The organism is Pectobacterium aroidearum, from assembly GCF_015689195.1.
Lineage (GTDB): Bacteria > Pseudomonadota > Gammaproteobacteria > Enterobacterales > Enterobacteriaceae > Pectobacterium > Pectobacterium aroidearum.
The window spans coordinates 3398973-3629658 of record NZ_CP065044.1; the positions used below are offsets into that span (position 1 = coordinate 3398973).

Below are 230686 nucleotides of genomic sequence, written 5' to 3' on the forward strand. Positions count from 1 at the left end.
TGACCGTCGCGCCTGCTTGTGAAGCAAGTTGAACGGCCGCGAGCCCCACGCCACCAGCGGCTGCCTGAATAAGAACCGTTTCTCCGCGCCGGAGCATGCCTCGAGTGAAGAGGCAATGATATGCGGTTCCAAAAGAAATCGGTAACACCGCCGCTTCTGCCGTATCCACCCCATCTGGTATAAGCCAGGTTCGTTCTGCGGGCACAGCCCAACGTTCCGCATGCGATCCCTGCATGTTAAAAGCAGCGACTCTGTCCCCAATCGTACGGCTACGAACGTTCGATCCAACTGCAACAACAGTGCCCGCGGCCGCGTAGCCGAGGACCCATGAAGGAAGAGGTGGCGGAGTTGAACGGCGGTTGATCAGATCTCCACCTTCAATCGAGATAGCCTCGACAGAAATCAGGATGTCGTCAGGCCCTGTGACCGGCTCTGGGATATCGACATATTTCAGGACGCTGGGAGCGCCTTCCACGTCATAAACCGCTGCTTTCATAAATTTCCTCTGTCTCATCAGTAAATCCAGACCAGTCTGGCAAACTCCCCCGCTCCGGCATATCGCACGTCAGAAATCTCTCTGTTGCCTCTACAGGCAGCGCGGGCTGCCCTATTGAATTTTCGACTGGCGGAAAGGCCTGTAATGCTTAGGGCAGCCTGGCAATCACCTTAATCTCAAATTTGAATCCGTAAAGCCACGTCACGCCGATCCCTGTCAACGTAGGGTAAGGCGCTTCCCCCCAATATTCTGGCAGGATACTCCAGATAGCGTCGAGGTTTGACTCGGGATCGACGACAAAGAGGGTAACGTCAACTACGTCACCGAACGTGCAGCCCGCAGCCGTGAGAACAGCATTAAGGTTATCGAATGCCAGCCTGACCTGCGCTTTTAGATCCTGTTCAGGCGAACCATCCTCTCTGCTACCAACCTGCCCCGAAACGAACAAGAAACCGTTGGATTTGATGGCTGGTGAATAACGATTGCGCTCATAGAGCGCCTGCCGACCGAAGGGAAAAACTGCTTCGCGTGCTGTCATGTTTGTACCTTTGCAATGGGGCGAAATCTGCCCGGTGAACATAAAGACACTTTACAGGTGCTAGATCGGGCGGATAAACAAGCGACTTTGTCCATCATTGTTTGTAAAATCCAAACAATTGGTGAAAAGAGAGGAGAAGGAATGGATCGTTTCGATGCGATGCGCGCCTTTGCTCGCGTGGTGGAGGCAGGTAGCTTCACAAAGGCTGCCCAAACGCTGCATATGAGCAAAACCACGGTGACGCAACTCATTCAGCAGTTGGAAGCGCGCCTGCGCGTCAAGTTGCTCCATCGCACCACCCGCAAGCTCGGTGTGACTCCCGATGGCGCGGTCTACTACGAACGCGTCATCCGCCTGCTGGCAGACATGGAGGATGCTGAAAACAGCCTGTCCAGTGCGGCGATTACGCCCAAGGGGCGGCTACGGGTGGATGTGCCCAGTCCGCTGGCCCGCCTTGTGCTCGTGCCAGCACTACCGGCTTTCCACGCACGCTACCCTGATATCCAGTTCGACATGGGCGTGAGTGACCGGGTGGTGGATCTGATCGGCGACAACGTGGATTGCGTCCTGCGCGGTGGCGAAATCAACGACCAGTCCCTGATCGCGCGCCATGTCGGCGATTTGCAAATCGGCGTCTACGTCGCCCCCAGTTATGTGGAACGCCTTGGCGTTCCTGCGCATCCGCGAGAGCTGGAAAACACTGACCATCGCATCGTGGGATTCTTGTCCTCACGCACCGGCAAGATTGATTCTCTGGTACTGCACGGTGAGAGTGAACATATTGAAATCAAGAGCAGCTATGTGCTTGCCGTGGATGATGGCAATGCTTACCTCGAAGCTGGGCTAGCTGGATTAGGTGTGATTGCGCTGCCAGTCTATATGGCGGCAGCACATCAAGCTTGTGGCGCCTTGATTCCGCTATTTGAACAGTGGCGTATTAATCCAATGCCCCTGCACCTGGCATTTCCGCCGAACCGCCATGTCAACGCCAAGCTGCGAGTTTTTATTGATTGGATCGTTGAATTGATGCAGCAGCATGAGACAACGCTGCCTCCTGAAAATAATGCCGCTGCGTTGTCTCCGTAATATTAATGGCCGTATTTAAAGTTAAAGCCTAATGCATCACCCGTGGTATCATATTCGCGGAAGTTGTAGATCAAAGGCTTCCATTTTGACGAATCGACAACATCATTCGCTCCTAATAGCTCGCTATCCATCCAGACATTGACAATATCCAGTTCAACGAGAATAAAACGCCCTTTGTCCGTCGTGCTGACGGTTTTACATTCCGCCTGAATAGGACATTCAATCACCCGAGGCGGCGTAATATCGCGAGAAGATTCAGTGTGAAGGCCGACTTTGGAGAATTTATCGTGGCATACCTGAACGCCCCATTTAATCTGCCCCTCAGATAGCGTATCGCTCCCGGTCAACTTACCGAGATCTTCAACTTTCTCCCAAAGTTTATAATCAGGAATATTAATCACAACATCAGACCCGGATAATAAATTACTACAGGTCTTACTTCCTTTGGTGACACCGATAATAATTTTATCGCCGAGAGAAATTGACGACGATACAGAAGCAACATTGATATTTCCGTTGCTATTATCCGTCGTTGTAACAAGGAAAACCGGGAAACCATAATAAAATGAACTGATTTTTACGTTCTTTTTCATTTTAGTTCAGACCTCATCATCGAGTGGCGTTATATTTTTTCATTTTTACTCTTTTGATTTATTTTTAACAATAACCCTAATTGAGTACCAGCTAGGGTGATTTTTACATTTAATATCCCTAATAAGGGGAATATCAAAAAAATAACTTAATGTAACTATTCCTTGATGTTAGTTTTTACCTCCTCTAATCAGGTGAGGTAAATAATCAAAGGGAGAAACGTTTCTCCCTGATAATACGGCCTTTCCGCAAACTTTTTCGGCATTATAAAAAATTAATGAGCAGAAAGTAATTCACAAACATCAAAAGAGGTATATGATATGCACTATATGATTTTTCCTTCCCACCACGTCATGTGGCTGGGTAAAACATGAGGTTTAAACATGGAACGAATCGTTATACCCGCGAATTATGTTCATACTCGTACCACGCCTTTTTGGACAAAGGAAACGGCACCGGCGTCTATCTGGCAGCGTCATTTGGATGCAGGGACACGACAAGGCGTTTACCCACGCTTGTGCGTGATGCAAGGGACAATTCGTTATTATGGTTACGCCGATGAGACCAGCCCTGACCCCGTCGAAACGCTGACTATTGAAGCCGGACAATTTGGCGTATTTCCGCCAGAAAAATGGCACAGAATCGAAGCGTTATCCGATGATACGCTATTCAACGTAGATTTTTATGTCGATCCAAAAATTCTGATAGAAGGTTGAGGTAAACATAATGACAAGTGAAAATAAAGGATATTCATTAACACTATTGAACCGTGACAATAAGGAAAAGGCAGAGAAAGTTTATCTCAAACCGATGGCTTTTTATGTGCCTGATTTCGCCGCAGGCGCAGTTATAGAATTATTCAACGAACTGTCGTCAACCAGCGAAAATAAAAAAGGTTTTCTGCTGACGGTTACGAATAATAATAACGGTGTGTCCGTTGATAAAGCTCTCTCTACGGTCGAAAAATTAAAAGATAAGACAATTTCGGCTGAAGCGGTAAAAGAACTGGTTAATATCGTACGTGGTTACGATGCAGATGAAGAGACTAACGTTTGCGGCTGGTAAAACAATAGATCTCCACACTATTCAAGCTGCTGATTATTTCACAGTTCGAATAATTTAAGCGTTACCTTTAGTACCCGTACTCATTAAAAAACAGGCGCTGGATGTCTTTTGACTTAACAAGCGCCCCTGCCCCTACTCTCCAATTACTAAAAACAGTCATTCACGCCGCAGCGCAGGCTTATCGACTGCAACCATCAACATGATTACTCTTTTTATCTGTGTCGCTCACTACCCTGAAAAGTACAGTCACGTTAGTATTAATTGATTATCTCATTCAGTAAGCGAAACTGGTAGCCAGACGCATACCCCCACCCCGCAAATAGAGATATTCACAATAATAATTACCACGATAATTATTATTGTGAACAAAATAAGCGAAAAAAGAAAATATAATTCAAAAACCTATAAGGTGTTATTAACATAACCATAAATACTTAAACATTTTTTATATAATGCCGATTTATTATCAAATCACGCGGTCTGCCTGCGTTTATGGCTACAGCACACAGCGTTGTATTCCGCGTAGTCGGTTAGAAAGAATAAAAAGACTGTGGTCGCAGATGAAAATACATGGAGTTTTTTCAAATGAAATCAAGCAATATCCTGTTGTCCTCACTGTTAATGACAGCCCTTTTTGCATCAGCAGCTGCTAATGCGGGTCCGAAATTCAATGTCACCTTTAAGAATCTTGGCGCATCCTCCGCCCCTGCCGCTGTTTTTTCTCCGACTACAACAGCGGAAATTTTCTCACAGACGAATGCTTCACCGAAGCCAAAAGAAAGCGTTAAGTCTGGGGATTCAGATCAATATACGATCTCCAATCCAATCAGTGACGTTGGTTCAATGCATGTTCGTTACAAAGTTGGGGCCAAAGTTTGCCAGTTTGATATGACGTATACTGTGAAGTATGTGTTGGGAAATAAAATCCCCCAATGGACTAAAAGCACCACGCCTAGCAACGGCGCACGCTGCAACCTAAGAGTGACGTATGCCAACGTCAATACTCACGACTCAGATGTAGAAATTACCATGCGATAACACCCGTACTAAAAATAGCTGAGCAACCACTCAAGCATTTTTTATGAATAGGGATAAGCAGCATGAGTCGTTACTTATCCCTGAATCACAACGAGTGAGAAGAACGAATGATTAACTTCAATGGCCTTTCAAAAAGTACTGTGGCAGATGCGCAGTCCACCAATGACAGTCGCTCGATAAAAAAGCAGGAAAACGTATCTGAAGGCACGCAGTCCGCGTCTACGGCGTCTGATGGTTATTCAAATAAAAAGAATAGCGGCATTACAACGCTGGCAAAACAGCTCAGCGACGCCGCCGTCAGGGCCGAAGCCAGAGATGCTAAAAGCGACCGCAGTACATTGGCGACCAGAGCCAGAAACGTGGATGATGAACTGGTCGGCATGGGCTATGTCAGCGGTAAGAAAGCGCACGATGCGGAAGTCCCCAATAGCGATGACCCCGAGCGATTAGCCAGAGCGAAACAAGCTACAGCGTATACCAATGGTCAAGGAAGTAACCCCTTCAAAGGTCTGTCTCGTGAACAGCTGGCGCTGATTACCTATGACGACAGCGGAACCTTTACGGTGAATGAGCGGCGTGCGGCCTGGAGCGAGGCTTATGACCAAGAGCAAGTGTGGCGCACGATGGCCATGGCACAAAGTAAACTGGAGTGGAATCGCGGCGAGTTTAAGCAAACCGAATTTTTCAAGATGGTGTTAGATCACCATGAGAGCCTGCCATTAATCGAACAAGCACAGGCACCGGAAGGCTATGTAGCACGTCTGAAGTACCTGATAGAAATGGACTTCAACTTTATGACTGGGGAATCAGGCAAAGACGCCGATCCGTTCAACCGCCTGTTTGAACTCCTTTCCCCCACCAAACTTCACTTAGAAGATGGCAAACTCACTCTGGATACCACCAAAGATGCCTGATAAGCAGATGATGACCTCTGCACAGGCATTTACGATTGTGCTGTGATGACGTCAAAAGCGCGGGCTTCATCTTTTTTGCGCGTGACTTTATTGGCGTACATTGCAGCATCAGCCCGGCGGATCACGCCATCAGGCTCCTCGACGGAAGGGTCTGCCGTGGCGATCCCGATGCTGGCACCCAAATAGTCAATACTGACCGTACCGAGAGAATAATTCCCCTGTAACAAGGGCGTAATGTCATCTCTGAAGGAAGCCATCACACGCTCGTTCTCTCCCGGCGCAACGTTTATCATACGGGCAAAAACAAACTCATCACCACCGAGACGTCCGACAACATCGCCTGGGTTTCCCCACATGAGCAAACGCTGCCCCACTTCTTGTAAGAAGATATCACCCGCTTCATGACTGAACTGGTCGTTAATTTTCTTAAAGCCGTCGAGATCAATGAACACAATAAGCGCCTGCTGGTGGTCATTCTTTGCCTGAGAAAACAGTGCTTCCAGCGAATAAAATACGCCTCGGCGGTTAAGCAATCCGGTTAGTGAATCGGTATAAGAATATTCATGTAACGCGACATTTGCGGCTGTTAACTGCTGCACCAGCCACTCTTTCTGCACTTGCTGAGCAATAAGCTGCGCGAATAAACTCAGGATTTGTTCACCCTTAGTCGTCAGCGGCTTATGATCGGAGCTTGCGGCACAGAGTGTGCCATACAACTGCCCATCTTCCATGCGTACCGGTGTACTGGCATAGGTGATGATGCCCAACGCTTTCGCCGTCTCCGAATCTCCCCAGCATTCAGCCACATTAGGCGTGTAACTTTGCCCTTCATCCAACGCCCGTTTGCACAGCGTGTCATGCCACGGCACCGAAGCACCTTCAGGAATATTGAGCGTTTTCGTGTTGTGAGCAAACAGGATATTTTGGAAACCCGCTTCGGTGTCAACCTGCGTTAGGTAAGTCGATTCCAGATCGGTGACCAGTTCCAGCATGACTAATAACTGGCGAACGAGCCCCTCGAAGGTATCCTCTGAACGTAATGCGTTCGAGAGGTGAGAAAGCAAATTATCAGTCATAAAAATCGATTCCATCGAGTTTATTTATACATAAAAACAAAAAGATACATAACACAGGGCGTACATCAATCTATCATCCATGCAAACTGATGATTTCGCCATACTATAGAAATCATACTTGCTTTTCGCCTCTCGTCCGCCCACTTGCGCTTTGCGAGTTTACCTCGTCCCGTGGTTTATCATCGGTTAAAAAACGCCATATTTTATTCAACATGCCCGAAATACATCACCCCCGTCATGCTCCCCCTTCGGTTCTGCTATTGTCATCACACTTACCCATCAAGGCTGCACGATCTGTTTGACTTTCCTGCATACAAGGACTTACAACAGCAGCACAGGCGTGTAACTAGTTTTCTAGGCAAGACCTGAAGCTATCCCACTCAACACCGTGGGAGGAGCTTCAGGTCTTTTTTCGTTTCTGGATCAGGGGAAGCGTCGTATGAGCCAAACAGCAGCAGATAATAACGCGACAGCCTATGCCACCACCGCGGAAAAAATCATCACATTCGTCGGCGGGATTGATAACATTGAGCACATTGAACACTGCTCTACGCGGCTACGGCTGAGCCTTTATGACAATAGTCAGGTGAACCTGCGCGAACTGGAAAAGGTGCCGGGCGTGCTGGGCGTTCGGGTCAACGTCCAGTGTCAGGTGATCATCGGCAGCGAAGTAATGCAGGTGTATGACGCGGTGCAGAACCTCGCCGCAGGCCGTAAGAAAACGGATCGCACCGTGCCGGCAAAAGCCAACCGCACGGCTTTTGTTATCGACTTTATCATCAGCGTTTTTCAGCCTCTGGTTCCTGCGATTGCTGGCGGCGGCGTGCTCAAATCGCTGTTACTGCTGCTGGATCTGCTCGGCTGGCTCACCAAAGACAGCTCAACCTACAAAGTGCTGGATAACATCGGCTCCGCACCGCTCTATTTTCTGCCGATTCTGGTGGGAATCACCACCGCGATGAAGCTGAAAGTCAATGTGCTGGTCGCCGTTTCCGCCGTCTCTGTCATGGTGTTGCCTGCCATGTCTAAACAGCTGGCGGAAGGCGCGGTATTTCTCTCTCTCGATCTGAAAAATGTCGCCTACGCCTCGCAGGTTTTCCCGGCGATTCTGTGCGTTATTTTCTATGCGCAAACCGAAAAGATCTTCAACCGCTACTCGCCGAGCGCTCTACGTATTTTCCTGTCGCCCATGCTCTCGCTGCTGGTCACCGTTCCCGTCACATTGCTGGTTCTTGGCCCGCTCGGTTATGAACTCGGCGCAGGTCTGGCGACGGCGATCCTCTGGCTGTACAGCAAATTGGGCTTTGTGGCGACGGCGTTGCTCGCTGCCGCGCTACCATTCATGGTGGCATCGGGGATGCATAAACCAATGCTGCCCTATGCTGTTTCCTCCATGAGTCAATTTGGTAAGGAAATGCTTTACCTACCCGCATCACTCGCACACAACATTGCCGAATCCGGTGCCTGTATGGCGATAGCCCTCAAAAGCAAAGACAAAACGTTAAAATCGACGGCGCTTTCAGCGGGTATTTCCGCCCTGTTCGGCATTACTGAACCCGCGCTATACGGGATCACGCTGCTGAATAAAAAAGCACTCTACAGCGTGCTGGCAGGTAGCCTGGTCGGCGGCGCGTTTATCGGCTGGATGGCGATTGAAGCCTTTGCGCTGGTTGGTCCCGGTCTGGCTAGCATCTCCATGTTTGTCTCGCCGGAAAATAGCTGGAATATCGTCTATGCCATCGCCGGGGCGGCGCTCTCTTTTGCCATCGCCTTTCTCTCCGCGCTGTTCCTCTGGCGGGAAGAAAAACCCGTCGCTGCGGTAGAGGAAGAAGAAGCCCATCGCACTATCGCTGAGTGCCAGTTCGCCAGCCCGATTGAAGGAAAAGTGATCCCGCTGGAAAGCGTAAACGATGAAATTTTCTCCAAACGTATCATGGGGGATGGCGTTGCCATCATCCCCGAAAAAGGCGTGCTCTACGCCCCGGCGAGCGGCACGATTGAGAACGTATTTGAAACGGGCCATGCCGTCAGTATGCTCACCGACAGCGGTGCCGAACTGATTTTTCATATCGGCATCGATACCATCAAACTCAACGGTCAGGGCTTTCAGCCAAAAGTCACAGCTGGTCAACAGGTTAATACCGGCGATGTCCTCGTTGAATTTGACCTCGATAGCCTCATCGCCGCGGGTTACGATCCCGTTGTCATGATGGTTATCACCAACAGCGAGCGCTTCCGCGTGATACCGGAAGCTACTGATGCCGTCCTCTCTCCCCACACCATCATCATGACCTTAAAGGAGTCTGTGTAATGGATAAAAATATCGCATTCCCGGAACACTTTTTATGGGGCGGCGCGATTGCCGCCAATCAGGCCGAAGGCGCATGGAATGAAGACGGCAAGGGCCCGTCGGTCGCGGACGCCATTACCTGGAAACCGAATCTCGATCTGAAAAATTACCATGCCCACATGGCGCTAACGGACGACAACGTTGCCGATGCGTTCAACGGCAAAAATGATGCTTTCTATCCCAAACGGCGCGGAATCGATTTCTACCACCGCTACCAAGGCGATCTGGCGCTGTTTGCCGAAATGGGCTTTAAGGTGCTGCGCGTTTCTATTGCCTGGTCGCGCATCTTTCCAACCGGAGAAGACAGCGAACCGAATGAAGCCGGTTTGCAGTTTTACGACGCTCTGTTCCGCGAGATGCGCAAACACGGCATCGAGCCGCTGGTGACGCTTTCACATTATGAAATGCCGCTGGCGCTGAGTGAGAAATACAATGGTTGGGTGCACCGTAACGTGCTGGATGCCTTCGTGCGCTTCAGCAATGTCTGCTTCGATCGTTATAAAGATCTCGTTCGCTACTGGCTGACCTTTAACGAGATCGACAGTATCCATCGCCACCCGTTTACCACAGCGGGTATTCGTGAAGAGAAAAGCGCTTCGGGACAGGCCAAACAGGATATTTATCAGGGGCTGCACCACCAGTTTGTGGCCTCGGCCATCGTCACCCGCGACTGCCATAAAAAAATCCCCGGCAGCCAGGTGGGTTGTATGTTGACCAAACTGACGACCTATCCTCACTCCTGCCGTCCAGAAGACGTCGAAGCTGCGCTGAAAAAGAACCTCGAAAACTATTTCTATGCCGATGTGCAGGTGTTCGGTGAATATCCGCCGCTCATCAAGCGCGACCTTGAACGACGCGGTATCCATATCACCATGCAGCCCGACGATCTGGCTATTCTCAAGCAGCACACCGTGGATTTTGTGTCGTTCAGCTATTACATGTCGCTCACCGAATCTACGCAGCCGGACGCCGAAAGAATCCCAGGAAATACCGTTCTGGGCGTGAAAAATCCGTATCTGCCAGCCTCAGACTGGGGATGGCAGATCGACCCTATCGGGCTAAAAATCTCCCTGCTGGAACTTTACGATCGCTACCAGAAGCCGCTGTTTATTGTTGAAAATGGCCTGGGCGCGAAAGACGTTGTCGAGAACGGTAAAATCCACGATTCTTACCGCGTTGACTACTTCCGTTCACATTTCGAGCAAATGCGTGAAGCGATTGGTGAAGGCGTTGAACTGATGGGGTTCACCAGTTGGGGAGCGATTGACATCATCAGCGCGGGCACCTCACAGATGTCGAAACGCTATGGGTTTATCTATGTCGATCAGGATGACGAAGGCAACGGCTCACTGGCGCGTCTGAGAAAGGATTCGTTCTACTGGTATCAGAAGGTGATTGCGACAAATGGCGCCGACCTCACCTAACAGGCAGACCGTATGTGTCGTTGCAGAGAGCTGTCGCGATCGGGAAGTCACCGTGATTAGGAAGCCAGCGTGATTAAAGTGAAAAAAGCGTTAAACAACAGCATGCTGTTAGTCGATCATGAACAGCAGGAGATGATCCTGTTGGGCAAAGGCATCGGATTTGGTGCCAGACCCGGTTCGTTGATTGATGTGACGCATGTTGAGCAGGTTTTCATTCCACTGGAAAATCTGAAATCACGGCATTTCCTTTCATTGACCGACACGATTCCTGCGGCTTTTTTTGACATCACGCATGAGATTGTCACGCTGGCGCAAAGCCAGTACGCCGAAAAGCTTAATTCGGTGCTGTTCTTTACGCTGGCGGAACATCTCTATTTCGCGGTTGAACGCAGCAAAACGGGCAACCACTTCGTCAATAAGCTCAGTTGGGAAGTCAAACGCTATTACCAAAAAGAGTACGCCATCGGCGTGCAGGCAAAAGACCGCGTGTCGGCGCGCTTTAACGTCACGCTGCCTGATGACGAAGCCGTCAACATCGCGTTTCATCTCATTAATGCCGCTGGCAGCGCCGAAATTGCCGATGCCCATCAGCAGGTTCAGTTAGTGAATCGTCTGGCGGAAATTGTTCGCTACAAACTCAATAAGAATATCGACGTCAACGCCGTCGATTACCTTCGCTTTATCACCCATCTGCGCTATTTTTCCGAACGGGTGATTGCCCGCAAAATCGCACCGGGACGCACGGACGATTTCTATCAGGAGCTGCTAAAACACTACCCTGAAGCGATGGCGATTTCTTGGGCCATCAGGGATTACGTTCAGGAAAAATATCAAATGGCCTTACCGAAAGAAGAGCTCACCTGGCTCACCATTCATATCAGCAGGCTGGCCGAAAGCCAGACGTCGTAGCACCCATCCCATCATGGTCATCCCCCCTAGCTGCTTTTGCCAACATACAGATCAATAAGGCCACAGGCCGCCTCGATAGGTGCTTATGTTGACCCCCATCACGATAACAACGCGCAAGCACTAATGAGATTGCAAACAAGAGTGATTATCATATATAGTTTTTGTCACCTGCCGAAAATATCTCCTTATTTTATTAATTTACGCATCACATTCACTCTGGAGAAGATAATAACATGTCAAAAACGCTGTCCGTTCTGCGCAAAAAAGCGCGCCTGCTGACGCTAGCTTCATCGCTGATGGTTGCCTACGCCCTGCCTGCTGCCGCAGCAGATGACTCTCTGACCCTCTATACCACACGTGAGCCCGGCCTGATTCAGCCGCTGCTGGATGCGTTCACTAAAGAGACGTCGGTTAAAGTCAATACCGTGTTCATCAAAGACGGTATGCTGGAGCGTGTGAAAGCCGAAGGCCAAAACTCACCGGCTGACCTGCTGATGACCGTTGATGCCGGTAACCTGATCGATCTGGTCGAAGCCGGTGTCACACAGCCGATTCAGTCCAGCACATTAACCGAGGTCATTCCGGCTGCGCTGCGAGACAAAGACAACCAGTGGTTTGGTCTGTCGATGCGTTCCCGCGTGCTCTATGCGGAAAAATCACTGCCGCTGACCGGCATTACGTACGAAAATCTGGCCGATCCAAAATGGAAAGGCAAAGTGTGTATCCGTGCGGGTCAACACCCTTACAATACCGCGCTGGTTGCCGCAATGATTGCGCACCACGGCGAAGCCAAGACTGAAACCTGGCTGCGCGGCGTGAAAGACAACCTGGCGCGTAAAGCCACTGGCGGTGACCGCGACGTCGCGCGCGATATCCTCGGCGGCATCTGTGATGTGGGTCTGGCGAACTCTTACTATGTTGGCCACATGAAGAATGCCAAAGAAGGCACCGACGCCCGTAAATGGGGCGATGCCATCAAAGTGGTTCAGCCTAAATTTGAAAATGGCGGCACGCACGTCAATATCACTGGCGCAGCCGTTGCACGCCATGCACCGCATAAAGATCAGGCAGTGAAATTGATGGAATATCTGGTTTCTGCACCGGCTCAGCAACTCTACGCACAGGCAAACTATGAGTATCCGGTTCGCAAAGGCGTCACGCTGGATTCCACCATTGGCAGCACGATCGGCGAAGTGGATGTCGATAGCATCCCGCTGACCGACATCGTTAAATTCCGTAAACAGGCCAGTCAGTTGGTAGATAAAGTTGGATTCGATCAATAAGACCGGTTCGTCAACCCTGCGCGGCGCCTTCGGGCGGCCGCGCCTCTTTTTTTCTCCGCTTCGCATCGCTGCCGTTATCATTGCACTCGGCGTACTGGCTCCGCTGGTTTCCCTGCTTTGGTTAGCCGCAGGCGCGGGAGTCGGCCATTGGGATCACCTAATGCGCTACGTACTGCCCGATGCCGCGCTCAATACGGTGATCCTCCTTCTCGGCGTCGGCGTGCTGGTCATGGTGATTGGCGCAGGCTGCGCCTGGCTGGTGACCGCGTTTGATTTTCCCGGCAGACAGCTATTTAGCTGGGCACTGCTGTTACCGCTGGCGATGCCAACTTACATTGTCGCTTTTGCCTGGCTCGATCTGTTGCATCCGATTGGGCCGATTCAGGAAGCGATCCGCAGCCTGCTGGGCTACGACAGTCCGCGTCAGTTCCGTTTGCCGGATCTGCGATCCATGACGGGCGCGATTCTGCTGCTCGGTCTGGTGCTCTATCCGTACGTTTATCTGACCATGCGGGCGATGTTTATCAGCCAGCCCGCACACCTGCTGGAAGCCGCACGCACGCTGGGGTTGAGTGCAACGGGCACTTTTCTGCACGTTGCCCTACCGATGGCGCGCCCTGCGCTTGCCGTTGGCACCAGTCTGGCCTTGCTGGAAACGCTGAATGACATTGGCGCTTCCGAGTTTCTGGGCGTAAATACGCTGACCGTCACGGTTTACACCACCTGGGTTACCCGTTCGGATTTACCTGCGGCAGCACAAATCGCCTGCACCATGCTGACGGTAGTCATCCTGCTGCTGACGTTGGAATATTACGGCCGGAAAAACCAGCGTTATGGCACCAGCCGACAGATGCGCGGCATCATGCCCGCGCCGTTGAAAGGAGTTCGCGCCTGGTTGGCAACCTGCGCGACGGCGTTACCGATTCTGCTCGGCTTCATCGCTCCTGCCCTCTTTCTGGCCTGGGAAAGTGCGAAACGACTGGGCGATAGCGTAACGATCTCCGCTGGTCTGATACGGTCATTACAGAACTCGCTGCTGCTGGCCGTTGGCGTCACGGTGGTCGTCACCGTCGTGAGCCTGATTATTGCGTGGTACGCCCGCCATTCGGCTATCACCGACCGCTCACCTGAACGCCGCCGCACGATACTGAGAATCGCCTCGCTGGGCTATGCCGTGCCCGGTACCGTGTTGGCGATTGGCCTGCTGACGCCCGGTATGGCGACGGATAATTTCCTCGCCGACCTGCTAGGCTACAAGGGATTACCCCTGCTTTCTGCCGGAATTCTGCTGGTGATCTGCTGCGCTATTCGCTTTATGGCGATTGGAATTGGCGCGCTTGATGCCGGACTGACGCGTATTCCTCCCGTCATGGAACAGGCATCGCGTTTGCTGGGCGAAAGTGAATTCGTCACGTTTTTCCGCGTACACCTTCCCCTGCTGCGTCCGGCGCTGGTGACCAGTGCGCTATTGGTGTTTGCCGATGCGATGAAAGAACTTCCCGCCACGCTGCTGCTGCGCCCGGTCAATTTCGAGACGCTGGCAACCGTCCTCTATGCCGAAGCAGCCAGAGGCACCTATGAAGAAGGCGCCATTGCCGCATTGCTGATTGTGATGGCAGGCACGCTCCCCGTCGTGCTGTTGGCCCGCAGTCAGCTAAAAACATCGGTTGAGAAAGAATGAAAATCATGAGGAAGAGTCAAGGTGTCTGAGGCTACACTCGTTCTGAACAATGTCCACGTCGCCTACGGGCACAAGCATAATTTTCATCATGTGCTAAACGGTTTTTCCATGCAGGTTGCCGCCGGTGAACTGGCCTGCCTGCTGGGAGCATCAGGATGCGGTAAAACTACCGCTTTACGCGCGATCGCAGGTTTTGAGCATCTGACTCAGGGAACGATTCACGTCGGCGGACGCTGTGTGGCCGGCCCAGACGTGCATCTGCCGCCGGAACAGCGCAACGTCGGAATGGTGTTTCAGGACTATGCGCTGTTTCCCCATCTGACCGCCGCGCAGAATATTGCCTTTGGCCTGAGAAAACAGCCGAAAGATCTACAACACTCACGCGTCCGCGCCATGCTTGAACTGGTCGATCTTGCCTCCCTGGCGCAGCGTTACCCGCATGAGATGTCCGGCGGACAACAGCAGCGAATCGCGCTCGCACGAGCATTGGCCCCGCAGCCTGCTGTGCTGCTGCTCGACGAGCCGCTATCCAGCCTCGACCCCGACAGCCGCAAACGGCTGGGGCAGGAAGTGCGTGACATCCTACGCGATGCCGGACAAACCGCGCTTCTCGTCACACACAGTGAACAGGAAGCCGAGCTGATGGCCAGCCATATTGGCTATTTGAAAGAAGGTAAACTCGATAATATTTCGGAGAACCGAGAGGCTTGATTCAGTGGTTCGCCCCTGACAACATGGGAAATAATGAGTATGATTAAATCCTATCGGTAATTTCAAGGGGTAGGCAATGAGAACAACACAACAGATGAGTATAACGCTACCGAATGAAATGGCTGCTCAGGTGAAAGCCCGAGTTGCCAGCGGTGAATATGCGTCAGAAAGTGAGGTTATTCGAGAAGGACTTCGAGCGTTGATTGCACGCGATAATGCAGTAGAGAATTGGCTGCAGGAACAAGTCGTTCCCGCCTGGAACGCACTGCAACGCGGTGAAACAGAAAGCCTCAGCAGTAGTGAAATTAGGAACAGATTAAAAGCCGAGTTCAGGAAGATGACCGGAGAAGAGTAATGGATTACAGGGTAGTATTCGCACCGGAAGCGGGAGAACAACTGGCAGCACTGTACCGCTATATAGCGAAAGTCGCCTCCCCTAAAACCGCACTCAGCTATACCGAAAGTATTATCAGTTACTGTGAATCGCTTGAGTTATTCCCCGAAAGAGGAAACCAACGCAGCGATATTTTACCTGGGCTGCGTGTTACCAATCATCGTAAAAAAACACTTATTGCTTTTATGGTGGATGAAGAAAAAAGCACAGTAACGGTTCTGGGTATTTGGCATGGCGGTCAGGATTATGAAAGCGACTTGCGGGCAGATGAAGCGGATTAAAAATGTCTAGTTAGCCAACTATTCTCCCAAGCATTCATCTCCCCCAGATGATAGGGCAGCAGCCTACTGGTTATCCATAAGCCACTCCCCATTCTTAAGCTCGTTTATCAGTATCGCTACGCTTTGCCCTGCCCGTGCTTAGCCGCATACTCGGGGCTGTTGATCCACTGGTGATCCGCTTCCCAGGTAAAGCGCCACTGACGCGTAGGACCTGCCATCACATTTAGGTAATAGCTATCATAGCCTGCGATGGTGGCGACCGGATGGTAGCCACGTGGCACCTGCACCACGTCTTTATCGTATACCGCCATGCATTCATCTAATGAACGGTCATCGGTATAGACGCGTTGCAGACAGAATCCCTGCCCTGGGTTCAAACGATGATAGTAAGTTTCTTCCAGATAGGTTTCCTGCGGCGGATTATCGACATCGTGCTTGTGGCTAGGGTAAGAACTGGTGCAACCTTCATCGGTGTACACTTCGACCACCAACAGGCTGTCTGCTGCTTTGTCTTCGGGCAAAATGTTATGTACATAGCGCTGATTATTGCCGGCACCGCGCTGTTCGGCGTCGATATCCTGCGGCGCAATCAGTCGGGTTGGGTGCGTGCCAAGCCCCGGGGCGGCACAAACCGCCAGCTCCAGCGCCGTGTGCGCCGTTACCGTCACCGTCTCTCCCGCCGTGACATAAACTGCATAGGGTTTTCTACGCTCAAACGGGCTCATTCTGTCGCCAATCTGCTCGAAGCACTCACTCGGGGTGACAACCGTCGCTTTGCCGCTCACCAGCACCAGACAGCACTCGTTGTCGCTGGCAGGCAGCGATAGCACCTGTTCCGGTACCAGTTGATACACATCGAATCCCACATAGCGCCAGCCTGCCGTTTCCGGCGTGATGTGCTGCGTACGGCCATGTTCGTCAGGGGCACGATGGCGTGATAAGAGTCGGGACATCTTTTTGCCTCCATATCTACCCCAACTTCACGCTGCCTGCATGTTGGTTGGCCGGCAGCGTGAATACGCGGGGTATATCTCCACAAGTCAGATCAATTCCGCCTGTTGGGCGAAACGCTGCAAGTTATTGTAGCCCAGCGTCGCATACGTCAGCGGATGCGCAACGGCCGGATCTTGTTCCGCTTCGACCACCAGCCACCCGCTGTAATGATTGGCTTTCAGAATGCTGAATACCGTCGGATAATCCACGCAACCGTCGCCCGGTACGGTAAAGACACCGCTCAGCACTGCGTCTAAGAAGCTGGTCTTGCGGTTTTTCACATCTTTCAACACATCAGGGCGAATATCTTTGCAGTGGACATGATTGATGCGGCTAATCCAGCGCTTCGCCACCGCCACCGGATCGGCCCCGGCAAACGTCAGATGGCCGGTATCCAGCAACAGCCCCACCTCTGGCCCGGTATGTTCCATCAGATTATCCACGTCCTGCGCACTTTCAATCACCGTTCCCATATGGTGATGATAGGCAATCTGTACGCCCTGACTTTGCGTGTAGCGCGCAAATTCGGTCAGCTTTTTGCCGTATTCCGGCCAGCGCTCCTCCGGGAAACGCGGACGCAGATGGACCGGTTTTTGTTGGTCGCCATGAATCGCGCCCGTGACTTCGGCAAACACCAGCACCGTCGCACCGAGATCGCGCAATAACGCCAGATGTCCCTGCACCGCTTCAATCTCTTCTTCTACTGAGCGGGTGAGTAGTTCACCGGAATACCAGCCGGAGACTAAACGCAGATCGTGCGCTTGCAAAATTGGCCCCAGCACGCTGGCCTGACGTGGGAATTTGTTACCTAATTCAAAACCAGCGAAGCCTGCCTGACGCCCTTCACTCAGGCAGGTTTCCAGCGGCGTGTCCGCGCCCAGAGAAGGCAGGTCGTCATTTGTCCAGGTGAGTGGATTAATACCAAGTTGAACGGTCATGTTATGTCCCTTTATTCGATCATATAAAAATGGGTTAACCGCGCTGCCGCCAGACGGCGATCAGTTGCAGGTAGTTATGCTTAACTTGCTCAATCAATTCGGCGTCGTCGATCTCGTTACGCAGCCACTTCTGTGCAGGCTGGGCAAACAGGGTGCGACCAACGGCAAAACCTTTCACAATCGGGAAACCGACGGCGGCGCTGAAACCCTGTTGCAGCGTTTCCAGCGGCGCATCCAGCCCCAGAATGACCACGCCCCGACAGTAGGGATCGCGCTGCGCCAGCAGCGGCGTAAGCTGTTCCCAGCCTTCAGAGGACAGCGGTGGCAGTTTCCACCAGTCGGGACGCACGCCAAGGTTGTAGAAGCGTTGAATGGCACGCAGATAAAGCGCATCGCTGTGCGGCATCCCCGCAGGCAGAATGACTTCGAGCAGCAGTTCATGGCCGGATTGACGACAGGCCTGATAGACCTCCATCACCTTCATTTCCTGCTCGCGCCGCAGTGCGTGAGCATCTTCCGGGTGGAAGAACACCAGACATTTCACTACGTGTTCCAGCGGCCAGCTCACCAGCTGTGAACCGATATTGCCGCGCTCCATCATTAACGGACGCGATCCCGGCAGCTCAATCGGCCTGCCGATCCACCAGCCTTTTCCAGTGATGTCATTCAGCGCATCCTGTCCGAACGTACCGTCGCACAGCAGCCCCGCCTTGCCGTCCAGCCCTGCCTGCTGCGCCGCCTCATAGCTGGCACGTAAAATCAGCTTCTTCAATGCCGGAATACGGTTAATTTCCGTGCCGCAGTTCAGCGCCATGTCTTCCAACTGGCTGCGGTGATCGAACGCAATCACGCACAGCTCATGCCACTGTTTACGACGCGTGGTAACGCGGTGCAGATGGTTAAGCTCTTCGTCCAGATCGGGGCGTGGGACGCTCGCCGCGCGCGCCAGATAGTTATCCAGTTCGATCTTGCTTGGCATGGCTGGCGCACAGCCGTGACGTGATACCACCAGTGCGCCGCAGGCATTGGCGTACGCACAGGATTTCTCCCAGCCTTCGCCGTTAAGATAGCCACGCAGCAGGCCAGACATAAACGCATCGCCCGCGCCCAGCACATTCAGTACATCCACGCGCACGCCTTTGATCGTGATGCCTTTATCCAAATGGTCTGGGATAGCGTCACTAAATACTGAGCAGCCCAATGCCCCACGCTTACACACCAGTTCCGCCTGCGTGTGCTGGCGTACCGTACGCAGCGCCTGCAAGGTATCCGTACTGCCGCCCGCAATGTGGAACTCCTCCTCGGTGCCGACAATCACGTCGAACAGCGACAGCACCTGCTGCAACTGCTCCGTAACCGCCTGCGCTTCAACAAAGCGGGTTTCACCGTCGCCCAGCGATGTCAGTCCCCACAGCACCGGACGATAGTCAATGTCCAGCACCGTCTTCACCCCGTTACGCCGCGCGTATTGCAGCGCCGTCAACACGGCTTCGCGCGTGTTAGGATGAGAGAGATGCGTACCGGTAATCGCCAGACAGCGTGACGATGCGATGTAATCCTCGGTGAAATCCCCCGGAGAAATCGCCATATCGGCACAGTTATCGCGGTAGAAAATCAGCGGAAAGGTATCGCGATCTTTGATGCCCAACAGCACCAGCGCCGTCAGACGTTCCTTATCGGTAATTAAATGGCTGGTGTCACAGCCAACCTGATTCAGCTCTTCACGCAGGAAGCGCCCCATATGCTCATCGCCCACCCGCGCCAGCATAGAAGAACGCAGCCCCTGTCGCGCCGTGCCGTAAGCCACGTTGCCGGACGATCCGCCCAGATACTTGGCAAAGCTGCCCATATCTTCCAGACGCGCGCCGATTTGCTGCCCGTACAGATCGACAGCAACGCGCCCCATGCAAATCACATCAAACGTCTTTTCCTTACTCATAGCAGCCAATCCTGTAAAAAAAGAAGAAATCACATCAGCTGGCGTATTAGCCCACGTCGTCCACGTTCACCCAACGCGCCGTTTCGTGTGACAGCACGATCGCATCCAGAACTCGCGAGACTTTCCAGCCCTCTTCGAAATCCGGCCACATCGGGACGTCAGCCGCAATGCCATCGATCAGATCGCGCACCTCCACCGTTTTCTGATCGTTAAATCCAATACCGTGTCCGGCGCTGGCGCAGAAGGCCGCATAGTCAGGATGCTGCGGTCCGGTCAGCAGCGTTTTGAATCCCTGCCGGTTCTCTGGTTCGTCATGCCGATAGAGCTTCAGCTCCGCCATGCGTTCCTGTGTGAAACTCAGCGTGCCTTTCGTACCGGTCACCACGTAGGTCAGCCCCATTTTGCGGCCGCAGGCGATACGCGAGGTTTCAATCACGCCGCGCGCGCCGCTGGCGAAACGCACCATCGCATGCGCCTGATCTTCATTTTCGACCTGTACTAATTCGCTGCTACCCGGTGCTGTCGGACGCTGCGCAATCACCGTTTGCAGATCGCCGCAGACGCTGGCGATATCTCCCACCAGATACTGCGCCATGTTGACGATATGCGCAGCCAGATCCCCCAGCGCCCCCAGCCCGGCGGTTTCTTTGAAACAGTGCCAATCCGCCGGCTTGTTCGGATCGGCCAGATAATCCTCGTTATGCGTGCCGTAAAAATGCACCACCTCGCCAATCTCGCCGCTGGCGATAATCTCTTTGGCCAACTGTGAGGTCGGATTTTTCATGTAATTGAAACCCACCAGCGTTTTCACGCCCGCCCGCTGCGCGGCATCAACCATTTCTCTGGCATCACGTGCGTTCAGCGCCAGCGGCTTTTCCGAGTAAACGTGCTTGCCGTGCTGGATAGCCGCCATCGCCATCGTCTTATGCAGAAAGTTCGGCGCGCAGATATCCACCACGTCAATGTCTGGATCCGCCACCAGCGCACGCCAGTCCCCCGTTGAGCGCTGAAAACCGAACTCCTGCGCCCGTTTGGCCGCCAGCTCCGGCGACACTTCTGCCAACATCGCCTTCACCAGGTTGCCTTTCAGCGGGAAGACCGTCGGTGCCTGCGCGTAAGCGATGGCATGTGCACGGCCGATATAGCCGGTGCCGATTAACCCAATGCGTACATCCTTCATATCCACCTCGGTGCAAAAAAAGAATCGGTACGGGTGCGGCTCAGATAGCGCCGCGACGGCTCTTGGCATAGGTGTCGAACGCCACGGCCAGCACGATAATTAACCCGGTGATGATCTGTTGGTAGTAGGCCGATACGTTCATCAATACCAGTCCGTTAATCAGGATCCCCATGATGATCGAGCCGATAATGGTGCCGCTGATCCGGCCGTAACCGCCCATCAGCGAGGTGCCGCCGATGACCACCGAGGCGATGACGCGCAGCTCGAAGGTGATCCCCGCGACCGCTTCTGCGCTGCCGAGACGGGCGCTGAGAATAAAGCCCGCCAGACCAGCCAGACAGCCAATCACGACGTAAACGCTGACCAGCACTCGCTGCACATTCACCCCAGCCAGACGCGCAGCTTCGGTGTTGCCGCCAATGGCGTAGACGAAGCGGCCCCAGCGGGTTTTGTGCAGCGCCAGATAGCCCAGCAAGGCGACCAGCGCGAAGATCCAGATTGGCACTGAAATACCGAGAATCTCGCCCCGCCCCCACCAGCGATAGCCAGGGTCAAAACCAGCAATCGGCGCTCCATCGTTCATCACCAGCGTTAACCCGCGCCAGATCGTCATCCCGCCCAGCGTGACGATAAACGGTGGCAGACGCAGTTTGGTTACCCCTAAACCATGCAGGAAACCAATGAAGGTACCCATTGCCAGACAGATGCCCAACGCAACCAGCCAGCTCAAGCCGAACCAGGCATCAGGATCAACGGTGGTGAAGTTGTCGCCTTTAATTACCGAAGCGGCAGTGATGGCACACACTGCCAGAATTGAGCCGACGGACAGGTCGATCCCGGCGGTCAGAATGACGAACGTCATCCCTACCGCCATGATGCCGTAGATGGAAACTTCGGTCAGGATGTTGGTGATGTTGCGTTCGGACAAAAAGTTACTGTTCTGCGACTGAAAGAAGATCAGCAGCAAAATCATGAAAATAAACACGCCGAAGCGTTCGAAAAAAGCAATCGGATCAAAACGTCCGCGCGGATTGGACGGCGTAATGCTCTTAGAAAGCGGCTGCTGGGACATGCGTCACCTCCGTTATGCTGCGTGTAATGCGTCGTGGCAAATGGCCATCATCGTCATCAGTTTTTCTTCTGTGGCGTCATCGCCATGAATTTCCCCGCTAATTCGCCCTTCGCTGAGCGTGATGATGCGGTCGGAAATCGCCATGATTTCCGGCAGGTCGGAGGAAATCACAATCACGGCGACGCCCCGTTTCGCCATATCGAACAGCACCTGATGCACTTCGGACTTGGTGCCGACATCGATGCCGCGCGTGGGCTCATCCACAATCAATACCTTGGGATTCAGCGCCATACAGCGAGCAAGAATCACCTTTTGCTGGTTACCGCCCGACAGCTTGCGCACCTCCTGCTCGCTGTTCACCATCTTGATGTGCAGCGCCTGACGGTAAGCTTCAATCAGATCGTCTTCCTTACGGGTGTTCACAAACCAGCGCCAGCGCATGAGCGATGAGAGGTTGGAGAGTGAAATGTTTTCCCTGATCGATAACCCCAATACCGCGCCTTCTTTCTTACGGTCTTCCGGCACCAGTGCGATGCCTTGGGACAGCGCATGCAGCGGCGTAGACGGATGGTAAGGGGTGCCATCCAGCACAAACTCACCGGTTGAGAACGCGTCGGCACCAAACAGACAGCGTGCAATTTCCGTACGGCCTGCGCCCACCAGTCCGGCGATCCCGAGCACTTCGCCCGCATGTACCTGGAAATTGATGTCTTTTAGCGCGATGCCGTGCGCATCCAGCGGTGGTTTTTCCCGGCTTAAGCCCTTTACCGCCAGACGTACCGGCTTATCCTGATGGTGCGTTTCTGAAGGCGGACGGCGATTAAACACCACGTCGCGACCGACCATCAGGCGAATAATCTCCTGCACATTCGTGCTGGCGACGTCGCCGGAACCGGTGTAGCGGCCATCCTGAAACACGGTAAACCGATCGCACAGTTGGAAGACTTCGTGCAGCCGGTGCGTGACATACACCACGCTCACGCCGCGTCCTTTAAGCTCGCGCACCACGCGGTGCAGGCTGTCGACTTCACTGTCGCTCAACGCCGCCGACGGCTCATCCATCACAATCAGCTTGGCGTTCAATGTCAGCGCTCTGGCGATTTCCACCATCTGCTGCTGCGCCACGCTCAAACGTGCCACCTGCGTCGTCGGCGCAATGTTCAATTTCAGATAATCCAGTACCGCTTTCGCCTCACGATTGACTGCCAGAGCATCCACAAATACGCCGCTACGCTGCGGCTCACGCCCCAGGAACATGTTCTCCGCCACACTCATATTGGGCAGCAGGTTAAATTCCTGATAAATGGTGATAATCCCCCGCTTTTGGCGCTCAACCGGCGATTCAAGCGGTAACAGCTTTTCGCCGCCAAACCAGATGTCGCCGCTGGTTTGCGGTTGTGCCCCAGCCAGCGCCTTCAATAGCGTCGATTTACCCGCGCCGTTTTCGCCCAATAACGCATGAATCTCTCCCGGCTGAACGGTCAGCTGTGCGTTGCTCAGCGCCCACACGCCGGAGAAGCTCTTTGCCAGATTGGTAATCTTCAGTAGGGGTTCCGTCATGTTTACCTTCCTCCCGCAAGGCCGCGCGAACGCGGCCTGCTGAATACCTTTTATGTAGAGAACGATTTATTTACCCGCTTCACCAATGCGTTCGGCATCGTTCAGGTTATCTTTGGTAATCATGGTCGGTTGGTAGTCTGCCCCGGTGATAGGCGCTTTGCTGCGGATGTTATTGGTCAATTGCGTCAATGCGGTGGTCACAGCGTAGCCCGGACGCTGATCGGCGGTAACCGCCAGCCAGCCGTCACGTACACGAGCCAATGCTTCTGGCACAGCATCAAAACCGGTTACCATTACCTCGCCAGGTTTCAGACCTTGCCCCTGTAACGCTTCAATCGCGCCCAGCGCCATGTCGTCATTCGCAGAGAGGATCACCTGTGGGCGTTTAGGCAGCGACGGCAGAACACTTTCTACGATGCGCATCCCTTCGGAACGCATCCAGTTCCCCGTCTGATCGGCCACAATGCGGTACTTGCTGCCGCCCGCTTTCAGGCTGTCACGAATCCCCTGCGTCCGCTCGATATTAGAAGAAGAGCCCGGCTGGCCGGTTAGCAGAATGATCTCTGCACCATTCGGGAATTTGGTTTTGACATAGTCGGCAATCGCCTGACCACCTTTGTAGTTATTCGCCCCAAAATGCGGCACGGCTTTTTCCGTTTTCACCGAACGATCCAGCGTCACGACTGGCAACTTGGCATCCTGAATTTCGGTCACTGCGCTGGAAACCGCGTTAACATCATTCGGTGACACCACGAAGCCGAGTGCGCCACGCGTGATGGCATTTTCCAAATCGGCGGCCTGCTTCGGCGAGCTACCCTGCCCATCCAGCACCTGCAAATTCACGCCCAGTTCTTTGGCGGCTTTAACTGCGGTGCGCTGCATGTGAACTTCAAACGGCATAGCGAGATTCGGCGTACTGAAAACGATTTGTTCATTTTGGGCCTGAGCAAGACCAGACAGACCCAGTGCGATGGCGATTGCGGAAACGCTGATGATCTTTTTCATATGTCTTTTCTCTTCATCTGCTTCTGTTATAGGTAGGGGTGTAGGGTTGAAAGCAGGTAAAACGCGGAGTGCCGTACGGTTACACGGCGACCTCCTTGCCTTGAGCCAGGGATTCGAAGGCTTTATCCGCCAGATTCAACGCACGCTCACCGTCCAGACCGGAGCACTCCGGCTGGGTGCGGCCATTCAGTACATCGACAAAGTGCTGCCACTCTGCCGCGTACGCCGCGTGATAGCGTTGTAGGAAGAAATATTCGGGTTTCGCTGCCAGACAGCCGTCGTCGGTCCACTGCTCGACCACGTTTTCGCGGATATTGCCCGCGCTGAGCACACCTTTCGCGCCATGCAGTTCGAGACGTTGATCGTAGCCGTAGCCGGAGCGGCGGCTGTTGACGATGGTCGCCATCGCGCCAGAAGCAAATTTCAGCACGATAAATGCGGTATCAATGTCACCCGCCTCACCAATGGCCGGATCGACCAGATTGCTGCCTTGTGCAAAGACTGACACCGGCTCCTCGCCCATAATGAAGCGCGCCATATCGAAATCATGGATCGTCATGTCGCGGAACATACCGCCGGAAACGCGAACATATTCAGCAGGCGGCGGCGACGGATCGCGGGAGATAATCAGCAGGGATTCTGGTTTTCCGATGCGCCCCTCACCAGCCAGCGTTTTGACGCGGCGGAATTGCGGGTCATAGCGGCGGTTAAACCCGACAAACAGCGGCACGTTCTGCTGCTTGACGACGGTCAGGCAATCGCGAACGCGGGCAATATCCAGATGCACGGGTTTTTCGCAGAAAATGGCTTTGCCATGTTTGGCAGCCAGCTCAATCAAGTCGGCGTGCGTGTCGGTCGCAGAGGCAATCAGGACGGCGTGCACCGCCGGATCGTTCATGACTTCATCCACGGTTTGCACTTTGGTATGGTAGCGTTCGGCCAGCGTCGCGGCATTGGTTGGGTTAGGATCGACGACCGCGTAAAGATTGGTTTCTTTGTGTGCCGCGATGTTCACTGCATGGACCTGGCCGATACGGCCTGCGCCCAGTAAAGCGATGTTAAACATAGATGCTCCCTTGCTGCCTGAGTGGCGTTTAATGCCAGACTGAAAAAGTGACGGGATAACGGCTAGTCGCATTCTTCCCCCAGCCCCATCACCCGCTTTTTACCGCAAATCCTGATAGCTAAAATAAAACATTTATTTCAGTTTTGTATAAATTGAAAATTATATTTTTGCGTGTCAGTTAACATTTTCATGACATCTTCGCTGTTTTCTGCAACCCCAATCACACATCATCTGAGAACGTTTGTGGGGGTATACATGCCTATCAGGGGATCGGTTAGGCGCTGGCGTAAAAGGGAGGGAAAAATGAAACCGTGGTTTGAAAATGAAATGAATATTTCAATTCATTATCTCCCATTGCATTTAACCCTCTCGGAGATATAACTACAGGGGTCATCAAGGGTTTTGCCCTTATACGGCATAAAAAATTATGCTGAGGAGATAGCAGGCTTAGGATGAGCCGCAGGACGCGGCGAAAGCTTGCGCCACGTCGGGAACGTGTCGCAAGCGGTCCGTTAAGCCTGATACCGACGAAGGCACCGCGTCAGCGGCATAATTTAGCCGTAAAGCCAGGGGTCAAGGGGCGAGCGGCGTTTGAGCCGTCCCTTGTCGGGCGCGTGCTACGGGGTAGCATGGAAATGACGGCATTATCGCGCACGAAACCGTCTCTTAGTCTTCATAAAAAATGTGACTAAGAGACAGTGACGCAGGGAAATTTACCTAATATTGCCGTGCGCGGGAGAGCGCAGCTTTCACGTTACTGGCAGCCGTCTCAATCTCCGGATTATCCGCAACCTGCGCCGTGCCAGTGCGCCACCAGGATTCATAGCCGTGCGTCATGGTCTTCGGCAGCACTTTGATATCCAGCAGCACCGGTCCTGTATGCTGGCGTGATTCCACCAGCGCCTGTCTGAGCGAGGTTTCATCATGCACTCGCCACGCTTTACAGCCGTAGCTTTCAGCGTTCTTGGCGAAATCGACCGGAATAAGTGCACCGCGCAGTTGCCCCGATTCCGCATCGCGGTAGCGGTTTTCCGTACAGAAGCTCCCCATTCCCTGACTCATTTGCAGGTTGTTGATACAGCCAAAGCCCGCGTTGTCGAACAGCAGCACGGTGATTTTGATGCCCTCTTGCACCGCCGTTTGCAGTTCGGTGTGGAGCATCAGATAAGAACCGTCACCAACCATCGCGTAGACGGGCTGTTGCGGCACCGCAAGCCGCGCGCCAATTGCCGCCGCAATCTCGTACCCCATGCAGGAGTAACCATATTCCAGATGATAGCTGTCCGGCGTTTTTACCTGCCACACGCGCTGTAGATCGCCCGGTAACGACCCTGCCGCGCCAACGACAACCGCGTTATCCTCCAGTTCATCATTCAGGATCCCCAGTACGCGCGTTTGCGTCAGGTGGGTATTCAACGTCTGGCGATATTCATCCAGCTTGTCTTCCAGACCATCCACCACTTCAGGCACCAGTTCACCTTTATCCTGCACGGTAAACAGCCGCTGTAGCTCGCGTTCCCATTCCGCACGCGCCTGTTCAATAGCCTGCTGCCAGCCGCTACGATAGGACGCCGTCGCCAGCCGTTCGGCCAGTGCTTGTAGCCCGACGCGCGCGTCGGCGATCAGGGGCAGCGCATCCAGTTTTAGCGCATCAAATTCGGCAACGTTGAGCAGTAAAAATTCGACGTTCGGGTTCTGAAACAGCGACTTGGAACCGGTGGTAAAATCGGTTAAACGCGTCCCGACGCCAATCACCAGATCCGCTTCTTGCGCCAGCCGATTCGCCGCCAGCCCGCCTGTCACGCCAATACCACCGCAGTTCAGCGGATGTGAGGAAACAATCGCACCTTTGCCCGCCTGCGTTTCGCCAAACGGAATCGCAAACTGCTCGGCAAACTGCGCCAGCGCATCATGTGCGCCGGAATAACGAACGCCACCGCCGCAAATCAGCATCGGGCGGCGCTTTCTGGCAATCAGCGCTGCCGCTTCCTCCAGCCGTGCCGCATCTGGCGGGCGACGTTCGAGGTGATGGACGCGCTTGCGGAAGAACGATGCCGGATAATCCCAGACTTCCGCCTGCACATCCTGCGGTAAACACAGCGTTACCGCGCCGGTATCGGCCGGATCGGTCAGCACGCGCATGGCGTTAATCAGCGCGCTCATCAGTTGCTCAGGGCGATTAATGCGATCCCAGTAGCGAGAAACCGGTTTAAAGCAGTCATTGGTGCTGATCGACAGATCGTGATATTGCTCGACCTGCTGCAACACCGGATCCGGCTGGCGGCAGGCGAAGAGATCGCCGGGCAACAGCAGCACCGGAATACGGTTGGCGGTCGCGGTCGCCGCGGCGGTCACCATATTTGCCGCCCCCGGCCCCACCGACGAGGTCACGGCATAAATTTTCCGCCGCTTGTGCTGTTTGGCGAACCCAACGGCGATGTGCGCCATTCCTTGTTCGTTGCACCCCTGATGCACAGTGAGGCGGTTCGCCTCCTGCTCCAGCGCCTGACCGATGCCCAGCACATTACCGTGACCAAAAATGGTCATGACGCCCTGCACAAAAGGGGATTCTTCACCGTCTACGCTGATGTATTGCTGGTTGAGAAAACGGACCAGCGCTTGCGCCATGGTGATGCGACACGTATCCATTGATCTACTCCTTAAATAAGGATCTGATTTCTATAATGAACTATGTATATTCAGCGAGCATTTCGTGCGCAAAAATTTAGCCATTCTTATGCTACGTTGCAGCACGCGCCCGACTCAGGGCGCTCAATCGCCGCCGCCCTGAGAACCCAGGCTTATGGCGATAAATTATGCCGCTACGCGGGCCCTTCGGTATGTGTCACCGTCATCCGAACCGCCAGTGACGCGGTCCTCCGCGGCACTGGCTTTCGCGACATCCCTGTCGCTCTTTCGGCGGTGCACCTACCTCAGCATAATTTTTGACGCCAGCAGAGCAAAACCGGTGCACTATTTTCACCACACGTTATAGGTCAAATCCTCACTCTAGCGTGGGCATGATGAAGCTGCTGGCGTGGTGTTCCAGACGGACGCTGGCGGGCCAGCGGCTGGTGACGGTTTTCATTCGGGTGTAGAAGCGTACGCCGTCGTTGCCGTGGACATTCAGCGGCCCAAAAATGGAGCGTTTCCAGCCGCCGAAGCTGTGGAACGCCATCGGTACCGGAATCGGGACGTTCACGCCAACCATGCCGGCCTGCACTTCTTCGCAGAACTGACGCGCCGTTTCACCATCGCGGGTAAAAATAGCCGTACCGTTACCGTATTCATGGTTGTTAATCAGCGTTACCGCCGTCTGGTAATCCGGCACGCGCACCACGGACAGTACCGGACCAAAAATTTCTTCCTGATAGATCTTCATCTCTGGCGTGACGTTATCGAACAACGTCGGCCCAATAAAGTAGCCTTGCTGATGCCCTTGAACAGATAGCGTGCGGCCATCGATACGCAGCGTCGCACCCTGATCGACGCCACTTTGAATATAGTCGGCAATCTTCGCCCGGTGCGGCGCGCTGATCACCGGTCCCATCTCATTTTCCTGCCCGTCCACCAGCCCCGGTCCGACACGCATCGCATTGATCTGTGCGTTCAGGCGCTGATTCAGCGCATCCGCCGTGTCATCACCAACAGCGACCACCACCGACAGCGCCATGCAGCGTTCGCCCGCGGCACCAAACGCCGCGCCCATAATTGCGCTGGCCGCCATGTCCATATCGGCATCCGGCATCAGGATGCAGTGGTTTTTTGCCCCGCCCAGCGCCTGACAGCGTTTGCCGTGCGCCGATGCCGTCTGATAAATGTATTCCGCCACCGGCGTCGATCCCACAAAGCTCACCGCCTGCACACGCGGGTCGGTCAGCAGGACGTCCACCGCTTCTTTATCCCCCTGAACGACGTTAAACACGCCGTCCGGCAGGCCAGCTTCTTTCAGCAGTTGTGCCAGCAGCAGCGAGAGCGACGGATCTTTTTCAGAGGGTTTCAACACAAAGGTATTGCCGGTCGCCAGCGCAATCGGGAACATCCACATGGGCACCATCGCCGGGAAGTTGAACGGCGTAATCCCGACGCACACGCCAAGTGGCTGCATGAGTGAATGGCTATCCACACCGGTGCCGACATTCGCCGAGTGTTCGCCTTTTTGCAGATGCGGAATACCACAGGCAAATTCAACGACTTCAAGACCGCGCGTCACCTCTCCCACGGCATCGGAATACACCTTGCCGTGCTCCTGTGAAATCAGCCGAGCCAGCGTATCCATTCGTTCTTCCAGCAGCGCTTTGAAGCGAAACAGCACGCGCGCGCGACGCAGCGGAGAGTGTTTTGACCACGCAGGGAATGCCGCCGCCGCACTGGCAATTGCCTGCTCGACTTCCGCCTTATCAGACATCACAACCTGGCGAATCTGCTCGCCCGTCGCGGGGTTATACACCGCGGCGTAGCGTTGGCTGTTGCTGGAGGCAATCGCCCCCTGAATGAAGTTAGATACGGTTTCCATGTTTACACCTTTGTGGGTTTTGAGGAGACAAACGGCTGATATCGGATTACAGTATATGAAATGAATATTCCATTTAACGCAAAAATAAAATAAATGTTGATTATTGTGATCCGCTGCGAATTTTTAGGTAAACTTGAAAGCAGCTGTCCATAAAGACAGGTGAGCAGCTTCTGAAAATAGCCGTACCGATAAAAGGTGTGCCGCCTGAAATGTCGTACAGATAAAACAGCCGCATCCAGAAATGAATTTTCTGTTCCGTTTCAGGCGCCAGTCATGAAATCGCGCTAATGGGATAGGTTCTTATACGTCTTTGGGAGATAACCCGATATGCCCATGGCAACCAGCCTGAGAGAATTGCAGGAACAGATCCGTGAGCGTTATGATTCGCTCAGCAAGCGGTTACAGCAGGTGGCGCATTATGTGCTGGATAATACCAATAGCATCGCTTTCGATACCGTCGCGGTGATCGCCGAACGCGCTGACGTCCCCCCTTCAACCCTGATTCGCTTCGCCAACGCCTTTGATTTCAGCGGTTTCAACGAAATGAAACAGCTGTTCCGTATGAACCTGGTGGAAGAAACGGCCAGCTATACCGACCGGGCGCGGCTGTTTCGGGCGATGGAAGCTGATGCCGTGCCAGAAACGCCGCTGGATATTCTGCATGAGTTTGCCCGCTCAAACGCGCAGGCGATGCAGCAGCTCGCGGCACGCACTCCGCAAGAGGATCTGCAAAAAGCCGTCGATCTGCTGGCACAGGCGGATACCATCTATATCGTCGGGCTGCGGCGCTCGTTCAGCGTCGCCACTTACCTCACCTATGCGCTTAGCCATCTGGAAAGCAGTCCTATTCTGGTCAACGGTCTGGGCGGCATGTTTCGTGAACAGCTCAGCCGTGTCAGTGCTCGCGATGTGGTGGTTTCCATCAGCTTCTCGCCTTATTCACAGGAAACCGTGATGGTCAGTGAGATGGCCGCGAAGGCCGGAGCGCGGCAAATCGTCATTACCGACAGCCAGATCAGCCCGCTGGCGACGCTCAGCGATGTCTGCTTTGTGGTGAAGGAAGCGCAGGTTGATGCGTTCCGTTCACAGTCCGCCACGCTGTGTCTGGTGCAATCGCTGATGGTATCGCTGGCATACCGACAGGGAAACGGCGCAGAACAGAGTGAAAAACAGCAGCGCGGCTAGCCAGTAGCCAGAACCGTTTAATCAACAGGACAACCATGTAGGGAGAGCCGTTTTATGCTTAAAGTCATCGCACAGGACTTTATTAAGCCTGAGTGCATCGAAATCGTTATGCCGCTGTACCGCGAATTAGTAGAGAAAAACCGACAGGAAACGCTGTGCATCTCCTATGAGCTTTTTATCAATCAGAAAGATCCGGGGCACTTCACCTTTATCGAAACCTGGCCGGATAGAGCCGCACTGGATATTCACTGCCAGACCGAGCACTTCCAGCGGCTGGTGCCGATGATCAATAGCCACCAGCGCGCCGAGTGCACTTTCCTGCTGATGGATCCCTTTGACAGCACGATCTCCTCGCTTTAACCCATCCGATTTTAGGTCGCCTGGCGGCCTAAATATCGTCGTAATTCCTCGTTATTCTGCTTTCGTTGACGCCAGCTTTTAATTCATTTTTTTTGAATTAAAATCTCAATTTTTTCTGATTTCACATTATTCACAACCGGATAACATACAAAAACCTTCTGGCAACTGGCGATTTAACGGTTCAGTCAGCAGGAAAATGAATATCAAACAAATGAAATAATTTGATATTCATTCTAATGATTCTGCTTATGCCTTCTTATTCTGGCAACAGCCGCAAAGGATAAAGAGTGCATCGGTAGATATCGGCTCTCATTCAGGAGGAATCGATGTTTAAACTAAAACAGGTGGTCGCATTTACGGCGCTGATGGCGACTGCAGCGACCAGCTATGCGGCAGTAGAAGCCGATAAGCGCCCGATTAACGAGCTTTATCAAAACGCGTTACGGGAAGGCGGTATTGTGACCGTCTACGCGGGCGGTGACACACCGGGTCAGCAGGATGGCATCAAACAGGCGTTTGAGAAACGCTTTCCGGGCATGAAACTCAACGTCATTGTGGATTACAGTAAATTCCACGATGCCCGTATTGATAACCAGCTGGCAACGAATACGCTGGTGCCGGATGTCGTACAGCTTCAGACCTTGCAGGATTACCCACGCTGGAAAAAAGAAGGCGTGCTGCTGAACTACAAACCTATCGGCTGGGACAAAGTGTACCCCGCGTTTAAAGACAAAGACGGCAGTTGGACCGGCGTATTTGTCGATGCGTTCAGCAACGTGGTCAATACCAAACTGATTGCCGAAAATGCCTGGCCAACAGAAGCGAATGACTATTTACGTCCCGATCTGAAAGGCAGCATTGTCTTAACCTATCCGAACGATGACGACGCCGTGCTGTTCTGGTTTAAGCAGGTCGTGGATAAATACGGCTGGGAGTATGTCGCTAAATTCAAAGAACAGAACCCGGTTTACGTTCGTGGCACACAGGCTCCCGCAGACGATGTTGAAAGCGGTAAGTCAGCAGCAACATTCTCAACCGACGGTGCGCTGGCTCCCGATCAAAACGCGAATTCGCGCTTCGTTCTGCCTAAAAGCGATCCGTTTGTTTCCTGGGCCCAACGTGCAGCCATTTTCAAACAGGCTAAACACCCGGAAAGCGCCAAGCTGTATCTGAGCTGGCTGCTGGATAAAGAAACGCAGAGCAATGTCTGGTATATGTGGTCGGTGCGTACTGACGTGGCACCACCCGCTGGCTATAAACCTATCTGGGAATATAAGAACACCAACCCGCAGGCTTTTGCTGACTTCATGAGCGATCGTGCGGCGGTAGAATCGTTCCGTGCTCAGATCGGTCTGTATCTTGGTGAAGTGAAAGGTGAACCGTCTCCGGGTAACCTGGGGCTACACCCAAAAGAAGCATTACCGCACTAAAGACCTTCCCCTCTGGATGTGCACCTAACACATCTGGCTAGGTTTTAGAAAAGCCCTTATCGCCAACAAAGCGATAAGGGCTTATTTGTCACTTTCGGTGTTCAGCATTCAACACTCATTGGCTGGTGGAAGACTGCTGTAAATAATCCGTCAAAAAGTGTTCTGGGTTACCCTGTTCGGACAGCGATTTACTGTAACCAATGCGAACAGGCTGCGCCTCACCGGGTAAGTAGAGTTCGCCATATCCCTGGTTCATGATCAGCACCACGAACTTTTTATGATCAACCTCTAGCCAATAGCGTGTGCCACTGGCTTGCTTTTCAACGTTCATTTTTTGGATTTTGGTATTCCAGTCATGGTCGATACCGGTAATTTGTACCAGCGCCGTAGAGTCAGCCGGCTCACCAATGCGTAGCGTCCAGACCTGTGCCCCTTCAGTGCCTTCATACGCTTTGATCAGCGTCGCAATAGGTGGACGTGGCGTTTCTGCCGCAGCCACACGGGCAAATGAGAAGAGGCAAATCAGCAGAATAAACAATCCACTCAATGTAGTTCGTAGCATGGTCATGATGCAGTCCCTGTTTGTGGCACCCGGTGCCCTGTAAAAATACGCCTTCTATCGATACTGACGATCCTGAATCCCCATTAGTGAACAGGGAACAGAGCCCCGATAGTATCACAGCCCTCGAGTATCAGGCTGTAGACTGGGGTATTCAGGCAACTTCGGTTCGGCGACGACCTTTATTTTTTGCCCGATAGAGCGCCATATCCGCTGACTTTAACCAGTCCATATATTGGCCCATTTCCGGCGAAATCTCTGCGATACCGACGCTGACAAACACCGCCAACTGCGGCGTTTGGTTCAGGAACTTCAGCGACAAACTCTCCCGAATGCGACTCACGGCATCCAACGCCTCTCCCGCACTGGTTTGCGGCAAAATAACGGCGAATTCATCTCCGCCAAACCGCCCAATCACATCCGTTTCACGAAAACCAGATGTCAACTCGCGCGCCAGTAGCAATATCGCCTGATCGCCGACGTTGTGCCCAAAGTTATCGTTAAAGGCTTTAAAATGGTCGATATCAAACAGGACTAACGTCGCCGTGCGCTTATAGCGCTGACAAAGGTCGAACTCGTGTTTCAGCAAACGTTCCCAGTGGTGGCGGTTATAGAGGTTGGTCATCCCGTCATGGATACTGACTTCCATCAGCATACGTTTGTGCTCCGCCAACTTCAGCGCGGTGTTATAAGTGACATAACCCAGAAAAATGGGGTAGATCAGCAACATTGGCACACAGGCATAAATCTGTATCGGTGTCGTATCGAGTGAAACCGGCACCGCAAACAGCACAAGAACCGATATGCAGGCAACGCACTGTAATAGGATGCCCTGAACAAATAGCTTGATTCCACCGCCGGCCGTGCCGTTCATCCCGACCATCGCAGCAATCACCGCGCTGGGCAGGAGATTCACGCCCATAAACCCTATCCAGATGCCACCAAACACCACATCAAACAATAAATTACGTTTCTCGCACCGCATAGGATCGCGCGACCGTAGGGATAACAGGTAGGCAATGTGAGGCCAGGCAAAGGCGTTAAGAAGGAGCAGTCCCCACAATAACACCGGTATAGGCTTGGTAATCAGCACCGAGGCAATAAAGAGAGAACACAGTATCGTCCCGACAATGCGTGGAATATAGACCCGCTGGGAAAAGCGTAGCCCTGAGCGACGTACATCTACCGTCAAAAATGTCGGCGGTGAGGCTGACATAACGACCCCCATGCGGTTCACTAACGAATAGCGAGAAAAAACATTATGACTGAAAGCATGTCAGCAATAGTGCGCTGTTTTTTAATTTATTTTGTTACATAACGAATCGATACCGTAAAGGCCAACAGAGTAACACAAATGTTAACTCGCGGTGGTCTTACCCGTGACTGTCATTCCATCGATTATTGCCTCAGGTGCTACCGTTATTAATGATCGGTGTAATTAATGATTAAGAGGGAGAGGGTTGCAAACGGTTGATATGAATGGTCAGAAACATGATCTCATCGGTGGTGAGTTGGCAGCCGTAGTTTTTTTCCACATAGTCATACACTTTCATCGCGCAGGCGTAGGCTCGCGGCATCATTTCAGTGATCCCCTGATAAATGGAATCATCGCTGTGGCTCACGGTTTCCCGATTTAACAGGCGTAGGGCAAAAAACTTCAGATGCGTCACCAAACGCTGATAATTGAGAGAATGCTCATCAAACGTGATATGGAGATCGTATTTCAGAATGGTCAAAATATCTTTAATGATGCCCGCACTTTGCATCGTGCTCTGCATATCGCTGTTATTCGTCGCATTTGCCAGATGCAAGGCAATAAACCCCGCTTCATCCTCCGGTAAATCGATATCCAGCCTGGTGCGAATCAGCGCCAATGCCTCCAGCCCAACGGCAAATTCACTGTGATAGAACTGGCGAATATCCCATAGCATCAGATTCTTGATCGTCTGCCCTTTTTTATGGCGTTGAATGGCGAAGTTGATGTGGTCGCTGAGCGCCAGAAACAGCGTGTCCTGTACGTCAAGCCGCAGCGTTTTTTGCGCCAACGTAATAATTTGCTGCGTTACGGCCAGACAGTCCGGTGGAATGTCCGCCAGCAATTGTGACAACACATCTGCCATACCGTCGCTTTTCTTCACGAACTGGCTTTCAATACGCTGTTGATCGATAGGGTCGCCCACTTTTTTGCCAAAGCCGACGCCTTTACCTATCGCCACAATTTCCCGTCGGTCATCTGCCAGCACCAGCACGGCGTTATTGCTCAATATTTTTTTAATTATCATCGCATCAGCCGTCCTGTCTGATGGGAAGGCACGCTGGCCTTCCCTACCGTTTAACGCCTCAACGTGATATCGACGAGGCATTTTCTTTTATCATTTACGCTTCTGAGCTATCCAGCCCATTGTTTTTAATGACATTAGCATACCAGTATGCGCTTTTTTTACGGATACGCCGCAAATCTTTCAGATCGAACTCTTCACGGTTCACGTAAATAAAGCCATAGCGTTTCGAGCATCCCTGATGGGTGGAAATGAGATCCAACGCCGACCATGGCGTATAGCCGAAGACATCCACACCGTCAGTGATCGCAAGCTGGATTTGCTCAATGTGGCGTTGCAGGTAGTCGATGCGATAATCATCGTTAACCTCACCGTTTTCATCCAGCGTATCAAACGCGCCCAGCCCATTCTCCGTAATGATCAGCGGTAAATGGTAGCGATCGTGCAGCTCACGTAGCGTATTGCGGAAACCGATGGGATCGATTTCCCAGCCAAAGGCATTTTTCTGCAAAAATGGATTGGTTGAGCCACGATGTACGCCTTCTTCACCTGATTTCAGGTGCTGATCGCCGCCGCGTGCAATTTCATCCGATCCGTCGCCTTTGCAGGCTTCAACCGTTTGCGAGGTGTAATAGTTAAACGCGATGAAATCGGGTTTGGCCGATGCCAGAATGTCCATATCGCCGGGCAGAATCTCCGGCGTATAGCCTTTCTCTTCCATATAGCGCCAGGCCGTGGTGTTGTAACGCCCATATACCGCCATATCCAGATACAGCCAGTTGCGGATCGCGTTATAGTTGAACGCGGCCATCACATCTTCAGGCTTCGCTGATGCCGGGTAAATCAGCGCAATGTTGGGTGCCGGACCAATTTTTGCACCGGGCACTTTGTCATGCAGCGCATTCATCGCTTTTGCCTGCGCCACCAGCATGTTGTGGTTCTGCTGATAGAGATTCTGTTTCGGGTTTTCCAGCGTAGGATCCAGCGTACCCAGTGCGGAACCGTGCAAAATCATCATGTTCTGTTCGTTGATGGTCAGCCAGTACTTCACTTTTGCGCCGTATTCATCAAACAGCACGTTGGCAAAACGTTCAAACGCGTCCACCGTTTCCCGGCTGTACCAACCGCCTTTGGCCTGCAACGCCTGCGGCAGATCGAAATGGTACATTGTAACGATCGGCACAATACCGTAATGCAGCAGTTCATCGATAAGATTATGATAAAACGCAATGCCCGCCGGGTTTACCTCACCGCTGCCATCGGGAATGATGCGGCTCCAGGCGATGGAAAAACGGTAGGTTTTAAAACCGATATCGGCAAACAGCGCTACATCTTCCTTGTAGCGGTGGTAATGATCGCTGGCGACTTTAAAGTCCGTGGTGCCCTCAGGATAGGACGTTCTGGCATCAATCACCGACGGCCCCTTGCCATCCTCATTCCATGCCCCTTCAACCTGATAAGCCGATGTCGCCGCGCCCCACAAAAACCCCTCAGGGAAACGTTTAAGATGACGGTATTTCACTGTTTTTCTCCTTTCCTTAACGAGATCATGTCAGTAAGACATCACTGATGTTATGGGTGGCGCGCGATCGGGCTGGATTCAGGCAAAAAAAAACCTGATACGAACATGTCTGGATCACATGCGTCGTATCAGGTTTCGCTCGGGCCTTGACCCGATCACGTCCTTCTTATCGGGTTATATCCGCTAACCGCCGTAGACTCAAACCGAGGTCGGGTAATCTGTGATGAATATCACCGATAATTTCCTCACCTGAGTAGGATTTGCTCCCTGCGCCAGCTATCCCGGAAATGCGGACTCACTGTTCATGCCCATCGTCGTGTTCTCGTGCACCGTTGAGCCTCACAAGCCGCTTCAACAGACTCAGCAGTTTCATGCCATCCGGTGACCCCAGCCCCGTACAGGCATCCCAGCCTTCAGAAGCCACAAATGCCCCATTATTTCCCCGTACGATATCCTTGCAGCTATTACGATTACGGTACAGCAAGGGAGGGATAAACAACGATGCCGAATGGGTCAACGCCAGCATACGCGCCAGCAGTCCTGCCCACAGCGGTGCGACGGCGCTGGTTCCGCCAACCACGCCTTCTCGCCCGTTAACTTCAACCAGATAGCCCGTTTCAGGATCGGCATTGCCGCTGACATCAGGTACGCCACGGTGTTGCAAGGGATGATGACCGCCGTATTTATCTACCAGAGACAGCCCTAATTGCCAGCCGGGCAGCGCAAAATACTGGCTAACACCACCGCCTGTTGCGCTACCGTCCCGGCTATGCCAGGTGGTTTCTTCCATCGCTTTTTGCAAGCGAGTGCCGCCACAGGCTAAAACATAGGGACTGGATGCAGGAAAATCGACGTGCAAGCCGTGGGGTTCACCATCTTTTGAACCGCGATCGCCAGACGCAACACACACCGTAATCCCTAGCGCAGCCGCTGTCTGAAAGGCCTGGTTATATACTTGTAATGATTGCGCCGTCCATTGTGACTCGCTGGAGCCCCAGCTAATCGAAATCACCGACGGCGCATTTTTCTCATCATAAATCGCAGCGTTGATCGCTTCCAAAAACCCGGCATCGGTATTCGGCGCAAAATACACCACAATTTTGGCGGCCGGTGCCAGCGAACCCGCAATTTCGATATCCATCTGCACTTCGATATCAATCGGGCTCACTTCTTTGTCGCCCTCTGACGATGCAAGAGCATTCCTGCCGCCCCCCACACAGACATCGACGACCTGAGGAGGATTGACGCCCATGCGTTTAAAATAGTGCTCCAACTGCGGCAGGCGGTATCCGCCCCCCAGTTCAATAATACCAATGCACTGCCCCGCGCCGTCATGCTCTGGGAAGTGATAGAGTTCCGCGAGTTCGAGCGGCGTATAACCCGACGGGCGCTTTGCCGCATTGGAGAACGTATCATTGATACGCAGGCAACAGTTCGTCGCCAGACGTTCATCAAGGCCTAATACGGCAATCACCACGCCCTGTAGATATTCCGGCAGGTAAATCCCCCCAGCTCTCCCACGAAATGCCCCGTGTTTGTGGTCATACCGGGCTAAGCTCACGCGAAACGCCTGCTCCATTTGCCCTACCGTCCCCGTTAAGAAGACAGTTCGACTGGCAGCATGTTCGCGTTCGATAGAGAGCCGATGATGCCGCGCAAACGCGCGAACATGCTCAATATCTGCCTCATCAGCGCTGAATTTTCTGGCATAGTCGGCGCGCGACAGCGGTCTGTTGGCATTGATACCGCCAAATTGCGGATCGATGCTATCGTGCAGTTCGGCGTAATACTCTTCATCTGGCGTAGTAAAACGTAACACCAGCATGATTCTGACGCTTTCATTCACATCACAGCGCTCGCGATATGCCGCGTCAGCGATATTGCCGCGCTCACTCCCTTTCAATAATTGGTAAGTCATCGTCTTCTCTCCCACTCAGCTATTTGCCGTCTGGTTCAATGTGACTCAATGCCGCGTAAATCTGGCGTTTATCGTTCTGTGACAGATGCTCAACATTAATAGAAGAAAGAAATGCAGCCTCTTGCTGAGGCGTGAAATGCCCGCCATTCGCGAGGTAACGCTTAATGCTAACCAGGAGCTGATCATCAATCGTGAGTAACGTAGGCCTGACCGTGTCATTCAGCGAAAGCGGCGTCCAGTCGTTCTCCGGTGTCGCAAGCCAGTCCGCCATGTAGCGATACTGAATGGCTTTGCTGGCATTCATTAATGAAGTAAAAAACAGCTGCGTACTTTGGGGGGATAAGCCCACGGCAGCAGATTGCTCCCGCGCCTTACTCAAAATACGTTCCTCTTGCTTCAGATCCTCAACCGGCAGGTGTTGACGGGCCTTATACCCCGCGACATCCTTCATCAGCACCATCCTCTCCTGAATCAGTTGATAGATTCCAAGAGAACTATCCTGCACAGCCGCATGCAGAGGGAGACACCAGGCAGAACTCATCACTAACGAGATAACAGCGGAAATAGGCACATTCATCGGATTACACTCTCCTGTTAGCACTAGCATGAAGATCTATGGCTATGTTTTATTTCGCCATTGCGGCAGGAGATAATAGATTTCGCTATATGAATCTTCCATGACGAAACTATTTCAATCATTACCCTCGGGACACACTTCTTCTCAAAGATGTCTCACCTCATCGAGAAAACTGCGATTAATTTGTTAAATTACAAGCAGATCGGGAATAACAACCCAGCGTCTTCCCTCTGGGTTCAACATGATTAAGATACAAACGATAACCAAATGAAATAGTTCAAACTGGTTACTAAATGGAATTATTTCGTCAAGCAAAGGCGCACAAAAAAGCCCGTCGTGGCACCTGGCCATGACGGGCTTGATTAATACCCTAAACGTGCGGGGATCGATTAGTGATCGGTGAGGCCATACAGCGAGCTACGGCGCTGTAGCATTTGACCACCGTCACGCGTTAGCGGTACCCAACCGACTGCCCCACGTTTCACGGTAGGTTCAGTGAACAGCAGATCAAACGGTATAGAGACGTAGAAACCTTTAGTGAAGCTCCCTTCACCATATTCAGCGGCGCTGACGTTGGTTTTGGTCGCAAAGGCACCCGCAACAATCCCGCTGTCAAAGCGGCGAGACAGATCGAGGGTGACCCCTTTGTCCCCTGCCAGATAACGGCCCACACTCACTTTCGCCACCGCACCTTCCACAAACGGCAGTTCCCAGTAGGCTGTCAGATGGCCTGTCACCACATCGTAATCGGCCATTCTCATGATGTCGTTCCAGTCACGCTGTTTGACATAGTTAACATCCAGCCCCAGCGCCCAACTTTTGCCGAACGGCCGATACAGTACTTCAGAACCGACGCCGGCATACATCATTTCCAGATAGCCGCCATAGACCTGTGTATACCAGTCCTGCGCCGGATTATCCCTACGAGTCAATTGCAGATTGGTCAATAACAGATCGGAAGAAGTAGAATATTCACGTACCCAGGTTCTGACTCGCGGTAGCGCCGCACCGTCCGCCGGTGGTGCTTTATAGTTGAACTTGTCATAGTTATTCACCAAGTTCAGCGTCGCCGTTCCCCCCACGCTCCAGTGATCGCTGAGTCGGTAGTCAACGTTACCCTTCAGGGCAACCTGATACATGTAGAAGGACTCAGGGCCACCGAAAGACTGCACCAGCACCGGATCTAATGAATACGTCAGACGATCGGGTTCAGCGAGCAACACCTGCTGACCACGCACATCGGATACCGGTTCTTTACGATGTGTTTCCGGTTCAGGTTGACCAAGCGGAACGGCAGCCTGCTGAACCTGATGGAAGGCTTTGGCATCCACTTCCGTGCTGGCAATCGGTAAGCGCTGGCTACGCTGAACAATGTGGTATTCATCAATACTACCCGGTACATGATTCGCCAATACCGTCGCCGCACGCTGTGTCGCCTGATCGCTATCACGATACTTGGTTTGATCGGCAACAATGGTGACCTGTTTTTGGTCAGCGTAGATATCGGCATCCTTAAAGCCAGCCTTATCATTCAGCTCTTTCGAAACGAGCTGCCAGTTTGTTCCTTTGCCATCCTGAACCGGCGCATAAACAGGGGGCGCATCATCTAAGTAGTTCGGCTTCAGGCTGTTAAAGTTGGTACGCAGGGTAAAGCCCCACATCAGGGTATTGCCGCGCTGCCACGACAGCGTAGTATCCAACACATCGCCTACGCGGTAGACAGCGCCGATGTTGAAAGGAGAATCATGCTTAAGCTGCTGCGGCACACCAGTGGATGACGTTCTTTCGGCACTGTAATCGTTGCCGTCATATTCCAGCTTTAAGCGCAGGGGATCCCAGGGGGTCTGGTACTCAACGCCACCAAATAGAGCAGCCGGACCGTGGAAAAAGTTCCCCACTTCAAACTGACCCGTATCTGTATTTTCAGTTCGATTACAGAAGCTGGCTTTCAGCGAACAGGCAGGATTTTTAATATTCCCACTCTCAGCCATATTGCCCCACCCCATACCCAGGGTGAAATCAAACGGCCCCATGCGCTTACTCGCCACCAGATATTCGCTATCAAACAGCCCGGTGCCTGCAATATCACGCAATCCCAAAGAAACACCCGGCATCCAGTAGCTTTCCTGCCACAAACGGGCTTTGATATCGAATGCCTTATCTTTATAGGTTTGGCTACCGCTGAAAGAGGGATCATTACTATAAGGGCGAGTACGGATGTCGGTATAACGGACCGTGGTTTCCAGCCAGTCAAAGAGCTGGAGCGACACGGAATAGCGCCGATATTCCTCATTATCGCGGTAGTTAAGGCTGAATTCGCCTGTTTCCGCCATACGTGCGGTCGGCATCTGTAACAGACCCGTGCCGCCAAAATCAGACTGTGATACCCCCGCAGGCTGAAAGCGCATATTCGGGTTTGTCGCAGTACGGCTGCTTTCTGTTTCAGCCGCTATCGCCTGCGCACTCAAGATGCTGCCAATCGCCAACGACAGACAGCCTAGTTTAACGTTTCTGTTCTTTGTCATTCGAGTGGGATCCGGTTAGCAAGGTAGTCAGCAATCTGATCGTTAAGTGATGACATATCCTGAGGTAAAACAGAAGGATTGAAACCGATAAAGATCGTTTCACCCGCAGCAGGCTCGCTATGCTGGCGATTCCACAACGCTAAGGGCGCTTTGCGCCATTTGCCATTTCCCCCAATCAGGTAGCCATAGCTATTATCCGCTCCCGCGAGAAGCCGTCGTCCAGAGAGATAATCTTCAACTGACCATCCAGCACGCAGTGCCACTTTGCCCGAAGTTTCCAGTTCACCCACATCGGCGGAGGTATTCACCAGACCTATCAGAGACAATCGGTCATCATGCGGCGCCACATACAGGGCATATTCTCCGACCAGAGGGCGATTATTTTCTATATAGACACGCACACGATCGGGATCCAACTCCGTGGAGATACGGCCAGCCACATTAATCGGACTAATGGTCTTTCTCAGGAGCCAGGCGGAGATAGCCAAATCGCCATCACCTGAGTTACGCCAACGCGTTTCCAGCTCAGCCAACTTCTGCAGTAAGACATCGCCCTGTGCTCGTACCTTCTGCGTTGTCGCAAAATCAGAAATAAACGCCGTTTGCCAGTTGATATTCTGTGGCCAGGAAACCTGTTCGTAAAATTTTTCAAGACGCGTACCGTCATCCAGCTTAACGACAGCGACTGTCTCTTGAGGCGATTTCACCGTCAGTTGCGCAGACGTCGCGACGCCGGAAACCAGCAGCAACAAGGTAGCGATACGATTGAGTGCCAACATTGCAGCCCCTTATTGTGCGTAGGGTTTTAATACGGTGAATGTTACCAATGCCATATCCGGCCCCATATACTGCTGACTTTGGACCACACTTCCGTTAGCCGGATCAAGCCAGTAGCTGTTAGTGTAAGATTCGTTCAACGTGGGGACGGTAACCTGTTCATCGAAGCGCAGTAGCTCACGCGAGGTATCCAGAATTTTTACGGTTTCTTTGCCGCGGGCCTGAAAAACGGACGTGGTAGCGTAACCACTGCGGAAGACCTGAGCCCATTCAACCCGGCTTTGCCATGTCATTGGCGTCGATGTCTTCAACAGGCCTAATGTCAGGGGATCTTGTTGCAGGTTGTCCACATAGGTAATGTCTTCGCCGAAGCCCTGCGTTTTCACCAGGCGGCCATGTTGGGTCGATACCATATTTTTATCGGCCCCAATCCATTTCAACTGATTTTGTTCGGCAAAAGCGAGCACGACAAACGCCTGAGGCGCTTTCCCCACCTTCAGATAGGCCGACGCATAGGGCGTATTGGCAACCTGTTTAGCTGTTACATGGGTGTCATCCTGCCCAACAAAAGCCAGCTTGAATGTTTTCCCTACCGCATTCATATTCTGGGAACAACCAGTCAACAGAATTGAGAAAAGAGGGATAGCAATCAGCGCTTTCATTTCTGCTATTCGTTTTATTCTTGTCATGCGATGAAGTTCTCGTTGAACAGCGTAGCCCGGAAAAAGAAAGGCCACCGAAGTGGCCTTGGAACTTAAACGGAATTAACTACGAGTACCAGTGACTGTCGTTGTTCCCGTCGCGTTGTTGTCGTCATTGCTGGCAACAGCAACAGCCACACCAACAGCGACAGCAGCAGCAACACCAACTGCAATCAGAGCAGTGGTACCAGCAGCAGCACCAGCACCAGCGGCACCAGCAGCAACACCAACGCTTGCGCTGGAGGTCGTGGTGGTCGTGGTACCCGCAGCCGTTGCGCTGGAGACGCCATCAACAGCAAACGCGTTTGACGACATGGCCAGAACAGCGGCCAGCGTGATTAACGTTTTCTTCATTACGATTTCCTTTTTAACATGAAATACTTCAGGGTGGGGTACCGTCAAAAAGACCATACCCCGTCCTTCATTCCAGCCAGCACAAGGACAAAATTCTTATACCTCGTTTACTGACCGTTACCGGGATCCTCCCAGTAATGAGTTACAGTTCAATGGCGAGCAAACCACCTCTGATACGTAACACCAGAAAGCAAAACTACAACTCAATTTTTGCAACACTGTTAAAAATAGCAAGATCCCGATGTAATAAACAGTAATGATCTCGGTAAAAAAGCAGATTTCTTTAATGAAATTTACAGTATTCCAGAAAAAAAGTCATAGATATCTTAACGATATCAATACACTCATTCAGCAATATAAAAAAACGCCAGATATTTCCTAATCTGGCGTTTTATTAACAAGTAACACTATCTAAGCATAAGAAACGATTATTCCAACCATTCGGTATGGAATACGCCTTCTTTATCCGTACGCTTGTAGGTATGCGCGCCGAAATAGTCGCGCTGAGCCTGGATCAGGTTAGCAGGCAGTACGGCGGAGCGGTAGCTGTCGTAATAGGCGATCGCAGCAGAGAACGTTGGCGTCGGGATGCCTTGCTGGACAGCGTAAGACACCACGTCACGCAGCGCTTGCTGATATTCGTCCGCGACTTTCTTGAAGTAAGGTGCCAGCAGCAGGTTAGCGATATCCGCTTTCTGCTCATACGCATCGGTGATTTTCTGCAGGAACTGTGCGCGAATAATGCAGCCAGCGCGGAAAATCTTGGCGATTTCGCCGTAGTTCAGATCCCAGTTATTTTCGTCTGATGCCGCTTTCAGCTGTGAGAAGCCCTGAGCATAAGAAACGATTTTACCCAGATACAGCGCACGGCGCACTTTCTCAACAAACTCAGCTTTATCACCACCGAATGGCTGAGCCGTCGGGCCTGTCAGCACTTTAGACGCAGCAACACGCTGATCTTTCAGTGAAGAAAGGTAGCGGGCAAAAACGGATTCCGTGATCAGAGACAGCGGTTCGCCCAGATCCAGAGAGCTTTGGCTGGTCCATTTACCCGTGCCTTTGTTAGCGGCTTCATCCAGGATCACGTCAACCAGATATTTGCCTTCTTCATCTTTTTTCTTGAAGATATCGGCAGTGATTTCAATCAGGTAACTACTTAACTCACCTTTGTTCCACTCAGAGAACGTCGTAGCAAGCTCGTCGTTGTTCAGATTCAGTGCCTGCTTAAGCAGCGCATAAGCTTCAGCGATAAGCTGCATATCGCCGTATTCAATGCCGTTGTGCACCATCTTGACGTAGTGACCAGCACCATCAGCGCCAATATAGGTCACACAGGCTTCACCGTCAGCACGCGCGGCAATCTGTTCCAGAATCGGAGCAACCAGTTCATAGGCTTCTTTCTGGCCACCCGGCATGATGGAAGGCCCTTTCAGCGCGCCCTCTTCTCCACCGGATACACCTGTACCGATGAAGTTAAACCCTTCAGCGGACAGTTCGCGGTTACGACGAATGGTATCTTTATAGAAGGTGTTACCGCCATCGATCAGAATATCGCCTTTTTCCAGGTAAGGCTTCAGCGACTCAATCGTTTTATCGGTTGCTTCACCGGCCTTCACCATCAGCAGAATACGGCGGGGTTTTTCCAGGGATTCGACAAATTCTTCAACGGTGTAAGAAGGCACCAGTTTTTTACCCGGATTTTCCGCGATAACTTCATCGGTTTTATCAGAAGAACGGTTAAAGATGGAAACGCTATAGCCACGGCTCTCAATGTTCAGCGCCAGATTGCGCCCCATCACCGCCATACCGACAACGCCAATTTGCTGTTTGGACATTAAAGCAACTCCTGTCTGAAGGATAACCTGCCTGCAACGACGACAACGATTCGCGTTGCGACCCCGCAGGCAATTTAAAAACAGGCCAACATGGTAACTCAGCTTTGCGTGAGTGGATAGTGATTGGTTTGATAGCGAAAGCTCGCTCGACAAGCGCGTAAGGCGAGAAAAAGAAAAAACCGCAGAACGATTCAGCAATCTGCGGTTTTACAGCGTGTTATCACTCAATATTACTTTTTCAGCAGCGCCTTAATACTTTCTTTAAATTCGGCACCAAACTCTGGATTGCGCAATCCATAAGACACAAACGCCTGTGCGTAGCCCAATTTACGGCCGCAGTTAAAGTTTTTTCCCGACATCTGCACAGCATCAACCTGCTGGGTCGCAATCATATCGGCAATCACATCCGTTAACTGAATGCGTCCCCATGCACCAGGAACCGCTCTTTCCAGTAATGGCCAGGCATCAGCAGTTAATACATAACGCCCTACCGCAGAAAGGTCAGACCCGGTTTCAGAGGGCGCCTCGGGTTTTTCGATCATCGACGTAATTGCTGCCGCATCGCCCGGATTCACCAGCGGTTTCTCACAATCGACAACAGAGTACTCTGGCAGTACCTCATAAGGGCGATGTTTCACCAACACCTGGCTGCGCCCTGTTTCTTCAAAACGGGAGATTAACAGCGCCAGGTTTTCCTTCGTCTGATCGGCCGTGCTTTCATCCAGCACCACATCGGGCAACACCACCACGAACGGGCTGTCCCCGACGATTGGACGAGCACAGGATACCGCATGCCCTAGCCCCAGCGTTTCCCCCTGGCGAACGTTCATGATCGTCACGCCTTTCGGACAGATAGACTGAACTTCGGCCAGCAGTTGACGCTTGGCACGTTCTTCCAGCAAAGACTCAAGCTCAAAAGAGGTATCAAAGTGGTTTTCGATAGCGTTTTTCGACGCATGCGTCACCAGAACAATTTCTTTAATCCCCGCGTTAACGCATTCGTTAACGATCTTCTCTATCACCGGACGATCAACTAGCGGCAACATTTCCTTAGGAATTGCCTTGGTCACCGGTAACAAATTCATCCCTAAACCTGCAACAGGGATAATAGCTTTCAATGATGTCATGGATTGACTCTCTTCAATCTGATGGTTTCTATCTGGATAACAGCTTGCTGTGGCTGATCGTTTTCACTTGGTAGCGCAATGCCACAACACCACGCATAACACTAAGATTACACCCAATCGGCCACAAAGAGATCTCAACCCTCGATTTTTTCTGATACATCAGACAATTCTGGCGGAACAGAGTGATATAATGGATCGACTATTCAAAAGTATTCTTCATGAAATAAGACAAAGGGTGGACTAGTTGATGAAAGGGATCGTGCTCGCAGGGGGAAGTGGCACTCGCTTATACCCAATTACTCGCGGAGTTTCTAAGCAGCTACTGCCGATCTATGATAAACCAATGGTTTATTACCCCATTTCGGTGCTTATGCTCGCTGGTATCCGTGAAATATTAATTATCACTACGCCTGAGGATATGCCAGCTTTTCAACGTCTTTTAGGCAACGGAAGCCGTTTTGGCATTGAGCTTAGTTACGCGATTCAACCTAGTCCTGACGGGCTTGCCCAAGCTTTTATCATCGGTGAAGAATTCATCGATGGAGAGCGCTGTGCGCTAGTGCTCGGTGATAATATTTATTTCGGGCAAAGTTTTGGTAAGAAACTTGAATCCGTGGCAGCCAAAGAAGAAGGTGCAACGATCTTCGGCTATCAGGTCACCGATGCCGAGCGGTTTGGAGTTGTCGAATTTGATCAGGATTTCAGAGCGTTATCGATAGAAGAAAAGCCTGTAAAACCAAAATCTAACTGGGCCGTCACCGGACTCTACTTCTATGACAGAAATGTCGTAGAGATGGCAAAAAAGATAACACCATCACACCGTGGTGAATTAGAAATTACAACATTGAATCAAATGTATCTTGAGCAAGGCACATTGAATGTTGAGTTGCTAGGAAGAGGCTTCGCATGGCTGGATACGGGTACACACGATAGTCTGATTGAAGCGTCACAATTTATTCATACCATCGAGAAACGCCAAGGGTTTAAAGTCGCTTGTCTGGAAGAGATCGCATTTCGCAAAGGGTGGCTATCTAAACAGCAAGTTGCTGACGAAGCAAAAGTAATGAGCAAAACGTCCTATGGACAGTATTTAACCCAACTCATCGCAGAGAAATAACATGCAAATCATTGATACTACTATTCACGGCGCAAAAATCGTTCAGCCGAAAGTATTCGGTGATGCAAGAGGTTTTTTTCTGGAAACGTTTGAAAAGAGACGTTATCAGGATATGTTGGATATCGATGTAGACTTTGTCCAAGATAATCACTCTCGCTCAAGTAAAGGCGTCTTACGAGGCCTGCATTTCCAGAAAACCAAACCACAAGGGAAACTGGTCCGCGTTGTACGTGGCGAGGTATTTGATGTTGCAGTAGATATTCGTCAGGACTCCCCAACATATGGTAAATGGTATGGCGTACTCCTCTCTGAAGAGAACAAAACCCAATTCTGGCTACCACCTGGCTTGGCACACGGTTTTGCTGTCCTCTCCGAGTTCGCTGATTTCGAGTACAAATGTACGGATTATTATGATCCCAGCGACGAAGGCTGCCTGTTATGGAGCGATCCTGAAGTTGGCATTGAATGGCCAATATCCAATCCATTGCTATCAGAGAAAGATAAACTAGGTCGATTATTCAAGGATCTAGCAAAATGAAAATATTATTGACGGGTGCAAATGGGCAATTAGGTCGCTGTTTCCAGGATCGTCTTCCCGACCATTGGCAAATATGGTCAACGGATGCCAGCGAACTTGATATCACTGATTTAAAGCAGGTTGAAGCGGCTGTAGCGCGTTATCAACCGGATGCCATTGTTAATGCTGCAGCTTATACTGCCGTTGATAAGGCGGAATCAGAATCCGTCTTAGCAGAAAAGATCAATGTTACTGGTCCCCATAATTTGGCCGCCGTGGCACATGAGAAGGGAATCCGCTTAGTACACGTGTCAACGGATTATGTCTTTGATGGACATGCCACGACACCTTATATTGAATCCAATACCACCAATCCTTTAAGTGTGTACGGCAAAACAAAGTTAGCTGGCGAGCAAGCTGTAACCAAAGCAGCGCCAGACTCCATCATCGTTCGCACTGCCTGGGTGTTTAGCGAATATGGTAATAATTTTGTTAAAACGATGCTGAGGCTGGCAAAAGAGCGTGATGCATTAAGTATCGTTGCCGATCAGAAAGGATGCCCAACTTATGCTGGGGATTTAGCGCAGGCGATTATTTCTCTTCTTGAGAAAAATGCGGAAAGCGGAATTTATCACTATTGCGGTGATAAAGAAGTGAGCTGGTATGAATTTGCAAAAATCATTTTTGAAATGGCAAAACAGCAAGGCGTTATCGATAAACTCCCACAGTTAACAGCTATAACAACTGAGAAATACCCTACCCCAGCACATCGGCCTCAATACTCTTCACTGTCGTGTGAAAAAATCGCGAGATTGACAATAAAACCATCAGACTGGGTTGGCGCGTTGTCACGAACCCTGCCACGCTGAATGAAAGATCTGCTTTATTATAAAAATAAAGCAGATCTTAATTTACTAATAATTTATACCACTAAAATAACCTATCACTGCCGTAGCAGACTTAAAATCGCGTCAGTTTTCTCAACCATTAAAGCGCTATTTGCTTTGGATTCTACATTCAGGCGAACAACCGGTTCCGTATTAGAAGAACGAAGATTGAAGCGCCAGTCCTCGAATTCCAAACTAATACCATCCGTCTCATCAATAAACAGAGCTTCAGGCAAGTACGCCGCTTTAACACGCTCTATCGCGTTAGCAGGTTCGCTTAATGTGGAGTTGATTTCTCCAGATGCTGGATAAGCCTGCATCCTTTCACTCACCAAATCGTGAAGGCTTTTATTTTTTACACAAAGCAATTCAGCGACCAATAGCCAGGGAATCATTCCAGAATCACAGTACGCGAATGAGCGGAAATAATGATGAGCGCTCATTTCTCCGCCGTAGATTGCATCTTCTTGCCGCATCCGCTCCTTAATAAAGGCATGCCCTGTTTTGGACATAACAGGCTTACCCTGCTGGGAGCTAACAATATCAATCGTATTCCAGCTCAGCCGGGGATCATGAATGATTTTGGCTCCAGGCTCTTTTTGGAGAAAAGCCTCTGCCAATAAACCAACAATGTAGTATCCCTCAATAAATTCGCCGAGATGATTGAACAAGAAACAGCGATCAAAATCACCATCAAAAGCAATCCCCATATCCGCAGAATGGGCGATAACCGCATCAGAGGTATCTTTTCTGCATTCCGGTAAAAGCGGATTAGGGATGCCATTAGGGAAAGAACCATCGGGCTGATGGTGCACTTTGATAAAGGTTACGGGAATATTTAATTGGTTGAATCGTGCTTCCAGCGCATCAATAACATGTCCTGCCGCGCCATTACCACTGTTGATAACTAACTTTAATGGTTTAAAATTTGCAGGCTCTACATAGGTCATTAAATGCTGAACATAATCGTCAAGCACAGAGATTTGGGTGTACTCGCCCTTTTCTTCAGCGCAAACCGCAGGAAAAACATTTCTCTCAGCTAATGCCTGAATATCGCGCAGCCCCGAATCACCACTAATCGGCCTGGCACCTTTGCAAACCAATTTCATTCCGTTGTAATCAATTGGGTTATGGCTTGCTGTAACCTCAATTCCCCCGTCAATCCCCAGATGATGTGTCGCGAAATAGATTTCTTCTGTACCCACTAATCCGATATCTAATACATTCGTCCCTGCATCGCGTAAACCTTCGGACAACGCTAATTTCAAACTTTCACTGGTCAGCCTGATATCGCCTCCAACAACAACATTTTTGGCTTTGGTAAACTGACCATAGGCTCGGCCAATCCGGTAAGCAATATCTTCATTAAGCTCGTCACCCAGACGACCCCGAATATCATAGGCTTTAAAACAGGTTAGCGTAGACATCAATAATACCTTTTATACTCTGCCATATCGATCTTGCAGTCTAACGATATCATCGTCAGCCAAATAGTGCCCTGAACGTACCTCAATCATCACAAGATCAATAACGCCAGGATTTTCTAAAGTATGAACAGCACCAGGCGGAATAAACGTAGATTGATTCTCTGAAAGGAAAAACTCTTTTTCATCAATATTTACTTTGGCCGTCCCCACTAGCACAACCCAATGTTCTGCCCGATGGAAATGCTGTTGCAGAGAAAGACCATGCCCTGGGTGGACAACGATTTTTTTTACCTGATAGTGATCGCCGGAATCAATATTGCTAATTTTACCCCACGGACGAAATGACTCAGGATGCTCGCGGTAGTGATGGAGATTACTTTCTTTCAGGCAATCAACCACTTTTTTTACATCTTGCGATCTATCTTTAGCGGCTACCAGAAGTGCATCTCCGGTATTAACAATAACAACGTCATCAATGCCGATAGTTGCAACCAATGCTGAGTCAGAAGAGATATAGTTATTATGGCTATCAAGTGCGATCACTTCGCCAATATTAACATTACCCGATTCGTCCTTTTCTAAAATATCCCATAGTGATGCCCATGAACCAACATCACTCCACCCCGCGGCCAATGGAATCACTACAGCATCGTTGGTATTTTCCATAACGGCATAATCTACAGAATCATCTGGGCAATGGGTAAAAGCCACTTCATCAAGGCGAGTAAAATCCAGATCTTCTCGCGAGTTAGCGCAGGCTTGTTCGCAGGCAGTAAAAATATCAGGGCGATATTCTTTAAGCGCATTCAAGTAAACACTCGCCTTAAACATGAACATACCGCTATTCCAATAATAATCACCTGATGAGACGTAAGCTTCTGCTGTGCTCACGTTCGGTTTTTCAACAAAGCGATCGACGGAAAATGCTGCATCGTTAACACTGGCGCCCCGACGAATATAGCCATACCCCGTATGTGCCTCAGTCGGGACAATACCGAAGGTAATTAATTTCCCCAAGGCGGTAAGCGGCTGAGCCTGATTTACGGCTTGCGTAAAGGCTGCCTCATTCTCAATGACGTGGTCTGCGGCTAACACCAGCAAGATGGGATCAACATCCGGAGCTGAGCGCATGGCTTGCAAAGCAGCCACAGCGATAGCCGGTGCCGTATTACGGCCACACGGCTCAAGGATAATTTTTCCTTCACAGTGCAATTCGCGGAGCTGTTCAGCAACAATAAAACGGTGTGCCTCATTACAAATAACGAGTGGAGCTGCTGACTTAAACCCAGCTAGCCGACTAATTGTAGCTTGCAACATGGTGACATCGCTGTGCAATGCCAATAACTGTTTGGGATACAAGGCACGGGATAGAGGCCAGAGGCGAGTACCGGAGCCACCTGCCATAATAACGGGAACAATCATGTTACATCCTTATATATCTCAAACAGAAGAATTCCAATAACTCTTGTACATAGACAATTTTTTGCACAGCGAGCGATTCAGGCGATGATAATTCTTACCCAACTTATATCCCAAATACTTTGCCCCCGAACTCGCAACAGAAAAAGGGATATACTGATAATGATTATTTTTTAACAGGTAACCAATTTGACCACAGGCAAATTTTACCCCCTCGCCTTCGACCTTACCAAGGCTTGCCAACATCCACTCTTGCGTTTTATGGAAGACGCCAATGTCAAAATAGCGCTTAAATTCTTCACCGACGCTGTAATTGTGGGAATGACGAGCAAGAGCTTGCGGCGTATAAGCCACTCTTATTCCTGCAGATAGCATCCGTGCAGCCACGTAAGCGTCTTCACCCAGGATAAGTTTTGCCGGGAACCCGCCGACCTGACGCAGCGCACTGACTCGATACCCGGAAAAAGAGTTGGACATAAATGCCTTGCGGAAGCCCTGAGGAAACTCATCGTCCATCGATGTCACATATCCAACTTCGCCGTAGCTATGTAACCGAGCGTGTGTGGCAAGTGGGTTCGCATCATGGTGAGGGAGTTGACGTCCATAGACGGCCCCCACACTTTCATTATTGAATGCGCTGAGAAGATGGAAAAACGCCTCATCATTCTGCAATATCGCATCCTGGGTCATATAAATCACAAACTCGGTGTTAACTTTTTCTAATGCCATGGAGCGAGTGCCTCCATGATCAAAGGTCGATTTATCTATGTGATGGACTTCAAAGCCAGTCTCAAGGGCATACTTTACGGTATTATCTGTAGAGCTTGAATCAATAATAATAACGCTTTCAGGCTGCGTGGTTTGAGATTTAATTGAACTAATGACCTCTGCCCACATCGTCCCTGCATTATAAACCGGTATAACAAGAGAAAAACCCATAATAACCCCAAGCCCACTGTAAACTTTAATATCATCTACATTCTTTCACAGAAAAGCATTCCACATAAAATTTAAAGCACAACATTCTCAATAAATCAGCACCTACGACCTAAATAAACGCAATAAAAAAAACAAATTATCCTCAATAAAGAAGACATAAGATAATTTAAAAATAGAATATGGAAGAGAAGTAACATCATATCTGAAATTGATAATAACTTCATTTTTAGCCGATTGTAACCTTGACATCCTGGACATTTTTTTTCGACTACTCCATCCTCGACAGTGGAAAGCCAGCGTATTATGGTCTACAGCTATGCGTCCAATTTCACGCAGCCTAATAGATAATTCAATATCTTCTTTATACATAAAAAATCTTGGGTTAAAAAAATAACCATCTTTTATTATAAGGTTATTTACGATTGATTTCCTAACCAGAATTAAAGCACCACACAATGCATCAGGGTATGATAACCCATCAAAAATCCGAATATCATTAGGATTCACAATATCTTTCCATGAAAACCCTGACTTATATATCCCTAATGAATCATAGTGTACTAATTCTTTTTTATTTTCAAAATCAAATGACTTTAACACCGCAGATATAGCAACCAAGTCTGGATTACCATCTAACCGTTCAGTGAGTAGTCCTAGATTAAATTCATCTATTATGGCGTCTGGATTAAGAAATAAAATATATTCACTAAGAGAAGATGACAACTCAACACCTAGGTTATTCGCCTGACTAAAACCAACATTTTCACCGCAATTAACCTTTACTTTTTTATATCTATTAGAAAGATTTTTTATTTTTTCAATATCAATTGAAGACCCATTATCAACAATAATAATTTCATTTATAAAACTCATTCCATCCAATACAGGAACATTCCACTCTAGATAGTTAAAACTATTATAGCTAACTATAATCACTGAAATTAACACGTCTCTCTCCTCACTAGAAAAAATCTAAAAAAAACAAAAAAAACCAGTTGAAAAATAACAGGAAGATAAAGCCAAAAATTGACAAAGAAAGAGAATATAGAACAAAAATAAAGAACTGAAAAACATGAAACAGTTAAGAATGATGGTTTTTTTAGCATGCTACTCTGTATTAAAACAGCAACAGCAAAAACAAAAAAAGTAAACAAAATGCTAAAACCGACACCCCAATCTTGCACAATAGGCATGAGGTATGATGATACATTTAAATTATCTAAATCTAAAACCAATTCAACCTCATTCCCTCCCACCCCTCTAAAAACACTAGGTATAAGAGTAGAGAATGCATAACCATTGTTTAATCCGACATATCCAGATGTAATTAAATTATCAAGATTTAACACATTAAAATAGCTATATGAATAAACCCAATAAAACATTGATGGCAGAAAATTATACTCAGGCCTTACATGAATCAGTTCTTTAATATCACCACTGCGCAACTCACCTAGAAATGCAAATATGACAAGGGCAAAAAATAGTACTACAGATATCTTAGTTAGATTTTTAGATTGTGTACCTAGAGATTTAATCACTAATAATTCAAGGAATATAGTAATTATGTTCTGCCGAGTGAACGTAGCAATGAAAACAAAAACAATGATGTATATGTGGATTTTAAATCTTTCGTTTTGCTTTCGAAAATAGAAAAGAATGACACACAATGACAGTGCAAAAGAATTTATAAAGCCATTTAAACTAGAAACGCCAAAATCCTTGTAATTACTATACCCTGAAACAAACTGAGAAACTAAAGGAATGAAACCACTCCATATAAAATTCAAAGAGAACAAAGCATATAGTAAAAAAAGAAAGAAATTAAGTCGACTTGTTTTCACTTTTTCAGGCAAGGGTTCATATAGCGCTCCCTTTCTCCTGCTAAAAGAAGAAAGAATAATTCCAGATAATATCGGAACGGATATTAAATAAGCAGTTTCAGGCGATATATTTCTATAATAATAAGTCAAATTCAGTTCTGAAAAAAGCAATAGAACACACCACGGCGCAATAAATGAAAACTCAATACGCCTATAATCAACTCGGTTATACAATATAAAAAAAAACCCTAAAAGAGACACCAAAAAAAGAGGGAGCGATGAAAACTGAAAATAAATCATGAATATAACTGCAACAAATGAAATAACAAAGCCGCCTAATCTATCTATAGATATCTTGCCCACTTACGAATCCTTTATTATATCAGTTATTAAATTTCTTTTGTTTTCAGCATAAAAATCAACAATAGAAGAACTCATTTTTTTTAGTTCAGTACTATTATTTATCAGTGCTTCGAGCTCATCAGCTATCTCAGCTATAGGCCTGTTTCTATCGAATGGCTTACATCCATCTCGGATTTCTATTCCTTTCATTGACTCAATAGTACAAAAACACGGCAAGCCATATGAAAGTGCTTCAACAACCTTAATCTTAATGCCAGAGCCAAATATTACAGGTGATATCATAAGCCGGGCATTCCTAACCGTTTCAGTCAATAACTCTTCACTAAGAAACCCCAAGAAATGCACATTACTAACATGTTTGTATTTATTACTTAAATTATTATTTCCACCTATAATTTGATAGCTAATATCATGTGTAAGTGGAGCTAATTCATTACAAACCCATTCAATCGCTTCTTTATTAGGGAAATACCCCTCACCACCGATAAAAACAATATTTTTCTTATTTTGAGAAATATCAATACCTATATCGTGAAAAGGAATAACAAAAGAACCAAGCTTAGTATTATTTAAACCAAATATATCTTCAGCTTTCATTTTATCGAAATCGGAAAGGAAATATATATCTTTAAATTGACCATATATTTTCCTTTCTAATCGTTTGGTTTTAAATAACTCCATAAGAGAGAAGTATCGCTCAATTCCTTTTGCATACTTAAACCTATCTACAAATATATCACTTTCTATATTATGGCTAATGTGAGTGACAGAGTCAGCATAATTTTTAACTAAAGCATATGACGCAAGATGATCAGATATAATTACATCATAGTTATTTTTTTCAATTAATTCCTTTATCTCGTCTTTAGCCTTAGGATTGTTTCTGACATGAACAAACCTAGGGTTAGAGTTAAAAACATATCGAACAAAAGAAAATAACTTCTCCACTAGTGTGAGTTGTTCAGCCTTTTTTCCATGCCTTTCAAATAAAAAAAAACGTCCATTACATTTTATATGGAGAGGAAAGTCATCAATAGTAGACTTAAGGTCAACATCAATAAAAACACAATCCAAGTGACTAATATAATCAGAATTAACTAACGATGCTAAATTTTTAAAAAAGACCTTTTTCCCGCCGCTATCTGGGTTAACCGGAAACTCAGGACATACATATAAAACTCTTTTCATACTAGATACCAAAATTAATCAATGGAGGAAAATTAATACGATAAATGAAAATTCAATAAAAATACTAGCGATTATTAAAAAATTTCAATTGAGCAAAAAAGCTTATCAACTTGATAAAAGACCGACTAAAGATGCCAACAGATTTTGTTGATTCTTCCAGCCCCCAAATACAATTAACAGAGTGTTTTTGCATTTGCATTAATGTATATATCGTATGCCTCATGATTTTTGGTACTTTTTTCGAATCTATTAAATAATTCCTTAGTAAATTAGATTTGTAAATGAACGCATCCTGCACTTCTTTTTTCATACTTTCATTTTCATTAATTCTATATACGGCAACCTTATCATTTAACTTGAGAATACCGCTTATAGAGGTCGTCCATCGACACCAAAACTCATAGTCAGCTACAGGGGCCCAATCAGCAATAAACCCGCCAAGAGCAATACTTTTTTTCCGATCCATGACAACAGAAAGGGTACCATTAAAGCGATTTGATATAAAAAAATCAATTTTCGAATAATACTTTTTTTGGCGTATATTATTCGATACATTATTTATTTTTTCGCTTTTTTTCAATCTCTCATCTGATATGTAACTATCGAAACCAAAAATAGGAATACTCCCTTCTGTCATATCAGGAAACATTCTATTTATAGCGACCGAAAAATTATCGTTAAACACATCATCGTCATGTAATATAGTAATATACTTTCCTTTTGCTAAAGAAAGGCATTGATTCCAATTGCCAAACATCCCTAAGTTTTCATGGTTTATTACATACTTAAACCTACCTAATTTTTTATTTTTAGCGATGAACTCATGACGTTCTTTTAACTCAATAGAATTATTATCAACAATAATAACTTCAACTGGAAAAATAAAGTTTTGAATAAAACAACTTTTTAATGTTTCATTCAATAGAGCAAATCGATTATATGTCGGTATTGCTATTGTCAGAAGAAACTCATCCTCATCATTATAAGAATTAAAAAAAACCGAATAATTATCATTCATCATAACGCTCTTTCTTTAAATTCATTTAACATGAAAATCTTTATATATCATATATGGCCATTTCCAGTTGTTATATAAAAGTTGAATAACACCTGGTATAACAATCAAGAAATACATTGACGGTGAAAAAAAACGCATCGAGACATATATCAATAATACAATAACAATACCTGATATCAATGCTGGATATAAAAAAGGCACTGTGTTTTTAGTTGTTATATAAGTGGCTGCTATAGTATGGTTTAGTTCCAGTGCCCCAAAACAGAAAATTAACAGAAGAGCACTTTTGGATGGCAGGTGACTTCCTTCTTTCAGAAAAGAAAGAAAATAACTACCTAGTGTCACCGAAAAAAAAGCCACAATAAAAAAAATCAGTAATGAACGTAACAGTACTTTTTTGTACAAGAACCAATTTTCACTAGAATCATTCACGTGTGTCATAGCAAACTTGGGTATATTTAAATTAAAATACACTTGTGATATCGCCATATTGACACTTAAAACTTGCATAGCAATAGCGAATGATGTTAAATCTTGACTATTTAAATAAACTCCCCCGATGAAAATAGATGCTTTATTTATAAGATATGCGCCAAATGTAACAGCACCTAATCTAAAGGAATTTGGTATCATCGCTGATAAAACTGATTTAGTTTTATCATTTCCATCATGTAATAAAAACGGTTCATTCCTTAGAGCATATATACAATAAACCCGACCAAGGAGAACCCCCAAAAGATATGAGATAGCTAATGACAAAACACTTTTTGTTATTATCAATCCCAAAATACTAAATATTATCCACGCAGTCTTTATAATTATATTTGATACATTGCTCTCATAAATTTTATTTACACCCATCAGTATGGGGTTTAAATATAAATAATATATATTTAAAACAAAACCAATAACAAAGATTGCCCATAAACACCATACATTTGGAATATCTGATTTAATAGTAAAACCATGAATATAATATGTACCAAGTAAAAGCAAAAGGCTAAAAGCCACTGCAGATATTGTCCTATATATCTTTTTCGATGATATATATATATCACCCAGCAACATATCATTCCTTTTGTTTAACTTACTATTATCACCTAATGAAAACCCTTCTGAAACTATTTTATCCGCACCATTATAAGCGTAAGAAACCGCTCTTAATATTGTTGGCGAAAAACCAAAATCGAGAACTCCAGTAAAACTAATTACAGCTAAAATAATCATCCAAAAAGCAACTTGCTCCTGAGGCAAATAAGCCAACATAAAAGGTAGCAAAAGAACCCCATAACCTATACTAAGTATTTGAGACAAATACCCAGTAATGATCTGCTTTTTTCCTACACTATGCATAATAAAAATATTACCATGATTTTAATAATGGAAAATTTAAATCTCTTTGTGAGATTATGTATTTCACATCCTTACCATTCCAATCAAAACCAAAGCTATCCCAGCGAATACCTGAGTCATGATCAGGAGCATGAACCGTGGACGTCATATAAACCATTGTTGCACTTTCCGATAAAGCCAGAAATCCATGAGCATAACCTCGGCCAATGTACAGTGCATTTGCTTTTTCCGACGACAGTGTCGTTGAAAAATACTCTCCAAATGTCTTTGAACCGATACGAATATCTACAACGACATCCAAAATTTCGCCACTAACACAATAAACCAATTTTGTATGATCATAAGGTGGAAGTTGAAAGTGCATTCCTCGCAGTACCCCCTTATGTGAAGTTGAATAAAAACTCTCTGTAAAATCCCCCTCTAATCCATTTTCAATAAAAGTCGGAGCATGAAAAGTTTTAACAAAAAAACCACGTTCATCTTTAAATAATTTATTATCTATCTCGTAGATGCCATCTAGATTTGTAGCATTTATTTTCACTTCATCCCTCCAAATCTTTGTAGTAATCAATTGTCCTACTAATGCCCTGATGTATTGTATACTTAGGAGACCAATTCAACTCAGATTGCAGCGTAGAAATATCAGCATACGCTATAGGAATATCATTTTTCGATGGTTCGCCCCACTCCTTATCAACCGTTTTGCAGAGATGTTGTTCTATTATAGAAATAAGTTCCCTGATGCTGATAGCGCGGCCAGAACCTAGATTGTATACTCGATACCCCCTCTCCCCCTCAAAACTTTTAACACCAGAAATATAAGCACTAACAACGTCACTTATATAAATAGGGTCAATTTTTTGCAATCCATCAGAAAGAGAAACCTTATCTCCTCTCAATGATTTCTGAATAACCGTAGGTATCAATTTGGCATTATCTTTTTCACCATAAGGTGAAAAAATTCTAAAGGTTATCGATGGAACACTATCCTGATAAGTTTTTAGGATATGCTGAAAAGCAAGCTTAGTTTTCGCATAAAAATTAAATGCTTTTTCGCTGGCATTTACTGAAACTGGTTGCTGGCTACAATCAAGCTCAAAAAACGTTCCAGTATTAATAAACCCTTTAACTCTATATTTTTCACACAATCCCAATAAAGCTGTGGGAAACGTAACATTAGAATTCATTTGGTCGATAAAATCATTCTCGTTATCAAATTTTCGATATAAGGTCGCTAGATGTATCATATAATCAATCTTATGTTGCGAAAATGCAGAGTCGAGAGGAACTCTATCGATATCGTAAAATATTATTTCTGATTTTATTTCTTGCAAACGCCATAAATCAGACGTAGAACGCTTATAGCCAATTACACAGAAGCCCTCTTTTATAAGGGCCTCTGCTACATGACTACCGATGAAACCTGTAATTCCGGTAATCAATACTTTCTTCATGTTAAAAATTCAACCCAAAGAATTCTTCAAATTTTCCGATCACAAAATCCAAATGTTCAGTATCTAATCCCGGATAAATGCCGATCCAGAAAGTCTGGTTCATGATACGGTCAGTATTGGTTAATTCACCGACAACACGGTATTTCACTCCTTCAAAGTAAGGCTGGCGAGTCAGGTTACCTGCAAATAATAAACGAGTACCAATTTTGGCATCGTCCAGGAATTTGATCAGATCAACACGACTAATCCCGCTTTCTTCTTTAAGGGTAATCGGGAAACCGAACCATGATGGCTCAGCATTCGGTGTAGCTTCAGGCAGCTCGATGAACTCTTCACATGATGCGAGCCCCGCTTTCAGATAGTCGAAGTTAGCATTACGTTTCGCTACAAAATCAGGCAGACGATCCATTTGCGCCAGGCCACATGCCGCTTGCATGTCCGAAATTTTGAGATTGTACCCAACATGTGAATAGGTATATTTATGGTCATAGCCAAAAGGCAGGGAACCTAATTTCTGGCCGAATCGATTATTACAGGTGTTATCACAGCCCGGCTCACAGTAGCAATCACGTCCCCAATCGCGGAAAGATTCAGTGATCGTTTTCAATTCGGATGAATTAGTAAAGACGGCACCGCCTTCGCCCATAGTAATATGGTGCGCAGGGTAGAAACTTACGGTAGCAATGTCACCAAATGTGCCAACGATCTGACCGTTGTATTTGGCACCCAACGCATCACAGCAGTCTTCAATCAGCCAGAGATTGTATTTATCGGCAATTCTCTTAACTTCAGATAAATCAAACACATTCCCCAGAGTATGGGCGATCATAATCGCACGTGTTTTATCACTGATTGCCGCTTCAATTTTGCTGGGGTCGATATTGTAAGTAGGAATATGAACATCAACAAAAACAGGAATCAGGCCATACTGAATCGATGGGTTAACCGTGGTTGGAAACCCTGCAGCAACAGTAATCACTTCGTCACCCGCCTTTAACGCACGATCACCCAGTTTCGGGGACGTCAGCGTAGCCAGAGCCAGAAGGTTAGCGGCAGAACCTGATACTGTCGTCAGAACATGTTTTACACCAAGGAATTCACCCAAACGGCGTTCAAATTCACGGTTAAAACGCCCTGTTGTCAGCCAGCCATCCAGACAAGCATCAACCATCATTTTGATTTCTGGAGCACCGATCACTTTGCCCGCAGGAGGGATGATACTTTCACCAGCCAAAAATACTTTGGAGGCAAAAGCCTGGTTAGCATATTGTTCGACCAGTTTAGCGATGTCTTCTCTTAGGTTTTGGGTGCTCATCAATAGTGACCTTTATCGTTTTGAGTTTTCATATAATCATGTATTTCATTTAACGTAATCTGGCGCATATCTGCACCAGCTAACCAAGCTTTGTGCCACGTGACAATGCGGTTCAGCGTCTCTTCAAGCCGCCATACTGGTGCCCAATTCAAACGCATTTTAGCCTTGGAACAATCTAGCTTCAGATAGTGTGCTTCGTGGGGGTGTTCACCATCATCCAGAATCCATGATGCATCCTTGCCCCACGCACCAACCATCTTTTCAACAATCCATTGAACCGGTTGGGCATCTTCATCTAGCGGTCCAAAGTTCCAGCCCTCTGCATACGCCGTACCGTTTAGATAAAGCGCCTGCGCAATGCAGAGATAACCAGACAGCGGCTCAAGCACATGCTGCCAAGGGCGGATAGCGTGCGGACTGCGAATCAAGACGGGACGTTGCTCTTCAAATGCCTTAAGAATATCGGGAATAAGACGATCGAGTGCCCAATCACCACCGCCGATCACATTACCCGCTCTGACCGAAGCCAGCGCACAGCCATGTTCCTGATATTTATCAGCGTTAAAGTATGACTGTCGATATGCTGCAGCGACCAATTCAGCACAGCCTTTGCTGTTACTGTAAGGGTCATAGCCACCCATGGGTTCGTTCTCACGATATCCCCAAACCCATTCTTTGTTTTCGTAGCACTTATCGCTGGTAATATTGACTACGGCTTTAACGCCACCGATTTTACGCACCGCTTCCAGCAAATGCACGGTACCCATGACATTCGTCGCGTAAGTATCAACAGGAATATCGTACGAAAGCCTGACAAGCGGCTGCGCCGCCATGTGGAAAACAATTTCAGGGCCAAATGCTCTGATACTGTCTTCCATTTTCTGGTAATCACGGATATCCTCAATTTCGCTGGACATCCCTTCTTCAACACAGGCAGATTGATAAATAGACGGGGTCGTCGGTGCCTCCAACGCGTACCCTTTTACCTCTGCCCCCATACTCTGCAGCCACAGGCATAACCAACTACCTTTGAAGCCAGTGTGCCCCGTCACGAAGACTTTTTTGCCTTGCCAAAATGCTGAATTCACCACGCTGTCTACTCCCATTTTTTCCAAGGAGCCTCACCATTTTGCCAAAGTTCATCAAGAAGCATTTTGTCTCTCAACGTATCCATTGGCTGCCAGAAACCCGTGTACTCATAAGCCATCAACTCACCCTGTGCGGCCAGAGTCATCAGAGGTGATTGTTCCCAAACGCTGCTGTCACCGTCAATGAGGTCCAGCACCTTAGGAGATAAAACAAAGAAACCACCATTAATCAAGGCGCCATCGCCTTTTGGTTTCTCTTTAAAACTTTGCACCTGTCCATTGGATAATTCGAGTGCTCCGAAACGACCCGGCGGTAATGTCGCCGTCAATGTAGCAAGCTTACCATGGCGCTTATGGAAGGCGATCGTATCTTGAATATCAACGCCGCATACCCCGTCACCGTAGGTAAAACAAAAGCACTCATCATCTTTAATATATTCAGAAACGCGGCGCAGGCGGCCTCCAGTCATGGAGTGATCGCCAGTATCGACGAGCGTAACCTTCCAGGGCTCTGCACGTTTTTGAAGCACCGTCATTTCATTATCCTTCATATTGAAGGTGATATCAGACATGTGCAGGAAATAATTCGCAAAATACTCCTTAATAACATATCCCTTATATCCACAGCATATGATGAATTCATTTATGCCATGATAAGAGTACATCTTCATGATATGCCATAAGATAGGTTTCCCACCAATTTCAACCATGGGCTTAGGCTTAGTCACCGTTTCTTCGCTCAGCCTGGTACCTAACCCACCTGCAAGTATCACCGCTTTCATGGAACGCTCCTAGTTGGTTCCTACTCTTTAATTTTTTGTCATCAGCTGATGACAAATAATACATTCAATATATATTTCTTAATCGCTTTATCATTCAACCCGATACAACAAAGGCATCTGAGTAAAAATTAGCTGCAGGAAGTCCATTCTCAATTAATAACGCTTTTGCTGACTCAATCATTGATTGGCTTCCACAAGCATAGACGCTGGCTGTGTTCAAGTCGCTAATATCGGCAACGACAAACTCTTGAACATAACCATATCTTCCATTCCAATCATCTTCAGGCCGAGACAGAACCAGACTGCACTTAACATTAGCATGCTGGCTTTCCCACAACGCAACGGAAGGGTCATAGAACAATTTACTTTTTCTATTTCCCCAATAAATATAAATATCCCGTTGAATACCTTTATTAAGTAAATCAGTAACAATCGATTTTATTGGCGCAAATCCTGTTCCCGTTGCCAGGAATATGATTGGTCCTGAGTGTTCATTGTTACGATAGAAAAAAGTGCCCTTTGGTCCTTCAAGCTGCATTAATTGGTTAGCAGATAGATGGCCAAATATTTTACTACTCATGGCACCATTTTCCACTCGCTTTAAATGAAGCTCAATTTTGCTATTGTTTTGTGGAATAGAAGCTATCGAGTAGCTTCTGGCTATACCTTGATACTTCAGATCAAGATATTGCCCAGGCAAGAATGTAAGATTTGCTGTAGGTGGTAAACGAAGCGTAATAATCGCAATATCCTCATGAGGATATTCTATAGAGTTAACCTTGCACGGTGCTGTTTTACTTTTAATATTCGCTAGTTCTGGATAATACTCAGCTTCCAGCGTCATATCGCAGTCAGGTTTCACCTGACAAGTCAAAATGGTAGTAAGGACTTCACCCTGCGGACCAAGAATGTGGGCTTCACATGCATTACACGAACCATTTTTACAGCTATGTTCCAGAACAATCCCTTGTTCTATTGCTGAATCTAAAATTGTTTTTTCTGAGCCACATTCGAAAACAACACCAGAAGGCATTAATGTGATTTTATTCGTCATAATGGAAGCCAACTATTATTTACACTTTCGACTAATTTCAATTAGCTGATTTAGTACTGATTACAAAACATGAAACATGCACATTGATATGTTCTGTTCAATGTCGATTTCATTTGATAAATCACTAATACGCGCCATCTCTTTTTAAAACAACATTAATTGTCTTAAATAAAATAGCGATATCATTCCATAGTGACCAATTTTTTACATACCACGCATCAAAGTACACACGGGTATCATAATCAACATCATTTCTACCGCTGACCTGCCATAATCCGGTCATTCCTGGCTTTGCCATGAGATAATAGTCGACATCACCGGCATAGCGCTCCAACTCTTGCTCAACAATAGGGCGAGGGCCAACCAGGCTCATCTCCCCTTTCAGCACATTGAACAATTGCGGTAACTCATCCAGACTGGTCTTCCGGATGAAATTACCTATTTTGGTGATTCTGGGATCGTTTTTTAACTTAAAATCTTTTTCCCACTCAGCCCTTGCCTCAGGATCGTTGTCGAGTAACTCCTGCAGTACCTCCTGAGAGTTGACAATCATTGAACGAAACTTCAGGCATTTAAATTTCTTTGCATTACGCCCTACGCGTTCATGCCCATATATAGCTGGGCCACCATCTTTGGAAATCAAGAAAGCCAAAAATAGCAGCAAAGGGGAAGCGACAAAAATAATAGAGATGGACCCTACAATATCAAACGTTCTTTTTACTATTCGTGATGTTCTTTTAGCCAGATTATTGCTGACGCGCAGAATCATGACTTCATGGCTAAAAATGAAAGACATTTCAGTTCCATATAAAGGAACGCCGCGCAGCGTTGGAATGACGGAGACGGAGCGGCACTTCTTCTTGGCTAGTGATTTTAACCAATAATCCCTCAGCTCATAATCTTCTGCGTCAACCGCAACAATGAACTGTGTTTCTTCAGAACAGCACTGTTCCCAAAGTTCCTCTTCCGAAGAGAGAACAGGAATATTAAAGATCTGGCTATCATCGCTTTTCTTAGTTGAAAAAAACGCCACTATGCTAAAGCCCAAAATTTCTTCGCTTTGTAAAGCAGCATAGGCATCTCTGGCATTTTTACCGTTTCCAATGATGACCGTTTGTTTTTTCCAAAGGTTCAACTTGTCTAAAATTCGTTTGGTTAACGAACGTCCCAAAGGAACTAAAATAAGCGCAAAAAACCACGTTAGAACCCAAACATACCGGGAGAAATCCCACTTTGAAAACGCAACAAACGCCAAATCCAATACGGAGAAAATAACCAGGGTTCTTAGAACTTCCTTTAACTCGAACCAGAATGGTTTACGATAGGAGTAATGTCTTAATCTGACCCAGAACCAACTTACACAAATAACAGAGAAAACAACATGCGAAGCAAATCTGGCAAAGAACTCATTGTTTGGGATAAAAGAATATATATTAAAACCGAATAGCTCAATAAAAATAAAAGTGAGCATTAGGGAAATATTAAAAAAGAAAAAATCTGAAAATGCCAATGAGAATTTTATTATATTTATTTTTCTAATATTTAAAAATGAATGCATAATTGTTACACACCTTAGCAATTGCTAATGATTCATTAATTAACACGTTTAAAAATCAATAAACACTTTGGCATTTAGACTGCTAATGCTTTAGTCACATTATTTTAGTAGATTTATTATATTTTAAATGAAGAGTGAGGAATGTAATTCAGGCAAGTAATTCTATAAGAGAATTACTTGCCATAGGATAAGAATAGAACGTTTACCTAGCGAAACTACTTATCTGATTTATATTCGTATGAATAATAATCATAATTTCCGTAGCTATAGTAGCTAGCCGCACGTTTTACAATCGCATTCAGAATAACACCTTTGATTTCCGTACCATTCTGTTCAAAACGACGGATACTCACTTCAATTTCTTTCAGTGTATTCACCTCAAAGCGAGCAACCAGAAGTGAAGTTCCAGCATGTCTGCTAATAACAGCAGCATCAGTTACAGCAAGAATTGGAGGTGTATCCAGCAACACAATGTCGTAGTTCTTCGTAGCCCAATCGATGAATTGTGAGAAACGGCTATGCATTAACAATTCAGAAGGATTAGGTGGGATTTGTCCACGAGGGATAAAATCCATATTTTCTACAGCCGTTTTACGAATACTTTTCTCTGTCGTAATTTGTCCTGACAGTATATCGGAAAGCCCGTCTGTACCCTGACATCCCATCAGCTCATGGGCGTAGCCTTTGCGCATATCACAGTCGACGATGAGTACTCGTTGCCCTGACTGAGCGATAACGGCTCCGAGGTTCGCACTGACAAATGTTTTACCAATCGCAGGGCTTGCACCAGAGATCATCAGCACATTGTTTGTGGCTTCCATCATAGCGAAATGCAGACTGGTGCGTAAACTTCTGATGGCTTCAATCGCGAGATCTGCGGGATTCCCAACGGCAAGCAATTCTGTTGACCGGACATTACCCTTTTTCCCTTTGCCTAATAGGGCCCTATCCTTCTTCTGCTGCCACTCAGATAAAGGTACGCTGGCATAAACATTAATACCCAATTCTTCAAGTTGCTCAGGGCTTTCAAGTCCTTTATGTAGCAAAGTCTTAAGTATCACAAAGACCGCTGATATAACAATCCCAGCAATCATCGCCAGTAGAACTATCACTGTTTTTCTAGGTTTTACAGGCTTAATTTTAAGAGCAGCAGCGTCGATAACACGGACATTACCGACCGTACTCGCTTTATTAATACTTAGCTCCTGCTGTTTATTTAGCAGTTGCATATAAACCTCTTGCCCTACATTTACATCACGCGTTAAGCGTAGGATTTCTTGCTGAGTTTTTGGCATAGATCCTACGCGTTTATTAATTTTTCCGCGTTCTTCTTCTAATGTCTTCCGCTTTTCCATCAAAGCACGATAAGCTGGATGTTCTTTAGTATAAAGCTTCGATATTTCAGCTTCTTTAAACGTCAACTCATTGAGCTGAGACTCAACTGCGACCATTGTTTCTAATACTGCTTTCGCTTCTAAAGTAAGATCGACAGATTCATTCTTCTGCCGATAACTATTTAATTTATTATCAGCCTCATCAAGTGTTAGTCGAACATTAGGGAGTTGTTCTTTAAGAAACTCCAAGCTTTTCCCTGCTTCTTCAGATTTACGCTCAACATTTTGTTGAAGATAGTTTTGGCTAATACTATTTAATATTTTATTGGTTAAATCAGGATCTTCACCTTGGTAACTTAATGCCAGCACACCAGTATCTTTTCCTTTATCAGCCACGGCTAAATCTTCTAAAATATTATTAACTGCGGTAATTTTATTTAATTTCTTAACACGAAAAACAGTACCATTCTCGGCCTGAATATCGCTAACTAATATAGATAAATTATTTTGGTTCGTTAGCTGCCCTACCTTTCCTTCAACTTTTATAGCCCCACTAACATCGACCTCATAAGTGTTAGCATCAATAATACGCAACTCAAACCATTCATCTTTCCATGATGCAGGCACATCAAGCCGAGACACTGCAATTTTCTCAGGTTTATGTTCCATTAAACGAGCAAATCCTTTGCCAAAAACCGGAAAATATTTTTGTTGGACAACAACATCTAAAGATAAATCACTGACCGTCTTACCAACGACCATACGAGATTTAATTAATTCTATTTCAGCCGCAGACTCAGGTTTTGTATCAGGTAGAACACTGGATATATCTTTTAACAATGCATTACCTGTATTTTGTTCAACCTGAATTAAAGCATCAGACCTATAAATTGGAGTCGCAAACGTAGCATAAAGGATACCAATAATAGTAAAAATTGCAGTAACACCAATAATCAACCAACGATGATCCAGCAATGTTCCTAATAAACGACCTAAATCAATCTCATCCGAATTCGTTTCAGATGTTTTTACTGAAATTTTCTCTGCCATGGGTTTCCCTGACTTGTTAACGGCTTAATACCTGCACCCATTTCTGGGCGGACTGCTCGAGTTGCAAGTAGACGAATTCAAATGCTTCACGACTTTTGCGGTATGGATCAGCAATCTCTTGCTGATTAAGCCAACGGCCAAACAGCATTGTTTTGCCTCGGACTTCTGGCGCAATGCGGCATACTCCATCAATGTGTCCTTTCTCCATAACCAAAATAAGATCATATTGCCGACATAGCGCTGAAGTCAGTTGCTGCGCTTCATGACCATCAAGAGAAAGATTATGCTGGTTCGCCACATCTGCTGCGGTCGAGTCTGCGGGTTTTCCGACCAACGCGCCTAATCCGGCGGATGAAATTTTTTTAGTAGGAAATGCCTGCTTTAATAGTCGTTCTCCCGTAGGAGAACGGCAGATATTACCTACACAAACAACCAATATTGAATCAAACATAGTTATCTCTATGGCCAGGTGCGAACTCGCAGGCTCCCCTCACTTAAATCGTTAAACGCAGAGATCGTTGGTGCAAGTTGTGAGATCAAACGGTTCCAACGAACGATTGGTGCAGAAGTTACATAAACCACGTCATAAGGTTGCAGTTGGAATTCAGCTCCCATCACAAGAGATGTCGCATCGGCGGCATTAAGCTGATAAATATCAGCCAATTTCGGCCCCTGAGTTCCTCTAAGCGGACGGATGACAAAGACGCCTGTCGCATCAGCCAATGTTTGATCCATACCTTCTGCGTTGCCTAACGCCTCTGTCAACGTCATGCCGCTGCGGTCCATCTTAAGCGTACTTTGCTTTTTGACTTCCCCCATTACAAACACTTTCAGATCGTCATTACGCGGTATATAGAGAATGTCGCCAGGATAAAGAAGATGGTTTTGAGACAGGTCGCCATTTTGCATTAACGCCTGAAGAGAAATTCGTTTCTCTTGACCGTTATGAGTAAGAACTATGTTGCGCCAGTCAGCATTTTCCGTCAGCCCGCCAGCACTATTGATGGCATCCAAAACAGTGAGAGGCACATTCGTGATCGGTTGCTGCCCTGATTTATCAACTTCGCCGGTTACATATGCTTTCTGAGAGCGGAACGCGGCAATGCTAACATCAACCTGTGGAGATTCAATATACGTTGCTAAACGGCCCATGACCTCATCACGAACTTCCGTCACCGTTTTGCCAGCGACTTTCACTTTACCAATATACGGGTAGAAAATTGTACCGTCGGAGTGCACCCAGTTCCCCGTATCAGCTGCGGTGCGGTATGTACCAGCGGGCGTCGTCAGTTCTGGATGATCCCATACCGTGACCATGATGACATCGCCAATGCCGATACGGTATTCATATTGCTGTAGTTCGCGTTCCAACGCAGGGTTAGTTTGTGCGATTAATGGCTTAACGCGCATTTTATCGATTAAATAAGGCGTAAGAGGATAAACATTCACTAACTTATCAATATTGAAATCAGCGTCTTGCTGCTCGATAACCTCTTTACCACTAGTCGAAAGATGACTTCCGGGAATTATGGTACAGCCACTAAGAAAGGCTATAGACACGACTAATGGTGCCAATTTTAACTTGTGCTTTATCATCCTGTTATTCCATCACTCTTAATTCAAAATTGCACAAATCCCTACAAAATATCAAATGATTATAGAGAATATTTATTCAACTGAACCCGCAGTCTAGCGTATAAAAAGTCGGTAATTTGTCGCTTAGCGACGCTGAACAGTACGGTTTGACAACTTAGCTACCAGCCCGTCGGAATTGGCTCGGCGTCCCCACTGCACCGCCTTTCCTATACGCGGTATAAAATAGAAATAACCGGTAAACATTACAAAAAACAGGCCTAACATCATAGTCTGACTCACATGATGACGATCGCTGATGATCCCGATAACGGCAAACAGTAATGCCGCCAGCGTAATAATCATCAACGACTGCCGCGAAGTCAGCCCATAAGACATCAAGATATGGTGAAGATGTCCCCTGTCGGCCTTAAACGGACTATCGCCTCTCAAAAACCGCCGTAGCGTGATAGCAACCATGTCCATCAAAGGGATCGCGATTAACCAAAGCGCCGTCACTGGATTCATTACCGCGCTTTCTCCCTGAGAAGCAAGAATCAGCAACCAAAGTACGGTAAATCCTATAACGGTGCTACCTGCATCCCCCATAAAAACCTTAAATCTTTTTCCCAGAGGGATGCCGAGATTCAGGAAAAGATAAGGTAGCGTAGCCGCCATCATGCATAGGCTCCAGAGCCCAAGTTGGCGTTCTCCCCCTGAATAGAATAAAAAAAACAGTGAGCAAAATGCGATACAGGCCAGTGAGCCCAGTAAACCATCAATACCATCGATCATATTAAAGGCATTGATAGCCCCGCATACGGCAAACAATGTAATGACGTACCCGAATCCCCCTAAAAGCAGTTCATGACCAAACACCACGTCCCCTAATGATGAAAGGTATAACCCCGAGTACATCATTAAACCACCCATTAACAGTTGAACAACGAACCGGGGAAAAACGGGGAGGTCAAAACGGTCATCAATCACACCGACAACCAATAGCAAGGTAGTGCAAATCATGTATAGGGAGAAATCAGGAAGCCAGTCAGAATGCAGCATAAATAAAACGCAGAGCGCGAGATAAATCGACACGCCCCCGACAAGAGGAACATTTCCACGGTGCTTTTTACGTGCACATGGTTTATCCACCAATCCGACGTTGATTGCGACCTTTCTAACCAAGAACAGCGCGACGAATGCGCTTAAAAATACAACGATGAAATCTTGCATTTTTGCACCATCATCAACCGTTAAATATTCTGCATCAGACACGCTACCGCCCTTGGCTTATAGCAACCAATGCGCTGTCAACAACGTACGGAACACCATCCTGTGGCAACATATCTGGCTCCGTAAGCCATCTGCTTTTATGTAAATACTTCATAAATTTGCTAGCTAACTGACATGGCTAACAAAATATTTCTCATCAATAGATTTATTTATAAAAATATAGCTAAGTCTACAACGCCAATTTTCACCCCAATAGTATTGATGACGAAGTAAAGAGTACAAGGGTAAGATGTTCCAGGACGAGCTTTTCAGAATAAGACTACGCACTCGCCTCCCCTCATGCACCGCCAACCTAAGAGGCGTTTTTGCAGGAAGCTGTAAGATGCGAATAAAAAATCATAGCAAAAACCCGCGCCTTCCTGTCGTAAAAATCCTGTTAAATAGGCTGGCATATTCTATGCGTTGTCTACCAACACTATCAAACACTAACGCGACCTATCCCGCTCATAATTCTGAAAATCTTGCTTATTGCTGCTTTTTCACGCTGTTTTAAATAACTTGTCACACAACATTCATATAGGTTAACTGCCGTATAAAAGTGGGAGAAAGCGCGGGTAGACAGGCCGCCGACGCTCGTATCGGACTCGCCCAAAAAAGAATATCCCTGCAAATTCTGGTTCATCTGTGTCTGCCCTGATACGCTATCGAGGTTATCTTCATTTAAAGGTGAAAAAATAGATATGGAGTGGATCGCTGATCCAACAATATGGGCCGGGTTGGCCACGCTGGTTGTCCTGGAGCTGGTTCTGGGCATTGATAACCTTATCTTCATCGCCATTCTGGCTGAGAAACTACCAAAAGAACAACGCGATAAAGCCAGAGTCGTCGGTCTATTGCTTGCCCTGATTATGCGCCTGTGTTTGCTGGCGTCTATTTCCTGGCTGGTATCGTTGACTACCCCCCTCTTCACGCTCCTTGGGCACACATTCAGCGCTCGTGATGTCATCATGCTGGTTGGCGGGCTATTCCTGCTCTTTAAAGCCACCATGGAGCTCAACGAACGCCTCGAAGGGAAAGATGAGGAGCAGCAAGCCCAGCGTAAAGGAGCACGTTTCTGGCCGGTAGTGGCGCAGATCGTGGTACTGGATGCGATATTCTCACTGGATTCCGTGATTACAGCCGTCGGCATGACCGATCATCTGCTGGTAATGATGTCCGCTGTGACCATTGCCATCTTCCTGATGCTGCTGGCCAGCAAACCGCTGACCCGCTTTGTCGCTGAACACCCAACCATCGTCATCCTGTGTCTCAGCTTCCTGTTGATGATTGGTTTCAGTCTGGTCGCGGATGCCTTTGGCTATCACATTCCTAAAGGTTATCTCTATGCTGCAATAGGCTTCTCAGTGCTGATTGAGATGTTTAATCAGGTTTCCATGTTTAACCGCCGACGCTTTCTTTCCTCTTCGGTTCCGCTACGTCAGCGTACCGCGGAAGTGGTTTTGCGTATTTTGCGCGGCAACCACGAAGAGGCTGAGCTGGACAATCAAACCTCGTCGATGATTGCAGACAACACCCGGGCGGGTCAGGAGGTGTTCAACCTTCAGGAACGCCGGATGATAAAACGGGTATTGGGACTGGCGCAGCGAACCATCAGCAGCATTATGACGTCTCGACATGATATCGAGCCGGTTGAGCTGGATATAACACAGGAAGCACTCGCTAAACTGCTAACGACCAATCAGCACTCGCGGCTCGTGGTAACCGACAGCAAAACCTCTGACGAGCCGTTGGGGATCGTATATGTTGCTGATTTACTACAACAGCAGTTGAACCGTGAGCCGTTTAATCTGCGAATTCTTATTCATCAGCCGCTGGTTTTCCCTGAGCAACTTTCGCTTTTGCAGGCTTTAGAACAGTTTAGAGAAGGAAGAACGCATTTTGCGTTCGTCGTTGATGAATTTGGTTCGATGGAAGGGATCGTCACATTAAGTGACGTGATGGAAACCATTGCGGGTAACCTACCGCGCGAAGGAGAAGATCGCGATGCGCGCCACGGTATTCAGCAAAATGACGACGGCAGTTGGACCGCAAATGGCTATATTCCGCTGGAAGACCTGACGATGTATGTTCCGCTGATGCTGGATGAAAAGCGCGAATACTATACGTTGGCGGGGCTGTTGATGGAGCACGCTCAGCGGGTTCCACAGGTGGGCGATACATTATCAATCGATCGCTATCAGTTCACTATCCTGGCGGTGGAAAGCCATCGAATCATGGAGGTTCGTATCACCCCAAACGACGAACCACAGACTGATTTTGAAGTGTAATAGCGGCGAAAAATAAAATACCGCGTTTATCAACAGCCCCTTTCTATTCGATTAGGGGCTGTTTTCTATTTATCTATCAGGCAGGAACCATAATTTCTGTGGCAACAACCACCACAATCAGTCCAACCAGAACAGGAACCGATGTGCGCTTCACCACCTCAAACGGTGATATTTTTGCCATCCCGGCAACAGCCACCACCACGCCGGATACCGGAGAAATGGTACGGCCCAAATTGGAAGCCTGAAGCATCGGAATAGCCAGATAGGCAGGATTGATACCCATTTGCGACGCTAGCTTTGGAATCAGCTCAACAAACGCATAGAACGGGGCATTGCCCGAACCAGTCGTCATCGCTGCCAGCATCGTGATCGCAACCAGCACCAGCATAATCACCAACCCACCGCTGCCAAACGACTGCGCAAGGCCAATCAGGCCGCTGATAAAGCCAATAGTGCCCAGACCTTGAGCAAAAACACCGGCCGCGACCAGCAGAATGACCACGCTAGAGAAGGCATCGGCCATCCCGCGATAAGCGACGTCCAGTCCATCAAATACTTTTTGCGCATTGAACGAGCGCACAAATTCCAGCACCGCGGCCAGCGCCATACAAATCACCAGCACGGTGATGATGTGGAGTTCCGGTCCCCATTTACCATCAAAGACCAGTACTCCAATGATCGGCGTAAACGGCAGAATGGCGTAAAAACGCGGAGCATCTGTCTTGATTTCGCTGACGTCCAGAATCTCATGGCTGACATTCGCTTTATTGTCCAGATGGCGCTGCCAGAAGAAATGTGCGACGGCCATGCACACGATCGCAATGATCGAAATAGGTAGCGTGGCCTTAAAGGCGAAATCCACTAATTTCATCTGCGATGCCTGGGCTGCCAACACCACATCACCTGAGGTCGGCGACAGGATCAGCGCCACAGGGGACGCACAGATTGCGGCAGCGGCTCCACGGCTAATGCCGACGTTCACCATGACGGGGAACAGCGTTGCCATTAACAGCACCCCCAGCCCGGTTGCCGATGACACCGCCAGCGACATCAGACAGGCGACAAAATAGGCCGCAATCATCAGTAAATAAGGCGAATTAATCATTTTCAGCGGGCGGGAAACCAGCTTAACGACCACATCATTGGCACCAATGTGCGTCATATAAGCGGCAAAACCACACAGCACCATAATCATCATGCCGAGATCGCCACCGCGGCTCATCAGCAAAATTTTTACGTATTCAACAATATCCGTTGCACTCCAACCTGTCGCTTTCGCGCTGGCTGGCAATACATTTTTCCCCAGCATGGCACTGATTGCCAATAGTAATAGGCCTCCCACCAGCAACACGCCAGTCGCGGAGTACCCTTTTATAATGTAACGACCAACCAGAATCGTTACAGCAACACCAATCAAAAGTTCGAGCATAGTGGGTTTCGATACCTGAGTAATAAGTTATCTGACAGACATTCCCCGGCAGCGGAGTCATGCCGCACCAAAAATAGGGAGCGAAGTTTACTGCTTTAGAAAATAAAAAAAGAGAAAAATATTAATATGCAGCATTAAAAAAGAGACACCGAGCACAAAGCCCGTTTTGAGGAGGATGACAAACCAGAGGAAAAGATTGGTGAGAAGCTGCCGGTTTGCTGACAGGAATCAGCAAACCGACTAAAGCACGGTGTGTTAGAAAATTAAAGGCGATCGAGAAGTTGCTTCAGATCTTTGCCCTTTTGGCTTTGCTGATTTTGGCTGGCCCAGTCATTCAGACGTTTCTTCAGCTCGTCCTGTAGGCGTTTACGCAGCAGTTGGTCTACCTGTAGCTGATAATTTAATTTATCCCACTCGCCATAGACGCGTAATGGGATCGCCGTATTTTTCAGCACGCTAACCAGTTGCTCATCGCCCTGCCATCCTTGCGTGATAGAGACATTCACATTGACATCACATGTCTGAGCGGGCAAATCGAATTGTCCAACACCGCTGAGTGACAGCAGCTCTGAACGGCCATTGAGATCGGTAAGGCGTAACTTACCCGCATTGAGTTGGGCTTTTCCCGTCAACTGTTGCAGCTCAGTGTAACGTTCGTAGCGCTCTTGCCCTCGCACATTGCCATTACTACGCGCGACAGCCATCTGCACCATTTGCTGAATATTCAAACCCTGTAGGCGGACACTATTAGCCTGCAGCGTCGCCGTTCCCTGCCACTGCTGGAGCAACGCAGGTAGGGCAAAGCTGTTTCCGCTGAACTGCCCTGCCATCGACAATTTTCCGCTGACCGTCTCAGTGGGCAGCGCAAATGCGGACATCAGCTGGGACAGCTCAACGTCCTTGAGTTCTGGCCGTAACGTAATGTTGGTTGATGGCTTCGTCACAACTTTACCGGGTAATGAGAAATGCCCACTGCCCAGTTCACCGCTCAATGTCGTAATATCCAGCAACCCCGGCTGATTCTCTGCCCGTAGCGTAAACTGGCGGACATCAAGCCCACGGTAGATCATCGTCGCGGCCTGCAACGACAGACGCGCCGTGAATGCTTGTAAGGCGCTTTCTGGCTTGGTTAATCCACTTTCATTCGAAATGACGGGAGTGGATGATTTAACCGGTGCCTTGGACGTGCTGTTTCCCTTTACTACCTCGATTCCCAGCAGGGAATCCAAATCCAGCTTCTCAGACAACAGATCCAAATCGTAATGTGGGATATCACCCAGCGTCACGCTCCCCGCTCCCGATAACTGGCTATTATTGATATTAAGTGAAAGCTGGCTAAACGTGATTTTTTCAGGCTGCTGTTGATAACTGGCCTGAACGCTCCCCGTTCCACTGATACCGCCAGGCGGTATTTCTGCCCCCTGAAGCTGGAAGTCCAGCTTGGTGATATTGGCATTGACCTGTTGAGGGAAATGCAGCAAATCGACATCTGCGGCAAGGGAGAAAGCAATATCGCGCTGATCGCGATTGATACGGCTTGATAATTCGATGTTGACCTGACGGTCGCTGTTCTGCTCCATAGCAAGATTAATATCGCGAACATTAATCTGCTCATTATTGCTGCGTTGCAGAATCAACAGGCTATCGGCGACTTTTATCTTATCGATATCCAGCCGCCAGCGACGCTCTTCAGATGGCGCTTGCGATCCCGCAGGGGCAATGGGGGCATTATTGGCCTGTTTGGCTTCACTTTCCGGCGTCAGGCGAATAATCGCCCCTTTCAACATCACCTGCTTGACCGCGAGCTTGTGCGACAGCAATGGCCACAGTTGCACGTCAAGGCGCATGTTCTCCGCGCTGACAATCGGCGCACTGGAACCCGGCGCGCTTAACGACATTCCGCCGGATAATATGCTCAGCTGCGGCCAAACGTGCCAGCGCAGATCGCCGTCCAACTGGAGACGATAGCCGCTACGTTCCTCAACCTGCTTCACCATGTAGGCGCGGAAGTCATTCGGGTTAACCAGTACGACCAGAGCCGTCATTCCTGCTACCAGCACGACAAGCAGTATTGCCAGCGTCGTCAGAAATCTTCTCATGCCATCCTCATTGTGAAACGCACGGCCACCTGCTTTTTACCTTACAAGCCTGTCGCCAGACGCTCAGTCTTTATCGATCCGGCTCGCTACCGCACCCTGTTGATCTTTATACTTGGCATCCTGACGGCGGTTGTATGGACGAGCCGCCGGCCCAGAAAGTGGTTCAAAACTCAGAGCGCCAATCATCATGCCGGGACGTAACGCCAGCGGCAACTTACCTGAATTATAGAACTCCAACACAATTCTTCCTTGCCAACCTGGATCAATACGGTGCGCGGTGACGTGAACCATCAATCCCAGACGAGCCAGTGAAGAACGACCATCCAGCCAGCCGACCAAATCATCCGGCAGCGTCACTGATTCCAACGTCACCGCCAGCGCTAGCTCTCCCGGGTGCAGGAAGAACGCTTCGCCTTCCGGTAAATTGATTTCATCACTCATGACGCGATCGAGCGCCGCACTGACCTCATCCTTCGGGCCGCTTAAATCAATGAAAGGCGCAGTGTGTCCGCGGAAGACGCGAAACTGATTTCCCAGGCGAACATCAACCGTCGCGCCAGAGATTCTCTCAGTCGGCGGACGGGGCGTAATCACCAGTCGGCCATCATCCAGCCAGGCTTCAATGTCACGGTCACACAGTCTCATCTTATTCTCCATTCGACACTGGTATCTATCAGATAAACCTCATCTATCTCCGTCATACTTCAAGCTGCTTGTGCGTTGGCAGCCCTTACTCACCACAGTCACTTACCTGAGTAAGCTCCTGGGGATTCGCTCGGTTGCCATCTTCACGCAACTCGAATTATTTAGGACATATCTCCGTCATACTTCACGCTGCTGGCGTTGTTTAAAACATTAACGTTCGGTCATGCAGCCTGAATGATTCGGACAATTTATTCAAAGAACTGGCTTATCTTGGCTTTCAAAATATCAATCGCAATACGGTTTTTCCCGCCGCGCGGCACAATAATGTCGGCGTATTGCTTGGATGGTTCAATGAATTGCAGGAACATCGGGCGCACGGTCTTCTGATACTGTTCCATCACAGAATCCATTGAACGACCGCGCTCATTCACGTCGCGGCGCATGCGACGCAGCAGGCAAATATCCAGCGGCGTATCGACAAAAATAGAGAAATTCATCTCATCGCGCAGACGTGCATCCGTCAACAGCAGGATACCTTCCAGGATAATGACCTTTTTCAGCTCAATATGCACCGTTTCCTGCTTGCGGGTGTGTTCGACATAGCTGTACTGTGGAACTTCAATCGCCTGACCTGCTTTCAGCATCTGCAAATGTTTCAGCAACAGGCTGTGATCCATTGAGCTCGGGTGGTCATAGTTGGTTTTAACCCGCTCTTCCATCGTCAGGTGGCTTTGATCTTTATAATAACTGTCTTCAGATATCACCCCGATATGCTGATCGCCGACCTGATCGCGTAATTCCCGATACAAGGTGCTGGAAATAAGACTTTTACCCGAAGCGGACGCTCCCGAGATCCCGATGATGACACACTGGTGAGACTGATCAGTCATGGTATTAACGACCTGATTAACATAAATAAAGAGAGGGGAATGCGCCAATAGGCGCTTTGACGCCGCAATTATAGGGAGTTAGCCCCCGTCACGCCACCCTTTCCGCGTATTGCGCCCCAGAGAAGCGAGGACTGGCACAGGGTCAAGCCGGGACAGATCCCGGCCTTATAGCGGGCTACAGCGCGCGGAAAGAAATTTCGCTCGGAATAACAGAGCCCTGCCAGTAGAGCTGAGCGGCAACCTGCCCCGCCAGTTCACGGTACAGAGACGTGAATTCACTGTCCGGCTGGCTGACGACCGTCGGTTCACCGCGGTCAAGATCTTCACGCAGGGAGATGTGCAGCGGAAGCTGGCCTAACAGGGAACAGTGGTATTTCTCCGCCAGCTTCTGCGCGCCGCCCGTACCGAAGATCGGCTCCAGATGACCGCAGTTGCTACAGATGTGTACGCTCATATTCTCAACGATGCCCAGTACTGGCACGCTGACTTTTTCAAACATCGCGATGCCCTTCATGGCATCCATCAGCGCGATATCCTGCGGCGTCGTCACGACGACGGCACCGGTGACAGGAATATTCTGCGCCAGCGTCAGTTGGATATCGCCCGTACCCGGCGGCATATCTAATACCAGATAATCCAGATCCGGCCAGAGCGTATCCTGCAGCAATTGCAATAACGCTTTGCTCGCCATCGGCCCACGCCACACCATGGCGTTATCGTCCGTGACCAGATAACCAATAGAGTTAGTTGCCAGGCCGTGCGCAATAATCGGCGCCATATGTTGGCCGTCCGGCGAGGTTGGGCGTTCACTGGCCGAACCCAGCATAGTCGGAATAGAAGGGCCATAGATATCGGCATCCAGAATGCCCACATTTGCGCCTTCAGCCGCCAGCGCTAGCGCCATGTTGACCGCCGTACTCGATTTGCCGACCCCGCCTTTCCCGGAACTGACGGCAATGATGTTTTTAACGCCCTTCACACCAGCCTGATCGTTAACCCGACGCAGCGTAGCGATATCATGTGTTAAGCGCCATTCGACCGCTTTTGCACCTGATAAACGTAATAACTCATCGCTAACCGTTTCTTTTAATACTGCCAACCCGCTCAGCCAGACAAACGGCATTGTCAGTTCGATATGCAACACGTTATCCAGCAGCGCACAATGACGCAGCGCATTCAGTGTCGTCAGATTATTTTTCAGTGTCGGGTGCTGAAAAGTAGATAAAACCCCGGTGACCATCGCACGCAGTGCTTCAGGACGTTGTTCGGGGACTGTCGCGTTCATTCCGGCTCCTTGAAATTCTCATATTTGACCGTTGAGACCGTATATAGCATACCAGAGCGAGGGAAGCCTGACGCCCTTCGGCGTTAAAAACGTGGAAACACTACGCAAATTAAAATCTGCCATATGGTTTCCTGCCGTTTTACTCACGCCAGCGGTTTACGCAGCAAGGCGCTATCGGTTAACATCGATCTCCCTCTATTGACAAAAGAAAGCAAGTTCCTCATGACTCAAGTCGCAAAGAAAATCCTGGTAACGTGCGCGCTGCCTTACGCTAATGGTTCGATTCACCTCGGTCATATGCTTGAACATGTTCAGGCTGATATTTGGGTTCGTTACCAGCGAATGCGCGGCAACCAGGTTCACTTTATCTGTGCGGACGACGCCCACGGCACGCCAATCATGCTGAAAGCACAGCAGATGGGTATTGCGCCGGAAGAGATGATTGCGGCGATGAGTCAGGAGCATCAGCAGGACTTTGCTGGCTTCAATATCAGCTATGACAACTACCACTCCACGCATAGTGAAGAGAACCGCGAGCTGTCTGGTCTGATTTATGGTCGCCTGAAAGAGAACGGTTTTATTAAAAACCGCACGATTTCTCAGCTGTATGACCCAGAAAAAGGCATGTTCCTGCCGGATCGTTTCGTTAAAGGTACCTGCCCGAAATGTAAGGCTGCCGACCAATACGGCGATAACTGCGAAGTCTGCGGTGCGACCTACAGCCCAACTGAGCTGATCGAACCGAAGTCAGTGGTATCTGGTGCCACGCCAGAGATGCGTGACACCGAGCACTTTTTCTTCGATTTGCCCGCATTCAGCGAGATGCTGCAAGCCTGGACACGCTCTGGCGCATTGCAGGAGCAAGTTGCCAACAAGATGCAGGAGTGGTTCGATTCTGGTCTGCAACAGTGGGACATTACCCGCGACGCGCCATATTTCGGTTTTGAAATTCCTGATGCACCGGGCAAATATTTTTATGTTTGGCTTGATGCGCCAATCGGTTACATGGGGTCGTTCAAAAATCTGTGCGACAAACGTGGCGACCTGAATTTTGATGATTTCTGGAAGAAAGACTCAGACGCCGATTTGTATCACTTCATCGGTAAAGACATCGTTTATTTCCACAGCCTGTTCTGGCCGGCGATGTTGGAAGGCAGCGGTTTCCGTAAACCGACGAACCTGTTCGTGCACGGTTACGTCACGGTCAACGGCGCCAAGATGTCTAAATCGCGCGGCACCTTCATTAAAGCAGGCACGTACCTGCAGCATCTGGATGCCGATTGCTTGCGTTATTACTACGCGGCAAAACTGTCTTCTCGCATTGATGACATCGATCTTAATCTGGAAGATTTCGTGCAGCGCGTGAATGCCGACATCGTGAACAAGGTCGTCAATCTGGCATCGCGCAATGCCGGTTTCATTAACAAGCGTTTTGACGGCAAACTGGCGGACACACTGGCCGATGCCGAACTGTACAAAACCTTCACCGATGCTGCCGCCAGCATTGCGGAAGCCTATAGCAGCCGTGAATCCGGCCGTGCCATTCGAGAGATCATGGCGCTGGCGGATATCGCCAACCGCTATGTTGATGAACAAGCGCCGTGGGTTGTGGCGAAAGCAGAAGGTCGGGATGCCGATCTACAGGCTATTTGCTCAATGGGTATCAACCTGTTCCGCGTATTAATGACATACCTGAAGCCGGTACTGCCATCGCTGGCACAGCGGACAGAAGCATTTTTGAACACGGAACTGAGCTGGGACGCCATCACCACCCCGCTGTTGAACCATCAGGTAAGCCCATTCAAAGCGCTGTTCAACCGCATCGATCTGGATAAAGTCAACGCCATGGTTGACGCGTCTAAAGAAGACATGGTCACGACGCAAAAAGTCGTGTCTGGTCCGCTGGCGGACAACCCAGTGCAGGACACCATTAACTTTGACGATTTTGCCAAGGTCGATATGCGTATCGCCTTGATTAAGCAAGCTGAATTGGTTGACGGTTCTGACAAGCTATTACGTTTGACGTTGGATCTGGGCGGCGAAACCCGTCAGGTTTTCTCCGGCATTCGTGAAGCCTATCCCGATCCGGCTAAGCTGGAAGGCCGTTTAACCGTCATGGTCGCCAATCTGGCACCGCGTAAAATGCGCTTCGGCATATCAGAAGGGATGGTGATGGCTGCGGGTCCGGGCGGGAAAGATATCTTCCTGCTAAGCCCAGACAGCGGCGCCCAACCGGGCATGCAGGTCAAATAATCATCACATCAAGCCGGATTCTTATCCGGCTTTTTTTTGCAACAATTTCGCCACAAATCCCCGCGTATTTCCTGCCGACCGACTCGCCGCTCCGCATAGTTTGTAACCATGAAATAACAAAATCGTTATGTATTACATAATATAACGAATAAAAAATATACCTCTTTATAGGTGTAATGGGGGTTTAAATACTTAAATTTTGATTTTGCGCAAAGCCCACATCTTATGTGTTGTTAAATTGCTCGCAACAAAAATGACACATAATTACACAGGGAAACTAATGCAACTGAATAGACGAGGTTTCTTTAAAGTTTGCGCGGGGGGGATGGCTGGAACCACTCTCGCGGTATTGGGCTTTACACCCACGGAAGCAATGGCATCAGTACGTCAATATAAGCTGCTACGCGCAAAAGAGACGCGTAACAACTGCACATACTGTTCGGTCGGCTGCGGTGTGCTCATGTATAGCCTGGGCGATGGCGCCAAGAACGCAAAACCTTCCGTTTTTCATATCGAAGGTGATGCGGACCATCCAGTCAGCCGTGGCTCCCTTTGCCCGAAAGGTGCGGGTCTGGTCGACTACATTCACAGTGAAAACCGCCTGCTCTATCCTGAATACCGTGCGCCAGGCTCAGACAAATGGCAACGAATCAGCTGGGAAGACGCGATCGAACGCATCGCGCGCCTGATGAAAGCTGACCGCGACGCCAACTTCCAACGTACCAATGCCAAAGGCGAAACGGTCAACCGCTGGCTGACCACTGGCATGTTGTGCTCTTCTGCCGCCAGCAACGAAACCGGCATTCTCGACCAGAAATTTGCCCGCTCTCTCGGCATGGTCGCCATCGACTGTCAGGCTCGCCTGTGTCACGGCCCAACCGTCGCCGCGCTGGCACCGACATTCGGTCGTGGTGCCATGACCAACAACTGGGTTGATATCAAAAACGCCAACGTCATCATCGTCATGGGCGGTAACCCGGCAGAAGCACATCCGGTCGGTTTCAAATGGGCCGTTGAAGCGAAAACGCACAATAATGCGAAACTGATCGTTGTCGATCCGCGTTTCAACCGCTCCGCGGCCGTTGCCGATCTCTACGCGCCTATTCGCGCTGGGTCAGACGCCGCCTTTCTGCTAGGTATTGTTAACTACCTTATTACACACGATAAAATTCACCATGAATACGTGGTGTCTTACACCAGCGCCAGCCTGATCGTACGAGAAGATTTCAATTTTGACGAAGGTTTGTTCAGCGGCTACGACGAACAAAAACGTCAATATGATAAATCCAGCTGGCAGTATGAGCTCGATGAATCCGGCTTCGCCAAACGGGATACCACACTGTCCCACCCGCGCTGCGTCTGGAATCTGCTGAAAAAACACGTTTCCCGCTATACGCCGGAAATGGTGACATCGCTATGCGGTACTTCAGCCAAAGATTATGAAACGATCTGCCGCACGCTCGCCGAAACCTGTGTACCGAATAAAACCGCAACCTTCATGTACGCACTGGGCTGGACGCACCACACCAACGGTGCACAGATCATTCGCTCAGCGGCCATGATCCAACTGTTACTTGGCAACATCGGTATGGCAGGTGGCGGTATCAACGCCCTGCGCGGTCACTCTAACATTCAGGGCTATACCGACCTTGGCCTGCTGTCGTTAAATCTGCCGGGCTATATGCCGTTGCCGTCAGAAAAACAGCCGGATCTTAAAACTTATCTGGGTCAAATCACGCCAACGGCGCTGCTGTCCGATCAAGTTAACTATTGGAAAAATACGCCAAAATTCTTTATCAGCATGATGAAGAGCTTCTACGGTGACAACGCGCAGGCAGCGAATAACTGGGGTTATGACTGGTTGCCGAAGTGGGATCGTAGCTACGATGTCATGGTGCAAACCGAGCTGATGGTGGAAGGCAAAATGAACGGCTACATCGTTCAGGGCTTTAACCCCGTTGCCGCGTTCTCCAACAAGAATAAAGCGACCGAAGCACTCTCCAAGCTCAAGTACATGGTCATCATCGATCCACTGGTCACGGAAACGTCTACATTCTGGCAGAATTATGGCGAATTCAACGACGTGGATACGAAATCCATCCAGACTGAGGTCTTCCGTCTGCCCTCTTCCTGCTTTGCTGAAGAGAATGGGTCGATCGCCAACTCCGGCCGCTGGCTGCAATGGCACTGGGCGGCGGCTGAGCCACCAGGTGAAGCCCATCACGACGGTAAAATCCTCGGTAAACTGCTGATGCGTCTGCGTGAACTGTATAAAGAAGAAGGCGGCGCCTACCCCGACCCGTTGATGAACATCAACTGGAACTATAAAGACCCAGAAGACCCAACGCCGGAAGAGATCGCCCGCGAAGCCAACGGCATGGCGCTGGCGGACATCTACGACGACAGCGGCAAGCTGATCCTGAAAAAAGGCCAACAGGTTGCTGATTTCTCGCAACTGCGCGATGACGGCTCCACATCCAGCTTCTGCTGGATCTATGCCGGTAGCTGGACAGAAGCGGGCAACCAGATGGATAAACGCGACAACGCCGATGCGGGTCTCGGCTGCACGCCGAACTGGTCATGGTGTTGGCCGCAAAACCGCCGCATTCTCTACAACCGCGCGTCTGCCGACCTGCAAGGGAAACCGTGGGACAGCAAGCGTAAATTGCTGGAATGGACCGGTCAGAAATGGCAAGGCATTGATGTACCTGACTTCGCCGCGACCGTCCCGCCGGGCAAAGACACCGGGCCGTTCATCATGCTGCCGGAAGGTCTGGCACGTCTGTTCTCCGTAGACAAACTGGTAGATGGGCCGTTCCCTGAGCACTACGAACCGATCGAATCGCCTATTGGTACTAACCCACTGCATCCATCGGTGGTGTCCAGCCCGGCGGCGCGTTTGTTTGAACGCGATGCGAAAACCATGGGCACCGCGAAGGACTTCCCTTACGTGGCGACGACATACTCGATTACCGAATTGTTCCGTCACTGGACAAAACACGCACGTCTGAACGCAATTGTGCAGCCGGAACAGTTTGTCGAAATCGGTGAAAATCTGGCGAAAAGCAAAGGCATTAAAGCAGGCGATGAAATCAAAGTTTCCTGCCAGCGTGGCTACATCAAAGCCAAAGCAGTGGTCACCAAGCGAATCAAAACGCTGGAAATTGCCGGACACAGCGTGGAAACCGTTGGTATCCCTTGCCACTGGGGCTTTGAGGGAACCACCCGTAAAGGGTTCCTGGCTAACACACTCACCCCGAGCGTCGGTGACGCTAATTCACAAACGCCTGAGTACAAAGCGTTTTTGGTTAATGTAGAGAAGGTGTAAGGGTAGCCAACTATGTCAATGCAATCACAAGATATTATTAAACGTTCGGCCACCAACGGCTTTACACCGCCTCCGCATGTGCGTAATGACAAAAGCGAAGTGGCAAAACTGATCGATGTCACCACCTGTATCGGCTGTAAAGCTTGTCAGGTGGCCTGTTCAGAGTGGAACGACATTCGTGATGAAGTCGGCCATAACCTCGGGGTTTATGATAACCCGGCGGATCTGAGCGCCAAATCCTGGACGCTGATGCGATTTTCCGAAGTGGAAGAGAACGACCGTCTGGAATGGCTGATCCGTAAAGATGGCTGTATGCACTGTAGCGATCCGGGCTGTCTGAAAGCCTGTCCTTCCGCTGGTGCCGTCATTCAGTATGCCAACGGTATCGTTGATTTTCAGTCCGAGAATTGTATCGGCTGCGGCTATTGTATCGCCGGTTGCCCGTTCAATATTCCACGTCTGAACAAAGAAGATAATCGCGTCTATAAATGTACGTTGTGCGTCGACAGAGTCAGCGTTGGGCAAGAACCGGCCTGTGTGAAAACTTGTCCGACCGGCGCCATTCGTTTCGGTACGAAAGACGAAATGAAGCATCTGGCGGAAGAACGCATCACCGATCTGAAAAGCCGTGGTTATGAAAACGCAGGCCTCTACGATCCGCAGGGCGTGGGCGGTACACATGTGATGTATGTTCTGCACCACGCGGACAGACCATCGCTCTATCACAATCTGCCAGATAACCCGCAGATTTCCACGCCGGTCAATCTGTGGAAAGGCATTCTGAAACCGCTGTCCGCGTTAGGGTTTGTCGCCACGTTCGCCGGGTTAATGTTCCACTATGTCGGTGTCGGTCCGAACACTGAGGAAATGGATCATGAGCACGAGGGAGAAGACAAAGAAGGGGGAGACAAACATGAGTAAGCCACAAATGATTTTGCGCACCAAGTTTATCGATCGCATCTGTCACTGGATTGTGGTGATTAGCTTTTTCCTGGTCGCGCTCTCTGGTATTGCTTTGTTCTTCCCAACCCTGCAATGGCTGACGCAGACGTTTGGTACGCCACAAATGGGGCGTATTTTGCACCCGTTTTTTGGCGTGCTGATCGTCATCTGTCTGATCCCGATGTTTTTCCGGTTTGTTAGTCATAACATCCCGAAGAAGCGCGATCTGCCGTGGTTCCTCAATATTGTTGAGGTATTAAAAGGCAATGAGCATGAAGTGGCTGAGGTGGGTAAATATAACCCAGGTCAGAAGATGATGTTCTGGAGCATCATGGGGCTGACGCTGGTACTGCTGATCACCGGGGTTATCATGTGGCGCCCCTATTTCGCCCACCTGTTCCCGATTGATATCGTGCGCTACGCTATTCTGATTCACGCTGCTGCGGCTATCGTCCTCATCCACGCCATCCTGATCCATATGTACATGGCGTTCTGGGTCAAAGGATCGATCAAAGGGATGATTGAAGGCAAAGTTTCCAAACGCTGGGCGCGTAAACACCACCCACGCTGGGCACGTGAAATGGAAGAGAAAGAAGCGAAGAAATAATTCACGTTCTTTTCATTTTATCACCTCCTCAAATGCCCGCCTCGCGGGCATTTTTCTTTTATCCGTAGTCAGCACAAATCGTTATAACTTACATCCAAACGTCATAACGCTCCCCGCTTTCCCGACTATCGCTCAATGGCTATGATGCAGTATTATTTTTAAATAGACATCCAGACATAAAGACAGCTATAAAGTAGTAACGCAGAAAACATAACAATACTGCCATCGACACAACACACTATCGTCAACACAAGATCCATTTATAAAACGCCACGGAGCTGATAATGAAGAAATTTACGCCTGCCCTGCTTGCACTGAGCTTACTGACCGCATTACCGGCACTGGCCAATCAGAGCGCCACTATTGCTCCCGTTCCGGCTGCTATTGCCAATCATAACGGCCCGGTTCGCATCGCCGTTATCCGCAATCTGGGATCGGACGACAACACTACGCAGTTTGTTTCCGGCGTGCTCGAAGAAGGTAAAAAACTGGGCTTCAAGGTCAGTACCTTCCTGAGCAACGGCGATGACGCCCGCTTTCAGGATTTCGTAAATCAGGCTATCAGTCAGAAATATGACGGTATCATCCTGTCACAGGGTCGCGATCCCTACTCTACCGATTTGATTAAACGCATCGTCGACAGCGGTATTGCCGTCTCCGTGTTTGATACCGCCGTGAACGGCGAAATTCCGGGCGTGACCGTCACCCAGCAGGATGATGCCTCGCTGACTAACGAATCACTCGGCCAGCTGGTGAAGGATTTCAACGGCAAAGCCAATATCATCAAACTGTGGGTTGCTGGCTTCCCGCCGATGGAACGCCGCCAACTCGCCTATCAACAGATCCTGAAAGCTAACCCCGGCATCAAGGAACTGGAATCGATTGGCGCCGTGTCCTCTGACGTACAGGGCGATACCGCGAACAAAGTCGGCGCAGTACTGGCGAAATACCCGAAAGGCAAAATCGATGCGATCTGGGGATCGTGGGATGCCTTCAGCCAGGGCGCTTATAAGGCATTGAAAGAAAATGGCCGGACAGAAATCAAACTGTACAGCATCGACATCTCCAATCAGGATTTACAGCTGATGCGCGAAGCGAGCAGCCCGTGGAAAGTCAGCGTGGCCGTCGATCCAAAACTGATCGGTAAAGTTAACCTGCGTCTGGTTGCCAACAAGATAGCCGGTGAGCCTACGCCTGCCACCTACGAGTTCCGCGCTGCGGCGATTCCGCAGGCGCTGTTAGCCAGCCAGACGAGTGCCGTCAACGTCGCGGGATTGGCAAAAATCATCCCAGGCTGGGGCCACACGGATGATTTTATCGCACCGTGGTTTGCTACACTGGAAGCCAAACAGGCGAAATAATACGGAGATAACGTTATGGCATCGACTCCTCTGCCCACCCCCGATTACAGCCGCAATATGCGGCTGATTGGACACAGCGATCAGGGCGGCAGACCCGATGGTGTGCAGGTGATGGTTCATCGCGGCTACGCTTACATCGGGCATATGGTTTCACAAGGCGTGTCGATTGTGGATGTGCGCGATGCCAAAAACCCAAGGCCAGCGGGGTTTATCGCCGCCCCGCCCGGTACCTGGAATATCCATCTGCAAACGCACGATGACCTGCTGCTTGTCGTCAACGCGCGCGATTTGTTTGCGGATGCCAGCTTCGCCGAGGAAAAGGTCTATTACACTCGCTCCGTCGCCGATACGGTCAGTACCAAACAGCAGGGCAAAAGCTGGAGTGCCGGCTTACGGATTTTTGATATTTCAACGCCGGATAAGCCGCGTGAAATCAGCTTCCTGCCGCTGGACGGTATCGGAATTCACCGCATCTGGTATGTGGGTGGACGCTGGGCCTATGTCTCCGCGCTGCTCGATGGCTACAGTGACTACATCTTTTTGACTATCGATCTGGCCAACCCACAGCGCCCGGAAGTTGCTGGTCGTTACTGGCTACCCGGCATGCATACAGCTGGTGGAGAACGCGCAAGCTGGCCGGAAGGTAAGCGTTACGCCCTTCACCACGCCATCATCAGTGGCGACACCGCCTATGGAAGCTGGCGCGATGGCGGGCTGACGCTACTGGACGTGAGCGATCGCACTAATCCACAGCTCATCAGCCACCGTAACTGGAGCCCACCGTTTGGCGGCGGCACCCATACCGCGCTACCGCTGCCGGATCGCGATCTGCTGATCGTGTTGGATGAAGCGGTATTGGATAATCAGGAAGATGGCGAGAAATTGATTTGGGTGTTCGATATTCGCGAACCGAGTAATCCGGTGAGCATCGCCACCTTCCCGCAGCCGAAAGAGGCAGACTATGTGAAGAAAGGCGCACACTTTGGCCCACATAACCTGCATGAAAACCGGCCCGGCAGCTTCATCAGTTCGTCATTGATCTTCGCCACGTATCAAAATGCGGGCGTGCGCGCTTACGACATCAGTAATCCATATCAGCCGAAAGAAACCGGTGCACTGGTGCCTGCCGCGCCAGCCAGCATGGTCGATAAACGTCCCGGCAGGCCGCAGATTATTCAGTCTTGTGATGTGTTTGTGGATGCCGACGGCATCATCTATAGCACGGACTACAACGCGGGTTTGTCGATTATCGAATACCGAGGCTAAGCGCCCTCTCATTATCTTCTTCCCCTGCGCGCGGCATCAGGATGTCGCGCCTGTTTTCATACTGCTGTCATTGTCGATTTCTATAGTGACTAACCTTACGGCTTATTCACCATGACTCCAAAAGGAATCGTAATGAGAACGTATCACCGTTTCCCCCTCCGTTGGCCAACGCTGGCACTTTTCACACTTCTGGGATTGAATCATTCATTCGCCACGCAAACATCGGCAACTACCGCCTCGACGGCTGAACTGGCGGGCCACATAGTTATGCTCGCAAAATCTTTTATCCCCGCGCCCAATGATGCACCAGCAGACATGAAAGTCAGCGGTAAATACACGACAGGTTCACGCGTCACGGCGCTAAACAGCGTGCCAGCAAAATCTGCGGATCGACTAACGGGGCTTGCGCTTCCCGTTGAAGGGCAACCGCTGCAAGGCCATTCTGGCATCAAACATATGCCTGATGGCACCTATTGGGTGCTGACAGACAACGGTTATGGCACCAAAGCGAATTCTCCCGATTCACTTTTGTACCTGAATCACTACCAAATGGATTTTAAGAACAATACCGCGAGTCGGCTGGAAACGGTATTCCTGCACGATCCCGATAAACGAGTGCCGTTCCATATCGTCAACGAAAGCACAGACAAACGCTATCTTACCGGTGCCGACTTCGACCCGGAAAGTTTTCAGTTTGCAGATGGCAGCTTATGGGTTGGTGAGGAGTTCGGTCCTTATCTCATCAAAGCGGATCTGACAGGAAAAATAGAAGCGGTTTTCGATACCTACGTTGATGGCAAGATAGTGAAATCGCCGGATAATGCAACACAGCCCTCTCCCGGCACGCCAGACGGCAAACCGAGCTTTCAGGTGTCTCGCTCGAAAGGCTTTGAAGGTATGGCGGTCTCAAAAGATGGTTCAAAACTGTACCCACTGCTGGAAGGTGCATTATGGGACAGCGCACGCCAAGAGTATGAAAATATCGCGGGTAAACGTTATCTGCGCGTTCTGGAGTTTGATGTTAAAAAACAAATCTGGACAGGTCGTAGCTGGCAATACGTGCTGGAAGATAACCAGAACGCGATCGGCGATTTCAACATGATTGACGATCGACAGGGGTTAATCATCGAACGTGACAGCAACGAAGGTACAATGGACAAAGCCTGTCAGACAGGTGCCACGACGACGGACTGTTTCAGTGCACCAGCTCGCTTTAAGCGAATCTACAAAGTGGGATTTTCTGATGACAATGTAGGTAAACCTGTCGATAAATCAGCTTACCTCGACCTCATGAACATTCAAGATCCCAAACACCTGGCACGTAAGCCGCTGACAGAAGGTGTATTCACCTTCCCGTTTATGACGATCGAAAATGTCGATGTTGTTGATGATCACCATATCATTGTTGGCAATGACAATAACTTCCCATTCTCATCCAGCCGTCAGCCCAACGAGGCAGACGATAATGAGTTTATCTTGCTAGACGTGAAGGATTTTCTTACCCAGTAAGCCATTATGCTCCCCTTCATAGGGGAGCATACCAACTTAATCCAGCGCCAGCACCGACACCCACATTGGGCCCTGACCGACGGCGTAACGCGCCAGCGGTTGCAGATCGCCCGTGTTCTGATCGATGTGATACACCTCAATGTGCTGAGATTTCTGCCCTGCTGAAATCAGGAACTCACCGGTGTTGTCGATATTGAAACCGCGCGGCTGCGTCTCAGTCGGCTGATGACCGGTCAGCGTTAACGCGCTGCCGTCTTCAGACACCTGGAAAACGCTCAACAGGCTGGCAGTACGATCGCTGATGTACAGGAAGCGGCCATTTGGCGTAATGTGAATATCTGCCGCCCAGCGTGTGTCGTTGAAGCCCGCTGGCATGGCATCCAGCGTTTGTACTTTCTCCAACTCACCACTGGCTGCATCCAACTGGTACACGTCTACCGAGCTGTCCAGTTCATTCACACAATAGGCAAAACGCTGATTGGGGTGGAAAGCCATATGGCGTGGACCAGCCCCCGCTACCGTCGTCATTTCGGCCTGACGGTGTACGCTCAATTCGCCCGTCGCACCCAGATCGTACAGACGGATACGGTCTTCTTTCAGACACGGTGCCCACACAACCCGGTTGGTTGGATCAATATTGGTAGAGTGGCACCCTTCCAGTCCGTCCAGTTGCTGAATCGGCTCGCCGACGATGCCATCCGCACCAATCGGGCTAACGCTAACACAAGCGCCGCTGTAAGACGCGCTGAACAGGAAACGTCCGTCGTTATCGGTAGACAGGTGTGTCGGGCTGCCCGGTAAAGACGCCACACCCGCCTCCGTCAATTTACCCTGTTCATCAATACGATAGCTCAGAACCCTGAAATCAGGACGAACACCGACATACAGGTGGCGCTTGTTCGGTGCGATCACCATCGGCTGAACCTGTCCTGGAACATCAACGGTTTGCAATAATGTCAGATTACCCTGAGCACCGAGTTGCCAAACGTGGATCTGCTGGCTTTCCGGGCTGGCGACATAAACAACTTGCTGCATCGTATTCTCCTTATTTCACGCGAATGTGGCGGCTCAGGAAGGCATAAAAGCGGTTCATTGAAAGGATAACAAACTTGCTCAACCTGACGCACGGTATACCATAAATGACCAATCACTCTATTCTACAGAGACAGCGCAAGGCTACTATTGATTTAAGTAATGGCTGATTTAAGTAATGATTGATTTATACGGCAGTGTCCGCACGTCCCTATTTTTGCATCGTTCATACTTTACGGACTTTTAGGTTATGACCACGTTTGATTCGCTGTTTTCCCGGCTGTCGCGTTCCCCTTTCCGCCAGCGTTTTACGTTGGGTGCCAAAGAGAGAGACTATTGCTACAGCAAAGGTAAGGAAACGATCGCCACCCACGCCGCCGATTTTATCGCACACAGGCTGGCACCGGCGGATCCGGTCAATGATGGCAAACAGACACCGATGCGCGGTCATCCCGTGTTTATTGCACAACATGCCACTGCAACCTGCTGCCGGGAATGTCTGGAAAAATGGCATCACATCGCCCAACACCAGCCGCTGAGTGACGAAGAGCAGCGCTATATTGTTGAGGTGATTCTGTACTGGCTGGAAAACGATTTGATTAGCAGGCGCTAAAGGTGCAGCTATAACGAGTAAAGTAGAAAATATGACTGCAAATTGTCAGAGATAATCAAGAAGAGAGAGAAAGAATAAGAAAAGAAAGGTCGAGATTGAAAGTGGCGGAGGAGTAGAGATTCGAACTCTAGAACACTTTCGCGTCGCCGGTTTTCAAGACCGGTGCCTTCAACCACTCGGCCACTCCTCCGCAATGACGCGCACTATAAACAGTACGTCGCACATTGTAAAGCCGCGTTTTGGTCAATTGCTTAAAAAATAGATGATAAGCCGTTGAAAGTATACAAAATCGACAATGGCGTTACCACACTTCGCGTTTGGCATGACTTCCCACCGCACGACATCTTTCGTCATCAAATGGATCTCAGGCACTTTTATCTCGCTGTTGTCTGTCTATTTCTCGCCGCGTCCTTTATCGTAAGGCTCATTCGATATCCACATTTTTATTTGCGAGACAACGATGACCTACCGAGTAATTGCACTTGATCTTGATGGTACTCTGCTGAATCAACAGAAAAAAATCCTACCCGAATCTCTGAGCGCACTCGCGCTGGCCCGCCAGCAAGGTATAAAAGTGATGATTGTCACCGGGCGTCACCACTCTGCCATTCACCCTTTTTATCAGGGATTGCAGTTAGATACGCCCGCCATCTGCTGTAACGGCACCTATGTCTATGATTACCAGCAGGGTCAGGCATCGCACACCAATCCACTCTCAGTGGAACAGGCGAAAAATGTCATTACGCTATTGGAAGAATTTGATATTCATGGGCTGATGTATGCCGATGACGATATGTATTATCAGTACCCTACCGGACACGTGGTTCGCACGCTGGCGTGGGCGGCTAACCTGCCGGAACAACAGCGCCCGCGTTTTGCGCAGGTGGAAAATCTGGTGCGTCAAACGGAAGCATCGCACGCTATCTGGAAATTCGCGACCACGCACGCCGATGTCCCCACGCTGAACCATTTTGCCGCAGAAGTTGAAAAACAGCTCGGACTGGCGTGCGAGTGGTCGTGGCAGGATCAGGTTGATATCGCCCAAACCGGCAATAGCAAAGGCAAACTGCTCCAGCAATGGCTTGGCGAGCAGGGCATCAGCATGAAAGACGTCGTGGCATTCGGCGACAACTTTAACGATATCAGCATGCTGGAAGGCGTAGGACTGGGGGTCGCCATGGGCAACAGCGCTGACGAAATCAAAGCGCGTGCCGATCTGGTGATTGGCAGTAATGAGGAACCCAGCATCGCCGATGTCATCCGCACCCGCATTCTGGCATAACCAACGATGACGCCATCAGGCGAGTGAGTCGTACCTCACTTTGCCTGATGGCGTTTGACTATCAAGCTGACTTACAGCGCGTTGCCTAACACCTGTCTCAAGTAAGCGCCCGCCCCCATTAATCCCGGCTGTTCATGGGTAATCAGGTACACGGGGATATCCTGCATATAGCTTTTAAACCGCCCTTTGTCTTCAAAAGCCGCCCGAAAGCCGGAAGCTTTAAAAAACTCAAGAAAGCGCGGTACGATACCGCCCGCAATATAAACACCGCCAAATGTGCCTAAATTTAACGCCAGATTGCCACCGAAGCGCCCCATAATGACGCAGAATAACGACAGCGCGCGGCGACAATCCACGTCCGTATTGTTGACAGCACGCTCGGTAATATCTTTCGGCTCCAGCGCCTCCGGCGTGCGATTGTCAGATAGCACCACGGCACGGTAAATATTCACCAGCCCCTGTCCGGAGAGTAAACGTTCTGCGGAAACGTGCCCCAGCGACTGGCGCAATACCGCCAGAATGTTGTCTTCTTCGTCGCTATTAGACGCGAAATCCACGTGCCCGCCCTCACCCGGCAAACTAATCCATTGACCGGCAGCATGCACCAGATGAGCGACGCCTAACCCCGTACCTGCACCATATACGGCAACGGGCTTACCCGGCACAGGCTCTCCGCCGCCGAACTGGAGCAGACTCTCACTCCCCAACACCGGCACCGCCATAGAAACGGCGGTAAAGTCGTTGATGACCTCAAAGTGGCGTAAACCCAGGCTCGCTTTCATTTCAGCGATGGAAAATGCCCAGGTGTGATTCGTCATTGCCACCCAGTCACCGGTAATCGGGCAGGCAATCGCGATACAGGCATCCTGCACCGAGACCTGTCGCGAGTCGAGATAATCCCGGACCGCCCCTTCCAGAGAAGGGAAATCCAGCCCGGAATAAGTTTCGATTTGCGACAGTTCGCCCGTCATAGCGTCACACAGCGCCAAACGCGTATTGGTGCCGCCGACATCGCCCACTAAAACAAAGTGCGTCATTCTTCTTTTTCCCCCTCAAGCAAAGCAGATACCCGATCATTGCGCGAAAACAGCCGGCTACGCTATGGCGACACAACTTTCTAGTGATAAGGATCCCATTAACGCCATTCAACAGCGTGCAACTCAAATCAGAAAGCATGCCGTGAAATTGTAGCCACAACAAGATGCCAGCCACTCAGGCAATAGAGCAGTAAAGCGTCTGCTAAAAGACCGCTATCGATGGGAGGAGGGGTTAATCAACGCACGACATCAGTGTGTGATTAACCGAACTTGGCAACCCGTGCCTATTAATCACAAGTTGATGAAAGAAAGTCACGATTTTCCTGCCGATGGTCTAAGCCGTAACAGAAAAAAACCACCGTAACAGAAAAATCGCGTTTCTTCTCTATTACGCCGTAATGGATACACTCTTAACCTGCGCATAGAGCGTTTGCCCAGGATGGAGTGCGAGATCGTCCCGTGCCCACGGTGTGATACGGGACCACAGCGTCTGCTGACCGACCGCGAGTTTTACTTCAACCTGTCCGTCTACATCAAGGTATTCCACCACGCTGGCACACAGCACATTACGGATACTGCTTTTTTCCGGCGGCTGTAGTACCAGAGAGACATCAGCAGCATTCACACGAATGCGCAATGCAGCATCCTGCGGCAATTCAACTTTACCGACCCACACCTGCTGGTCGCCTAATGCCAGCGCCGTCATCGCGTAATGCTCATGTTGAGCCAACACGCGCGCACTCAGAATACTGCTCTGCTCTTCTTTCGGTAACCAGGGGCGTAGTGCGCTGCTTGCCCATACCTCTTCCAGCACGCCCTGTGCTTTCACTTTGCCTTTATCGAGCACCACGACATGATCGGCTAATCGGACAATCTCTTCCAGACTGTGGCTAACATACAGAATCGGAATATTGACCTCCTTCGCCAGACGCTCCAGATACGGCAACAGCTCACGCTTTCTGGGCAAATCCAGCGACGCCAGCGGTTCATCCATGAGCAGCAGTTCCGGCGCGGTGAGCAATGCCCGGCCAATCGCGACGCGCTGTTTTTCTCCACCGGACAACGTTCGTGGATAGCGATTCAGCAACGGTTCGATACCCAGTAAATTGACGATGTCATCGAACTGCGATTCCATGGTCTCAGCCATACCGTAACGTAAATTGCCACGTACGCGATAATGTGGAAACAGGCGAGCATCCTGAAATACATAGCCGATTCGGCGCTTTTCCGGTGGAAGAAAAATACGCTGCTGCGTATCCACCAAGACATTATCATTGAGCACAATCCGTCCGCTATCCGGACGAGTCAGGCCAACAACGGCATTGATGAGCGAGGTTTTCCCTGCGCCAGACACGCCGAAAATCGCGGTAATCCCGTTCGCAGGCAGTTCAGACTGAACGCGAAGTTCGAGGCTACCCAACTGTTGATGAAAATCGAGTTGCAGCATTATCCCCCCAACCGCTTGCGGCTCCAGTTTGTTAACCATTCCGATGCCAACAGCGCAGCCAGCGACAAGACAATGGCAATGATACACAGCCTTGCTGCATCAGCCTCCGCACCGGGCGTTTCGATCAGGGTATACATCGCCAGTGGAATGGTTCGGGTTTCGCCGGGAATATTAGAAACAAACGTAATTGTCGCGCCGAATTCGCCAAGCGAACGGGCAAACGCCAATACGGTTCCCACAACAATGCCGGGAAAAGAGAGAGGTAATGTAATGGTGAAAAACACGCGCCAGGGTGTAGCACCCAGCGTTCGAGCGGCCTGCTCCAGATGCTTATCGACGGCATCCAGTGACAGCCGAATAGCTCGAACCATCAGCGGGAACGCGACAATCGCCGACGCTAATGCGGCTCCGCGCCAGCTAAAACTAAAGCTGAAGCCGAACCAGTCATAGAGCCAGGAACCGATTACGCCGCGTCTTCCCATCGCCACCAGCAGCAGATAACCAATAACCACGGGTGGTAACACCAGAGGTAAATGGATAATGCTATCCAACAGCGATTTGCCGGGGAACCGACAGCGCACCAAAATCCACGCCATCAGTATCCCAAACGGCAAGCTGCATGCTACAGCCACAACGGAAACCTTGAGGCTCAGCTCAACCGCCAGCCATTCGTAATCACTCAGCATCATTAACGTGGCGCGAAGCCATAGCGTTTAAATACGGCTGCTGCTTCCGGCGTTTTCAGGTAGTCATAAAAACCGCTAACCGCTGGGTTTTTATGTTCTCTTACTATCGCCATCGGATATTCAACAGGCTTATGGCTCGTTGCCGGGAACGTACCAACAACCTTAACTTTGTCGCTGGCAACCGCGTCAGAACCGTAAACGATGCCCAGAGGCGCTTCTTCACGTTCCACCAGCGCCATTGCTGCACGCACGTTGTTCGCACGCGCCATCAGCGGGGAGAGTTCATCCCAGGCTTTCAGATTCTGTAACGCTTCTTTGGCATAGATGCCGGCAGGCACATGATCCGGGTCGCCAACAGCCAGACGTCCGCCTTTCAGCAGGCTTTTCCAGTCAGTTTTATCGTCAATGTTGATATCTTTCTGCGCACTCGCCTTCGGCGCAATCACCACTAGCTCATTACCCAGCAGCGTGTGACGCGTGGCGGTATCCATCAGGTTTTTGTCCTGCGCGTAGTCCATCCACTGCTGGTCAGCAGAAATGAACAGATCGGCAGGCGCACCTTGCTCAATCTGACGTGCCAGTGTTGAAGAGGATGCGTAAGACGCCACGACGGCAACGTTTTTCTCTTTCTGATATTGCGTGGCGATTTCCTGCAACGCATTCGTCAATGATGCGGCGGCAAACACAGTAACTTTATCTTCTGCTGCCGCAGGCAGCGCCATTCCTGCACTGAGGGTCAGTGCGGCAAACCATTTTAACCATTGCTGCTTCATTCTTGTCTCCTGACAATTATCGTTGTGTAAATAATGATATAACGAATCATAAAGCAGTGTCATGCGCTTTAAAGAGGTAGATTACCCGTCATACTTCAAGTTGCATGTACGTTGGCTGCGTTCACTCACCCGAATCACTTACCTGAGTAAGCTCATCGGGACTCCTTCTCTTGCCGCCTTCCTGAAACTCGAATTATTTAGGGTATATAGGGAGTAGAAAAGAAATGTCCGGCCAAAAGCCGGACATCAAAATAAGAAAGGATCGTGAATCAATGCTGATTCTTTGCGCGCTGACCGTCAGAATGACCGATGCGGGACAACACGTTAAACACTTCGCCCAGGCAATAAATTGCGCCCATGATAACCACCATCATCACAGGAACCATGGCAACTGCAAACAGCAGGCTCTTCAACAACTCCAACATGCTTACCTCACTTATTGCAACGGTTACCGCTACTTTAGCTCGTCTATACCCGTCATACTTCAAGCTGCTTGTGCGTTGGCGTCCTTACTCACCCCAGTCACTTACTTGTGTAAGCTCCTGGGGATTCGCGCGATTGCCGCCTTCACGCAACCCGAATTATCTAGGGTAAAATGTGCTATTTCACTGTAAACCGAGATCGTCGTAATTGCCACGTAGTCTACCGCAGTAATAGAAAATAGTGCGTCTATTTGTGCGATTTGCCCCTGATGAAGAAAATAGCGACAATACAGAGAATTAAACTCACCGACGGTGCTCTCATTATGCAGGCTGAAATTCTTCTCACCCTGAAACTCCAACAGCGTTTATTCGCCGACCCGCGGCGTATTGAATTGCTCAAGCAAATTCGTCATACCGGCTCAATCAGCCAGGGTGCCAAGCTGGCGGGGATTAGCTATAAAAGCGCATGGGATGCCATCAATGAGATGAACCAACTAGCCGAGCAGACCATCGTCGAACGTATGACCGGTGGTAAAGGCGGCGGCGGCGCGCAGCTCACCCGCTACGGCGAACGCCTTCTCCAACTGTACGATTTGCTCGCGCAGATTCAGCAAAAAGCCTTTGATGTCTTGCAGGAAGACGGGCTGCCGTTGGATAGCCTGCTGGCAGCTATCGCGCGTTTCTCACTGCAAACCAGCGCACGCAACCAGTTTTTTGGAACCGTGCTCGCACGCGGTGAAGAACAAGTGCAACAACATCTGGATATTTTACTTGCCGATGGTAAAACAACGATCAGCGCACTGATTACGCAGCAAAGCGCCGAACGTCTGCAATTACAGAAAGGAAAAGAGGTGCTTGCGCTGATTAAAGCACCGTGGATCGATGTGTACGCCGCCACATCCACGGTACCCACCGTTGATAACGTCTTGCCCGGGCGAATTAAAGCCATTCAGCACGGTGTAGAAAACAGTGAAGTTCTGATTACGCTGACAGGGGGAGAAACCCTATGTGCGATGGTGCCGAATGCCTTACTTGAGCAGCAAAAGTTGCAACTGGGAACAGACGCGAAGGCCTGTTTCAAGGCCGACAGGGTTATCATCGCCACGCTTTGCTAACATTTACCAACATTGCTTATCGCCGACTGACGAAGGATAGAAAATGTCATTGTTGAAAATCACGCAGGGACTATTTCGTCTCAGCGATACCCGCATGCTGCATCTGGACGAACTGGCGCTCGACGAAAACCAGTGCTGGGCCTTTGTCGGGGCCAACGGAAGTGGTAAATCGGCGCTGGCGCGGGCGCTATCCGGTGAACTGCCACTATTGCGTGGTGAACGAACAACGGGATTCCAACGCCCCGTTCGTCTGTCGTTTGAACAATTACAAAAACTGGTTTCCGACGAATGGCAACGCAATAACACCGATCTACTAAGTGAAGGTGAAGATGACACCGGTCGCACAACGGCAGAGGTGATTCAGGACAGCCTCAATGACCCCACACGTTGCCAACAGCTGGCGCAGCAGTTTGGTATTGCACATTTGCTGGAGCGCCGTTTCAAGTACCTCTCTACGGGGGAAACCCGTAAGGCGATGCTGTGTCAGGCACTGATGACCCAGCCCGACTTGCTGATTCTCGATGAACCTTTTGATGGGCTGGACGTTGCCTCACGTCAGCAGCTTGCCGATGAGCTGCGGAAACTAGCTGGCACGGGTTATACACTGGTGCTTATTCTCAATCGCTTTGACGACATCCCTGACTTTATCAACCATGTTGGTGTACTGGCAGACTGTACGCTGACCCGTCTCGGCGAGCGTGAAACGATCCTCTCAGAAGCGCTGGTGGCTCAGCTCGCGTTTAGTGAAAAACTGTCGGGGAGCTCACTGCCAGAACCCGAAGATCCACAGCGATATATGACACTTCCCGCTAATGAAGCACGCATTCAGTTGCGTAACGGCGTGGTGCAGTATAACGATCGCCCTATTCTGCATGAGCTGACATGGGAAGTGCTACCTGGACAACATTGGCAGATTGTCGGCCCTAATGGTGCAGGAAAATCGACGCTGCTGAGTCTGATTACCGGCGATCATCCACAAGGCTACAGTAACGATCTCACGCTATTTGGCCGCAAACGCGGCAGCGGGGAAACCATCTGGGATATCAAGCGCCACATCGGCTACGTCAGCAGCAGTTTCCATCTGGATTACCGCGTCAGCACCAGCGTGCGCAACGTTATCCTGTCTGGCTTCTTTGATTCTATCGGTATTTATCAGGCCGTTTCCGACCGTCAGCGTCATCTGACCGAACAGTGGCTCACCTTGCTTGGGCTTAATGGCGCGATCGCCGATACGCCATTTCAGTCGCTCTCCTGGGGTCAGCAGCGTCTGACGCTGATTGCTCGCGCATTAGTCAAGCACCCTGCCCTACTCATTCTTGATGAACCCCTACAGGGGCTTGATCCGCTCAATCGCCAACTGGTGCGCCGCTGGCTGGATATTCTGATTGGAGAGGGCGAAACACAGCTTCTCTTTGTCTCTCACCACGCGGAAGACGCGCCTGAATGCATCACGCACCGGCTCACTTTCGTCCCGCACAACGACATCTATCGCTACCAGATTGATGAGTTATGTAAATAACGCCTAAAAACAGGGATGATAACGCTACCACAAAATAAAATGTAGGGTAGAAAGCCGAGCTCATTTACACTGTAGTCTACGCTTCACTAAGTTTATTCGTAAATAAACCATCGATAACAGAGGCGGATTTTCGCTGTAGATCACCTTTTTCAGCATCTAGCCATGTTATTTTGCAGCATTGCGATAATAGAGGTCATTATGAACGTTCTTGTCACAGGTGGTAGCGGTTACATAGGAAGTCATACTTGCGTACAATTGTTGGCTGCCGGGCACACTCCCGTCATTCTTGATAACTTGTGCAACAGCAAGGCCAGCGTCGTTAAAACCATTACACGTTTAACCGACAAAACGCCTATTTTTTATCAGGGAGATATCCGCGACAGCGCACTGCTGGACGACATTTTCGCTAAGCATTCAATTGATTCCGTCATTCACTTTGCCGGTTTAAAAGCTGTGGGGGAATCGGTACGTGAACCGCTGAGTTATTATGATAATAACGTCTACGGCACGCTTGTGCTGGTTGAGGCAATGAAGAAAGCAGGCGTGAAAAACCTGATTTTTAGCTCCTCCGCCACCGTCTATGGCGATCAACCACGCACGCCCTATCAGGAAAGTTTCCCCACGGGGCACCCTGCCAGCCCCTATGGCCGCAGCAAGCTGATGGTCGAGCAAATCCTGCAAGACTTACAGCATGCAGAGCCAGAATGGAGTATTACGCTGTTGCGTTATTTCAACCCGGTTGGCGCACATCCATCAGGTGAAATGGGCGAAGATCCGCAAGGCGTGCCCAATAACCTGATGCCTTACATCGCTCAGGTTGCCGTCGGGCGTCGTGACTCTCTGGCAATCTTCGGTAATGACTATCCTACCGTTGACGGTACTGGCGTACGCGATTACATCCATGTCGTCGATCTTGCTGACGGTCATATCGCCGCCATGAACACGCTGCAAAATCGTGCTGGCGTACACATTTATAACCTGGGTGCTGGCGTAGGCTACAGTGTATTACAGGTCGTTGAAGCCTTTAGTCAGGCTTGTGGTAAACCCGTCGCTCACCATTTTTCCCCACGTCGACAGGGCGATCTGCCTGCTTATTGGGCGGATGCAGAACGTGCAGCGAAAGATCTTAACTGGCGAGTCACACGCTCATTGCAAGAAATGGCGCAAGACACCTGGCGCTGGCAATCCAACCACCCCAACGGGTACGAAGAAGCGTAACGGCGTTTTTTACGTCAGATGACACATTAGGGGAAGATAAGCAGAGCTGATTCAGGCCGCTGACAAACCCATTTACGGAACGAGAATGGCGTACTTTGTCAGCAAACTCATTTCTGCTTAATTCCCAGTATTGCGCGCACCGATCAACGCTCTCTATCTGGTTGAACCTCTACAGGAGCAAGTCATGTTGAATGAAAGTCTTACTACGCTGGCGCCCGATGGTCAGCCGTTTCAATTAACGACCTTGCAGAATCAGGCAGGCATGCGCGTGTGCCTGATGGACTGGGGTGCAACCTGGCTTTCCTGTGAGCTCCCGCTACCGGAGGGTGAGGTGCGAGAGGTACTCTTGGGCTGTGCATCACCCGAGCAGTATCCGCAACAAGGCGCTTATCTTGGTGCGTCGATTGGTCGCTATGCCAATCGCGTAGCCAAAGCAACATTCAGTCGAGAGGCAGAAATTTTTCATCTGGTTCCGAACCAGAACGAACATCAACTGCATGGCGGCCCGGAAGGCTTTCATGCCCGCCGCTGGCGAATCGTCAGTCAGAATGCAACGCAGGTCACTTACCAACTGCACTCACCGGATGGCGATCAGGGGTATCCAGGGCACCTCAACGCACAGGTGACCTACGCGCTGACAGAACATAACTCGTTGGAAATCTCGTATCAGGCGACCGTAGAGAAAGCCTGCCCCGTCTGCCTGACTAACCACGCCTATTTCAACCTTGATGGCGATCTGACTGACGTACGTAAACACCAATTGCAGCTGTTTGCCGACTATTATTTACCGGTCAATAGTTCGGGGATTCCCAACGCCGACCTGACACCGGTAAATGCTACCGGAATGGATTTCCGCCAGCCAAAAACGCTCGAAGAGGATTTCCTGCGCGACAGCAATCAAATGGCCGTCGGCGGTTACGATCACGCCTACTTGCTGCATCGCACCTGCGGTTCCAGCGAAAGTCCGGCTGCCAATTTGTGGTCATCCGATGGCCGCGTGCTGATGAGCGTCTTCACCAGCGCCCCTGCGTTACAGCTCTACAGCGGCAACTTCCTGGCCGGAACACCTTCGCGAGACGGTGGTCAGTATGAAAACTATGCTGGCGTCGCGCTGGAAAGCGAATTCCTGCCAGACAGCCCGAATCATCCAGACTGGCCGCAGCCCGACTGCTGGCTGAAACCGGGGAAAGTCTACCGCTCGGATACCACGTACCAATTTCTCGTACAGTAACCGAACAGCAAAACATCATTAACTCATTGATAACATTGGCAGATGGGTATCTGCCAATTTACAAAACGGCTTTACAAAACTATGCCATTCCCCGCTTGCCCCCTTCCCACTCAGACGCTTACACTCTCGGAATACCCAAAAAGGAAATGCCATGTCCGCATCATCACGGTCTCCATTATTCATTCATCATCTGCGCCATAAAGGCAGATGGGGATGGCTATTGGCGCTGTGCTGGCTTTTCCTGAATGCACAACTGGCTATCGCAGGCCACCAATGCGATATAACCCTCAGCCAGACATCCCCCACTATTCAGCATCAGGCACATCTGCAACAGGTTGACGTTCAGCCATTATCGTCTCACGCTCAGCATACGGCTGGTGCGTCTTACGCCCTCGACCAGCAAACGCCGCTGTGCGAAAAACACTGCGTACCGGATAGCGTTAAGCAGGATAACGGCTCGCTAGCATTATTAGCGCTGCCGGTCAGTGGTGAACTGGTTTTAGCGGATAACCCAGTCACCCTTAATCAGGCATGTGATGCCTGGCTCTCACCACCTGCGGCAGGCCCTCCGGCTGAGATCCGCTTCTGTCGATTCAGAGAATAACCCAAGCGATTGATAACCCCTGCGCTGGTAGGCGCAACATTTTGTTTATCAATTATTTTATTGGGATTATTTTTATGCGTATCACTTACCTGGCTCTGTTCAACAGCCTGATTCTTGCTGCTTCTTCCGTTACCTTACCCGCGTGGGCAAACGACCACCAGCATCACGCGATGATGCATAGCACTGCTGCTACTACAACGGTTTATCAGAGCACCGGGATTGTTAAACAGTGGAACGTCGACAGCGTTACCCTCTCTCACGCGCCAGTTGCCGACCTAAAATGGCCTGCCATGACGATGGCATTCACGCTGCCATCCAGTGGAGACATCAGGCCGTTACCCATCAACACGCCCGTTACGTTCAGCTTTGTCCAGAGCGACAGCGGCTACACCCTGACTGCGATTACGCCAGAGCAGCCTTAACCGGAGCACATCATGAATTTATCCAAACACGACGCCGTGCGTGCGTGTCTGGCGATGTTGCTGTGGCTGCCTGCCGCTGTCTTTGCGGCAGATCTGAGTCTTGAACAGGCATTACAGGCGGCGGAACGCTACTCCGCCGATCTGTCCGCCAATCAACACCAGATTAACGCACTACAGAACATGGCCGACTCCGCCACGCAGCTCCCCGATCCAAAGTTGAAATTTGGTGTCGAAAATTTGCCATTAGGTGGCAACAACGGTAGCCGCCTCACGCGGGAAGGTATGACGATGCAGCGCATCGGCGTCATGCAAACCTACGTCAGCAGCCGTAAGCGCGATAGTAAGGCGCAGGCTATCCGGGTCGAAGCCGACGCGCTGCAAAGCAATAGCGAAAGTATCCGTGCTCGTCTGCAACGGGAAACGGCACAGGCATGGCTGGATCTGGCACTCTCGCAAAAAGCGTTGGCCGAAGTCACTGTGCTGGTCAATGAAAGCCAGCGACAGGTCGCTTCACAAAAAGCAAGCGTGGCGGCGGGCAGCGAAGCCAGTAGCGTCCTGGATGCCCGTCTGACGCTGGCAGCCATGCAGGACAAACTGGCCGACGCCGAGCGGGATACGCGTATCGCACATGCACGTTTGGTGCAGCTTACCGGCATGACGGATATCAATGTGCATGGCGAACTGCCCCGCTTTGAACGTCTGCCAGCTTCACCAGCAGTACTCAGCAGTGCCATTCACCAGCACCCGGAAATGCAGCAGGCACAGCGTGAAGCCGAGCTGGCTCAGGCTCGCTCGGCACAGTCAGCCGTCGCTGCCATCCCCAATGTCGATGTTGAAGTCTATTACGCGAAACGCGGAGACAATTACGACGATATGGCGGGCATGATGGTGACGGTCGATCTACCGCTGTTCAAATCCAAACGTCAGGATAAGGACTACGCCGCGGACGTCTCTCGCAGCATGGAAGCGCGCGACAAAGTCTTGCTCACCGAACGAGAACATCAGGCGCAACTCGATACGCTAATAGCTCAATATCAAGCCGCACAGTCACGCTGGCAGCGTCAGAACGGCGAGATTCTTCCGTTGCAACAGCAGCGTATCAAACTGATTCAGGCTCAGTATCAATCCGGCAGCAGTAATCTCTCTGCCGTGCTGGATGCCCGCCGGGCAATGCTCGAAAGCCGGATCGCGGTTCAGGATACCGCCCGAGAGATGGCTCAATATTGGGCCGCCATCCGCTATCTGACCCCACAAGGAAGCCCTGCGCAATGAACAAAACCGTAATGAAAAAATCACTGATGTTTAGCCTGATAACGCTGGCTATCCTCAGCGCGGGTGGCGTGGGCTACCTGGTAGGCAAACAGTACGCGCCACTTGCTCCCTCTGTCGCAAAGCCGGAACGTACCGTCCTCTATTGGTACGACCCGATGGTGCCGGATAAACGTTTCGACAAGCCGGGAAAATCGCCCTTTATGGATATGGAACTGGTGCCCCGCTATGCCGATGAAGCACAGGATGACGGCGGTATCACCGTCAGCGCCCGTCAGCAGCAAAATCTTGGCGTTCGCACAGCGCGTGCGGAAATGCGCGAACTTGCCAACCACAGCACGGGTTACGGCACCGTCGCGATCAACGAGCGTGGATTGCACACGCTGGTCGCGCCCAGCGGCGGCATTGTCGAAAAACTCACAGTCAATGCACTGCAACAGCAGGTGAAGAAAGGCGAGACGCTCGCCACGTTGTGGAACCCGACCTGGGCAGCGGCGCAGCGTGAATATCTGGCGGTACGACAGTTGGGCGACGACGTTCTGGCCCAATCAGCCCGCCAGCGACTAGCACTGCTGTTCATGCCGGAAACGGTTATTCGTCAGGTCGAGCGTAGCGGCAAGCCGCAGGATCGAATCGCTATTACCGCGCCGGAAGACGGCTACGTGAATAAGCTTGAAGTACGGCAAGGCATGCAGTTAAGCCCTGCCCAGCCGTTATTTGAACTTGCCAGCCTGAATCCGGTTTGGGTCGATGTCGATTACCCCGAGGCTCAGGCGGCTCAGCTCACTATCGGCAACGATATTAGCGCCGCCAGCAGTGCCTGGCCGGGTAAAACCTTCCACGGCAAGATCAGCGAACTGTTGCCCGTGCTGGATAGCACCACGCGCACGCTAAAAGCGCGCGTCGTACTCGACAACCCGCAGCAGCAGCTTAAGCCCGGCATGTATCTCACAGTACAGCTTTCTCACGCTCAGGCACAGCCGCGTCTGGCGATCCCACAGGAAGCACTATTGGTCAGCGGCAGCCAAAATCGGGTCTTGCTGAGTGATGGCAATGGCCATTTCACTCCGCGTAACGTCACTGCGGGCGCGTCGCTAGGTGATTGGGTAGAAATCATCGATGGCTTGAAGGTTGGCGACAGCGTGGTCACCTCCGGTCAGTTCCTGATTGATTCCGAAGCCAGCCTGCGCAACGCCCTGCCGCAATTTGCTACTGAGACATCGACAGCACCCGCAGCTCCCATCGGCTATCAAACTCAGGGTGTGATCAAAGCGATAAATGGCAATCAGGTCACCATCGAACATGAAGCCGTTCCGGCGCTCAACTGGTCGCCGATGACGATGGATTTCACGCTGCCATCGTCAGGGCTGCCTCAAGGAGTGGGAATCGGCAGCACCGTCAGTTTCCAGTTCAACATGGACGACAGTGGGATACACGTCCTGCATTTTTTACCCGCTGACGATCCACATGCCGGACACGGAGGCCATCCATGATTGCCTACGTGATTCGCTGGTCGCTCAACAATCGCCTGCTGGTTTTGCTGGCGGCGTTGTTCATGGCGGCGTGGGGACTGCTCTCTCTGCAAAAAACACCGCTGGATGCCCTGCCCGATCTGTCTGACGTACAGGTCATCATTCGCGTCAGCTATCCGGGTAAGGCACCGCAGGTGGTGGAAAATCAGGTGACCTATCCGTTGACCACCACCATGCTTTCCGTACCGGGCGCCAAGACAGTACGGGGCTTTTCCATGTTTGGCGATGCTTACGTCTATGTGCTGTTTGAAGACGGAACCGATCCCTACTGGGCACGTTCCCGCGTGCTGGAGTACCTCAGTCAGGTGCAATCCAGCCTGCCTGCTGAGGCCAAAACCGCGCTTGGCCCGGACGCCACCGGTGTTGGCTGGATCTACGAGTACGCGCTGGTGGATCGTAGCGGCAAATATAGTCTGGCCGACCTGCGCGGCTTTCAGGACTGGCTGCTGAAATATGAACTGAAAACGGTGCCTGATGTGGCAGAAGTCGCCAGCGTGGGCGGCATGGTCAAGCAATATCAGATCGTCGTCGATCCAGAACGTATGCGGACGCAGGGCATCACCCACCAGCAGATCGTCAGTGCCGTTCAGGCGGCTAATCAGGAAAATGGCGGTTCGGTGCTGGAACTGGGCGAAGCGGAGTACATGGTACGTACCACCGGCTACCTGAAGACCGCGCAAGACTTTAACCACGTGGTAATCACCACCCGTAACGGCATCCCCGTGCTGTTGCAGGATGTCGCTACGCTCAGAGAAGGGCCAGAGATGCGGCGCGGCATTGCCGAATTGAATGGTGAAGGCGAAGTGGCAGGCGGCATTATCGTTCTGCGCTATGGCAAAAATGCGCTGAATACGCTGCATGCCGTCAAGGCTCGGTTACAGGAGATACAAAAAAGCCTGCCAGTCGGCGTTGAGATCGTCCCAACTTACGATCGCTCTCAGCTCATTGAGCATGCTATCGACACACTCAGCTTCAAACTGCTGGAAGAGTTTGTCGTTGTCGCCGTCATCTGCGCCCTGTTTCTGTTCCACTTCCGCTCGGCGCTGGTGGCAATCATCAGTCTACCGTTGGGGATTTTGGGCGCGTTTATCATCATGCGCTATCAGGGCGTGAACGCGAATATTATGTCGCTGGGCGGTATCGCGATTGCCATCGGCGCCATGGTGGATGCCGCGATTGTGATGATAGAAAACATGCATAAAGTCATTGAGCAGTGGCGGCATGAAAACCCCGGCAAACAGCCACAGAATAACGAATGGTGGCAGTTAGCGGAGCGGGCTGCGGTTGAAGTGGGGCCTGCGTTGTTTTGCAGCCTGCTGATCATTACGCTGTCGTTTGTGCCCGTGTTCTCACTGGAAGCGCAGGAAGGCCGCATGTTTTCACCGCTGGCCTTTACCAAAACCTATGCCATGGCCGTCGCCGCCGGATTAGGCATTACGCTGGTTCCGGTATTAATGGGGTATTTCGTGCGCGGTAAGATACCGGACGAACAGGCAAACCCGATCAACCGTTGGCTGATTGCGCTCTATCATCCGGTGCTGCAAAAAGTGCTGAGCTACCCGAAGATCACGTTGCTGGTTTCCGGCCTGCTGTTGCTACTGACGCTCTTTCCACTCAGTCGCCTGGGAAGCGAATTTATGCCACCGCTGGATGAAGGCGATCTGCTGTATATGCCTTCTACCCTGCCCGGCATCTCCGCGCGTGAGGCGGGTCGCCTGCTGCAACAAACGGATCGGCTGATTAAAACCGTGCCCGAAGTTGAATCGGTTTTTGGTAAGGCTGGTCGTGCCGAAACGGCAACCGACCCCGCCCCGCTCACCATGCTGGAAAGTACGATTCGGCTGAAACCACGCGACCAATGGCGTGAGGGCATGACTATGGACAAGCTGGTGGCCGAGTTGGATCGCACCGTCAGCCTGCCGGGTATCGCCAACGTGTGGGTGCCGCCGATTCGCAACCGGCTGGACATGCTGGCTACTGGTATCAAAAGCCCAGTAGGCATCAAGGTCAACGGCAATAATCTGGCAGACATCGAGCGCACCGCCGAGCAAATCGAGCAGGTGGTCAAACAGGTTCCGGGCGTGACCTCTGCGCTGGCGGAACGGTTAGCGGGCGGACGCTATATCGATATTGATATCGACCGGCAACGCGCCGCACGCTACGGCGTATCCGTCGAAGAGCTTCAGTCGGTGGTCGCTACGCTCATCGGCGGGCAGAACATCGGCGAAACCATTGAAGGCCGCCAGCGTTACCCCATCAATATTCGTTACCCGCGTGAATTACGTGATTCGCTACAAAAATTGCGCGACCTGCCCATCGTGACGGCAAACGGCAACAGAGTGACGCTGGCAGAACTGGCTGATATTCGCGTCAGCGAAGGGCCACCAATGCTGAAAAGCGAGAACAGTCGTCTGTCGGACTGGATTTATGTCGATCTGCGCGGCCGTGACCTGAAATCCGCCGTTGAAGACATGCAACAGGCCGTCTCCCAACAGATTACGCTGCCGGAAGGGGTTTCGCTGAGCTGGTCCGGTCAATTTGAGTATCTGGAACGCGCCACGGAAAAAATGAAAGTCGTCGTGCCTTTTACGTTGCTGATCATTTTTGTGCTGTTGTACGTTACCTTCAACCGCATCAAAGATGCCTTGCTGATTATGGCAACGCTGCCGTTCGCGCTGATTGGCGGCGTCTGGCTGCTCTATATCCTTGGCTATAATCTTTCTGTAGCCGGTGCCGTGGGCTTTATTGCACTGGCGGGTGTCTCGGCGGAGTTTGGCGTCATTATGCTGCTGTACCTCAATCATGCGGTGGAGAAACACCGTGTGGCCGGTCAGGCGCTGTCGCGCCAGCAGTTAATGGATGCCATCCACGAAGGGGCGGTTCTGCGCGTACGGCCAAAAATGATGACCGTAGCGACGATTATGGCTGGGTTACTCCCCATTATGTGGGGTGGAGGCAGCGGGTCTGAAATCATGCAGCGGATCGCTGCACCGATGATCGGCGGGATGGTGAGCGCGCCCCTGCTGTCTATGCTGGTGATCCCTGCGGTTTATCTGCTATTGCACAAGGGGGAATCCGGTTTGCTGAAACGGTAAAGCCAGAGCGTGATTTTACGCAAATAACCTGCGGATAAATCACGCTTGCCATCGACTATCGATTGCCGATAACCGTTCTCCGCCCCTATAATGAAATCAGTTATCACAGAAATCTTAGGATAGGAAGGAGTTTAGCTATGGCTGTAACTAAGCTGGTACTGGTAAGACACGGTGAGAGCCAGTGGAACAACGAAAACCGCTTCACGGGCTGGTACGATGTCGATCTGTCCGACAAAGGCCGTTCAGAAGCCAAAGCCGCAGGTCAGCTGCTGAAAGACGAAGGTTTTGCCTTTGATTTCGCGTATACCTCCGTGCTGAAACGTGCCATTCACACACTGTGGAACGTACTGGACGAGCTGGATCAAGCCTGGTTGCCAGTTGAAAAATCCTGGAAACTGAACGAGCGCCACTACGGTGCGCTGCAGGGTCTGAACAAAGCCGAAACCGCTGAGAAATACGGTGACGAGCAGGTTAAACAATGGCGTCGTGGTTTCGCAATTACGCCTCCAGAGTTGACGCGTGATGACGAACGTTTCCCTGGCCACGATCCGCGTTACGCTTCTCTGAGCGACAAAGAGCTGCCGCTGACTGAAAGCCTGGCGCTGACCATCGAACGTGTTGTGCCTTACTGGAATGAAACCATCCTGCCACGCATCAAGAGCGGCGAGCGCGTTATCATCGCGGCTCACGGTAACTCACTGCGTGCACTGGTGAAATACCTGGACAACATGGGCGAAGACGAAATTCTGGAACTGAATATCCCAACTGGCGTGCCGTTGGTTTATGAGTTCGACGAGAACTTCAAGCCAATCAAACGTTACTACCTGGGCAACGCAGACGAAATCGCTGCAAAAGCTGCTGCAGTAGCAAATCAGGGTAAAGCGAAGTAATTTACCGCTGAATGAGAAAAACCCGGCCTGTGCCGGGTTTTTTATTTATGTTCTATGACGCGCCAGCTAGCACGCCATTCTATATTACTTGCTGCGGCGTTCGCGTACCGCAGACGCTAACTGGCGCAGCAGGGATTCCGTGTCTTCCCAGCCAATACACGCATCAGTCACACTGCGGCCATAAACCAGCGGTTCACCGCTTTCCAGACTTTGGTTGCCTTCAACCAGATGGCTTTCTACCATCACGCCCATAATCGCTTTGTCGCCCTGAGCGATCTGCCCACTGACGTCAGTACAGACATCCATCTGCTTTTTGAACTGCTTGCTGCTGTTCGCATGGCTGAAATCGATCATGACCTGCGGTGTCAGACCTGCTTTTTCCAAGCCAACCTTCACGTCTTTAACGTGTTCAGCGCTGTAGTTCGGCGTTTTACCGCCGCGCAGAATGATATGGCAATCGTTGTTACCGCTGGTGTTCACGATAGCCGAATGGCCCCATTTGGTCACAGACAGGAAGCAGTGCGGTGCGCTGGCGGCGTTAATCGCATCAATCGCGACCTTGATGGTGCCGTCGGTACCGTTTTTAAATCCGACAGGGCATGACAGGCCAGACGCTAATTCACGGTGTACCTGAGATTCTGTCGTACGTGCGCCGATAGCGCCCCAGCTCATCAAATCCGCCAGGTATTGCGGGGTGATCATGTCCAGAAATTCACCCGCAGCTGGCAAACCGGTATCGTTAATTTCCAGCAACAGCTGGCGCGCAATACGCAGGCCATCGTTGATCTGGAAGCTATTGTCCATGTGCGGATCGTTGATGAGCCCTTTCCAGCCAATCGTGGTGCGTGGTTTTTCAAAATAAACCCGCATAACCACTTCCAGATCGTCGCTCAGTTCATCACGCAGCGTCAGCAAGCGCGCGGCGTACTCTTTTGCCGCTTTCGTGTCGTGGATCGAGCAAGGACCGATCACCACCAGCAGGCGATCGTCATTGCCGTTGAGAATTTTATGGATGGCAGTACGCGCGAACGATACCGTTTCCGCTGCCTTCTCCGTGGCTGGAAACTTTTCTAGCAAAGCAACCGGCGGCAAAAGTTCATTAATCTCTTTAATTCTTAAATCATCATTTTGGTAATTCATAAATAAATCCATCGGTTCCGAAACGGTATGTTAACCCCATCCAATACGCGCCATCCCGCCTGTACGGGTAGCCTGAGAAACGGGATGTTTCATATTGAAGATTGATTATTATATGTCAAGCTGGTGTTATCAGGGCGCTGAAATCAACGGGATTTACGCGATCAAATGCTCTCAGATGGCGCATCCGTCCTATTTTCACCAGAAATAGCACAACCAGCAGGTCAGTGAACCGCAGAATAGGTTTTCTCTGCGGATTTCAGTAAAGTGGAATAAAACCGCTACTCAGGGTGATCTATGGCACATAACCACAGCCACGCAGAATCAGGCAACAGTAAACGCCTGCTGGCCGCGTTTATCATTACCGCCACGTTTATGGTGGCAGAAGTTATTGGCGGCCTGTTGTCCGGCTCCCTCGCCCTGCTCGCCGATGCGGGGCATATGCTGACGGACGCCGCCGCGCTGTTCGTCGCGCTTGTCGCCGTGCGTTTTGCACAGCGTAAGCCCAATGCCCGCCATACCTTCGGCTATTTGCGACTCACGACCCTCGCCGCTTTTGTGAACGCGCTGACGCTGATACTGATTACCGCGTTCATCTGCTGGGAAGCTATCCAACGCTTCTATGAGCCACAGCCCGTTGCTGGCGTGCCTATGCTACTTGTCGCCATCGCCGGGTTACTGGCAAACATCGTGGCGTTTTGGCTGTTACACCACGGTAGCGAGGAGAAAAATATTAACGTCCGCGCGGCAGCTCTGCATGTGCTGGGTGACCTGCTCGGATCCGTCGGCGCGATTGCCGCTGCCGTGATTATCCTTTATACCAACTGGACGCCTATCGACCCGATTCTTTCTATTTTGGTGTCGTGTCTGGTGCTACGCAGTGCATGGGCGCTCTTGAAAGAGAGCATTCATGAACTGTTGGAAGGCACACCTAACCAGCTTAGCGTTGAGGTTCTACAGAAAGATCTGACGCTGAATATTCCCGAAGTCAGAAATATCCATCACGTTCATTTATGGCAGGTTGGCGAAAAGCCGATGATGACACTGCATGCGCAGGTGGTTCCGCCTCACGATCATGATGCGTTGTTAAGACGTATTCAGGAATATTTACTGCAGAACTATCAGATTGAGCACGCAACGGTACAGATGGAATATCAACGCTGTGATGATGACCACTGCGCTTTCCACCATCAGGAAAGCCATCATTCGGCTATTCATTATGATGAAAAGCATGAGGCGAAAGGCCACCACCACAAGCATTAAGTTTGGATTACACGCCCTGTGAAGCCGCGTTGACGCGGTTTTCCTGCGCGCTCTTAATCCATAGCCAAGAGCCGTTCAGGGCGATCAGCGTCAGAATCGCGTACTCTACCGCCATCGCGTAGACGCCCTGATAAGCAAAAATCACCACGCTGATGACGTCAATCACAACCCACAGCAGCCAGTTCTCGACGTATTTACGCGTCATCAGAATCATCGCCACGATCGACAACACCATCATGGTGGAATCCCAGAATGGGAACGCATCCGGCTGGAGAGTCGGCATCTGCACTGACAGCCCGAGCCCTTGCATACCAGAAACGGCAATACGCGTCAGCACGGCAAACACCGCATCAATGTAGAACGTCATCAAGCCAATCGCGACAACACACGCCACCGACCAGCCAATCAGCTTCTGCATTGGTAACCAGCGGATGCGCAATTCCACTTCCTGCGAGTCCGTCTTGCGCGTCCAGGCATACCAGCCATAAATATTGGCGGCAAAAAAGAAGATTTGCAGCAACAGGCTGGCATAGAGCTGAATCTGGAAAAAGATCACGGCGAACAGCGTGACGTTAATCAACCCGAACAGATAGTTGATGGTTTTTTCCTGACTCGCGAACCAAATACACAGCAGGCCAAACAGCGTACCGATCGCCTCAATCCAGGAAAGATCGTATCCCCCTTCCCCCAAAGGAATGTGAATTAAAATGTTGCTGGTACTAAAAAAATCCATCTCACCACCCTGTCTCAATTATTGTAAGAAATGTCTATCAAGATGCCTGATTCGCCGTCAGGCATTCCCTTTCACACGCAATTTTAGCGAAGCCGCAAAATCCAGCATGCGATTCAGCGGGATTAATGCGCCTTCTCGCAGAGCGGCATCAACATGAATCTCATGAGCGCGTCCCCCTTGTTCCAGGCCGTTAGCAATCGCTTCCAGCCCATTCATCGCCATCCACGGACAGTGTGCACAACTGCGGCAGGTTGCCCCTTCACCCGCTGTCGGCGCTTCCAGCAACGTTTTCTCCGGGCAAGCCTGTTGCATCTTGTAGAAAATGCCGCGATCGGTCGCCACAATCAGCTCACGCTGCGGCAGCGTTTTCGCCGCCTGAATCAACTGGCTAGTCGACCCAACGGCATCAGCCATCTCTACCACGCTTTGCGGCGACTCTGGATGGACCAGAATTGCCGCATCCGGGTACAGGATCTTCATGCGCTTCAGCGCCTGCGTTTTAAATTCGTCATGCACAATGCACGTGCCTTGCCAGCACAGTACATCCGCTCCTGTCTGCTTTTGTACATAGCTTCCCAGATGACGGTCCGGTGCCCAGATAATCTTTTCTCCCAGGCTATCCAGATGCTCGATCAATTCCACCGCGATACTGGATGTGACCACCCAATCGGCACGCGCCTTTACCGCCGCCGACGTATTGGCATACACCACTACCGTGCGATCCGGGTGTGCATCGCAAAAACGACTGAATTCATCAACGGGGCAACCGAGATCGAGCGAGCATTCTGCTTCCAACGTGGGCATCAGAATCGTTTTTTCTGGATTGAGTATCTTAGCGGTTTCCCCCATGAAGCGGACCCCCGCCACCAACAGTGTCGATGCCGAATGGGTGCTGCCGAATCGCGCCATTTCCAGCGAGTCCGCCACGCAGCCACCGGTTTCCTCTGCCAGCGCCTGAATTTCAGGATCGGTATAGTAGTGCGCTACCATGACGGCGTTTCTTTCCCGCAGCAGTGTTTTTATCCTGCTACGATAGTGCTGTTTCGCCTCAGCCGATAATGGCTTCGGTTTCGGCGGAAACGGATAAATGGTCTCATTGCTATCAAAAAGGATACTCATAGGGATTTCCACGATGACAACTCGGGTTGTAACACCGGATACTGATTCACCATCAGCCTCGGAGTTTTTTATCCTAAACAAAATACCGAAAAAACGCCCTAAAGTCGCGGTGTTTTTTCTAGGCAGTTCACCATTTTGTTTAATATGCTTAAAATATCGATAGGTAATGCGTGAATGGTGTTACTTATAGAAAAAAGATGTAGAAAAGAAACGTAGAAGAGAGACAAGGAGAGAAATGGCATGGCCAGCCTCTATATCAGAATATATCGCGATACCCTGACCGTCAGAAACGTGGAGACAAAACAAGAGGTGACAGAGAAGTCAGAAACGCCTTTTACCACCACACGCTTACTGCTCGGTCAGATGATTCCGGCGATGAAACTATTGGATCGACTCACGCGCAAGGTGGCAGCCAAGCGGCTGATTAATTTGTTCTCCTCGCACAATGTCATCATTCATGCCATGGAAATGAATGAAGGCGGACACAGCCAGGTCGAATTTGCCAGCTACATAGAGTTAGCCAAGAGCATCAGCCCGCAAGGAAAGCATATTTATGTCTGTAGCAAAAATGTGCCGCTTACCGACCAGGAAGTCACACAAATTTTTAGCGGCGACATGCCCTCAATCGTCAGCCGCTAATCAGGCGTCGCCCTTTAGGCGAAGAGGCGATGCCAGTAGAGCGAGATAGGTATAACCAGAACCAAAGCAGGCAGGAAGTTAACCACCGCAAAGGATTTGATCTGCGCGATCCTCAGCCCTACCGCAATCATGATAATGCCGCCACAGGCAGAAAAGTCACCCATTGTGATATCTGTCATAAAGGGCATAATCAATTTGGCAGAGAAGAACAGCAGCGTCTGGACAATAACCTGTGGTATCGCAATCGACATCACAGCAAGACCCAGCGTGATGGAAAAAATCAGCGCGGTAAAAATATCCAAAGCAGATTTGATGATCAGCAGTTGATAATCACCGGTTAATCCTTCCGTCAATGCGCCGACCACGCCGGTGCCGCTGGCACAAAACAGAACGATTAATGCAGTAAAGTTCTGAGTGTAGACATCCTGTGGTAGGCGGTGCTCTTGTGCAGGCAAAACGCGGTTTAGCCCCCTCTGAATCATCGTGCCAGCCCACTGCACACCAGACTCCATGCGGAGCAGCTCGCCTAACGCCACGCCAATCACGATAGCCAACGCCACCGCAGGCAACTGCTGGACTTTAACAACCAGCGTGATCCCCATTGCAATCGACACCATCGCAAATGCTGGCGGAAGGCCATCTTGCAAACGCTGAGGGATAAAACGACGTAAAACAATGCCCAAGCCACTACCAATCAAGATAGCAGCACCATTAATCAACGGACCAATCATATATCTTCCTAAACAGGGCTACAGCCTCTTCCCTGTGGCAGTGACTCCATTCCGCTCGATAGGATGAGAAAACAGTTCCTGACGGGCTATATAGTCCATGGAGAGGGGTAAACGCCTAATATACTCCAAAGCCTGAACGAGCAGGGAATGATAATGAGTTTTATCGTATCGATATGACTCGTGCTATATGGCTTAAAGTGGATTTATTTGAGGAGGGAATGCTACATCTTAGATGGTGGGTCATGCAGAATGCACCCAGCCTTCGGGGTCAACGCTAACGCGTTACTGTCGCGCTTCGATCAACTAGAACGTGCGACCAATTAATAAAAAGTCACGGTGTTCATTATGCGGTAATTAGAAAAGCAAAGGTTGTTTAATTTGGAATTGTACTACTAGAAGATGGTGGGTCGTGCAGGATTACTCGTCCTATGGACTCGCCCCTTCGGGGTCAACGCTGACGCGTTGCTGTCTCGCTTCGCTCGGCTCGAACCTGAACGCAGGTTCTCACCTACACGACACGTGCGATATATGACTTAAGATGAATTTATTCGAGAAAGGAATGCTACTGCTGAAATGGTGGGTCGTGCAGGATTCGAACCTGCGACCAATTGATTAAAAGTCAACTGCTCTACCGACTGAGCTAACGACCCGCAATGCGGAACTGCTTTGTTACTTACCAAGACTACAACTGCGTTTGAAATTGGTGGGTCGTGCAGGATTCGAACCTGCGACCAATTGATTAAAAGTCAACTGCTCTACCGACTGAGCTAACGACCCAATTTCATGCTGCTTTAGCGTTTTGCTGTTTGCCTTGGCAACGGCGGCACATATTACTGATTTAAATTTTCAGCGCAACCTATTTTCTTAAAAAACTGTTTGATTGCTTACTCTTAAGACGTTTAGGCACAAAAACCGCTCATGATGCGCAATTTTTGTGCCAATTAATACGGTATTACGATCCGGCTAAACGCTTTTGCGCCTGCTTTGCACTTTCTGTATTGGGGTACATTTTTACAACTTGCTGGTAAACGGCCTTGGCTTTATCTGCCTGACCTTTTTCCTGCATGATCACCCCAACCTTCAGCAAGGCTTCGGAACTTTTTGGTGACTTGGGATAATTTTTAACAACGTTGGCGAAATAGTACGCCGCATCGTCCTTTTTCCCCTTGTTGTAATTCAACTGACCAAGCCAATAGTTAGCATTAGGTTGATACGTTGAATCGGGGTACTTCTTGACGAATGCCTGAAATGCGCTGATCGCCTGATCGTACTGTTTTTTCTCCAGCACGAGCGCGACTGCAGCATTGTAATCAGTATTCGCATCACCCGTACTGGCCGGTGCCGCCGTATTGGCCGCACCGGTGTCAGTACCCGCAGCAGCGGCAGGTGTGCCATCTGTCGTCGGTGTAGAAGATGATTGCGAACTTAATCCATCAATCTGCTGATAGATCTGCTTCTGCCGTTCAACAACCTGATTCAACTGATACTGACTTTCCTGAATCTGCCCACGGAGGCTGTCAATATCACGCTGATTATCAGAGAGCTGCTGCTGAAGTTGGGTTAAAAGCTGACTGTGAGCGTTAGAAATACGCTCCAATTGAGTGACACGGTCTTCGACCGAGCCTGAGCCGACATTACTGATTGGCGCTTGGGCAGTAGCGGCCCAAGGGACCGCTACGCCAACCAGTAACGACAGACCCAACAGGTGACGTCTGAAGTTACTGCTCATGCGATTCTCTTAATATACCAGAACGGCACGACGGTTTTTGGCATATGCCGCTTCGTCATGACCGAGAACAGCTGGTTTCTCTTTACCGTAAGAAACGATAGAGATCTGATCGGAAGAAACGCCTTTACCTTGCAGGTACATTTGTACCGCGTTGGCACGACGCTCACCCAGAGCGATGTTGTATTCTGGCGTACCGCGTTCGTCCGCGTGACCTTCGATAGTCACTTTGTAAGACGGGTTGCTACGCAGGAATGCAGCGTGTGCGTCCAGCATCTGAGCGAATTCAGAGCTCACATCGTACTTATCCAGACCGAAGTAAACGATGTTGTTGCGCTGTAATTCTTGCATCTGCAAACGAGCTTGCTCAGAAGAAGACATGTTGCCGCCGTCCATCATGCCGTTGTTGCCAGCACCCATGGAAGATTGGTCATTGTCCGCATTCTTGTTGGAGCTACAAGCGGCCACTGCCAGTACCGGCAGAGCCAACATCAGGCCTTTCAGCACTTTATTGAATTGCATTTCTTATGTCCTTTGACGAGTTTATTGTACATATCTGTACTTATAGATACGGCGACCAGGCAGGGAATTTAACCTGTCCATCAGTAGCCGGAAGACGCGCTTTGAAACGTCCATCTGTCGAAACCAGCTGTAGCACTGACCCCAGTCCTTGTTTAGAGCTGTAGATCACCATCGTGCCATTCGGTGCGATACTTGGCGTTTCGTCCAGGAACGTGTCCGTTAATACTTGTACGGCACCCGTTACCAGATCCAGTTTGGAAATATGCTGAGCTCCACCATTAGAGCCAACCGTTACCAAAAATTTCCCGTCGGCACTCACATCAGCATCCTGATTCTGGGCACCTTCCCAGGTCAGACGCTGTGGTGCACCGCCGTTAGCATTAACTTTGTAAACCTGAGGACGACCAGCCTGGTCTGAAGTATAGGCCAAGGTCTGGCTGTCTGGGAACCAAGTTGGCTCCGTGTTATTGCTGCGGCCATCGGTCACCTGACTGATTTGCCCAGATGCCAGATTCATTACATACAGGTTCAGGCTACCGCTCTTGGAGAGCGCGAATGCCAGTTTGCTGCCATCAGGAGAGAAAGAAGGCGCACCGTTGTGACGTGGGAAGGAAGCAACCTGACGGATTGCACCATTTGCCAGCGTCTGGATAACCAGTGCAGAACGACCACTTTCAAACGTTACATAAGCGAGTTTGCTACCGTCAGCAGACCAAGCCGGAGACATCAGCGGTTGTGGTGAACGGTGAACAACAAACTGGTTGTAACCGTCATAGTCCGCAACGCGCAGTTCATAAGGGAACTGACCGCCGTTGGTCTGAACAACGTAAGCGATACGGGTACGGAATGCACCTTTGATGCCGCTCAGTTTCTCAAACACTTCATCACTTGCCGTGTGCGCAGCATAACGCAACCATTGCTTGGTGACTTTGAACTGGTTCTGAGCCAGAACGTTACCTGGGTTACCCGAGGTATCGACAAGCTGGTAAGAAACCAGATAGCTACCATCGGCACTCGGTTGAACCTGACCAACCACAACCGCATCAATGCCCAGCGCTGTCCATGCAGCAGGGGTAACCTCAGATGCTGTAGCAGGCTGCTGCGGCATGCGGTTTGCATCGATCGGATTAAATTTACCGCTATTACGTAAATCAGCACCCACGATGCCGCCTACGTCTTCAGGCGCAGCACCCGGCCCCGCCCATTTGAACGGAACTACACCAATAGGGCGCGCAGAGTCTACCCCTTGGGTAATCTCTATACGTACTTCCGCGTGCAGCACCGCTGCCCACAGCATTAAAAAGCTTACTGCAACTTTCAGTACATGCTTCATCTCATCTCCCTTATCCAGACGCGAAGTCTACGATAAATTAGCAGAATTTTAACAAAAACAAACCAATGTCAACAAAACAACATAACCTGGTTTATTTACCATCGTAATAATCTTAAATCTATTGGGTAAACAGCCCGGTTACTGCGGTTTAAAGTCTATTGGCGCATTTTTGAAAGCCTCATAAACCTCTGTGCTCGGTGGCTTCGGTATTTTGGCCTGTTTGGCAGCCGCAATAGCCGCCTGACACAATGCCGGATCGCCGCCTTCAGCAGTGACATCAATCAGCAAACCATCTGGCGCCAGTTTAATCCGTAATGTACAGGTGCGCCCTTTGTAGAGCTGCCAGTCATAAAACTTGCTCTGAATGGCTGAACGCACCTGACCGCCATAACTATCCAGCGCCGCACCTGATGCACCGCTCTTCTTATTGTTGCCTGCGCCCGCAGGCGCACCGCCGCCAGACTTCGGCGCATTTTTCGATGAAGCCAAACCGCCCAGCAAATCATCAACGGCACTTTCCTGCTTAGCCGCTTCTGCTGCTGCTTTCTTTTTCTCATCTGCGGCTTTCTTAGCCGCAGCAGCTGCTTCTGCTTTTTTTGCTGCTTCAGCATCGGCTTTTTGCTTAGCGGCCTCGGCGGCTGCTTTTTGTTTAGCCTGTTCAGCTTCTTTTGCTGCCTCTGCGGCAGCCTTTGCTGCTTCTGCTTTCGCGGTTTCTGCCGCCTTCTGCTTAGCAGCTTCAGCGGCTTTTTCTTTAGCCTCTTCTTCCGCCTGCTTCTTAGCAGCAGCGGCTGCAGCCGCTTGTTTCTTCACTTCGTCTTCCGCTTTCTTTTTAGCGTCTGCTGCAGCTTTTGCCTGTTGTTCGGCTTCAGCCTTCGCTTTTGCAGCGGCAGCTTCGGCTTGCTTCTGCTGTTCTTTTGCCTGCTGAGCTGCCGCTTCAGCCTGCTTACGCTGATCTGCCTGTTCCTGAGCCTGCTTTTTCGCTTCTTCCTGCGCTTGCAGACGCTCTTTTTCCAGCTCTTTCAGCCGCTGCTGCTCAGCGGCTTGCTTCTGTTGAAGCTCTTCGGCCTGCCGTTCAGCCTGCTTTTGACGCTGCTGTTCAGAACGTTTCGCATCAGTCTGTTGCTGCTGCTGGCGGTTATACTGCTCCACCACTGCGCTCGGATCGACCATCACAGCATCAATTGACGAGCCTCCGCCGCCCCCGCTGGCATCCATCGTTTGCGTCGACGAACTCCAGAGCAGCAAAGCAATCAGTATGACGTGCAAAACAGCCGAGATAATAACGGCGCGTTTCAGCTTATCGTTTTGTTCGTTTGCCTTTAACACAAGCGATTCCCAAAAACAGTGTTGCCAGAAATAGGCTTAACGATCATTACCGTGATGTGCTCATTTAAATCGGTTGTGTCATCAAACCAACGGATTTTACGCCAGCTTGATGCAACAAATTCAACGCTTTAATGATCTCATCATAAGGAACATCCTTCGCGCCACCAATCAAAAAGACCGTCTTAGGGTTGGTTGCCAGTCGCGATTGCGCTTCGGCAACCACCTGCTCTGCCGGGAGTTGCTCCATACGGTTTTGCTCAACAACCAGACTATATTGCCCTATACCTGAAACCTCTACGATCACGGGCGGATTGTCGTTGCTGGAGACCGTTTTTGAATCGGTCGCATCAGGCAGATCCACCTCGACGCTCTGCGTAATAATCGGCGCAGTCGCCATAAAAATCAGCAACAGCACTAACAGCACGTCCAGTAGCGGAACAATGTTGATCTCGGATTTCAGCTCACGACGGCCTCTGCGTACTCGTGCCATGATCCCCCCTGATTACTTGCTGTTGTCGCTGGAGAACGCCTGACGGTGCAGGATCGCGATGAACTCTTCAGTAAAGTTGTCGTAGTTCTGCTCCAGTTTGCCCACCCGCAGGCTCAGGCGGTTATACGCCATGACCGCAGGAATCGCTGCAAACAGGCCGATCGCTGTGGCAATCAAGGCTTCGGCAATACCAGGGGCAACCATCTGTAAGGTTGCCTGCTTCACGGCACCCAGCGCGATGAAGGCATGCATAATCCCCCAAACGGTACCGAACAGGCCGATATACGGACTGATAGAACCAACGGTACCCAAGAAAGGAATGTGCGTTTCCAGTGTTTCCAATTCACGGTTCATCGAAATACGCATTGCGCGGGACGCCCCTTCCACCACGGCTTCCGGCGCATGACTGTTAGCACGATGCAGCCGTGCAAATTCTTTGAAACCTGAATGGAAGATTTGTTCAGTGCCCGTCAGGCTATCGCGACGACTTTGGCTTTCCTGATAGAGACGTGATAGTTCGATGCCAGACCAGAATTTGTCTTCGAACGCTTCAGCCTCACGCGTCGCCGCATTCAGAATGCGGGTACGTTGAATAATGATCGCCCAGGAAGCGATAGAAAAACAGATTAAAATCAGCATGATTAGTTTGACCAGAAGGCTTGCCTTCAGGAACAAATCAAAAACGTTCATGTCAGTCACTGCTTGAACTCCGCGACAATAGACTTAGGAAGCGCAATTGGCTTCATTTGATGTGGATCGATGCATGCGATCAAAACTTCAGCATGGCTTAGCAGGGTGCCATGAGCATTGAGAATACGCTGTGCGAAAGTCAGAGAAGCGCCACGCAGCGAGATAATCTCACTTTGCACTTCCAGCATGTCGTCAAGGCGAGCAGGAGCAAGATACTCCACCGTCATCCGACGAACAGCAAACGCGACATGCTCACTTAGCAAGGCTTGCTGGTGAAAGTTGCGCTCACGCAACGCCTCGGTTCTTGCCCTTTCATAAAAGGCAACATAGCGCGCATGGTAGACAACGCCACCTGCATCAGTGTCTTCAAAGTAGACTCGAACTGGCCAGCGAAACAACGAATTACTCACTCTACATCCCGGTAATGCATTAAACCTCGCTACTATACGCAAGAGAAATGAGGTTTGGAATGGATTGTGACAGCGGAAAGAAAATAATTATGGGCTGCAAGCAACCCATAACTAAATGGAATAGGAGACTATTTTAACCGAAGAAATAGTACAATCCTGCGCACAGGATCACAAAGGCGGGAAGTGGTGCGAAAAACGCGCGCCAGAGCAGGCGATGCGGACGAAAACCAACGCCATGAACAACGCCAGCACAGACGGCCCAAATCAGCAGTAGCCCCTGCCAAACCGCGAGTTCGCTGGTGCGCGCCGCGAAGCGCGTCGGATCCCAGAATACACAGCCCGCCAGCAGCAACGCCATGATAAGGGAAAGAGCCCTTATCGGGCTCTTATCCATCAGGCGATAGAGTTTATCGACCAGATCACTCATTGCTTATCTTCTTCAGCCGCTTTGCTTGCCTCACTCTGCTCAAGCGCCAGGGCCGTAATAATCCCCAGTGAGCAAGCAAGAAGCGTTCCGAGTATCCAGGCAAAATACCACATAAATTAAGCTCCTTACTTAGTACATAGAGTGAGTGTTTTGCTCAATCTGCTCTTTGGTAATGCGACCGAACATCTTGTAGTAACACCATGCGGTATAAGAAAGCACGATAGGTACGAAAATAATCGCAACCACTGTCATCACTTTCAGCGTCAGCAGGCTCGACGTCGCGTCCCATATCGTCAAGCTGACGTTAGGCACGGTAACTGACGGCATGATGAACGGGAACATGGCAATCCCAGCAGTCAGAATCACACAAGCAATCGTCAAAGAAGAGAACAGGAATGCCCATGCACCTTTCTCTGCACGTGCCATGAGAGTAGTCAGCACCGGCAATACTACGCCCAAAGCAGGAATCGCCCACAAGATCGGATGATTATTGAAGTTAATCAGCCAGGCACCCGCCTGATGAACGACTTCTTTACGCAGCGGGTTAGATTCAGCGGCAGTGTTAATCGCAGACGTCACGACATAACCATCAATACCGTAAACAACCCATACGCCTGCCAGAGCAAATGCCACCATCATCACCAGCGCGGAAATCTGCGCGGCAGATTTGGAACGCACGTGCAGATCGCCCGTGGTCCGCATCATCAGGTAGGTTGCACCCTGAGCAAGAATCATCGTCAGACTCACCACACCCGCCAACAGACCAAACGGATTCAGCAGTTGGAAGAAGTTTCCGGTGTAGTACAGACGCAGATATTCATCGACGTGGAACGGCACACCCTGCAACAGGTTGCCAAACGCAACGCCAATAACAACTGGCGGAACAAAGCTACCGATGAAGATGCCCCAGTCCCACATGCCACGCCAGCGTGGGTCTTCGATTTTTGAACGGTAATCGAAGCCGACAGGACGGAAGAACAATGAGGCCAGCACCAGAATCATGGCAATGTAGAAACCGGAGAACGCGGCAGCGTAAACCATCGGCCAGGCAGCAAACAGCGCGCCACCTGCGGTGATCAACCAGACCTGGTTACCGTCCCAGTGCGGCGCAATGCTGTTAATCATGACACGACGCTCGGTATCGCCACGTCCCATCAGACGCACCAGAATGCCCACGCCCATGTCAAAACCATCAGTGATAGCGAAGCCAATCAGCAAAATACCGATCAACAGCCACCAGATAAAACGTAAGACTTCATATTCAAACATAGTGGACTCCTGTTTACCGTGCTTCCTGCGCAGCCGCTATAGGTTGTTCAAAATGGTAGCGCCCTGTTCTCAGGCTGCTCGGCCCCAGACGTGCGTATTTGAACATCAGATACATTTCTGCAATCAGGAAGAGCGTATACAGACCACAGATCAGCGCCATTGAGAACAGGATGTCTCCCGCTGTCAGTGATGACGTTGCGACTGCCGTTGGCAGAATTTCACCGATGGCCCACGGTTGACGGCCGTATTCAGCCACAAACCAGCCAGCTTCAATAGCGATCCACGGTAGCGGAATACCATACAGCGCAACGCGGTGCAGCCAGCGTTTCTGACCAATTTTGCCACGCAGAACGGTCCAGAAAGACAAGCCGATGATCAACAGCATCAGAATGCCGCAGCCCACCATGATACGGAAAGAGAAGTACAGCGGCGCAACGCGTGGGATAGAATCTTTAACGGCTTGTTTAATCTGCGTTTCTGTCGCATCAGAGACTTTCGGCGTATAGCGCTTCAGCAGCAGGCCATAGCCCAGATCCTGTTTAGACTGATCGAACGCTTCTTTGACTGCCGGATCGGTGTTACCCGCACGTAATTCTTCCAGCAATTGGTAAGCCTTCATACCATTGCGGATACGCACTTCATGCATCGCCATCAGCTCTTTCAGACCCGTCACTTCTTTGTCAGTAGAGCGAGTAGCAATTAACCCCAGAGCATAAGGGATCTTGATGGCGTAGTTATTTTCCATCGTATCCTGGTTCGGGATGCCGATCAGCGTAAAGGATGCTGGTGCCGGCTGGGTTTCCCATTCGGCTTCAATCGCCGCCAGTTTGGTTTTCTGCACGTCGCCCATTTCATAACCGGATTCATCACCCAGTACGATAACAGACAGAACAGAAGCCAGACCGAAGCTTGCTGCGATAGCGAATGAACGCTTGGCAAATGCAATGTCGCGGCCTTTCAGCAGATAGTAAGAACTGATACCCAGAATGAACATCGCGCCCGTACAGTAACCTGCGGCCACCGTGTGAACGAATTTCACCTGAGCAACCGGGTTCAGTACCAGATCGGCGAAGCTCACCATTTCCATACGCATGGTTTCGAAATTGAAATCCGATGCGATGGGGTTCTGCATCCAGCCATTGGCAACCAGAATCCACAGTGCGGAGAAGTTAGAGCCCAGCGCGACCAGCCAGGTAACGGCCATATGCTGTACTTTTCCTAAACGGTCCCAGCCGAAGAAGAACAAGCCAACAAAGGTCGATTCCAGGAAGAATGCCATCAGGCCTTCAATTGCCAACGGCGCGCCGAAAATATCCCCGACGTAGTGAGAGAAATATGACCAGTTGGTCCCGAATTGAAACTCCATGGTCAATCCGGTAGCGACCCCCAGAGCGAAGTTAATAGCGAATAACTTGCCCCAGAATTTGGTCATATCTTTATAGATTTGTTTGCCGGACAGCACATATACCGTTTCCATAATCGCCAGCAAAAACGCCATCCCCAGCGTTAATGGTACGAATAGAAAATGGTACATTGCAGTTAAGGCAAACTGTAAACGTGACAGTTCGACTACATCAAACATTTTGACTCCTTGCTCCTCGCAGGAAGGGATTAGCTTGCAAACGCTGACAAGCCGCCAAACATCCGGCCATTACACCCAAAAAGAACACAACAAGAATTGCTTTAACACAGGCTGTAACAAACGCTATAAATACCGTTCACCAGGGCAGTCATACCCCGACAGCAAGTTCAAGATAAATCACAAGTATTACAAGTAGCGTACCCCATAGGGAGGTAGCCGTATATTACGCCTGTAATCCCCTACAATAAATAGGTTTTTACGTGACCCAGACTAGGTTTTTGGCTTCAAATCAACTTTTCTACTAAAAGGCTCGAAAGACGATAATTGACCTCGCGCAATTTAAGCCTATTTCAGAAATTATATCCAGAGGCGTTTTTTGATCTAAAACAATTTAACGCTTTTCTCGTGATTGATGCGTTGCATTAATTTCTTTATTGTACCTATTGTTAATGCATTGTGACTTTTCGGTTTAATTAAAATTAATTCAGCAATATAATTTTTACTTCCTGTTATCGATTATTCACATGCTTTTCTTATCTTCTATTTTATGTCAGATTTTTATTTTTTATTTCTGACCACAACGCGATATTTCTTATCAAACTGCCCTGCCCTTCTCCAGTATGCCGTCGGTTTGTCACGCGGGATGCAAAAACGGAGGCCAAGAGGCCTCCGCGGTGATAACAGATAAGGTGAGACGAAGCACACTGCGGTGATTTACATCTTCGCTTTCATGCGCTCGATAGCCTTATCGTAAACCGTGTTACTTTTCTGGCTTCTCGCAAGCTCATAATGCTGAAGTGCATCACTGAACTGACCCGCATTCTCGTAGATTTTTGCAATGTTGTAGTACGAACTGGCACGCGTGGTTGCCGCATTGCTACCGTTTGCCAGCGCAATCGCTTTACGGTTAGCCCAAATAGCTTCGGCAATGTTACCCCGCTTTTGATAAGCCAAACCCAGGTTGCTGTATGCCTGACCAAATGCGCTGTCCTGCTCGATCGCAGCCAGGAACAGCGTCGTGGCCTGTTCCAGTTCACCGCGTCCATAGGCAGCCTCACCGTCACGATTGAGCGTTTTTGCCAGTGCGGTATTTCCGGTAACTGAAGTGGCTGTCTGTGCCGGGTTAAGCACCATTGGCAACGCATTACCATCCTTCGCTTTTGAGAAATCGGCCTCGCCAACGGCATTGATATCTTCAAAATCACCGTTAGGGTTAAGACGGAAAACCGTCCAGATATTCCCTGCTTTATTCAGTGGTACGGAATACGTCCGCACTAATGAACTCCCAACATAGACAAATACTTTTGCACTACTTGCGGAAAGTGCTGGTGAATTAGTTTTATCACCGTTCGTATAATCATGAACAGCATAAATATAACTTTCACCTAAACGCTTTTTATCAATGGTGATGGTTTCCGGCCCAAAGCTATCGGTATCATCAACATCAAGATTGGCATCGCGTCCTTTCTTGTGTTGGAAATAAATATGATTATCCGGATAAATAAGATGAGAATCTAAATCGAAAGGTCTTTCACCCCAGGTTAATACAATTCTCATACCATCCAGATTTTTCATTACTGGACTAATAGCATAAGTCATTCCATCACACGGACACTTTACTACCAGATCGGAATAACCTTCTTTTTTAATGATCAGCAGACTGTCCTGATCCACTGCAAATGGTGCATTAAGCGCCACGCGGCCAGCGGCATCAGAGCGAGCGGTTACTGACTGCGCACCGTTCTTCTGTAGAATCACCGCCGCATCATCAATCTTTTTATCTTTAACCGTCGCACTCAGCACTTCAATATTAATAGACTGTGCGCTGGCAGCGCAGGTAAATACAGATAATGCCAGCATCAGCGCTTTTATATTTCCTTTCACACAACATCCCCTTAAGGCAAATTAATTAATCATTCCCTGTTTACATGAACTCAATGAAATATTCTTCATTTCTGCTTATCACTAATCAGCCTTTTCAGGCGCGCGAATTATCCAATAAAACCACGAAAAAGTCATGTGCAATTCAATTGTGTCGATTAACCTCAATGGCTAAATTTGAATAAAAAAAAGCCACCCGAAGGTGGCTAGAGTATTTAATCGAATAATCGATTAACGCGCTAATATCGCTTTTACTGCATCACCGATATCCGCCAGGCTGCGAACGGTTTTAACACCCGCTGCTTCTAACGCCGCGAATTTATCGTCAGCCGTACCTTTACCACCCGCGATGATTGCACCCGCGTGGCCCATGCGCTTGCCTTTCGGCGCCGTCACACCCGCAATGTAGCCGACAACCGGCTTAGTTACGTGTTCTTTAATATACGCCGCCGCTTCTTCTTCCGCCGTACCGCCGATTTCACCGATCATAACGATGGCTTCGGTCTGCGGATCCTGTTCAAACAGCTTCAGAATATCGATGAAGTTAGAGCCTGGGATCGGGTCACCGCCGATACCGACACAGCTGGACTGACCCAGCCCGGCATCGGTCGTTTGCTTCACGGCTTCATACGTCAGCGTACCTGAACGAGAAACGATACCCACTTTACCCGGCAGGTGGATATGGCCAGGCATAATACCGATCTTACATTCACCCGGCGTGATCACACCTGGGCAGTTCGGACCGATCATCCGCACGCCGCTCTGGTCGAGTTTGACTTTCACCGTCAGCATATCCAGCGTCGGGATACCTTCGGTGATACAGATAATCAGTTCGATACCTGCGTCAATCGCTTCCAGAATGGAGTCTTTACAGAATGGAGCCGGAACGTAGATAACGGATGCGGTTGCGCCCGTCGCTTCTACTGCCTCACGCACCGTATTAAATACGGGCAGGCCCAGATGCTCCGTGCCGCCTTTACCCGGCGTCACACCACCGACCATTTGTGTACCGTAAGCAAGTGCTTGCTCAGAGTGGAATGTCCCCTGACTACCGGTAAAACCCTGACAGATAACTTTGGTATTTTTATTAATCAGAATGGACATTATTTACCCTCCACAGCTGCAACAACCTGCTGAGCGGCACCCGTCAGGCTGGTCGCGGCGATAATATTCAGGCCGCTATCCGCCAGTTTCTTGGCACCCAGCTCCGCATTGTTTCCTTCCAAACGCACAACAACCGGTACGTTAACACCCACTTCGGCTACCGCGCCGATGATGCCGTCAGCGATCAAATCGCAACGTACAATGCCGCCAAAGATGTTAACAAAGACAGCTTTTACCTTGTCATCAGACAGGATAATTTTGAACGCTTCGGTAACACGTTCTTTCGTCGCGCCGCCGCCAACGTCGAGGAAGTTTGCAGGAGAACCGCCGTGCAGCTTCACGATGTCCATCGTGCCCATCGCCAGGCCAGCACCGTTCACCATACAGCCAATATTGCCGTCCAGCGCAACATAGTTCAGTTCCCACTGTGCCGCGTGCGCTTCACGGGAATCTTCCTGGCTTGGGTCACGCATTTCACGCAGCTCAGGCTGACGGAACAGCGCATTACCGTCCGCGCCGAGTTTGCCATCCAGACACACCAAATCGCCCTGCTTGGTGATAACCAGCGGGTTAATTTCTACCAGCGCCAGATCGCGCTCCAGGAACAGCGTCGCCAGACCCATAAAGATTTTGGTGAACTGTGCCACTTGCTTGCCGCTCAGGCCCAGTTTGAAGGCCAACTCGCGTCCCTGATAAGGCTGTGGCCCTACCAGCGGATCGATCGCTGCTTTATGAATCAGCTCTGGCGTTTCTTCCGCCACTTTTTCAATTTCTACACCACCTTCGGTGGATGCCATGAACACCACGCGACGCGTGCCACGGTCAACAACTGCGCCCAGATAAAGCTCTTTGTCGATATCTGTTGCTGCTTCAACCAGGATTTGATGAACCGGTTGACCCTGTGCGTCAGTTTGATAAGTAACGAGTTTTTTGCCTAACCAGTTTTCAGCAAAGGCGCGGATATCTTCTTTGTTACTGACGACTTTAACGCCGCCCGCTTTACCGCGGCCGCCTGCGTGAACCTGACATTTTACGACCCACGGACCCGCACCAATTTTAGACGCGGCTTCTTCCGCTTCACGCGGTGTGGTACAGGCATAGCCGGTCGGTGCCGGTAAACCATATCGAGCAAAGAGTTGTTTTGCCTGATACTCGTGTAAATTCATGATGTTCTATCCATTTAGGTTTGGAGATAAGTCGGCAGGCGGTTTTTCATCACCGACTCTTTCGGTAGCGAAAAACGCCAATAACTCTCTGATATATTTGGATAACGCCGTTGAGAAAAAACGGCCTACATAGCACTTAATCTGTATATTTCGGGCGGAAATCGTCAGGATTATCCGCCCGAGAGCCTACCCGTCAGACTAAACGTCTAACAGCAGACGCGCTGGATCTTCCAGCATCTCTTTCACCGTCACCAGGAAGCCAACGGACTCACGACCGTCGATCAAACGGTGATCGTAAGACAGCGCCAGATACATCATCGGCAGAATAACAACCTGACCATCCACCGCCATCGGGCGATCTTTAATGGCGTGCATACCCAGAATCGCACTCTGCGGTGGGTTGATGATCGGGGTAGACATCAGAGAACCAAAGACGCCGCCGTTGGTAATCGTGAAGTTACCGCCCAGCAGTTCTTCAACCGTCAGTTTGCCGTCACGACCTTTCACGGCCAGATCCTTGATACGTTTCTCAATGTCGGCCATGCCCAGCGCATCCACATCACGCAGTACTGGCGTAACCAGACCGCGCGGAGTAGAAACCGCAATGCTGACATCGAAATAGTTGTGGTAAACCACATCTTCGCCATCAATAGAGGCATTTACTTCAGGGTAACGCTTCAGCGCTTCAACCACGGCTTTGATGTAGAAGGACATAAAGCCCAGACGCACACCATGACGTTTCTCAAACGCTTCGCCGTATTGCTTGCGCAGATCCATAATGGGCTGCATGTTGATTTCGTTGAACGTCGTCAACATGGCCGTGCTGTTTTTCGCTTCCAGCAGGCGCTCTGCAACACGCTTACGCAGGCGCGTCATCGGTACGCGTTTTTCACTGCGCGCACCCAAAGCCGATGCAGGAGAAGCCGCCGGAGCCTCAGACTTAGCCGCTTTGCCAGATTCTTTCTTCTGAGCAGCCAAATGCGTATCGACGTCTTCACGAGTAATCCGACCGCCTACGCCGCTGCCTTTGATCGCAGAGGCATCGAGATCGTGCTCGGCAATCAGACGGCGGATCGCCGGGCTAAGCGCGTCGCTATTCTCTTCTTCCAGCCCAGCGGTATGACGCTGTGCCGGTGTTGATTCTTTGCTCTGTGACTTCTCACTGGTTTCTTTACCAGAGCTGTCGCCACGGCGGATGCGGCCCAGCAACTGGCGAGACGTTACCGTAGCGCCTTCTTCTTCCAGCACGGCATCCAGAATGCCAGCTTCAGAGGCAGGCACTTCCAGTACAACTTTGTCAGTTTCAATTTCAACCAGTACTTCATCGCGCTGAACGCTATCGCCTGGTTTTTTATGCCAGGTCGCAACAGTGGCGTCAGCGACGGATTCAGGCAGGTCGGGTACAAGAATATCTACGCTACTCATTATCTATCCTTTTATTTAATCAACGTTCAGCGCGTCATCGACCAGATCTTGCTGTTGTTTCTGGTGTACGGACATATAGCCAACGGCGGGTGATGCAGACGCCGGGCGTCCTGCGTAACGTAAAGAAGCCCCAAACGGAATCACTTCACGGAAATGGTGCTGACTGCAATACCAGGCTCCCTGATTCAGCGGCTCTTCCTGACACCACACGAAATCGTGAACATGGGCAAAAGATTCCAGTGCCGCTTGTACTGCCTGATGCGGGAACGGATAAAGTTGCTCGATACGGACGATCGCGACATCTTTTTGCTCGTTCTTGCGGCGCTGTTCCAGCAAATCATAGTAGACCTTGCCGGAACAAAGCACGACACGCTTCACGGCGGCCGGATCTAATTCTTCTATTTCACCAATCGCTGGCTGGAAGGAACCGTTCGCCAGTTCTTCCAGTGAAGAGATCGCCAGCGGATGGCGTAACAGGGATTTCGGCGACATGACCACCAGCGGACGGCGCATTCCACGCAGCGCCTGGCGGCGAAGCATGTGATACACCTGCGCAGGCGTTGACGGAATACAAACCTGCATATTTTGCTCAGCGCACAATTGCAGATAACGTTCCAGTCTCGCAGACGAGTGCTCAGGACCCTGACCTTCGTAACCGTGCGGCAGCAGCATCACCAGACCACACATCCGGCCCCACTTCTGCTCGCCGGAGCTAATGAACTGGTCGATAACCACCTGCGCACCGTTGGCGAAGTCACCAAACTGCGCTTCCCAGATGGTCAGCGTGCGCGGTTCTGCGGTCGCATACCCGTATTCAAACGCCAGAATCGCTTCTTCGGACAATACGGAGTCCCAGACGTTAAACGCGCCCTGTCCGTTATGCACATGATTCAGCGGCGTGTAGCTGGAACCGTTTTTCTGGTTATGCACGACAGCATGACGATGGAAGAACGTACCGCGGCCGCTATCCTCACCGGACAGGCGAATCGGAATACCCTCATCGACCAGCGTCGCGTAGGCCAGCGTTTCCGCTCCGCCCCAGTCAAACAGCTTGTTGCCTGCGGCCATTTCAGCACGGTCAGCATAGACTTTGGCAACGCGAGGATGCACATCAATCCCTTCCGGCACTTCACTGATACGCTTCGCCAGTTCCTGCAAGCGTTTCATTTCTGTTGCGTGCGGATAAGGCTCATCCCATTCATGGTTCAAATACGGCGTCCAGGTAAAGGACTGCATGTCCATTTCACGCCATTCTTCCACCACACATTCACCCGCATCCAGCGCATCGCGGTACAGGTTGACCATTTCGGTGGCATCTTCCGGCGTGATGGATTTTTCCTGCTCCAGACGATCGGCATACACCTTACGCGGCGTAGGGTGTTTTTTGATCTTCTGGTACATCATCGGCTGCGTTGCACTTGGCTCGTCAGCTTCGTTATGACCGTGACGGCGGTAACAAATCAAATCGATAAACACATCGCGTTTGAAGGCATTACGGAAATCCAGCGCCAGACGCGTCACAAACGCCACCGCTTCGGGATCGTCTGCGTTAACGTGGAAAATAGGCGCCTGCACCATTTTACCGATATCGGTACAGTACTCGGTGGAGCGAATATCCAGCGGGTTAGACGTGGTGAAGCCGATACGGTTATTGATAACAATACGCAGCGTGCCACCGACTTCGTAGCCACGCACCGTCGACATATTCAGCAGTTCCTGCACCACACCCTGACCACTGACTGCCGCATCGCCGTGAATGGTGATTGGCAGAACACGCGGGCCACTCTGGCTATTAAGACGGTCAAGACGCGCACGAACCGATCCCGTCACAACCGGGCTGACGATCTCCAGGTGCGAGGGGTTGAACGCCAGCGCCAAGTGCACCAGACCACCAGCAGTTTCAAATTCAGACGAGAAGCCCTGATGATATTTAACGTCACCCGTACCCAGATGTTCTTTATGTTTTCCGGCGAACTCGTCGAACAGATCCTGAGATTTTTTGCCCAATACGTTGATTAGCACATTGAGGCGGCCACGGTGCGCCATCCCCAACACGACTTCACGCGTATCGTTTGCACCCGCATGGCGAATCAGCTCTTTCAACATCGGAACCAGCGCATCACCGCCTTCCAGCGAGAAACGCTTAGCGCCGGGATATTTGGCACCCAGATAACGCTCCAGCCCTTCGGCTGCGGTTAACTCTTTCAGGAAACGGCGTTTCTCGTCTATCGTAAATGACGGTTGCCCCATTACCGATTCGATACGCTGCTGGATCCAGCGCTTCTCTTCCGTACTGGTGATGTGCATGTATTCCGCACCGATAGAACCGCAATAGGTGCGCTTCAGTGCTTCATACAGGTCTTCCAGCTTCATGGTGTCTTTGCCGATGGCAAAAGAACCCACGTTGAAGGATTCCTGTAGGTCATCCTGCGTCAGGTTATGGTAATCCAGATCCAATTCTGCCACTGGCTCTTGGGGGCGCAGGAAAATCGGGTCCAGGTTAGCACGCTGATGTCCACGGAAGCGGAACGCATTGATCAGCTGCAATACCTTGACCTGCTTAGCATCAATATCGGGATCGGTGACTGATGAGGTAAAGCGCGAAGCGTCTTTCGCCAGACGGCGGAAATATTCACGCGTTTTGGAATGGAGTTGATCCGGTTTGACCCCACTCGTAGGCAATTGCTGGAAGATCGAGCGCCAGCTATGTTCGATCGAGTCAGGATCGGTTAAAAAATCTTCATAGAGTTGCTCTATGTAGGACTGATTCGCACCCGCCAAATAGGAGGAATCCAGCCAGGCCTTCATTGCGCCGTTCTGCATTATGATCCCTTAAGCTAATAAGCTTCAGTTTTCGCCGTGGTTAACATGTAATTTAGTGCCCGTATATCGTTTACCCTACAAACGGTTCACTTGTCGTACATCGGTACGCGCTTAGGGTATCCATCCCCCCTAAGGAACCTTTAAAAACCGGTTCTGGCGCGTAAGCCGGTTTTTAAAGGTTTCCTGCGCTCCCTCTGAAGAATAGCAACTTCAGAGGGAGATACATGTTTTACTACTTAATCTTTATGCAATAACGCGTTACGCGCTGCGGTGCAACAGCATCGATTTAATATGACCGATAGCCTTGGTCGGGTTCAGCCCTTTCGGACACACGTTCACACAGTTCATGATGCCGTGGCAGCGGAAGACGCTGAACGCATCGTCCAACTCGTCCAGCCGTGGCTTGGTTTCCGTATCGCGACTGTCGATCAGGAAACGGTAAGCCGCCAACAGTCCCGCAGGCCCAACAAATTTGTCCGGGTTCCACCAGAACGACGGGCAAGACGTTGAACAGCAGGCGCACATGATGCATTCATACAACCCATCCAGCTTGGCACGTTGATCGGGCGATTGCAGATGCTCACGCGCCGGCGGATTTTTCCCATTATTCAACAGGTAAGGCTTTATTTTCTCATATTGGGCATAGAACTGTCCCATGTCCACTACCAAATCACGTACAACCGGTAATCCAGGTAAAGGACGGATAACAATTTTGCTGTTTCCGCGACGTAACGCAGAAACTGGCGTAATACAGGCCAGCCCGTTTTTGCCGTTCATGTTAACGCCATCGGATCCGCAGACACCTTCACGGCAGGAACGACGGAATGACAGCGTCGGGTCCTGCTCTTTCAGCAACATCAGCGCATCCAGCAGCATCATGTCGCGGCCTTCTTCCGCTTCCAACTGGTAATCCTGCATCCGCGGAACATCGTCAACATCCGGGTTGTAACGATAAATAGAAAATTCGAGTTTCATCGTTTGATCTCCGCAATTAATAAGTACGTACTTTCGGCGGGAACGCCGGACGCAGTTTAGGCTGCATGTTCACCTCGCGGCGCGTCATGCTGTCGGTTTGCGGCAGATACAACGAATGGCACAGCCAATTCTCATCGTCACGCTCTGGGTAGTCGAAGCGGCTATGTGCGCCACGGCTTTCGGTACGGAAGTTGGCGGATACCGCTGTCGCATAGGCGGTTTCCATCAGGTTATCCAGCTCCAGGCACTCGATACGCTGGGTGTTGAACTCGCTTGAGGTGTCATCCAGACGCGCATTTTTCAGGCGTTCGCGGATAACTTTCAGCTCTTCCAACCCTTTCGCCATCGCATCACCTTCGCGGAAGACCGAGAAGTTATTCTGCATACAGGATTGCAGCGCCTTACGAATTTCAACCGGATCTTCCCCTGAACGGGTATTGTTCCAGCGGTTCAGACGATCAAGCGATGCTTCAATATCGGAATCGCTGGCATCACGGCTGGTGCCCTGCTCTTCCAGAGACTCTTGCAGGTGAATACCAGCAGAACGACCGAATACCACCAGATCGAGCAGCGAGTTACCGCCCAGACGGTTGGCGCCATGCACCGATACACAGGCAATTTCACCCACGGCGAACAGCCCTGGAATCACCACGTCTTCGCCTTTCTCATTCACCGTCAACGCCTGACCGCTCACTTTAGTCGGGATACCGCCCATCATATAGTGGCAGGTTGGGATAACCGGAATCGGCTCTTTCACCGGATCGACGTGCGCAAACGTACGGGACAGTTCCAAAATACCCGGCAGACGGGATTCCAGAACGTCTTTACCCAGATGATCCAGCTTCAGCTTGGCATGAGGACCCCACGGACCTTCACAGCCGCGGCCTTCACGAATTTCGATCATGATGGAACGTGCAACAACGTCACGGCCTGCCAGATCTTTCGCGTTCGGCGCGTAGCGTTCCATGAAACGTTCACCGTGCTTGTTCAGCAGGTAGCCGCCTTCACCGCGGCAGCCTTCGGTCACCAGCACACCCGCACCAGCGATACCGGTTGGGTGGAACTGCCACATTTCCATATCCTGCAACGGAACACCGGCACGCAATGCCATGCCTACGCCGTCACCCGTATTAATGTGTGCGTTGGTCGTGGATTGATAGATACGGCCCGCACCGCCCGTTGCCAGTACGGTCGCTTTCGCTTTGAAATAAACGACTTCACCGGTTTCGATACAGATCGCCGTACAGCCGACTACCGCGCCATCCTGGTTCTTCACCAGATCGAGGGCGTACCATTCGGAGAAAATAGTCGTATGATTTTTCAGGTTCTGCTGATACAGCGTATGCAGTAGCGCGTGACCAGTACGGTCAGCGGCAGCCGCCGTACGTGCGGCCTGCTCGCCGCCAAAGTTCTTGGATTGACCACCGAACGGACGCTGATAAATGCTGCCATCATCCAGACGGGAGAACGGTAATCCCATGTGTTCCAGCTCCAGAATCGCTTCCGGTCCGGTTTTACACATATATTCAATCGCGTCCTGATCGCCAATGTAATCCGACCCTTTTACGGTGTCATACATGTGCCATTCCCAGTTGTCCTCATGGGTGTTACCCAGCGCAACGGTAATACCGCCCTGCGCGGACACGGTATGGGAACGGGTTGGGAAGACTTTCGATAACAGGGCACAGGACAGGCCCATTTGGGAGATTTGCAGCGCGGCGCGCATACCTGCGCCACCGGCGCCAACAACAACTGCATCAAATTCTCTGACTGGCAAATTCATCACGCACCCCACACCACAATAGTTCCATAAATGACGTACACCAACAGCGCTACGACAATCGCCAACTGTAAAGTCAGGCGTAAGGCCAGCGGTTTAATGTAGTCGGTCAGCACTTGCCACATCCCTATCCAGGCATGAACCAGAATGGAAAATAACGTTAGCAGTGTGAATACTTTGGTGAGAGCCATCGAGAAGAAACCACGCCAGATTTCATACGTGATATCGCCAGCCGTAGCAATAAAACCAATGATATAAATTACATACAGAACAATGACGATGGCGGAAGCGCGAATCAGTAACCAATCGTGTACGCCATTGCGTCCTAACGCAGAAGCATTGCTTACCATACGAGGACTCCAGCCAGAATTGAAAGCACGACAGTAATAATAAAGGAGATATTTGCAGAACGCTTACCTGCGGCAAGGTCTTCTTCTATATAGCCAAAATCCATCAAGAGATGACGTAAACCACCAACAATGTGATAAGCCAACGCAACGAGGATGCCCCAAACGATAAATTTGACGATGAAGCTATCCATAATTTCCGCAGCACGCAGGAATCCTTCCTCTGAAGAAAGAGAAGTGCCTAACAGCCACAGTAAAATACCGACAGCGACAAAGGTGATAACGCCGGAGACGCGGTGAAGAATAGATGCTATCGCAGTAACGGGAAACTGGATCGTCTGCAATTCCAGATTGACAGGTCTTTGTTTTTTCACGGATTTGCCCACACAGCTTTTATTATTGTTTCTTCCTCCGGGCCTGATGTGAGGTCAGACAGTATGAAAGTTGCAGCCCTGAAGAGTGGGTTTACGATACGCGCTCAAACATCGACATTCCGGTGTCTAAACAGCGCATGATCCTTTCATACTGGGTGCTCCTACTGCAGGGTGATTCCGGAGACCTGGCGGCAGTATAGGTCCTTCACATTCCTATTACAATTCCCATACAAACTGTTTGGTGACATTTGCCCCGAACAGTGATTTAGATCACGAATTTCACAATTTATATAAAATTAATTATCTGATTTGACAAAAGTTCAACATTTCAATTACAACTAGGGGATTGAGTTCCTTATGATGTGTTAAAGCACACGGCGACACTTCCACACTGGCGTAACTTATGTAACAGTGGGGAGAGAGTCCACGTAAAAGTCATAGGTAATGACTAGAATCTATTCAGAGCGCAACTCATTATCTGAATATTGTTAATTACCTGGAGAACGAATTTTTCATCCTGAATGCGGCAATCCGCCTTACTCTGTACCCTATTTGACGACTGTGTCACGACAGAGTTTCACCGGCCATTTTCTTTGCCGGTGCACAGGCATGACGGTATTTCTTCAGTGAAAATTTTTAAAATTAAAGCGCTAAGGAGACTGTAAATGGCTGATAAAAAAGCAACACTTACTCTAGAAGGTAAAGAACCAATTGAGCTAAATGTCCTATCCGGCACTCTAGGACATGATGAGATTGATATTCGTCCCCTCGGTTCTAAAGGTTACTTCACATTTGACCCCGGTTTTACCTCTACTGCATCTTGCGAATCAAAGATTACCTATATCGACGGTGACGAAGGCATCCTGCTGCACCGCGGTTTCCCGATTGACCAACTGGCTGAAAAATCCAACTATCTTGAAGTATGTTACATCCTGCTGTTCGGTGAAGTCCCGACGACAGAACAGTATGAAACCTTCAAGACGACCGTGACCCGCCATACCATGATTCATGAGCAGATTACCCGTCTGTTCCACGGTTTCCGCCGCGATTCACACCCAATGGCCGTATTGTGCGGCGTGACCGGCGCGCTGGCGGCGTTCTACCACGATTCACTGGACATTAACATTGAGCGCCACCGCGAAATCGCGGCCTACCGCCTGCTGTCCAAAATGCCGACCGTCGCGGCAATGTGCTACAAATATTCACTGGGTCAACCGTTTGTTTATCCGAAAAACAACCTGTCCTACGCAGGTAACTTCCTGCACATGATGTTCTCTACGCCTTGTGAAGAATATGTTGTGAATCCGGTGCTGGAACGCGCCATGGACCGTATTCTGATCCTGCATGCCGATCACGAACAAAACGCCTCAACCTCTACCGTACGTACCGCTGGCTCGTCTGGCGCGAACCCGTTTGCCTGTATCGCCGCGGGGATCGCCTCGCTGTGGGGACCGGCGCACGGTGGCGCGAACGAAGCCTGTCTGCGTATGCTGGAAGAGATCAGCAGCGTGGAACACATCCCGGCATTTATCGAGCGTGCAAAAGACAAGAACGACTCCTTCCGTCTGATGGGCTTCGGCCACCGCGTGTACAAGAACCACGATCCACGCGCCAAAGTCATGCGTGAAACCTGCCATGAAGTGTTGAAAGAGCTGGGCAGAAAAGACGATCTGCTGGAAGTGGCGATGGAGTTGGAGCATATCGCGCTGAACGACCCGTACTTCATTGAGAAGAAACTGTACCCGAACGTGGACTTCTATTCAGGTATCATCCTGAAAGCGATGGGTATTCCGTCTTCCATGTTTACCGTTATCTTCGCGATGGCGCGTACCGTGGGCTGGATTGCACACTGGAACGAAATGCACGACGACGGCATCAAGATTGCCCGTCCGCGTCAGCTGTACACTGGCTACGACAAACGTGACTTCGCGTCTAATCTGAAGCACGATTAATCTATTCTGTATCAACACAAAAGGCCGGACTTTCCGGCCTTTGTTTTTTTACCTCATACTGAGATTCATCTAGATTGGAATACGGAAATCAGTACTGAGAGAACCATCCCTAATGTCATTTCTATTACTCACACGAAATCCTTTTCAATTAATCTAAAAAACGGCACGTCTTCCTTTATCTCTGACAGTGCGGGCACCAATAGAATGGGCGTGATGACAGCATCGTTCTTTCAATGATTCCGCCGCAGCGCTCACAGCTTTCCCCATCACGATGGAAAACCTTGAACGAGAAAATTGCGCCATGATGGTGGTTTTCATCAACGGTGCCGCGCGTGTTGTAGGACAGCCGGGGAATCGCCAGTAGCGCCTGACTTAACGTCTGCAACTGTTCCTCATTCAGCTGTGCTGCCGTGTGTTGCGGCGCCAACTGTGCCTGCCAGAGAATTTCGACGCGCAGGTAATTTCCCAACCCCGCCAGAAAAGCCTGATCCAACAGCAGTCCGCTAAACTGGCGACGACGAAAACGTGGTAGCAGCAAACGCTCATACACCTGTTCAGGTGTCAGGGAAAGATCCAAGACATCAGGACCAATACGTTGCAGGAAAGGATGAGTGGTGAGTGCCTCCGGCGTCAGCATCTCAATATCTGATGCGCTATAGAGCAGAATGGCACGATCCTGTGTCTCCAGCCGAACGCGCAAATCCCGCTTCGTTTCCGGCGATTCACCGGCATTGACCACGCGCCACACGCCATACAGCTGGTTGTGGCTATACAGCACACGATCATTGCTAAAATAGGTCAGCAACGCTTTTCCGCGCGTTGCAATCTGCCTGACCTGCTGTCCGACCAATTCTGCCTCGTACGGTTTCAACTCAGGAAACGCAAACCAGACATGCGTCAGCGTTTTTCCCACAACGGCCTCAACGAGCTTATCGGCCGCCCGGCGAATTTCCGGCCCTTCCGGCATACCTTACTCCCTGAAAATCAGACGCTTTGCGTATTACGCGATTAACCGAACTAATGCAGGGCACCACCCGTCACCGCCACATCAACCTGCTGCGCCAGCGACTGCTTGATCATCACTTCCAGCGCCGCCGTCACTAGCGGCGTGGGCATGCTCGGCTCACCGGGGTGTCGCGCAGCCTGTTCCGGCGAATAGGGAATGTGAACGAACCCGCCGCGCACCACATCACCCTGTTGATGTAACTGATGTAAAAGCCCGTACATCACATGGTTGCAGACAAACGTCCCCGCGGTTTGCGACACCGAGGCAGGAATCCCCGCCACACGTAACGCCTGCACCAGCGCTTTCACCGGCAATGTCGAGAAATAGGCTGCGGGCCCTTTTTCGACGATGGGCGTATCAATCGGCTGGTTGCCTCGGTTATCGGCAATGCGGGCATCATTAATATTAATCGCCACACGTTCGACAGAAATATCAGTACGACCGCCCGCCTGCCCCACCGCGATCACCACTTCCGGCTGCCATTCCGCTATGGCGCGGTAAAGTTCTTCCAGCGACAAATCAAAAACACACGATAAACGGCAGGCGACCACGCGTGCACCGCCGACTTCCCGCTGATGAAGCACTTTTACCGCTTCCCATGAGGGATTAATCGCTTCGCCCTCAAAAGGTTCAAACGCCGTGATCAAAACGGTTTTCATCGCTTATCCCCGCCCTACAAAAAATAATGATTATGCCGCAGCAACCGTTATCTGGTGCTCGCTAAAGCAGCTACGTAATTTGCGCGCAAACAGCAATGCATGTTGTCCATCGCCGTGAATACACACGGTATCCGCCCGCACAGCAACCCAGGAACCGTCGATTGCTCTGACCCGCTGGCGCTGGATCATTTCCAGCGTCTGCGCCAACGCCAACTCATCGCTGTTAATCAGCGCTCCCGCCTGAGTGCGTGGCACCAGCGTTCCATCAGGCAGATAACAGCGATCGGCGAACACCTCCTGACGCGTCTCCAGCCCTAGCCGTTGCCCGGCTCGGATTAACTCACTGCCCGCCAGCCCGACCAGACGCAGCGCGGGATTGACGACCTTCACCGCCTTGGCTATCGCATCGGCCAGCGCCGGTTCGCATGCGGCCTGATTGTAAAGCATACCATGGGGCTTTACGTGCGACAGCGTGCCCCCTTCAGCAGCGACAATCGCGCTGAGCGCGCCAAGCTGATACACCATTTGTGCAAAGACAATTTCTGCAGGCACATTCATTGCCTTACGGCCAAAATTTTCACGATCGGGAAAGCTCGGGTGAGCGCCAAGCGCAACCCCATAACCGATTCCCCAACGCACTGACTGACGCATGGTTTGCGCATCGCCAGCATGAAATCCGCAAGCAATATTGGCCGAGGTCACTAGCTTCAACAACGCTTCGTCGTTCTCTCCGCCCTCGCCCAGATCGGCATTCAAATCAATAATCATGTAGCCTCCATGCAAGTTGTTCGAGGTAACGTCGCTGTTCCTCGCCCGCTTTTTGCGCTTGTGCCTGCGTACAGTGAATAAAATGGATCGGTTCACCGAGTCGGATTTGCGCCAGATGGAATAAATCCGCTTCGATCACCGTCGCAATACGCGGGTAACCGCCGGTTGTCTGCGCATCCGCCAGCAGTACGATAGGGTGACCATTGTGTGGAACCTGCACGACGCCCGGTAGCAGTCCATGCGATGGCAGTTCGCGCGGTTTGTTGCCTGACAAGGCAGAACGCTGTAGCTCAGCACCGAGCAAACGGTAGCCCATGCGGTTACTTTGCGGGCTCAACTGCCAGGAGGTTCGCCAGAACAGCTCCCGCATCTCTTCGCTGAACTCCTGATACTCCGGCCCCGGCAATGCCCGCACGCGGTTGCTGAACAACAGCTGCTTAATGCCGACTTCCCGCGTCAGTTCACGAGTCGGCGTACCCAGCGGAAGCTCATCGCCGTCCATCAGCAAACGTCCGTCAAAACCACCAAAACTCGCTTTCAAATCGGTACTGCGCGAACCGAGTGCTTCCGGCACATCTATGCCACCGGACAGGGCCAGATAGCTGCGCATTCCGTTACGCGGCATGCGCATTTTTAACGTTTGTCCCGGCTTCACGGCGAAACGCCAGCCTGTCCAGAGCGGTTTGCCATCAAGGTCGGCATGGCAGTCTGCCCCAGTCAGCGCCACCCAGCAGGCGGTAGTGAATGTTGCGGTAAACTTGCCCAGCGTAATTTCCAGCGCGGCCGCATTCTCTGCGTTGCCCACCAGCAGGTTAGCCATCGTCAGAGCAGGCAGATCGAGCGCACCTGACTGGCTGATTCCTAAACGACGAAAACCGACACGGCCACCGTCCTGCACCGAAGTATGCAATCCGGCATGGATAACTTTCAGCATACGCCCTCCTTCTGTGGCAGAAACCGAACGTTATCGCCAGGGCGCAGCAGCGTGGGTGGCATCGTCTGTGGATTAAACAATTTCAGCGAAGTGCGACCAATCAGTTGCCAGCCGCCCGGTGTCGCCAGCGGATAAATCCCCGTCTGCGCACCGCCAATCCCCACAGATCCTGCTGGGACGCGCAGGCGCGGTTCGGCGCGACGCGGCATATGCAGCTTCTCGTTTAACCCACCGAGGTAGGCAAAGCCCGGCTGAAAGCCCAAAAAGTAGACCACATACTGTGCAGACGCATGCGCTTCCACAACCTGATGCTCGCTCAGGCCACTGTGAACGGCAACTTCCGCCAGATCCGGCCCCGCTTCTCCGCCATAAACGACGGGAATGTCGATATCGCGTGGGTCAAACACCAGCGACTCACTCTCTTCCCACCAACGCTGCAAGCGTTCAAGCGCATCCAGCGCCACCTGCTGCGGGTTCGCCAGCAATACCGTCAGATTGTTCATGCCCGGAATCGCTTCCAGCACCTCTTCATGGTGATTCAGGCGCTCGGCAAGCCCCCATATCCGCTGCTGGCTCTCCAGCGACATAGGCGGTTCCAGTTCCAGAACGACCGCTCTCTCGCCCAGAAGATAACATCGTGCTCGTTGCAATCTTTCCTCCTGAATCGCGTTTTATCCATCATGGTGAACATGGCCAAATGATTAACGTTGCTTACCTATACGTTTTCTTCCCAACAGCTAAGCAACAACGATGCCAACATAAAAAATGCAGCATCATTCATGTGCGATACAGAGACTTTCAGCCCATCACGCAGGGTTAGGAATATCAATAAATGTCACATCAAAACCGTGCTGTTCTGCCAGCCACTCACCCAACGCCCGAATGCCGCCGCGCTCGGTCGCATGGTGCCCGGCAGCGAAGAAGTGCAGCCCCATTTCGCGCGCGATGTGGATGGTTTGCTCAGACACTTCACCGGTAATAAAAGCATCGACGCCAAATCGGGCCGCCTGCTCAATAAAGCCCTGTCCACCGCCGGTACACCAGGCCACGCGCTGTATCTGTTGCGGTGCATTATCCCCACAATGCAGCACGGTACGCCCCAGCCGCTTTTCTACTCGGCGGCAAAAAGCATCCGCCGTCATGGGCTGCGCCAGCTCGCCATACGGCACCAGCGGCTCAATCATCCCCTGCACCTGAATCTCCAGCAGCGCCGCCAGTTGGGCGTTATTCCCCAGTTCGGGGTGTGCATCCAGCGGCAGGTGATAGCCGTACAGATTGATATCATTGACCAGCAGCGTTTTCAGCCGGTTACGTTTCATGCCACAAACAATCTGCGGTTCGTTTTTCCAAAAATAGCCGTGATGAACCAGAATGGCATCGGCCTGCTTTTCTACTGCGGCATCCAGCAACGCCTGTGAGGCCGTTACGCCCGTCACAATACGTTTTACTTCTGCACGCCCCTCAACCTGTAAACCGTTCGGCGCGTAGTCCTGAAACGTCTCCGTGCTCAGTTTCTCGTTAATAATTCTTTCCAGTTCCACATTACGCATACTTATTGTTCTCTTCTCGATCGTTATCCGCCATACCGATATTTTTTGCCGCCTCAAACGCCGCCAGCGTGTTCTGACGTGCGGTTTTGTGGTCGACGATAGGCAGCGGATAGTTCAGCTGATGATGATGTTTGTCAGCCCATCGATGGGGCTGATGAATATCTTTATCCGGCACGGCAGCCAGTTCAGGCAGCCAGTGACGAATAAACCGACCTTCAGGGTCGAAGCGCTCGCCCTGCGTTGTCGGGTTAAAAATGCGAAAATAAGGTGCAGCATCGGTACCTGTCGATGCCGCCCACTGCCAGCCGCCGTTATTCGCCGCCAGATCGCCATCCAGCAGTTGCGACATAAAGTAGCGTTCGCCTTCACGCCAATCGATCAGCAAATCTTTGACGAGAAAACTGGCGCAGATCATACGCAGGCGATTGTGCATCCAGCCCGTTTCATTCAGTTGACGCATCGCCGCATCCACAATCGGGTAGCCGGTTTTACCCTTCTGCCAGGCGGCTAAATCCTCTGATGATTCTCGCCATTTCACCCACTGCGTCCAGGCGGTAAACGGACGGTGTTTACACAGCTGCGGCCAGGACACGATCAGGTGACGATAAAATTCGCGCCAGACCAGCTCGTTAAACCAGGTAAACGCCCCGCCTTCACGCCGTTCCAGCATATCCGGGCACTCGGCGCGCAGACGATTAAAACATTGGCGCGGCGAGACGATCCCCAGTGCCAGATAGGGAGAAAGCTTGCTGGTGCCGGGCAGCGCCGGGACATCCCGCTGCTGGTCGTAATCCTGTACCTGTTCGCGGCAAAAACGGCGCAATTGCTGCAACGCCGCACGTTCACCACAGGGGAAATCGTCGCTATCCACCTCGCGCTGCGGATAGCTGAACGGCGCCAGTGCCGTCATATTATGGATAGGTTCACCGCGCGCGTCCGGTGCCGGCACGCATGTCGTCTCCGCTTCCAACAGTCGTTTGATAAAAGCCTGACGAAATGGCGTAAATACTTTATACATCTCGCCGTTGCCCGTAAGCACACTGCCCGGCGGCAGCAACAGACTGTCATGGTAGCCGTGGCAAACCACACTATCCGCCAGCCGATCTTTTACCTGCTTATCACGCAGGCGTTCGTTGATTTCATACTGATAGTTGTAGAAAAGGTCGGTGGCCTGCTGCTGCGCACAAAATTGCACCAGCCAGTCAACCGATGCCGCAAAGTCAGCACATTCATGGTAGTGCAGCGGGATCCCTTTCTCGGCCAGCGCGTGCTGCACCGACGTCAGATTTTCCAGCAGAAAGGTCGCCTGCCGCGGCGCCATATCGTGCTTTCCCCATTGTGCAGGCGTCGCGATAAAGACGGCCAGCACGGTGGCATTCGGATCCTGACAGGCCGCGAACAGCGCCAGATTATCGGTAATGCGCAGGTCGTTGCGCAGCCAGACTAAATGTGTAGCAGCATGATGTGTAGCGACATGCGTAGTCATGAAACTCCTCGGGCGGTCAAACTAGTGTCCGTAACGCAGGCGTAATGCCTCCGGGTACGGCTCAAAGTAACGCTGCTGGGCCAGATACGCATCGGGGTATTCCGCCATGTAATGTTTCAGCAGCGTGATCGGCGCCAATAGCGGTTGAAAACCTTGCCGATAGCGATCGATGAGCTGCGACAGTTCCTGCCGCTGTTGGGAATTAAGCTGGCGCCGGAAATAGCCCTGCACGTGCATCAGTACATTGGTGTGATTGCGCCGCGTCGCAGGCGTCGACAGCAGTTTCATGAGCCGTTTCCGGTATTCAACAACGTAGTCTTCCAGTGAATCCCACTTATCGATTCCCGCAACAAACGGCCCCAGTTCACGGTATTCCGGCTGAGAATGCGCCAGCAGCAGCAATTTATAGCGGCTATGAAAGGCAATGAGCGCGCCACGACTCAGCCCGTCTTGCCATAGCTGATTCAGTTCATGTAATGCATAAACGCGTGCAATAAAATTCTCCCGCAAGCCGGGATCGTGCAGGCGTCCGTCTTCCTCAACGGGTAGCCAGGGCATTTGCCGCATCAGTTCCTGCGTAAACAGGCCAATTCCGCTTTTACGCGCATTCTTTTGCGCTTCATCGTAGATCTTTACGCGTTCCATGCCGCAGCTTGGCGACTTGGCGCAGACGATATAACCGCATAAGTGCTGAAGCTGGCTGACTTTATCAGCAGAAAACACCGCCATCTGCTGAGTGACATCCAGCGGCGAACCATTGCTGGCGCGCAGCGTAATGTGGCTTTCCCCTTCTCGCACCAGTCTGAGTGCCGGGCGCGGCACCGGTAAACCAATCGCCATTTCCGGGCAGACCGGTTCAAAACGAAAATAGGGCGCCAGTTGTTCAACGGCAAATTCCAGACGCTTGTGTCCGCCATCAAACCGTACGGGATTACCGAGCAGACAGGCGCTGATACCAACAGGGATGAGTTTTAACGTCATGATTTATCCTTACGCTTGTCAATATGGTTTACCGTGATGGCATTCTGCAAACCCTCTGACCAGCATAGCGGATTTCACCACAATGCTGTGCAGTCACAGCAAAGAATAAAGTAATAAATCATGAGATTGATGGATTATCTCGATCAAACTCAAACAGTTTTCTCTGCGGCCGAACTGCCTATCAAAAATGCGTGCCGCTAACATCTTTTCGTCTGTCATCAAATAGCCTTATTCCCCCACTACAATCCCCATTCCGATATAGAGTCCCAAAGAGGATACCCCATGTTTTTTCCCCTGCTTTACTGGCGGGACGCTTTGTTATGCCCCTTAACCAGGCAACCCAAAAGCACCCGTCCGATCCACCGATATCAAAATGAATATCGCCTCCCGTTATTGCACGGAGGTGATGATGACCACGGCTGAACTCACTACGCCTGCGGCGATTGCGATCGACAAACTGACCCACGCTTTCGCTGGGAAAACGGTGCTCGATGCTATCAGCCTCAATGTGCCGAAAGGCACCATTCTGGCCTTGCTGGGACCTTCCGGCTGCGGCAAAAGCACGTTGCTAAAATTGCTGGCCGGTCTGTTACAGCCGGACGCGGGCACCATTCATTTTGGCGATCGTCAGGTTGCCGGCCATCAACTATGCCTGCCACCAGAGCAGCGCAATCTTGGCATGGTCTTTCAGGACTATGCGCTTTGGCCGCATATGACCGTTGCACAAAATGTCGGGTTCCCACTGCTGATGAGGAAGGTTCCACGCGATATCTGCCTCCAACGCGTTGACGTCACGCTAGCGCGCGTCGGTCTGGCTGATTTTGGCGATCGCAAACCGGCCGATTTATCCGGTGGCCAGCAACAGCGAGTCGCACTGGCGCGCGCCATTATCGCGGAGCCGAACATCCTGCTATTCGATGAACCGCTATCCAATCTCGACCGGGATCTACGTGAATCGCTTTGTCAGGAGATGGCATCGCTCTTACGCCATCTTGGTACCACCGCCGTGTACGTCACCCACGACCGAGGCGAAGCCAACATACTGGCGCACCGTATTGTTCACATGTCGCAAGGCCACATTACTGATATCACCACTCTTTAACTTTGGGGAAAAATGCAATGAAAAACACACTGTTTACCATGAATCAACGAGGCATCATTATGGGTATAGCTCTCTCATTAGCAGCGGTGACAGGCAGCGCGCATGCCCTGACGCTGTACACCGCCGGACCGGGAGCACTGGCAAAGAAACTGGCGGCAGGTTATGAAAAGCAGACCGGAGTGAAAGTCGATGTTTTTCAGGCCACAACCGGTAAAGTTATGGCAAGACTGGAAGCCGAACAGGCCAACCCACGAGCAGACGTCTTGATTTCGGCTTCCTGGGATACAGCGACAGACTTGCAGCAGCGTGGCTGGCTGCTGGAATTTGATAGCCCGAATGCGGCGACCGTGCCTGCGCAGTTCAAAACTCCTTTCTACGTGGCACAAGGTATTTCCGCACTGGGCATTGTGTGGAACAGCAAGAGCGGCACCCCGGAACCCAAAGACTGGAACGACCTAACCAAGCCTGAATTTAAAGATAAAGTCACCACGCCCGATCCCGCGCTGTCTGGTGCCTCGCTCGATCTGCTGATTGGTTTGCAAAATGCGGAAAAAGATAAAGCCTGGGACATGTTCGATCGCTTAAAAGCCAACGGCATGATTATCGCAGGCCCGAACGCACAGGCATTAACGCCCGTACTGCAAGGGGCGAAAGCCGCCGTTTTCGGTGCCGTAGACTACGTTTCTTACGGCAGCATGGAGTCTGGCGAATCCATTAAAGTCATTTTCCCTTCCAGCGGCACCGTCATCGCTCCTCGCCCGATGATGATTCTGAAAAGCAGCAAAAACCAGCAGCAGGCAAAAGACTTCATCAACTACATGTTGTCGCCTGAAGGCCAAAAAGCAGTAGCTGAAGCCTGGTTGATGCCTGCACGTCAAGACGTTGATGCCAAGCGTCCTCTGTTTAAGAACCTGACGTTGCTGCCAGAAGGCGATAGCGCTTCAGCTTCTCGTGCTGCTGTTCTCGATCGCTTTGCCGCCTTATTTGGTCAGCGCTAAGCCTGTTCAATCATGACATACCCTGGATAGTTCGAGCGGTAGGACCAACGTTCGCGTTTTACATCACGCGATATTCTTGAGCAAAGAATGCGAATCCACGGAGGGATTGAGCAACCCAGTGAGTGCTCATACTGCTTGAAATATAACGAGTATAGATAGCGCCTTGCTGACGACCGTCAGCAAGGCTGGAGTATCAGATGAACAAGTTTACTTTACTGCCACTGCTTACGGTGGCGGTACTTTTTACTCTGGTTGGCATTCCCGTATTGTTCGTTGCGCTACAGGCAATTTTCCCGAATTTGGGCTCAGGTTCCTTTGCGAACCCGTTCTCAGCCTTTGCAGATGTTTTTGCACAGGCGCGGCTATTCGCCCTATTGAAAAATACGCTGCTGCTTGGGTTGGGTGTTGCCCTGTGCTGTGCGGTAATCGCTATTCCACTCGGAGCGCTACGCGGACTCTTTGCACTGCCGTTGGCAAGATTTTGGGATTTACTGTTTCTCATCCCATTCCTGATCCCACCTTATATCGCCGGTCTGTCGTGGATGCTGGCGCTACAGCCGCGAGGCTACGCCGAGCAGCTATTGCCCATTCAACTGGGAGAAGCGCTGTTTTCATTACCCGGCATGATTGGCGTAATGACGCTGAATATTTTCCCAGTCGTCTATTTCGCCGTTTCACGCAGTATGGCGGCGAGCGGAAATCGCCTAGCGGATGTCGCTCGCGTTCACGGTGCCAGCGGCTGGCAGGCATTTCTGCGAGTCACGCTGCCATTGTCACTACCTGCGACAGCGGCCAGCCTGCTGCTTGCCTTTACGCTGGCGATCGAAGAGTACGGCATTCCCGCCGCACTCGGATCGCGGGCCGGTATTCAGGTGCTGACGACAAATATCGAGCAACGACTGGCGGACTGGCCGATCGACCTCTCCGGTTCGGCGGTGCTGTCTTTGCTGCTGGTTGCTATTGCGCTCTGTGCATTTACCCTACAGCGGGCGATGGTCGCCGGGAGTAATGTCGAAACAACCACAGGCAAACCCGCCGCCATCGTCACTCGTCCATTAGGTATATGGCGCTGGCCGGTATTAGTGCTGTTTAGCGTTGTCGGCCTGCTGGCTGTGGGGATTCCACTGGCTTCCATGCTGATTACGGCGTTTTCTGCCACTATCTCCAGCACAATTTCCTGGCAAAATTTAACCTGGCAACACTTCACCATGTTGGTTGATTACGAAAACGAAGCGCTGCCAGCCTTAACGACCAGTCTGGGTCTGGCAGTCGGCAGTGCGTTACTGACGGGAACGGTCGGCTTTCTCGCAGCCTGGTTTGTGGTTGCCAAGCGTATTCGGGGGGCCACCGTGCTGGATGGATTATCGATGCTTCCTGCCGCGCTGCCGGGGATTGTTGTCGGGGTGGGCTTGATTCTCGCCTGGAACCAGAGCTTCTGGCCGGTCACGCCCTATAACACCTGGGTGATTTTGCTGCTGTCATACAGTTGTCTGCTGCTGCCTTACCCCGTCCGCTATAGCAGCGCGGCATTAGCGCAAATCGGCAGTAATCTGGAATCCGCGGCGCGCGTTCACGGTGCTAACGCCATGGCAGCATTGCGGCTAATCGTTTTCCCGCTGGTATTCCCCAGCCTACTGGCTGCCATGATGTTGGTCTTTGCTGTCGCATCGCGCGAGCTGGTGACATCACTCTTGCTCTCGCCTGCCGGCGTGCAAACGGTGTCCATTTTTGTTTGGCGTCAGTTTGAGCAAGGCTCCGTCGGGGATGGTATGGCAATGGCAAGCGTCGCGGTATTGATCAGTCTATCGGTGATGTTGCTGGCACTACGATTTCATTCGCTCAAAACAAAATAAGCGCCAGATCCGTTAGCGGAAATGACGCTTATTGATTGCCGTTGAATGCCAAGCTGTTTTAAACCGGTGACGTCAGGATACAAATACTGGCGTCACCATGACTCGCACAGAACGGTCAATAACGGTCTGGCTACGATAGGCTTAATAGAAATCGCAAGCTGCCGCTTCGGACTGTGCCATCCATACGGGTTTATCGCTGGTTTTCAGCCAGACACGGTGTAAATAGCTGTAAAAACGTGCCCGATCGCGGCGGAACAGCATCACCGGTAACGCCAGCACGCCAATGGCAGCCACGGCGGCGCGACGCAGGAGAATACGGTGCAAGGGATAAGTAGTATAAAGCGACATAACGATCCTCCTCTGGGATAAGCGTCCTGATTCAGCGACGCTCTTCATAACGATAAAATAAGAACTGTGATATTGGTTAAAATTTTACCGCCTTTTCTGAAAGTTTACTACTCATCTGACCAGTAAAAGATGAAATAATCGCCAATTTTTTCACCATTACGTCATTAAGTTACAATAACGTTAAAAATAAACTTATCATTAGTTAATTTATGGTTTTTAGATTGGATCAATTTATTCCCTTCTTTTAATACCCTTTCCTCACCACAGACAATGTGGTTAGCCCCGTAACGCATCCCTGCTTCTGTCGTCTACTTTTCAGCCCATTTTTATACTTTTTTTACGCCCGCAGACGGGAAATTTGCACCTTCTTTTCCTGCGTTTTCCTACTCTGACGCTGTCTATTTTGTTCTGGAGGTGTGTTGTGACACTTAGCATCGTCTTAGGCGGCCTGCTCGTGCTGCTGCTATTGGCCTATCTGGTCTATGCCTTATTGAAGGCGGAGGAATTCTGATGGCCGCCGACGCTTTTCTACTGATCTTTGGTCTGCTGCTTACCGTGCTGATCGTCGCTCAGCCGTTGGGCAGCGGACTGGCCCGTCTGATTGAGGGCGAAACGGGTACGCTTCTGCAAAAGTTTGAAACAGGAACGGCGCGCCTTTTCGCTTTAGATACGACAGAGATGCGCTGGCAGCAGTATGCGGCGGCTATTCTGACCCTTAACCTGATCGGCATTGTCGTCCTGTTTGTCCTGCTCATGGCGCAGGGAGTTCTGCCGCTTAACCCAGAAAATATGCCGGGGCTGTCGTGGCATTTGGCGTTGAACACGGCAATCAGCTTTGTCACCAACACCAACTGGCAGGCTTACAGCGGCGAAAATACGCTGAGCTACCTGAGCCAGATGGTTGGCCTAACGGTACAAAACTTCCTGTCCGCCGCCAGCGGCATCGCCGTCGCTTTCGCGTTAATCCGCGCGTTTTCCCGTCGCTGCGTCGACACACTGGGCAATGCGTGGCTCGATCTGTTTCGCATCACGCTGTACGTGCTGCTGCCGCTGTCCCTGCTGCTGGCGCTGTTTTTTGTTAGCCAGGGCGTGCTGCAAAACCTGCTGCCTTATCAGCATTTGACCACGCTGGACGGTGCAGCCCAAACGCTGCCGATGGGGCCCGTTGCCTCACAGGAAGCGATTAAACTGCTCGGCACCAACGGCGGCGGTTTCTTTGGTGCCAACTCGGCTCATCCGTTTGAAAACCCGACCGCGCTGAGCAACATCGTACAAATGCTGGCGATCCTGTTGATTCCTACCGCGCTGTGCTTCGCTTTTGGTAAAGCCGTCAGCGACAACCGTCAGGGCCATGCACTGCTGTGGGCTATGGGGCTAATTTTTATCGTCGCGGCAGCCGTGGTGATGAAAATGGAGGTCATCGGTAACCCGCATCTGCTGGCATTAGGCGCGGACAGCGCCGCGAATCTGGAAGGTAAAGAGACGCGTTTTGGCGTTCTGACTTCCAGCCTGTATGCCGTTGTCACCACAGCTACCTCGACAGGTGCGGTGAACGCGATGCACGACTCTTTCACGGCGCTTGGCGGCATGGTTCCCATGTGGCTGATGCAGATTGGTGAAGTGGTGTTCGGCGGCGTCGGTTCTGGCCTGTACGGCATGCTGCTGTTCGTCCTTCTGACCGTCTTTATTGCCGGCCTGATGATTGGCCGCTCGCCGGAATATCTGGGCAAAAAGATCGAAGTCTACGAGATGAAGATGACGGCGCTGGCGATTCTGATTCCCCCAGCGTTAGTGCTGCTCGGTACCGCGCTGGCGCTGAGTACGGAAGCCGGACGCAGCGGCATTCTGAACCCCGGCGCGCACGGTTTTAGCGAAGTGCTCTATGCCGTTTCCTCTGCCGCGAATAACAACGGTAGCGCGTTTGCCGGTCTGAGCGTCAACACGCCGTTCTATAACGTGCTGCTCGCTGTCGCCATGCTGCTGGGTCGCTTTGCCGTCATGGTGCCTGTGTTAGCTATCGCCGGTTCGCTGGTCGTGAAAAAACGCCATCCGGAAAGCAAAGGCTCATTGTCCACCCGCAGTCCGCTGTTTATCGGCATGCTCATCGCCATCGTTCTACTGATTGGCGCACTGACGTTTATCCCTGCACTGGCGTTAGGGCCAGTCGCTGAACATTTACAGTTCGGCCTGACTCACTAAGGCTGGAGACTTTTTATGACTCGTCACACGATGAATCATCAGGCAACACAGGAACCGTCCTCTGCCCAGCAGGGCGAGGCTTCCCGCCACGCTGGCAAACGCAAACAGCAAACGCTGTTTGATAGAACATTAATCCGCTCGGCGCTGAAAGATGCGCTGAAGAAACTCGATCCGCGCGTGCAGTGGCGCAATCCGGTCATGTTCGTGGTGTACCTCGGCAGTATGCTGACCACCCTCGTCTGGCTGGCTATTCTGGCCGGTAAAACGGAAGGGAACGCCATGTTTACCGGGTTGGTATCACTCTGGCTGTGGTTTACCGTGCTATTCGCCAACATGGCCGAGGCGCTGGCAGAAGGCCGCAGCAAAGCACAGGCAAACGCGCTGAAAGGCGTCAAAAAAACCAGTTGGGCGAATAAACTCTCCGCACCGCATCACGATGCCAGTTCGGAATCCGTGCCAGCCGATAGCCTGCGCAAAGGCGATATCGTGCTGGTGAGCGCGGGCGAAACGATCCCATGCGACGGTGAAGTGCTGGAGGGGGGGGCATCCGTCGATGAAAGTGCCATCACCGGGGAATCTGCGCCGGTGATTCGCGAGTCCGGCGGCGATTTCGCCTCCGTCACTGGCGGCACGCGCGTGCTGTCCGACTGGCTGGTGATTCAGTGCAGCGTCAATCCCGGCGAAACGTTCCTTGACCGGATGATTGCGATGGTCGAAGGTGCGCAGCGTCGGAAAACCCCGAACGAAATCGCGCTGACCATTCTGCTGATCGAACTCACGCTCATCTTCCTGCTGGTGACTGCCACGCTCTACCCGTTCTCTTGGTTCGGCGTACAGGCGAATCACAGCGGCGATGTCGTCGGCGTGACCGTACTTGTCGCCCTGCTCGTCTGCCTGATCCCCACCACCATCGGTGGCCTACTGTCGGCTATCGGCGTGGCAGGAATGAGCCGAATGCTGGGAGCGAACGTGATTGCCACCAGCGGACGTGCCGTCGAAGCGGCGGGCGATATTGACGTTCTGCTGCTGGATAAAACCGGCACCATTACGCTGGGCAACCGTCAGGCTTCGGCTTTCCTGCCTGCGCCGGGTGTGACGGAACAGGCACTGGCTGACGCCGCGCGTCTCGCCTCCTTAGCCGATGAAACGCCCGAAGGACGTAGCATCGTGGTGCTGGCGAAGCAGCGTTTTAATCTGGCAGATCAGGACCTCACATCGCTGGACGCCACCTTTGTTCCCTTTACGGCGCAGACACGTATGAGTGGCGTCAATTTCGGCCAGCGCACCATTCGTAAAGGTGCCGTCGATGCCCTGCGCCGCTACATTGAAGCGAACAACGGCGATTTCCCGCATCAGGTAGAAGAAGCAGTATCTAACGTTGCTCGCAGCGGAGGGACACCGCTGGTCGTTGCGGAAGGCAAGCGCGTGCTTGGCGTGGTGGAACTGAAAGACATCGTAAAAAGCGGCATCAAAGCGCGCTTTGCCGAGCTGCGCAGTATGGGAATCAAAACCGTGATGATCACCGGCGACAACCCGCTCACGGCGGCGGCAATTGCCGCAGAAGCCGGCGTCGATGATTTTCTGGCGGAAGCCACACCGGAAACCAAGCTGGCGCTGATTCGCCAGTATCAGGCCGAAGGTCGACTGGTCGCGATGACTGGAGATGGCACTAACGATGCCCCCGCGCTGGCGCAGGCAGACGTGGCGGTGGCCATGAACTCCGGCACGCAGGCCGCAAAGGAAGCGGGCAACATGGTTGATTTGGACTCCAATCCAACCAAGCTGATCGAGGTCGTACACATCGGTAAGCAGATGCTGATGACGCGTGGTTCGCTGACGACGTTCAGTATCGCCAACGACGTGGCGAAATATTTCGCCATTATCCCGGCCGCCTTTGCTGCCACCTACCCGCAGCTCAATGCGCTAAACGTGATGCAGTTGCACTCCCCCACCTCGGCTATGCTGTCGGCGGTGATTTTCAATGCGCTGATTATTGTGTTTCTGATCCCACTGGCGCTCAAAGGGATTAGCTATCGACCCATGAGCGCCGCGGCACAGTTAAGCCGCAATCTGTGGATTTATGGTCTTGGCGGGCTGCTGGTGCCGTTCCTCGGTATCAAGCTTATTGATATGTTGCTGACTGGGCTGAATCTGGCTTAAGGACTGACGGGTGTACGCGATGCGCTATTTACGTTCCTCTTTGTTTTTATTCTTATTATTGCTGCTGTTTACCGGCCTGGCCTACCCGCTGTTGACAACGGTGCTGGCACAGTGGCTGTTTCCGACTCAGGCAAACGGATCGCTGATTTACCGTGACAATGCCGCCGTGGGTTCATCCCTGATCGGGCAGTCATTCAGTCGGGCGGGCTATTTTCAGGGGCGTCCTTCCGCCACGTCAGATGCGCCTTATAACGCGCTGGCATCCGGTGGTAGCAATCTGGCCGCCAGCAATCCGGCGCTGGACAAACAGTTCGTCGAACGCGCTGCGCGCTGGCATCAGTTGGTTGGCAATCAACTGCCGGTGCCTGCTGAATTGTTAACAGCATCCGGCAGCGGATTGGACCCGCAGATTTCCCCAGAAGCTGCGCGTTATCAGGCGCTCTACATCGCACAGGCCAGAGGGATGTCGCTCCAGCAGGTACAGCAATTGATCGATCGCTTTACCGAAACGAGTAAACCCGCGTTCATTGGGCAGCCGGCGGTCAATGTCCTGCTGCTGAATCTGGCGTTGGATAAGGAAAACCCCCTGCCCTAATCGGCTGTGCGTTACTATTAATCATTATACGGAACCCCGCTGAGGCCATAGAGCGGTGGTAATGGGTAGATCGTAAAGACGCTGTGAATACGTCCCTGTACGCTCGGCTTGCGCCATCCCTGGCGCAAACGCTTTACTCTTCTATCCCATTACCACCGTTTTCGTTCCACAAATCGCTATCTGCGGCCTGACGATTGTTCAGGCCGCGCTAATAAGGGATAGAACATGATTGACGGTGAAGATCGTCGCCCGGATCCCGATAGCCTGCTGGCTCAGGTCGGTGCGCCACCACGCGGCAAGCTGAAGATCTTTTTTGGCGCCTGCGCGGGCGTCGGGAAAACGTATGCCATGTTGCAGGAAGCTCAGCGGCTGCGTGCTCAGGGGTTGGATATTCTTGTCGGTGTAGTCGAAACCCACGGTCGCAGCGAAACGGCTGCACTGCTGGATGGTTTACCGCTGCTGCCGCTCAAGCATTTGCGTCACCACGGTCGCCATACGGTCGAATTCGATCTGGATGCGGCGCTGGCACGCTGTCCGGCGCTGATTCTGATCGACGAGCTGGCGCACAGCAACGTAAGTGGATCGCGCCACCCCAAGCGCTGGCAGGACGTGCAGGAACTGCTTGATGCCGGTATCGACGTCTTTACGACGGTGAACGTTCAGCATCTGGAAAGCCTGAATGATGTAGTCGGTGGCGTCACGGGGATTCGCGTGCGGGAAACCGTGCCAGACCCGATATTCGATCAGGCCAGCGAAGTCATTTTGGTGGATCTTCCACCGGACGATCTGCGGCAACGCCTGAACGAAGGCAAAGTGTACCTGCCGCTACAAGCCGAGCGCGCCGTCGAGAACTTTTTCCGTAAAGGCAATTTGATCGCCCTGCGTGAACTGGCGCTGCGACGCATGGCAGATCGGGTTGACGATCAAATGCGTGCCATGCGTGCCGGACAAGGGCGCGAGCAGGTCTGGCATACGCGCGATGCCATTCTGTTATGTATCGGCCACGGCACGGGTAATGAAAAGCTGGTACGAACGGCGGCACGTCTGGCAGCGCGGTTAGGCAGCGCCTGGCACGCCGTTTACGTCGAAACCCCGCGCCTGCACCGCTTGCCTGAACCGCAACGGCGCGCCATCCTGCGTGCGCTCAAGCTGGCGCAGGATTTAGGGGCAGAAACGGTTACGCTGTCTGAGCCCGACGAAGAACATGCCGTCCTGCGCTATGCGCGTGAGCACAACCTCGGCAAGATCGTCATTGGCCGCCATGTGGAGCAGCGCTTCGGCTGGTGGTGGCGCACTCGCTTTGCCGAACGGCTAGGCAGACTGGGGCCAGATCTCGATCTGGTCGTGGTGGCCGTGCAGGATGATGTTCCTGCCACGCCGATAAAAACGCCTGATGCGCGCGGTCTGGTAGAAAAATGGCGTATGCAGCTGTTTGGCTGCGGGCTCGCCACGCTACTGTGCGCCTTGATCACCCTACTCGCCTCATGGTCGCCGTTTGCCATGCTGGAACCGGTCAATCTGGTGATGATTTATCTGCTGGCTGTGGTCGTTGTCGCGCTCTTCTTTGGTCGCTGGCCGTCGGTGTTCGCCGCCATCATCAATGTCGCCAGTTTCGATCTCTTCTTCATTCTGCCGCGTGGCACCTTTGCCGTGTCGGATGCACAATATCTGGTCACCTTCGCCGTGATGCTTGGCGTCGGCCTGCTGGTCGGTAATCTGACCGCTGGCGTGCGTTATCAGGCCAGAGTCGCCCGTTATCGCGAGCAGCGCGTCCGCCATCTGTATGAGATGTCCAAGGCGTTGAACCGCAGCCTGTCCAGCGCCGATATTGTCGAGGCCAGCCAGCATTTTCTCAGCACGACATTTCAGGCCAGGATCGCGGTTCTGCTCGCCGATAGCCTGCATCATACCTCGCCTGAACTCGCACAACCTGCGCGAGACAGTCAGCAATTGATTGTCGATCACGCCATCGCCCGCTGGAGCTTCGACCATCGCGCGCCTGCCGGAGCGGGAACAACCACCCTGCCCGGCGTGTCGTATCAGATCCTGCCGCTCGCCACCACGCAGCAAATCTTCGGTGTGTTAGCAATCGAACCCAATAATGCCCGCCAGCTGATGATCCCCGAACAGCAGCGGCTGCTGGAAACCTTTACCGTGCTGATCGCCAATGCGCTGGAGCGTCTGCACCTGATGCAAAGTACGGAAAATGCCCGGCTGGATGCCGAGCGCGAACAGTTGCGTAACTCGCTGCTCGCCGCGCTCTCACACGATCTCCGCACGCCACTGACCGTACTTTTTGGTCAGGCCGAGATTCTGACGCTGAATCTGGCGAGCGAAGGGTCGCCTTATGCTCAGCAGGCCAACCAGATCCGCCAGCATATTTTAAACACCACGCGGCTGGTGAATAATCTGCTCGATATGGCGCGTATTCAGTCGGATGGCTTTAACCTGCGCAAAGAGTGGCAAACACCGGAGGAGCTCATCGGCAGCGCCCTACAACAGTTGGAAAGCGCGCTGGCGAAAAACACCATTCAGGTTAATCTACCTGATGAGATGGTTCTGGTTTATTGTGATGCGGGGCTGGTGGAACGCGTGTTCATTAACCTGCTGGAGAATGCGCTAAAATACGCTGGCGAGCAGGCCACGATTGCCATTTCAGCAAGCGTTATTGCAGAGAGCACGGCGTCGCAGCCCGATGATCAGGAAAGCGTGCTGGAAATTATTGTGCAGGACAATGGCCCGGGGATTGAGCACGGTCAGGAAAGTATGATTTTTGATAAATTCTCCCGTGGTCATAAAGAGTCATCCATTCCCGGTGTGGGACTGGGGCTGGCGATCTGCCGGGCAATTGTAGAAATTCACGGTGGCCGAATCTGGGCAACGAATGCGGAAAGCGGCGGCGCAGCTTTCCATTTCACACTTCCGCTGTCGACACCACCAGACCTCGAACCGGAAGATATTGAGGAGCACTGAATCCATTGCAGGCCACTATTCTGATCGTTGAAGATGAAAAAGAGATCCGTCGTTTCGTGCGTCAGGCGCTGGAAGGCGAAGGCTGTCGCGTGTTTGACGCAGAAACAATGCAGCGCGGCTTGCTGGAAGCAGCCACGCGCAAACCCGATCTGATTATTCTCGATTTAGGCCTGCCGGATGGCGACGGTATCGACTATATCCGCGATTTACGTCAGTGGAGCAGCCTGCCCGTGATTGTGCTTTCCGCCCGTACCGACGAGCAGGATAAAATAGACGCGCTGGATGCGGGTGCCGATGATTATCTGACCAAACCGTTCGGCATCGGCGAGTTACTGGCGCGATTGCGCGTCGCGCTGCGTCGCCACAGCAATACACAGCAGGAAACGCCGCTGGTGAGCTTCGGGGCGATCACTGTGGATTTACTCAATCGGCAGGTGAACCGCGACGGACAGGAACTGCATCTGACGCCTATCGAATTTCGCCTGCTAGCTACACTCCTCGCTAACCCTGGAAAAGTGCTGACGCAACGTCAGCTACTGGCGCAGGTTTGGGGGCCGAATGCCGTCGAGCACAGCCACTATCTGCGTATTTATATGGGGCACCTGCGCCAGAAGCTGGAAAGCGATCCGGCAAGACCACGCCATCTCTTGACGGAAACCGCTATCGGTTATCGATTTATGCCGTAAAATCATCCTTCTGTATCAGGCGACGCCCATGGAGAATCTCTCCCGCGATGCGTGCCCGTCATTTCTTCAGGAATACATCGTCATGAGTAGTTGGTTAATTTACGCTTTGCTGTCTGCTGTCTGCTGTATGCGCCGCGCTGGTCGCGATATTTGGCAAGATTGGTCTGCAAAATTTGGACGCCAATACGGCGACCGCAATTCGTGCCGTCATCATGGCACTTTTTCTGGTAGGGGTGGTGGTCGCACAAGGCAAACTGGTGCTGGTCGGCGAGATTATTGCCAATAAGAAAGCGCTGTTGTTCATTGTGCTCAGCGGCGTCGCGGGTGCGCTGTCGTGGCTGTTTTACTTTGTCGCATTGAAGAACGGTAACGTCGCACAGGTTGCTCCGATCGATAAGCTCAGTGTGGTGTTCGCTGTCGTGCTGGCAGTCATCCTGCTGGGAGAAAAGATTTCGCTGATGGCGGGCGTCGGTGTTGCGCTGATTTCAGCAGGTGCGCTACTGGTCGCATTGGGATAAACCTATTCTACAAAGGCTGCTGACAAAACCTCTGAGCGGTAGTAACGGATAGATCGTAAAGACGCTGTAAACACATCCCTGTGCGCTCGGATTGCGCCATCCCTGGCGCAAACGCTTTACTCTTCTATTCCGTTACTCCCGTTTTCATGCTGCGAATAGGTTTGTTAATCGTCTGAGGCGCTGCAAACAGCGCCTTTTCACTTATTTCGCCGTTGCGAGTACCGCACTGACAATCTCTACCGCTTCTTTCTCGATGCGCTCGCGGTGTTCCACCCCGAGGAAACTTTCACAGTAGATTTTGTAGGCTTCTTCGGTACCGGAAGGACGCGCGGCAAACCAGCCATTTTCCGTCATCACTTTCAGGCCGCCAATCGATGCCCCGTTACCCGGCGCAGCAGTCAGACGTGCAGTAATCGGATCGCCCGCCAGCGTGCTGGCCGACACCTGCTCAGGCGACAGCTTGGATAACACGGCTTTTTGCGCATGCGTCGCGGAAGCCTGAATACGGTTATAGCTTGGCGCGCCAAAGCGCTGTGCCAGCTCATCATAATGCTGCTGCGGGTTTTTACCCGTCACGGCCGTAATTTCTGCCGCCAGCAGACACAAGATGATCCCGTCTTTGTCCGTCGACCACGGCGTACCATCAAAGCGCAGGAAAGATGCACCCGCGCTCTCTTCACCACCGAAGCCAAAGCTGCCGTCATACAGACCGTCAACGAACCATTTGAAGCCAACCGGCACTTCCACCAGCTTACGACCCAAATCGGCCACTACGCGATCGATCATCGCGCTGGATACCAGTGTTTTGCCGACAGCAACAGACTGTCCCCACTGTGGACGATGCTGGAACAGATAGTTGATCGCCACCGCCAGATAGTGGTTCGGATTCATCAACCCAGAAGGCGTGACGATACCGTGGCGGTCATAATCAGGATCGTTAGCAAACGCCAGATCGAATTTATCACGCAGCGCCAGTAGCCCAGCCATGGCGAATTCTGACGAGCAGTCCATACGAATCACGCCATCGTGATCCAGCGACATAAAGCGGAATGTCTGATCGACGGCATCATTCACCAGCGTCAGGTCAAGCTTGTAATGCTCTGCGATACGCTGCCAGTAGGCAATACCGGAACCACCCAGCGGGTCAACACCGAGTTTCAGACCGGCACGTTGAATCGCCGCCATGTCCACCACGCTAGCCAGACCTTCGACATACGGCTGAACCAGATCCTGCTCGTGGACATGTCCGCTTTTCCACGCCTGATCCAGCGTAATGCGTTTCACGTCGCGCAGTTCATCCGCCAGCAAGGCATTCGCACGCTTCTCAATCACGCTGGTGAGATTGGTATCTGCCGGGCCACCGTTTGGCGGATTATATTTAATGCCACCATCTTCCGGCGGGTTGTGGGACGGCGTGATCACAATGCCGTCCGCCAGCGCACCGCCCTGACGATTGTGAACCAGAATGGCGTTAGACACCGCTGGCGTTGGGGTAAAACCATTATCCAACTGCACGATGACATCAACGCCATTGGCAGCCAACACTTCCAGCACGGAAATAAACGCCGGCTCGGAGAGCGCGTGGGTATCTTTACCGACATAGCACGGGCCGCTGATGCCTTGCTTTTTACGCTCTTCAGCAATCGCCTGCGCAATCGCCAGAATGTGCGGTTCATTAAAGCTATGACGCCCCGCGCTGCCGCGATGGCCAGACGTACCAAATTTCACCGCGTGCGCTGTGTTGCCGACTTCCGGCTGCAGCACATAATATTGTGACGTTAACTGTGCCACATTAATCAAATCGCTCTGCCGGGCAGGCTGTCCGGCCCTTGGGTGATTAGCCATTGGCGCTTCTCCCTAACGCTGTAGTTAGATAAATGGTTAATAAATAATTAGATGGTTCCGCACACTTTCTCTGTCAGTTCCGCAGGGAACTGCATCGTCAGCATGATGTGCTCAACCATGCTACGTTTACGACCGGTATTCGTGTTGGTAATCACCCAGTATGGCGTGCCCGGAATATGTTTGGGTTTTGTGTGTGTGCCATGCTGAAGCAACGTTTGTTGGTCGCCCGCGAAATAGACCCGCGTGCGGCCATGAAGAGATTCTGTCGCGGCAGCAAACTCCTGCGGCGATAAGGTATACAGCGTGGACAGAACCAGCATAAAGCGATTGATGGCCTTATTCTGTTCAGCGTATTCATCCGACAGCAGCAGCTCACGCAGGGTTCGTACCCGATCGCGCGGGCTCGGCGCCGCGGCAGGCTGAGATGTCGCCGTTGTGACAGCCTCTACGGCAGGCGTGACCACAGGCTGCCCAGCGGTAAATTTCAGCATACGCCGTAAAATATCCGATGCGCTTTCACCGATATGTTGTGTGTGGCTGGCAATATAACGATAAAGCTCTTCGTCGACTTCAATAGTTTTCATCTTTATCCAGTGCTGTTTTTACCCAAAATTGTGCAAATTACAGAGACGTTTCCCTTCTGTAACCCGACATCTATGGGTAGATGACTCAAATCAAAAGGATTATACAGGCGTTCAAACATTATCGAACAGCGGCATAATGGGACAATATCAAAAGTCAGACGATGCCCCAATGCCTTTCACATTCCTTCGAGTGCTATCCCCGTCATACTTCAAGTTGCATGTACGTTGGCTGCGCTTACTCACCCGAATCACTTACTTAAGTAAGCTCATCGGGATTCCCTCGCTTGCCGCCTGCCTGAAACTCGAATTATTTAGGGTATGTATCGATTCCTTCAGCGACAACATTGATTCTAAAGTCATGATACCCTAAGCCCATGTCTCTCTGAATGAACTTCACCATGAAATTGAATCATCGCTGGCAAAATGCGCACCAACCCACAGATAAACTCCCTGTCGTCCTGATTCATGGCCTGTTTGGCACGCTGGATAACCTTGGCGTATTGGGCCGGGACTTGCAAAACACGCACGACATCCTGCAAATCGATTTACGCAATCATGGTTTGTCGCCGCGCTCATCGCAGATGAACTATCCCGCGATGGCGCAGGACGTGCTGGCGCTGCTGGATGAACTGAACATCGAACGCGCTATTGTTATTGGCCATTCAATGGGCGGGAAAGTCGCGATGGCGCTCAGCGCGCTCATTCCTGAACGACTGGACAAACTGGTCGCGATCGACATCGCACCGGTGGATTATCAGGTGCGCCGCCACGATACCATTTTTGCCGCGCTACGCGCCGTGACGGAAGCGGGCCTGACATCGCGCTCGGAAGCCACGACATTAATGCGTCAGCATATAAAGGAAGAAGGGGTGATTCAGTTTTTGCTGAAATCGTTCCAACAGGGAGAGTGGCGTTTTAACGTACCGGTGTTGTGGGATGAGTACGAAAACATCGTGGGCTGGCAGGATGTTCCCGCCTGGCAAGGCCCTATCCTGTTTATTCGCGGCGGCGATTCCCCCTATCTGGACGATCGCTACCGCGATTCGCTATTGCGTCAATTCCCGGCAGCGCGTGCGCATGTGGTCAGCGGAGCGGGTCACTGGGTTCACTCAGAAAAGCCCGAAGCAGTTTTGCGCGCTATCCACCGTTTTCTGGACACGAATTAACCAGACAGCACTGACACTGGCGGATTCATGATAACGGCGGCAGTTAACCGTTGTCGCCGCCAGTGCGGCTAGGGTATGATGGCGCTCGCAGTAGAGGGACGGCTGATTCAGCCACAAGCATTGTAACCACTTCATCAAAATGCACGCATCACTTCCCGACATGTTTCACAGATAGAAAACCGCACTCTGGCACTTTCTGTTGCAGAATGAGCTGTTGCAGAGTGAGAATCGGCATCGCTTTTATCTGTAGAACAAGACGGACAGCGCCGTGTATTTTGGTCCGAATACCTTGCAGTATCATTACTTATGGCAAAAGAACAAACGGATCGCACCACACTGGATCTGTTCGCAGACGAGCGTCGTCCGGGCCGCCCCAAGACCAACCCGCTCTCGCGTGACGAACAACTAAGAATTAACAAGCGTAATCAGCTACGTCGCGATAAAGTTCGTGGCTTGCGCCGTGTTGAATTAAAGATTAACAGCGACGCCGTTGATATCCTGAACAGCCTTGCTGAAGAGCGGAATATTAGCCGCAGTGAATTGATTGAAGAGATGCTGCTGGCGCAGTTGGCAGATCAGCAATCCTGATTGACGTAATACGACATTCACATCTTGTGCGGCGCCATTTCTGACGCCGCCTGAACATTCACCCAAGATTAAACACTCGACCTCAGGTTAAACGACACTTTCTGTTCTGACTAACACACGGTTTTTCTAACGAAAACCCGCATCAGAATTTTTCCCAATTGTCGTTGCTGGGTGGCAACGCTTTCGCGGCACGTGGCGCAACCGCCTGCGTTTTCTGCACCGGTTTTGCGGCCACTTGCAATGCTGACTGCGTATCGGACAGTTGGAACAGCGACACCGTCTGGTTCAGCAACGCCGCCTGCTCTTCCAGCGACAAGGCTGCAGACGAGGCCTGTTCAACCAACGCGGCGTTTTGCTGCGTTACGCTGTCCATTTCCGCCACGGCCTGACCAACCTGTGCAATCCCTTTGCTCTGCTCTTCCGATGCCGATGCAATTTCACCCATAATATCCGTCACGTTGGTCACCGCACGGACGATATCCTGCATGGTGTCACCAGCGTCACTAACCAGATTAGACCCAGTATCAACACAGCGAACAGACTCAGAGATCAGCCCTTCAATCTCTTTAGCCGCCTGCGCACTGCGCTGCGCCAGACTGCGTACTTCTCCCGCAACCACGGCAAACCCGCGCCCTTGCTCACCCGCTCGCGCCGCTTCTACCGCCGCGTTCAACGCCAGAATGTTAGTCTGGAAAGCGATGCCGTTAATCACGGTGGTGATTTCTGCGATTTTTCTTGAACTGCCGGAGATTTCCGCCATGGTTTTCACCACGTTCTCAACGATCTCGCCGCCCTTCTTCGCCGTTGTCGAGGCTTGTAATGCCAGTTGGCTGGCGTGGTTGGCGTTTTCGGCGTTCTGTTTCACCGTCGCCGTCAGTTGCTCCATACTTGCCGCGGTTTCTTCTAGTGCGGAAGCCTGCTCTTCTGTACGCGAAGACAGATCGTTGTTACCCGCGGCAATTTCAGAAGCGCCCTGATAGATGGAATCCGTACTGTTTCTGATTGTGCTAACCGTGCTGGCCAGACTCCCCTGCATTTCACGCAACAGTGGGAACAGACGACCTACGCAGTTATTACCGAAGTCCAGAATCGGCTTGCCCAAATTGCCAGCAGCTATCACGCTGAAGTGATAGCGCAGGTCATTTAACGGACGAACCAGACACACCACCAAATAACGATCGGTCAGGAACAGCATGATCAGGCCGATAACCAACCCGCTCAGCAAAATGTTCTGCCCAATCGTGGTGATTTGTTCAAAACGAACGCCCGCTGCACCGAATTTCTCTGCACTGGCGTTACTGAATGCGGATAAGGACGCGCCAAATTGACGACTCAGTGGCGGCACAACGTTCTTAGCCTGATTTTGGTAATCATCCAGCGCGTTGGCAACGGCCTTTTGGTAAAGCGGCTCCACACCCTGAGTAACCAGATTGTTCCAGTCACGGCTGACAGCCTGTACCAGCGCGGGGTCCAGACCTGCATGATCGATAGCATTAAACGCCACCAAATCAGATTTCAGTTTATCCAATGCGACGAGTGCGGAAGCCTGCTCTTTATCCGCGGTGGCATTATCACCACTGCGGCGAGCGTCAACGGCACGCGCCAGACGGGTTACCATACGGAAATATTGATCGTTGCCCTGGTTGATAAAATTCATGTTCTGAACCAGCAAGGTGCTGGTTTTCGAGGTCGCCGTCATCTCTTTAAAAGAGAACATGGTATATATCGATACGCCACCCCAAAGGACACAAAAAATGCCCAGTACCCATAGCATAGCGGTTCTGATGGCAATATTTTTTATAAGTCTCATAGCTCACTCCAAATCAGGAAAATGGTTAAAAAGATTTTTATCGCTAATCAACCGATATGAATCAGAAAATTCACACCATGAAACAGGTCACTTCTCCCTAGCGTTCACATTTCACCGAGTTGAAAACTCAAAAACCACGCTAACTCATCGGCTAAACACAGAGAATATTTAGCGTTCTCGCTATATTTATTAATATAATTTTTTATATTGAGAATGAGTTCACCTCTTTTCACAGATATAAGGCTTTTAATCAGAGAGTTACTATCAAAATCGCTGTCGCCCTTGCCTGATGTGCGTTGGCATAGGCATGCTGTCAGGCAACAATTGGAATTTCATTTTATCCTTTAATATCAAAAGTCTAAAAAACTCACCCCCTCATTCTTACCTCTTCGTTTGTAAATGGTTATAGTTCTTATTTCCATTTATTAGGAATATTCCCGCGAAATGTTACAGGTTTTCAATTCGATAAAAACATTATCCTTTGTGCGTATTTTAATTCTCATGAATGGTAACGTACCGTGAAGTAACTTTTATTTCCCACAAACAAAAGTCTGCTTTTAATTACAATCGAAATTAGTTATTAAAATAAAAAGCACATTCATAAAAAATGAAACAATGTCATGAAAAAATATCCACGACGATATTAGGGAAATGCGCGTTTAATCCCAGACGATAGCATAATCCCTATTTATTATGGGGAATTTAGCATCAGCAGAACTGCGTTTCGTTCCTTTACTGCCCCTCCGCATTTCATACGCTCTTGATTTACGCATCCTTACCGATACGAGTTTCTCCTGATGTGAGTGTCTGTTATTATTAACAGATAAGTGGGTGAAACATTACACCATACCATTAGGAATCAAGAGGTTATTCAATTCATGGCACTCATCGGAATATTCTTTGGCAGTGATACTGGCAATACTGAAAACATCGCCAAAACGATCCAACAGCAGTTAGGCACCAACGTTGCTGATGTTCATGACATCGCCAAAAGCAGCAAAGAAGACCTCGAAGGTTTCGACATTCTGCTGTTGGGTATTCCAACCTGGTATTACGGTGAAGCTCAGTGCGATTGGGATGACTTCTTCCCGTCGCTGGAAGAAGTTGATTTCACAGGAAAACTGGTTGCTCTGTTTGGCTGCGGCGATCAGGAAGACTATGCGGAATACTTCTGTGATGCCATGGGTACTATCCGTGACATTATTGAGCCTCGCGGCGCGACGATTGTCGGCCACTGGCCAACAGAGGGTTACTACTTTGAAGCCTCTAAAGGGCTCGCAGACGACAATCACTTCATCGGTCTGGCTATCGATGAAGATCGTCAGCCTGAATTGACCAGCGAACGCGTAACAACGTGGGTTAAACAGATCAGTGATGAACTGAACCTGAAAGAGCTGGTTGGCTAAGTCCTGTTGGCTCTGATATCCCTATCAGAGCCAAAACCGCATTGATAGGTAAAACCTTTCATAATAATTGATACATTTTTTTAACTTCTATCAGTAAACCTGTACAATAATCCCATCGGTTTTATACGTGCTTCACCATTTCCTCATTCATCAACAACGTATTGCGTTCTATACCAGTAGTGTGAATGGGGACAATATTGTTAACATTCCCTTGTTTTCATTTTGTATGTGCGGTTCTATAATTGGGACGCTATTACATTTTTTGAGCCGACCGATGTCATAGGCTAGGCAGCCTCCATTGATAAGTAAGCAACAGGACTAAACCCGCATGACTGACAACAATACCGCATTAAAGAAGGCCGGCCTGAAAGTCACTCTTCCAAGACTGAAAATACTGGAAGTGTTACAGGATCCTGTCTGCCATCACGTCAGTGCGGAAGATTTATATAAGAGACTGATTGATATGGGCGAAGAGATTGGTCTTGCTACCGTCTATCGCGTACTCAACCAGTTTGATGATGCGGGTATCGTAACCCGTCATAACTTCGAAGGTGGAAAATCCGTCTTTGAACTGACGCAGCAGCATCATCACGATCACTTAATTTGCCTCGACTGTGGCAAAGTCATTGAATTCCGCGATGAGTCTATCGAAGCACGCCAACGCGAGATCGCAGAAAGACACGGCATTAAACTGACCAACCACAGTTTGTATCTCTACGGGCATTGCAGTGAAGGGGATTGCCGAGAGGATGAAACCCTGCACGATTCCACACGATAAATCGACCGCATAAAAAAAATAAAACCGCCGAGGCGGTTTTATTTTTATCTTCTTTCCAGTCGGCCTTAGCCCACCCAAGTATCGCGCAGTCCAACCGTACGGTTAAACACAAGATGCTCTGCACTGGAGTAAACACGATCGGCACAGAAGTAACCTTCACGCTCAAACTGATACGCTTTCTCTGCTTCTGCTTGCGCCAGGCTCGCTTCGACAAAACCTTGCGTAATCTTCAGTGAGTCAGGGTTAATCGTCGACAGGAAGTCTTCTGCCGCGCCAGGGTTTGCCACACTAAACAGACGATCGTACAAACGGAATTCCGCAGGTACCGCGTGTGCCGCAGAAACCCAGTGGATCACACCTTTCACTTTACGGCCATCAGCCGGATCTTTGCTCAGCGTCTCTGCATCATAGCTACAGTAGATCGTAGTGATGGTGCCCTGCTCGTCTTTCTCAATGCGATCCGCTTTGATCACATAGGCATTACGCAGACGAACCTCTTTACCCAACACCAAGCGTTTGTACTGTTTATTAGCTTCTTCACGGAAGTCAGCACGGTCGATATAGACTTCACGGCTGAATGCCACCTGACGTGAACCCATTTCAGGTTTGTTCGGGTGGTTTGGCATCGCAACAAACTCTTCATGCCCGGCGGGCAAATTCTCGATCACGACTTTGACCGGGTCCAACACCGCCATCGCACGCGGAGCGTTCTCATTCAGATCGTCGCGGATACAGGATTCAAGCGCGGCCATTTCCACGTTGTTATCCTGCTTCGTAACGCCGATACGCACACAGAACTCACGGATAGAAGACGCACTATAACCGCGACGACGCAGACCAGAAATAGTCGGCATACGCGGATCGTCCCATCCTTCAACGACATTTTCCACCACCAACTGATTCAGCTTACGCTTGGACATAATTGCGTATTCGAGGTTGAGGCGAGAGAATTCGTACTGACGCGGATGGCAAGGAATGGTGATGTTATCCAACACCCAGTCATACAGGCGGCGGTTATCCTGGAATTCCAGTGTACACAGCGAATGCGTGATCCCTTCCAGCGCATCGGAAATGCAGTGGGTGAAATCATACATCGGGTAGATGCACCACTTGTTGCCCGTCTGGTGGTGATCGGCAAATTTAATACGATACAGCACCGGATCGCGCATCACGATAAAGGACGATGCCATATCGATTTTTGCACGTAGGCAGGCAGTACCTTCCGCAAATCCACCGTTACGCATTTTTTCAAACAGCGCCAGGTTTTCCTGCACGGTACGATCGCGGTAAGGGCTATTTTTACCCGGTGCCGTCAGCGTACCACGGTATTCACGGATCTGCTCAGGCGTCAGTTCATCAACGTAAGCCAATCCTTTACCGATCAGCTCAACCGCATACGCGTGCAGCTGATCGAAATAATCAGAAGAATAGCGAACGTCGCCGCTCCATGAAAAGCCCAGCCACTCGACGTCACGTTTGATCGACTCAACGTATTCGATATCTTCTTTTACCGGATTGGTGTCGTCAAAACGCAGGTTGCATTGCCCCTGATAGTCACGCGCAATACCAAAATTCAGGCAAATAGACTTGGCATGTCCAATATGCAGATAGCCGTTCGGCTCTGGCGGGAAACGCGTCTGAATATGGTCATGCTTACCGGACGCCAGATCTTCATCGATAATCTGGCGGATAAAGTTGGTTGGGCGGGCTTCAGCCTCACTCATTCTTCATTCCTCAATGCTAAAACAACGTATAACCGACAATGATCCAACAAGCTACGCTGGGAAACAACCGTTAGTTTCATTTAATTATTCATAACGAAAAAAAAGGGCGAGATTGCCATCTCGCCCTATCAATTTCATTGACATAACACCACGTTAAACAAATAACGCTGTCATATTACGCCTTGTCGTGTTCCGCTTTCAGTGCAGTAGCTATCGATTCAGCCTGCGTCCCCACGATAATCTGTACGCTTTGCTTATTCAGACGAATCACGCCCGCCGCACCAAGACGCTTCGCCTGTGCATCATCCACCAGAGACGAATCCGCCACGTTCAAACGCAAACGCGTGATACAGGCATCAATACCAATCAGGTTGGTTTTTCCGCCCAGCGCCTGCAAATAACCGCGTGCTAACGCCGCGGTATCGCCTGATTTCTCGCTCTCAGACGCGGTACTCACATCATAACCATCAGCTTCGCTACCGCTCACGGCCAGCTCACGTCCCGGCGTTAACAGATTGAAGCGCGTGATGGTAAAGCGGAACACCACATAGTAAATAACGAAGAATACCAGTCCCTGAACAAGCAGCATGTACCACTGGGTGGCTAACGGATTACGCGATGACAGTACCATGTCCACCAGACCAGCACTGAAGCCAAAACCGGCAATCCAATGCATGCTGGCTGCGATAAAGACGGAAAAACCAGTCAGCAGCGCATGCAGGAAATACAGCACCGGTGCCACAAACATGAATGAGAATTCCAGCGGCTCAGTGATACCAGTAAAGAAGGAGGCAAACGCCGCCGCCAGCATAATTCCGGCCACTTTGCTTTTGTTCTCAGGACGCGCGCAGTGATAAATCGCCAGCGCCGCACCCGGCAGGCCGAACATCATAATCGGGAAGAAGCCCGCCTGATAACGTCCGGTGATCCCCACAACGGCTTTGCCTGAATCAATAGACTGCTGGCCAGCCAGGAAGTTAGGGATATCGTTGATACCCGCAACATCAAACCAGAACACAGAGTTCAGCGCGTGGTGCAGCCCAACAGGAATCAGCAAGCGGTTAAAGAAGGCATAAACCCCGGCACCTACCGAGCCCATTTGTTGGATGTGTTCGCCAAACGACACCAGCGCATTGTAAATCACCGGCCAGACGTACATTAAAATGAACGCAACCAGGATCATCAGGAAAGAAACCAGAATTGGTACCAGACGGCGCCCGCTGAAGAACGACAGCGCCTTAGGCAGTTCAACCTGACTAAAGCGGTTATACAGTTCGGCGGACATCACACCGACCAGAATCCCGATGAACTGGTTTTCAATCTTGCCAAACGCCGCAGGCACCTGTTCAACCGGGATCCGTTGGATCATGGCGACAACAGCCGGTGAACACAGCGTGGTCAGCACCAGATAGCCGACAAAACCGGTCAATGCTGCCGCACCATCTTTATCTTTCGACATGCCGTAAGCGACACCGACCGCAAACAGCACCGCCATATGCCCGATAATCGCCTCGCCCGATTTGATGAGAAGTGCCGCTAATGCGTTCTCGCTTCCCCAGCCAACCGGATCAATCCAGTAACCTATCCCCATCAGGATGGCGGCAGCAGGCAGCGTCGCGACAGGCACCATCAGTGCCCGGCCGACTTTTTGTAAATAGCTCAGAGTACTCACTTTTCCCTCTCTTACCTTTACGAGGTAAATGAAATGTTGTGGGGCAAACAAACCTGCCAATAAATTTCACTGCCGAAAAACGTCGCTGTCGCAAAGCTTCAGTATCGAAAAAACATAGCCAGCGGTAGTGCTTAGGGGGAGTGTAAGAAAAATAATTCTCTACACAAATTAAACCCCGTAATTATGTGATAAAAATCACCAAAAAACTGCATATTAAAAGTTTATACCTGAATAAAACCCCAACTTATTTCAAGATTAAAAAAAACGGAGTAGACTAATTTTAATGCATAGACAAAACGCGCAACTGGCGCGATTGACGCAATAAATTCCACTTGAAAACCAGGAGAGCGCTGATGAGACTCATTCCCTTAACTACCGCAGCCGACGTCGGAAAATGGGCCGCCCGCCACATTGTAGAAAAAATTAACGCTTTCAAGCCCAGCGCAAAGCGCCCTTTTATTCTTGGGCTACCGACAGGCAGCTCACCGCTGGAGGCCTACAAATCGCTGGTCGCTATGCATCAAGCGGGTCTGGTGAGCTTCAAACACGTTGTTACCTTCAATATGGATGAATATGTCGGCCTACCGACCGATCATCCGGAAAGCTATCATACCTTCATGCATCAGAATTTCTTCAATCACATTGATATTCCGCGTGAAAACATTAACCTGTTGAACGGCAACGCAGAAGACACCACTGCAGAATGTCGCCGCTATGAAGAGAAAATAAAGTCCTACGGAAAAATTCATCTTTTCATGGGTGGCGTGGGCAATGATGGACATATCGCTTTCAATGAGCCCGCCTCCTCTCTGGCTTCCCGCACCCGCATCAAAACCTTGACGGAAGAAACCCGTATTGCGAATTCCCGTTTCTTCGGCGGGGATGTCAGTCTGGTGCCTAAATTTGCGCTGACCGTGGGCGTCGGTACGTTGCTGGATGCCGAAGAAGTAATGATTCTGGTGACCGGGCGCAACAAGGCGCTGGCACTTCAGGCTGCGGTAGAAGGCAACGTCAACCATATGTGGACTATCAGCTGTCTACAGCTTCATGCCAAGGCCATCATGGTGTGCGACGAGCCTTCAACGATGGAGCTGAAGGTAAAAACTGTTAAATATTTCCGTGAGTTAGAAACGGAAAGTATGAAGAACCTCTAACCGATCGCGGGAGTTGATGATGTACGCGTTAACCCACAGCCGGATTTTTACCGGCCATCAGATTCTGGATAATCACGCCGTCGTGATTGCCGATGGGCTGATCGAGCGAGTCTGCCCACTTGCCGAGCTCCCTGCCGGCATTGAACAACACGACCTGGGCGGCGCGTTTCTCGCTCCGGGGTTTATCGATCTCCAGTTGAACGGATGCGGCGGCGTGCAGTTCAACGACTCGCTGGACACAATTTCCGTCAAAACACTGGAGATCATGCAGCAGGCAAACCAGCGTTCAGGCTGCACCAGCTTCTTACCCACGCTGATTACCTCCAGCGATGCGTTCATGAAGCACAGCATCAACGTGATGAGAGACTGGCTGGCGCAGAATAAGCATCAGGCGCTTGGGCTGCATCTCGAAGGCCCGTGGCTGAATGTGATAAAGAAAGGCACGCATGATCCCGCGTTTATCCGCAAACCAACGCAAGAATTGGTCGACTTTCTGTGTGCCAACGCGGATGCCATTACAAAAATTACGCTGGCACCGGAAGAAGTCGATCCGTCGGTTATTCGCCAGCTAACGGCCGCAGGTATTATCGTCTCCGCGGGGCATTCTAATGCCACCTGGGAACAGGCAAAACAGGGTTTTGCTGCCGGTATTCGTTTCGCTACCCACCTGTTCAACGCCATGCCGTACCTGACCGGTCGTGAACCCGGACTGGTTGGCGCGATTTACGACGCCCCGGAAGTCTATTGCGGTATTATCGCGGATGGGCGGCACGTCGACTGGGCGAATATCCGTAACAGTAAACGTATCAAGGGCGATAAACTGGTGCTGGTTACCGACGCAACGGCACCAGCGGGCGCAGATATTGACCAATTCATTTTTGCTGGTAAAACCATATACTACCGCGATGGCATTTGTGTCGATGAGCACGGTACCCTAAGCGGCTCTGCACTGACCATGATTGAGGCTGTACGTAATAGCGTCGAACATGCGGGTATCGCGCTGGATGAAGCGATTAGAATGGCGACGCTCTATCCCGCTCGCGCCATTGGCGTCGATAAGCAGTTAGGCAGTATTGAAAGCGGTAAAGTGGCAAACTTGACCGCCTTTGACCGTGATTATCAGATTCTCAAGACGTTTGTTAACGGTAATCCTGTTTGGGGATAAAGTGAAAAACATCTTGGGGTAAAGCGAAAATACGTGGAGTAAACCTGATAATCGGTCTACTCCACGTTGACGCAGGCTACGCATTGATATCTGCGTTTATACCTAAAGAAGCGAGTAACTTTTTCATGACCACAGGCGGACAGGCGCAGATAGGGAATGTCGATCTGGTTAAGCAATTAAACAGTGCGGTGGTTTACCGCCTGATTGACCAACAAGGCCCAATCTCACGAATTCAGATAGCAGAACAGAGCCAGCTTGCGCCTGCCAGCGTCACAAAAATCACCCGCCAGCTTCTGGAACGCGGACTCATCAAAGAAGTCGATCAGCAGGCCTCCACAGGTGGCAGGCGTGCCATTTCTATTATCACCGAAAATCGCCCTTTCCATTCTATCGCCGTCCGTCTCGGTCGTTACGACGCCACCATTGCGCTGTACGATTTGCAAGGCAAAGCGCTGGAAGAAACGCACTACGACCTGCAGGAGAAAACGCAGGAGGCGCTGGAAGCCGCACTTTTTCAGGCGATCGGCGGCTTTATCTCCAGCCATCAGCGCCGCATTCGCGAACTCATTGCGATCTCCGTTGTGCTGCCGGGGCTGGTTGATCCGGTGGCAGGCATTGTCCGCTATATGCCACACATCAGCGTAGATAACTGGCAATTGGTCGAAAATCTGCAACGCCAGTTCAACGTTACCAGCTTTGTCGGTCACGATATCCGCAGCCTGGCATTGGCAGAACACTATTTCGGCGCCACCCACGACTCGCTGGATTCCATTCTGGTACGTGTCCATCGAGGAACTGGCGCAGGCATTCTCGTCAACGGGCAAATTTTTCTCGGCAGCAACGGCAACGTCGGCGAGATCGGCCATATTCAGATCGATCCACTTGGCGATCGCTGCCACTGCGGCAATTTCGGCTGTCTGGAAACCGTCGTTGCCAATGCCGCCATTGAACAGCGGGTACAGCATCTGCTGCGTCAGGGTTACCCCAGCAAGCTTTCTACAGATACCCCGACGATTTCTGCCATTTGCAAAGCGGCAAATCGGGGCGACGCCCTCGCCCGTGAGGTGATCGAACAGGCTGGGATCAACCTTGGTAAAGCGCTTTCCATCGCAATCAACCTCTTCAATCCTCAGAAAGTTGTAATTGCTGGTGAAATTACCGAAGCAGAAAAAACGCTGCTTCCTGCGATCCAGCGTTGTATCAACACGCAAGTGCTGAAAGAATTTCGTCATAACCTGCCGATTGAGATCTCCAGCCTCAATCATCTTTCCGCTATCAGCGCATTTGCCTTGGTCAAACGTGCAATGCTAAATGGCGTGCTACTACAGCAATTACTCGAAAATGCCTGACCCTCGTTCTGGCCGGATTATGTAATCACTAAAAACCCGGCCTTTCCTGTGCAGGAATTTGACGAATCAACACCAAAAAATCGAATAAATTAACGAAATACCACATCAATGGCTTTTTTCATTAAATAATATTGAATTCCTATGGCACTTTGATGCTAAATCAATAGCACTGAGGTCGAATCTGTCATTTATTGGGAGTCATGTATGTGTTCTATTTTTGGTGTGCTTGATCTGAAAAGCGATCCTGTTGAACTGCGTAAGAAAGCACTGGAGCTATCCCGTTTAATGCGTCACCGCGGGCCAGACTGGTCCGGCGTTTATGCCAGCGACAAAGCGATTCTGGCTCATGAACGCTTGTCTATCGTTGACGTCAACACGGGCGCACAGCCGCTTTACAACGCCGAGCGCACCCACATTCTGGCCGTTAACGGTGAAATCTATAACCATCAGGCATTGCGCCAGCAATACGGTGACCGTTACGCGTTTCAGACTGGCTCCGACTGCGAAGTGATTCTCGCGCTGTATCAGGAGAAAGGTCCGGCATTCCTGGATGAGCTGCGCGGCATGTTCGCTTTTGCTCTGTATGACAGCGAAAAAGACGCCTACCTGATTGGCCGTGACCACCTTGGCATCATCCCGCTGTATATGGGCTACGATGAACACGGCAACCTCTATGTCGCTTCTGAAATGAAAGCGCTGGTACCAGTTTGCCGTACCATCAAAGAATTCCCGGCAGGCAGCTACCTGTGGAGTAAAGACGGCGAAATTCGTGAGTATTACCAGCGCGACTGGTTTGATTACGATGCCGTAAAAGACAACGAAACGGATAAAGAAGCACTGCGCGATGCGCTGGAAGAAGCGGTGAAAAGCCACCTGATGTCTGACGTGCCTTACGGCGTGTTGCTCTCTGGCGGCCTGGATTCTTCCGTTATCTCCGCAATCACCAAGAAATATGCCGCACGTCGCGTAGAAGATGATGAGCGCAGCGAAGCCTGGTGGCCTCAGTTGCACTCTTTCGCCGTCGGCCTGGAAGGTGCGCCAGACTTGAAAGCCGCGCAAGAAGTGGCTGACCACTTGGGTACTGTGCACCACGAAATTCACTTCACCGTGCAGGAAGGTCTGGATGCCATTCGTGATGTGATTTACCACATCGAAACCTATGACGTCACCACGATTCGCGCCTCAACACCGATGTACCTGATGTCGCGAAAAATCAAAGCGATGGGCATCAAGATGGTGCTGTCAGGTGAAGGTTCTGACGAAGTATTCGGCGGCTACCTCTATTTCCACAAAGCGCCAAACGCCAAAGAGCTGCATGAAGAAACCGTGCGTAAACTGCTGGCACTGCACCAGTATGACTGCGCCCGCGCGAACAAAGCGATGTCTGCCTGGGGCGTGGAAGCGCGCGTGCCGTTTCTGGACAAAAACTTCCTTGATGTCGCCATGCGCATCAACCCACGCGACAAAATGTGTGGCAACGGCAAGATGGAAAAACACATCCTGCGCGAGTGCTTTGAATCCTACCTGCCGCACAGCGTTGCATGGCGTCAGAAAGAGCAGTTCTCTGACGGCGTAGGCTACAGCTGGATTGATACGCTGAAAGAAGTGGCGGCTCAGCAGGTTACCGATCAGCAGTTGGAGACAGCGCGCTTCCGCTTCCCGTACAACACGCCGGGCTCCAAAGAAGCGTATCTGTACCGTGAAATCTTCGAAGAGCTGTTCCCAGTTCCAAGCGCCGCAGAATGCGTACCGGGTGGCCCGTCCGTCGCCTGTTCGTCTGCTAAAGCGATTGAGTGGGATGAATCTTTCAAAAAACTGGATGATCCATCAGGCCGCGCGGTTGGCGTACACCAGTCAGCCTACAAATAATTCGATTTAATTTTTTCAGTCAACGGGCCTTTCGTGGCCCGTTTTTGTACGCTTAATTGACTGGGAATACGTGCTTTTTGGCGTTTTTCTCACCATACTGTTCACAACCCAAACAAACGGTACATTGATGGCACTTTTCGGGAAAAAACTAGTTGACGCAATTAGGCCAACTACGCATAATGCGCCCCGCAACGCCGATGAAGGTGACGCGGAAAGGATGGCTACGTAGCTCAGCTGGTTAGAGCACAGCACTCATAATGCTGGGGTCACAGGTTCGATTCCCGTCGTAGCCACCATCTTTTTTGCGGGAGTGGCGAAATTGGTAGACGCACCAGATTTAGGTTCTGGCGCCGCAAGGTGTGCGAGTTCAAGTCTCGCCTCCCGCACCATTATCTTCTCGGTCTGACATCGCTTTTCGAAGCTTGTTAGTGTTTTGTAGTGATTGGGGTATCGCCAAGCGGTAAGGCACCGGTTTTTGATACCGGCATTCCCTGGTTCGAATCCAGGTACCCCAGCCATTTCAAAACATATGCTGAAAAAATTCGTTGTCCTGTTGGGGTATCGCCAAGCGGTAAGGCACTGGTTTTTGATACCAGCATTCCCTGGTTCGAATCCAGGTACCCCAGCCATCTACTTGATGTAGAAGATGTTGTTGAAGTAAAGTAACAATAGCAGTACATTTGGCTACGTAGCTCAGCTGGTTAGAGCACAGCACTCATAATGCTGGGGTCACAGGTTCGATTCCCGTCGTAGCCACCATATTATTGGGGTATCGCCAAGCGGTAAGGCACCGGATTCTGATTCCGGCATTCCGAGGTTCGAATCCTCGTACCCCAGCCAAATTAAGCTGGTAAAACAGCAAAGAAACAGGGCGACAGTCGAAAGACGTCGCCCTGTTTTGTTATGTCCTGTGACAAAAATTTTAACGCTCATCCTACGGTTATTCCCCCTTCTCTATTCTAAATACTAAGATCCCCCTTCAATAGGCGGAAGCAACACTCCATTCCTCTACTTGGCCCCAAGCATTTCTCTAAAGCTCATCAGAAAGCCATAGCGCCACGCAAGATAAATTCCTAAGTGCCAAGATGATGTTCTGCCACATCTCACGATACTAAGCCCCTGAGTGCGTTTCACGCCAAGTGAAGAATCCCTATATCCAATGTATGCCAAAATACCGCTTGGAAATGATTCGGGAGGACTCCCCGTTCTTGTCATGATCGTAGCTCACCTATACGCCTATTTTTCATACGAATACCAAAAGAATTGAAATTGTAATATTCAGAAACATAGGGCATCATTTGCAACCAAGCACGGTTTAAAGCACATGTTCTACGAAGCTGAAGTTCTGACTAACGTGATTGTTGTACCCGTTCAGCCTAAGTTTGATGAAGTGACAGACGGCAAGTGGCTGGTTGAGATTGAAGGTAAAACAAGCGTCCGCGATCTAACCCGTATCCCTGTAGGCAAAGTGCGCGTTAGCGGGGTTGGTATGGCGTTTGATTGCGGGATTGATGAGATTGGTGTGGTTTCAAAAATTAGTTGCATCACAAATAAATTAATATAGTAAAAAGGAATTTATATGTCTGATGATATTAACAATCCTGAAGATGATTATATTTTTAAAGCAAAAATAGAGCGATTAGTTAACGCCGGTATTTTAGGGAAGTTGCAAGGCATTAAAATATTAAGCCTTCATAAAGATGGCGATATTAAATCCGCAGAAAAAATGTTATTTGACCTTGAATTATCCTATTTGAGCAAGGAAAAAAAAAGCGAATTACAACAGCAACTTGATGAAATGAATGAGAGATTACAAAAAACACTTAATAAGTGTGCTTTTCTTGAAAGGAAGTCCGAGGCATTTTATAACGAATCAAAATCTCTTGAAGAGAAAAACGTCGCTTTATCTAACACAGTGAATACAATAACTGAACTGTATGAATCAACATCATTAGATAATAAATCTTTCAAAGAGAAAATCAGCTCTCTTGAAAAAGAAAATAACGAACTAAGGGAAAAAAACCAACAATCAAGAATAGATGAAAACATATCAGATTATGTTGAATCAGTAAAAAATAAACTTAATTCAGATGATAGTTTCTTTATAAGAATGTCACATATTTGGTCTGGTTGTGGCTCACTCTTTTGTGTTTGCGCAATAGTCGCTGCATTTTTTACTTTCAAAACAGGTGTTGATACCCTTTTAAAAAATGAAGATTTAAACTCAATAAGCCTATTCTATTTGTTTACACGTGGATTATTAGGAATCGGTTTGCTTTCATGGCTTTCCTACATATGCTTCAATAATTCAAGAAAATACACTCACGAATCAATTCGGCGAAAAGACCGCCAGCATGCGTTGATGTTTGGGCAAATTTTCTTACAGATTTTTGGCGGTACAGCTTCAAAAGAAGATGCAATACACGTATTTAAAGATTGGAATATGTCAGGTGACACCGCATTTTCCGGGAAAACAGAGCAGCCGCCATCAGTTCATGGATTATTAGCACAGATAAAAAATATGCTGCCAGAAAAATCTGGTAAGGCTAGTGATTCAACTAAAAAAGAAGATGATAATTAATAAAAGGGAAAAGGTTTATACCACTATTCAAGATAAGGTCAGATCACAAATCTAATATCATACTTATGGGATTTTTAAATGAACGCTAAAACTAACACAGCAAAACCGGAAGAAAAAGAACTTCAAGCTCAGCCAGAAAAAGAAAAGATATGCTTTGTGATTATGCCTATCGCCGATATACCTGGGTACGATTCAGGGCATTTTACAAGAGTTTATAATCACCTAATAAAACCAGCTTGTAAGGCTGCGGGTTTCAAAGCGATTAGGGCTGATGATGTTAGCAGCTCACATATGATTGTTGTGGATATTTTGCAGAAAATTATTGAATCAGACATTGCCATTTGTGATCTGAGTGGGCGAAATCCAAACGTTTTATACGAACTAGGCTTACGTCAAGCCTTTAATAAGAAAACAGTTCTAATTAAAGACAATAAAACCGAAAACATATTTGACGTACAAGGATTTCGTCACACCTTATACGATAATGCACTAAGAATAGACAACGTAAACAATGAAGTTACAAAAATATCAAACTCACTAACAGAGACATTTGAAGCCAAAGGAGACATCAACTCTATAGTGCAACTATTAGAAATTGAGCCGGCAGAAATAGGACGTAAAACAAAACTGAGTGATAGTGAAACACTTATATTTAGATCTATATCAGAATTATCAAAAAAAATAGACTCACTAGAAGTGAAAAACAACGGCATTGGACTTCCGGCTAGTTTTTATAAAAAGCATGGAATAAGTAAATATAATTTTGGATATAAGAAGAATGTAATTAGAGATAAATCTAGTGAATTCTCATTTCAAGATATCATATCTATGGGTGAAGACTTAGACGCTTATAAAGGTGGCATGTTTACTCTTTCAGATAATAGGTTAACTTTTATGGGAACTGATGATAATGGATCCTTTCTTTTTAGAGGTATTGACTACAACAACTTAATGATCTATGACACATCTAGTCCAGAATTAGATAATTTGATTTATGTTCCCCTTTAATCTCAAATTTTTATGTTTAGATATTTAAGTACAAACATTGAAACTGTATTTACATGCAGTAAAAATACAGCCCTCAGTTAACAGGGGGCTGTATGGCAGTTCGTAAACAAGCATCAGGAAAATGGATATGTGAGTGCTACCCGCACGGACGCGAAGGCAAGCGGGTACGTAAGCAGTTTGCCACCAAAGGGGAAGCTGTCGCCTTTGAGCGTTTCACGATGGAACAGGCAGAAAACAAGCCGTGGACGGCAGAGAAACGCGACACACGCAAACTGTCTGACCTGATCGACGTGTGGTATCGCGCCCACGGCATCACGATGAATATTGTTAAGCGGTGTTTGTCTACCGGTGCACGCTGGTCAGAAGCGGAAGAGTTAACCCGCTTTCAGCTTTCCCCCTACCGAGTGACGTTTACCAAAACCAAAGGCAAACGTAACCGTACCGATCAGCGAAACGCTGTATAATGCACTACCCAAAAATAACGGGCGGTTATTCAGCGGCTGCTATAACGCATTCAGGAAAGCAATGGAACGGGCTGATATTGTCTTACCTGCTGGGCAGTCTTCCCACGTTCTGCGCCACACGTTTGCCAGCCACTTTATGATGAACGGTGGCAACATTCTGGTACTGCAACGCATCCTCGGCCACACCGATATTAAGATGACGATGCGTTACGCCCACTTCAGCCCCAACCATCTGGAAGACGCACTACGACTGAATCCGCTGGCTTCCTGAATGGCGGCAAAAATGGCGGCATCGCAAATATTTAACACTGTATAAAATACATATAAAATTTATAACATATTGTATTTAATGTAATTAATTGATTTCATTAGGCCATGTTACGGATTCTGATTCCGGCATTCCGAGGTTCGAATCCTCGTACCCCAGCCAAATAAAGCTGGTAAAACAGCAAAGAAACAGGGCGACAGTCGAAAGACGTCGCCCTGTTTTGTTATGCGTGGTATTAACATAGTCTAGTGCTAACATATCCCAATCCACTATTCGATTTTCCCAAAGGGCGGGCATGAAGGTTTTATCGACATCCTCTGTTATTCATGATTTCAGCCGCGCTGTGGCGCCAAAGCAGAATGACGTTAGCCAATCACGGCGATCTGTCATACGTGCGCAGTTCAGCACACTGCTGCTCAGCATGGCGTTGCTGTTCTGCTTCATCACTCCGACTTATGCAGCCAACGTCTCTTCTTTCAAGATGTCATCGCAAACGTTCGCTGACCGGATGAATGCCAATCTGACGAAACTCAATATCCCTCTCAAGTTGACCATTAATCTGGAAAAGGGAACGTCCGTCGATGACTTTCAGCACATTTTTAACGAGCACGTCGGACTAATTGGGTCGGTAGAGAGTAAAGGCCAACAGCTTAATGGCCTCGTGATACTCAACGCCGCGTCAGAATCCGCCGATGTAACAAGACAGAATCTGCAAATCGTCACAGCCGCGTTTTCTGCAGTATTGGGTGAGAATAATATCGAAAGCCCCGAAGTGACGGAGATGATGTTCGGCCTGCTTCAGGATAGCCAGACCTCAGGTAAGGGCGTTCGACAGGTAGGAAATGCTCGCTTTACAGCAACAACTAATAAGGACACCGATATTATCTTCACCGCTGAGCCAGTGCTGTAGCGGTCGGCGCCCTCATTATCTATCAGACACCAATGGCATACTTCAATGCGCGCTGTTTTAACACGCCAGCGCGCTGTGCAACCATCAACGCCATATTGCGCGCAAAACTCAGCGGCGGTAACGCGTTACTGAACGCGTTATAGAAGAGATCCATCCCGCTTTGCATCATCAGGTTATCCGGCATACGGCGACACTGATAGCGGCGTAGCACACGCTCAGAGGCCCACGCCTCTCCTGCATTACGCGCATTGATTAGCACATCCAGCAGCGCCTCGACATCGCGATATCCCAGATTAACCCCCTGCCCTGCCAGCGGGTTGATGGTATGCGCCGCATCGCCCAGTAGCACCAAGCCGGGTTTGATATAGGTTTGCGCATGGCGCCTGACCAGCGGGAATGATCCGGCGGAGAGCGCTTTAACCGTGCCCAATCGCTCAGGAAAGGCGGCCGCAATTTCTTTATCCAACTGAGCAAGCGGCATCGCCTGAAGCTGGCGAATACGCTGCGGGCTGTCGTACCACACCAGCGATCCCCACTGGTCAAACAGCGGCAAAAACGCACGCGGGCCGCTCGGCGTAAACTGCTGCCAGGTCACATCCTGTTGGGGTTGCGAAGTTTCAACACCAATCAGCATACAAGACTGACGATACTGCCAGCCACTGATGCCAATCCCCGCCCACTGGCGAACCTGAGAGTTCGCGCCATCAGCGCCAATCACCAGCGAAGCCGTCAGTTGTTGCCCATCGGCAAGCTGTAAGCACCAGCCATCATTGATGCGTTGCAGGTTCTGCGGCGTAGCCGGGCAGTAACATTGGCAACGTTCTTCTTCCTGTAAACTTTCCCAGAGTGCCAATTGCAGCACGCGGTTTTCTACCATAAATCCCAGCTCAGGTAGATGAATGTCAGCAGCATCGAAAACGACTCTGGCATTCGCCCATTCCCAGGTTTCCAGCCGGCGGTAAGGGGCGCTGCGCATTTGCTGGACGCGTGGCCATGCGCCCAGTTCTTTCAGCAGCGCAACCGACGCGTAGCCAATCGCCGAGATCCGTAAATCTGGCGGGCTGGCAACATCAAACGGTGCTGGCATTTCCTGCTCAACTACCGCAACCTGAAACCCTTGCTGTGCCAACCCAAGCGCCGCGGCCGCGCCAACCATGCCACCGCCAACCACAATCGCATCGTAATGCATATTGGCCTATCCTCTCTGGTTCTGGTCTCTTCACACCAGTAAAAATGCATGAAAGTAGTGTACTGGATCTGCGAGTGATTTTTCAGAAAAGCCGCATTTTTATAGAAAGTAAGGGGTTATCAAATCAGCGCGGTTTCCGGCACTGGTCACAACGTCAGCGAACGATTACAATACCCGCCCCAAATGAGGGGAATCTTTCTTATCCGCACTGAGTAATGGCAAGTCGATGACAAAAAAACTGCTTATTAAAACCTGGGGCTGTCAGATGAATGAGTACGATTCATCAAAGATGGCTGATTTACTGGGAAGTACGCACGGCTATGAGCTGACTGAAATCGCTGAAGAAGCCGATGTCCTGCTGCTCAATACCTGTTCGATCCGTGAAAAGGCGCAGGAAAAGGTCTTCCATCAACTTGGCCGTTGGAAAGCGCTGAAAGATCTCAATCCGAATTTAATTATTGGTGTAGGTGGCTGCGTCGCCTCACAGGAAGGCGCTCATATTCGTGAACGTGCGCACTATGTTGACGTTATTTTTGGCCCACAAACCCTGCACCGTCTGCCGGAAATGATTAACCACGTTCAGGGCACACGCAGCCCTATCGTTGATATCAGTTTCCCTGAAATAGAAAAATTTGACCGTCTGCCAGAACCACGTGCCGAAGGGCCAACGGCATTCGTCTCCATCATGGAAGGTTGCAATAAATATTGCACATTCTGCGTGGTGCCTTATACCCGTGGGGAAGAAGTCAGCCGCCCGTGTGATGATGTATTGTTTGAAATCGCTCAACTGGCAGCGCAAGGCGTACGTGAAGTCAACCTACTGGGACAGAACGTTAACGCCTATCGCGGCGAAACTTATGACGGTGAAATTTGTTCTTTTGCCGAACTGCTGCGTCTGGTCGCCGCTATTGACGGGATCGATCGTATCCGTTTTACCACCAGCCATCCCATTGAATTCACAGACGACATTATCAGCGTCTATGAAGACACGCCCGAACTGGTCAGCTTCCTGCATTTACCGGTGCAAAGCGGTTCTGACCGTGTGCTGACGATGATGAAACGTCGCCATACCGCGCTGGAATACAAAGCAATTATCCGTAAGCTGCATAACGCGCGTCCGGGCATCCTGATCAGTTCTGACTTTATCGTCGGCTTCCCTGGCGAAACGCAGGCTGACTTTGAACAAACGATGAAGCTGATTGCCGATGTGAATTTCGATATGAGCTACAGCTTTGTCTATTCCGCCCGTCCGGGAACACCGGCTGCGGACATGGTCGATGACGTGCCGGAAGAAGAGAAAAAGCAGCGTTTGTACCTTCTGCAAGAGCGCATCACGCAGCAGGCAATGCGCTTCAGCCGCCTCATGTTGGGTACCGTCCAGCGTATTCTGGTGGAAGGTACCTCGCGTAAGAGCGTGATGGAGCTGTCTGGCCGTACGGAAAATAACCGCGTCGTCAACTTCGAAGGCACGCCGGATATGATCGGTAAATTCGTCGATGTGGAAATCGTTGATGTTTATACCAATTCCCTGCGTGGTATCGTCGTGCGCACCGAAGATCAAATGGATCTGCGCGTCCATGAGTCACCGTCTTCCGTGATTGCGCGTACCCGCAAAGAGAATGAAATCGGCGTTGGGTTCTACCAGCCGTAATCGACGTTCATTCATGTCTCCGCGTGATGATGGGTGGCAAAGCCACCCATTTTTTATGCTTTCTCGGCGGCACGGTTTTGCGACAAACCCGCTTCATCCTCTGTTTCAATTTCATGGTGCTTACATTTGCTTTTGCGAGGCGGCATCCCAATATCATTATTGTGACTTGCACCATCGGGCATTCACGATGAATAATTCATTCATATGGCGGACACATCAGGCCGTCTGACAACTGTTCATTTTGTGCAGGCAGAATAGCGCCAGCACAGTAACGCTCAAGAGGAATAATTTGAACGTAACGACAAAAGAAATTGCCCTTGAACCCGCAGATAACCAACGCCTGCTCAGCCTTTGCGGTCCATTTGATGACAATATTAAGCAGCTAGAGCGACGTTTAGGCATCGAGATCAATCGCCGGGATAACCAGTTTAAACTGGTCGGCAAAAACCTGCTGACACAAGCTGCCGCTGATATCCTGCAACGTCTGTATGTCGATACAGCCCCGGTACGTGGCGTCATCGGTGATATCGATCCTGAGCAAATTCACCTTGCGATTAAAGAATCCCGCGTGCTGGAGCAGTCTGCGGAGCACGTTCCTGACTATGGCAAAGTGGTCAATATCCGCACCAAACGCGGCGTAATCAAACCGCGCACGCCAAATCAGGCACAATATGTCGCCAATATCCTCGATCATGACATCACGTTTGGCGTTGGCCCGGCAGGAACGGGGAAAACCTACTTAGCCGTCGCTGCCGCCGTGGATGCATTGGAGCGTCAGGATATTCGCCGTATCCTGCTCACGCGCCCAGCGGTCGAAGCCGGTGAGAAGCTGGGATTCCTGCCTGGCGATCTGAGCCAGAAAGTCGATCCTTACCTGCGACCACTTTATGATGCCCTGTTTGAAATGCTGGGCTTTGAGCGCGTCGAGAAGCTCATCGAACGCAACGTCATTGAAGTCGCGCCGCTGGCTTACATGCGTGGTCGAACGCTGAACGATGCTTTCATCATTCTGGATGAAAGCCAGAACACGACCATCGAACAGATGAAAATGTTCCTGACGCGTATCGGGTTCAGCTCAAAAGCCGTCATCACCGGTGACGTCACGCAGATCGACCTGCCGAAAAATCTGAAATCCGGCTTACGTCACGCCATTGAAGTGCTGGCTGATGTGGAAGAAATTAGCTTTAACTTTTTCCATAGCGAAGACGTGGTGCGCCACCCAGTGGTCGCGCGGATTGTGAATGCCTATGAAGCGTGGGAAAATGCCGAGCAGAAACGTAAAGACGCCTTGGCAGAACAGCGTAAGCGTGAAGCACAGGCTGCGGCATCAGATCAGGAGCAAAAATGAGTCAGGTGATTCTCGATTTACAAATCGCCAGCGAGCAAGCACAGGGGTTACCGGAAGAGAAAGACTTTCAGCGCTGGCTGGAAGGCGTTCTGCCACAGTTTCAGGAAGTCTCTGAAGTCACCATCCGTATCGTGGATGAGGCCGAAAGCCGCGACCTGAATAACACCTACCGCGGGAAAGACAAGCCGACCAACGTGCTGTCGTTTCCTTTTGAGGCTCCGCCTGAGGTCGAACTTCCTCTGCTTGGCGATTTAATCATCTGCCGTCAGGTTGTCGAACAAGAAGCCGCAGAGCAGGAAAAAACTGTAGAAGAGCACTGGGCGCACATGGTTGTCCATGGTAGCCTGCATCTGCTAGGGTATGACCATATCGAAGACAGCGAAGCCGAAGAAATGGAAGCGCTGGAAACCGAGATTATGCAAAGTATGGGTTATGCCGATCCTTACCTTGCAGAAAAAGATGGCCTCACCGAATAAATAGAAATACATTTTATCTAGCCCGAGATCGGGAAGATGTCGGGTACTTATCTGCTACACATCAGCCACTGTGCCGTTTCCAGTTGCTGGCAATAATCCCTTAACAAGAGTGATGTTAATTAAAACGCATGAGCGACGACCATTCTCAAAACAGCGATGCACCCAGTCCCAAAAAGGGCTTCTTTTCTCTTATTCTTAATCAGCTTTTTCACGGCGAGCCAAAAGATCGTAACGGTTTACTCACTCTGATTCGTGATTCCGAACAGAATGACCTGATCGATCCTGAAACACGAGATATGCTCGAAGGCGTCATGGATATCGCCGACCAGCGTGTACGCGACATCATGATCCCTCGCTCGCAGATGATTACGCTCAAGCGCGATCAAACGCTGGAAGAGTGTCTGGACGTGATTATCGAATCCGCCCACTCCCGTTTCCCCGTTATTAGCGAAGATAAAGACCACATTGAAGGCATCCTGATGGCTAAGGATTTGCTGCCGTTTATGCGCAGCGATTCCGAACCCTTCAGTATGGATAAAGTCCTGCGTTCCGCTGTTGTTGTGCCGGAAAGTAAACGCGTTGATCGGATGCTGAATGAGTTCCGCTCGCTGCGTTATCACATGGCGATTGTCATCGATGAATTTGGCGGCGTATCCGGCCTGGTCACGATTGAAGATATTCTTGAGCTGATTGTCGGCGAAATTGAAGATGAATACGACGATGAAGAAGACAGAGATATTCGTCAGCTCAATCGCCAGACTTACACCGTCCGTGCGTTAACCGATATTGAAGATTTCAATGAGGCTTTCGGTACACGGTTCAGCGATGACGAAGTCGATACGATTGGCGGCTTGGTGATGCAGTCCTTTGGACACCTTCCTGCCCGAGGCGAAACCATCGACATAGAAGGTTACCTGTTTAAGGTTGCGATGGCGGACAGTCGCCGTATTATTCAGGTTCATGTCAGAATCCCTGACGATGCCCCTCAACCAAAATTGGAAGAATAATTTGGCAATGGTTGTCGCTTCTTTTCTACAACGCCAGCAGGTCAGAGCCCTGCTGGCGCTCTTATTTGGTGCCTGTGGCACGCTGGCATTTTCTCCCTTTGACTTCTGGCCCGCGGCGATTATCTCGCTCATGGGCCTACAGGCGCTGACACTAAACCGTACTAGCCGCCAGTCAGCCTGGATAGGCTTTTGCTGGGGGTTCGGCCTATTTGGCAGCGGCATTAACTGGGTTTACGTCAGTATCGCGCAATTTGGTGGGATGCCGGGTCCTGTAAACATTGCACTGGTCATTCTGCTCGCGGCCTATTTATCGCTCTATCCGCTACTGTTTGCTGCCCTGCTCTCACGCCTCAGTCCGAAGACAACGCTGTGGCGTCTGGCACTGGCCGCCCCCGTGCTGTGGCAGTTAACCGAATTTTTACGCGGCTGGGTGCTGACGGGCTTTCCGTGGCTACAATTCGGCTACAGTCAGATTGACGGCCCGCTAAAAGGTATTGCGCCCATTCTGGGCATCGACACCATCACCTTCCTGTTGATGAGTCTCAGCGGGCTACTCGTTTATGCCATCACTCAACGCAAAGTCGTTCCGGCGGCCATTGCTATCGCTGTTTTCGTTTTATCATGGCCGCTGCGCAACGTGCAGTGGTATACCCTGCAACCTGAACGCGCCGTCAATGTCGCACTGGTACAGGGCAATATCCCGCAGGCCATGAAATGGGAACAAGATGAGCTATTGAACACGCTGAAGATCTATCTGGATAACAGCCTGCCTTATATGGACAAGGCACCTATCGTGATCTGGCCGGAAACGGCGATTCCTGATATTGAAAGTCGTCAGGGCGCTTATCTGAAACAGGTTGACGATATCTTGCGTAGCCGCAATAGCAGCCTGATTACAGGTATCGTCGATATCCGGCGTGAGGGTAACAAAACCGATTTTTATAACTCGGTTATCGTGTTGGGCGACAAAGATCCGTACCACTACCCTACAACGAACCGTTACAACAAAAACCATCTGGTGCCTTTTGGCGAGTTTGTCCCGTTGGAAACGCTGTTACGCCCGCTGGCGCCGTTCTTCGATCTTCCTATGTCATCGTTCAGCCGGGGAGACTACGTCCAGCCTCAGCTCTCGGTTCATGGCTTCAAGCTTAATGCCGCCATTTGTTATGAGATTATCTTAGGCCAACAGTTACGGGATAACTTCCGGCCAGACACCGATATGTTGCTGACTATCTCGAACGATGCCTGGTTCGGTCATTCAATTGGGCCGTGGCAGCATTTCCAGATGGCACGCATGCGCGCGCTGGAATTAGGTCGTCCTCTGGTTCGGAGTACCAATAACGGCGTCACCGCGGTGATTACACCTGATGGCAATGTCAGCGCCAGCCTGCCGCAGTTTACGCGTGCGGTGCTGAGCACGCAGGTTGTGCCCGCTACCGGAATCACACCTTATGCACGTTTCGGTTCCTGGCCGCTCTGGATCATCACGTTATTCGGCGGCATCGTTACCGTTCTCTTCGGTTTGCGTCGCCGATAACCTCCCTCTTTCCACTTCCCTAAGGGCATGCTTTTGCATGCCTTTTTTTATTTATGGCACGGTATTTGCCTGTTATTACCCTGTAAAGGATTGTTTCTGTATTTTTTTGGATATTGCGTCGGCTTAGAGCGCTCTGCTGGGGCAAGTAACGCACCAAATTGGTGCCGCACCATGATATTGCTGCTATTTGGTGCGGCGGATATCGCAAAAAACAAACATTTCCATTTCAATCTATTTACAATCAGCTACTTTTTAACTGTATAGACAGTAACTTCGCGCTTTAACGGTGCAGCGGTATCACTGATAAGTCGCAAAGCGTTATGTATGAGTGATGCAGCGATACACGTTAACTTGAAAATGACGAGCATATTAACCATACGGTTATTCATGACAGCGCTATAACTATTGCAGCAACGACAGCAAAGGAGTTAGAACATGCAAATGCGTAAACTGGCATTATCACTGCTTCTGCTTGGCACCGCCGCCAGCGTAGCTCAGGCTGAAGATCTGGCCGGTACATTGAAAAAGGTCAAAGATAATGGCGTGATCGTCATTGGACACCGCGAATCGTCCGTGCCTTTTTCTTACTATGACAACACGCAAAAAGTGGTCGGCTACTCTCAAGCCTACTCTGACAAAATTGTCGAAGCGGTTAAGAAAAAACTGGATGCGCCTAACCTGCAGGTCAAGCTACTCCCTATCACCTCTCAGAACCGTATCCCTCTGTTACAGAATGGTACATTCGATTTTGAGTGTGGTTCAACGACCAACAACCTGGAACGCCAGAAACAAGCCGCGTTCTCTAACACCATTTTCGTGGTCGGTACGCGTCTGTTAACCAAAAAAGACTCCGGCGTAAAAGACTTCCCAGATCTGGCGGGTAAAACCGTCGTAGTGACTTCCGGTACCACCTCTGAAGTTCTGCTGAATAAGCTGAATGAAGAAAAACAGATGAAGATGCGCATCATCAGTGCGAAAGACCACGGCGACTCCTTCCGTACGCTGGAAAGCGGCCGTGCTGTGGCCTTTATGATGGATGATGCTCTGCTGGCTGGCGAACGTGCGAAAGCGAAAAGTGCCGATCAGTGGGATATCGTCGGCAAAGCACAGTCTGAAGAAGCCTACGGCTGTATGCTGCGTAAAGACGACCCGCAATTCAAGAAACTGGTTGATGACACCATCGCTGAAGTTCAGACCTCCGGTGAAGCTGAGAAATGGTTCGATCGCTGGTTTAAACAACCTATTCCGCCAAAAGATCTTAACCTGAACTTTGCACTGTCAGACGAAATGAAGGCCTTGTTCAAAGCGCCAAATGACAAAGCGCTCAACTAATTAATAATGAGAATAAGGGCAGAGTCATCTGCCCTCTGATTGCTGATTCGTGGCAGGACAGACAGGCATGTGATGGTCGTTCCCCATCACATGTTGCCCCGAGAAATTTCGATAAACAGGAAAACAAACAATACGCCTGTAGTTTGAAACAGAACGGGAATATGGCCGCTCATCAATCTTCAGGGTAGCTTCGCTACCCTTTTTTTACCGGAGTTCGTTATGTCAATAGATTGGAACTGGGGCATATTTCTACAAGCCGCCCCTTTCGGCAACACAACCTACCTCGGGTGGATTTTGTCCGGTCTGCAAGTTACCGTCACATTGTCTATCTGTGCCTGGATTATCGCCTTTCTCGTTGGTTCTTTATTTGGAATCTTGCGTACCGTCCCGAACCGCTTTGTTGCGGGCATTGGTACCTGCTACGTCGAGCTATTTCGCAACGTCCCACTGATTGTCCAGTTCTTTACCTGGTATTTGGTGGTGCCCGAACTGCTTCCTGCCAGCATCGGCATGTGGTTTAAAGCCGAGCTAGACCCGAATATTCAGTTCTTCCTGTCATCAATGATTTGTCTGGGACTCTTCACCGCAGCGCGCGTTTGTGAGCAGGTGCGTGCGGGGATTCAATCGCTACCGCGCGGGCAGAAAGCTGCCGGATTGGCAATGGGCCTGACGCTGCCACAAACTTACCGCTATGTGTTGCTGCCCAATGCGTACCGCGTCATTGTTCCGCCATTGACGTCAGAGATGTTAAACCTGGTCAAAAACTCGGCCATCGCGTCCACGATTGGTCTGGTTGATATGGCGGCACAGGCAGGGAAACTGCTGGATTATTCCGCCCACGCGTATGAATCCTTTACCGCCATCACGCTGGCGTACGTTGGCATCAATGCCATCATTATGTTGATTATGCAGGTCGTTGAGCGAAAAACCCGTTTGCCGGGCAATATGGGGAGCAAATAAATCATGTATGAATTTGACTGGAGCTCAATTGGGCCAAGCATGCCGTACCTGATTCAGGGGATGGTTGTTACACTCAAGATTACGCTGACGGCGGTAGTATTCGGGATTGTGTGGGGCACGATTCTGGCGGTAATGCGCCTGTCGCCGATAAAACCTATCAGTTGGTTCGCCAAACTGTATGTGAACCTGTTCCGCTCCGTTCCACTTGTCATGGTGCTGCTGTGGTTCTATCTGGTGGTTCCTAGCTTATTACAAAATGTGCTTGGGCTATCGCCGAAAACCGATATTCGCCTGATTTCAGCTATGGTAGCCTTCTCGCTGTTCGAGGCAGCCTATTATTCTGAAATTATTCGTGCGGGTATCCTCAGCATATCGCGCGGTCAATCCTCCGCGGCACTGGCATTAGGCATGACGCAGTGGCAATCCATGAAGCTGGTTATTCTGCCGCAGGCATTCCGCGCCATGGTGCCATTGTTGCTGACGCAAGGGATTGTCCTGTTCCAGGATACCTCACTGGTTTACGTGCTCAGCCTCGCTGATTTCTTCCGTACCGCCTCAACCATCGGCGAGCGTGACGGAACACAAGTTGAAATGATCCTGTTTGCCGGGTTCATTTATTTTATCTTCAGCATTTCAGCCTCAATGCTGGTCAGTTACCTGAAAAAAAGGACGGTTTGATGATTTCCCTGAAAAATGTTTCTAAATGGTATGGCCAATTTCAGGTGCTAGCCGACTGCTCCACAGAAGTAAAAAAAGGTGAAGTCGTAGTCGTCTGTGGGCCTTCTGGCTCCGGCAAATCAACCCTGATTAAAACCGTAAATGGCCTGGAACCGATCCAAAAAGGTGAAATTACCGTCAACGGGACTGCCGTTAACGATAAAAAAACCAATCTGGCCCAGCTACGTTCCAAAGTCGGGATGGTGTTCCAACACTTTGAACTGTTCCCGCATCTGTCGATTATTGAGAACCTGACGCTCGCGCAGGTAAAAGTGCTAAAGCGCAAGCGTGAAGACGCCAAAGCGAAGGCGCAGAAACTGTTGGAGCGCGTTGGTCTGGCTGCACACGCCAACAAGTATCCGGGTCAGCTTTCCGGTGGTCAGCAACAGCGTGTCGCTATCGCCCGTGCGCTGTGTATGGATCCTATCGCGATGTTATTTGATGAACCGACATCTGCACTCGATCCAGAGATGATCAATGAAGTGCTGGACGTCATGGTTGAATTGGCGCAGGAAGGCATGACCATGATGGTCGTCACCCATGAAATGGGCTTTGCTCGTAAGGTGGCGCACCGCGTGATCTTTATGGATGAGGGAAAAATCGTTGAAGACACCCGCAAGGATGATTTCTTCAATAACCCACAGTCCGAGCGCGCGAAAGACTTCCTGGCGAAAATCCTGCATTAATACGCAAACAAAGCGTGCCGCAAGGCACGCTTTATCAGACTGTTGACAAACTTATTTTCTGAACGAGAACGGCAGTAACGGAATAGAAGAGTAAAGCGTTTGCGCCAGGGATGGCGCAATCCGAGCGTACAGGGATGTATTTACAGCGTCTTTACGATCTATCCGTTACTACCGCTCAACAGACTTTATCTCTTTAGGCAGCCCTACGGCTGAAATGGCTGGCGATGGAACAGGTCATGCGAGCATTTCGGGCACAGTGGCAAGACCTCCGGCGTGTAGAAGGCTATATGGTGATGGCAGTTCTCACACACCAGATTGCCTAGCCCCACCACTTCACCACTGTGATATACCCCGTGATGATTCACATCTTTAAAAATCTCACGCCACTCCAACTGCGTTTTATCCGTAATATCCGCAAGTTCCTGCCACAGGCTTTCCTTGATGACTCGCATAAAAACGCTGTCAGTGAACTCATCCTGGCTTTCGCTATAGCTACGGCCAAACTCTTCCAAATCGCGCTGAACAGCCTGAATCACCTGTTCTATTTCTTTCTGCGTCAGCTCCGAGCCTTCCTGCAAGGTTTTGCGGGCGCTCTGCACCAGACTATCAAGATCGCGTTCACCGTTGTTCAGCCGGGCTGTAACTGAAGCCATTAACTCGCGGTAATAGCGGGCTAGTTTATTCATGCTTCCTCCTGAATAAGCGGGTTGAAGGGCGATAAAGCACGACTATTCGCCGTCTGGCACACCAGATAAAGAACCGATATGTTGCCTATCTCTCTCTATTTTAGATTATTTTTTCCGCACACCTGAGGAAATTGTCACCAATTTGCGTAATTCCTCGCAGTATGCTGCTCATAAATCATAAATATTCCTCAGTCGGGCGCTGGGTGTTGTTGCACGCGCCGCTTACGGCTATGCTATGCGGATCTTTTGTTATGAATCAGAACAGGCTACTCACGTAGCGATTCTTCACTAAACAGGACCCCTGGCAGCCATGCAAGAGCAATACCGCCCAGAAGAGATAGAAGCGGACGTCCAGCTTCACTGGCAAGAGAAGCAGACATTTAAAGTCACCGAACAGCCCGGCAAGGAAAAATACTATTGCCTTTCCATGCTGCCTTACCCTTCTGGCCGACTACATATGGGCCACGTCCGTAACTACACCATTGGCGACGTGATCTCCCGCTATCAGCGCATGCTGGGTAAAAACGTTCTACAACCGATTGGTTGGGATGCTTTTGGTCTGCCGGCCGAAGGCGCTGCGGTCAAGAACAACACCGCGCCAGCGCCCTGGACCTACGCCAACATCGACTACATGAAAAACCAGCTCAAACTGCTGGGCTTTGGCTATGACTGGGATCGCGAAGTCGCGACCTGTAAACCCGACTACTACCGTTGGGAACAGTGGTTCTTCACCAAACTGTACGAGAAAGGTCTGGTTTATAAAAAAACCTCCGCCGTTAACTGGTGCCCGAACGACCAAACTGTACTGGCGAACGAACAGGTTATCGATGGCTGCTGCTGGCGCTGCGACACCAAAGTTGAACGCAAAGAGATTCCGCAGTGGTTTATCAAAATCACCGCTTATGCAGACCAATTGCTAAACGATCTGGATACGCTGGAAAGCTGGCCTGAGCAGGTCAAAACCATGCAGCGTAACTGGATTGGCCGCTCCGAAGGTGTGGAAATCACCTTTGACGTGGCGGACAGCGCCGAGAAACTGACCGTTTACACCACGCGCCCGGATACGTTCATGGGCGTGACCTACGTGGCCGTTGCCGCAGGTCACCCTCTCGCCGCACAAGCTGCCGCAGCGAACCCGGCGCTGACCGATTTCATTGCAGAATGCCGTAATACCAAAGTTGCCGAAGCCGATATGGCGACAATGGAGAAAAAAGGCATGGCCACCGGCCTGTATGCGATTCACCCGTTGAACGGCGAGAAAGTCGCTATCTGGGTCGCCAACTTCGTCCTGATGGAATACGGTACAGGTGCTGTGATGGCCGTTCCGGGTCACGACCAGCGCGACTGGGAATTCGCCACCAAATATGACTTGTCCATTAAGCCAGTCATCCTGAACGCCGATGGCAGCGAGCCCGACCTGTCTGCTGAAGCCATGACGGAAAAAGGCAACCTGTTCAATTCCGGTGAATTTGACGGCCTGGATTTCGATGCAGCCTTTAACGCCATTGCCGATAAGCTGGTAGAGAAAGGCATTGGCGAACGTAAAGTCAACTATCGCCTGCGCGACTGGGGTGTATCTCGTCAGCGCTACTGGGGCGCGCCAATTCCAATGGTGACACTGGAAGACGGCACCGTTATCCCGACGCCAGAAGATCAGTTGCCAGTGATCCTGCCGGAAGATGTCGTGATGGACGGCATCACCAGCCCGCTGAAATCTAACCCAGAATGGGCGAAGACCACCGTTAACGGTCAGCCTGCGCTGCGTGAAACCGACACGTTCGATACCTTTATGGAATCCTCCTGGTACTACGCGCGCTATACTTGCCCGCAGTACGATCAGGGAATGCTGGATCCGGCTGCCGCCAACTACTGGCTGCCCGTTGACCAATACGTTGGCGGTATCGAACACGCCATCATGCACCTGATGTATTTCCGCTTCTTCCACAAACTGATGCGCGACGCGGGTCTGGTTACTTCTGACGAACCTGCCAAACGTCTGCTGTGTCAGGGCATGGTGCTGGCCGATGCCTTCTACTATCTGGGCAACAACGGCGAGCGCGTCTGGGTTTCTCCTATCGACGTTAACGTTGAGCGTGATGAGAAAGGACGCATCGTCAAAGCCGTCGATAACGAAGGTCGCGACGTGATCTACGCCGGCATGAGCAAAATGTCGAAGTCGAAGAACAACGGCATCGACCCGCAGGTCATGGTAGAGAAATACGGTGCAGATACCGTTCGTCTGTTCATGATGTTTGCTTCTCCGGCAGAAATGACGCTGGAATGGCAGGAATCCGGCGTAGAAGGCGCGAACCGCTTCCTGAAACGCGTCTGGAGACAAGCCTTTGAGCACACCGAGAAAGGCGCAACAACGGCGTTGGATGTCGCTACGCTGACGGAAGATCAGAAATCACTGCGCCGCGACCTGCACAAAACGATCGCGAAAGTGACCGATGATATCGGCCGCCGCCAGACCTTCAACACTGCGATCGCCGCCATCATGGAACTGATGAACAAACTGGCTAAAGCGCCGCAGGACAGCGATCAGGATCGCGCACTGACGCAGGAAACGCTGTTGGCCGTTGTTCGTATGCTCTATCCGTTCACGCCACATGTCTGCTTCACGCTGTGGCAGGCGCTGCAAGGCGAAGGCGACATCGATACGGCGCCGTGGCCGGTTGCCGATGAGAGCGCAATGGTTGAAGATTCCAAGCTGGTTGTTGTGCAGGTGAACGGTAAAGTACGTGGTAAAATTACCGTTGCCGCTGACGCAAGCGAAGAACAGGTTCGCGAACGCGCTGCTCAGGAACCGCTGGTCGCGAAATATCTGGACGGCGTCACGGTTCGTAAAGTGATTTATGTCCCTGGCAAACTGCTTAACCTGGTTGTGGGTTAAGGCAAGGAGGAACTGTGCGACATCGTCTATTCACGCTGTTGCTGGGGCTAGCGGTGTTAATCACCGCTGGCTGCGGTTTTCACCTGCGCGGCACGACACAAGTGCCTGCGCAGTTACAAACGCTGGTGCTTGACAGCAGTGACCCTTATGGCCCGCTCACGCGTGCGGTACGCGAGCAGCTCCGTCTCAGCGATGTGAAAATCGTTGACGATGCGACACGTCAGGATATCCCGTCTCTGCGGGTACTGGGCTCAAGCGAAACGCGCGATACTGTCTCTATTTTTCAGGATGGTAAAACGGCGGAGTACCAGATGGTGCTGACATTGCAGGCGCAGGTGCTGATGCCGGGTGAAGATATTTATCCGCTCAGCGTGACCGTGTTCCGCACGTTCTTTGATAACCCGCTGGCGGCACTGGCGAAAGATGCAGAACAGGACATCGTTCGTCAGGAAATGCGTGAGCAGGCTGCCCAGCAGTTGGTGCGTAAATTGCTGACCGTCAACGGTAGTCAGGAAGTCAAAAATCGGCAGCATTCCACCGCTGCCGCCACGCGTTCATGATTCGGCTTTACCCCGAGCAACTGACCGCGCAGCTCCATGAGGGGCTGCGCGGTTGTTATTTGGTCTTCGGGTCAGACCCACTCCTGCTACAGGAAAGCCTCGATAGCATCAAACGGGTCGCTCAACAGCACGAGTTTAGCGAACATTTCAGCTTCATTCTGGATCCTCATACCGACTGGGATGCGATTTTCAGCACCTGTCAGGCGCTCAGCCTGTTTGCTTCACGCCAATCGCTCTTACTGATCTTGCCGGAAAATGGCCCAAATGCCGCGATGAGCGAAAATCTGGTCAAGCTTTCCGGGCTATTGCATCCCGATATTTTGCTGATTCTGCGCGGTCATAAGCTGACCAAAGCGCAGGAAAACAGCGCCTGGTTCAAAGCACTCGCGCAAGACAGCGTCTATATCAATTGTCTGACGCCAGAACAGGCACAGCTTCCCCGTTGGGTTTCACAGCGCGCCAAATCCATGAAGTTAACGCTGGATGAACAGGCTACGCAGCTCATTTGCTATTGCTATGAAGGCAATCTTCTTGCGCTTTCTCAGGCGTTAGAACGGCTGTCGCTGCTTTACCCTGATGGTAAGCTGACCCTGCCGCGTGTGGAAAGCGCAGTTAATGATGCCGCCCACTTCACGCCGTTCCACTGGCTCGATGCGCTACTGGCAGGGAAAAGCAAACGCGCCTGGCACATTTTACAGCAGCTACAGCAGGAAGATTGCGAACCGGTTATTTTGCTGCGCACGCTACAACGTGAGTTGCTGCAGCTGTTGGCGCTGAAGCGGCGTATGTCAGACACGCCGCTGCGTACGTTATTCGATCAGCAAAAGGTGTGGCAAAATCGGCGTGACCTGCTCACTCAGGCATTACAGCGGCTGTCTCTGCAACAGCTACAGCAGGCTGTGCGATTGCTGACGCAGGTGGAAATAACGCTAAAACAAGACTACGGTCAGCCCGTCTGGTCTGAACTTGAATCGCTTGCCATGCTGCTGTGCGGCAAAGCATTACCGGAGGCATTCATCTGAATCAGTCCCCCGCCACACCATCGCTAACCGCATTTTTTGGCGGCACGTTCGACCCGATTCATTACGGTCATCTCCAGCCAGTGACGGCACTGGCAAACCTCGTGGGGCTGACTCAGGTGGTTCTGCTGCCCAATAATGTTCCGCCGCATCGACAGCAGCCTGAAGCCAGTTCCCAACAGCGTTTTCATATGGCTGAGCTGGCTGTTGAAGGCAATCCGCTCTTTACCGTAGACGATCGTGAACTGCAACGGCAAACCCCCTCTTACACCATTGAAACATTGGAAGCGTTGAGGGCTGAAAAAGGCCGTAATGCGCCGTTGGGTTTTATCATCGGGCAGGATTCGCTGCTGACGCTACACCACTGGCATCGCTGGCAGGATCTACTCGGCGTCTGTCATTTGCTGGTGTGCGCACGTCCCGGCTATCGCTCGACGCTGGAAACACCCGAATTACAACAGTGGCTGGACGACCATCTGACACACAGGCCAGACGATCTCCACCGCCAAGCGCAAGGGCGGATCTTTTTGGCAGACACGCCGCTGGTCACCATCTCCGCCACGGAAATTCGCCAACGTCGGCAGCAAGGTCTGGACTGCCACGATTTATTACCTCCCGCCGTACTCAGTTATATCGACGAAAACAGCCTGTACCAATAACACCGCTTTTCCTGCCCATCAGCCACGGGCTTTATACCACTCGGTAAAAGTGCGTGATATACTCCGCGGCTGGTTTCAATCACCGGGAAAAGCGGAAATTCTCGGCAATTACTCGGTGATTCACGTTTTTCCTAAACAATTCAGCGCCACGCGCCTCTGTCAGTTGAAGACAGAACGCCATTGAGGGGGAACCTTTGCAAGGCCAAGCACTCCAAGATTTCGTTATTGATAAGGTCGATGACTTAAAAGCTCAGGATATCGTTGCACTCAATGTGCAGGGTAAATCCAGCATTACCGATTACATGGTTATCTGTACGGGAACCTCTACGCGTCACGTCGCTTCTATTGCCGATCACGTCGTGCAATCTTCACGTGCCGCGGGTCTGATCCCACTCGGTGTCGAAGGCGAAAGCGCCGCTGACTGGGTTGTTGTCGATTTGGGTGATGTGATGGTTCATGTCATGCAAGAAGAAAGCCGCCAGTTGTACGAATTGGAAAAACTGTGGGGCTAGTATGAAACTGCAACTGGTCGCCGTTGGCACCAAAATGCCCGACTGGGTGCAGACTGGTTTCACCGATTATCTGCGCCGTTTTCCCAAAGACATGCCTTTCGAATTACTCGAAATTCCAGCGGGGAAACGGGGTAAAAATGCGGACATCAAACGCATCCTGGAGCGCGAAGGCGAACAGATGCTGGCTGCGGTGGGTAAAGGCAACCGCATTGTTACGCTCGATATTCCAGGGACTCGCTGGGAGACGCCGCAGTTGGCGCAACAGCTGGAGCGTTGGAAACAGGACGGACGCGACGTCAGCCTGCTGATTGGCGGCCCTGAAGGACTTGCGCCAGAGTGCAAAGCCGCAGCGGAACAAAGCTGGTCACTCTCGCCATTAACGCTGCCGCACCCGCTCGTCCGTGTACTGGTGGCAGAGAGCCTGTATCGTGCATGGAGCATTACGACTAATCACCCTTACCATCGGGAGTAAGGCGATACGATGAAACCTGTGAAATAACGCTGGATGAAAGTAGAACGTAAACCCTTTCGTGATTATACGGCTGAGTCTGCCCTGTTTGTGCGCCGTGCTTTGGTCGCCTTTCTGGGCATTTTGCTGCTTTCCGGTGTATTAGTCGCTAACCTTTATCATCTGCAGATTGTGCGTGTTGATGACTACCGCACACGTTCTAATGAGAACCGCATTAAGCTGGTTCCTATCGCACCCAGCCGTGGCATCATCTATGACCGTAACGGCACACCGCTGGCGTTAAACCGCACCATCTACCAGTTAGAGCTGGTGCCCGACAAAGTAGACAACCTTAAAGAGACGCTGGAAGCGCTGCGGCCCGTCGTCGATCTGACCGATGACGATCTGGAAAGTTTTGAAAAAGAGCGTAAGCGCTCACGCCGCTTTACCTCTATTCCGGTGAAAACCGGGCTCAATGAGATTCAGGTTGCCCGCTTTGCCGTCAATCAATATCGCTTCCCCGGCGTTGAAATTAAAGGCTACCAGCGCCGCTATTATCCTTATGGTTCTGCGCTGACGCACGTCACGGGCTATGTCTCCAAAATCAACGATAAAGACGTAGAACGGCTGACCAAAGAAGAAAAAATCGCCGATTACGCCGCCACACATGACATCGGTAAGCTGGGCATCGAGCGTCATTACGAAGATTTACTGCACGGCAAACCCGGCTATGAGGAAGTTGAAGTCAACAACCGCGGCCGCGTAATCCGTCAGCTCCACGAGCAGCCACCGCAGGCCGGACGCGATATTTATCTGACGTTGGACCTGAGTCTGCAAATCTACATCGAAAAATTACTCGAAGGTAGCCGTGCCGCTGTCATCGTCACTGACCCGCGCGATGGCGGTATTCTGGCGATGGTTTCTACACCCAGTTACGACCCCAACCTCTTTGTCGACGGGATTTCCACCAAAAACTATAACAAACTACAAAACGATCCTAATCGCCCGTTAATCAATCGCACAACGCAGGGGGTGTACCCACCCGCCTCCACCGTGAAACCCTATATCGCGGTTTCCGCTCTGACTACGGGTGTGATTACGACTAACACCAGCCTGTTTGATCCCGGCTGGTGGCAATTACCCGGTTCTGAAAAACGCTTTCGCGACTGGAAAAAATGGGGACATGGTCGCCTGAATCTCACCAAATCGCTGGAAGAGTCTGCGGATACCTTCTTCTATCAGGTCGCTTATGACATGGGTATCGACCGCCTGTCCGAATGGATGACCAAATTTGGTTACGGCGAGAAAACTGGTATCGATATTTCAGAAGAAAGCAAAGGCAATATGCCAACGCGCGAGTGGAAATTAGGACGATTCAAAAAACCCTGGTATCAGGGCGACACCATTCCCGTCGGGATCGGACAGGGCTACTGGACGGCAACGCCCATTCAGATGAATAAGGCGTTGGTTACACTGATCAATGACGGGCAGGTCAAAACGCCACATCTGCTGTATAGCTCGCGAGAAAATGGGGCGATTGTGCCTTACCGACAGGCTGAGAATCAGCAAATCGGCGATATCCACTCTGGCTATTGGGAAGTAGCAAAAGATGGTATGTATGGCGTGGCGAATCGACCTAACGGCACCGCACACAAAAGCTTCGAGGATGCTCCCTATAAGATTGCGGCAAAATCCGGTACAGCTCAGGTCTTCGGCCTGAAAGAAAACGAAACCTATAATGCGCACAAGATCGCAGAACATCTGCGTGACCATAAATTAATGGTTGCCTTTGCCCCGTACAAAAATCCTAAAGTAGCGGTATCGGTCATTCTGGAAAACGGTGGGGCTGGCCCGACCGTTGGCACCATCACTCGCCAGATCCTTGATCATATCCTGTTGGGTGATAACAATACTGATTTACCCAGTGCGCCCCCTGCGCCACCGGGTAGCGAGAGTGAGTAACAGACAGTCATGACCGATAGCCAACAAAAGGGATCGTTCTGGGCGAAAATCCACATCGACCTCCCGTTTCTTCTCTGCATCCTGGCACTGCTGGGCTATAGCCTATTTGTCTTATGGAGCGCCAGCGGGCAAGACGTCGGTATGATGGAACGAAAAGTCGTTCAAATCGTACTGGGGTTTACGGTGATGATCGTGATGGCGCAAATCCCTCCCCGCGTGTATGAGGGCTGGGCTCCCTACCTCTACGTATTCTGCGTAATTTTGCTGCTCATCGTGGATATTTTCGGACAGATTAGTAAAGGTGCGCAGCGCTGGCTGGATCTGGGTTTTATCCGTTTCCAACCGTCGGAAATTGCCAAGATCGCTGTACCGCTAATGGTCGCGCGTTTTATTAACCGTGATATGTGCCCGCCATCGCTAAAAAATACGGCAATCGCACTGGTGCTGATTTTTGTCCCTACGCTGCTGGTTGCCGCCCAGCCGGATTTAGGCACCTCGATTCTGGTCGCGCTCTCAGGGCTGTTTGTGCTTTTCCTCGCGGGTATGAGCTGGCGCTTGATTGGTATCGCCGTCCTGCTACTCGCCGCTTTTATTCCTATACTCTGGTTTTTCCTGATGCATGATTATCAGCGCGCCAGGGTCATGATGCTACTCGATCCAGAAAGCGACCCGCTTGGTGCCGGATACCATATTATTCAGTCGAAAATTGCGATAGGCTCGGGTGGCCTGTCTGGAAAAGGTTGGCTGCACGGCACACAGTCTCAGTTAGAGTTTTTGCCAGAACGCCACACCGACTTTATCTTTGCCGTACTGTCAGAAGAGCTCGGCTTAATCGGCGTCTTGATTCTGCTCGCCATGTATCTGTTCATGATCATGCGCGGTCTGGTCATTGCTGCTAATGCGCAAACCTCGTTCGGCCGAGTGATGGTCGGCGGGCTGATGCTGATTCTGTTTTTCTATGTTTTCGTCAATATCGGGATGGTCAGCGGTATACTTCCCGTCGTTGGCGTGCCGCTACCGCTAATCAGCTATGGCGGATCGGCGCTGGTCGTCTTAATGGCGGGGTTCGGTATCGTCATGTCGATACATACTCACCGCAAACTGCTATCCAAAAATTTATAACATGAGGTGAGCAATGCGTAAGGATTGGCTTTGGATCGGCGTAGCAACTCTGGCGCTTGCTGCCTGTACCACCACGGAACAGCGACAGCCTGCCCCACCAGTGACTCAGGTTTATAGCGGCCCCGTCGAGGAAATCGGCGGTGCAGAACCGCGTTACGAACCCTACAATCAGGGGACGCTGCAGGACTACAGCATCAAAGGCAAGAGCTATAAAATTGTCAAAGATCCACAAAACTTTAGTGAGACTGGCCTAGCCGCCTGGTACGGCGAAGAAGCCAGCGGTAATCGCACGTCAATCGGCGAAACGTTTGATCCTAACGCGATCACCGCCGCCCACCCAACGCTGCCGCTGCCAAGCTATGTCCGCGTCACCAACCTGAGTAACGGTCGCCGTCTGGTTGTGCGCGTGAATGACCGCGGGCCGTATACGCCGGGCAGAATTATCGATCTGTCGAAGGCTGCAGGCGATCGACTGAATATCTCGAACAATACCAAAGTAAAAGTGGACTTCATCAACGTCGCGCCAGATGGGACGCTCTCCGGTCCTGGAACCGTGGGCACCACCGTCGCCAAGCAAAGCTTCGCTCTGCCAGAGCGCCCGAGCTTCGGTGCCAGCGGGCTGGGGACGCCAATGATGGAAAGCACTTCACCAACGCCCAACAGCGCTGTTCGCCCAATCAGCAATAGCAGCCTGAGTGCCCCTACAGAAAACACGCAACCGCAGAGCAGCGCACCATCGCACAGCGGTGGTTTTCTGGGGGCTCCTTCTGCCCTGCGCGCTGGCGTAGTTGAGTCCAACGTGGCGCCAACGGCAACATCGTCCCCATCTGCCGCACCACTGAACGTCGCACCAGCCGCGTCAGCTGCAGCGGTTGCCGCTCCCTCGGCGGTATCCTCCTCCGCCACGGGTCGCTATGTGGTACAGGTCGGGGCGCTGAGCGATCAGCAACGCGCGCAAACCTGGCAGCGCAGCCTGAGCGAACGCTTCCGCGTAGCCGGTAAAGTCACGGCGAGCGGTGGACTGTACCGTATCCAGCTAGGGCCATTCCAGAATCGTCAGCAAGCCGCTGAACTTCAACAACGTTTGTCAGTCGAAGCTCAGCAGCAGTCGTTTATTACCGCCGCACCCGGCACCCTCTAGTCACGGATAATCGGCAGGCTTACCATGCGAAAACGGCGGCTATGACATTGAACATACCGCCCTTTTGCAAAATCACGTAACGTAATGCCTGATGCCTGCCTATTCCCCATCTGCTATAGTGTGGCTCGTTTTTTAACTCATACCCACGGATGTTGTTGTTCCAATCATGAATACTGTAAACACGTCTCGTTTTACTAAGCGTACTGCGCTTGGCGCACTGCTCGTCATTAGCGCCTCTTCCTTTGCCTATGCCGAAGATATCAATCTTAAAACGATGATCCCCGGCGTTCCGCAAATCGATGCTGAATCCTACATCCTGATTGATTACAACTCTGGAAAAGTGTTGGCGGAAATGAACGCTGACACGCGCCGCGATCCGGCCAGCTTAACGAAAATGATGACCAGCTACGTGATTGGTCAGGCGATTAAATCAGGAAAAATCAGCCCTAACGACATCGTTACCGTCGGTAAAGATGCCTGGGCAACCGGTAACCCAACCTTCCAGGGCTCTTCCCTGATGTTCCTGAAGCCGGGCGACCGTGTTCCCGTCTCCCAATTAAACCGCGGCATTATCCTGCAATCCGGTAACGATGCCTGTGTCGCGATGGCCGACTACGTTGCGGGAAGTCAGGACGCCTTCGTTAACCTGATGAACGGTTACGTGAAAGCTCTGGGGCTGCAGAATACCAATTTTGAAACCGTGCACGGTCTGGATGCACCGGGCCAGTTCAGCTCGGCGCGTGATATGGCCCTGATCGGTCAGGCGCTGATTCGCGATGTTCCAGAAGAGTACGCAACCTACAAAGAGAAAGAGTTCACATTCAACAACATCCGCCAGCCTAACCGTAACGGTTTACTGTGGGATTCCAGCCTGAATGTTGACGGCATCAAAACAGGCCACACGTCATCAGCCGGCTTTAATCTGGTCGCTTCAGCCACAGAAGGTCAGATGCGTCTGATTTCTGCCGTACTGGGTGGACGTAATGCCAAAGGACGCGAATCCGAAAGTAAAAAACTGCTGACCTGGGGCTTCCGCTTCTTTGAAACCGTCGCACCGTTGAAAGCAGGCAAAGAGTTCGCTTCCGAGCCCGTCTGGTTTGGCGACAGCGACCGCGTTGCGCTGGGCGTTGAGAAAGATGCCTACCTGACCATTCCACGTGGCCGTATGAAAGATCTGAAAGCCAGCTATGTTCTGGACAACACGGAATTGCATGCGCCGTTAGCCAAAAATCAGGTTGTGGGTTCTATCAACTTCCAGCTCGATGGCAAAACCATCGATCAGCGCCCGCTGGTTGTGATGAACGAAGTGAAAGAAGGCGGGATCTTTGGCCGCATGATCGACTACATCAAATTGATGTTCCATCACTGGTTCGGTTAAGCCCCCTTGTGTGGGGCGAAAACGCCCCCATATAGATAGCATCCATAACTCCCGCAGACGCGGGAGTTATATTTTTTAGTATGATGTACATATGTCAGTGCTAATACCGTTGGAATAATACCGACGTATTACCCTCTCTGGAGCGCAAATGAAAACCAAATTAAACGAACTGCTTGAATTCCCCTGCGTTTTTACCTACAAGGTCATGGGTGAGGCAAAACCAGAGCTGGTCGATCTGGTCGTTGAAGTGGTACAACGTCATGCGCCAGGCGACTACACGCCGCAGATCAAACCCAGCAGCAAGGGGAATTACCACTCCGTTTCCATCACCATCACTGCGACACATATTGAGCAGGTAGAAACGCTGTACGAAGAACTGGGCAACATCGATATCGTGCGCATGGTTCTGTAAAGACGATTCTGTGAAGATAGTGTTGTAATAAAAACGGGCGGGAAAATTAGCGAGCACGGCATGTTTCTGCGATGCATGGTTTTATAATGCATAGTGATAGTGCTGTTCGCTGAAGTCTCCCGCCGTTATAATCCTCCCACCTTTCCTTAACCTGAAGATGACACACTTGCTACAGGATAAGATCATCGTACGCCAATTTGACGTACAGCCGTATGAACCCGTCTCTCTGGCGATGCATAATTTCACCGACCGACGCGATGATAAAACTCCAGATGAAATCTGGCTGGTGCAGCATCCCCGCGTATTCACACAAGGTCAGGCGGGAAAAGCCGAACATGTCCTCATGCCCGGCGACATTCCGGTCATTCAGAGCGACAGAGGCGGTCAGGTGACCTACCACGGCCCCGGCCAGCAGGTCATGTACGTGTTGATTGACCTAAAGCGCCGTAAGCTTGGCGTTCGTCAGCTCGTCACCGCCATTGAAAATACCGTGATTGGCACACTGGCGCACTTCCATATTGACGCCCATGCTCGCCCTGATGCGCCCGGTGTTTATGTGGGCGAGCGTAAAATCTGCTCGCTAGGACTGCGTATTCGCAAAGGCTGCTCTTTCCACGGGTTGGCGCTCAATATTGCTATGGATCTCTCCCCTTTCCTGCGTATCAACCCGTGTGGTTATGCCGGTATGGAGATGACGCAAATCAGCGATCTGGTGCCGGGCGTCACGCTAGATGACACCGCTCCCGTGCTGGTGAACACCTTTTTGCAGTTAGTTGGCTATTCCGCGCCCGAGTTTATTCCGTGGAATCTGGACGTTCAGGGTGAGCCGCTTCCTGGTTGACGTGTTTCATCCTGTCAATAAAAATCAGCAAGTTAGGCGATCGTTTTTTGATAAATTACATTTTATTCACATAATTTCTTCATTTTGATCGCGCAAAGGCTGATTGTGGTTAGGCAAGATGATATAATTTTTATAGTTTTTTAAAAAAAAGTTTAACCAAAAACATAATCCTTTGAATTTGAATAGCAAATTTAAAGAAACGATTCAGAACTGGAACTTACGCAAACATGAGTAAACCGATTCAGATCGAACGCGGCGTCAAATACCGCGATGCCGATAAGATGGCGCTAATCCCGGTACGTACCGTCGTCACCGAACGCCAAGAGATTCTGCGCAAACCTGAATGGATGAAGATTAAACTTCCGGCGGATTCGAGCCGTATTCAGGGAATCAAAGCGGCCATGCGCAAAAACGGGTTGCACTCAGTTTGCGAAGAAGCGTCCTGTCCGAATCTGGCGGAGTGTTTCAACCACGGCACCGCCACCTTCATGATTCTGGGCGCCATTTGTACGCGTCGCTGCCCATTCTGTGACGTTGCCCACGGCCGTCCGCTTACGCCGGATGCCAACGAGCCAGAGAAACTGGCACAGACCATCCATGACATGGGCTTGCGCTATGTCGTTATCACCTCGGTTGACCGTGATGACCTGCGTGACGGTGGAGCACAGCACTTTGCGGACTGCATTAGCGCGATTCGCCGCAAAAACCCGAATATCCGCATCGAAACGCTGGTGCCAGACTTCCGTGGCCGTATGGATCGCGCGTTAGAAATTCTGACCGCCACACCACCGGATGTGTTCAATCACAATCTGGAAAACGTACCGCGCGTTTATCGTCAGGTTCGCCCTGGTGCAAACTATGAGTGGTCACTGAAGCTGCTGGAAAACTTCAAAAACGCGCACCCGGATATCCCGACCAAATCTGGCCTGATGGTTGGATTGGGGGAAACCAATGCTGAAATCGTGGACGTGATGCGAGACCTGCGCCGCCACGGTGTGACGATGCTGACGCTGGGACAATATTTACAGCCGAGCCGCCATCACCTGCCGGTACAGCGCTACGTCAGCCCAGATGAATTTGACGAGATGAAAGCCGAAGCGATGGCGATGGGCTTCACCCACGCCGCATGTGGCCCATTTGTACGCTCGTCTTACCATGCCGACCTGCAAGCCAAAGGCATCGAAGTAAAATAATCGCTCATAGTTTTTTACACATTTTTTGTGTGGAATAAAAAACGGACGGCTATTGCCGTCCGTTTTGCTGTGTGAGGCGTGCTCAGGATTCTTTGCGCGACGAATCATTCAGCGCTGCGGTATCATCCGTCTTTGCCGGCTGATCGTCATTCATCGCCTTCTTGAAACCTTTAATCGCCGCGCCTAAATCACCGCCTAAGCTACGAAGTTTATTCGTACCGAACAGCAGAATGATTAATGCGCCAATCACCAACAGCTTGGCAATACTAATACCTTCCATACAGACCTACCTGATTTACAGATGCTGGAGACGCCAGCGAGCGAGAACACGTACTTTTCGAACAAGGATTGTCGAACAATCGTTGTCGAAAAATTCTTTTATCCTATGTCCTCTATGTAAAACCTTACGCTGCACGACACAATCACCATCTGTAACAAAGTAAGACGCTTTTCGCACGCATTCAGATTGCTTTACAACTTTCCCTCTCAGCCTCACTACAAAAAAACCATCTGAAGGCGTAAACTTCCATACTATGCGGAGATGACATTCCTCCCTACCCTGGGCAGCCAAAACGCTGACCGCCGCAAGACAGGGTACAAACCGCCACCCGGCTAATGATGTCTACGTCCACCTCGCAGAGAGGGCGTAGCGTCCTGCCCAATACTCTCCGAGATCGTGAAAAACAAGCGATGTAAAAAGCATCCAAACAAAACAGGCCAGGAAAGGTTTCTATGTTTAGTACATTACTCGCGGTATTTATTGGCGGCGGAGTGGGTAGCGTCGCGCGCTGGCAGCTCGGCGTGAAGTTTAATAATCTGTATCCAACGTTGCCGTTGGGCACCCTGCTTGCCAATCTAATCGGTGCCTTTGTTATTGGTGGCGCACTCGCTTTCTTCCTGCGCCATCCTCATCTCTATCAGGACTGGAAAATATTGATTACCACCGGGCTATGCGGTGGCTTAACGACGTTTTCTACCTTTTCCGCAGAGGTCATCATGTTCCTGCAAAGCGGGCAATTGGCAGCAGCGGGGTTACATGTGCTGTTGAATTTGGCAGGTTCGTTACTAATGACAGCACTGGCGTTTGCCTTGGTCACGTGGGTAACAACACACTGATATGATGTGAAAAATGAAGCAAAAAAAACCCGCCATTGGCGGGTTTTTCACGAAATCGGTATAATTAAATAGCGTTAACGTTAGCAGCAGAAGGACCTTTGGCACCGTCAGTGATTTCGAACTCTACACGCTGACCTTCAGCCAGAGTTTTGAAACCATTGCTCTGGATGGCAGAGAAGTGTACGAACACGTCTTTGCTACCATCTTCAGGAGTAATGAAACCGAAGCCTTTGGACTCATTAAACCACTTAACACTACCTTTAATCTTAGACATCAAACTTACCTTTACATGAATGAAAGACACAAAATCTGTGTCAGGTACAGTACAACAATAGATTGGCCTTTTGTCCAGTTGAAGTTGGATAAAAAGTGATAAAAATCGCTAAAAAGATATACCGGACGACCTTGCTGCCCTATTTTAACTCGATGCAGAACGCAGAGCGCTCGGTTCGGGCTGATTCATCACTTTTTATGATATCGAAGGAAGGTAGTATGGTAAGCAAAACGCTAGGTCTGATCGGGGGAATGAGTTGGGAATCCACCATCCCGTATTACCGTATCATCAACGAGTATGTGAAAGGCCAACTTGGTGGCCTGCACTCCGCCAAAATCATCCTGCACAGCGTCGATTTCCACGAGATAGAACGATTGCAGGCACAAGGTGATTGGGAGCAGTCAGCCGCCGTACTCGGCAATATCGCGGTGGGATTACGTCAGGCAGGCGCGGATGCTATCGTCATCTGTACCAACACCATGCATAAAGTGGCAGATGACGTTGAACGCGCCTGCCAGCTTCCTCTTTTACATATTGCCGATGCCACCGGCGCCAGCCTGAAACAACACGGACTGAAGAAAGTCGGCCTGCTTGGAACCCGCTATACCATGGAGCAGGATTTTTACCGCCAGCGCATTCAGGAACGATTTGGAGTGGAGGTAGTGGTTCCCGACCATGAGGGGAAAGAGATCGTTAACCGCATCATTTACGACGAACTCTGTCTGGGGAACATTAACGACGTCTCACGGCAGGCCTATCGGGACATTATCCAGCAGCTTGAACAGCAAGGCGCAGAAGGCATCATCTTGGGTTGTACAGAAATTCCGTTACTGATCGGTGACCAAGATGCGACAGTTCCTCTTTTTGACACCAGCAAGCTGCACGCGATTGCCGCAGCAAAATTTGCGCTTAACCAATCATCACGATGAATTAATTGAATAAAAGGGAAATCACTCGCGAACTTAATAATACCCTCTTTTATTCACTCAGGTTTCCCCTTTTTGCATAGAAAAAAAGCAGTATTGAGAGACTCAATACTGCTTATTCGTATGATTTTATTCCTGGTATGCAATGACTAACAGTACTTCTCGTTATTATTTACGTAACATTGCTTCAATAAAATCTTTCCAAGTACTCACTTCTACTTCTACCATGCGAACCTCTTGGTGATTAACGGCGACGTATTATACGCACACTTTTTAATCAGGTAAAAGTGTTATGAAAGTATAAAAAGTGTACTACGCCTTATTTCTGCTACACAGTTCACAGTAGATCTCCCCGCCTTTTTTCGGCATGCTGGGCTATCGCACGATCAGGCCCCGTCGGGCCGTGCTGTCGAGTACAGCAATCGTCATGCAACCCAATAAGCAGAAAGGATTTTACCCCTATGGCGCTGACCATGTACGGCATCAAAAACTGTGACACCATAAAGAAAGCGCGCCGCTGGCTGGAAGATCAACAGGTGGCGTATCGCTTCCATGATTACCGTACCGACGGTCTGGATGAACAGTTGCTCCAGCGCTTTATCGACCAACTGGGGTTTCAGGCCTTACTCAACACACGTGGAACAACCTGGCGTAAGCTCAGTGAAGAACTGCGTGAACGCATTAACAGCGATAACCACGACAGCGCAGAGGCCGCCAAAAACCTGATGCTGGAGCAACCGGCGGTCATTAAACGGCCGTTGCTGATTGCCGATGACGGTAACGCGCTGCTGGGGTTCAGTATCGACAGCTACCAGAAATTTATTGCGGAGAAAAAATAACGTGTCTTGCCCAGTCATAGAGCTCGCTCAACAGTTAATTAAACGCCCTTCCCTCAGCCCGAACGACGAGGGCTGCCAGGCGCTCATGATTGAACGCCTGACGGCGATGGGCTTTACCGTCGAAGCAATGGATTTTGGCGATACCCAAAATTTCTGGGCATGGCGCGGCACAGGAAAAACGCTGGCCTTCGCCGGACACACTGACGTAGTCCCCAGCGGAGATGAAAGCCAGTGGCAGCATCCACCGTTTGAGCCGATCATTCGCGACGGCATGCTGTACGGTCGTGGCGCGGCGGACATGAAAGGTTCACTGGCCGCGATGGTGATTGCCGCCGAGCGCTTTGTCGCCGCCCACCCGAATCATCAAGGGCGTCTTGCGTTTCTGATTACCTCGGACGAAGAAGCCAGCGCCGTTAACGGCACGGTAAAAGTAGTTGAGGCGCTGATGGCACGCAACGAGCGATTGGACTACTGTCTGGTCGGTGAGCCGTCCAGTACGCACGTCGTGGGCGATGTGGTAAAAAATGGCCGACGTGGCTCCATCACAGCGAACCTGCGCGTACACGGCGTACAGGGGCACGTTGCCTACCCTCATCTGGCGGACAACCCTGTTCATCGTGCAGCACCAGCGCTGAACGAGCTGATCGCCACCGAATGGGATCGGGGCAACGATTTCTTCCCACCAACCACCATGCAGATTGCCAATATTCAGGCAGGCACCGGCAGCAATAACGTCATCCCCGGCGAACTGTTTGTGCAGTTTAATTTCCGTTTCAGCACCGAATTAACGGATGTGTTAATCCAGCAGCGCGTCGCGGAACTGCTGGATCGCCACCAGCTCAATTACACCATTGACTGGAAGCTTTCCGGCCAGCCATTCCTGACCGCACGCGGCGAACTGGTCGATGCCGTGGTAAATGCCGTCAAGCACTACAATGAGGTTACCCCAGAGCTGCTGACGAATGGTGGCACTTCCGATGGCCGCTTCATCGCACGTATGGGCGCGCAGGTGGTTGAACTGGGCCCCGTTAATGCCACGATCCATAAAGTGGACGAATGCGTCAGCGCCGCAGATCTGCAACTGCTAAGCCGCATGTACCAGCGCATTATGGAGCAGCTCATCGCATGATGACGTCAGCTATGTTAACCGGTAAAAGTGACCAGCATCTGGTTGCTTTAGACGGTCGCCATCGCCTTCAGCCAGAAGCGGTAACCGCGTTTCTGGCGCTACAGCGGGCAGCAAAGACGGCGGGATTTAACCTGCAACCAGCCAGTACGTTCCGTGATTTCGAGCGCCAACGTCAGATCTGGAATGGCAAGTTCCGCGGCGAGCGTCCCGTCATGGATGCCAACAGCCAGCCGCTGAATGTGTCGTCTTTGGACGAAGGCGATCGCTGTGAAGCGATTCTACGCTGGTCAGCCATGCCGGGCTCCAGCCGTCACCATTGGGGCAGCGATCTCGATATCTACGATCCCGATTTATTACCCGCAGGCAGCTCGCTCCAGTTGGAACCGTGGGAATATGAAGAAGGCGGTTATTTTGCCGCATTGAACGCGTGGCTGAGCACGCACATGCATGAATACGGTTTTTATCGACCTTATGCGCACGATCTCGGCGGTGTCGCAGTCGAACCCTGGCATATCAGCTATTATCCATTAGCACAGTATGCGGAAGAACAGCTTACACCCGATCTCATCCTTGCCGCCTGGCAAGATGAAGATATTGCAGGCTACCACTGGCTTTGCCAGCACTTGCCGCAGCTGTTTACCCGTTATATTCATAATGTTGATGAGGCGTAACCATGGCATGGCTGGCTGATTACTGGTGGATAATTCTGATTATCCTGATAGGCATGCTGATTAACGGCATCAAAGAATTGCGTAATGTTGACCATACGCGTTTTCTGCTCAACAAACCCAAATTGCCCCCACATCGTGACAACAACGACAAATGGGACGATGAAGACGACGACTGGCCGAAGAAAAAACCCTGATATCAGTCATCACCAAACCGCCTGCACGCGAGCTAAACCCCGCGCTGCGGGCAGTTTGGATTCTCACGCGGCGGGAACAAAACTTTCCGCCCGCTCCAGAAGAAAATCATAAAACTCTTTCGCACATACGGAAAGCTGACGCTCCCTATCCGTCACCAGATAGATACCGCGCTGCAGCGATAAATCCCGAAACGGAATAATCGCAATGTCTTTGTGCTGAAACTGGAACAGCGTCAGCCCCGTCACAATACTCACACCATAATTTGCCGCCACCAGCCCCATCATGGTGGTCAACTGACGCACTTCCAGCACGTAGTTAAAACCTTCCGGCTCGATAAGCTGATCGGTGTACTGCCGAATGCTGGTGCCTTTGCAAAACCCGACAAACGGGTATTGCGCCACATCGGCCACATCAACACTGTCGCGCTGCGCCAGCGGGTGCGAGTTCTGGCAGATCAGATAAAAACTGTCGGCAAACAGCATGTGAGAGCTGAACGTTCCCGGCGACGGCTGCCCTGCTGTCAGCGCCAGATCGGCGCGCCCATCCAGCACCGCCTTCAGGCAGCGATCCCACTGCGTATCCAGCAGTTCAACCTTAATCTTGGGATAAGCACGGTGATATTGCGCCAGCACCTGAGGCAACCATTCCACCGCCATTGACGGCAATACCGCCAGCACAATCTTCCCCTTGTACCCCGTGGCATACGACTTGATCTCACCGACGGCATCATCATGGGTTTGCACCAGCCGACGGGCAATATCAATGAAATGAAGGCCATCGGCGTTGAGTTGCACTTTACGTGTATCGCGATCAAATAGCCTATAGCCGACCTCTTCCTCCAACCCGGCGATTAATGAACTAAATGCTGGCTGAGAGAGATTTATTTTCTGAGCAGCGCGCGTGAAATTATCGGTTTCTGTCAACGCGATAAAGGCTCGTAATTGTTTTATCGATAAGTTCATAGTGTTTTTATATAAATAAAATGAAGTCTCCGGTAAGAAAGGAACAAATTCAATAAAAAAAATCGGCAACTACCATTTTTATGATCCTTCCCGCATTTATTTAATTCCATTCAAACAACGTCCACTATTCATAAAAATGGACATTCTCGATAAATATCACAAATTATAAAAAACAATTAAGTAAAAAGACTTAACTATGCAAACCAAATCAATCAATTAGCCATTAATAAGAAAATCAAAACGATTCATATCATTAACAAATAAAATAAACCCATCAGATTTACGAATAAAATCATTTCGATTACGAGTTAGTATAAAGAGGGTTGAGGGTGATAAAAATAGTGCAGACAAAAAATCAAATGACTCTGGGGTAAGCACTCATTTGTTTTGTTAATTATGACAAGGATTGTTATTGAGTTGTTTAATTTATTGTAAATAAAACAAATAGGCAACATACAAATATATTATTAAAGAGGATCTTTTATGCTAGCTCTCATCGGGGTGCTAACCATAGCCACCCTGCTCTTTTTCATCATGACCAAACGAATGTCGCCTCTGGTGGCGCTTATCGTGATACCCGTTCTTGGCGCGCTCGCGGCAGGCAGCGGCACCGATACCGCGAAATACGTGGTGGACGGCATCACCAAACTAGCCCCGATGGCGGCGATGTTTGTGTTTGCCATCGCCTTTTTCGGTGTCGTCACCGATGCAGGCATGTTTGATCCTATCATCAAAGGGATCTTACGCATGGTCGGCACCAGCCCGGTAAAAATCATTATCGGCACGGGCGTATTAGCACTGATCGCGCACCTGGACGGTAACGGTGCCGTCACCTTCCTGATCACCATTCCTGCGATGCTGCCGCTGTTTAATAAGCTCGGCATGGACAAGCGCATTCTGGTCGGTATTACCGCGCTCAGTGCGGGTGTTAACTTCCTGCCGTGGACCGGGCCGATGATCCGCGCCGCCGCCGCGTTAAACACCACCACACACGACCTGTTTATTCCGCTTATCCCAGCACAACTTTGCGGTCTGACCTTCATGGTGCTCATGGGCTATTACTGGGGCAAGAAAGAAGAGAAGCGTCTGGGATTAGCGTCGGGCAATCCGCTGGCTGGCAGCTCGCCGTCCATTGCGGCCGAAGCGCATGTAAAAGAACTGACCGATGCGGAAAAAGTATTACGTCGTCCTAAGATGTTCTGGGTCAACATCGCGCTGGTGCTTGCCGTTATCGGCACGATGGTGTTTACCAAAATTTCACCTACGGTCGCCTTCATGATCGCGCTGACGCTGGCACTGATGTTCAACTACCCCAACGTTGAAATGCAGAAAGAGCGCATTAATGCCCATGCCAAAGCGGCGCTGATGATGGCCAGCATCCTGTTTGCTGCGGGTGCGTTCACCGGCATCATGAGTGGCACCGGTATGCTGAAAGCCATGTCGCTCTCGGCGGTCAGCTTTGTGCCGGAATCTTTTGCCTCCCACATTCCATTTATCGTCGGTCTGATCTCCATGCCGTTGAGTCTGGTGTTTGACCCTGATTCGTACTACTTCGGCATCATGCCAGTCATTGCCCACACCGTGGACATGCTGGGTGTACCACCGATTCAGGTCGCGCAGGCTTCCGTATTAGGACAGATGACTACAGGCTTCCCGGTTAGTCCGCTGACGCCAGCCACCTTCCTACTGGTCAGTCTGGCGGGTGTCGATCTCGCCGATCACCAGAAGTTCTCTATCCCTGTGCTCTGGGCCGCCAGCGTCATCATGACGTTCGCCTGCGTCATCTTCGGGGTCTTCCCCTTATAGGGAACGTATGGTTCCCCATTGATTACGCCAACAGACACATTTCATTGATAAAGGTAAGTTTATGAAGACAATTCGTATTGGTTCCGGCGCTGGCTATGCTGGCGATCGCATCGAACCGGCCGTAGAACTGGCTCAAAAAGGCGACATTCAGTATCTGGTATTTGAATGTCTGGCGGAACGCACTATCGCTATCGGCCAAAAGCAGAAGCAGCAGAACCCGGAAAAGGGCTACAACGAACTGCTGGCTGACCGCATGCACGCCGTGCTGCCGCTCTGTCTGGAAAAAGGCATCAAGATCATCACCAACATGGGCTCGGCTAACCCTGTCGCAGCCGGTCAGCGCGTATTGGAAATCGCCAAAGAGATTGGTGCAGACAAGCTGAAAATCGCCGTCGTGACTGGTGATGATGTGCACTCAGTGCTGATTGCACAGGATTCCAAGCTGGATGAGATGGGTCAGCCGGTTTCACGCTGCGGCAAAGACATTATTTCCGCCAATGCCTATCTGGGCGCGGATGCGCTGGTAGAGGCTCTGCGTCAGGGTGCAGACGTGATTATTGCCGGACGCGTTTCCGACCCGTCGCTGTTCCTGTCCGCCATGATGTATGAATTCAACTGGGCAGCCGATGACTGGGATCATCTGGGCAAAGGTACCTGCCTCGGTCACCTGTTGGAATGTGCAGGTCAAATCACTGGCGGCTACTACGCCGATCCTGGTGTTAAAGACATCCCTCATCTTGATCGTTTGGGCTTCCCAATCGCGGAAATTAGCGAAGATGGCAGCGCCGTGATTACCAAAGTTGAAGGTTCCGGCGGCCGCGTCTGTGTGGATACCTGCAAAGAACAGCTGCTGTACGAAATCCACCGCCCGGATAGCTATATCACTCCAGACGTGATTGCCGATTTCAGCCACGTCACGTTTACCCAAGACGGTGAAAACCGCGTACGCGTACAGGGTGCAACCGGACACGCGAAAACCGATACGCTGAAAGTCTCCGTCGGCTATCAGGACGGGTTCATCGGCGAAGGCGAAATTTCTTACGCCGGTCCCGGTGCCGTCGCGCGCGGCCGTTTAGCGCTGGATATCGTCAAAGGGCGCTTTGCGGTGTGCCAGATCGATTTTCAGGAAGTACGCTATGACCTGATCGGTGTCGATGCCCTGCACGGTGCGCAACGGTCGCAAAGCAGCGAACCGTATGAAGTGCGCGCGCGCGTCGCAGCACGCTGCACCTCCAGAGCACAGGCGGTCAAAGTGGGTAACGAAGTTGAAACGCTCTATACCAACGGCCCGGCAGGCGGCGGCGGTGTTAACAAAGCGGTGAAAGAAATACTGGCGATGGATTCTACCCTGCTGTCTCGCGCCTGCGTCACACCAGCCGTTGATTATCTGGAGATTAAATAATGAAACTGCGTGAAATTGCTCATTCCCGTACCGGCGATAAAGGAAATACCTCCAATATTTCGCTGATTGCCTACCGGGCAGAAGACTATGACGTGCTGAAAGAGAAGATCACCGCCGAGAAAGTAAAGGCCTGGTTTGCCGATATCGTGACAGGTGATGTCGTTCGCTATGAGCTACCCGCGATCGGTGCCCTGAACTTCGTTATGTACGGTGCTCTGGGCGGTGGTGTTACACGTTCACTGGCGCTGGATATGCACGGCAAAGGATTAAGCTCGGCCATACTGGATATCGATATTTAATCCGATAACAGAGAGCAGGTGGCGGTTATTTACCCCCCTGCTCCCGCTAAATAACTGACATGTGCCGCAATAATTAACAGGTATTTATTTACCTGTGGGGATTCGTGCGGCCATTTTTCAGAGTCATCGCTTTAAGAGCCATCATTTAAGAGTAAATACGCAATGAATAATAAAGTCATTGATGCCAGCCATTTCCGTTCTTATTTATTTGACGGAATGACAATTATGTTCGGTGGTTTTATGGGCGTCGGAACACCGAAATTATTGGTAGATGAGATCATTAAATCCGGCGTCTCTGATTTAACCCTGATCGGAAATGATACCGGTTTTGTCGATACCGGCGTTGGACCGTTAATTGTCAGCGGTCAGGTAAAAAAACTGATTACCTCACATATTGGTACGAACCCGGAAACCGGACGCCGTATGCTCGCTGGTGAACTGGACGTAGAGCTGGTGCCGCAAGGAACGCTGGCAGAGCGTATTCGCAGCGGCGGCGCAGGCTTAGGTGGCTTTCTGACGCCAACGGGCGTTGGCACCATTGTCGAAGAGAATAAACAAAAAATAACCATTAACGATATTACCTATTTATTAGAACTGCCCATTAAGGCCGATCTCGCCATATTACAGGCCAGTATTGCCGACACCAGCGGAAACCTTATTTACCATCTCACCGCCCGTAATTTTAACCCGCTCATTGCGCTCGCCGCGAAGAAAGTCGTAGCGCAATGCGAGCAGGTTATTCCGGTCGGTCAATTAGCACCGGAATGTATTGTCACCCCAGCGGCGCTGGTCGATCACCTTTATTTGGGAGAAAAATAATGGATGCGAAAGAATTAATCGCCCGCCGCGTCGCACTGGAGCTGAAAAACGGCGACGTGGTGAATTTGGGTATTGGTTTGCCCACCAAAGTCGCGAATTACGTACCACACGGCATTGAAGTCACCTTCCAGTCGGAGAACGGCTTTTTAGGGTTGGGGGCAATCACCGAACCGGACAGCAATCTGGTGAATGCCGGTGGTCAGGCATGCGGCATGGTGCCTGGCGCAGCCATGTTCGACAGCGCGTTTTCCTTTGCGCTGATTCGCGGCGGCCATGTCGATGTCTGCGTGCTGGGCGGCTTGCAGGTGGACGAGCACGGTAGCCTCGCCAACTGGATGGTACCGGGGAAAATGGTGCCCGGCATGGGCGGCGCGATGGATCTGGTTGTCGGCGCGAAGAAGGTCATCATCGCCCTGGATCACTGCGCCAAAAATGGCGATGCGAAACTATTGCACCAGTGCACCTACCCGCTAACCGCCGCCAATAAAGTCAGCATGGTCGTCACAGAACTGGCGGTCTTCCAGTTTATCGACCAACAAATGGTGCTGACCGAAATCAGCCCTGACATCACCGTGGACGAACTGCGCCAAAAAACCGAGGCGAACTTCATCGTGTCCGCCGATTTAAAACCCTTCAGCATCCATTAATCGAGGCGACCATGAACGACTCCGTTGTTATTGTTAATGCCAAGCGCACCGCAATCGGTAAATTCGCAGGCAGTCTGGCCAACACATCCGCTATCGAGATGGCGTCAGCCACCATTCGTGACTGTCTGTCGACGCTGCCGGACACGCTGGCGATCGATGAAGTGATTCTCGGCAATGTGCTGCAAGCTGGTCTGGGACAAAACCCGGCACATCAAGCGAGTCAGGCTGCCGGTCTCTCTTTTGAGACTCCCTCGCTGACCGTCAGCAAAGTCTGTGGATCCGGCCTGAAGGCCGTCGTGCTCGGCGCACAGTCTATTCTGTCCGGCGATAATCAGGTCTGTGTAACGGGCGGGATGGAAAACATGAGCGCCGCGCCTTACCTGCTGGAAAAAGCGCGCCACGGTTACCGCATGGGGAATGGCAAGCTCGTTGATATCATGATTAACGATGGCCTGTGGTGTGCGTTTAACGATTACCACATGGGCACCACGGCGGAAAACATCGCCGAGCGCTACCAGCTTACGCGTGAAGAACAAGATCGGGTGGCGCTGGCGTCCCAGCAGAAAGCCGTCGCCGCGATTGAGGCTGGCCGCTTCAAGGCGGAAATTACTCCACTGTCACTGCGTAACAAGAAAGAGACGCGGATCTTCGATCGGGACGAATTCCCTCGTGCGGATACCACGCTAGCGTCGCTGGCAGCGCTACGTCCGGCATTCTCCGCGAACGGCACCGTCACCGCAGGCAATGCGTCCGGCATTAACGATGCGGCCGCGACGCTGGTGTTAATGCGTGAATCCGAAGCGAAAAAACAGGGGATTACCCCGCTAGCGCGTATCCGCAGTTGGGCATCAGCCGGTGTACCGAGTGAGGTCATGGGACTGGGACCAATTCCCGCGACGCAGAAAGCGCTACTCAAAGCCGGGCTGACAATCGGCGATATCGACCTGATTGAAGCCAACGAAGCCTTTGCCGCGCAGTTTCTAGCTGTACAGCGCGATCTCCAGCTCGATCCAGAAAAAGTGAACGTCAACGGCGGTGCGATTGCGCTGGGCCACCCTATCGGGGCAAGCGGCGCGCGCATTCTTGTCACGTTGGTACACGCGCTGCACAGCTACAACAAAACGCTGGGGCTGGCGACGCTGTGCATCGGCGGTGGGCAAGGTATCGCGATGATCGTCGAGCGCATTTAAAACGGGTTGTTGGTCGAAACATGTGTCAGAGAATAAAGTAATCCGACCATCGACAAACCTATTTGCAGAACGAAAACGGGAGTAACGGAATAGAAGAGTAAAGCGTTTGCGCCAGGGACAAAAACGTCAGGAACGTTTTTGAACGTCGCTTGCGACGGCCCTGAAAGGGTGAATCTCAGGGATGAGATTCATATCTGCGCAAGCCGAGCGCACAGGGATGTGTTTACAGCGTCTTTACGATCTATCCGTTACTACCGCTCTACGGACGGTTTTTATTGTTTTAACTGGGGAACAGCAGCACGATTCCTCCGCTAAAACGTTTCCCAGTTCGCATTTGCCGAGCCAGCAGATGCGGGTTTGGGCAACAGTGATGTCGGTAATGCAGCAAGATACAGCGCACTCTCGGCGCGATGTTCCTGTGCTGCCGATTGATTAATTTTGAACACCGCCACCGCGTTCTGTAAATATCTGGCCTGCTCTTCCAATGCCGCCGCGGCAGAAGCCGATTCCTCCACCAGCGAGGCGTTTTGCTGGGTGACGCGATCCATTTCATTGACCGCCTGCCCGACCTGCTCGATCCCCCGGCTTTGCTCATCGGACGCCGACGCGATTTCCCCCATGATATCCGTTACCCGACTCACGGCGCTGACGATTTCTTTCATCGTATCGCCCGCGTCTTTTACCTGCACAGAGCCGGTATTGGTGCGGCTAACCGAATCATCAATCAGCGTTTTGATCTCTTTGGCGGCCTGAGCGCTGCGCTGCGCCAGCGTTCGCACCTCCCCTGCCACCACGGCAAAGCCTCGTCCTTGCTCACCAGCACGCGCGGCTTCTACCGCAGCATTCAGTGCCAGAATATTGGTCTGGAAAGCGATGCCATCAATCACGCTGGTAATGTGGGCGATTTTTTGTGAGCTGTCGGCGATCTCATTCATCGTTTTCACGACATTATCGACGACAGTGCCGCCTTTATTCGCCGTATCTGACGCATTTTTTGCCAGCTGCGTAGCCTGACGCGCATTGTCTGAGTTTTGTTTCACCGTCGATGTTAGCTGTTCCATGCTGGCGGCTGTTTCCTGTAGCGAGGCGGCCTGTTGCTCCGTACGCGAAGACAGATCGTTGCTGCCGACCGAGATTTCACTCGCCCCAGAGTGGATGGAGTGGGAACTGTCGCGCACCAAACTCACGGTGCGGATTAATGACTGCTGCATATGGTGCAGCCCTGCCGCGAGCTGGCTCATCTCATTGCGGCCTGTGGTATCAATCGGATGCGTCAGATTACCCTCGGCGATAGCGCTAATATGCTGCATGAGCGTACGCAGCGGGTGCAAAAGAATACGCTGCAACCCGATCCAACTGAGGATAATCACCAGCACGACGACGACGGACAGTGCGCCCAGCAACCACAGCATCGTTTCAAACGCCGCGTGGTTTTCCTTGAGGCCGTCATCCGACAGCTGGTTTTGCGCCGCACGCCACGTAATGTAGGCGTCCTGCATGGCCACGTTAAGCGGCGTTGCCCCACTACTCAACTTCATCGCCGCCCCCGCCAACCCGCCGGAAAGCGAATCAACAATATCATTCAGTAGCTTGTCGTAAGCGGTATAGCTCGCCTCAAGTTTTTTGGATAACGCGTCATCCAATCCGGGTGTATTAGGCAAAGATAAATAGTGTTTATAACTACTCTCGGAGGCAGCCAATTGCGTTTTTGCCTGCTGTAAGAGCGCCTGCATAGCTTCTTTATCCGCATTCCCCATCATCATGTTCTGTATAATAGAACCGATAGCGATGCGCGTCTGATTCATCATAATCCATGCATCGGTAAAGGCGGCCACATTCTGGTTAGAGCGTTGGGAAACAAGGAATCCCTCTCTGTCATTAATCAGTGCCCGAACGGATAGCGCACCGGTTAAGAATTGAGATATCCCCAAGACGAACAATAAGATAACAAGGATGGTAATGACTTTTATGCGTTTAAACATGGCACACCCTCTTTTTCCATAAGGACGTAATCTTTATATCGGAAAAAAGAAGATAAATATTGAACACTCAACACAAATAAAAACATTGCCTATATTATTTAACATCCAAATATGGATTATTTTATTTTTAATATGGATAAAAACTCATTCCCTAAATGACATACTCTAATTTGAATAGGAAAGTGCATAAACAAACAATAAGACAATCTGATGGAATAAACGCTAAATAATTCGAGTGGTGTGATAACACCTTCGCGTATTGCGCGACACAAGGCCGTGTTCCTGTAAAGCCAGCCCTGTAACGGACCGGCCTGTAAAGGAAACCAACGAGCAAGTAGATTAAAGTATGGCGGAAATAGCCGGTTATTTGAGGTAGGCCAACGCCTGTTTCAACATCCGCTCATCAATGCCGTGCCCAACAGCAGGCACGATATCCAACGTAAACGCGGTCCCCAGTTTCTGAAAACGCTCAGCGGCAGCATGAGCGTGCCCAACCACAATCACACCGTCCGCTTCACCGTGAATCAGGTGTACTGCGACATCAGCAAAGGCTTTTTCTGGCAATACGGCAAAGCGGCCGCTGAACGCGATAATGTGCCCGGCCAGCGAGGACGCTGACTTCAACGCCTCCAGCGACATAATGCTGCCCTGAGAAAAGCCCACCAGCACAGTTTGTTCCGCGCTAATGCCGCTTTGTTCCTGCCAGTGGCGTACGGTATCCACAAAGCGCGGCAGGTTCGCTTCAATACGAGATAAACGATTCTCTTCCGTGATCCCCTGCACAGAGAACCACTGCCGACCGTCGCCATAGCCAGTGCCGAACGGCCCGGCAATACTGATCACCATCGCCTGCGGCAAAGCAGCGGCAAAATAGCGCCCAATCTGAGCCATGCCCGCGGCGGTATCGCCCACGCCATGAAACAACAGGATTAACCGATTCGCCGCCGAAGGCTGCTGAACAACAACATAATCTTGATTCACGTTTCTCTCCTGAGAGCCTGCGCCGAACGCCATCATCTGCCAGCATTCGTCATAAAGTACGGTTAATTCTCACTATACGCCGCGTGCTGAAAGGAGAAATCGGGAATTACTGAACGAGATGTTCCATTTTTTGCAACGACAGCGGAGATATGTCGCCTTCCTCGCCCTGTCAGTGCGGTTTAACGATACGGATCGTTGAAGCCGGATCGTTCACCAGGCAGCGTGCCGGACGCACAGGCCGTTTGACCAATCCACCGCCGCAGTTCGGACAGGCGTGGTGAAACACGGTATCCGCACAGTCAGGACAGAACGTACATTCATAGGAGCAGATATACGTTTCGGCGTCCGGCGGCAAATCACAATCGCAGTGTTCACAGTTGGGGCGTAATTCCAGCATCGGCTTATCCTGAAAGGGACAGAGGGGAATTTACAACTTATCAGATTTCACAAAACTCGGGAAACCCATTCACGACAGCGTTGCGCGTCAAGATCGAACAACGCATTGGCTGCTTCTTCGCGCCAACGTTTCAGGAGCGCTTTCTTGCCAGTCAGCCCCAATGTAGCCGCTATCTGTTCGCCTTCTTCCGGCTTTTCCACCAGCAAGCGTAGCGCAGGCAGCGGCAACGAGGTGTGGATGAGCAGACGACAGATCGCCGCGAAACTGGCCTCCATCGGTCGATATGCAAAGGCAAATCCTGCTAGCTCACGCCAGTCGTCTTCATTCAATGCATTACTGTCTGTCTGCGGTAGCGCAAGGTTCAGCGGAATCAGACGCTGTAAACAGCGCCAGTCGCGCGCCAATTGCTGGTACCCCTGCTGCGCCAGTTGATGCCCCGCTTCGCTCAGCGGCAATATCGCCATCGCACTGTAACAGCCGCTGCTGGCCTCAAGATGGCTACCGATACGCACCAGTTGAAACCCACACGACTGCCAAAACTCCCACAGGTCTGGCTGATAGCCGAAGCTAACCGACAGGTAATCCAGCCCTTGTCGTTGCGCTTCGCGCGTCTGCTCTGCGATTAACGCTCGCCCGATTCCCTGTCGGCGGTATGCCGATGCCACCGCAATTCGGCTTACGCGGCGCGCGCGCAGCGTCGGTGCATGCCACAACCCGGCGTGTGCCGCCAGCGACTGCGCCACCAGATTGCCACGTGGGCGTCGCCGTCCTGCCCATACCTCATGAGCCAGTGAGTCTGACAACCCGCCTTCTTCCACCAGCCACAGTACGCCACATAGGTTGCCAGCCACCTGTACGCTGGTAACCTGCATGCCCGGTGCATCCATCAGGCGGCGCAAATCCAACGGCGAAGTACGGTAATGCGCGCTGCACAATAGCGCGTAGCACCACGCCAGTCGCTCAGGGTGCGTTAACCAGTCGTCGGTGCGCTCGATGCGACTTTCCAGCGTCAAAGGAGAAATAGGTAGGGCAGCCTGCGGTGTGGAATAAAACGCTTCAGGCTCATTGAATAGCAATGCTTGATCCAACACCCGCTCCAGCGGATCGTTAGCGGCCCAGCGTAGAGGGTCATCGAGCGTAAACGCTTTCCACTGCGGCAGCGTCGCACAAAATTTCAGTAGAAATCCCCGTCCGGTGCCTTCATATCCCTGTACCGTCGTGGTCATCAGAATACGGGAAAAATAGGGTAACAGCGCGGAGAGAACGGAAGACGGAATCGCCGCCGCTTCATCAATTAACAACCAGTCGATATCGGGCGTGCCATGAAGGCGGCAGTGTGCCAACAGCGCATCCGGTGCCCAGAATTGCGCATCGGTGCGTGCGTGCTGTTGCAGAATATCCGCCGCCACGCGAGAAGGGGCGGTGATCCAGCATGCTCCGCGACTCCGCTGTGTCAGCATACCCGCCAGTGCCGATTTCCCCCGCCCGCGCGGTGCAGTAATGACAAATATGCCAGATTCTGCGACGCTCAGCGCATCCAGGATATGCTGCTGTCGCGTGGTCGGTTCACCGTTCGCAGGCTGCCAGTCAGCGCGTCCGGCCAGTGGCCGGACGACACTATCCTGACCCTGTTGCCAGAGCACCACGTCCTCATCGGCTGACAGCTGGCGCTGGAAATGATGGATAAAATGCGGGGTGGCAATCGGCTGGTCTTGTTCGCTCCAGCGCAGGCTGTCTTCATCCGGAAAGGTCGGCCATGACTGCCACGGCGGCACCAGCATAATCAGCCAGCTACCGGCCTGTAGGGTGCCTGACAGCATCGCCAGCGCCTCGACGTCCACGCCTTTGCGTGCATCAAACACCGCATGGAGAAACTCCCGTCCCAGCAGCGTCCGCACTCGGCTGGCTGGCAGTGAGGTAACGGAAGCTGACGCGGATTCGCCGATCCACAGCCAGTCACCGGGCAATGAGTTGCTAAGCGCCAACGCCTGCTCTTCACACCAGTTCGCTTCACCGCTCAGCACCAGCAGGCGTCGGACGCCATAGCGCTGCTGCTGGAGTTGGCTGTGGAGAAAATCACGCAGCATCATCACACGCGCCGGATGAATCAGGTCTTGCCGATCAGCAGAGAAAGCAGCCCAGCGGCGATCAGTGGCCCGACGGGAACACCGCGAAACAGCGCCACGCCCATGACCGTACCCACCAGCAGCCCTGCCACAACGGAGGGTTGATTGCTCATCAGCGACACGCCGCGTCCGCCGAGCCAGGATACGGCGACACCAATGAGGATCGCCAACAGGGATTTCCAATGCAGGAAAGAATGCATGACTTCACCGGCAGTAATTTTTCCGCTGGCAATCGGCGCCATCACACCAATCGTCAGAATAACGATACCGATGCTAAGACCGTATTTTTCTACCCACGGAAAATAGCTGTTCAACGGTGTGATGCGTATCGCCAGCAGAACCAGAATCGCCAGCGTGACGGTCATGTTATGGCTGATAATACCCAGCCCCGCCAGGACGAGCAGAATTAACAATGTTGGATCTAAGTAGGCCATGGATGCGAGTCTGTCGAAAAGTAGTCAGGTTGCGCGTTAAGCAAACCGCGATGATAGCATTAATCGGCGTCAGGGGCAGGAATCGAAGTAAGAGAGAGATCGGTAAATTCTTCAGGCGGAGACGAGGAATAAGAAGGTTGCTTTCGAGCGGAAAATAGTTAAAACATTCAGGCCGTCAGCCTATTGTCGACCGGCGACCTGAACGTAAACGATTGCGCAGTTAGTCTAATTTTACGCCGATACGGTGCGCAACTTCTTCATACGCTTCAATCAAACCACCGAGGCTCTGACGGAAACGGTCTTTATCCATTTTGTTCAGCGTTTCTTTGTCCCACAGGCGGCTACCGTCTGGTGAGAACTCATCACCCAGCACGACTTCGCCTTTGAACAGACCAAACTCCAGCTTGAAATCGACCAGAATCAGCCCGGCGTCGCCAAACAGTTTGCTCAGCACGTCATTCGCCTTGTAGCTCAGCTCTTTCATGCGAGCCAGATTCTCTTCGTTCACCCAGCCGAACGTCTTGCAGTAAGACTCGTTCACCATCGGGTCATGCATCGCATCGTTTTTCAGGAACAGATCGAACAATGGCGGATTCAGCTCGATACCTTCTTCGATTCCCAGACGTTTTACCAGCGATCCCGCCGCACGGTTGCGTACGACGCACTCGACCGGCACCATCTCCAGCTTTTTCACCAGCACTTCATTGTCAGACAGCAGGCTCACCATTTGCGTTGGGATTCCGGCTTCTTCCAGTTTGCTCATGATGAAATGGTTGAACTTGTTATTCACCATTCCTTTACGGTCAAACTGCTCAATGCGCGCACCGTCTCCTGCTGATGTATCATTGCGGAACTCCAGCACCAGTAGATCGGGATCTTCGGTGGTGTAGACGGTTTTCGCCTTTCCACGATACAGCTCAGCTAGCTTTTGCATCTTTAATTACTCCACACAGTGAGGGTCAACAAGTACGACCCGATATTTAACGCTTCCCCGAGCGGTTGCCGATAGCGACCATCAATTCGGGTAGAGATTGTTGAATGAAGAAGGGCCGGATAATCCGACCCTTGGTTTATGCGTTATTTACTGAACGCCGCCTGGAATACGGCCACCAGCGCATCGTTCTGAGACTGGGTTAGCGTATGCCCTTTAGAATCGATAAATTGCAGACTGCTGCGGTTATCTAAATCGCCGACCTGCAATTTGTAATCGCCATTAGGCAGTTCAGGATTTTTCGCGCCCAGATCATCCCAGGTTCCGCCGCTCGGCGCTCTATACTTGACGGAAACCGAGCCCTGCGGACGGCTGCGATCGCTAACTTCCATTCCGATTTTACTCAGCGCGGTTGGCAGACGATCCCACACTACCGTGTACGGGCCGCGTACAATCAGCAGTGGCAGACCTGTGTCATCCGCCCCGCTCTGCACATCCAGCGAACCAATGGTGCGGTTTGCCAGTGCGTTTTCGCGCGCGGTTGCCTGAGCATCCAGACCATTACTGAGCGCATTCAGCATCAGACCGGCGTAGCGCTGATTTTGATCGCTCGTCGTCACTGGCTGGCCGTTCAGCTGTAGTCCCAGCAGTTTCACGATCAGTGCGACCTGATAACCCTGCTGCTGCACGGAAATCTGATAACGTCCCTGATACGGTACGTTTTCATCTTCACGCGGCCATGAGATCCAGTCGGTCGTCAGCGTTTGGCTGGCGTCCTGACGACTGGCAATGGTGTACGCTTTGTCTTGCAACACGCGGATAACCTGAGACCAGAGCTGACTGTTTTGCGAACTGTTTTCTAACAGCAGCGTTGCCGTATCTCCAGAGATCTGGGTGCGGGAACCATTCAACAAGGCCAATGGTTGCACTGGAGGACGAATATCCAGTTCCTTGCCGACCGCGCCATTCAGGGTAACGGGCGGTATATCATAATCCCCGTTCTGCACCGGTAAAATCATCCCGGCTGGCGTATTCAGCGCGTGCTGCGCCGGTGCCTTCAGATAGGATTCATCGCCACTCACCTGACGCTTATAGCGCTGATCGGAGGAACAAGCCGCCAGCAGCATCACGAGTGATATGCCAACGACTTTCGCCACCATCGACTTTTGTAATGAATAACTCATTAAATCTCCCTAACGATTACAGCAAACCCGCTTGCTTAAGTGCTTGCCCCATTACCGTACGACCGGAATCGGTCAGCGGTGTCATCGGCAGGCGCAGCGTATCGGTCGCCATGAGTCCCAATTCCTTACAGGCCCACTTCACCGGAATAGGATTGGGTTCAACAAATAATTTCTGATGCAATGGCATCAGGCGCTGATTTAAACGGCGCGCTTCGACAAAATTGCCCTGCGCCGCCAGCTTGCAAAGTTCCGCCATTTCACGCGCAGCAATGTTCGCCGTTACGGAAATCACACCTTTACCGCCGAGTTGCATAAAGTCCAGACCGCTGGCGTCATCGCCGCTCAGCAAAATGAAGTCTTCACTAACCAGCTCTTGGATCTGGCTTACCCGA

Annotated in this window: 204 protein-coding genes, 9 tRNA genes, 1 other RNA gene, 3 pseudogenes and 1 riboswitch (2 of these 218 only partly in view); of the genes and pseudogenes, 105 read left to right on the forward strand and 112 right to left on the reverse strand. The window is 50.9% G+C overall.

What is annotated here, in order from left to right; all coding sequences use genetic code 11:
* Together I2D83_RS15205 and I2D83_RS15210 are read right to left on the reverse strand one after the other, a co-directional pair.
* Positions 1 to 496, reverse strand: the 5' portion of a protein-coding gene (locus tag I2D83_RS15205) for a quinone oxidoreductase family protein (RefSeq protein ID WP_205946844.1). The gene continues 464 nt to the left of window position 1, outside the view; the window shows 496 of its 960 coding nt (coding positions 1-496); its start codon is at positions 494 to 496; the stop codon falls past the left edge of the window.
* 148 nt (positions 497 to 644) lie between these two features.
* Positions 645 to 1034 (reverse strand): RidA family protein, encoded by a 390-nt coding sequence (locus I2D83_RS15210; RefSeq protein ID WP_180777250.1) that lies wholly within the window; start codon positions 1032 to 1034, stop codon positions 645 to 647.
* A gap of 141 nt (positions 1035 to 1175) precedes the next feature.
* Here I2D83_RS15210 and I2D83_RS15215 point away from each other — a divergent pair, with 141 nt between their 5' ends.
* Positions 1176 to 2120 (forward strand): LysR family transcriptional regulator, encoded by a 945-nt coding sequence (locus tag I2D83_RS15215; RefSeq protein ID WP_181844472.1) that lies wholly within the window; start codon positions 1176 to 1178, stop codon positions 2118 to 2120.
* A gap of 2 nt (positions 2121 to 2122) precedes the next feature.
* Here I2D83_RS15215 and I2D83_RS15220 read toward each other — a convergent pair whose 3' ends face one another.
* Positions 2123 to 2713 (reverse strand): flavin reductase family protein, encoded by a 591-nt coding sequence (locus I2D83_RS15220; protein ID WP_205946845.1) that lies wholly within the window; start codon positions 2711 to 2713, stop codon positions 2123 to 2125.
* Positions 2714 to 3094: 381 nt separating this feature from the next.
* Between I2D83_RS15220 and I2D83_RS15225 the strand changes: the two genes are divergently transcribed.
* The 4 genes from I2D83_RS15225 (at position 3095) to I2D83_RS15240 (ending at position 5728) form a co-directional block, all read left to right on the forward strand.
* Positions 3095 to 3427 (forward strand): TehB family protein, encoded by a 333-nt coding sequence (locus tag I2D83_RS15225; RefSeq protein WP_015839628.1) that lies wholly within the window; start codon positions 3095 to 3097, stop codon positions 3425 to 3427.
* Positions 3428 to 3437: 10 nt separating this feature from the next.
* Entirely contained in the window at positions 3438 to 3776 is a 339-nt protein-coding gene (locus tag I2D83_RS15230) for a DUF1869 domain-containing protein (RefSeq protein WP_205946846.1), read from the forward strand.
* 585 nt (positions 3777 to 4361) lie between these two features.
* The gene (locus I2D83_RS15235) at positions 4362 to 4814 is read left to right on the forward strand and encodes a hypothetical protein (RefSeq protein WP_205946847.1); all 453 of its coding nucleotides are present in this window, start codon (positions 4362 to 4364) and stop codon (positions 4812 to 4814) included.
* A 107-nt stretch (positions 4815 to 4921) separates the two neighbouring features.
* Positions 4922 to 5728 (forward strand): hypothetical protein, encoded by an 807-nt coding sequence (locus I2D83_RS15240; protein WP_194429863.1) that lies wholly within the window; start codon positions 4922 to 4924, stop codon positions 5726 to 5728.
* Positions 5729 to 5757: 29 nt separating this feature from the next.
* On the opposite strand, the gene I2D83_RS15245 is transcribed toward I2D83_RS15240, so the two are convergent.
* A complete protein-coding gene (locus tag I2D83_RS15245) occupies positions 5758 to 6804 on the reverse strand; it encodes a sensor domain-containing diguanylate cyclase (protein ID WP_205946848.1) in 1047 nt (348 codons plus the stop codon).
* A 439-nt stretch (positions 6805 to 7243) separates the two neighbouring features.
* Here I2D83_RS15245 and I2D83_RS15250 point away from each other — a divergent pair, with 439 nt between their 5' ends.
* From I2D83_RS15250 to I2D83_RS15285, 8 genes are all read left to right on the forward strand, one after another.
* Complete coding sequence (locus I2D83_RS15250) at positions 7244 to 9115, forward strand: beta-glucoside-specific PTS transporter subunit IIABC (RefSeq protein WP_205946849.1); 1872 nt, start codon at positions 7244 to 7246, stop codon at positions 9113 to 9115.
* A complete protein-coding gene (locus I2D83_RS15255; protein ID WP_205946850.1) occupies positions 9115 to 10578 on the forward strand; it encodes a glycoside hydrolase family 1 protein in 1464 nt (487 codons plus the stop codon). Before I2D83_RS15250 ends, I2D83_RS15255 begins: the two co-directional genes overlap by 1 nt.
* Before the next feature lie 69 nt (positions 10579 to 10647).
* Positions 10648 to 11487 (forward strand): PRD domain-containing protein, encoded by an 840-nt coding sequence (locus I2D83_RS15260; RefSeq protein ID WP_181829442.1) that lies wholly within the window; start codon positions 10648 to 10650, stop codon positions 11485 to 11487.
* A gap of 233 nt (positions 11488 to 11720) precedes the next feature.
* Complete coding sequence (locus I2D83_RS15265; RefSeq protein ID WP_015839620.1) at positions 11721 to 12770, forward strand: Fe(3+) ABC transporter substrate-binding protein; 1050 nt, start codon at positions 11721 to 11723, stop codon at positions 12768 to 12770.
* Positions 12754 to 14451, forward strand: coding sequence for an ABC transporter permease (locus tag I2D83_RS15270; RefSeq protein ID WP_043881735.1), 1698 nt, complete (start codon positions 12754 to 12756; stop codon positions 14449 to 14451). The genes I2D83_RS15265 and I2D83_RS15270 overlap by 17 nt, the downstream gene beginning before the upstream one ends.
* 21 nt (positions 14452 to 14472) lie before the next feature.
* On the forward strand, positions 14473 to 15162 hold the full coding sequence (locus I2D83_RS15275; protein WP_205946851.1) for an ABC transporter ATP-binding protein: 690 nt from the start codon (positions 14473 to 14475) through the stop codon (positions 15160 to 15162).
* 76 nt (positions 15163 to 15238) lie between these two features.
* Positions 15239 to 15517, forward strand: a complete 279-nt coding sequence (locus I2D83_RS15280; protein WP_181829439.1) for a type II toxin-antitoxin system ParD family antitoxin — start codon at positions 15239 to 15241, stop codon at positions 15515 to 15517.
* Complete coding sequence (locus I2D83_RS15285; protein ID WP_181844479.1) at positions 15517 to 15837, forward strand: type II toxin-antitoxin system RelE/ParE family toxin; 321 nt, start codon at positions 15517 to 15519, stop codon at positions 15835 to 15837. Before I2D83_RS15280 ends, I2D83_RS15285 begins: the two co-directional genes overlap by 1 nt.
* A 116-nt stretch (positions 15838 to 15953) precedes the next feature.
* Here the strand turns inward: I2D83_RS15285 and iolB are convergent, their stop codons facing one another.
* The 10 genes from iolB to I2D83_RS15335 form a co-directional block, all read right to left on the reverse strand.
* Positions 15954 to 16790, reverse strand: coding sequence for a 5-deoxy-glucuronate isomerase (gene iolB / locus I2D83_RS15290; RefSeq protein WP_205946852.1), 837 nt, complete (start codon positions 16788 to 16790; stop codon positions 15954 to 15956).
* A gap of 87 nt (positions 16791 to 16877) precedes the next feature.
* Positions 16878 to 17768, reverse strand: coding sequence for a myo-inosose-2 dehydratase (gene iolE / locus I2D83_RS15295; RefSeq protein WP_205946853.1), 891 nt, complete (start codon positions 17766 to 17768; stop codon positions 16878 to 16880).
* A 34-nt stretch (positions 17769 to 17802) separates the two neighbouring features.
* Positions 17803 to 19707 carry a bifunctional 5-dehydro-2-deoxygluconokinase/5-dehydro-2-deoxyphosphogluconate aldolase gene (locus I2D83_RS15300; RefSeq protein WP_205946854.1) on the reverse strand — a complete coding sequence of 635 codons (1905 nt, stop codon included), beginning with the start codon at positions 19705 to 19707 and terminating at the stop codon, positions 17803 to 17805.
* A 46-nt stretch (positions 19708 to 19753) separates the two neighbouring features.
* The gene (locus tag I2D83_RS15305; protein WP_015839614.1) at positions 19754 to 20887 is read right to left on the reverse strand and encodes a Gfo/Idh/MocA family protein; all 1134 of its coding nucleotides are present in this window, start codon (positions 20885 to 20887) and stop codon (positions 19754 to 19756) included.
* A gap of 40 nt (positions 20888 to 20927) precedes the next feature.
* On the reverse strand, positions 20928 to 21959 hold the full coding sequence (locus I2D83_RS15310; RefSeq protein WP_015839613.1) for an ABC transporter permease: 1032 nt from the start codon (positions 21957 to 21959) through the stop codon (positions 20928 to 20930).
* Between the two features lie 12 nt (positions 21960 to 21971).
* Positions 21972 to 23519 carry a sugar ABC transporter ATP-binding protein gene (locus I2D83_RS15315; protein ID WP_181848284.1) on the reverse strand — a complete coding sequence of 516 codons (1548 nt, stop codon included), beginning with the start codon at positions 23517 to 23519 and terminating at the stop codon, positions 21972 to 21974.
* Positions 23520 to 23585: 66 nt separating this feature from the next.
* Entirely contained in the window at positions 23586 to 24524 is a 939-nt protein-coding gene (locus tag I2D83_RS15320) for a substrate-binding domain-containing protein (RefSeq protein ID WP_015839611.1), read from the reverse strand.
* A 79-nt stretch (positions 24525 to 24603) separates the two neighbouring features.
* Positions 24604 to 25590, reverse strand: a complete 987-nt coding sequence (gene iolG, locus I2D83_RS15325) for an inositol 2-dehydrogenase (protein WP_015839610.1) — start codon at positions 25588 to 25590, stop codon at positions 24604 to 24606.
* Positions 25591 to 26307: 717 nt separating this feature from the next.
* A complete protein-coding gene (iolD, locus tag I2D83_RS15330; RefSeq protein ID WP_205946855.1) occupies positions 26308 to 28239 on the reverse strand; it encodes a 3D-(3,5/4)-trihydroxycyclohexane-1,2-dione acylhydrolase (decyclizing) in 1932 nt (643 codons plus the stop codon).
* A 355-nt stretch (positions 28240 to 28594) separates the two neighbouring features.
* On the reverse strand, positions 28595 to 30106 hold the full coding sequence (locus I2D83_RS15335) for a CoA-acylating methylmalonate-semialdehyde dehydrogenase (protein ID WP_205946856.1): 1512 nt from the start codon (positions 30104 to 30106) through the stop codon (positions 28595 to 28597).
* 327 nt (positions 30107 to 30433) lie between these two features.
* Between I2D83_RS15335 and I2D83_RS15340 the strand changes: the two genes are divergently transcribed.
* From I2D83_RS15340 to I2D83_RS15350, 3 genes are all read left to right on the forward strand, one after another.
* Positions 30434 to 31291, forward strand: a complete 858-nt coding sequence (locus I2D83_RS15340; protein ID WP_015839607.1) for a MurR/RpiR family transcriptional regulator — start codon at positions 30434 to 30436, stop codon at positions 31289 to 31291.
* 54 nt (positions 31292 to 31345) lie between these two features.
* Positions 31346 to 31651 (forward strand): putative quinol monooxygenase, encoded by a 306-nt coding sequence (locus I2D83_RS15345; protein WP_205946857.1) that lies wholly within the window; start codon positions 31346 to 31348, stop codon positions 31649 to 31651.
* A 326-nt stretch (positions 31652 to 31977) separates the two neighbouring features.
* Positions 31978 to 33081 (forward strand): ABC transporter substrate-binding protein, encoded by a 1104-nt coding sequence (locus I2D83_RS15350; protein ID WP_205946858.1) that lies wholly within the window; start codon positions 31978 to 31980, stop codon positions 33079 to 33081.
* Positions 33082 to 33196: 115 nt separating this feature from the next.
* Here the strand turns inward: I2D83_RS15350 and I2D83_RS15355 are convergent, their stop codons facing one another.
* From I2D83_RS15355 to I2D83_RS15410, 12 genes are all read right to left on the reverse strand, one after another.
* Positions 33197 to 33649, reverse strand: coding sequence for a hypothetical protein (locus tag I2D83_RS15355; protein ID WP_241007230.1), 453 nt, complete (start codon positions 33647 to 33649; stop codon positions 33197 to 33199).
* A gap of 145 nt (positions 33650 to 33794) precedes the next feature.
* Positions 33795 to 34856: a diguanylate cyclase AdrA gene (adrA, locus tag I2D83_RS15360; protein WP_181844488.1), complete on the reverse strand. Its 1062-nt coding sequence runs from the start codon at positions 34854 to 34856 to the stop codon at positions 33795 to 33797.
* A 229-nt stretch (positions 34857 to 35085) separates the two neighbouring features.
* Positions 35086 to 35922, reverse strand: a complete 837-nt coding sequence (licT, locus tag I2D83_RS15365; RefSeq protein WP_181848280.1) for a BglG family transcription antiterminator LicT — start codon at positions 35920 to 35922, stop codon at positions 35086 to 35088.
* A gap of 94 nt (positions 35923 to 36016) precedes the next feature.
* Positions 36017 to 37441, reverse strand: a complete 1425-nt coding sequence (locus I2D83_RS15370) for a glycoside hydrolase family 1 protein (RefSeq protein WP_205946859.1) — start codon at positions 37439 to 37441, stop codon at positions 36017 to 36019.
* A 295-nt stretch (positions 37442 to 37736) separates the two neighbouring features.
* Complete coding sequence (locus tag I2D83_RS15375) at positions 37737 to 39359, reverse strand: S53 family peptidase (RefSeq protein ID WP_205946860.1); 1623 nt, start codon at positions 39357 to 39359, stop codon at positions 37737 to 37739.
* A gap of 19 nt (positions 39360 to 39378) precedes the next feature.
* On the reverse strand, positions 39379 to 39936 hold the full coding sequence (locus tag I2D83_RS15380; RefSeq protein ID WP_015839599.1) for a chorismate mutase: 558 nt from the start codon (positions 39934 to 39936) through the stop codon (positions 39379 to 39381).
* Positions 39937 to 40325: 389 nt separating this feature from the next.
* Complete coding sequence (locus tag I2D83_RS15385; protein ID WP_205946861.1) at positions 40326 to 42461, reverse strand: YjbH domain-containing protein; 2136 nt, start codon at positions 42459 to 42461, stop codon at positions 40326 to 40328.
* Positions 42458 to 43240 carry a capsule biosynthesis GfcC family protein gene (locus tag I2D83_RS15390; protein WP_205946862.1) on the reverse strand — a complete coding sequence of 261 codons (783 nt, stop codon included), beginning with the start codon at positions 43238 to 43240 and terminating at the stop codon, positions 42458 to 42460. The genes I2D83_RS15385 and I2D83_RS15390 overlap by 4 nt, the downstream gene beginning before the upstream one ends.
* Before the next feature lie 9 nt (positions 43241 to 43249).
* The gene (locus I2D83_RS15395) at positions 43250 to 43927 is read right to left on the reverse strand and encodes a YjbF family lipoprotein (RefSeq protein WP_205946863.1); all 678 of its coding nucleotides are present in this window, start codon (positions 43925 to 43927) and stop codon (positions 43250 to 43252) included.
* 75 nt (positions 43928 to 44002) lie between these two features.
* Positions 44003 to 44293, reverse strand: coding sequence for a hypothetical protein (locus tag I2D83_RS15400; RefSeq protein WP_205946864.1), 291 nt, complete (start codon positions 44291 to 44293; stop codon positions 44003 to 44005).
* 428 nt (positions 44294 to 44721) lie between these two features.
* On the reverse strand, positions 44722 to 46128 hold the full coding sequence (gndA, locus tag I2D83_RS15405; protein ID WP_010281382.1) for an NADP-dependent phosphogluconate dehydrogenase: 1407 nt from the start codon (positions 46126 to 46128) through the stop codon (positions 44722 to 44724).
* 230 nt (positions 46129 to 46358) lie between these two features.
* Positions 46359 to 47255, reverse strand: a complete 897-nt coding sequence (locus tag I2D83_RS15410) for a sugar phosphate nucleotidyltransferase (protein ID WP_205946865.1) — start codon at positions 47253 to 47255, stop codon at positions 46359 to 46361.
* A 247-nt stretch (positions 47256 to 47502) separates the two neighbouring features.
* Between I2D83_RS15410 and rfbA the strand changes: the two genes are divergently transcribed.
* The 3 genes from rfbA to rfbD are packed head-to-tail and all read left to right on the forward strand — an operon-like array spanning position 47503 to position 49758.
* A complete protein-coding gene (gene rfbA / locus I2D83_RS15415) occupies positions 47503 to 48372 on the forward strand; it encodes a glucose-1-phosphate thymidylyltransferase RfbA (RefSeq protein WP_205946866.1) in 870 nt (289 codons plus the stop codon).
* 1 nt (position 48373) lies between these two features.
* Positions 48374 to 48910, forward strand: coding sequence for a dTDP-4-dehydrorhamnose 3,5-epimerase (gene rfbC / locus I2D83_RS15420; protein ID WP_205946867.1), 537 nt, complete (start codon positions 48374 to 48376; stop codon positions 48908 to 48910).
* Positions 48907 to 49758 (forward strand): dTDP-4-dehydrorhamnose reductase, encoded by an 852-nt coding sequence (gene rfbD / locus I2D83_RS15425; protein ID WP_205946868.1) that lies wholly within the window; start codon positions 48907 to 48909, stop codon positions 49756 to 49758. The genes rfbC (I2D83_RS15420) and rfbD overlap by 4 nt, the downstream gene beginning before the upstream one ends.
* Positions 49759 to 49832: 74 nt before the next feature.
* On the opposite strand, the gene cpsG is transcribed toward rfbD, so the two are convergent.
* The 19 genes from cpsG to wecA form a co-directional block, all read right to left on the reverse strand.
* Positions 49833 to 51203: a phosphomannomutase CpsG gene (gene cpsG, locus I2D83_RS15430; RefSeq protein ID WP_205946869.1), complete on the reverse strand. Its 1371-nt coding sequence runs from the start codon at positions 51201 to 51203 to the stop codon at positions 49833 to 49835.
* 12 nt (positions 51204 to 51215) lie between these two features.
* Positions 51216 to 52625 carry a mannose-1-phosphate guanylyltransferase/mannose-6-phosphate isomerase gene (locus tag I2D83_RS15435; RefSeq protein WP_205946870.1) on the reverse strand — a complete coding sequence of 470 codons (1410 nt, stop codon included), beginning with the start codon at positions 52623 to 52625 and terminating at the stop codon, positions 51216 to 51218.
* An 18-nt stretch (positions 52626 to 52643) separates the two neighbouring features.
* A complete protein-coding gene (locus I2D83_RS15440) occupies positions 52644 to 53561 on the reverse strand; it encodes a glycosyltransferase family 2 protein (protein ID WP_205946871.1) in 918 nt (305 codons plus the stop codon).
* A gap of 102 nt (positions 53562 to 53663) precedes the next feature.
* The gene (locus I2D83_RS15445; protein ID WP_205946872.1) at positions 53664 to 54509 is read right to left on the reverse strand and encodes a glycosyltransferase family 2 protein; all 846 of its coding nucleotides are present in this window, start codon (positions 54507 to 54509) and stop codon (positions 53664 to 53666) included.
* Positions 54503 to 55747, reverse strand: a complete 1245-nt coding sequence (locus tag I2D83_RS15450) for an O-antigen polymerase (protein WP_205946873.1) — start codon at positions 55745 to 55747, stop codon at positions 54503 to 54505. Before I2D83_RS15450 ends, I2D83_RS15445 begins: the two co-directional genes overlap by 7 nt.
* The gene (locus tag I2D83_RS15455) at positions 55748 to 56935 is read right to left on the reverse strand and encodes a glycosyltransferase (protein ID WP_205946874.1); all 1188 of its coding nucleotides are present in this window, start codon (positions 56933 to 56935) and stop codon (positions 55748 to 55750) included.
* Between the two features lie 64 nt (positions 56936 to 56999).
* Entirely contained in the window at positions 57000 to 57956 is a 957-nt protein-coding gene (locus tag I2D83_RS15460) for a glycosyltransferase family 2 protein (protein WP_241007231.1), read from the reverse strand.
* 18 nt (positions 57957 to 57974) lie between these two features.
* Entirely contained in the window at positions 57975 to 59306 is a 1332-nt protein-coding gene (gene wzx / locus I2D83_RS15465) for an O-unit flippase-like protein (RefSeq protein WP_205946875.1), read from the reverse strand.
* 10 nt (positions 59307 to 59316) lie between these two features.
* The gene (gene rfbC / locus I2D83_RS15470; RefSeq protein ID WP_129703742.1) at positions 59317 to 59847 is read right to left on the reverse strand and encodes a dTDP-4-dehydrorhamnose 3,5-epimerase; all 531 of its coding nucleotides are present in this window, start codon (positions 59845 to 59847) and stop codon (positions 59317 to 59319) included.
* A 1-nt stretch (position 59848) separates the two neighbouring features.
* Positions 59849 to 60760: an NAD-dependent epimerase/dehydratase family protein gene (locus I2D83_RS15475; RefSeq protein ID WP_129703740.1), complete on the reverse strand. Its 912-nt coding sequence runs from the start codon at positions 60758 to 60760 to the stop codon at positions 59849 to 59851.
* A gap of 1 nt (position 60761) precedes the next feature.
* The gene (rfbH, locus tag I2D83_RS15480; protein ID WP_205946876.1) at positions 60762 to 62075 is read right to left on the reverse strand and encodes a lipopolysaccharide biosynthesis protein RfbH; all 1314 of its coding nucleotides are present in this window, start codon (positions 62073 to 62075) and stop codon (positions 60762 to 60764) included.
* A complete protein-coding gene (gene rfbG / locus I2D83_RS15485; protein ID WP_205948205.1) occupies positions 62075 to 63166 on the reverse strand; it encodes a CDP-glucose 4,6-dehydratase in 1092 nt (363 codons plus the stop codon). Before rfbG ends, rfbH begins: the two co-directional genes overlap by 1 nt.
* Before the next feature lie 5 nt (positions 63167 to 63171).
* Positions 63172 to 63945, reverse strand: a complete 774-nt coding sequence (gene rfbF / locus I2D83_RS15490; RefSeq protein WP_181848259.1) for a glucose-1-phosphate cytidylyltransferase — start codon at positions 63943 to 63945, stop codon at positions 63172 to 63174.
* Between the two features lie 94 nt (positions 63946 to 64039).
* A complete protein-coding gene (locus tag I2D83_RS15495) occupies positions 64040 to 64999 on the reverse strand; it encodes a CDP-6-deoxy-delta-3,4-glucoseen reductase (protein WP_205946877.1) in 960 nt (319 codons plus the stop codon).
* 124 nt (positions 65000 to 65123) lie between these two features.
* Positions 65124 to 66557: an undecaprenyl-phosphate galactose phosphotransferase WbaP gene (gene wbaP / locus I2D83_RS15500; protein ID WP_205946878.1), complete on the reverse strand. Its 1434-nt coding sequence runs from the start codon at positions 66555 to 66557 to the stop codon at positions 65124 to 65126.
* Positions 66558 to 66772: 215 nt separating this feature from the next.
* Positions 66773 to 68941, reverse strand: a complete 2169-nt coding sequence (gene wzc, locus I2D83_RS15505; protein WP_205946879.1) for a tyrosine-protein kinase Wzc — start codon at positions 68939 to 68941, stop codon at positions 66773 to 66775.
* 16 nt (positions 68942 to 68957) lie between these two features.
* Positions 68958 to 69392: an arsenate reductase/protein-tyrosine-phosphatase family protein gene (locus I2D83_RS15510; protein ID WP_205946880.1), complete on the reverse strand. Its 435-nt coding sequence runs from the start codon at positions 69390 to 69392 to the stop codon at positions 68958 to 68960.
* A gap of 8 nt (positions 69393 to 69400) precedes the next feature.
* The gene (locus I2D83_RS15515) at positions 69401 to 70537 is read right to left on the reverse strand and encodes a polysaccharide export protein (protein WP_205946881.1); all 1137 of its coding nucleotides are present in this window, start codon (positions 70535 to 70537) and stop codon (positions 69401 to 69403) included.
* A 123-nt stretch (positions 70538 to 70660) separates the two neighbouring features.
* Positions 70661 to 71746 (reverse strand): UDP-N-acetylglucosamine--undecaprenyl-phosphate N-acetylglucosaminephosphotransferase, encoded by a 1086-nt coding sequence (wecA, locus tag I2D83_RS15520; protein ID WP_205948206.1) that lies wholly within the window; start codon positions 71744 to 71746, stop codon positions 70661 to 70663.
* A gap of 740 nt (positions 71747 to 72486) precedes the next feature.
* Here wecA and I2D83_RS15525 point away from each other — a divergent pair.
* On the forward strand, positions 72487 to 74073 hold the full coding sequence (locus tag I2D83_RS15525) for a TerC family protein (protein WP_015839568.1): 1587 nt from the start codon (positions 72487 to 72489) through the stop codon (positions 74071 to 74073).
* Positions 74074 to 74149: 76 nt separating this feature from the next.
* Here the strand turns inward: I2D83_RS15525 and dcuC are convergent, their stop codons facing one another.
* The 5 genes from dcuC to apbC all read right to left on the reverse strand — a co-directional run bounded on the left by dcuC (position 74150) and on the right by apbC (position 80421).
* Entirely contained in the window at positions 74150 to 75502 is a 1353-nt protein-coding gene (gene dcuC, locus I2D83_RS15530; protein ID WP_205946882.1) for an anaerobic C4-dicarboxylate transporter DcuC, read from the reverse strand.
* Positions 75503 to 75765: 263 nt separating this feature from the next.
* On the reverse strand, positions 75766 to 77601 hold the full coding sequence (gene asmA / locus I2D83_RS15535) for an outer membrane assembly protein AsmA (RefSeq protein WP_205946883.1): 1836 nt from the start codon (positions 77599 to 77601) through the stop codon (positions 75766 to 75768).
* 63 nt (positions 77602 to 77664) lie between these two features.
* A complete protein-coding gene (dcd, locus tag I2D83_RS15540) occupies positions 77665 to 78246 on the reverse strand; it encodes a dCTP deaminase (RefSeq protein WP_015839565.1) in 582 nt (193 codons plus the stop codon).
* A 248-nt stretch (positions 78247 to 78494) separates the two neighbouring features.
* A complete protein-coding gene (udk, locus tag I2D83_RS15545; RefSeq protein WP_015839564.1) occupies positions 78495 to 79136 on the reverse strand; it encodes a uridine kinase in 642 nt (213 codons plus the stop codon).
* A gap of 175 nt (positions 79137 to 79311) precedes the next feature.
* Complete coding sequence (apbC, locus tag I2D83_RS15550) at positions 79312 to 80421, reverse strand: iron-sulfur cluster carrier protein ApbC (protein ID WP_015839563.1); 1110 nt, start codon at positions 80419 to 80421, stop codon at positions 79312 to 79314.
* Between the two features lie 222 nt (positions 80422 to 80643).
* Between apbC and metG the strand changes: the two genes are divergently transcribed.
* The 7 genes from metG to I2D83_RS15585 all read left to right on the forward strand — a co-directional run bounded on the left by metG (position 80644) and on the right by I2D83_RS15585 (position 91687).
* On the forward strand, positions 80644 to 82674 hold the full coding sequence (gene metG, locus I2D83_RS15555) for a methionine--tRNA ligase (protein ID WP_205946884.1): 2031 nt from the start codon (positions 80644 to 80646) through the stop codon (positions 82672 to 82674).
* 280 nt (positions 82675 to 82954) lie between these two features.
* Complete coding sequence (fdnG, locus tag I2D83_RS15560) at positions 82955 to 86002, forward strand: formate dehydrogenase-N subunit alpha (RefSeq protein ID WP_205946885.1); 3048 nt, start codon at positions 82955 to 82957, stop codon at positions 86000 to 86002.
* 12 nt (positions 86003 to 86014) lie between these two features.
* The gene (gene fdxH / locus I2D83_RS15565; RefSeq protein WP_180778402.1) at positions 86015 to 86923 is read left to right on the forward strand and encodes a formate dehydrogenase subunit beta; all 909 of its coding nucleotides are present in this window, start codon (positions 86015 to 86017) and stop codon (positions 86921 to 86923) included.
* Positions 86916 to 87551: a formate dehydrogenase-N subunit gamma gene (gene fdnI / locus I2D83_RS15570; protein ID WP_015839559.1), complete on the forward strand. Its 636-nt coding sequence runs from the start codon at positions 86916 to 86918 to the stop codon at positions 87549 to 87551. The genes fdxH and fdnI overlap by 8 nt, the downstream gene beginning before the upstream one ends.
* A 284-nt stretch (positions 87552 to 87835) precedes the next feature.
* Complete coding sequence (locus I2D83_RS15575) at positions 87836 to 88912, forward strand: sugar ABC transporter substrate-binding protein (protein WP_194429832.1); 1077 nt, start codon at positions 87836 to 87838, stop codon at positions 88910 to 88912.
* Between the two features lie 15 nt (positions 88913 to 88927).
* On the forward strand, positions 88928 to 90178 hold the full coding sequence (locus I2D83_RS15580; protein WP_194429831.1) for an LVIVD repeat-containing protein: 1251 nt from the start codon (positions 88928 to 88930) through the stop codon (positions 90176 to 90178).
* A gap of 132 nt (positions 90179 to 90310) precedes the next feature.
* Positions 90311 to 91687: an esterase-like activity of phytase family protein gene (locus I2D83_RS15585; protein ID WP_194429830.1), complete on the forward strand. Its 1377-nt coding sequence runs from the start codon at positions 90311 to 90313 to the stop codon at positions 91685 to 91687.
* Between the two features lie 36 nt (positions 91688 to 91723).
* On the opposite strand, the gene pgl is transcribed toward I2D83_RS15585, so the two are convergent.
* Complete coding sequence (gene pgl, locus I2D83_RS15590; RefSeq protein ID WP_194429829.1) at positions 91724 to 92722, reverse strand: 6-phosphogluconolactonase; 999 nt, start codon at positions 92720 to 92722, stop codon at positions 91724 to 91726.
* Positions 92723 to 92969: 247 nt separating this feature from the next.
* Between pgl and I2D83_RS15595 the strand changes: the two genes are divergently transcribed.
* Complete coding sequence (locus I2D83_RS15595; RefSeq protein WP_181848248.1) at positions 92970 to 93332, forward strand: DUF4186 domain-containing protein; 363 nt, start codon at positions 92970 to 92972, stop codon at positions 93330 to 93332.
* A 102-nt stretch (positions 93333 to 93434) separates the two neighbouring features.
* Here I2D83_RS15595 and I2D83_RS15600 read toward each other — a convergent pair.
* Positions 93435 to 93522, reverse strand: a tRNA-Ser gene (locus I2D83_RS15600).
* A gap of 270 nt (positions 93523 to 93792) precedes the next feature.
* On the opposite strand from I2D83_RS15600, the gene I2D83_RS15605 reads away from it, so the two are divergent.
* The gene (locus I2D83_RS15605; protein ID WP_039504427.1) at positions 93793 to 94614 is read left to right on the forward strand and encodes a pyridoxal phosphatase; all 822 of its coding nucleotides are present in this window, start codon (positions 93793 to 93795) and stop codon (positions 94612 to 94614) included.
* Positions 94615 to 94685: 71 nt separating this feature from the next.
* Here the strand turns inward: I2D83_RS15605 and glk are convergent, their stop codons facing one another.
* The 5 genes from glk to I2D83_RS15630 form a co-directional block, all read right to left on the reverse strand.
* Positions 94686 to 95651, reverse strand: coding sequence for a glucokinase (gene glk, locus I2D83_RS15610; RefSeq protein ID WP_205946886.1), 966 nt, complete (start codon positions 95649 to 95651; stop codon positions 94686 to 94688).
* A gap of 388 nt (positions 95652 to 96039) precedes the next feature.
* A complete protein-coding gene (modC, locus tag I2D83_RS15615) occupies positions 96040 to 97098 on the reverse strand; it encodes a molybdenum ABC transporter ATP-binding protein ModC (RefSeq protein ID WP_181844500.1) in 1059 nt (352 codons plus the stop codon).
* Positions 97098 to 97787, reverse strand: a complete 690-nt coding sequence (modB, locus tag I2D83_RS15620) for a molybdate ABC transporter permease subunit (RefSeq protein WP_180778395.1) — start codon at positions 97785 to 97787, stop codon at positions 97098 to 97100. Before modB ends, modC begins: the two co-directional genes overlap by 1 nt.
* The gene (gene modA / locus I2D83_RS15625; RefSeq protein WP_180778394.1) at positions 97787 to 98557 is read right to left on the reverse strand and encodes a molybdate ABC transporter substrate-binding protein; all 771 of its coding nucleotides are present in this window, start codon (positions 98555 to 98557) and stop codon (positions 97787 to 97789) included. Before modA ends, modB begins: the two co-directional genes overlap by 1 nt.
* Before the next feature lie 269 nt (positions 98558 to 98826).
* Positions 98827 to 98982, reverse strand: coding sequence for an AcrZ family multidrug efflux pump-associated protein (locus tag I2D83_RS15630; RefSeq protein ID WP_010285329.1), 156 nt, complete (start codon positions 98980 to 98982; stop codon positions 98827 to 98829).
* A gap of 320 nt (positions 98983 to 99302) precedes the next feature.
* On the opposite strand from I2D83_RS15630, the gene modE reads away from it, so the two are divergent.
* The 10 genes from modE to gpmA all read left to right on the forward strand — a co-directional run bounded on the left by modE (position 99303) and on the right by gpmA (position 111874).
* Positions 99303 to 100094: a molybdenum-dependent transcriptional regulator gene (gene modE / locus I2D83_RS15635; RefSeq protein WP_181844628.1), complete on the forward strand. Its 792-nt coding sequence runs from the start codon at positions 99303 to 99305 to the stop codon at positions 100092 to 100094.
* A gap of 43 nt (positions 100095 to 100137) precedes the next feature.
* Positions 100138 to 101613, forward strand: a complete 1476-nt coding sequence (gene modF / locus I2D83_RS15640; RefSeq protein ID WP_205946887.1) for a molybdate ABC transporter ATP-binding protein ModF — start codon at positions 100138 to 100140, stop codon at positions 101611 to 101613.
* A gap of 198 nt (positions 101614 to 101811) precedes the next feature.
* Entirely contained in the window at positions 101812 to 102831 is a 1020-nt protein-coding gene (gene galE, locus I2D83_RS15645; protein WP_180778391.1) for a UDP-glucose 4-epimerase GalE, read from the forward strand.
* 184 nt (positions 102832 to 103015) lie between these two features.
* The gene (galM, locus tag I2D83_RS15650) at positions 103016 to 104062 is read left to right on the forward strand and encodes a galactose-1-epimerase (RefSeq protein ID WP_205946888.1); all 1047 of its coding nucleotides are present in this window, start codon (positions 103016 to 103018) and stop codon (positions 104060 to 104062) included.
* 151 nt (positions 104063 to 104213) lie between these two features.
* The gene (locus I2D83_RS15655) at positions 104214 to 104666 is read left to right on the forward strand and encodes a hypothetical protein (RefSeq protein ID WP_180778389.1); all 453 of its coding nucleotides are present in this window, start codon (positions 104214 to 104216) and stop codon (positions 104664 to 104666) included.
* A 74-nt stretch (positions 104667 to 104740) separates the two neighbouring features.
* Entirely contained in the window at positions 104741 to 105088 is a 348-nt protein-coding gene (locus I2D83_RS15660; RefSeq protein ID WP_205946889.1) for a copper-binding protein, read from the forward strand.
* Positions 105089 to 105100: 12 nt separating this feature from the next.
* Positions 105101 to 106360: a TolC family protein gene (locus I2D83_RS15665; RefSeq protein ID WP_181848241.1), complete on the forward strand. Its 1260-nt coding sequence runs from the start codon at positions 105101 to 105103 to the stop codon at positions 106358 to 106360.
* Complete coding sequence (locus tag I2D83_RS15670) at positions 106357 to 107850, forward strand: efflux RND transporter periplasmic adaptor subunit (RefSeq protein ID WP_205946890.1); 1494 nt, start codon at positions 106357 to 106359, stop codon at positions 107848 to 107850. Before I2D83_RS15665 ends, I2D83_RS15670 begins: the two co-directional genes overlap by 4 nt.
* Positions 107847 to 110984, forward strand: a complete 3138-nt coding sequence (locus I2D83_RS15675) for an efflux RND transporter permease subunit (protein WP_205946891.1) — start codon at positions 107847 to 107849, stop codon at positions 110982 to 110984. The genes I2D83_RS15670 and I2D83_RS15675 overlap by 4 nt, the downstream gene beginning before the upstream one ends.
* Positions 110985 to 111121: 137 nt before the next feature.
* Positions 111122 to 111874, forward strand: a complete 753-nt coding sequence (gene gpmA, locus I2D83_RS15680; protein WP_015839535.1) for a 2,3-diphosphoglycerate-dependent phosphoglycerate mutase — start codon at positions 111122 to 111124, stop codon at positions 111872 to 111874.
* 84 nt (positions 111875 to 111958) lie between these two features.
* On the opposite strand, the gene aroG is transcribed toward gpmA, so the two are convergent.
* Positions 111959 to 113014, reverse strand: coding sequence for a 3-deoxy-7-phosphoheptulonate synthase AroG (gene aroG, locus I2D83_RS15685; RefSeq protein ID WP_015839534.1), 1056 nt, complete (start codon positions 113012 to 113014; stop codon positions 111959 to 111961).
* Between the two features lie 294 nt (positions 113015 to 113308).
* Here aroG and zitB point away from each other — a divergent pair, with 294 nt between their 5' ends.
* The gene (gene zitB / locus I2D83_RS15690; RefSeq protein WP_194429823.1) at positions 113309 to 114274 is read left to right on the forward strand and encodes a CDF family zinc transporter ZitB; all 966 of its coding nucleotides are present in this window, start codon (positions 113309 to 113311) and stop codon (positions 114272 to 114274) included.
* 7 nt (positions 114275 to 114281) lie between these two features.
* On the opposite strand, the gene pnuC is transcribed toward zitB, so the two are convergent.
* Together pnuC and nadA are read right to left on the reverse strand one after the other, a co-directional pair.
* Complete coding sequence (pnuC, locus tag I2D83_RS15695; protein ID WP_015839532.1) at positions 114282 to 115007, reverse strand: nicotinamide riboside transporter PnuC; 726 nt, start codon at positions 115005 to 115007, stop codon at positions 114282 to 114284.
* Positions 115008 to 115064: 57 nt separating this feature from the next.
* Complete coding sequence (nadA, locus tag I2D83_RS15700) at positions 115065 to 116126, reverse strand: quinolinate synthase NadA (RefSeq protein WP_205946892.1); 1062 nt, start codon at positions 116124 to 116126, stop codon at positions 115065 to 115067.
* Positions 116127 to 116366: 240 nt separating this feature from the next.
* Between nadA and I2D83_RS15705 the strand changes: the two genes are divergently transcribed.
* Entirely contained in the window at positions 116367 to 116765 is a 399-nt protein-coding gene (locus tag I2D83_RS15705; protein ID WP_181829400.1) for a YjaA family stress response protein, read from the forward strand.
* Positions 116766 to 116779: 14 nt separating this feature from the next.
* Here I2D83_RS15705 and I2D83_RS15710 read toward each other — a convergent pair whose 3' ends face one another.
* The 24 genes from I2D83_RS15710 to sdhC all read right to left on the reverse strand — a co-directional run bounded on the left by I2D83_RS15710 (position 116780) and on the right by sdhC (position 139158).
* Positions 116780 to 117496, reverse strand: a complete 717-nt coding sequence (locus I2D83_RS15710) for a DUF554 domain-containing protein (protein ID WP_015839529.1) — start codon at positions 117494 to 117496, stop codon at positions 116780 to 116782.
* Between the two features lie 400 nt (positions 117497 to 117896).
* Positions 117897 to 118024, reverse strand: a non-coding RNA gene (locus tag I2D83_RS15715) — RtT sRNA.
* Between the two features lie 46 nt (positions 118025 to 118070).
* A tRNA-Lys gene (locus I2D83_RS15720) sits at positions 118071 to 118146 on the reverse strand.
* Between the two features lie 51 nt (positions 118147 to 118197).
* Positions 118198 to 118273 (reverse strand) — tRNA-Lys (locus I2D83_RS15725).
* Positions 118274 to 118448: 175 nt separating this feature from the next.
* Positions 118449 to 119225, reverse strand: coding sequence for a cell division protein CpoB (gene cpoB, locus I2D83_RS15730; RefSeq protein WP_015839528.1), 777 nt, complete (start codon positions 119223 to 119225; stop codon positions 118449 to 118451).
* Positions 119226 to 119234: 9 nt separating this feature from the next.
* Positions 119235 to 119744, reverse strand: a complete 510-nt coding sequence (gene pal, locus I2D83_RS15735) for a peptidoglycan-associated lipoprotein Pal (protein ID WP_010299226.1) — start codon at positions 119742 to 119744, stop codon at positions 119235 to 119237.
* A 40-nt stretch (positions 119745 to 119784) separates the two neighbouring features.
* Positions 119785 to 121077, reverse strand: coding sequence for a Tol-Pal system beta propeller repeat protein TolB (gene tolB / locus I2D83_RS15740; protein WP_015839527.1), 1293 nt, complete (start codon positions 121075 to 121077; stop codon positions 119785 to 119787).
* Positions 121078 to 121215: 138 nt separating this feature from the next.
* Positions 121216 to 122403 (reverse strand): cell envelope integrity protein TolA, encoded by a 1188-nt coding sequence (gene tolA, locus I2D83_RS15745; protein ID WP_015839526.1) that lies wholly within the window; start codon positions 122401 to 122403, stop codon positions 121216 to 121218.
* 64 nt (positions 122404 to 122467) lie between these two features.
* Positions 122468 to 122893, reverse strand: a complete 426-nt coding sequence (gene tolR / locus I2D83_RS15750; RefSeq protein ID WP_005973933.1) for a colicin uptake protein TolR — start codon at positions 122891 to 122893, stop codon at positions 122468 to 122470.
* Positions 122894 to 122905: 12 nt separating this feature from the next.
* On the reverse strand, positions 122906 to 123592 hold the full coding sequence (tolQ, locus tag I2D83_RS15755) for a Tol-Pal system protein TolQ (protein ID WP_015839525.1): 687 nt from the start codon (positions 123590 to 123592) through the stop codon (positions 122906 to 122908).
* Positions 123589 to 123993, reverse strand: coding sequence for a tol-pal system-associated acyl-CoA thioesterase (ybgC, locus tag I2D83_RS15760; protein ID WP_039348462.1), 405 nt, complete (start codon positions 123991 to 123993; stop codon positions 123589 to 123591). The genes tolQ and ybgC overlap by 4 nt, the downstream gene beginning before the upstream one ends.
* Positions 123994 to 124126: 133 nt before the next feature.
* Positions 124127 to 124420, reverse strand: a complete 294-nt coding sequence (gene ybgE / locus I2D83_RS15765) for a cyd operon protein YbgE (protein WP_039302106.1) — start codon at positions 124418 to 124420, stop codon at positions 124127 to 124129.
* Positions 124417 to 124533 carry a cytochrome bd-I oxidase subunit CydX gene (gene cydX, locus I2D83_RS15770; protein WP_015839522.1) on the reverse strand — a complete coding sequence of 39 codons (117 nt, stop codon included), beginning with the start codon at positions 124531 to 124533 and terminating at the stop codon, positions 124417 to 124419. Before cydX ends, ybgE begins: the two co-directional genes overlap by 4 nt.
* A gap of 16 nt (positions 124534 to 124549) precedes the next feature.
* Positions 124550 to 125689 (reverse strand): cytochrome d ubiquinol oxidase subunit II, encoded by a 1140-nt coding sequence (gene cydB, locus I2D83_RS15775; RefSeq protein WP_015839521.1) that lies wholly within the window; start codon positions 125687 to 125689, stop codon positions 124550 to 124552.
* Positions 125690 to 125702: 13 nt separating this feature from the next.
* Positions 125703 to 127271: a cytochrome ubiquinol oxidase subunit I gene (gene cydA / locus I2D83_RS15780; protein ID WP_015839520.1), complete on the reverse strand. Its 1569-nt coding sequence runs from the start codon at positions 127269 to 127271 to the stop codon at positions 125703 to 125705.
* 714 nt (positions 127272 to 127985) lie between these two features.
* Entirely contained in the window at positions 127986 to 129155 is a 1170-nt protein-coding gene (locus I2D83_RS15785; RefSeq protein WP_369986530.1) for a YfaP family protein, read from the reverse strand.
* Positions 129156 to 129383: 228 nt separating this feature from the next.
* Positions 129384 to 130256 carry a succinate--CoA ligase subunit alpha gene (gene sucD / locus I2D83_RS15790; protein WP_014914674.1) on the reverse strand — a complete coding sequence of 291 codons (873 nt, stop codon included), beginning with the start codon at positions 130254 to 130256 and terminating at the stop codon, positions 129384 to 129386.
* Positions 130256 to 131422, reverse strand: a complete 1167-nt coding sequence (gene sucC / locus I2D83_RS15795; RefSeq protein WP_015839518.1) for an ADP-forming succinate--CoA ligase subunit beta — start codon at positions 131420 to 131422, stop codon at positions 130256 to 130258. Before sucC ends, sucD begins: the two co-directional genes overlap by 1 nt.
* Before the next feature lie 198 nt (positions 131423 to 131620).
* A complete protein-coding gene (gene odhB, locus I2D83_RS15800) occupies positions 131621 to 132847 on the reverse strand; it encodes a 2-oxoglutarate dehydrogenase complex dihydrolipoyllysine-residue succinyltransferase (RefSeq protein ID WP_205946893.1) in 1227 nt (408 codons plus the stop codon).
* Between the two features lie 15 nt (positions 132848 to 132862).
* Positions 132863 to 135670, reverse strand: a complete 2808-nt coding sequence (gene sucA, locus I2D83_RS15805; RefSeq protein WP_205946894.1) for a 2-oxoglutarate dehydrogenase E1 component — start codon at positions 135668 to 135670, stop codon at positions 132863 to 132865.
* 258 nt (positions 135671 to 135928) lie between these two features.
* Positions 135929 to 136645, reverse strand: coding sequence for a succinate dehydrogenase iron-sulfur subunit (locus I2D83_RS15810; protein ID WP_180778378.1), 717 nt, complete (start codon positions 136643 to 136645; stop codon positions 135929 to 135931).
* A gap of 16 nt (positions 136646 to 136661) precedes the next feature.
* Positions 136662 to 138428 carry a succinate dehydrogenase flavoprotein subunit gene (gene sdhA / locus I2D83_RS15815; protein WP_015839514.1) on the reverse strand — a complete coding sequence of 589 codons (1767 nt, stop codon included), beginning with the start codon at positions 138426 to 138428 and terminating at the stop codon, positions 136662 to 136664.
* Entirely contained in the window at positions 138428 to 138775 is a 348-nt protein-coding gene (gene sdhD / locus I2D83_RS15820) for a succinate dehydrogenase membrane anchor subunit (RefSeq protein WP_015839513.1), read from the reverse strand. The genes sdhA and sdhD overlap by 1 nt, the downstream gene beginning before the upstream one ends.
* Positions 138769 to 139158, reverse strand: a complete 390-nt coding sequence (gene sdhC, locus I2D83_RS15825) for a succinate dehydrogenase cytochrome b556 subunit (protein ID WP_015839512.1) — start codon at positions 139156 to 139158, stop codon at positions 138769 to 138771. The genes sdhD and sdhC overlap by 7 nt, the downstream gene beginning before the upstream one ends.
* A gap of 653 nt (positions 139159 to 139811) precedes the next feature.
* Between sdhC and I2D83_RS15830 the strand changes: the two genes are divergently transcribed.
* Positions 139812 to 141098: a citrate synthase gene (locus I2D83_RS15830; protein WP_181829396.1), complete on the forward strand. Its 1287-nt coding sequence runs from the start codon at positions 139812 to 139814 to the stop codon at positions 141096 to 141098.
* Positions 141099 to 141273: 175 nt separating this feature from the next.
* Here the strand turns inward: I2D83_RS15830 and nei are convergent, their stop codons facing one another.
* The 8 genes from nei to I2D83_RS15870 form a co-directional block, all read right to left on the reverse strand.
* Positions 141274 to 142065: an endonuclease VIII gene (gene nei / locus I2D83_RS15835; protein ID WP_205946895.1), complete on the reverse strand. Its 792-nt coding sequence runs from the start codon at positions 142063 to 142065 to the stop codon at positions 141274 to 141276.
* Between the two features lie 50 nt (positions 142066 to 142115).
* The gene (gene pcp / locus I2D83_RS15840; protein ID WP_015839509.1) at positions 142116 to 142763 is read right to left on the reverse strand and encodes a pyroglutamyl-peptidase I; all 648 of its coding nucleotides are present in this window, start codon (positions 142761 to 142763) and stop codon (positions 142116 to 142118) included.
* A 30-nt stretch (positions 142764 to 142793) separates the two neighbouring features.
* Complete coding sequence (gene pxpA / locus I2D83_RS15845; protein WP_181829394.1) at positions 142794 to 143531, reverse strand: 5-oxoprolinase subunit PxpA; 738 nt, start codon at positions 143529 to 143531, stop codon at positions 142794 to 142796.
* Entirely contained in the window at positions 143521 to 144465 is a 945-nt protein-coding gene (gene pxpC / locus I2D83_RS15850; protein ID WP_205946896.1) for a 5-oxoprolinase subunit PxpC, read from the reverse strand. Before pxpC ends, pxpA begins: the two co-directional genes overlap by 11 nt.
* Positions 144459 to 145115 (reverse strand): 5-oxoprolinase subunit PxpB, encoded by a 657-nt coding sequence (gene pxpB / locus I2D83_RS15855; RefSeq protein WP_205946897.1) that lies wholly within the window; start codon positions 145113 to 145115, stop codon positions 144459 to 144461. Before pxpB ends, pxpC begins: the two co-directional genes overlap by 7 nt.
* A 156-nt stretch (positions 145116 to 145271) precedes the next feature.
* Positions 145272 to 146015: a type 2 GTP cyclohydrolase I gene (locus I2D83_RS15860; protein WP_015839505.1), complete on the reverse strand. Its 744-nt coding sequence runs from the start codon at positions 146013 to 146015 to the stop codon at positions 145272 to 145274.
* The gene (gene phrB, locus I2D83_RS15865; protein WP_205946898.1) at positions 146008 to 147501 is read right to left on the reverse strand and encodes a deoxyribodipyrimidine photo-lyase; all 1494 of its coding nucleotides are present in this window, start codon (positions 147499 to 147501) and stop codon (positions 146008 to 146010) included. Before phrB ends, I2D83_RS15860 begins: the two co-directional genes overlap by 8 nt.
* A gap of 21 nt (positions 147502 to 147522) precedes the next feature.
* Entirely contained in the window at positions 147523 to 148482 is a 960-nt protein-coding gene (locus I2D83_RS15870) for a YbgA family protein (protein WP_015839503.1), read from the reverse strand.
* A 409-nt stretch (positions 148483 to 148891) separates the two neighbouring features.
* Here I2D83_RS15870 and I2D83_RS15875 point away from each other — a divergent pair, with 409 nt between their 5' ends.
* From I2D83_RS15875 to I2D83_RS15885, 3 genes are all read left to right on the forward strand, one after another.
* On the forward strand, positions 148892 to 149584 hold the full coding sequence (locus I2D83_RS15875) for an ABC transporter ATP-binding protein (protein ID WP_205948208.1): 693 nt from the start codon (positions 148892 to 148894) through the stop codon (positions 149582 to 149584).
* A gap of 17 nt (positions 149585 to 149601) precedes the next feature.
* Positions 149602 to 150582 (forward strand): ABC transporter substrate-binding protein, encoded by a 981-nt coding sequence (locus I2D83_RS15880; protein ID WP_015839501.1) that lies wholly within the window; start codon positions 149602 to 149604, stop codon positions 150580 to 150582.
* 197 nt (positions 150583 to 150779) lie between these two features.
* Positions 150780 to 152435: an ABC transporter permease gene (locus tag I2D83_RS15885; protein ID WP_205946899.1), complete on the forward strand. Its 1656-nt coding sequence runs from the start codon at positions 150780 to 150782 to the stop codon at positions 152433 to 152435.
* A 141-nt stretch (positions 152436 to 152576) separates the two neighbouring features.
* Here the strand turns inward: I2D83_RS15885 and I2D83_RS15890 are convergent, their stop codons facing one another.
* Positions 152577 to 152783, reverse strand: a complete 207-nt coding sequence (locus I2D83_RS15890; protein ID WP_015839499.1) for a YbfA family protein — start codon at positions 152781 to 152783, stop codon at positions 152577 to 152579.
* 421 nt (positions 152784 to 153204) lie between these two features.
* Between I2D83_RS15890 and kdpF the strand changes: the two genes are divergently transcribed.
* The 7 genes and pseudogenes from kdpF (at position 153205) to I2D83_RS15925 (ending at position 161914) form a co-directional block, all read left to right on the forward strand.
* Entirely contained in the window at positions 153205 to 153294 is a 90-nt protein-coding gene (gene kdpF, locus I2D83_RS15895) for a K(+)-transporting ATPase subunit F (protein WP_039290783.1), read from the forward strand.
* The gene (gene kdpA, locus I2D83_RS15900; RefSeq protein ID WP_205946900.1) at positions 153294 to 154982 is read left to right on the forward strand and encodes a potassium-transporting ATPase subunit KdpA; all 1689 of its coding nucleotides are present in this window, start codon (positions 153294 to 153296) and stop codon (positions 154980 to 154982) included. The genes kdpF and kdpA overlap by 1 nt, the downstream gene beginning before the upstream one ends.
* A gap of 15 nt (positions 154983 to 154997) precedes the next feature.
* Positions 154998 to 157142, forward strand: a complete 2145-nt coding sequence (kdpB, locus tag I2D83_RS15905; protein ID WP_205946901.1) for a potassium-transporting ATPase subunit KdpB — start codon at positions 154998 to 155000, stop codon at positions 157140 to 157142.
* 19 nt (positions 157143 to 157161) lie between these two features.
* Complete coding sequence (gene kdpC, locus I2D83_RS15910) at positions 157162 to 157737, forward strand: potassium-transporting ATPase subunit KdpC (RefSeq protein ID WP_205946902.1); 576 nt, start codon at positions 157162 to 157164, stop codon at positions 157735 to 157737.
* Between the two features lie 225 nt (positions 157738 to 157962).
* Positions 157963 to 160710 carry a two-component system sensor histidine kinase KdpD gene (gene kdpD, locus I2D83_RS15915; protein ID WP_205946903.1) on the forward strand — a complete coding sequence of 916 codons (2748 nt, stop codon included), beginning with the start codon at positions 157963 to 157965 and terminating at the stop codon, positions 160708 to 160710.
* Positions 160711 to 160715: 5 nt separating this feature from the next.
* Positions 160716 to 161396, forward strand: a complete 681-nt coding sequence (gene kdpE, locus I2D83_RS15920; RefSeq protein WP_180778366.1) for a two-component system response regulator KdpE — start codon at positions 160716 to 160718, stop codon at positions 161394 to 161396.
* Between the two features lie 82 nt (positions 161397 to 161478).
* A pseudogene (locus I2D83_RS15925) lies at positions 161479 to 161914 on the forward strand (EamA family transporter).
* Between the two features lie 201 nt (positions 161915 to 162115).
* On the opposite strand, the gene pgm reads toward I2D83_RS15925, so the two are convergent.
* Together pgm and seqA are read right to left on the reverse strand one after the other, a co-directional pair.
* Entirely contained in the window at positions 162116 to 163759 is a 1644-nt protein-coding gene (gene pgm, locus I2D83_RS15930) for a phosphoglucomutase (alpha-D-glucose-1,6-bisphosphate-dependent) (RefSeq protein ID WP_180778365.1), read from the reverse strand.
* A 47-nt stretch (positions 163760 to 163806) separates the two neighbouring features.
* Entirely contained in the window at positions 163807 to 164343 is a 537-nt protein-coding gene (gene seqA / locus I2D83_RS15935) for a replication initiation negative regulator SeqA (RefSeq protein WP_015839491.1), read from the reverse strand.
* Between the two features lie 398 nt (positions 164344 to 164741).
* Here seqA and ybfF point away from each other — a divergent pair, with 398 nt between their 5' ends.
* Complete coding sequence (ybfF, locus tag I2D83_RS15940) at positions 164742 to 165509, forward strand: esterase (RefSeq protein WP_181848227.1); 768 nt, start codon at positions 164742 to 164744, stop codon at positions 165507 to 165509.
* A gap of 306 nt (positions 165510 to 165815) precedes the next feature.
* The gene (ybfE, locus tag I2D83_RS15945) at positions 165816 to 166097 is read left to right on the forward strand and encodes a LexA regulated protein (RefSeq protein ID WP_015839489.1); all 282 of its coding nucleotides are present in this window, start codon (positions 165816 to 165818) and stop codon (positions 166095 to 166097) included.
* Between the two features lie 142 nt (positions 166098 to 166239).
* On the opposite strand, the gene I2D83_RS15950 is transcribed toward ybfE, so the two are convergent.
* The gene (locus I2D83_RS15950) at positions 166240 to 167907 is read right to left on the reverse strand and encodes a methyl-accepting chemotaxis protein (protein WP_015839488.1); all 1668 of its coding nucleotides are present in this window, start codon (positions 167905 to 167907) and stop codon (positions 166240 to 166242) included.
* 878 nt (positions 167908 to 168785) lie between these two features.
* Here I2D83_RS15950 and fldA point away from each other — a divergent pair.
* Positions 168786 to 169313, forward strand: a complete 528-nt coding sequence (fldA, locus tag I2D83_RS15955) for a flavodoxin FldA (protein WP_010285453.1) — start codon at positions 168786 to 168788, stop codon at positions 169311 to 169313.
* Between the two features lie 328 nt (positions 169314 to 169641).
* The gene (gene fur, locus I2D83_RS15960; RefSeq protein ID WP_015839486.1) at positions 169642 to 170091 is read left to right on the forward strand and encodes a ferric iron uptake transcriptional regulator; all 450 of its coding nucleotides are present in this window, start codon (positions 169642 to 169644) and stop codon (positions 170089 to 170091) included.
* Positions 170092 to 170156: 65 nt separating this feature from the next.
* Here the strand turns inward: fur and glnS are convergent, their stop codons facing one another.
* Positions 170157 to 171815, reverse strand: coding sequence for a glutamine--tRNA ligase (gene glnS, locus I2D83_RS15965; protein WP_015839485.1), 1659 nt, complete (start codon positions 171813 to 171815; stop codon positions 170157 to 170159).
* 175 nt (positions 171816 to 171990) lie between these two features.
* Complete coding sequence (nagE, locus tag I2D83_RS15970; RefSeq protein ID WP_205946904.1) at positions 171991 to 173487, reverse strand: N-acetylglucosamine-specific PTS transporter subunit IIBC; 1497 nt, start codon at positions 173485 to 173487, stop codon at positions 171991 to 171993.
* 353 nt (positions 173488 to 173840) lie between these two features.
* On the opposite strand from nagE, the gene nagB reads away from it, so the two are divergent.
* The 15 genes and pseudogenes from nagB (at position 173841) to I2D83_RS16045 (ending at position 184255) form a co-directional block, all read left to right on the forward strand.
* Entirely contained in the window at positions 173841 to 174641 is an 801-nt protein-coding gene (gene nagB, locus I2D83_RS15975) for a glucosamine-6-phosphate deaminase (RefSeq protein WP_205946905.1), read from the forward strand.
* 19 nt (positions 174642 to 174660) lie between these two features.
* The gene (nagA, locus tag I2D83_RS15980; protein ID WP_205948209.1) at positions 174661 to 175806 is read left to right on the forward strand and encodes an N-acetylglucosamine-6-phosphate deacetylase; all 1146 of its coding nucleotides are present in this window, start codon (positions 174661 to 174663) and stop codon (positions 175804 to 175806) included.
* Between the two features lie 125 nt (positions 175807 to 175931).
* Positions 175932 to 177155, forward strand: a complete 1224-nt coding sequence (gene nagC / locus I2D83_RS15985; protein WP_180778363.1) for a DNA-binding transcriptional regulator NagC — start codon at positions 175932 to 175934, stop codon at positions 177153 to 177155.
* A gap of 204 nt (positions 177156 to 177359) precedes the next feature.
* Positions 177360 to 179024, forward strand: a complete 1665-nt coding sequence (gene asnB, locus I2D83_RS15990; RefSeq protein WP_180778362.1) for an asparagine synthase B — start codon at positions 177360 to 177362, stop codon at positions 179022 to 179024.
* 219 nt (positions 179025 to 179243) lie between these two features.
* Positions 179244 to 179320, forward strand: a tRNA-Met gene (locus I2D83_RS15995).
* Positions 179321 to 179328: 8 nt separating this feature from the next.
* Positions 179329 to 179413 (forward strand) — tRNA-Leu (locus tag I2D83_RS16000).
* Between the two features lie 54 nt (positions 179414 to 179467).
* Positions 179468 to 179542, forward strand: a tRNA-Gln gene (locus I2D83_RS16005).
* Between the two features lie 36 nt (positions 179543 to 179578).
* A tRNA-Gln gene (locus I2D83_RS16010) sits at positions 179579 to 179653 on the forward strand.
* A 53-nt stretch (positions 179654 to 179706) separates the two neighbouring features.
* Positions 179707 to 179783, forward strand: a tRNA-Met gene (locus tag I2D83_RS16015).
* Between the two features lie 6 nt (positions 179784 to 179789).
* Positions 179790 to 179864: transfer RNA gene (locus I2D83_RS16020), tRNA-Gln, on the forward strand.
* 538 nt (positions 179865 to 180402) lie between these two features.
* Positions 180403 to 180588, forward strand: a pseudogene (locus I2D83_RS16025) (S24/S26 family peptidase); the annotation flags it as partial.
* A 15-nt stretch (positions 180589 to 180603) separates the two neighbouring features.
* Positions 180604 to 181605: a coiled-coil domain-containing protein gene (locus I2D83_RS22415; RefSeq protein WP_241007232.1), complete on the forward strand. Its 1002-nt coding sequence runs from the start codon at positions 180604 to 180606 to the stop codon at positions 181603 to 181605.
* A gap of 78 nt (positions 181606 to 181683) precedes the next feature.
* Positions 181684 to 182613: a hypothetical protein gene (locus I2D83_RS16035; RefSeq protein ID WP_205946907.1), complete on the forward strand. Its 930-nt coding sequence runs from the start codon at positions 181684 to 181686 to the stop codon at positions 182611 to 182613.
* 92 nt (positions 182614 to 182705) lie between these two features.
* A pseudogene (locus I2D83_RS16040) lies at positions 182706 to 183348 on the forward strand (tyrosine-type recombinase/integrase).
* A gap of 292 nt (positions 183349 to 183640) precedes the next feature.
* Positions 183641 to 184255 carry a hypothetical protein gene (locus I2D83_RS16045; RefSeq protein ID WP_181848223.1) on the forward strand — a complete coding sequence of 205 codons (615 nt, stop codon included), beginning with the start codon at positions 183641 to 183643 and terminating at the stop codon, positions 184253 to 184255.
* Positions 184256 to 184277: 22 nt separating this feature from the next.
* Here I2D83_RS16045 and ubiF read toward each other — a convergent pair whose 3' ends face one another.
* The gene (gene ubiF / locus I2D83_RS16050; RefSeq protein ID WP_205946908.1) at positions 184278 to 185444 is read right to left on the reverse strand and encodes a 3-demethoxyubiquinol 3-hydroxylase; all 1167 of its coding nucleotides are present in this window, start codon (positions 185442 to 185444) and stop codon (positions 184278 to 184280) included.
* A 226-nt stretch (positions 185445 to 185670) separates the two neighbouring features.
* On the opposite strand from ubiF, the gene miaB reads away from it, so the two are divergent.
* The 9 genes from miaB (at position 185671) to I2D83_RS16095 (ending at position 195158) form a co-directional block, all read left to right on the forward strand.
* The gene (miaB, locus tag I2D83_RS16055; RefSeq protein ID WP_015839477.1) at positions 185671 to 187095 is read left to right on the forward strand and encodes a tRNA (N6-isopentenyl adenosine(37)-C2)-methylthiotransferase MiaB; all 1425 of its coding nucleotides are present in this window, start codon (positions 185671 to 185673) and stop codon (positions 187093 to 187095) included.
* Positions 187096 to 187384: 289 nt separating this feature from the next.
* Positions 187385 to 188443: a PhoH family protein gene (locus tag I2D83_RS16060; protein ID WP_205946909.1), complete on the forward strand. Its 1059-nt coding sequence runs from the start codon at positions 187385 to 187387 to the stop codon at positions 188441 to 188443.
* Positions 188440 to 188919 (forward strand): rRNA maturation RNase YbeY, encoded by a 480-nt coding sequence (ybeY, locus tag I2D83_RS16065; RefSeq protein ID WP_015839476.1) that lies wholly within the window; start codon positions 188440 to 188442, stop codon positions 188917 to 188919. Before I2D83_RS16060 ends, ybeY begins: the two co-directional genes overlap by 4 nt.
* Positions 188920 to 189047: 128 nt before the next feature.
* The gene (corC, locus tag I2D83_RS16070; protein WP_015839475.1) at positions 189048 to 189926 is read left to right on the forward strand and encodes a CNNM family magnesium/cobalt transport protein CorC; all 879 of its coding nucleotides are present in this window, start codon (positions 189048 to 189050) and stop codon (positions 189924 to 189926) included.
* 7 nt (positions 189927 to 189933) lie between these two features.
* Positions 189934 to 191463 carry an apolipoprotein N-acyltransferase gene (lnt, locus tag I2D83_RS16075; protein ID WP_180778359.1) on the forward strand — a complete coding sequence of 510 codons (1530 nt, stop codon included), beginning with the start codon at positions 189934 to 189936 and terminating at the stop codon, positions 191461 to 191463.
* Positions 191464 to 191898: 435 nt separating this feature from the next.
* Positions 191899 to 192795 (forward strand): amino acid ABC transporter substrate-binding protein, encoded by an 897-nt coding sequence (locus I2D83_RS16080; RefSeq protein WP_015839473.1) that lies wholly within the window; start codon positions 191899 to 191901, stop codon positions 192793 to 192795.
* Positions 192796 to 193014: 219 nt separating this feature from the next.
* Positions 193015 to 193755, forward strand: a complete 741-nt coding sequence (locus I2D83_RS16085) for an amino acid ABC transporter permease (protein WP_180778358.1) — start codon at positions 193015 to 193017, stop codon at positions 193753 to 193755.
* A gap of 3 nt (positions 193756 to 193758) precedes the next feature.
* Complete coding sequence (gene gltK / locus I2D83_RS16090; protein ID WP_180778357.1) at positions 193759 to 194433, forward strand: glutamate/aspartate ABC transporter permease GltK; 675 nt, start codon at positions 193759 to 193761, stop codon at positions 194431 to 194433.
* Entirely contained in the window at positions 194433 to 195158 is a 726-nt protein-coding gene (locus I2D83_RS16095) for an amino acid ABC transporter ATP-binding protein (RefSeq protein ID WP_005976306.1), read from the forward strand. The genes gltK and I2D83_RS16095 overlap by 1 nt, the downstream gene beginning before the upstream one ends.
* 203 nt (positions 195159 to 195361) lie before the next feature.
* On the opposite strand, the gene I2D83_RS16100 is transcribed toward I2D83_RS16095, so the two are convergent.
* Complete coding sequence (locus I2D83_RS16100) at positions 195362 to 195844, reverse strand: zinc ribbon-containing protein (protein WP_015839470.1); 483 nt, start codon at positions 195842 to 195844, stop codon at positions 195362 to 195364.
* Between the two features lie 310 nt (positions 195845 to 196154).
* Between I2D83_RS16100 and leuS the strand changes: the two genes are divergently transcribed.
* The 13 genes from leuS (at position 196155) to lipA (ending at position 209984) form a co-directional block, all read left to right on the forward strand.
* Positions 196155 to 198737, forward strand: a complete 2583-nt coding sequence (gene leuS, locus I2D83_RS16105; protein ID WP_205946910.1) for a leucine--tRNA ligase — start codon at positions 196155 to 196157, stop codon at positions 198735 to 198737.
* 14 nt (positions 198738 to 198751) lie between these two features.
* Positions 198752 to 199297 (forward strand): LPS assembly lipoprotein LptE, encoded by a 546-nt coding sequence (gene lptE / locus I2D83_RS16110; RefSeq protein ID WP_181848071.1) that lies wholly within the window; start codon positions 198752 to 198754, stop codon positions 199295 to 199297.
* Entirely contained in the window at positions 199294 to 200319 is a 1026-nt protein-coding gene (gene holA / locus I2D83_RS16115) for a DNA polymerase III subunit delta (protein WP_015839467.1), read from the forward strand. The genes lptE and holA overlap by 4 nt, the downstream gene beginning before the upstream one ends.
* Positions 200286 to 200975 (forward strand): nicotinate-nucleotide adenylyltransferase, encoded by a 690-nt coding sequence (gene nadD, locus I2D83_RS16120; protein ID WP_205946911.1) that lies wholly within the window; start codon positions 200286 to 200288, stop codon positions 200973 to 200975. Before holA ends, nadD begins: the two co-directional genes overlap by 34 nt.
* A 194-nt stretch (positions 200976 to 201169) precedes the next feature.
* Positions 201170 to 201487, forward strand: a complete 318-nt coding sequence (gene rsfS / locus I2D83_RS16125; protein WP_010284049.1) for a ribosome silencing factor — start codon at positions 201170 to 201172, stop codon at positions 201485 to 201487.
* 1 nt (position 201488) lies between these two features.
* Positions 201489 to 201959 (forward strand): 23S rRNA (pseudouridine(1915)-N(3))-methyltransferase RlmH, encoded by a 471-nt coding sequence (gene rlmH, locus I2D83_RS16130; protein ID WP_015730925.1) that lies wholly within the window; start codon positions 201489 to 201491, stop codon positions 201957 to 201959.
* 33 nt (positions 201960 to 201992) lie between these two features.
* Complete coding sequence (mrdA, locus tag I2D83_RS16135) at positions 201993 to 203897, forward strand: peptidoglycan DD-transpeptidase MrdA (protein WP_015839465.1); 1905 nt, start codon at positions 201993 to 201995, stop codon at positions 203895 to 203897.
* A gap of 9 nt (positions 203898 to 203906) precedes the next feature.
* Positions 203907 to 205019: a peptidoglycan glycosyltransferase MrdB gene (gene mrdB, locus I2D83_RS16140; RefSeq protein ID WP_015839464.1), complete on the forward strand. Its 1113-nt coding sequence runs from the start codon at positions 203907 to 203909 to the stop codon at positions 205017 to 205019.
* Between the two features lie 13 nt (positions 205020 to 205032).
* Positions 205033 to 206160, forward strand: a complete 1128-nt coding sequence (rlpA, locus tag I2D83_RS16145; RefSeq protein ID WP_180778353.1) for an endolytic peptidoglycan transglycosylase RlpA — start codon at positions 205033 to 205035, stop codon at positions 206158 to 206160.
* A gap of 166 nt (positions 206161 to 206326) precedes the next feature.
* Positions 206327 to 207538 carry a D-alanyl-D-alanine carboxypeptidase DacA gene (gene dacA / locus I2D83_RS16150; RefSeq protein WP_014700744.1) on the forward strand — a complete coding sequence of 404 codons (1212 nt, stop codon included), beginning with the start codon at positions 206327 to 206329 and terminating at the stop codon, positions 207536 to 207538.
* Between the two features lie 148 nt (positions 207539 to 207686).
* Positions 207687 to 207950, forward strand: coding sequence for a DUF493 family protein YbeD (ybeD, locus tag I2D83_RS16155; RefSeq protein WP_005976281.1), 264 nt, complete (start codon positions 207687 to 207689; stop codon positions 207948 to 207950).
* 157 nt (positions 207951 to 208107) lie between these two features.
* Positions 208108 to 208791, forward strand: a complete 684-nt coding sequence (lipB, locus tag I2D83_RS16160) for a lipoyl(octanoyl) transferase LipB (RefSeq protein WP_180778352.1) — start codon at positions 208108 to 208110, stop codon at positions 208789 to 208791.
* 227 nt (positions 208792 to 209018) lie between these two features.
* Positions 209019 to 209984 (forward strand): lipoyl synthase, encoded by a 966-nt coding sequence (gene lipA / locus I2D83_RS16165; protein ID WP_180778351.1) that lies wholly within the window; start codon positions 209019 to 209021, stop codon positions 209982 to 209984.
* Positions 209985 to 210066: 82 nt separating this feature from the next.
* Here lipA and tatA read toward each other — a convergent pair whose 3' ends face one another.
* Complete coding sequence (gene tatA / locus I2D83_RS16170) at positions 210067 to 210264, reverse strand: Sec-independent protein translocase subunit TatA (RefSeq protein WP_015839460.1); 198 nt, start codon at positions 210262 to 210264, stop codon at positions 210067 to 210069.
* A gap of 248 nt (positions 210265 to 210512) precedes the next feature.
* A riboswitch (Fluoride riboswitch) is annotated at positions 210513 to 210616 on the forward strand.
* Positions 210617 to 210716: 100 nt separating this feature from the next.
* Here tatA and crcB point away from each other — a divergent pair.
* On the forward strand, positions 210717 to 211100 hold the full coding sequence (gene crcB, locus I2D83_RS16175) for a fluoride efflux transporter CrcB (protein ID WP_205946912.1): 384 nt from the start codon (positions 210717 to 210719) through the stop codon (positions 211098 to 211100).
* Between the two features lie 64 nt (positions 211101 to 211164).
* Here the strand turns inward: crcB and cspE are convergent, their stop codons facing one another.
* On the reverse strand, positions 211165 to 211374 hold the full coding sequence (gene cspE / locus I2D83_RS16180; protein WP_005976270.1) for a transcription antiterminator/RNA stability regulator CspE: 210 nt from the start codon (positions 211372 to 211374) through the stop codon (positions 211165 to 211167).
* A 218-nt stretch (positions 211375 to 211592) separates the two neighbouring features.
* Between cspE and I2D83_RS16185 the strand changes: the two genes are divergently transcribed.
* Positions 211593 to 212303: an aspartate/glutamate racemase family protein gene (locus I2D83_RS16185; RefSeq protein WP_205946913.1), complete on the forward strand. Its 711-nt coding sequence runs from the start codon at positions 211593 to 211595 to the stop codon at positions 212301 to 212303.
* Between the two features lie 165 nt (positions 212304 to 212468).
* Here I2D83_RS16185 and ypfM read toward each other — a convergent pair whose 3' ends face one another.
* Positions 212469 to 212528: a protein YpfM gene (gene ypfM / locus I2D83_RS22595; protein ID WP_137739554.1), complete on the reverse strand. Its 60-nt coding sequence runs from the start codon at positions 212526 to 212528 to the stop codon at positions 212469 to 212471.
* A 233-nt stretch (positions 212529 to 212761) separates the two neighbouring features.
* Here ypfM and I2D83_RS16195 point away from each other — a divergent pair, with 233 nt between their 5' ends.
* The 4 genes from I2D83_RS16195 to I2D83_RS16210 are packed head-to-tail and all read left to right on the forward strand — an operon-like array spanning position 212762 to position 215133.
* Positions 212762 to 213139, forward strand: a complete 378-nt coding sequence (locus tag I2D83_RS16195) for an ArsC family reductase (protein ID WP_205946914.1) — start codon at positions 212762 to 212764, stop codon at positions 213137 to 213139.
* Between the two features lies 1 nt (position 213140).
* Complete coding sequence (gene dapE, locus I2D83_RS16200; protein WP_182099363.1) at positions 213141 to 214268, forward strand: succinyl-diaminopimelate desuccinylase; 1128 nt, start codon at positions 213141 to 213143, stop codon at positions 214266 to 214268.
* Positions 214265 to 214939: a M15 family metallopeptidase gene (locus tag I2D83_RS16205; protein WP_181830064.1), complete on the forward strand. Its 675-nt coding sequence runs from the start codon at positions 214265 to 214267 to the stop codon at positions 214937 to 214939. Before dapE ends, I2D83_RS16205 begins: the two co-directional genes overlap by 4 nt.
* 2 nt (positions 214940 to 214941) lie before the next feature.
* Positions 214942 to 215133: a YpfN family protein gene (locus I2D83_RS16210; RefSeq protein ID WP_015839454.1), complete on the forward strand. Its 192-nt coding sequence runs from the start codon at positions 214942 to 214944 to the stop codon at positions 215131 to 215133.
* A 63-nt stretch (positions 215134 to 215196) separates the two neighbouring features.
* Here I2D83_RS16210 and I2D83_RS16215 read toward each other — a convergent pair whose 3' ends face one another.
* On the reverse strand, positions 215197 to 216096 hold the full coding sequence (locus tag I2D83_RS16215) for a LysR family transcriptional regulator (RefSeq protein WP_205946915.1): 900 nt from the start codon (positions 216094 to 216096) through the stop codon (positions 215197 to 215199).
* A 483-nt stretch (positions 216097 to 216579) separates the two neighbouring features.
* Between I2D83_RS16215 and I2D83_RS16220 the strand changes: the two genes are divergently transcribed.
* The 6 genes from I2D83_RS16220 (at position 216580) to I2D83_RS16245 (ending at position 222259) form a co-directional block, all read left to right on the forward strand.
* On the forward strand, positions 216580 to 217902 hold the full coding sequence (locus I2D83_RS16220) for a CitMHS family transporter (protein WP_180778346.1): 1323 nt from the start codon (positions 216580 to 216582) through the stop codon (positions 217900 to 217902).
* Positions 217903 to 217963: 61 nt separating this feature from the next.
* A complete protein-coding gene (locus tag I2D83_RS16225) occupies positions 217964 to 219304 on the forward strand; it encodes an acyclic terpene utilization AtuA family protein (protein WP_205946916.1) in 1341 nt (446 codons plus the stop codon).
* Positions 219304 to 219603, forward strand: a complete 300-nt coding sequence (locus tag I2D83_RS16230; RefSeq protein ID WP_015839450.1) for an AtuA-related protein — start codon at positions 219304 to 219306, stop codon at positions 219601 to 219603. The genes I2D83_RS16225 and I2D83_RS16230 overlap by 1 nt, the downstream gene beginning before the upstream one ends.
* A gap of 162 nt (positions 219604 to 219765) precedes the next feature.
* On the forward strand, positions 219766 to 220422 hold the full coding sequence (gene atoD / locus I2D83_RS16235; RefSeq protein WP_014700757.1) for an acetate CoA-transferase subunit alpha: 657 nt from the start codon (positions 219766 to 219768) through the stop codon (positions 220420 to 220422).
* Positions 220422 to 221069, forward strand: coding sequence for a 3-oxoacid CoA-transferase subunit B (locus tag I2D83_RS16240; RefSeq protein WP_205946917.1), 648 nt, complete (start codon positions 220422 to 220424; stop codon positions 221067 to 221069). The genes atoD and I2D83_RS16240 overlap by 1 nt, the downstream gene beginning before the upstream one ends.
* A gap of 11 nt (positions 221070 to 221080) precedes the next feature.
* On the forward strand, positions 221081 to 222259 hold the full coding sequence (locus tag I2D83_RS16245) for an acetyl-CoA C-acetyltransferase (protein WP_181844545.1): 1179 nt from the start codon (positions 221081 to 221083) through the stop codon (positions 222257 to 222259).
* 311 nt (positions 222260 to 222570) lie between these two features.
* On the opposite strand, the gene I2D83_RS16250 is transcribed toward I2D83_RS16245, so the two are convergent.
* The 8 genes from I2D83_RS16250 to dapA form a co-directional block, all read right to left on the reverse strand.
* Positions 222571 to 224241, reverse strand: coding sequence for a methyl-accepting chemotaxis protein (locus tag I2D83_RS16250; RefSeq protein ID WP_205946918.1), 1671 nt, complete (start codon positions 224239 to 224241; stop codon positions 222571 to 222573).
* 363 nt (positions 224242 to 224604) lie between these two features.
* Entirely contained in the window at positions 224605 to 225222 is a 618-nt protein-coding gene (gene ypfH, locus I2D83_RS16255) for an esterase (protein WP_180778342.1), read from the reverse strand.
* Positions 225223 to 225391: 169 nt separating this feature from the next.
* Positions 225392 to 225619, reverse strand: a complete 228-nt coding sequence (locus tag I2D83_RS16260; protein ID WP_015839444.1) for a DUF1272 domain-containing protein — start codon at positions 225617 to 225619, stop codon at positions 225392 to 225394.
* 47 nt (positions 225620 to 225666) lie between these two features.
* Positions 225667 to 227709 carry a tRNA(Met) cytidine acetyltransferase TmcA gene (locus I2D83_RS16265; protein WP_205946919.1) on the reverse strand — a complete coding sequence of 681 codons (2043 nt, stop codon included), beginning with the start codon at positions 227707 to 227709 and terminating at the stop codon, positions 225667 to 225669.
* Between the two features lie 17 nt (positions 227710 to 227726).
* Positions 227727 to 228179 carry a DUF441 domain-containing protein gene (locus I2D83_RS16270; RefSeq protein WP_205946920.1) on the reverse strand — a complete coding sequence of 151 codons (453 nt, stop codon included), beginning with the start codon at positions 228177 to 228179 and terminating at the stop codon, positions 227727 to 227729.
* Positions 228180 to 228399: 220 nt separating this feature from the next.
* Positions 228400 to 229113 (reverse strand): phosphoribosylaminoimidazolesuccinocarboxamide synthase, encoded by a 714-nt coding sequence (gene purC / locus I2D83_RS16275; protein ID WP_015839428.1) that lies wholly within the window; start codon positions 229111 to 229113, stop codon positions 228400 to 228402.
* Between the two features lie 143 nt (positions 229114 to 229256).
* The gene (gene bamC, locus I2D83_RS16280; protein ID WP_015839427.1) at positions 229257 to 230294 is read right to left on the reverse strand and encodes an outer membrane protein assembly factor BamC; all 1038 of its coding nucleotides are present in this window, start codon (positions 230292 to 230294) and stop codon (positions 229257 to 229259) included.
* A gap of 16 nt (positions 230295 to 230310) precedes the next feature.
* Positions 230311 to 230686, reverse strand: partial view of a 4-hydroxy-tetrahydrodipicolinate synthase gene (dapA, locus tag I2D83_RS16285; RefSeq protein ID WP_015839426.1) — the final stretch only. It continues 503 nt past the right edge of the window; the window shows 376 of its 879 coding nt (coding positions 504-879); its start codon lies off the right edge, out of view; it ends in the stop codon at positions 230311 to 230313.

Excerpts from the sequence above, each read along its gene's own strand:
- I2D83_RS16215 (WP_205946915.1), bottom strand. The coding sequence starts at position 216,096 with ATGAACTTATCGATAAAACAATTACGAGCCTTTATCGCGTTGACAGAA.
- I2D83_RS15705 (WP_181829400.1), top strand. The coding sequence starts at position 116,367 with ATGGCCAGCCTCTATATCAGAATATATCGCGATACCCTGACCGTCAGA.
- fdnG (WP_205946885.1), top strand. The coding sequence starts at position 82,955 with ATGCAACTGAATAGACGAGGTTTCTTTAAAGTTTGCGCGGGGGGGATG.
- I2D83_RS16245 (WP_181844545.1), top strand. The coding sequence starts at position 221,081 with ATGAACGACTCCGTTGTTATTGTTAATGCCAAGCGCACCGCAATCGGT.
- rfbC (WP_205946867.1), top strand. The coding sequence starts at position 48,374 with ATGCAAATCATTGATACTACTATTCACGGCGCAAAAATCGTTCAGCCG.
- I2D83_RS15830 (WP_181829396.1), top strand. The coding sequence starts at position 139,812 with ATGGCTGATAAAAAAGCAACACTTACTCTAGAAGGTAAAGAACCAATT.
- sdhD (WP_015839513.1), bottom strand. The coding sequence starts at position 138,775 with ATGGTAAGCAATGCTTCTGCGTTAGGACGCAATGGCGTACACGATTGG.
- I2D83_RS15320 (WP_015839611.1), bottom strand. The coding sequence starts at position 24,524 with ATGAAAAAGATCATCAGCGTTTCCGCAATCGCCATCGCACTGGGTCTG.
- asmA (WP_205946883.1), bottom strand. The coding sequence starts at position 77,601 with ATGAGAAGATTTCTGACGACGCTGGCAATACTGCTTGTCGTGCTGGTA.
- I2D83_RS16225 (WP_205946916.1), top strand. The coding sequence starts at position 217,964 with ATGAAGACAATTCGTATTGGTTCCGGCGCTGGCTATGCTGGCGATCGC.
- I2D83_RS15880 (WP_015839501.1), top strand. The coding sequence starts at position 149,602 with ATGAAAAACACACTGTTTACCATGAATCAACGAGGCATCATTATGGGT.
- I2D83_RS16260 (WP_015839444.1), bottom strand. The coding sequence starts at position 225,619 with ATGCTGGAATTACGCCCCAACTGTGAACACTGCGATTGTGATTTGCCG.
- I2D83_RS15665 (WP_181848241.1), top strand. The coding sequence starts at position 105,101 with ATGAATTTATCCAAACACGACGCCGTGCGTGCGTGTCTGGCGATGTTG.
- adrA (WP_181844488.1), bottom strand. The coding sequence starts at position 34,856 with ATGTCAGCCTCACCGCCGACATTTTTGACGGTAGATGTACGTCGCTCA.
- I2D83_RS15375 (WP_205946860.1), bottom strand. The coding sequence starts at position 39,359 with ATGACTTACCAATTATTGAAAGGGAGTGAGCGCGGCAATATCGCTGAC.
- modF (WP_205946887.1), top strand. The coding sequence starts at position 100,138 with ATGTCATTGTTGAAAATCACGCAGGGACTATTTCGTCTCAGCGATACC.
- ybfF (WP_181848227.1), top strand. The coding sequence starts at position 164,742 with ATGAAATTGAATCATCGCTGGCAAAATGCGCACCAACCCACAGATAAA.
- I2D83_RS15670 (WP_205946890.1), top strand. The coding sequence starts at position 106,357 with ATGAACAAAACCGTAATGAAAAAATCACTGATGTTTAGCCTGATAACG.
- I2D83_RS16085 (WP_180778358.1), top strand. The coding sequence starts at position 193,015 with ATGTCAATAGATTGGAACTGGGGCATATTTCTACAAGCCGCCCCTTTC.
- modC (WP_181844500.1), bottom strand. The coding sequence starts at position 97,098 with ATGCTGCAACTCGATTTTCATCAACAGTTGGGTAGCCTCGAACTTCGC.
- seqA (WP_015839491.1), bottom strand. The coding sequence starts at position 164,343 with ATGAAAACTATTGAAGTCGACGAAGAGCTTTATCGTTATATTGCCAGC.
- I2D83_RS15310 (WP_015839613.1), bottom strand. The coding sequence starts at position 21,959 with ATGTCCCAGCAGCCGCTTTCTAAGAGCATTACGCCGTCCAATCCGCGC.
- kdpB (WP_205946901.1), top strand. The coding sequence starts at position 154,998 with ATGACTCGTCACACGATGAATCATCAGGCAACACAGGAACCGTCCTCT.
- fdxH (WP_180778402.1), top strand. The coding sequence starts at position 86,015 with ATGTCAATGCAATCACAAGATATTATTAAACGTTCGGCCACCAACGGC.
- wzc (WP_205946879.1), bottom strand. The coding sequence starts at position 68,941 with ATGGCAGAGAAAATTTCAGTAAAAACATCTGAAACGAATTCGGATGAG.
- cydB (WP_015839521.1), bottom strand. The coding sequence starts at position 125,689 with ATGTTTGAATATGAAGTCTTACGTTTTATCTGGTGGCTGTTGATCGGT.
- I2D83_RS15890 (WP_015839499.1), bottom strand. The coding sequence starts at position 152,783 with ATGTCGCTTTATACTACTTATCCCTTGCACCGTATTCTCCTGCGTCGC.
- metG (WP_205946884.1), top strand. The coding sequence starts at position 80,644 with ATGACTCAAGTCGCAAAGAAAATCCTGGTAACGTGCGCGCTGCCTTAC.
- modE (WP_181844628.1), top strand. The coding sequence starts at position 99,303 with ATGCAGGCTGAAATTCTTCTCACCCTGAAACTCCAACAGCGTTTATTC.
- cydA (WP_015839520.1), bottom strand. The coding sequence starts at position 127,271 with ATGTTTGATGTAGTCGAACTGTCACGTTTACAGTTTGCCTTAACTGCA.
- I2D83_RS15235 (WP_205946847.1), top strand. The coding sequence starts at position 4,362 with ATGAAATCAAGCAATATCCTGTTGTCCTCACTGTTAATGACAGCCCTT.
- I2D83_RS15460 (WP_241007231.1), bottom strand. The coding sequence starts at position 57,956 with ATGATGAATGATAATTATTCGGTTTTTTTTAATTCTTATAATGATGAG.
- I2D83_RS16205 (WP_181830064.1), top strand. The coding sequence starts at position 214,265 with ATGATGACGTCAGCTATGTTAACCGGTAAAAGTGACCAGCATCTGGTT.
- galE (WP_180778391.1), top strand. The coding sequence starts at position 101,812 with ATGAACGTTCTTGTCACAGGTGGTAGCGGTTACATAGGAAGTCATACT.
- licT (WP_181848280.1), bottom strand. The coding sequence starts at position 35,922 with ATGATAATTAAAAAAATATTGAGCAATAACGCCGTGCTGGTGCTGGCA.
- holA (WP_015839467.1), top strand. The coding sequence starts at position 199,294 with ATGATTCGGCTTTACCCCGAGCAACTGACCGCGCAGCTCCATGAGGGG.
- ubiF (WP_205946908.1), bottom strand. The coding sequence starts at position 185,444 with ATGCATTACGATGCGATTGTGGTTGGCGGTGGCATGGTTGGCGCGGCC.
- I2D83_RS15225 (WP_015839628.1), top strand. The coding sequence starts at position 3,095 with ATGGAACGAATCGTTATACCCGCGAATTATGTTCATACTCGTACCACG.
- I2D83_RS15245 (WP_205946848.1), bottom strand. The coding sequence starts at position 6,804 with ATGACTGATAATTTGCTTTCTCACCTCTCGAACGCATTACGTTCAGAG.
- I2D83_RS15510 (WP_205946880.1), bottom strand. The coding sequence starts at position 69,392 with ATGTTTGATTCAATATTGGTTGTTTGTGTAGGTAATATCTGCCGTTCT.
- sucA (WP_205946894.1), bottom strand. The coding sequence starts at position 135,670 with ATGCAGAACGGCGCAATGAAGGCCTGGCTGGATTCCTCCTATTTGGCG.
- iolB (WP_205946852.1), bottom strand. The coding sequence starts at position 16,790 with ATGTCCCGACTCTTATCACGCCATCGTGCCCCTGACGAACATGGCCGT.
- I2D83_RS15870 (WP_015839503.1), bottom strand. The coding sequence starts at position 148,482 with ATGACGTTAAAACTCATCCCTGTTGGTATCAGCGCCTGTCTGCTCGGT.
- modA (WP_180778394.1), bottom strand. The coding sequence starts at position 98,557 with ATGAAGCAGCAATGGTTAAAATGGTTTGCCGCACTGACCCTCAGTGCA.
- I2D83_RS15345 (WP_205946857.1), top strand. The coding sequence starts at position 31,346 with ATGCTTAAAGTCATCGCACAGGACTTTATTAAGCCTGAGTGCATCGAA.
- glk (WP_205946886.1), bottom strand. The coding sequence starts at position 95,651 with ATGACGCACTTTGTTTTAGTGGGCGATGTCGGCGGCACCAATACGCGT.
- ybgE (WP_039302106.1), bottom strand. The coding sequence starts at position 124,420 with ATGAGTGATCTGGTCGATAAACTCTATCGCCTGATGGATAAGAGCCCG.
- dacA (WP_014700744.1), top strand. The coding sequence starts at position 206,327 with ATGAATACTGTAAACACGTCTCGTTTTACTAAGCGTACTGCGCTTGGC.
- I2D83_RS15875 (WP_205948208.1), top strand. The coding sequence starts at position 148,892 with ATGACCACGGCTGAACTCACTACGCCTGCGGCGATTGCGATCGACAAA.
- modB (WP_180778395.1), bottom strand. The coding sequence starts at position 97,787 with ATGATGCTGAGTGATTACGAATGGCTGGCGGTTGAGCTGAGCCTCAAG.
- tatA (WP_015839460.1), bottom strand. The coding sequence starts at position 210,264 with ATGGAAGGTATTAGTATTGCCAAGCTGTTGGTGATTGGCGCATTAATC.
- I2D83_RS15215 (WP_181844472.1), top strand. The coding sequence starts at position 1,176 with ATGGATCGTTTCGATGCGATGCGCGCCTTTGCTCGCGTGGTGGAGGCA.
- I2D83_RS15950 (WP_015839488.1), bottom strand. The coding sequence starts at position 167,907 with ATGAGACTTATAAAAAATATTGCCATCAGAACCGCTATGCTATGGGTA.
- I2D83_RS15580 (WP_194429831.1), top strand. The coding sequence starts at position 88,928 with ATGGCATCGACTCCTCTGCCCACCCCCGATTACAGCCGCAATATGCGG.
- purC (WP_015839428.1), bottom strand. The coding sequence starts at position 229,113 with ATGCAAAAGCTAGCTGAGCTGTATCGTGGAAAGGCGAAAACCGTCTAC.
- ybeY (WP_015839476.1), top strand. The coding sequence starts at position 188,440 with ATGAGTCAGGTGATTCTCGATTTACAAATCGCCAGCGAGCAAGCACAG.
- pcp (WP_015839509.1), bottom strand. The coding sequence starts at position 142,763 with ATGAAAACCGTTTTGATCACGGCGTTTGAACCTTTTGAGGGCGAAGCG.
- I2D83_RS15385 (WP_205946861.1), bottom strand. The coding sequence starts at position 42,461 with ATGACAAAGAACAGAAACGTTAAACTAGGCTGTCTGTCGTTGGCGATT.
- iolD (WP_205946855.1), bottom strand. The coding sequence starts at position 28,239 with ATGGATACGTGTCGCATCACCATGGCGCAAGCGCTGGTCCGTTTTCTC.
- kdpA (WP_205946900.1), top strand. The coding sequence starts at position 153,294 with ATGGCCGCCGACGCTTTTCTACTGATCTTTGGTCTGCTGCTTACCGTG.
- zitB (WP_194429823.1), top strand. The coding sequence starts at position 113,309 with ATGGCACATAACCACAGCCACGCAGAATCAGGCAACAGTAAACGCCTG.
- I2D83_RS15630 (WP_010285329.1), bottom strand. The coding sequence starts at position 98,982 with ATGTTGGAGTTGTTGAAGAGCCTGCTGTTTGCAGTTGCCATGGTTCCT.
- I2D83_RS15340 (WP_015839607.1), top strand. The coding sequence starts at position 30,434 with ATGCCCATGGCAACCAGCCTGAGAGAATTGCAGGAACAGATCCGTGAG.
- pal (WP_010299226.1), bottom strand. The coding sequence starts at position 119,744 with ATGCAATTCAATAAAGTGCTGAAAGGCCTGATGTTGGCTCTGCCGGTA.
- nagB (WP_205946905.1), top strand. The coding sequence starts at position 173,841 with ATGAGACTCATTCCCTTAACTACCGCAGCCGACGTCGGAAAATGGGCC.
- I2D83_RS15810 (WP_180778378.1), bottom strand. The coding sequence starts at position 136,645 with ATGAAACTCGAATTTTCTATTTATCGTTACAACCCGGATGTTGACGAT.
- I2D83_RS16250 (WP_205946918.1), bottom strand. The coding sequence starts at position 224,241 with ATGTTTAAACGCATAAAAGTCATTACCATCCTTGTTATCTTATTGTTC.
- leuS (WP_205946910.1), top strand. The coding sequence starts at position 196,155 with ATGCAAGAGCAATACCGCCCAGAAGAGATAGAAGCGGACGTCCAGCTT.
- tolR (WP_005973933.1), bottom strand. The coding sequence starts at position 122,893 with ATGGCACGAGTACGCAGAGGCCGTCGTGAGCTGAAATCCGAGATCAAC.
- bamC (WP_015839427.1), bottom strand. The coding sequence starts at position 230,294 with ATGAGTTATTCATTACAAAAGTCGATGGTGGCGAAAGTCGTTGGCATA.
- wbaP (WP_205946878.1), bottom strand. The coding sequence starts at position 66,557 with ATGCATTCATTTTTAAATATTAGAAAAATAAATATAATAAAATTCTCA.
- iolG (WP_015839610.1), bottom strand. The coding sequence starts at position 25,590 with ATGTTTAACATCGCTTTACTGGGCGCAGGCCGTATCGGCCAGGTCCAT.
- gndA (WP_010281382.1), bottom strand. The coding sequence starts at position 46,128 with ATGTCCAAACAGCAAATTGGCGTTGTCGGTATGGCGGTGATGGGGCGC.
- rfbF (WP_181848259.1), bottom strand. The coding sequence starts at position 63,945 with ATGAAAGCGGTGATACTTGCAGGTGGGTTAGGTACCAGGCTGAGCGAA.
- I2D83_RS15525 (WP_015839568.1), top strand. The coding sequence starts at position 72,487 with ATGGAGTGGATCGCTGATCCAACAATATGGGCCGGGTTGGCCACGCTG.
- udk (WP_015839564.1), bottom strand. The coding sequence starts at position 79,136 with ATGACTGATCAGTCTCACCAGTGTGTCATCATCGGGATCTCGGGAGCG.
- I2D83_RS15210 (WP_180777250.1), bottom strand. The coding sequence starts at position 1,034 with ATGACAGCACGCGAAGCAGTTTTTCCCTTCGGTCGGCAGGCGCTCTAT.
- I2D83_RS15335 (WP_205946856.1), bottom strand. The coding sequence starts at position 30,106 with ATGGAAACCGTATCTAACTTCATTCAGGGGGCGATTGCCTCCAGCAAC.
- cspE (WP_005976270.1), bottom strand. The coding sequence starts at position 211,374 with ATGTCTAAGATTAAAGGTAGTGTTAAGTGGTTTAATGAGTCCAAAGGC.
- I2D83_RS16185 (WP_205946913.1), top strand. The coding sequence starts at position 211,593 with ATGGTAAGCAAAACGCTAGGTCTGATCGGGGGAATGAGTTGGGAATCC.
- I2D83_RS15395 (WP_205946863.1), bottom strand. The coding sequence starts at position 43,927 with ATGACAAGAATAAAACGAATAGCAGAAATGAAAGCGCTGATTGCTATC.
- rfbA (WP_205946866.1), top strand. The coding sequence starts at position 47,503 with ATGAAAGGGATCGTGCTCGCAGGGGGAAGTGGCACTCGCTTATACCCA.
- rfbD (WP_205946868.1), top strand. The coding sequence starts at position 48,907 with ATGAAAATATTATTGACGGGTGCAAATGGGCAATTAGGTCGCTGTTTC.
- I2D83_RS15400 (WP_205946864.1), bottom strand. The coding sequence starts at position 44,293 with ATGAAGAAAACGTTAATCACGCTGGCCGCTGTTCTGGCCATGTCGTCA.
- I2D83_RS15575 (WP_194429832.1), top strand. The coding sequence starts at position 87,836 with ATGAAGAAATTTACGCCTGCCCTGCTTGCACTGAGCTTACTGACCGCA.
- I2D83_RS15300 (WP_205946854.1), bottom strand. The coding sequence starts at position 19,707 with ATGAGTAAGGAAAAGACGTTTGATGTGATTTGCATGGGGCGCGTTGCT.
- I2D83_RS15265 (WP_015839620.1), top strand. The coding sequence starts at position 11,721 with ATGTCAAAAACGCTGTCCGTTCTGCGCAAAAAAGCGCGCCTGCTGACG.
- atoD (WP_014700757.1), top strand. The coding sequence starts at position 219,766 with ATGAATAATAAAGTCATTGATGCCAGCCATTTCCGTTCTTATTTATTT.
- I2D83_RS15605 (WP_039504427.1), top strand. The coding sequence starts at position 93,793 with ATGACCTACCGAGTAATTGCACTTGATCTTGATGGTACTCTGCTGAAT.
- lipB (WP_180778352.1), top strand. The coding sequence starts at position 208,108 with ATGACACACTTGCTACAGGATAAGATCATCGTACGCCAATTTGACGTA.
- I2D83_RS15885 (WP_205946899.1), top strand. The coding sequence starts at position 150,780 with ATGAACAAGTTTACTTTACTGCCACTGCTTACGGTGGCGGTACTTTTT.
- I2D83_RS15240 (WP_194429863.1), top strand. The coding sequence starts at position 4,922 with ATGATTAACTTCAATGGCCTTTCAAAAAGTACTGTGGCAGATGCGCAG.
- ybfE (WP_015839489.1), top strand. The coding sequence starts at position 165,816 with ATGGCAAAAGAACAAACGGATCGCACCACACTGGATCTGTTCGCAGAC.
- tolB (WP_015839527.1), bottom strand. The coding sequence starts at position 121,077 with ATGAAGCATGTACTGAAAGTTGCAGTAAGCTTTTTAATGCTGTGGGCA.
- I2D83_RS15660 (WP_205946889.1), top strand. The coding sequence starts at position 104,741 with ATGCGTATCACTTACCTGGCTCTGTTCAACAGCCTGATTCTTGCTGCT.
- iolE (WP_205946853.1), bottom strand. The coding sequence starts at position 17,768 with ATGACCGTTCAACTTGGTATTAATCCACTCACCTGGACAAATGACGAC.
- pxpA (WP_181829394.1), bottom strand. The coding sequence starts at position 143,531 with ATGATTATTGATTTGAATGCCGATCTGGGCGAGGGCGGAGAGAACGAC.
- fldA (WP_010285453.1), top strand. The coding sequence starts at position 168,786 with ATGGCACTCATCGGAATATTCTTTGGCAGTGATACTGGCAATACTGAA.
- phrB (WP_205946898.1), bottom strand. The coding sequence starts at position 147,501 with ATGACTACGCATGTCGCTACACATCATGCTGCTACACATTTAGTCTGG.
- mrdA (WP_015839465.1), top strand. The coding sequence starts at position 201,993 with ATGAAAGTAGAACGTAAACCCTTTCGTGATTATACGGCTGAGTCTGCC.
- I2D83_RS15495 (WP_205946877.1), bottom strand. The coding sequence starts at position 64,999 with ATGACGAATAAAATCACATTAATGCCTTCTGGTGTTGTTTTCGAATGT.
- sucD (WP_014914674.1), bottom strand. The coding sequence starts at position 130,256 with ATGTCCATTCTGATTAATAAAAATACCAAAGTTATCTGTCAGGGTTTT.
- I2D83_RS16240 (WP_205946917.1), top strand. The coding sequence starts at position 220,422 with ATGGATGCGAAAGAATTAATCGCCCGCCGCGTCGCACTGGAGCTGAAA.
- I2D83_RS15515 (WP_205946881.1), bottom strand. The coding sequence starts at position 70,537 with ATGATAAAGCACAAGTTAAAATTGGCACCATTAGTCGTGTCTATAGCC.
- I2D83_RS15860 (WP_015839505.1), bottom strand. The coding sequence starts at position 146,015 with ATGCGTAATGTGGAACTGGAAAGAATTATTAACGAGAAACTGAGCACG.
- ybeD (WP_005976281.1), top strand. The coding sequence starts at position 207,687 with ATGAAAACCAAATTAAACGAACTGCTTGAATTCCCCTGCGTTTTTACC.
- sucC (WP_015839518.1), bottom strand. The coding sequence starts at position 131,422 with ATGAATTTACACGAGTATCAGGCAAAACAACTCTTTGCTCGATATGGT.
- crcB (WP_205946912.1), top strand. The coding sequence starts at position 210,717 with ATGTTTAGTACATTACTCGCGGTATTTATTGGCGGCGGAGTGGGTAGC.
- nagA (WP_205948209.1), top strand. The coding sequence starts at position 174,661 with ATGTACGCGTTAACCCACAGCCGGATTTTTACCGGCCATCAGATTCTG.
- nei (WP_205946895.1), bottom strand. The coding sequence starts at position 142,065 with ATGCCGGAAGGGCCGGAAATTCGCCGGGCGGCCGATAAGCTCGTTGAG.
- cydX (WP_015839522.1), bottom strand. The coding sequence starts at position 124,533 with ATGTGGTATTTTGCCTGGATACTCGGAACGCTTCTTGCTTGCTCACTG.
- I2D83_RS15220 (WP_205946845.1), bottom strand. The coding sequence starts at position 2,713 with ATGAAAAAGAACGTAAAAATCAGTTCATTTTATTATGGTTTCCCGGTT.
- I2D83_RS16265 (WP_205946919.1), bottom strand. The coding sequence starts at position 227,709 with ATGATGCTGCGTGATTTTCTCCACAGCCAACTCCAGCAGCAGCGCTAT.
- fur (WP_015839486.1), top strand. The coding sequence starts at position 169,642 with ATGACTGACAACAATACCGCATTAAAGAAGGCCGGCCTGAAAGTCACT.
- I2D83_RS15285 (WP_181844479.1), top strand. The coding sequence starts at position 15,517 with ATGGATTACAGGGTAGTATTCGCACCGGAAGCGGGAGAACAACTGGCA.
- cpsG (WP_205946869.1), bottom strand. The coding sequence starts at position 51,203 with ATGTCTACGCTAACCTGTTTTAAAGCCTATGATATTCGGGGTCGTCTG.
- aroG (WP_015839534.1), bottom strand. The coding sequence starts at position 113,014 with ATGAATTACCAAAATGATGATTTAAGAATTAAAGAGATTAATGAACTT.
- pgl (WP_194429829.1), bottom strand. The coding sequence starts at position 92,722 with ATGCAGCAAGTTGTTTATGTCGCCAGCCCGGAAAGCCAGCAGATCCAC.
- wzx (WP_205946875.1), bottom strand. The coding sequence starts at position 59,306 with ATGCATAGTGTAGGAAAAAAGCAGATCATTACTGGGTATTTGTCTCAA.
- odhB (WP_205946893.1), bottom strand. The coding sequence starts at position 132,847 with ATGAGTAGCGTAGATATTCTTGTACCCGACCTGCCTGAATCCGTCGCT.
- rlpA (WP_180778353.1), top strand. The coding sequence starts at position 205,033 with ATGCGTAAGGATTGGCTTTGGATCGGCGTAGCAACTCTGGCGCTTGCT.
- I2D83_RS15250 (WP_205946849.1), top strand. The coding sequence starts at position 7,244 with ATGAGCCAAACAGCAGCAGATAATAACGCGACAGCCTATGCCACCACC.
- I2D83_RS15410 (WP_205946865.1), bottom strand. The coding sequence starts at position 47,255 with ATGACATCATTGAAAGCTATTATCCCTGTTGCAGGTTTAGGGATGAAT.
- rfbH (WP_205946876.1), bottom strand. The coding sequence starts at position 62,075 with ATGAGCACCCAAAACCTAAGAGAAGACATCGCTAAACTGGTCGAACAA.
- I2D83_RS15355 (WP_241007230.1), bottom strand. The coding sequence starts at position 33,649 with ATGACCATGCTACGAACTACATTGAGTGGATTGTTTATTCTGCTGATT.
- nadA (WP_205946892.1), bottom strand. The coding sequence starts at position 116,126 with ATGAGTATCCTTTTTGATAGCAATGAGACCATTTATCCGTTTCCGCCG.
- I2D83_RS15675 (WP_205946891.1), top strand. The coding sequence starts at position 107,847 with ATGATTGCCTACGTGATTCGCTGGTCGCTCAACAATCGCCTGCTGGTT.
- I2D83_RS16270 (WP_205946920.1), bottom strand. The coding sequence starts at position 228,179 with ATGGCCTACTTAGATCCAACATTGTTAATTCTGCTCGTCCTGGCGGGG.
- I2D83_RS15390 (WP_205946862.1), bottom strand. The coding sequence starts at position 43,240 with ATGTTGGCACTCAATCGTATCGCTACCTTGTTGCTGCTGGTTTCCGGC.
- I2D83_RS16100 (WP_015839470.1), bottom strand. The coding sequence starts at position 195,844 with ATGAATAAACTAGCCCGCTATTACCGCGAGTTAATGGCTTCAGTTACA.
- I2D83_RS15585 (WP_194429830.1), top strand. The coding sequence starts at position 90,311 with ATGAGAACGTATCACCGTTTCCCCCTCCGTTGGCCAACGCTGGCACTT.
- I2D83_RS15315 (WP_181848284.1), bottom strand. The coding sequence starts at position 23,519 with ATGACGGAACCCCTACTGAAGATTACCAATCTGGCAAAGAGCTTCTCC.
- I2D83_RS16230 (WP_015839450.1), top strand. The coding sequence starts at position 219,304 with ATGAAACTGCGTGAAATTGCTCATTCCCGTACCGGCGATAAAGGAAAT.
- glnS (WP_015839485.1), bottom strand. The coding sequence starts at position 171,815 with ATGAGTGAGGCTGAAGCCCGCCCAACCAACTTTATCCGCCAGATTATC.
- I2D83_RS15655 (WP_180778389.1), top strand. The coding sequence starts at position 104,214 with ATGTCCGCATCATCACGGTCTCCATTATTCATTCATCATCTGCGCCAT.
- I2D83_RS16080 (WP_015839473.1), top strand. The coding sequence starts at position 191,899 with ATGCAAATGCGTAAACTGGCATTATCACTGCTTCTGCTTGGCACCGCC.
- I2D83_RS15230 (WP_205946846.1), top strand. The coding sequence starts at position 3,438 with ATGACAAGTGAAAATAAAGGATATTCATTAACACTATTGAACCGTGAC.
- I2D83_RS15435 (WP_205946870.1), bottom strand. The coding sequence starts at position 52,625 with ATGATTGTTCCCGTTATTATGGCAGGTGGCTCCGGTACTCGCCTCTGG.
- I2D83_RS22415 (WP_241007232.1), top strand. The coding sequence starts at position 180,604 with ATGTCTGATGATATTAACAATCCTGAAGATGATTATATTTTTAAAGCA.
- asnB (WP_180778362.1), top strand. The coding sequence starts at position 177,360 with ATGTGTTCTATTTTTGGTGTGCTTGATCTGAAAAGCGATCCTGTTGAA.
- I2D83_RS15440 (WP_205946871.1), bottom strand. The coding sequence starts at position 53,561 with ATGGGTTTTTCTCTTGTTATACCGGTTTATAATGCAGGGACGATGTGG.
- lipA (WP_180778351.1), top strand. The coding sequence starts at position 209,019 with ATGAGTAAACCGATTCAGATCGAACGCGGCGTCAAATACCGCGATGCC.
- I2D83_RS16195 (WP_205946914.1), top strand. The coding sequence starts at position 212,762 with ATGGCGCTGACCATGTACGGCATCAAAAACTGTGACACCATAAAGAAA.
- nagC (WP_180778363.1), top strand. The coding sequence starts at position 175,932 with ATGACCACAGGCGGACAGGCGCAGATAGGGAATGTCGATCTGGTTAAG.
- corC (WP_015839475.1), top strand. The coding sequence starts at position 189,048 with ATGAGCGACGACCATTCTCAAAACAGCGATGCACCCAGTCCCAAAAAG.
- pgm (WP_180778365.1), bottom strand. The coding sequence starts at position 163,759 with ATGGCTAATCACCCAAGGGCCGGACAGCCTGCCCGGCAGAGCGATTTG.
- cpoB (WP_015839528.1), bottom strand. The coding sequence starts at position 119,225 with ATGAGCAGTAACTTCAGACGTCACCTGTTGGGTCTGTCGTTACTGGTT.
- I2D83_RS15350 (WP_205946858.1), top strand. The coding sequence starts at position 31,978 with ATGTTTAAACTAAAACAGGTGGTCGCATTTACGGCGCTGATGGCGACT.
- gltK (WP_180778357.1), top strand. The coding sequence starts at position 193,759 with ATGTATGAATTTGACTGGAGCTCAATTGGGCCAAGCATGCCGTACCTG.
- I2D83_RS15280 (WP_181829439.1), top strand. The coding sequence starts at position 15,239 with ATGAGAACAACACAACAGATGAGTATAACGCTACCGAATGAAATGGCT.
- I2D83_RS16210 (WP_015839454.1), top strand. The coding sequence starts at position 214,942 with ATGGCATGGCTGGCTGATTACTGGTGGATAATTCTGATTATCCTGATA.
- apbC (WP_015839563.1), bottom strand. The coding sequence starts at position 80,421 with ATGAACGCGACAGTCCCCGAACAACGTCCTGAAGCACTGCGTGCGATG.
- I2D83_RS16035 (WP_205946907.1), top strand. The coding sequence starts at position 181,684 with ATGAACGCTAAAACTAACACAGCAAAACCGGAAGAAAAAGAACTTCAA.
- galM (WP_205946888.1), top strand. The coding sequence starts at position 103,016 with ATGTTGAATGAAAGTCTTACTACGCTGGCGCCCGATGGTCAGCCGTTT.
- I2D83_RS15380 (WP_015839599.1), bottom strand. The coding sequence starts at position 39,936 with ATGAATGTGCCTATTTCCGCTGTTATCTCGTTAGTGATGAGTTCTGCC.
- kdpD (WP_205946903.1), top strand. The coding sequence starts at position 157,963 with ATGATTGACGGTGAAGATCGTCGCCCGGATCCCGATAGCCTGCTGGCT.
- miaB (WP_015839477.1), top strand. The coding sequence starts at position 185,671 with ATGACAAAAAAACTGCTTATTAAAACCTGGGGCTGTCAGATGAATGAG.
- I2D83_RS16095 (WP_005976306.1), top strand. The coding sequence starts at position 194,433 with ATGATTTCCCTGAAAAATGTTTCTAAATGGTATGGCCAATTTCAGGTG.
- I2D83_RS16220 (WP_180778346.1), top strand. The coding sequence starts at position 216,580 with ATGCTAGCTCTCATCGGGGTGCTAACCATAGCCACCCTGCTCTTTTTC.
- pnuC (WP_015839532.1), bottom strand. The coding sequence starts at position 115,007 with ATGGATTTTTTTAGTACCAGCAACATTTTAATTCACATTCCTTTGGGG.
- dcuC (WP_205946882.1), bottom strand. The coding sequence starts at position 75,502 with ATGCTCGAACTTTTGATTGGTGTTGCTGTAACGATTCTGGTTGGTCGT.
- kdpC (WP_205946902.1), top strand. The coding sequence starts at position 157,162 with ATGCGCTATTTACGTTCCTCTTTGTTTTTATTCTTATTATTGCTGCTG.
- gpmA (WP_015839535.1), top strand. The coding sequence starts at position 111,122 with ATGGCTGTAACTAAGCTGGTACTGGTAAGACACGGTGAGAGCCAGTGG.
- rlmH (WP_015730925.1), top strand. The coding sequence starts at position 201,489 with ATGAAACTGCAACTGGTCGCCGTTGGCACCAAAATGCCCGACTGGGTG.
- mrdB (WP_015839464.1), top strand. The coding sequence starts at position 203,907 with ATGACCGATAGCCAACAAAAGGGATCGTTCTGGGCGAAAATCCACATC.
- dcd (WP_015839565.1), bottom strand. The coding sequence starts at position 78,246 with ATGAGACTGTGTGACCGTGACATTGAAGCCTGGCTGGATGATGGCCGA.
- I2D83_RS15255 (WP_205946850.1), top strand. The coding sequence starts at position 9,115 with ATGGATAAAAATATCGCATTCCCGGAACACTTTTTATGGGGCGGCGCG.
- fdnI (WP_015839559.1), top strand. The coding sequence starts at position 86,916 with ATGAGTAAGCCACAAATGATTTTGCGCACCAAGTTTATCGATCGCATC.
- I2D83_RS15455 (WP_205946874.1), bottom strand. The coding sequence starts at position 56,935 with ATGAAAAGAGTTTTATATGTATGTCCTGAGTTTCCGGTTAACCCAGAT.
- I2D83_RS16045 (WP_181848223.1), top strand. The coding sequence starts at position 183,641 with ATGAAGGTTTTATCGACATCCTCTGTTATTCATGATTTCAGCCGCGCT.
- I2D83_RS15710 (WP_015839529.1), bottom strand. The coding sequence starts at position 117,496 with ATGATTGGTCCGTTGATTAATGGTGCTGCTATCTTGATTGGTAGTGGC.
- pxpC (WP_205946896.1), bottom strand. The coding sequence starts at position 144,465 with ATGCTGAAAGTTATCCATGCCGGATTGCATACTTCGGTGCAGGACGGT.
- wecA (WP_205948206.1), bottom strand. The coding sequence starts at position 71,746 with ATGCAAGATTTCATCGTTGTATTTTTAAGCGCATTCGTCGCGCTGTTC.
- I2D83_RS15595 (WP_181848248.1), top strand. The coding sequence starts at position 92,970 with ATGACCACGTTTGATTCGCTGTTTTCCCGGCTGTCGCGTTCCCCTTTC.
- lnt (WP_180778359.1), top strand. The coding sequence starts at position 189,934 with ATGGTTGTCGCTTCTTTTCTACAACGCCAGCAGGTCAGAGCCCTGCTG.
- sdhA (WP_015839514.1), bottom strand. The coding sequence starts at position 138,428 with ATGAATTTGCCAGTCAGAGAATTTGATGCAGTTGTTGTTGGCGCCGGT.
- I2D83_RS15475 (WP_129703740.1), bottom strand. The coding sequence starts at position 60,760 with ATGAAGAAAGTATTGATTACCGGAATTACAGGTTTCATCGGTAGTCAT.
- I2D83_RS15305 (WP_015839614.1), bottom strand. The coding sequence starts at position 20,887 with ATGAAGGATGTACGCATTGGGTTAATCGGCACCGGCTATATCGGCCGT.